Source organism: Neorhizobium alkalisoli, from assembly GCF_002968635.1.
In the GTDB taxonomy this organism is placed as follows: domain Bacteria; phylum Pseudomonadota; class Alphaproteobacteria; order Rhizobiales; family Rhizobiaceae; genus Neorhizobium; species Neorhizobium alkalisoli.
Genome location: NZ_PVBN01000005.1, coordinates 109,951 through 333,860, shown reverse-complemented (window position 1 = coordinate 333,860; position 223,910 = coordinate 109,951). Strand labels below are relative to the sequence as shown.

Here is a 223,910-nt window from a genome sequence, read left to right as displayed (position 1 = left end):
CCGTGTTCGCCGGCACGGGCGGCCTCGACGGCGGCGTTCAGCGCCAGAAGGTCGGTCTGGCGGGCTATTTCCTGCACGATCGAGATCTTTTCGGCGATCGTGCGCATCGCACCGACGGCGCGGTTGACGGCCTGACCGGAGGCTTCGGCGTCGCGCGATGACTGACGGGCGATCTTTTCGGTCTGGGCGGCGTTATCGGCGTTCTGCTTGATGTTGGCGGCCATCTGCTCCATCGAGGCGGACGCCTCTTCGGCCGAAGATGCCTGTTCGGTTGCGCCCTGCGACAGGGTTTCAGAACTTGCCGAAAGCTCCTGGCTGCCCGAGGAGACATTGGTCGAAGCGGCCAGAGCGTCGCCGACAACACCGCGCAGGCGTTCGATCATGACGTTTACATGGCCAAGCAGGTCGCCGATTTCGTCCTTGGTGGAGATCTCAACCGTGCGGGTAAGGTCACCCTCTGCGACGTTGCGCACACCTGCGGTGGCTCGGGCGAGGCCGCGGCTGATCGTTATCGAGATCCAGATGGCGGCGAACAAGGCGATCATGACCGCAATCGCCGCAACGCCAACCATAAGGTTTCGCGTCGTTTCGTAAAGGACGTCGGTCTCGGCATTGGCATCGCTTAGCTGTTGCTTCGACAGCGCCACGAGCTCGTCGACGGCCGCGTCCAGTCCGTTGGCGGCCTCGCGCGCTTCGGTAACCGACAGGCGCTGGGCCTGATCCACTGCTCCTGCCTGGATGGATGTGCGAATGCGGTCATCGGCGGCGTCCGCCTTGGCGGCGAATTCCTGGATCTTCAGCCAGCGCGGCTTCCCTTGCTCCGTGGCGATGCTCAGCGCTTTGTCCAGTGCGCTTTTCAACTCGGCGCGTGCTGCGTCACCCTTCTCGCGCGCCCCATCGATCTCCGCCGGAGTCGTGGCGGCGATCAGGTTCTTCTGCTGACGGATGCTTTGGAGCTGCGCCACGCTGATCCTTTGGGCGAGCTCAAGGCGAGCGACAGGTCCGTTGGACATCTGCGTCATCGCATTGTTCAGCTCGGAGAGACTCGTAACCCCGTAGATCGCCGTTGCAAGCAACAGGACGATCATGACGGCAAAGGCCAAGCCCAGCTTGAGTTTGATCGTGAATTTCATGGTCTCACCTTTGTGCTGAGCCGTGGGAGATGGATGAACCGGTGCGATCTGCCTCGGCGGCAAAAATCGCGTTGAGATTGGGGACGATGATGAATTCCGTCCCTCGCTTCACAAGGCATTCGATGAAGTCCGGCCGCCAGCGCATTCCGACACTCGGCGGCGGCTCGCCCGCAGCACGAAGGAGTGTCGTCACCTCGTGCACCTTGTCCGTGCGGATGCCCGCAAGAACAGGTTCGCCGTCGATGTTGATCGCGATGACGATGATGCGGCTGTCGATCGTCGGTTTCGTCGCTTCCATACCGAAAGCGAGCCGTATGTCGGCGAGCGGGATTACCTTGCCGCGAAAATTGATCACGCAGCCGACGAAGGCCTTGGCCCCCGGCACCACGGTCTCGGGCAGGAGATCCAGGATTTCCTGTACGATCACGGCTTCCAGCGCGAACATCTCGCCGGCGATGTCGAATGTGAGGACTTCCAGCTCGTCACGGCCGTTCCAAAGGTCTTTCGAAATCTTTCTGACTGCTTCGTTCATCCCGCCGCCCGCAGATGCGCCTCCTGTTGTTGTCCTTCCGCCACCAGGTGTCCGACGTCGAGGATCAGCGCCACGTCACCGTCGCCGAGGATGGTTGCGCCGGAGAAGGTTGCGACGTCGTGGTGCAGTTTGGACATGGCCTTGATGACGGTCTGATGGTCGCCGATGATCTGGTCGACCACCAGGCCCACACGTTCCGAGCCGGTCGAAATGACCACCACTTTCTGGAAAGGATCGGGCTTGGTGCCCGTGCGGAAGAGATCGCGGAGCCGGAGGAAAGGCACCAGGCTGTCGCGCAGCGAGATGAAGCTGCGTCCGCGCGAACGCATGTCTTCCTCGATCGACAGTTCCAGGCATTCTTCGACGGCCGAGAGAGGAATGACGTATCTGCCGGCGCCGACACGGACGAGCAGGCCGTCGATGATCGCCAGCGTCAGAGGGATTGCGAGCGAGATTTCGGAGCCTTCGCCCGGATGGCTGATCACGTTGATCGTGCCGCGCAGTGCATCAATGGTCCGCTTGACCACGTCCATGCCGACGCCGCGGCCGGAGAGGTTGGTGACCTGCTGGGCCGTCGAAAAGCCCGGCTGGAAGATAAGCTGATAGAGTTCCTGATCGGTAAGGTTCGCGTTCGGCTGGATGAGGCCGGATGCTTCCGCTTTCGCCCGCACGCGCTCCCGGTTGATGCCGCGACCGTCGTCCTTGATGGTGATGATGACCTCGCCGGCCTGCTGGCGGGCGGAGAGCATGATCCGGCCTGCCTGAGGTTTGCCCGCAGCACGGCGTTCATCCGGCGTTTCGAGCCCGTGATCACAGGAATTGCGGACAAGATGGACGAGCGGATCCGCGAGCCGTTCGATGACGCTTTTGTCGACTTCGGTGCTTTCACCCTCGGTGACGAGCTCGATCATCTTCCCGGTTTCATGGGAAAGGTCATGCACAAGGCGGCGAAACCGGCCGAAGAGCTGCGTGACGGGCACCATGCGCAGCACCATCATGGTATCCCGGAGTTCCCCGGAGAGGCGCTCCACGTCTTCCGAGACGGCGCGCAGCTGCAGATCGCCGCTGCCGCCCGCAAGCTGGCTGAGGCGGGACTGGGCGATGACCAGCTCCCCGACCCGATCCATCAGTTCGTCGAGTTTTTCCGCCGGCACGCGGACATTTTCGGAGGCCTTGTTGGCCTTGGCATCGGTTGGGGCCGGAGCGGCAGTCATGGGTGCTGGTACGCGCGGGGCTGAGACGGTGACGGGCGCCGGCTCCGCTGCGACTGGCTCGGCCGCCTGGATCGGTGTCGCCGGCTTTTCCGGGGATTTTGCCGCGGCAGTGACGGCCTCGACCACCGTGATTTCGAGCCGCATGTCGTCCATGACGAAGATGAAGACATCCTCGATCGCCGAGCGGGGCTGGGACGTCAGCAGTTCCACATTCCAGGAGATATGGAGATCCGTGGGTGAGAGAAGATCGAGTGACGGAATGGCGGACCGGTCGGCGACGATCGTGCACTCGCCAAGCTCGCGCAACTCGTCAAGCAACGGAAGGGGATTGGTGCCGTTCGCCATCGCATTCTGCGGCAGGCTGAAGCGGATCTTGAAGAGAGTCTGCGCAGGGGCCGCGGCCTGATGTACGCCCGGACTTTTCGCGCCGTCGACGGCCGCCCTCAGGTTTGCGAGCAGCGCTTCGCTGGTTGCCTCATGGTCGCCGGCCGGTGTTTCCACCAGGGCCCGCATGTGGTCCTTCGCTTCAAGAACGGCGGTGACCAGTGCCTGGGTTGCCGGCACTTCACCCTTGCGGACGCGATCGAAGGCCGTTTCGCAGTGATGGGTAAAGGCGGCGAGGGCCTCGAAGCCGAACATGGCTCCGGAGCCCTTCAATGTGTGGAGACCGCGGAAGACCGCGTCTATCTGATCCTTGTCGCCGAGGTTTACGTTCAGGTCGAGAAGGCCCGCCTCGATCTGCTCCAGAAGCTCGGCCGCTTCCGTTCTGAAAACCGCGATAGGATCAGGAAAGCTCATTTGCCAAGCACCTTTCGGACGATTTTCACGAGGCTCTCCGGGTCGAAAGGCTTTGTCAGCCAGCCGGTGGCGCCAGCGGCCTTGGCCTGCTGCTTCATGTCGTTGTCGGATTCCGTCGTCAGGAAGATCACCGGGACCCCCATGTGAGCCGGCATCTTGCGCAACTCGCGGATCATCGTCAGGCCGTCCATGTTCGGCATATTGAGGTCGGTAACGATCAGATCGAATTGGCCGGCATTGAGCTTGGCGATCCCGTCCATGCCGTCCACGGCTTCGGTGATTTGGTAACCCGCATTGCTGAGAGCAACGCGCGTCGTCAGCCGGATACTGGCGGAGTCATCGACCGTGAGGATACTGGCGCTCATTGAATTCCCCCTTGATGAAGCCAGAATTTTGCATCGTCAGCGGACATTCCTTCCAGAAAGCCACTGCGTTTCAGGACATCGAGCAGCGGGCCGTTTGCGGGCTCGGCGAGCGCGATGTTTTTTCCGGCGGAGCCGGCGTAGATGCGCGCAGCTTCCATGAGCTGGACAAAGCTGATGTCCACCTGACAGTCACCCGTAATCGCAATAGTTGTGGATTTGTGCTTGTCGATCAGCTGGAGCATTTCCTGCCGGACCGTACCTATCGCACGTACCGTCAGGTTCGGTGGCAGCTGAAAGCAATCTTCCTTAAAATCGGCGAGAGACATCTGACCTCAATATAATCTGTAACAGCTGAAATACTCGCGAAACTCTGGGCTTGCATCGTTAATGGGATGTTAATGGCCCGTGGCGAAATCTCGCGGCATAATAATAATAAGTTGTAATTTGCATTCATTCTCTGGACAGAAAATTAACTACAAGTGGCAAAACCGGCGATCTGTTTCGTCGGAATTAACCCCTTCACCCAAAGATCGGTCCCTGCGCAGGGCAAATCCATGCCACGACTTTCTGGTGTGGCAGTGTCCCAAAAAAATGCAGGCGAGTTTATCGCCCGAATTTCGGCAGGTGAGAGCCCCACGAGGGCTGGAAGGTGAGGCAAAGTGGCTGTCAGGGCACCCATTTTTGAGGTCGCGGAAAGCTCGGAGGGCATTCTGTTCTTTGTTGACCGCATGGAAGCGGCCCGGTCGCGTATCGAGGAACGATTCCTCGAGGGCGGCGCCGCACTTCTGTCTATTCTCGACGTGCTCAACAAGCTGATAAGTTCACTCGATCAGTTGACGGGTTCGCTTGATGAGGGAACGGCAAACGCCACCATGGCGGAGCTGAAGAATACCGTTGACCGGTTGTCGCATCTGACCGGACTGGAAACTGCCCGCCAGGTGGGGTTTCAGGAAATCGCCCTGACGGAACGCAAGCTTCAGCCGCAGATCGAGGAAATGCAGGAGACGCTGCGCTACCTGAGAACCTTTGCCGTGACCGCCAAGATCACCGGGGCCGGTATCGCCGACTTTGCCGGTTTCGCCGAGGAAATCTTGGAAAGGATTCAGGAGGGCACGCGACAGGTCAACGACTTTGCCGGCAAGCTCAGCACGCTTGGCCAGGGCCTCGGTCCAGTCATGGTCAAAGGCAAGGCAACTCTGGCAAGTTATGACAAGACGGTGCCGCGCATCGTGGAAGGCCTCACGGAAGGGGCCGCGGAGATAGGCAAACACCGCAAGTCGCTGGTCGAACGCGCCGCCAGGGTGCGCACCGTCGCCGGCGCCATTCAGATGAAGCTGGCCGCTACGCTTTCGGCGATGCAGGTCGGCGACATTACCCGCCAGCGTATCGAACATTGCCAGGCGAGCCTGCGGATCCTGTCGGACTACCTGCAATCGTCCGCTGCGACAGAATTGAACGCAGAGCAGCGCGAGAGCCTGTCATTGATTATCCGGATGCTGGTATCACAGCAGCTCAACCAATCGATCTCCGATTTCGATCGGGACACGACGAAAATCGTTGCGACCGTTGCAAGCTTTCGCTCTGACCTGTCGGAGATCGAGGCACTGCGCACCGCAGTGGCCGAGAACGGCACCGGCGGAAGCGACAGCGCGATCCGCGAGCTGGAAAACAGCGTTGCGGCTGCCCGCAGCGCCGTAAGGGACGTGGAGGGCGTTGCCCGCCAGGCAAGCGAACTGAGCCGTTCGACCGGCCGGACGGTGCAGGAATTGCTGAACGGTATCGGGGTCGTCCGCGCAGTGCGCACGGACATCCACTACATGGCGCTCAACACGAACCTGCGTTGCGGCAAGATCGGCGAAGAGGGCAGGGCAATCAACGTCGTCACCGCCGAACTCAGGAATTTTGCCGCCCTGCTTGACGAGACGGCCGAGAAGATTCTCGCAGAACTCCACACGTTGGAGGCCGCTTCCAACAAGCTGATTGGCGGCCAGGGTGAAAACGAAGAGGAATGTCTCGATCTGCGCCTGACGACGGCGCTCGAAAATATTCGCGCGGTGGGTGACCGGATGGATGCCCAGATGGCGGCACTCGGTGATCAGAGCAAGACGGCGGTCGGCCAGATGGACGCGTCGCTGGCGCGCCTCAACTTCAATGCCGAGCTTGGGGAAGTGCTGCGCTCCTGCGCCCGGGAACTTGAGCTTGATGGTCCCGTGTCCGAAGCGCCGGGTATTGACGAACCGCTCGCCGATCTCGGCGCCCGCATAGCCCGTCTCTACACCATGGTTGCGGAACGCGAACTGCATGCCGAGGTGCTGGGCACGGCTCCGCCGGTGGAGATTGCCGCCGTTGCGGCGGTCATGTCCGACGAGGACATCGAGGACGCGCTCTTCTGACTTTTACCAGCGGGGAAGGGCAGAATTCTCTTACAGCCAAGAAGAAGCCGGCTTCTCCGTCGGTCGTCTTCATGGCGTCAGAGGTGGCGCTTGCAATCCGTATTGTTCGACGAATTTGGTGAAAGCCTCGCGGGTCGCCGGATCGAGCGGTATGCCGTGCTGCCGGCGTTCTTCCGCGACCGCCCATTCCCGGTCTCCCGGTGCCATGACCTGCATACCTTCTCGTGCGGGCGAAGTGCGCAGCACCTCCAGGTAACGTTGCATGCCGATCTGAAAGACCTCTTCGGAAACGAAGGCGCCGGGTTTTATGGCCAGAACAAAGGCGCCAAGGGCGCGGGGCGTGGAAAAGTCCGGCCCGTTCATCGGCAGCAGGTCGAAACTCAACCCCATGCCGGAAAGAACGGCGCTCAGGATTTCCACAAGGCCCGCCAGCCCCGCGCCCTTGAAACCGAATTCCGCGCCGAGTGGCGCCAGCATTTCCACAAGCGACGGATCCTGCGTGTCCTTGCCTTCGATATCCGACGCGACCGCGGGGGGAAGTTCTCGTCCGAGGCTGCGATACAGCTTCACGCGGTTATAGGGTATGGCGCTCGTTGCCATATCCAGGAACCATGGGTTTTGGCCGTGAACGGGTACGGCGAAGGAAATCGGGTTGGTGCCGTGAAAGCGCATCGCGCCATCGTGCAGGCGAACAAAGCTGTCCGAGTTGCAGAAGGCGCCGCCGATATAGCCTTTCGCGGCCGCCTCCAGCGCATAGGCGCCGGCCGGTCCGAAATGCGAACTGTTGCGGATGGAGACGGCACCGATGCCAGCGGTTTCGGCAAGTTCGACAGCCTTTTCCATGGCCCGATAGGCAGCAAGCGCGCCATGGCCGTGGCCTGCGTCGAGCGAGGCCACGGCGGCCCCGGTCTGGTTGATGCGAATGTCGGGCCGCGGATCGACCCTCCCTCCCGTCATGGCGGCTACATAGTGATCAAGAAGCCTTATCCCGTGGCTGTCGACGCCGAGCCGGGAGCCGTGCATCATCGCGCGCGTGGCGGCATCGGTCGTGGCTTCATCGGCTCCCGCGGCAAGGAGTACCGCTCGGCAAAACCGATCGGCGTCTTCGATAGAGACGCGCATGACGACCTCTTCGGCTCTTTGCTTGGTGTTCATAGCTTCGTCCTGCTCGGGCAACTCTGTGTATTAATGTATTATGTGTACACTAGACATCGTGATGATTGTAGCAAGAACTTTATGCCGCTTATTTGGCTGCATGGTTGTGCGCGTGAATTGAATGCCGGCGAGCGAACTGGTAAAATTTAAAAGGCAAATATCGCGGTCTCAAGACGATCGCGGACGGGAGACGGCGCGCATGGGCAGCGTGGAACGGCAGAGGCCGGCGGCAGGCACTGCCCCGCGTCTATATCAGCAGGTTTTTGAAATTCTCGCCGGCCACATCGCGCAGGGCAGTTTGGCGGCTGGTGTACGCCTCAACGAATCTTCCGTGGCCGAACAGTTCAAGATCAGTCGTGCTCCTGCCCGGCAGGCCCTGGTCGAGCTGGAACGACGCGGGCTTCTCGAAAAATCCTCCGGTCGTGGTTACGCCGTGCGCCCGAACGCCTTCGGCGGCGCGGAAGCCATTGCGCTCGTTCGGCCCGCTGAAGACCTTCGCCTTACGCAATTCTCCAGCTGGGAGAAGATCTATGGCGAGGTGGAAAGCGAGATTGCAGCCCGGTGCTCCTTTGCCGGCTGGCGGGTCAACGAGACGGAACTCGCCCGTTTTTATGATGTCAGCCGCACTGTGGCTCGTGATGTCGTCGGTCGGTTGCAGCAGCGCGGCATCATTCGCAAGGACGAGCGTTCGCGGTGGATCGCGCCGGCTATGACACCTGACTATGTAGGCGAACTCTATGAGCTGCGGTGGCTTCTGGAGCCGGTGGCGCTGGAAAAGGCCGCGGCGAAGACTTCGCCGCAATTTATCGCCGGCATGCGTGCCAATCTGGAGGCGGCCGTGGAGAAGGCAGGCGAACTCACCGGCCCGGATCTCGATCGTCTGGAGGAGGAGTTGCATATCACGCTGCTCGGAAACTGCGAAAGCCGCACCCTGATGCAGGCCATCAGCCTGCCGCAGGCGCTCCTCGTCACGCACCGGTTCCTATATCAATGGATGCCGCGGCTCTTTGGGACGGAGCCGTTCCTCGCCGAACATCTGGAAATCGTCGAGCGCCTTCAGGCCGGAAAGACCGAGGAGGCTGCGCAGTCGCTCAAGCGGCATCTTCAGGTCTCGCGGGAGCGGGCGATAGACCGGATTACACTGGTGACGCGACAGATCCATCCGCACGATTTGCCCTACCTGGAAAAGCTCGCTTGAGGTTGGGGGATTGCGCTCCGCATTGAGATAGCTGCACCTAAAGCCTTGACCTTTGACCGCGTCTCGGTCATTTGGACCGCCTTTACGTGATGTAGCGCCGGATATGGGACGAGCCCCGACGGCGCTTTGGAAGAGAAAACAAAAATGACCAAGGCTACATCCTCGGCGCCTTCCCAGCGCATGCTTCGCGTTGGCGAGCAGGTCCGCGCCGCCATAACCCAGGTCCTGCAGCGCGGAGACGTGCGCGACGACCTGATCGAGAAGACGGTGATTTCCGTGTCCGAAGTGCGTATGTCGCCCGATCTGAAGATCGCCACGGCTTACGTGACGCCGCTCGGGCTTCCGGATCACGCGGCAGTCATCGACGCGCTGAACCGCAACGCCAAATTTATCCGAGGCCGGCTCGCCGGTCAGCTCCGGCAGATGAAATACATGCCGGAAGTCCGCTTCCGCGACGATACCAGTTTCGACAACTACAAGAAAATCGATGAGCTCTTGCGTTCGCCGGAGGTCCAGCGGGACCTCGATGGCGAGAGTGAAGACCAGGAATAACCAGAGAACGCATGTCCAAACCACGCAAACCCAAAGGTCGGCCGGTTTCCGGCTGGCTGATCCTCGACAAGCCGATTGATTTCGGCTCGACCGAAGCCGTTTCCAAGATCAAGTGGCTGTTCAACGCCCAGAAGGCCGGACATGCAGGCACGCTCGATCCGCTCGCCTCCGGCATGCTGCCGATCGCGCTCGGCGATGCGACCAAGACCGTCCCTTACGTCATGGATGGCCGCAAGATCTATGAATTTGCAGTCAGCTGGGGCGAAGAGCGCTCGACCGACGACCTCGAAGGCGAAGTCACGGCCGATTCCGACGCCCGTCCCGACGAACAGTCGATCCGCGACCTGCTGCCGAAATACACCGGCACGATCTGCCAGATCCCGCCGCAGTTCTCGGCAATCAAGATTGCCGGCGAGCGCGCCTATGACCTCGCCCGCGATGGCGAAACGGTCGAGATCCCGTCTCGCGAGGTGGAGATTTTCCGTCTGACGCTACTCGGCACGAGCGCCGACAAGGCGCATTTCGAGGTCGAATGCGGCAAGGGCACCTATGTTCGCGCTCTGGCTCGTGATTTCGGCCGTGATCTCGGCTGCTACGGACACATTTCCGAGCTGCGCCGTACATTCGTCGCTCCCTTCGGGGAGGATAAGATGGTGCCGCTCGCCGATCTCGTCGCGCTGGAAACGATTGAAGACCGCGACGAACGTCTGGCCGCGCTCGATGAATTCCTGATCGATACGGCGGAGGCGCTTTCGAACCTGCCGCATCTGCCGGTGACCGACGATCAGGCGCATCGCCTGAAGATGGGCAATCCCGTGATCCTGCGCGGCCGCGACGCTCCGCTGGCGGAAGCCGAGGCTTATGCGACGGCGCGAGGAAAACTGGTCGCAATCGGCGAGATCGGACAGGGCGAATTCCGTCCGAAACGGGTCTTCGGCTGACCGTTCCTAGCCCTGAACATCGGCTCTTCCAATCTGCCAGTGAATGGTTTATAGGCAGCGCCAGCATAAAGGTGCCTTTTGGCGCTCCTTTTGCGTTTTCATGGCCAAGGCTGGACGACATCCCGGCTTTTGGCGTCCCTTATTCCTCTCCATAGAAAGGATCGTACGATGTCGATCACTGTAGAGCGCAAAGCCGCCCTCATCAAGGAATACGCTACCACCGAAGGTGATACGGGTTCCCCGGAAGTACAGGTCGCAATCCTCACGGAACGCATCAACAACCTGACCGAACACTTCAAGGACCACAAGAAGGACAACCACTCCCGTCGTGGTCTCCTGACGCTGGTTTCGAGCCGCCGCTCGCTTCTTGACTATCTCAAGAAGAAGGACGAAGGGCGCTACACCAAGCTGATCGGCAGCCTGGGTATCCGTCGCTAAGAACTCTTCCGGCGGGCCTGGAAACGGTGCCCGCCGAATGCTTTTCGGGCCTTGCCCGATGACAATAACTCGCTGTGCGCTAAATAGCATGGCACAAACCGACGGCGAGCCCGGATGGGCCGGTTTCGCCAGCAACCACTGACCTGTCATGGGGCAGGATTGCCGGATGCTTTCGGCCAAAGCTAGATCGCTTTGGCCAGGTTTCCTAAAAGGGGACCGATGGTTGAGAAGCCTCCTGTTGTCTTGCCCATGATGCGTCACATTGATTGCGGTCGATCATGCGCTGCGCCGGAACAGGCGGTGCGTGTGCTTCCGCATTGAAGGACAAGACATGTTCAATACCCACTCCGTAGAAATCGAATGGGCCGGCCGCCCGCTGAAGCTTGAAACGGGCAAGATCGCCCGTCAGGCTGACGGCGCTGTGCTCGCCACCTATGGCGAAACCGTCGTTCTTGCCACCGTCGTTTCCGCCAAGGCTCCGAAGCCTGGCCAGGATTTCTTCCCGCTGACCGTCAACTATCAGGAAAAGACCTATGCCGCCGGCAAGATCCCGGGCGGGTATTTCAAGCGCGAAGGCCGTCCGAGCGAAAACGAAACCCTCGTTTCCCGCCTGATCGACCGCCCGATCCGCCCGCTTTTCCCGGAAGGCTACAAGAACGATACCCAGGTCGTCGTGACGGTTGTTCAGCACGACCTTGAAAACAACCCGGACGTCCTGTCGATGGTTGCGACCTCGGCTGCGCTGACCCTTTCGGGCGTGCCCTTCATGGGTCCGGTCGGCGGCGCTCGCGTCGGCTACATCAATGGCGAATACGTGCTGAACCCGCATCTCGATGAGATGGACGAATCGAGCCTCGACCTCGTCGTCGCCGGTACCCAGGATGCCGTTCTGATGGTTGAATCCGAAGCCAAGGAGCTTCCGGAAGACATCATGCTCGGCGCCGTCATGTTCGGCCACCGCGGTTTCCAGCCGGTGATCGATGCGATCATCAAGCTTGCCGAAGTCGCCGCTAAAGAGCCGCGCGATTTCCAGCCGGAAGATTATTCCGCGCTCGAGGCGGAAATGCTTCAGCATTTCGAGGCCGAACTTCGCGAAGCCTATAAGAACACCCAGAAGGCTGAGCGCTACGCCGCTGTCGATGCCGTCAAGGCAAAGGTCAAGGCTCACTTCCTTCCGGAAGGTGTCGCCGAACTGAAGTACACGGCTGAAGAAGTCGGTGCCATCTTCAAGCATCTGCAGGCCAAGATCGTCCGCTGGAACATCCTCGACACCAAGAGCCGTATCGACGGCCGTGATCTGGAAACCGTTCGCGCGATCGTTTCGGAAGTCGGCATTCTGCCGCGCACCCACGGTTCGGCACTCTTTACCCGTGGTGAAACGCAGGCGATCGTCGTTGCCACGCTCGGCACCGGTGAAGACGAGCAATATGTCGACAGCTTGACCGGCATGTACAAGGAGCGCTTCCTGCTCCATTACAACTTCCCGCCCTACTCGGTTGGTGAAACCGGCCGCATGGGCTCCCCGGGCCGTCGCGAAATCGGCCATGGCAAGCTTGCATGGCGCGCCATTCGCCCGATGCTGCCGTCTGCCGAGCAGTTCCCCTATACGCTGCGCGTCGTCTCCGAAATCACCGAGTCCAACGGCTCGTCCTCGATGGCAACCGTTTGCGGCACCTCGCTCGCCCTGATGGATGCCGGCGTTCCGCTTGCAAAGCCGGTTGCCGGTATTGCCATGGGCCTGATCCTCGAAGGCGATCGCTTTGCTGTTCTCTCCGATATCCTCGGCGACGAAGATCATCTCGGCGATATGGACTTCAAGGTTGCCGGTACCTCCGACGGTATCACCTCGCTGCAGATGGACATCAAGATCGCGGGCATCACCGAAGAGATCATGAAGGTCGCTCTCAGCCAGGCCCAGGGCGGCCGCAAGCACATCCTCGGCGAGATGGCGAATGCCCTCTCCGAAAGCCGCGGCCAGCTCGGCGAATTCGCACCGCGCATTGAAGTGATGAACATTCCGGTCGACAAGATCCGCGAAGTCATCGGTTCGGGCGGCAAGGTCATCCGCGAAATCGTCGAAAAGACCGGCGCCAAGATCAACATCGAAGACGACGGCACCGTGAAGATCGCCTCCTCGTCCGCCAAGGAGATCGAAGCGGCCCGCAAGTGGATCCACTCGATCGTCGCCGAACCGGAAGTCGGCCAGATCTACGAAGGCACGGTCGTCAAGACCGCCGATTTCGGCGCCTTCGTGAACTTCTTCGGCGCCCGCGACGGCCTCGTGCATATCTCGCAGCTCGCCTCCGAGCGCGTTGCGAAGACGCAGGACGTCGTCAAGGAAGGCGACAAGGTCTGGGTCAAGCTGATGGGCTTCGATGAGCGCGGCAAGGTCCGCCTGTCGATGAAGGTTGTCGACCAGGCGACCGGTCAGGAAGTCCCGCAGGAGAAGAAGAAGGCCGACGGCGAAGCCGCCGAATAAGCTTCCTTCCTCCCAAAAAGACAAATTGAGGCGCGGAAGCTCTTCCGCGCCTTTTCTTTAGCTGAAACCGAGATCTGCCAGAGAACGACAATGAGCCGCGACGCTTTGAAAACCCTGCTCCATCCCTTTGTCACAGAGGCGGTTCCCATGCCTCGTGAAGGCGAACGCGTCATCTTCCTGGGCGCGGAAGGGGGCAGTATTCTGCCTGAGGGGTTCGCGGGCGAGATAACGGCCGTGCAGCCGTTCCGACCGCTTTTCCGCACTCTGCGGGAAGGTGCTTTTCCCGAGGCCGAGGGCGAGGGCTATGACGTGGCGCTGGTTCTCTGCGGCAAGCATCGCGGTGAGAATGAGAACCGCGTGGCAGAGGCTCTGGAGCGGGTGCAGGCAGGGGGCATGATCGTCATAGCCGGGGGCAAGGAAGACGGCATTCAACCGCTCCGAAACACGCTCCTGAAGCTCGGCATCGAGCTGGATTATACGCCGAAATACCACGGTGTCGCCGTGTGGTTCGCGCGACCGGAAAACGCCGATGCGGCGGTCAAGGTACTGAAGAAGCAGCCCGTAACGGTCGAAGGCCGGTTCGAAGCCGCTCCCGGCATGTTTTCCCACGACCGCATCGATCCGGGTTCGGAACTGCTGGCCAGCCGCCTGCCCACGGATTTCGACGGCAACGCCGCCGATTTCGGCGCCGGCTGGGGATATCTGTCGGTGATGCTGGCGGAAAAGTCTCCGCGGGTAAACCGCATAGACCTTTTCGAGGCAGATCATCATGCGCTGGAATTCGCCAAGAAGAATCTCGCGCGCAACTGCCCGGAGCTCAATGCCCGTTTCTATTGGCAGGATCTGGGCGCGGAGCCCCCGAAGGAGAAATACGACCTGGTGATCATGAATCCGCCGTTTCATGAAGCTCAGGCGGCCGATCCCGAGCTCGGCAAGACGATGATCCGGACTGCGGCTGCTGCGCTCAAGAATGGCGGCCGATTGATGCTGGTCGCCAATCGCGGCCTGCCCTACGAGCCGGTTCTGGCATCTGACTTCCGAGAGCACGGAGAGACCTGCCGTAACGCACGGTTCAAGGTTCTCTGGGCCAAGAAATAAGTCAAAAGAAAAAGACCCTGCCGACATCGTCGGCAGGGTCTTTTTCTTGTCATACCCGAGATCGGGAGACTACTCCACGTCAGCCTTGCGAAGCTTGTCGAGCGTCGGCAGCGATGTGATGCTGTAGCCGGCGTCGACATAATGAACTTCCCCGGTGACGCCGCGGGAGAGATCCGACAGAAGGTAAAGCGCGGATCCGCCGATATCCTCGATCGTCGGCGTGCGACGCAACGGGGCGTTCTGCTGGTTCCATGAATAGATCGCGCGCGCATCGGAAATGCCGGCGCCCGCCAGCGTCCGTACGGGGCCGGCGGAGATGGTGTTGACGCGGATGTCGCGCGGACCGTAGTCGGCGGCGAGATAACGAACAGACGCTTCGAGAGCGGCCTTGGCGACGCCCATGACATTGTAGTTGGGAATGACGCGCTGGGAGCCGTTGTAGGTCAGCGTCAGCATAGACCCGCCGTTCGGCATCAGTTCGGCGGCGCGCTTCGCGACTTCGGTGAACGAGAAGCACGAAATGACCATCGTCCGGCTGAAGTTTTCACGCGTCGTGTCGGCGTAAAGGCCCTTCAGCTCGTTCTTGTCGGAAAAGCCGATGGCGTGGACGAGGAAGTCCAGCGTGCCCCAGCGTTCCTTGATGGCCGCGAAAGTGGCATCGACCGAAGCGATGTCTTCAACGTCACAGGGCACGATGAAATCGGAACCGAGTTCGGCTGCAAGTGGCTTCACGCGTTTTCCGAGCGCCTCCCCCTGAAAGGTGAAGGCGAGTTCGGCCCCCTGCGCCGCGATCGCCTTGGATATGCCCCAGGCGATCGAATGATTGTTGGCGACCCCCATGATCAGGCCGCGTTTCCCCTGCATGATTCCTGTCATGGAATTATCCGTTATAGCGCTGGAAGACGAGCGTGGCGTTTGTGCCGCCGAACCCGAAGGAGTTGGAAAGAGCAATATCGATCTTGGCATTGTCGATGCGGCTACGAACGATCGGCACGCCTTCGAATTCCGGATCGAGGTTCTCGATATGGGCGCTCTCGCCGATGAAGCCTTCCTGCATCATCAGGAGGCTGTAGATCGATTCCTGTACACCGGCACCGCCCAGCGAATGGCCGGTTAGCGACTTTGTCGACTGGATGTGAGGCATCTTGGCGCCAAACACTTCACGGATGGCGCCGATCTCCTTGGAATCACCAACCGGCGTGGAGGTTCCGTGAGTATTGATGTAGTCCACTTCGCCCTTCACGGTCGAAAGCGCCTGACGCATGCAGCGCACGGCGCCCTCGCCGGAGGGGGCGACCATGTCGTACCCGTCCGAAGTAGCGCCGTAGCCGACGATTTCTGCGTAGATCTTTGCGCCGCGGGCCTTCGCATGCTCCAGTTCTTCCAGAACGAGAACGCCCGCACCGCCGGCAATCACGAACCCGTCACGGTCGACGTCGTAGGCGCGCGAAGCCCTGTCCGGATCATTGTTGTATTTCGTCGACATGGCGCCCATGGCGTCGAAGAGGTTGGACATGGTCCAATCCAGATCCTCATGGCCACCTGCGAACATCACGTCCTGCTTGCCCCACTGGATCATCTCGGCCGCGTTGCCGATGCAGTGGGCCGACGTGGAGCAGGCCGACGAAATGGAATAGTTCACGCCATGGATCTTGAACCAGGTTGCGAGCGTCGCGGAGGCCGTCGAAGACATGGCCTTCGGTACGGCGAACGGGCCGATCCGTTTCGGGCTGTTGTTCTTGACGGTGATTTCCGCCGCTTCGATCAGGGTCCGTGTGGACGGACCGCCCGAGCCCATGACGATGCCGGTGCGCTCGTTCTCGCTGTAGTCCTTCTCCTCCAGTCCCGAATCCGCAATCGCCTGCTTCATCGCGACATGGTTCCAGGCGCCGCCCTGTGAAAGGAAGCGCATGGCGCGGCGGTCGACGAGATCCGTCGGATCGAGATTGGGTCTGCCCCAGACCTGGCATTTGAAGCCGTGCTCGGCAAAATCGGGGGAGAATGAAATGCCGGACTTCGCCTGACGCAAGGATTCGGTGACTTCGGCGGCATCGCTTCCGATTGAGGATACGATACCAAGACCCGTGACAACTACCCGTCTCATCTCATCAAAACCTTTTCTTGCTATCCTGTTTCGGCGTGAAGCCGCCGTCAGGCCGCCTTTTCCTTCGACAGACCCACGCGGAGATCGCTTGCCTGATAAATGGTTTCTCCATCCGCCTTCAGCCAGCCGTCGGCGGTGCCGAGCACCAGTCGGCCACGCATGACGCGCTTGAAGTCGATCCCATATTCGATCAGCTTGGTATGCGGGCGGATCATGCCCTTGAATTTCACTTCGCCGGTCGATAGCGCCATGCCGCGCCCTTCCTCGCCGAGCCAGCCCAGGAAGAAGCCCGTCAGCTGCCACATGCCATCGAGACCGAGGCAGCCAGGCATGATCGGGTTGCCTTCGAAGTGGCAGGGAAAATACCAGTCGTCGGGGCGCACGTCGTATTCGGCCCGAAGGTAGCCCTTGTCGAAAGCGCCGCCCGTTTCGGAGATATCCGTGATGCGGTGAACCATCAGCATGGGCGGCAGGGGAAGCTGTGCGTTTCCAGGCCCGAATAGCTCGCCATGTGCACAGGCAATAAGTTCGTCGTAAGAGAAGCTGGACTGTCTGCTTGCCATAAAATTCCGTTCCCCCCGTTGAGCCTTCGACCTTTTATTGTCTGACCATTATTGCAAGAACGGTCGGATTTGAAGCGCGCCGACGGCGATCCCGCACTCCGCCCGGGGATGGCGGCCAGATGCGGGAACATCCGTCTATTCAGGTTCGCATATAGGAAGCTATGGGCGCAAACCAGAGGCTTGTGAAGGAAATAACGTGATTTTCAGCGCGTTGCGATGGGTATCCTGCGGAAAGTATTGAAAGTGGTCCCTGTAAAAGTTATATCGCAAAGTCAAGATACCTTATATTCACGTGAGCGGTGGGAGCTGACAGGTACTATGGCTGAAGCCATTACTGACATCGAGACGAGATTGCGCCATTCCGGCCTGCGTCCCACCCGGCAGCGCGTGGCGCTGGCCGACCTGCTGTTCGCCAAGGGCGACCGTCATCTGACCGTCGAGGAATTGCACGAAGAGGCGACGGCAGCAGGCGTTCCGGTGTCGCTCGCCACGGTCTATAATACGCTTCATCAGTTTACCGAAGCCGGCATGATCCGCGTTCTTGCCGTTGAGAGCGCCAAAACCTACTTCGACACCAATATCTCGGACCACCACCACTTCTTCGTGGAAGGCCGAAACGAAGTGATGGACATTCCTGTAAGCAATCTGGAGATCGGCAACCTGCCGGAAGCTCCGGACGGCATGGAAATAGCCCATGTGGATGTGATCATCCGCCTGCGCGAGAAGAAGGCCTGAGAAGGCTTACTCTCCCCTTTTCCCCTTGATCGCTTCGGAGGCCGGCCTGCCCGGCCGCGGTCTGTACCGTGGCAAGGTCCACCCGTAGTGGATCGCGCCGCCGCGCAGCAGGAAGGCGGCTGCCACACCGAGGCAGGAGCTGACGGAGAGGGGCAGATCGAGGGCGTTCGCAGCGGTAAAGGTGCCGGCGCCGGCAAGGGCCGCCGTAATATAGATTTCCGGGCGAAGCAGTACGGACGGTTCGTTGGCGAGAAGATCGCGGAGGATGCCCCCGAACGCGGCGGTCAGTGCGCCGGTGACGATGGCGATGGTCGGTGATCCGGAGACGTCGAAGCCTTTGGCCGCGCCAAGCACGCTGTAGGCTGCAAGTCCCACCGCATCAAGCCAGATCAGCATCCGATACCGCCACTCCAAGCGATGTGCCGTGCAGAAAACGAAGGCCCCGGTGGTCACGCAGATCAGGATATAGGTGGGGTCAAGCACCCAGAATACCGGTGTGCGCCCAAGGATGATGTCTCTCAACGTGCCGCCTCCGAGCCCGGTGACGGCGGCAAAGAAGAGGAAGCCGACAAGGTCGAGTTCCTTTCGCGAGGCAGCAAGCGCACCTGTTGCCGCGAAGAGGGCGACGCCGGCATAATCGATCATCATCAGCAGTGACATACGAACTCCAGCGTCGCGCAAGTGGCAGAACCTAACATAGCCGCGGATAGTCGCGCCCGTCATCGGTGGCTGCGCGCCATGAACAGATGAATTTGCGGAGGAAAGCCGTGCATAGGCTCCTGATCGTTCTTGCCCAGGCACTGGCGCTGATCCTGGTTCCTGCTCTTGCCCTTGCGCAGCAGCCACTCGTCAGTGATCCGGAAATCTATGAAAAGGACCATTTCCGCAGCGAGTGCAAGGTCGCCCAGTTCGATCCGGGCTTCATCGAACGGTTCGATATCAACAACGACGGGATCATCGATCTCGTCTCCAATCAGGGCAAACTCGTCTGCGACGGCAAGCGCGGTCCGGCCTGCAGCAATGACGGCTGCCCCTATAACTTCTACCTGCAAGCCAAGGAGGGTGGTTATTTCATGATCGCCACCGCCCAGCTCTACGGCTATGATTTCGTCAAGTATTTCGGAAATATGGTCTTTCTGCTGAAGATGCATCCGCGCTATTGCGACCGCACCGACGCAGAACCATGCGAGATGCGCGTGCGTGTGAAGGGCGGGCGCTTTCTGACGATCTCGAAGAAATAGTCATTTCGGAAAGATCCCGTCGATTCGTCCCGTCAGATAATAGGCGGCAAGGCTCATCCATTCCCGCGCTGCGGTCGTGGCCAGTTGGGCGTTGAGGGACGGCTGGGTGAAATCCAGCGACAATCCCACGACACCGCTCGTACGGTAATCCACCGGCCAGGGCGTGACCGCGATTCCCGCTTTGCGGAAGAGGGCGACCGAGCGCGGCATATGGTAAGCCGAGGTGGTCAGCAGGCAGTTTTCGAGCCCTTGGTTCTTCAACACTTCGGCGGTGTTGAGAGTGTTCTCATAGGTCGTTCGGGAGTCATTCTCCTTGATCAGCCGGTCCGGCGATATACCGAAAGCCGAGAAAAGGCGCTCGGCGGCGGCGGCCTCACCCTCGTAGGTACCGCTGATCGAGCCGTCGCCGCCGGAAACGAGGATGCGTGCCTCCGGATGGCTGATTGCGAGCCGTAGCGCTTCGACAAAGCGATCGGCCGCCTGGTTGAGTTCGATGCCGCCGCGTGCGGTCGTCACCTCGTTTTCCAGCGCTCCTCCAAGCACGATCACGCAGGACAGCGGTTGGGGAGCCTGGGACGGTTTTGGAAAACGCGCTTCCAGGGCCTGCAATGCCATGGTGCCGGCAGTCGTGAAAAGCGTGATGAACAGGACGAGGGCGGCCAGCAGCGCAGAAAGGCCGCCGAGCCTGCGCCGTCCGGCAAAGGCGAGCAGTGCCGCGAGAGCGCTGAACAGAAATCCGATTGAGAGCGGTTGGGCGAACACCCAGAAAAGCTTTGAAAGCAGAAACATAAGGACCTTCGAAAGCAGCTATGTGCGGCGTCTTGCTGCCACGATCGGCTGCTGGTGGAAATGCAGATGCAAAGACCGTGGCAGAAGAATGGTCGCGAAGGCCAGCAAAACCACAGCCAGCACGACGACCCAAAGGGCATTGTTGCCGAGATATTTCGTGACGAACGCCCCGGTTACGGCGCCACATGCCATGCCTGTCCAGGGCACGGTCTGAATGACCCACCCCGTCGGATTGCGGTCCCCCACGATCCAGCGGCCGATCCCGCGCCCGAAGCGTGACAGCGCGCCGGTGATATAGGTGAGACCGATCGGCAGCCCCTCGATATGTTCGACGGTGGCGTTGATCATGCCCATGGCCAGGATGACGAGGTAAAACTGTATCCGCGGATAATCCGCCTCTGGAAGGAACGCCGCCACGGCAAGCGTCACAGCGACGCCCGAAAGGACCACAAAGGTTCGCAGCGCCGAAAGCGTGTGGGCGAGAACAATGCCGAGCGCATTGCCGAGGACGAAAACCCACAGGGCGAAATAGAGGATCAGCGCATGGGAATAGTCGTTGCTTGCGAAGGACAAGGCTGCGCGGGTGGTATTGCCCGTCATGAACGAGACGAAGTCTCCCGAAAGAAGAAGGCCGACCGCGTCCGTCATCCCGGCAACAAAGGAAATCGCTGCGACGAGCGCAAGGCCGGTGATGGTGCGTCTTCTCTTGATGATATGGCGGCGTCGTGCCCTGCTCATGGAGGCCCTTTCCTCCTGTCGTTCTGTCCGATTCGGATTGCGGATGCGTTGATCCAGAACAATGCCGGATTACTCGGAAAGAAATCGCAAACAATGATCGCAGGCGAGTCCTATTTCGCCCGCAACCATTCCTCGATACCCTTGGCCGCAGCCCGCCCGGTCGAAAAACAGGCGGTGAGCAGATAGCCGCCGGTCGGTGCTTCCCAATCCAGCATTTCCCCGGCGGCGAAAAGTCCCGGCACGGCCTTCAGCATGTAGTTCGCATCGAGCTCGTTCCAGTCGAGCCCGCCGGCGGATGATATGACTTCCGCGATAGGCCTCGGGCGAAGAAGCGGGATCGGCAGGGCCTTGACAAGGGTTGCCAGTTCCTTGGGCGACGCCTGGTTTGCATGGGGCACAAGCTCGCGGATAAGAGCTGCTTTTACGCCTTCAAGGCCCGCGCCTTTGCGAAGTCGGTTCGAAAAGCTGGCTTTGGCATCCTGCCGGGCGAGGTCCCTCTCAAGGCGTTCGAGCGATCGGCCGGGAGCGAGATCGATAGGCAGATCAGCATGCCCCTCGTGTTTCAACCTGTCCCGCAATGCCGCCGCGTGTGCGTAGACCAGGCTGCCCTCGATCCCATGTCTGGAGATCACAAGTTCGCCTTGGAGCGTGCCTGCGGCTGAGGTGGCCGAAACCGATTTGACGGGCGAGCCTTCGAAGCGCTGGCGAAAGGGATCGCTCCAGTCGACGTCGAAGCCGCAATTGGCCGGCTGAAATTCGCTGACCGTAACGCCCATCTGCCTCAGCCTAGGCACCCAGGCGGCGTCCGAGCCAAGCCTCGGCCAGCTTGCGCCGCCAAGCGCCAGCAGTGCTGCCTCCGGACGAAGGGTAAGCACGTCTTCCGGCGTCTCGAACCGATAGCCGCCATCGGCGAAGCCGATCCACCGATGCCTTGTCCGGAGGTTCACGCCTTGTGCCTCGAGCCTTCGCAGCCAGGAACGCAGGAGCGGTGAGGCTTTCATCACTACAGGAAAGACACGGCCGGATGTGCCGACAAAGGTTTCGGTGCCAAGGCCTTCGGCCCATTGCCGGACATCCTCCGGCGTGAGAGCATCGAGTGCCGGCCGCAAGCGAGCGGAGGCGGCGCCAAATCGCCCTGCGAAGCGCTGAAACTCTTCCGAATGGGTGATGTTGAGGCCGGATTTGCCGGCCAACAGGAACTTGCGCCCGAAGGTCGGCATGGCCTCGTAAACCGTCACCGCATGACCGGCGGCGGAAAGCACTTCCGCCGCCATAAGTCCTGCCGGCCCGCCGCCGATGATCGCAATCTGTTTCGTCATCATCTCCGGTTAAGGCAGATCACGCCGCTTTGCCATAGCCTCCTGCGGTCGGCGTCACGACGGTGACGGCTTCGCCCGCTTCGATGATGGTCTGGGCGCAGCCGCCGAGTTCTTCCAGCGTGCCGTCCAGCCGGCGGACGATCATATGCCCGAGTTCGCCTTCCTTTCCGCCGGCAAGGCCATGCGGACGGATCGTCCGGTGCGAGGAGAGGATGGCGCAGTCCATCTTTTCGAGGAAACGGATGGTGCGTCTGGTGCCGTTGCCGGCCGAGAACTTGCCGCTTCCGCCGGAATTCTCGCGAATGTGGAAGTCTTCGAGTAGCACCGGATAACGCGTTTCCAGGATTTCCGGATCCGTGAGACGCGAATTGGTCATATGCACATGAACAGCGTCGGTGCCGGCAAAACCGCTGCCGTCGTTGAAGCGGCCCGCAGGCGAGCCAGAGCATAGCGTCTCGTAATACTGATAGGTCGCATTGCCGAACGTGAGGTTGTTCATCGTTCCCTGGCTGGCGGCCATGGCGCCAAGCGCCCCGAACAGGGCATTGGTGACGTGCTGGCTCGTTTCCACATTGCCGGCGACGACGGCGGCCGGATATTGCGGCTTCAGCATCGAGCCCTCCGGCACGATGATGCGGATCGGCCTCAGGCAGCCTGCATTCATCGGGATCGAACTTTCGACCATGACGCGGAAGACATAGAGCACGGCCGCGCGCGTCACCGGTTCCGGCGCATTGAAGTTGTTCTTCTTCTGCGGGCTGGTGCCGGTGAAATCGACGGTCGCTTCGCGCTTTTCCTTGTCGACCGTGATTTTCACTTCGATGACGCTGCCCTGGTCGGTCGGATAGGAGAATTCCGCGTCGTTCAGCTTCTCGAGAACGCGGCGGACGCTTTCTTCGGCATTGTCCTGCACATGGCCCATATAGGCCTGCACGACGTCGAGCCCGAACTGCGCGATCATCTTGCGCATCTCGTGCACGCCCTTTTCGTTGGCGGCGATCTGGGCGCGCAGGTCGGCGACGTTCTGCGCCACGTTGCGGGCGGGGTAGGGGTGATCGGAGAGAAGCTTGGTGATGCCTGCCTCGTCGAACCGGCCGCGATCGACGAGCAGCACGTTGTCGAACAGCACGCCTTCCTCGTCGACCGTCGTCGCAAGTGGTGTCATCGACCCCGGTGCCGTGCCTCCCACATCGGCGTGGTGGCCGCGCGAGGCAACATAGAACAGGATCTTTTCGCCTTCTTGATCAAAGACCGGCGTCACGACAGTGATATCCGGTAGGTGCGTACCGCCGTTATAGGGGGCGTTCAGTGCAAAAACGTCGCCGGGGCGGATCTTGCCCTTGTTGGTGGCAATCACGGTCTCGACCGATCGGTCCATGGAGCCCAGATGCACCGGCATATGCGGGGCGTTCGCCACCAGCGCGCCGTTCTCGTCGAAAACGGCGCAGGAGAAGTCCAGCCGCTCCTTGATGTTGACCGAAGACGCCGTGTTCTGCAGCGTCACGCCCATCTGTTCGGCGATCGACATGAAGAGATTGTTGAACACTTCGAGCAGCACAGGGTCTGCCTGCGTGCCGATCGGCCTTGCTCGTGAAAGCGCGGTGATGCGCGTCAGCACGACGTGATTCAATTTGGTGATCTCAAAGGCCCAGCCATCCTCGACGACGATCGTCTGGTGCGGCTCGACGATCAGGCACGGACCGTTGGCGCGCGAGCCCGGCCGGATGTCGGCGCGACGATAGACCGGGGCGTCCCGCCATGCGCCGCCGGAGAAGAATTTTGTCTCCTGCGACGCCACCGGAGCAGAGCTGTCGAGCGAGAATTCCAGTTCGGCGGAATCCGCGCCGCCGCCGATCGCCTCGACTTCGTAGGCTTCGAAGATGATCTCGCGGTTCTCAAAGATGAAGCCGAATTGCTTCTTGTGCGCCGTCTCGAAACTAGCTGTCATATCGGCCGCGCCGCCGAGAGTTACAGGCAAAGTCGTATCCGTACCCTGGTAGCGCAGGTGGGCGCGGTGCAGCACTGTTACCCCGGCTCCGGAAACGCCCTGGCTTGCCATTTCCTCGACCACGCTAACCGTCAGCTCGTCGCGGATCGGGCCGAGCGCTTTGAGCGCCGCCGCAAGCTCTTCGGAAACCGTGCGCTGGCGGGTGGCTCTGATATCGGCGAGCCCCATTCCGTAGGCCGAGAGAATGCCCGAGAACGGGTGGATCAGCACAGTCGAGATGCCGAGCGCATCTGCCGTCAGGCAGGCATGCTGGCCGCCGGCACCGCCGAAGCAGGTCAGCACGTAATGGGTCACATCGTAGCCGCGCTGGACACTGATCTTCTTGACCGCATTGGCCATGTTCTCGACCGCGATGGCGAGGAAGCCGTCGGCCACCTCTTCGGGAGAGCGACCGTCACCGATGACCTTCGCCATCCCCTCGAACGCGGCGCGTACGGCAACCGCGTCGAGCGGCTGGTCGCGGTTCCGACCGAAGATCTTGGGAAACAGGTCCGGCGACAGTTTTCCAAGCATCACATTGGCGTCGGTGACGGTTAGCGGCCCGCCGCGTCGATAGGCCTTCGGGCCGGGATTTGCGCCGGCCGAATCCGGCCCCACGCGGAACCGCCCGTTTTCGAAATGCAGGATCGAACCACCGCCGGCAGCGACCGTATGGATCGACATCATCGGCGCGCGCATCCGCACCCCGGCCACCTCGGTCTCGAAGGAACGTTCCAGCTCGCCGTCGTAGTGGGAAACGTCGGTGGACGTACCGCCCATGTCGAAGCCGATCATCCGCTCGAAGCCTGCCAGGCGAGAAGTTTCGACCGCGCCGACCACCCCGCCTGCGGGACCCGAGAGGATAGCATCCTTGCCCTGGAAGAGCCGGGCGGCGGTAAGCCCGCCCGAGGACTGCATGAACATGAGCTGCGGGCCGTCTTCGCCGTCTGCACCGAGTTCGGTAGCGACCTGATCCACATAGCGGCGCAGGATCGGCGAGAGATAGGCATCGACAACCGTTGTATCGCCGCGGCCGACCAATTTGATCAACGGCGAAACTTCGTGGCTGACCGAAACCTGAGTGAAGCCGATCTCGCGGGCGACTTTCGCCGCCAGCTGTTCATGAGCCGGGTAACGATAGGCATGCATAAAGACGATGGCGACGGCGCGGAAACCGTCCTCGAAGTGCTTCTGCAGGGCCGATCGGATTGCGGTTTCGTCAGGGGTGGCCTCGACGGTCCCGTCGGCATGCACGCGCTCGTCCACCTCGACAACCGCCCGGTACAGCAATTCCGGTTTGATGATCTTCTTCGCAAAGATATCGGCGCGAGCCTGGTAGCCGATCGCAAGGGCATCGCGGAAACCGCGCGTGGTGACGAGGAGCGTCTTTTCGCCTTTCCGTTCCAGTAGCGCGTTGGTGGCAACCGTCGTACCCATCTTTACGGCGCCGATCAGTTCGGAAGGGATCGCCTGCCCGGCGGGAGCGCTCAGCAGTTCACGAATTCCCTGTACCGCGGCATCGCGATAGGCTTCGGGATTTTCGGAAAGGACTTTGTGCGCGATGAGTGTTCCGTCCGGTTTCCTGCCGACGATATCGGTAAAGGTGCCGCCGCGATCGATCCAGAAGTCCCATTTGCCCGTCGTCATCTTCCGCGCCCTTGTTCCAAGCTGCTTTGCACTAACGAAAACATTTCGTCGATAAAACGTCAATGATTAGTTGACAGCAATTTGCCTCTTGAAGCATCATGCCTTCAGAAAGGGCAAGGAGCCGCAAAGAGCTTCGCCCGAATAACGGCAACCGAGGGGAGCCGACCATGATCATTTGCCGTGTTTGCGGGAGGATACCGCATGTCCTCCGTTGATCCGCGCCATAGCGTATTGCCGGATTGGCTGCGCAAAATCCTCGATGGGCTCTATCTGGTTTCCGGCTGGTTGGCCGGGCTGTTCCTGGTCGCCATTTTCCTGCTCATGCTGGCGCTCTCCGCCGGCCGGCCGCTCGATATCGACGTGCCTTCAGGCGACGATTTCGCCTCCTGGTGCATGGCCGCAAGCGCCTTCCTGGGTCTCGCCCATACCTTCCGTTCCGGCGAAATGATCCGCGTTGGTCTGCTGATCGAGCGGATCAGCGGCCCGGCAAGGCAGGCGATGGAGGCTACTGCATTGGCGATCGGGACGGTAGCCGCAACTTATTTTGCCTGGTTCGCCTTCGACATGACGCGCACCTCCTTCCGGTTCAACGACCTGTCGCAGGGCGTGATCGCCGTGCCGCTTTGGATCCCGCAGCTTGGTTTCTGCGGCGGACTGATCATCCTGGCGATCGCATTCGTCGACGAGCTTTTGCACGTCCTGTTCGGCGGATCGCCGCGCTACGAGAAGCCGGAACCGGTCACCGCTGAGGAAGTCATCGAACGCGCCATGCAGAGCGGGGCCTGAGCCGATGGGGACAATCGAACTCGTTGAAATAGCCGGTGTGGTCCTTCTTGCGCTGCTGGCACTGCTCGCCGGCGGCGTGTGGATCGGCATCTCCCTATTGATCTGCGGCTTCATCGCCATGCTGTTCGTGCCGGGCATTCCGGTCGGCGCGGTGCTCGCCACGAATTCCTGGAGCGGCGGCGCCTCCTGGTCGCTTGCGGCTCTGCCGCTCTTCGTCTGGATGGGAGAGATCCTGTTCCGAACCCGATTGTCGGAAGAGATGTTCCGCGGCTTGTCGCCCTGGCTCGGCTGGCTGCCGGGCCGCCTGATGCATGTGAATATCCTTGGTTGCGGCCTTTTTGGTTCGATCTCCGGATCGTCGGCCGCCACGACCGCGATGATCGCCAAGATCGCCCTGCCGGAACTGAAGAAGCGCGGCTACGACGAGATGGTAAGCCTGGGCTCGCTTGCAGGCGCTGGCACGCTCGGTATCCTCATCCCGCCGTCGATCACGATGGTGGTCTATGCGGTTGCGGCAAACGTCTCGATCATCCAGATCTTCCTTGCGGGTTTCCTGCCGGCCCTCATCGTGATGGCGCTTTATTCCGGTTACATCATCGTCTGGTCGCTCCTCAATCCGGACAAGACCCCGCCCGCGCCTCCGAAAATGAGCTTCAGGGAGAAGCTCAGGGAATCGGCGAATCTCATTCCAGTCACGCTCCTGATCGTCCTCGTCTTCGCGACCTTACTTCTCGGTTGGGCGACGGCGACCGAATGCGCCGCCTGGGGCGTGCTCGGGTCGCTCGCGATCGCGGCGTGGTCCGGTTCGTTGACCAGGAAATCTTTCTGGGAAAGCGTCATGGGCGCGACCCGGCTCACTTGCATGATCATGCTGATCCTGACGGGCGCCGGCTTCATGTCGATCGCGATGGGCTATACCGGCATCCCGAATGCACTCGCGAACTGGGTCGATAGTTTCAATCTGAGCCCCTATGCGCTGATTGCGGTTCTGACCATCATGTATATCCTGCTGGGCGCGGCTCTCGATGGCCTTTCGATGATCGTGCTGACCACCGTCGTCGTTCTGCCGATGATCCAGCAAGCCGGCTTCGACCTCGTGTGGTTCGGTATCTTTCTGGTGCTGATCGTCGAAATGGCGGAGGTTTCCCCGCCGGTCGGCTTCAACCTCTTCGTGCTGCAGACGATGAGCGGCCGAGACAGTTTGACCGTGGCGAAAGCTTCGCTGCCCTTCTTCTTCCTGCTCGTGGCGACCGTCGCCATCATCACGGTCTTCCCGGATATCGTGATGGTCCTGCCGAAAATGGCTTTCCCGGGTTAGCTTCAGAGAAAAAGATTAGCTTCACAGAAAAAGGAAGGGAACTGACATGAAACGCTTGCTTTCGAACCTCATTTGCTCGGGTCTTGCGGGTGCGGCGCTGATTGCCGCCGCAGGCTCGGCACTGGCGCAGACCGCATGGGTTCTGCCTTCGGCCTATCCGCCCGCAAACTACCACGTCCAGAACCTCAGCCAGTTCGCATCCGACGTGGATGCCGCGACCAAAGGCGCGTTGAAGATCAACATTCATCCAAACGCTTCGCTCTTCAAGGCGCCGGACATCAAGCGCGCTGTGCAGACTGGCCAGGCCCAGGCCGGCGAGGTGCTGATCTCGCTGCATGAGAATGAAAACCCGGTCTTCGGGATCGACGTGGTGCCGTTCCTGGCGACCAGCTTCGACCAGTCGAAGAAGCTGTGGACGGCCTCCCGGCCCGCGATCGAAAAGGCGCTGGATGCCCAGGGGTTGAAGCTGCTTTACACCACGCCGTGGCCGCCGCAGGGCATCTTCACCAAGAAGGACGTCAACAGCGTCGCGGACCTCAAGGGCCTGAAATGGCGGGCCTATAATGTCGGCACATCCCGTATCGCCGAGCTTGTCGGTGCCCAGCCGGTCACGGTGCAGGCGGCCGAGCTGCCTCAGGCGCTCGCGACCGGCGTAGTCAACGGCCTGATGACGTCGAGCGCTACCGGGGTCGATTCCAAGATCTGGGAGTCGCTGACGCACTACTACGACACCCAGGCCTGGATCCCGAAGAACGTCGTCTTCGTCAACAAGACGGCCTTTGCCGCTCTCGATCCTGCCGTCCAGAAAGCCGTCACGGATGCTGCCGCTGCCGCGGAAACCCGCGGCTGGGGCTTGGGCGCCGAAAAGACCGCTGCCTACATGGAGACCCTTAAGAAGAACGGTATGCAGGTCGTGGAACCCAGCGCCGATCTGAAGAAGGGTCTTGGCGACGTCGGCGCCAAGTTGACGGAAGACTGGTTGAAGAAAGCCGGTGCCGACGGTGCCGCTATTCTGGACGCCTACAAGAAGATGTGATTTGAGAGGCGCCGCCGGCATCCCGCCGCCGGCGCCTTCATTCCCGGGAAGAGAAGCCATGTCATCGGAAAAGGATAATTTCGGCCCGATCGTTTCCTCCGGGCACCTGGCGAGCGGTGCATTGCCCTCTCTCTCCGAGATCGAGTTCGGCATGATCATGCTGAACCACGCATTCAATCGCTGGATGATCCGTTGCATGGCTGCAGCCGGCGTGCCGGACCTGTCGCCAGTCGACATCCTGGTGCTCCACAATATCAACAGCCGCAACAAGCCGAAGACGCTCGCCGATATCGCCCTCGTTCTGAACATCGAGGACACGCATGTGGTGACCTATGCACTGAAAAAGCTCGAGCGCCTGAAGCTCATAAAATCGGGACGGCGCGGCAAGGAAAAGCTGGTCATGGTGACGGAAGCCGGCGCCGATGCCTGCGCCCGCTACAAGGCGATGCGCGAGAGCCTTCTGGTCCGCTCGGTGCTTGCGACAGAAGTTTCCGCCGAATCGCTTTCCGAGGTGGCAGCCCGTCTGCGGGCGCTCTCCGGCCACTACGATCAGGCGGCTCGCGCTGCTGCATCCCTTTAGGAAAACAGCGCATCCACCAGCGGATGATTAGGGTCTCCCAGTCCGTCCAGCACGTTGAAATGATGCTTGTCGGGTTCCTCCACCGCGCCCGTCTCGGCGCCAAGCCCCCTCCAGATGTTGGCCAGCAGCGCGTTCTGGCGGATGAATTCGGATCGTTCGGCAGCTCCCACCCAGCAGGTTACCCGCGCCCCAGGTGTTGGCTCGAGAAGCGCCGGGCTTTCCCGGTAGGCTTCTTCCCGGTCTATCCGCTGTTTCTCGTTCATTTTCGTCTGCAGGAGGGGCCGCAGATCGTGGACGCCCGATAGAGAAACGACGTTGACGATGCGCCCGCGCACCGCGTCTGGCAGGGGCGAGGTGGAGGAGATCATCCGCGTCACCAGATGTCCGCCGGCAGAATGGCCGATCAGCCGGATTGGCCCTTCCACCTCCTTGGCGGCGGCCTCGATCGCCTTGCCGATCTCAAGCGTGATTTCGGCGATCCGGCTTTCCGGGGCGAGGGTGTACATCGGCATGGCGACCGCGTAGCCCCGTTCCACCGAGCCCCGGGCAAAATGCGACCAATAGCTGTTGTCGAGTCCGATCCAGAACCCGCCATGGACGAAGACGACGAGGCCGGAGGCTTGGTCCTGCGGCAGGAACAGATCGTACCTGTTGCGGGGGCGTTCGCCGTAGGGGAGGTTAAGCTTGGCGCGTCCGAGGGCGGAAAGAGCCTCGCGATAGTGCCGGGCCGGTTCGACCCATGCCGTCGGCCAGCGATCGCCCTGCGGGATGTTGATGCCGTTGGCATAGGCATTGTCCCAGTCGCTGATCCGGTGGCGCATTGTCGTTTTCTCCCGTGGTAGCTGTCGAAGTGGCGTGAATACTGGCATCGCGGCTCATCCGTTGGAAGCCCTCAACGGAGGGCTGCGAAAATTATTACAAACTTAAAATTTCTCTCTTGCCACTGAGGAAAAGCAGTGCTTTTCTGGACAAAAGGCAAAAAGCCGCATCGATAAGAATATCTGGGAACTGAAAAATGCTGGGACCGTCAGGCCATCGGGACACGTTTGCCCGTGATAATCTTCCGCCGTTCGATCAGTGGCCGGATATCAAACTCGGGGCCTTCGATTATCCGGAATGGATGAATGCGGCGGTGGAACTGACCGACCGCATGGTGGAAAAAGGTTTCGGGGATCACACGGCCCTGATCGGCAACGGCCGCCGCCGCACCTACAAGGAACTCTCCGACTGGACGAACCGGATCGCTCTGGCGCTCACCGAAGATTATGGTCTGAAGCCCGGCAATCGCGTGCTGATCCGTTCGGCCAACAATCCCGCCATGGTCGCCTGCTGGCTGGCGGCCACCAAGGCCGGTGCCGTCGTGGTCAACACCATGCCGATGCTGCGCGCCGGCGAACTCGCCAAGATCATCGACAAGGCCGAAGTCTCCATGGCGCTCTGCGACACCCGCCTGATGGATGAGCTGGTCGCCTGTGCCAAGGAAAGCAAATTCCTCAAGCAGGTGATCGGCTTCGACGGCACGGCAAACCACGATGCCGAACTCGACCGGGCCGCACTCAATAAACCGGTGCGCTACGATGCGGTGAAGACGGGGCGCGATGACGTGGCGCTTCTGGGCTTCACCTCCGGATCGACCGGTGTCCCGAAGGCGACGATGCATTTTCACCGCGATATCCTGATCATCGCCGATGCCTATGCGAAGGAAGTGTTGGCCGTGACGCCGGACGACGTGTTCGTCGGCTCGCCGCCGCTCGCCTTCACCTTCGGTCTCGGGGGGCTCGCCGTTTTCCCTCTGCGCTTCGGCGCTGCCGCGACGCTTCTGGAGCAGGCCACGCCGCCGAAGATGATCGAAATCATCGAGACCTACAAGGCGACCATCAGCTTCACCGCACCGACTGCCTATCGCGCCATGTTGGCGGCAATGGACAATGGTGCCGATCTGTCCTCGCTGCGCATCGCGGTATCGGCCGGCGAAACCCTGCCCGCGCCCGTTTTCGAGGAATGGGTGAAGAAGACCGGCAAGCCCATTCTCGACGGTATCGGCGCGACGGAATTGCTGCACATCTTCATTTCCAACCATCTGGGTGACGCCAAGCCGGCCTGCACCGGCAAGCCGCTTACGGGTTACGAGGCCATCGTCGTCGACGAGGACATGAACGAGGTGCCGCGGGGTACGATTGGTCGGCTTGCCGTCAAAGGCCCGATCGGCTGCCGTTATCTGGCAGATGAACGCCAGCGAGACTATGTCAGGAACGGATGGAATATCACCGGGGATTCCTTCATCGAAGACGAAGAAGGCTATTTCCATTTCGCCGCCCGTTCCGACGATATGATCATTTCCGCGGGCTACAACATTGCAGGCCCCGAGGTCGAGGCAGCTCTTCTGAAACACGAGTCCGTGCTGGAATGTGCCGTCATCGGCGTGCCGGACGAGGCGCGTGGAATGATCGTTGAGGCGCATGTCGTCCTCGTCCCGGGTTCCGAGGTCTGCGACGCCATGGTCAGGCTCCTTCAGGAGCACGTGAAGAACGTCATCGCTCCTTACAAATATCCACGCTCGATCGTCTTCACCGACACGTTGCCGAAGACCGAATCCGGCAAAATCCAGCGCTTCCGCCTAAAGCAGAGACCGTCGGCGTAAGCACCGCTCACAACGGTTGCTTCGAGCGCCGAATGTAGAGTGGAAGTTTCCGCGCAAATGTGGAAGGTATTGAAAAGGCTTGGCGGGTCGTTTTCCGCTGACGTAATAAAACTGGGAACGACACAACAACAAACGGGAGTTCGTCACATGAAGAAACTGCTTGCGGCCGCCACCTTGGCGCTGAGCGTCAGCACCTCCGGCCTTGCTTTCGCAGAGCCGCTGAAGATCGGCATGATCACCACGCTTTCGGGTGGTGGCGCCGGCCTCGGCATCGATACCCGTGACGGCTTCATGCTGGCTATCAAGAATTCCGGCAACAAGGACGTCACGGTCGTTACCGAGGACGATGCGCAGAAGCCGGAACTGGCCGTGCAGATCGCTGACAAGATGATCCAGAGCAGCCAGGTCGATATCCTGACCGGCATCGTCTGGTCGAACCTTTTGATGGCGGTCGCGCCGAGCGCGGTCGCGCAAGGCAAGTTCTACGTCTCGACCAATGCCGCTCCGGCGGCGCTCGCCGGCGCCAACTGTAACAAGCTCTATTTCAACGCGGCCTATCAGAACGACAATCTTCACGAAGCCATGGGCGAATACGCCAACAAGAGCTACAAGAAGATGTTCATCCTGGCCCCGAATTACCCGGCGGGCAAGGATTCGCTGACGGGCTTCAAGCGTTATTACAAGGGCGAGCTGGCTTCCGAAGTGTACACGCAGGTCGGCCAGACCGACTACGCGGCCGAGATTGCCCAGATGCGCGCATCGGGCGCCGACGGCATCTTCGTCTTCCTGCCCGGCGGCATGGGCATTGCCTTCATGAAGCAGTTCGCCCAGTCGGGCGTGAAAATCCCGGTCATGGGCCCAGGCTTCTCCTTCAGCCAGGACGTCCTGCCGGCAATCGGGGATGCGGCGCTCGGCGCCAAGGCTTCCGGTCAATGGGCTCCGGACTTCGACAACGAGGCCAGCAAGAAGTTTCTCGCGGATTTCCAGAAGGAATACGGCCGGCTGCCGTCCATCTATGCTGTCCAGGCTTATGATGCGGCGCAGCTCATCCTCTCGGCGGCCGGGAAGGTAAGCGTCAAGGATGCCGATGCCTTCGGTGCGGAACTCCGCAAGGCGGACATCAAGTCGCCACGCGGAAAATTCACGTTCAACACCAACCAGCATCCGATCCAGGATATCTACCTGACCGAAGTCGTGAAGCAGAACGGCGTCCTGACCAACAAGACGGTGGAAAAGATCTTCACCGATCATAAGGACGCCTATGCCAAAGACTGCAAGATCTAAGGCAATCCGGTGACCTTCGCACTTGCTCTCGAGCAGTTGCTGAACGGCCTGCAGCTCGGCGTCATGTTGTTTCTCATGGCTGCCGGGCTGACGCTGATCTTCGGCGTCATGGGCCTGATCAACCTCGCTCACGGTTCGCTCTACATGGTGGGTGCTTTCGCATGCGCCGTCGTAGCTGCCTGGACCGGCTCGTTCTGGATCGGGCTTGTCGCCAGCCTCGCTTGCGCGGCGGCAGCAGGCGCGGTCGTGGAGCTCCTGGTTATCCGCAGGCTTTATGACCGTGATCACCTCGACCAGGTGCTGGCCACTTTCGCGCTGATCCTGATGTTTTCCGAGGGCACGCGATGGCTTTTCGGCTCCTTCCCTCTTTATCTCGATATCCCGCCGCTGCTTCAGGGCGCGGTGCCGTTGCCCGGTGGTGCGGAATATCCGGTCTATCGTCTGGCGATCATCGCCGCCGGGGCGGCCGTGGCATTCGGGCTCTACATGCTGATATCCAGGACGCGGCTCGGCATGCGCATCCGTGCCGGCGAAAGCGATCGCGAGATGATCGGCGCGCTTGGTGTCGATATTCGCACTCTCTATACGGTCGTCTTTGCACTTGGTGCGGCGCTGGCGGGCCTTGCGGGGGCGCTGGTCGGTGCCCTGCAGTCGGTGCAGGTCGGCATGGGGGAGCCCGTGCTGATCCTCGCCTTCGTGGTGATCGTCATCGGTGGTATCGGCTCGATCAAGGGGGCGCTTCTCGGTGCTCTTCTGGTGGGCGTCACCGATACGATGGGTCGTTTCCTGTTGCCGAAAATCCTGGCGCTCTTCGTGCCGCCGGCTCAGGCGGGCATGATCGGCGGCGCAGCGGCCTCCATGCTCATCTACATCGTGATGGCGCTCATCCTGGCGGTGAAGCCGCGCGGCCTTTTCCCGGCAGCGCATGCGTGAGGCCATGATCGTGAACCGCGAGAACCTTATCAACGTCATTCTGGCTGGGCTCTTGCTCGCCGTTCCCTTCGCCGCGAATGCGTTTGGCGAGCCATTCTACATTACACTTGCGACCCGTGTGGCCATCCTGGCGCTCGCCGCGACCGGACTCAATCTGGCACTGGGCCTCGGCGGCCTCGTCTCATTCGGCCATGCGGCCTTCTTCGGGCTTGGCGGTTATGTGGCCGGCATTCTCGCGTCGCATGGTTTTTCCGGCGAGCCGCTCCTGTTCGGTTTCTCGGGCACGAACCAGATGTGGGTGATCTGGCCAGTGGCGGTGATACTTGCGGGACTGGTCGGACTGGCGATCGGCGCCATCAGCTTGAGGACTTCAGGCGTCTATTTCATCATGATCACGCTCGCCTTTGCGCAGATGGTCTATTATTTCGCTGTGTCCTGGCCGGCCTATGGCGGCGAAGACGGGCTTTCAATTCTCGTCCGGAACCAGTTTCCGGGCGTGATGACGATGCGGCCGATGAGCTTCTTCCTGATTTGCTATGTGGTCCTGCTTGTCAGCGTCGGACTTTTCGCGCTGATCCGCGCCTCGCGTTTCGGTTCGGCGCTGCAGGCAACGAGGCAGAACGAGGTGCGGGTCGCGACGGTAGGCATCCAGCCTTACCGCATCCGGCTGACTGCCTTCGTGATCTCGGCGATGATGACCGGACTGGCCGGCGCTCTGTTTGCCGATCTCAACCGTTTCGTCAGCCCATCCATGCTTTCCTGGCATATGTCCGGGGAATTGATCGTGTTGATCATTCTCGGTGGAACCGGCCGCCTGTTTGGGCCACTGGCGGGCGCAGCGCTCTATGTTGCCTTCGAATATGCACTCGGCGGAATTACCGAGCGCTGGCAGTTCTTCCTCGGTCTCATCCTGCTTCTCGTCGTGCTCTTCGCCCGTGGCGGATTGCTCGGCCTTCTGGCCGGGAGGGCGCGCCATGGGTGATGCAGTTCTCGAAATCTCCAATCTCGCAAAGAATTTTGGCGCGCTGCGCGCAACCGATGGTGTGACGCTCGATCTGCGCCCGGGGGAAATCCATGCGCTGATCGGCCCGAACGGCGCGGGAAAATCGACCCTCATCCATCAGATATGCGGGACGCTCAGGCAGGACAGCGGGACGATCCGTTTTGCAGGCCAGGATATTGGCGGTCTCGGTGTCGCCCAACGCGCGCGGCTGGGGCTCGGGCGCACATTCCAGGTCTCGTCGCTGGCATCGGACTTTTCCGCACTTCGCAATGTCATGCTTGCGGTACAGGCCAGACGAGGGTCGAGCTTCCGCTTCTTCAAACCGGTCATGCGCGACAAGGGCTTGATCGACACGGCCATGACCATCCTTGAGCGCGTCGGGCTCGCCGCGCGGGCTCGCGTGCCCGCAGCCGAACTTTCGCACGGCGAACGCCGACAGCTTGAAATCGCAATGGCGCTGGCACTGCAGTCCAAGGCGTTTCTGCTCGACGAACCCATGGCGGGCATGGGTCCGGAAGGTTCGAAGTCGCTCACGCGCTTCCTCGATACCCTGCGCCACGAAGCGCCGATCCTGCTTGTCGAACATGACATGGACGCGGTTTTCGCGCTCGCCGACCGGATTTCCGTCTTGGTCTATGGCCGCATTATCGCGACAGGTACGGTGGAGGAAATCCGCAGCGATCCGGCCGTGCGGACTGCTTATCTCGGAGATCACGCCTGATGTTGCTCGATGTGTCGAAAATCGAGGCGTTTTATGGTGCGAGCCAAGCCCTGTTCGGCGTCGATCTGTCCGTTGCCGAAGGCGAGGTCGTGGCGCTGATGGGCCGCAACGGCATGGGCAAGACGACAACCATTCGCGCCATCTGCAACCTCAACCCTCCGCGTGCGGGGGCGGTCAGGCTCGGCGGTGCGGACCTCAAGGGCAGAAGGCCGCATCATGTGGCAAAGCTTGGCATCGGCCTGGTGCCGGAGGGGCGGCGCTGCTTCCCGAATCTCACCGTGCATGAAAATCTGGTGGCCGCCGCCCGGCCGGGCCAGTGGACCCTCGACCGCGTCAACGAATTGTTTCCGCGGCTGAAGGAACGGCATACCCAGATGGCGCGTTCGCTTTCCGGGGGAGAGCAGCAGATGCTGGCGATTGGGCGCGCGTTGATGACCAATCCGCGGCTTCTGATCCTCGATGAGGCGACCGAGGGACTTGCGCCGGTCATTCGCCAGGATATCTGGAAGGCCATACGTAGGCTGAAAGCCGAAGGTCTGTCGATCCTGGTGGTGGATAAGACGCTTTCCGAGCTTTTGCCGGTTGCGGACCGCGGCATCATCCTGGAAAACGGACGGAGCGCCTGGAGCGGCAAGCCCGCCGATCTGACGACGGAACTGCAAGATCGATATCTCGGGGTGTGAGCGATGAATGGTGAAGCAACCAGCGCCGATCTGGAACTGATCGCCCATGGACCGCACGGGCGCAACAAGCCCGAAACGCGGCTCTGGCTGCGCATGCTCTCCACGACGAAGCTGATCACCAACGAAATCCGTCGCCGGCTCCGCACCGAGTTCGGTGCAACGCTGCCGCAGTTCGATCTCATGGCCCAGCTTTACCGCGAGAAGGATGGCCTGCGCCTCGGTGAGCTTTCCAAGCGCACCATGGTCACCAATGGCAATGTCACGGGTCTGGTCGAGCGGCTGGAGGTCGACGGCCTGGTGCAGCGTGTCACACCCGATGGGGACCGGCGCGTCACCGTCGCCAAACTGACCTCTGCCGGAACCGAACTCTTCGTCTCCATGGCGGCGGCTCATGAAGGCTGGCTCCGCGATATCATGGCGGATGTCGACCCGGAGATGATCGCCTCGTTGTGGTCGGAGATCGGTGCGGTAAAAGCCTCCGCCAGCAACCATCTTTCCGACGCGGCCTTCGAATAGTAAGGATCGTCTGCGTAAAATAGTTCGGGTGAAAGATGGCAGACCTGCAGGCGATCGTAGACGAGATCCATGAAAAACTGACTCCGCGGCTGGGTGAAGGCAAGGTTGCCGACTACATTCCCCAGCTCGCACATGTGGATCCGAAGAAATTCGGCATGGCGATCGTCACGGTCGATGGCGAGATGGTCAAGGTAGGCGATGCCGACCTCCCCTTTTCGATTCAGAGTATTTCCAAGGTTTTCACGCTGACGCTGGCTCTCGGCAAACACGGCGAAACGACCTGGAACCGGGTTGGTCGCGAACCCTCGGGTTCGGCATTCAACTCCATCGTCCAGCTCGAGCACGAAGAGGGCAAGCCGCGCAATCCCTTCATCAATGCCGGTGCAATAGCGGTGAGCGATCTCGTACTCGCGGGGCACACGCCGCGGGAGGCAATCGGCGAGATCGTCCGTTTCGTGCGCTATCTTGCCGATGACGATGCCATCGCCATCGATCCGGCGGTTGCAAAGTCCGAACAGGCGACCGGCTACCGCAATTTCGCGCTGGCGAATTTCATGCGCTCCTTCGGCAAGCTGGATCATCCCGTGGAGCATGTGCTCGGCGTCTATTTCCACCACTGCGCGCTGGCCATGACGTGCATGCAGCTTGCCAAGTCCGGCCTTTTTCTGGCGGCATCAGGCAGCAATCCCCTGACCGGGCATACGGTTGTCTCGAAACAGCGGGCGCGTCGCATCAACGCGCTGATGCTGACTTGCGGTCACTACGACGGTTCCGGAGATTTCGCCTACCGGGTAGGCTTGCCTGGCAAGAGCGGCGTTGGTGGCGGAATTCTGGCGGTGGCGCCGGGGCGCGCGTCAGTCGCCGTCTGGTCACCGGGACTCAACCACAATGGAAATTCGCTGCTTGGCTCTCTGGCGCTGGAAATGTTGACGACGAGGACCGGCTGGTCCGTCTTCGGCCATTGAACATCCAATAAGAAAAAGCCCGGTCGAAGCCGGGCTTTTTTAGTCTGGTGGCAACGTTCGTGATCAATCCTCGCTGGCTGCCATCTGCGAGAGCACTTCGCCGCGCCCGCGTGCCCTAAGGATCAGCGGAACGATCAGCGCCAGGGCCGCGAGAACGAGCAGCACGGCGGCGATCGGTGATTGAACCAAAGTCGTGACGTCGCCCTGGCTGATGGCGAGCGACCGACGGAGCTGCTGTTCGGCAAGCGGGCCGAGGATCAGGCCGACGACCACGGGGGCGATCGGATAACCGAAGACTCGCATGACATAACCAAGCAGGCCGAAGGTCAGCAGCATGCCGAGCTCGAACACGGACGGATTGGCGCCGATCGTGCCGAGCGTCGCAAACATCAAAATACCGGCATAGAGCCATGGTTTTGGAATGGTCAGCAGCTTTACCCAAAGGCCGACCAGCGGCAGGTTCAGGACCAGCAGCATCAGGTTGGCTATGAGCAGCGACGCGATCAGGCCCCAGACGAGCTGCGGGTTGGTCGCAAAGAGCAGCGGACCGGGCTGCAGACCGTATTGCTGGAAGCCGGCGAGCATGATCGCTGCCGTCGCCGTCGTCGGCAGACCGAGTGTCAGCAGCGGCACCAGGGTGCCGGCAGCCGAGGCATTGTTGGCGGCTTCCGGCCCCGCTACGCCTTCGATCGCGCCGTTGCCGAATTCTTCCGGATACTTCGTAAGACGCTTCTCGGTCGCATAGGAGAGGAAGGTGCCGATCTCGGCGCCGCCCGCCGGCATGGCACCGATCGGGAAGCCGATCAGCGTACCGCGCAGCCAAGCTTTCCAGGAGCGAGCCCAATCCTGTGCACTCATCCAGATCGATCCGCGCACGGCTTCGATCTTGTCGGGGCCCTTGTCGCCCTGGGCGGCGATGAACAGCGTTTCGCCGATCGCGAACATGGCGACGGCCATGGTCGTGACTTCGATCCCGTCCAACAGGTCCGGAATTCCGAAGGACAGCCGGTTCTGGCCTGTCAGCTGGTCAATACCGACCACGGAGAAAGCGAGACCGATAAACAGCGAGGTCAGGCCACGCAGCGTCGAATCCCCGAAAGCCGACGAGACGGTGACGAAGGCAAGCACCATCAGCGCAAAATATTCGCGCGGGCCGAAGACCAGCGCCAGCTTGACGATGTAGGGGGCGATAAAGGCCAGCAGCAGTGTCGCGATGAGGCCGGCAACGAAGGAGCCGATCGCCGCGGTTGCCAGTGCCGGCCCGCCGCGCCCGGCGCGGGCCATCTTGTTGCCCTCGAGCGCGGTGACGATCGAAGAGCTCTCACCGGGCGTATTGAGCAGGATCGATGTCGTCGATCCGCCATACATGCCGCCATAGTAGATGCCCGCGAACATGATGAGTGATCCGGTGGGATCGAGCCGATAGGTGACGGGCAGCAGAAGTGCCACCGTGAGCGCGGGGCCGATGCCGGGCAATACGCCGACGGCCGTGCCAAGGGTAACGCCGATCAGCGCATAAAGCAGGTTGAGCGGCTGTGCGGCAGCCAGAAGCCCCTGCAGAAGGAATTCAAATGTAGCCATGGTCTTTTTCTCCGGCGCCGATCACAGGAAGAGGTGTTCCAGCGGGCCTGCCGGAAGCGAGAGCTGCAGCAGTCCGGCGAAGATCAGCCAGATGACGAGACAGAGGACGATCCCGACGGGAATCGTGATCCAGAGCTTGCGTTTTCCGAAACCCGCCGCCGTGAGCGCGAACAGGATGCCGGTTGCAATGGAAAAGCCCGCGGTGGTCAGAAGTAGCATCTGCGCGGCAAGGCCGGCAACGATCCAGACGACGGGGCCGAATTGCTGCTTTTCCCGTTCGGGGAAATCTCCCCGGAAAGCCTCGACGACGGTCCAGATTGCCAGGCCGATGAGGGCGAAGGCGATCCAGTTCGGAACCGTGGCGGGGCCTACCTGTGAATAGCCGGCCATTTCCCTCAGTCGGGAGACGTCCAGGAAGATGACCGCGGCAATGGCGGCAAGAGCGGCGGCGATAGCAAGCGCCGCCCTGTCAGGGCGGCGCTGTTCGGTGCTCGTTTTGTTGTTGTCCCGGCTCATTTGACGAGTCCGATGTCCTTCAGGACCGCTTCGGTCGCAGAAATATCCTTGGCGAGCTGGGCGTCGAAAGCATCACCGGACAGGTAGGTGTCGGCCCAGCCCTTGGTCTTCAACGTTTCCTGCCAGGTCTTCGACTTTACGAGCTTCTCGACGTCGCCCTGAATGGCCTTCTTCTGCTCGGCCGAAAGGCCCGGAGCGGCTGCAACCATGCGCCAGTTCTGCAGCACGACGTCGAAGCCGGATTCCTTGAGCGTCGGAGCATCCACGCCTTCGATCTTCTTGTCGGCGGAGAGAGCCAAGAGGCGCAGCGTACCGGCCTTCACCTGGGATTCGAATTCGCCGTAGGACGAAACGCCTGCGGTGACCTGGCTGCCGAGAATGGCGGCCAGCGCTTCGCCGCCGCCGGAGAACGCAATGTAGTTGATCTTTGTGGGATCAACGCCGGCGGCCTTGGCAAGCAGACCGACGAGAATATGGTCGGTGCCGCCCGCCGAACCGCCGCCCCAGGAAACGGCGCCCGGATTTGCCTTCAGCTTGGCAACGAGATCGCCGATCGTCTTGATGTCGGAGGAGGCCGGGACGACGATCGCTTCATATTCGCCGGTCAGGCGGGCGATCGGAGTGACATCCTTCAGGGTGACGGGCGATTTGTTGGTGAGGATAGCGCCGACCATGACGTAGCCGCCGACCATCAGCGCGTTCGGCTTGCCCTTCTGCTGGCTCGCGAACTGAGCGATGCCGATGGTGCCGCCGGCGCCCGGTACGTTCATGACCTGCACGTTGCCGGAGATTTTCTCCTGCTGAAGCGCAGTCTGCAGCGAACGGGCCGTCTGGTCCCAGCCACCGCCCGGTGCCGCCGGCGCCATGATGGTGTAGTCTGCGGCATAGGCCGGCAGTGCGAGTGCGCCGGCAAGAATGGAAGCGAGAAAGAAGTGTTTCAAGGGTAGATCCTCCGTTGGCGTCCTGATCTGACGCGAATTGTTTCTCAAGCGAAACGAAGGGATGGATAGGGTGTGCGAGAACCGCCAGCCCGAACTCCTCCCGTCGTTGATCGGGGTCCCGCCTCCACGGGGCCGATTAGACATAAGCCAGCATATCAAGCTGACATCTACCTGACAGATTTCGCCGTCTTGGCTTTTGGCAAGAGGTAATAGGCGTTCCGTCGGAATTTTTGTGGCTATTGCAGCCTGAGAACCTCGTTCCATCGGGCAATCAGCCGTGCCCGTTTGACCTGATCGAGATAAACCATCAGCCCGAGGCTAACAGGCACGGGCTTCAACTGGCCCCCGAGCATCTCCCGCATCGTCGTGGCGGTGTTGTTGCCGGCAACTTCCGGGCTGACAGCCGGGATCTGCAATTCACGGGCCATGATCGTCTGACCTTCCTTGGACATGAAGAACTGCAGATATCTCTTGCCGAGGTCCGGTGTCGTCGCAGCCTGCGGCACCAGGCCGATGCGCGACATGACGACCGTATAGTCCTTCGGCAGGACAATCCCGACATCCGGATATCGGGACGCCCAGTCGGCCGCATAGGAGCCGAGAATGTTGTAGCCGAGCACGAAGCGCCCGTCGGCCACGCGTTCCAGGATGGCTTCACTGGTCGAATAAAGCTTGACGCCGGCGGCGCCCATCGCCTGGATCACCGACCAGATGTCGCCGAACTGTTCCTGGTCGCGGGCCATGAAGAGGAATCCCACTCCGGATCGCTCGATGTCATAGGTGCCGATCCGCCCGTAGATCGCATCTCCCTGTTTTTGAAGGAATTCCACGAACTCCGCCCGTGTCGAAGGGGGAGGGGATTCCTTGAAGCTGGGTTTGTGGTAGACGAAAACGGCGGGCTCGAAAGTCAGGGCATAGGCGGTGTTGCGCCAGTTTGCCCAGGCCGGCCATTGGCCGCTCATGGGAAGGTCGCTGCGTTGGGCATAGCCGTCGTTGGCGAGCTTCACCTGCAGATCCATGGCGGAGGAAAAGGCGAAGTCCGCAGTCTTCTTGCCCATGTCCGTCTCTCGCACGATCCGGTCGTAGATCTCGCCCGTCAGCATATCCTCATAACGGACCGTCACGTCAGGGTTGGCGTGCTGGAAGCCGGCGATCATCGGTTTTGCGAGCGGCTCGTCGAGCGAGGAATAGACATGCAGGACCGGCGCGTCCTCGCGGCCTGAAAGCGCTGGAAACATCGTCGTGTCCGCGACCGCAAGGCCGGACGAGAGCGCAAGACAGAGCAAAGAGAGGAAAGGACCTTTCATGCATCAACAATGCCTCACCGATGGCGCGCGGACAAGGCGGCGGCAGGCACGTGGCATTCCCGTCACGGTCATCCGAATGCATTTCTCATCCGCTTGTTTTACGATCGGACATCCTTACGTTTGGTCGGTCTTTTCCGCCTTCCGGCAGTGCAACGCAATTAGTTCAATAAGGTCAGATCCATGTCGCTTTCGCTCTACGATATTTCGGTGCCCGTCTTCATTCGCGCCTTCGGCAATCTGACAGATATTCTCAAGAAAGCGGAGACGTTCGCCAATGAGAAGGGCATTGCACACAAGGAATTGCTGGAGGCACGGCTGATCGAAGACATGTATTCGCTCCCTGCCCAAATTCAGCGGGCAAGCGATACGGCCAAATTCGTGCCCGTTCGTGTGGCCCAGTTGGAAAACATACCCATGGCCGATAACGAATTGACCTTCGCGGATCTGCATGCCCGTATTGAAAAAACGGTAGCTTTTTTGAAAAGTGTCGACCCGGCCAGCATGGAAGGTCGCGATGAGGCGGAAGTGGTCCTAAAGACGCGAAGCGGTTCCACGACCTTCACGGCGAGAAATTATGTTCTCGGCTTTGCGGTTCCGAATTTCTATTTCCATGTGACGACGGCCTACGCGATCCTTCGCCACAAGGGCGCACCGATCGGCAAGATGGATTATATCGGGCGGTCGCAGTAAGCGCTTCAAGCACCTCCGTGACATCCTCGCTTCCGCGTTTATAATCGCGCTCTGAAGTGGGGGGATTTCGTGCGCATTCTTCTGGTCGAGGATAATCAGGCGCTGGCCGAAGGGCTGTCGGCGATCCTGCGAAGCAGCGGTTATGCGGTCGATGCGGTGGCTGACGGAGCTTCCGCGGAGGCCGTCGCCGCAGCCGAAACCTATGATCTGGTGATCCTTGACCTGAACCTGCCGGAAATGGACGGGCTCGACGTGCTGCGCGCCATGCGCGCACGCGCGAACAAGGCCGCGGTGATGATCCTGACCGCTCGCGGGACGCCCGAGGAGCGGGTGCGGGGCCTCGATCTCGGTGCCGACGACTACATGATCAAGCCTTTCGACATCTCCGAGTTCGAGGCGCGCATCCGGGTGCTCTTGCGCCGGCAAGCGGGCTTGAGAAGCTCGATCGTCAATTATGGCGGCATTACCTTCGATCTCACGTCCCGGACCTTCTCCAGCCAGGGCGTACCGCTCGATATCCCGGCCCGGGAGGTAGCACTCCTGGAGCTCCTGTTCCTGCGCGCCGGTAAAGTGGTCTCCAAGGATGCGATCATCGGTTCGTTGAGCGGGTTCGACGACGATCTGTCGGCCAACGCCATCGAGCAATATGTAAGCCGCTTGCGCCGCCGTCTCGCGCCGTACGGGCTGACGGTCAAGACCGCTCGCGGCATTGGATATTATCTCGAAACCCTGGCGACGGGCTCATGACACCGGCCAGTGCTTATTCGCTTCGGCGCCGGCTGCTCGCCTGGCTTCTGCTTGCCACTGCCGTGATCGGCACGGCCGCCATGATCGATACCTGGGACGAAGCGGTCGATACGGCCAACGAGGTCTCCGACCGTGTTCTTGCCGGCTCGGCACTCGCCATCGCGGAACGGGTGATCGTCGCCGAAGACGGATCGCTTGAAGTCGACATTCCCTATGTCGCGCTCGAGATGCTCACCTCGGCCGCACAGGACCGGGTTTTCTACCGCGTTGACGGGCCGCCTGGAACATTCATCACCGGCTACCAGAATCTCCCGTCGATACCGCGTCGCGAGGGACAGGCCGCCGCATTCGAGAATGCCACCTTTCGCGGCGAGCCGATCCGTGTTGCGGCGCTTGCGCGCTCCGCCTCGACAGGCATCAATTCGGTGCCCTTCATCGTCACCGTCGCCGAAACCACCATCGCCCGGCAGCAGCTGACGCGGACGATCCTCATCCGGTCGGCCTTGCGCCTGCTTTTCATGATTGCTGGCGCCGCGGTGATCGTTTGGGTGGCAGTGACGCTGTCGCTGCGCCCGCTCTACCGTTTCAGCGAGGCGATCGCCGAACGCAGCCCGGACGATCTCCATCCGATCAGCGAACGTGTGCCGAATGAAGTGCAGGGACTTGTGGATACCGTCAACTCCTTCATGGTGCGGCTTGAGGGAGCGTTGGATGCGCTCCGGCATTTCACCGGCAATGCGAGCCATCAGCTGCGCACGCCGCTCGCCATCATCCGCACTCAGCTGGCGCTTGCCGGCCGCGCCACGGATATAGACGTAGCCAAGGAGGCCACCCGCAAGGCGGACGAAGCCGTTGCCGATGCGGAACGTATCCTGGCGCAGCTTCTGCTGATGGCGAGGATCGATGCGACAAGGCGGTCGGCCTCGATGCAGGAGATCGACCTGGCTGCCTTGGCACAAGGGGTGACGGCCGACCATGTGCCCTTCGCCGCGGAGGCCGGCATCGACCTGGGTTTTGAGGGCGAGGGGGATGTCACGGTTGTCGGCGAGCCGCTGCTGATCGGTGAACTCCTGAAGAACCTGATCGGCAACGCGCTGCTCTATGCCGGCGCCGGCGCCGAGGTGACGGTTCGCGTCAAGCAGGAGGATAACGTCGCCATGCTGGAGGTGGAGGACAACGGTCCCGGCATCCCTCCGGAGAAGCAGGCCCAAGCGTTGAAACGCTTCGAACGCGGCGGGACGGAAAAATCCGGCACAGGCCTCGGTCTGCCGATCGTGGAAGAGATCGCCCGCCTCCACGGCGCTGCATTGGCTCTCGCACAAGGCCGCGAAGGCAAGGGCTTGAAAGTGCAGATCGCTATTCCGGTAGCCGGCTAGTAGTTTTGATACAGCTTGTTGCCTCCGATCCAGGTGCTCTTCATGCCGAGATCATCCGTGAGGATCACGAAGTCAGCATCAAAACCTGTCTTCAACGATCCTTTTCGGTCCGCGATCCGAACGGCTTCCGCGGGATAGGCCGAAGCCATTCTGAGCGCCTCCTCGAGGGGCAGGCCAAGGGTCCGGTGTACGAAACGCACGGAAGAGATCATGTCGATATCTGCACCGGCGAGCGTTCCGTCGGCGAGCGTCAGGCGGCCGTCCCGACGCAGGATTTTCCGGCCGTTCAGGGTAAAGCTCTCCAGCTCCGTTCCGATCGTGGACATGGCATCTGTAACGATGAAGACCTTTCCAGGCCCGGTCTTGGCGTTCAGGGCAACCTGCATCGAAGCAGGGTGCACATGAATGCCATCGGCAATCAGCCCCGCATGCAGCGTGCCGGTGTCCAGCGCGGCTCCGACAAGACCCGGCTCCCGGTGACCAAGTGAGCTCATCGCGTTGAAAAGATGCGTCACCGTCCGCGCGCCTGCTTCTGCATAGGCTCTCGCAGTTTCGTAGCTTGTCTCCGTGTGGCCGAGGCTGACGGTGAAGCCGGCTTGCGCCAGGCGCCCCGCCTGGTCGACAGTCACGTTTTCCGGCGCGATGGTGATCATCATCGCCTCGAACTTCCCCTGGCAGGTCAGGATGAGTTCGATATCCTTTTCTTCCATCGGTCTGATCAGCCTCGGGTCGTGAGCGCCCTTGCGCGCCACCGATAGATGCGGGCCCTCCAGATGCAGGCCGAGGAATCCGGGGATGTCCGCAGCCTTCGCCAGCTTGCCGGCCGCAACCGTCCTGGCGGTGATTTCCGGCGTGTCGGTGATCAGCGTCGGCAACAGCGCTGTGGTGCCGAACTTCGCATGAGCCGCGCAGATCTGCCTGATGCCTTCCGCCGTCGGCTCCTCGTTCAGCAACACCCCGCCGCCGCCATTGACCTGAAGGTCGATGAAGCCAGGTACGACCAGCCCGCCTCCGGCATCGATGATTTCCATGTCCGATGGCAGATGCGCTGCCGGCAGCACCGATTCGATCTTGCCGCTGGCGATGACGAGCGCGGCACCCTCATGCCAGATGGTGCCGTCGAAAATGCGGGCGCCAGTGATGGCCTTGCGTGTCGTCATAATGTCTCGGTCACTTTCTTGAGTGCAACAGGCGCATCCGGATTGAAACCTTTGGCGCGCGACCAAGCCTCTACGAAACCGTAGAAAGGCAGGATCAGGGCAAGCGCATCGGTCAGGGGATGGCCCGTCGCGACAAACGGCAGCTGTCTCGCTTTCGTCACCTTGCCGGACGTGGCGAAGGCAAGCGCGCCCTTGTCGGCCAGGCCGTCGGCAATCTCGACCGCCGAGGCTTCAGCGGCATCGCGCGCTGCAAAGGTTACGACGGGAAACCGCTTTTCGACCAAGGCGACCGGTCCATGCAGGACTTCTGCCGCGGAATAGGCTTCCGCATGCATGTTGGAGGTCTCCTTGAACTTCAGTGCGGCTTCGCTGGCGATCGCAAGCGCCGGACCGCGGCCCAGCATGTAGAGGGAGTCCGCCTCGCCGAGTTCCCGTGCAAGCTCATTCCAGTCGAGCTTGACCGCAGTTTCGAAATGCGACGGCAGATTGCCGATCGCCGCCTTCAGGCTCTCGTCGCCCACCCATTCGGAAAGCAAAACCAGACCCGCGACGATGGAGTTGACGAAGGACTTCGTCGCGGCGACCGCAAGCTCCGGCCCCGCATTGATGTTCACGGCATGGGCAGAGGCGCTGGCGATCGGCGAAGGCAGCGTGTTCGTAAGCGCGATCGTCACCGCGCCGGACTTGGTTGCGGCTTCCGCCATCGCCACGATATCGGGGCTCTTGCCCGATTGGGAAATGGCGATTGCCGCTCCGCCGCCGAGCTTGAGCTTGGCGCCATAGATGGACGCAAGCGAGGGGCCGAGCGAAGCGACGGGTCTGCCGGTCGTGAGTTCGACGGCATATTTGATGAAGGTGGCCGCATGATCGGAGGAGCCGCGGGCGATCGTGATCAGGAAAGCCGGATCTTTCTCGCGAAGCGCACGACCTGCTGCGGCAAGTTCGGATTTCGACAGGTCGAGCAGACGCGCAACGGCCTCCGGTATCTCGTTGATCTCCTTGCGCATGTGAGTCTGCATCATCTCGTCCTCAACGTCATTGTTCGCCAAGCGAAAGCTCGGCCACGAAATCATAGGCATCGCCGCGATAAAGAGAGCGCGTCAGCTCGACGACGCGGCCGGACGCCAGATAGGAAACGCGCTCGATCGACAGGCCTGCCGCTCCGATCGGCACCGCCAGCAGCCCTGCATCCGGATCTTTCATATTGCAGGCGGATATTCGCTGAATGGCCCGCACGGGTCGGGCGTTTTTCTTTTCCAGCTCCGCGTAAAGAGAGCTGGTGACGGCAGAAGGGTCCGGCAGGAACTCCACCGAAATACTCGCGCGCTCGATGGCAAGCGGCATGTCGTCCGCAATGCGAAGACGGCCGAGACGGGCGACCTTGGTTCCCGGCGCCAGGCCAAGCATCATCATTTCTTCGGGGGAAGGATGAAACAGTCCGCGCTCCAGCCATTCCGACTTCGTTACAAAACCTCGCCGCGCCATGTCCTCCGTGAACGACGTAAGCCGGGTCAACGGCTGTTCGACACGCGAAAGCGGCTTGACCACGAATGTCCCTGAGCCGTGTTTGCGGGTGAGCAATCCGTCCTTGACGAGGTCGTCCACGGCCTTGCGGACGGTGACGCGACTGACATTGGCATAGTCCGCAAGGTCGCGTTCGGCCGGCAGCGCGTCTCCATGCCCGAGCCTGCCGGTACGGATCGCGTCTTCCAGACTTTGCCGCAGCTTCATGTAGAGCGGCCCGGTGCCGGCCGATTGCAGTCCATCGAGCGGAAGGATCGCGGCAAGCGTATCGTTCATACGCGCACCTCCGCTGGGCCATGGGTCTTGACGGCAAGGGCCACTGCACCGGTCAGGGCATCCGCAAGCGGTTCGGACAATCGCAACCGGTGCCGTTCCGCAAGATACTGCGGATAAAGCGGTGCCAGCCCGCCCAGCAGGCAAAGCCGGCCTCTTCCCTTGGTGATGGAACTCACCGCATCGAGTGCCTGGTCTATGTCCGCCGCTCCTGCTTTCAGGATGCGAATTGCCGCTTCGTCGCCACGCTGCGCGAACTCGAATACCTTGGGCGTATGGCGGCCAAAGTCGCCCGGTTTTGCAAGCCGAGCGAAAGCGACGACATTTTCAGGATCGTTGCCGAATTCGGCAAGGATCGCTTTCGAAAGCTCTGTCATCGGGTGGATCCGGTCATAGGCAAGCAGGCTCTCCTGCAAAGCCAAGTGGCCGAGGCGGGCGCCACTGCCGAGATCGCTGACCTGAAATCCCCAGCCGGCGACCGAATGAAGCGTTCCTTCATGCCGGGCGATGTAAACGGTGCCTGTGCCGACAATGCCGATCGCGCCGTCGTCGTCTCCGATCGCGCCTTGCAATGCGATGACGCCGTCCGAGACGATATCCGACGTCCTGAAGGGCAGACGCGCCTGCACATAGCTGACCGCATCGCCGACATTGTTGCCGGCCAGGCCGAGTGTGGCGGCGGCGGATGCAAGATCAGGGACAAGTCCGGCATTCTCGAACGCAAAGCGTGCGGCATCCGTAATATGCTTGAGCGCGGTATCGGGATCGGTCAGAATATTGGAGGCGCCGCTTTTCCCGCGCCCGACGATCTCGCCCGCCCCATTGGCCAACGCCGCACGGCAGCTCGTTCCCCCTCCGTCGATTCCGATAAAATAGTCGCCCATGAACACCTCCATAACTGACAATACCAAAAAAATACCATTAACCAAGGCCAATTTGAGTTTTTTGAAATAGCTTGAGCTTTCAGTTTGAAATTTAAGATATTTTTTCGAAATCTGGGCGATACAATCCGCCTTTCTTCATAAAAGTTAATTTTCCTTCTGGACAATTGGTATTTTTTTGGCATCATTTTGGCCAGAGGGAGAAACCGGATGAGCAATAGCGCCACCGAAGCCAGGCATGGGAAGGCAGATGGGCTGGATATGCGTCAGCCCGCCGAGATCCTGCAGCTCCTGGCGACTGGTCAGCAGCAGGCGGCGAAGGTCGTTGATCACGCCATACCGGCCATTGCCCAAGCGGCGGAAGTCGTGGCGTCGACGTTGAGGTCCGGAGGCAAGCTTGTTTACGCCGGCGCCGGCAGCTCCGGCCTGATGGCCATGGCGGATGCCCTTGAGCTGCCCGGCACCTATGGCATCCCGCGCGAGCAGATCGTGCTTCTCTTCGCCGGTGGCATATCGAGCCTTGTTGACATGGAAGGCGCACCGGAAGACGACGTCGTGCTTGCGGAGAAAGACGCCGCGGTTATTGGTCCAGGCGATTGCGTTTTTGCCGCGTCGGTGAGCGGTTCGACCCCTTACACGCTCGCGGTTGCCAATCTTGCTCATCAGCGCGGAGCCAGGCTTGTTGCCATGGCCAACAATGCCGGCGCCGAACTGTTCAGAAAAGCCGATGTGGCGATCCTGCTTGAGACGCCGCCGGAAGTGGTTGCCGGCTCGACCCGCATGGGCGCCGCTACCGCCCAGAAAATGGCTTTCAACATGCTGTCGACGCTCGCCGCGGTAAAGCTGGGTCATGTCCATGACGGCCACATGGTCAATCTGCGCGTTGATAACGAGAAGCTGCGTGCCCGGGCCGCGCGTATGGTGGCGGAAATCGCCGGCATCGACGTGGCGGAGGCGCGCAGCTGGATGGCATCTGCCCAAGGTTCGGTGAAGATCGCGGTTCTGCTGGCTGCCGGCGCCTCCGGCACGGAAGCGGCGAAGGCGCTGCTCGCCCGTTCCGGCGAAGTGCTGCGCGTCGCGCTGGACGAGCTGCAGGCAACTAAGAGTTCCATGAAGCGCGCCTGAAGGCGCAAAAAAAGAGGGAGAACATCATGACCCGCATATTGAAAGGCATGCTTTTCGCCACGACCGTGCTCGCGCCTGCGGGCCTGGTTCACGCGGCGGATGCACAGCTCACGATCGAAAGCTGGCGTAACGACGACCTGGCGATCTGGCAGGAGAAGATCATTCCGGCGTTCGAGGCGAAGAACCCTGGTATCAAGGTAAGTTTCGCGCCGATGGCACCGACGGAATATAATTCCGCGGTCAACGCCAAGCTCGAAGCCGGCACTGCCGGAGACCTCATCACCTGCCGCCCCTTCGACCTCTCGCTTGCAATGTTCCAGAAGGGCCAGCTTGCTCCGCTGAGCGATCTGCCGGGCATGGAAAACTTCTCCGACGTGGCGAAATCCGCTTGGACCACGGACGACGGCAAAACGAGCTTCTGCGTGCCGATGGCTTCCGTCATCCATGGCTTCATCTACAACAAGAAGGCCTTCGAGGAAGCCGGCGTCAAGGTCCCCAAGACCGAGGACGAGTTCTTCGCCGTGCTCGAGAAATTCAAGAAGGACGGCAACTACATCCCGCTCGCCATGGGTACCAAGGACCAATGGGAAGCGGCGACGATGGGCTACTACAACATCGGCCCCAACTACTGGAAGGGCGAGGAAGGCCGCAAGGCGCTGATATCAGGCAAGGAAAAGCTCACCGATGCGCAATGGGTCGAGCCCTACAAGGCGCTGGCGAAGTGGAAGCCTTATCTCGGCGACGGTTTTGAAGCGCAGACCTATCCCGACAGCCAGAACCTCTTCACGCTCGGCCGCGCTGCAATCTATCCGGCGGGTTCCTGGGAAATCGCGCCGTTCAAGGCCCAGGCCGACTTCGAGATGGGCGCTTTCCCGCCACCGGTGAAGAAGGCCGGCGATACCTGCTACATCTCCGACCATAACGACATCGGCCTCGGCCTCAACGCCAAGGGCAAGAACCAGGAAGCCGCGAAGAAATTCCTCGCCTGGGTAGCCTCACCGGAATTCGCCGAACTCTACGCGAACTCGCTGCCCGGCTTCTTCAGCCTCAACTCCAAGCCGGTGAAGATGACGGATGGTCTCGCCCAGGAATTCGTATCCTGGCGCCAGAACTGCAAGACGACGATCCGCCCGAGTGCTGCGATCGTCGGCCGTGGGCAGCCGAACCTCGATCTGGAAATGTGGCGTGTTTCCGCGAACGTGATCAACGGCACCCAGACACCGGAACAAGCTGCCGCCGAAACCCAGAAGGGCCTCGATAGCTGGTACAAGCCGGCCAAGTGAGCTGAACTTCATCTTCGAAAGATGTACCTCACCCTCTCCCTGCAAGCAGGGGGAGGGGACGAGCCTCGCTCGGCCCTGAGATCGGGGAGGCCCTCGCCGCATCGTGCCTTTCCCCAATAGACGGGGAGAAGGTTGCGGTAGCTGGATGAAAGGCATTGCCGTAACATTCTGCCGCACATTGTTAACAGCTGGAATCGAGCCATGAGCGATACCGAAATTGCCGATATCGAAGCGGCTCCGATCAGGCGGTCGACCCGCTGGCACATTGCCGTTTTCCTGGCGCCAGCCTTTCTTGTCTACACGGCGGTAATGATCCTGCCTCTGATCGAGACGCTGCGCCTGTCGCTGTTCAATATGGTCGAGGGCCAGCTCGCCTTCGTAGGCCTCGGTAATTTCAAGGTGCTGTTCAGCGATCCGCGGCTTTCAGCCGATTTCTGGAACGCGCTGGGCAACAACGTCATCTTCTTCATCATCCACATGCTGGTGCAGAACCCGGTCGGCATCGCGATCGCCGCCATGCTGTCGCTGCCCGGCTTGCGTTTCGCAGCCTTCTACCGCTCGGCGATCTTCGTGCCGACGCTGCTCTCTTTTGTCATCGTCGGCTTCATCTGGAAGCTCATCCTTTCGCCGATCTGGGGCATTGCCCCGGGCCTGATGGACCTGGTCGGCCTCAAATCCTTTTTTGCCCCCTGGCTCGGCAAACCGGATACCGCGTTGATCACGGTCTCCCTCATCTCGGTCTGGCAATATGTCGGCATCCCGATGATGCTGATCTATGCTGCACTCCTCAATATCCCGGACGAAGTCCTGGAAGCGGCCGAATGTGACGGCATCACGGGCTGGAGCCAGTTCTGGAAGATCAAGCTGCCGCTCATCCTGCCTTCGATCGGCATCGTCTCCGTGCTGACCTTCGTCGGCAACTTCAACGCCTTCGACCTGATCTACACGGTGCAGGGCGCTCTGGCCGGCCCGAACGGCTCCACCGACATCCTGGGCACGCTCCTCTACCGCACCTTCTTCGGTTTCCAGAACCAGATGGGCGACCGCTCCATGGGCGCCACCATCGCCGCCGTGATGTTCCTCATCATCCTGGCCGGCGTCTCCCTTTATCTCTTCGTCATCCAGCGGCGCATGCGTCGCTATCAATTCTAGGAGCGCAAAGATGTCGAAAGCCCGCTCCGCGCCGCTGCGCACCGCGCTGATCCACCTCGCGCTGATCGCCTATACCGTGGTTGCGCTTTTCCCGGTCTTCCTGACCCTGGTCAACTCGTTCAAGAGCCGCAACGCCATCTTCCGCGAGCCGATGGCGCTCCCGACGCCCTCGAGCTTCAGTCTCGTCGGTTATGAGACGGTGCTCCAGCAGGGCGATTTCATCGGCTATTTCCAGAACAGCCTGATCGTCACGGTTGCCTCCATCGCTCTGGTCCTGCTGTTCGGCGCAATGGCGGCGTTCGCGCTGTCGGAATATCGTTTCCGCGGCAACACGCTGCTCGGGCTCTACCTGGCGCTCGGCATCATGATCCCGATCCGTCTCGGCACGGTGGCGATCCTGCAGGGCATGGTGGCCGCCGGCCTCGTCAACACGCTGACCTCGCTCATCCTCGTCTACACGGCGCAGGGACTGCCGCTTGCGATCTTCATCCTATCGGAATTCATGCGGACCGTATCCGACGACCTCAAGAATGCCGGCCGGATCGACGGTCTCTCGGAATATTCGATCTTCTTCCGCCTCGTCCTGCCGCTGGTCAGGCCCGCCATGGCGACGGTCGCGGTCTTCACCATGATCCCGATCTGGAACGATCTCTGGTTCCCGTTGATCCTCGCCCCGGGCGAGTCGACCAAGACGGTGACGCTGGGCGCCCAGATGTTCATCGGCCAGTTCGTCACCAATTGGAATGCGGTGCTTTCGGCACTGTCGCTCGCGATCCTGCCGGTCATGGTGCTTTACGTCATCTTCTCGCGGCAATTGATCCGCGGCATCACCTCGGGAGCGGTGAAGTGACGGCGGTATTGCGTGTTGAAGCAGGCTACACCCTCATCCACCCTTCGGGCACCTTCTCCCCACGGGGAGAAGGTGAGTTGCCGCAGCGTCGCCGCTCCCCCTCTACCCGGCGGGGAGAGGGCGGCCCAACGAAGTGGAGGCCGGGTGAGGGGGCCACACGGCACACCGGTAAAGGGAAAAGCCTATGAAACCCATTCGCGTCCTCGTCGCCGGCCTCGGCAATATGGGCAAGAGCCACGCCGTCGCCTATCACGACAATCCGGGTTTCGAGATCGTCGGCCTCGTCAATCGTTCGAAGCGCGATCTGCCGGCAGGGCTCGAAGTCTATCCGTTCTTCACGGATTTCGAGCTGGCCTTGCGGGAAACCAACCCCGACCTCTGCTCGATCAACACCTATTCGGACAGTCATGCGGACTATGCCGTCACGGCCTTCGAAGCGGGCTGCCACGTCTTCGTGGAAAAGCCATTGGCGACGACCGTCGCCGATGCCGAACGTGTCGTGGCGGCGGCGAAAAAGCATGGTCGCAAGCTCGTGATCGGTTACATCCTCCGCCACCATCCGTCCTGGATGCGGCTGATCGAGGAAGCGCGCAAGCTCGGCCCACCTTTCGTCTTCCGCATGAACCTGAACCAGCAGTCGTCAGGCGAAAAATGGGACGTCCACAAGGCACTGATGCAGACCACCTCGCCGATCGTCGATTGCGGCGTGCACTATGTCGACGTCATGTGCCAGATCACCGACGCCAAGCCGGTCGAGGTGCGCGGTATGGGCCTGCGCATGTCCGAAGAGATTGCCCCGGACATGTATAACTACGGCCATCTGCAGGTGATGTTCGAGGACGGCTCCGTCGGCTGGTACGAGGCGGGCTGGGGTCCGATGATGTCGGAGACGGCCTTCTTCGTGAAAGACGTCATGTCGCCCAGGGGATCGGTCTCTATCCTCGTCGACCACAAGGCCAAGTCCGACGACATCGACACGCATACCAAAACTTCGGTAATCCGTGTCCACAGCGCCGAGACTGGCCCCGGTGGCCGGTTTATCCGGCCGGATGAAGATCTTTCCATGTCCGGCGAGCCGGATCATCAAAAACTCTGCGACCTCGAACAGGCCTATGTGCTGAAAGCCATCCGCGAGGACATCGATCTTACCCGACACATGGATGATGCCGTGCAGTCGCTCAGAATCTGCCTCGGGGCGGATGAGAGCGTACGCACCGGCAAGCCGATCCGTTTATAAGGAAAACACCCTTGGGTTCTCTTGAGCTGAAATCCATCCGCAAGGCCTTTGGCACGCACGAGGTGCTGAAAGGCATCGATCTCGAGGTTAGGGACGGCGAATTCGTCATTTTTGTCGGCCCGTCCGGTTGCGGTAAATCCACCCTCCTGCGGGTAATTGCCGGGCTTGAGGACGCCACCTCGGGCAGCGTTCGGATCGACGGTGCGGAAGTGGTCAACACGCCGCCGGCAAAGCGCGGTATCGCTATGGTCTTCCAGTCCTACGCGCTTTACCCCCACCTCAACGTCAAGGACAATATGGGTCTTGGCCTCAAGCAGGCCGGCACCGAGAGAGCAGAGATCGACGCGCGCGTCGGCAAGGCGTCGACCATGCTGTCGCTTGATCCCTATCTTGCCCGCCGCCCGGCCGAATTGTCCGGCGGCCAGCGCCAGCGGGTCGCCATCGGTCGAGCCATCGTGCGCGAACCGAAGCTTTTCCTGTTCGACGAGCCGCTCTCGAACCTCGACGCGGCGCTCCGCGTCCAGACGCGGCTGGAGATCGCGGGCCTCCACCGACGGCTGAAGGCGACGATGATTTACGTGACGCATGACCAGGTCGAGGCGATGACGCTCGCAGACAAGATCGTCGTCTTGAACGCCGGTGCGATCGAGCAGATCGGCTCTCCCATGGAACTCTACAATAAACCGGCAAATACCTTTGTCGCCGGCTTCATCGGCTCCCCGCAGATGAACTTCATTGCGGCGGAAAAGCTTGGCCCTTCGGAGGCCAAAACGATCGGCATCCGTCCGGAGCACATCGCCCTTGCGCGCGAAAGCGGCGACTGGAAGGGCAAGGTGATTCACGTGGAGCACCTCGGCGCCGATACCATCGTCTATCTGGAAACGGAGATGACGGGCCTTCTGACCGTGCGTCTGTTCGGCGAGCATCGCTATGCGCCGGATGACGTGGTTTATGCCACGCCGGACAAGGCGAGCCTTCACCGGTTCGACACCAACGATCGGGCGATTGCCTAAACTGTCGCAGCCAGCAACATTGTGCCGCCGGCCGGTTTTGGCGAGCATCACGAGATGGCCGTCGATCCAGAAAGCCGTTCACCAAGGCCCGTTAGCAAGACGACGTGAACGGATGTGAACGGGAATTGCGGAGGTCAGCCGAACTTTCAGCAAGTCTCGGCGTTAAGAACGAACAAGGAGGCGTATATGCTCGCTCTGTTGTTCATTCTGGCCTGCATCGCGATTTTAGCCGCTACGTTTATCGTCGTCGTTCGGCAAGTGGCCGAGGCGCGCCGGCAGCAATATCGGGATGAACTGCTCGTAGACAAGTTTGCGTCTGCCCGCGAGCGTCGGGCGGACAGGGCTGCAAAGCACAGGCGCGCATGCAATCGCCGCATAAGCCTCGTGGCAAAGCCAACCTTACGCAAAGTCAGCCGTTCAATATCATCCCACATGGGAGAAAGAAATTCATTGTCTTGAAGGATTTGGTGGAGCTAAGCGGGATCGAACCGCTGACCTCTTGCATGCCATGCAAGCGCTCTCCCAGCTGAGCTATAGCCCCATCAGGGTGGTCCGGTATCTTCCGGTCCTGGGAACCCCAGGGCGTCAGTCCTCTGGAGTGGCGGCTTCATACTTCCGGTTTCCGGAGAGTGCAAGCCGAAAATTTCAAGCCCGGCAATTTTTATTGTTTTGCCGGGCTTTATCATGAATTGACGGTCAGACTTCGTCGTCGTCGCCGGTCACGCCGATGATGCCGGACATGTCGTCGTCTTCATCGTCTTCGTCGGCTTCCAGGAATGTGTCGTCGTCGTCATCGCCGAGATCTACGTCGTCGTCGCCGATGTCAGGCAGATCGTCGCCGCTGGCGGCTTCGTCGCCCTCTTCGAGAGAGACGAGTTCGACTTCCGGATTTTCGGTATCGACTTCCTGAACGTCCTCTTCCTCGGCCTGTTCCATCTTCACGGCCACGCTGTTTTCTTCGAAGAAGGACAGCGGCCAGGACTTGCCGGTATAGGGAGAGACCACGGGATCGCGGTTCAGGTCATAGAATTTCTTGCCGGTATCGGGGTCGGTGCGCTTGGTTCCGAGTTCCGCTTTTGCCACAGTCAGAGCCTCATGAGGATGGCCGAATAGATCGGCTCGCCGCCTGAGCGGCTTCTATTGGGTGAAAAATCTAAGCCGGTCCCCATAAGGCCTGTGCCCTTTGATGTCAAAGACAAACTTTCATGCATGCCGTCAATGCGGCAGCCGTGATCTTTGCGGCCTGATGTGGTAGGCCTGTCCGTATCGTTTTTCCCGAGAACGCGCTGTATCAGCGCCCACTTTTTCGCGAAGAGAATTTGCGTATGCCGCAGCCGGAACGGTCGGCACGCGGTGGTGATGGAGTTGCGCGGGACTTGATGAGATGCCCGATAAGCGCGATATGGCAAACCAAAACCCGCCGTGACGACCCGTTGCGCCCAAGCCTGAGTTTGAGAAATTGACGCCTGGAATGATCATCGCCATCGACGGACCTGCTGCAGCAGGAAAAGGCACGCTGTCCCGCATGATTGCCGAGACATACGGTTTTCACCATCTCGATACGGGTCTGACCTATCGCGCCACCGCGAAGGCGCTGTTGGACGCTGGCCTGCCGCTGGATGACGAGAAGGTGGCGGAAAAGATGGCGAGGGAAGTAGAACTTGCAGGCCTTGACCGCGATGTCCTGTCCAGTCACGCGATCGGCGAGGCGGCTTCCAGGATTGCTGTGATCCCGGCAGTTCGCAGTGCCCTTGTCGAGGCGCAACGCGCGTTTTCGCTCAGAGAGCCGGGAACCGTGCTCGATGGCCGGGACATCGGAACAGTCGTTTGCCCCGATGCGCCGGTCAAACTCTATGTCACCGCCTCGCCGGAGGTGCGGGCAAGGCGCCGCTACGACGAGATTGTCGGCAAGGGTGGCGTGGCCGATTACCATCGTATATTCGACGAGGTGAAGATGCGCGACGGGCGGGACATGGGCCGTGCCGACAGTCCCTTGAGGCCGGCCGACGATGCGCACTTGCTTGATACGTCGGAAATGAGTATAGAGGCCGCGTTTCAGGCAGCGAAGACGATCATCGACGCCGTCCTGACGAGACAAATCAAGTAGGAAATAGCCCGAAGTTCAGTCCCCGCGCCGGATTGCCTCCCTTGAGAGAGGCGGACTTGAACCTTCGGACATGTGCAACACGAACCACCGGCGCAGCCAGTGCCCCTTATCGGCGGCACTCTAGGAGATTTCATGGCAGTATCTAACCCCACGCGGGAGGACTTCGCAGCCCTCCTCGAAGAATCCTTTTCCAAGACCGATCTGGCCGAAGGCTATGTTGCCAAGGGCATTGTGACGGCGATCGAAAAGGATGTTGCGGTCGTTGACGTCGGCCTCAAGGTCGAAGGCCGCATCGCGCTGAAGGAATTCGGCGCCAAGGGCAAAGACGGTTCGCTGAAGGTCGGCGACGAAGTCGAAGTTTATGTCGAGCGCATCGAAAATGCTCTCGGCGAAGCGGTTCTTTCCCGTGAGAAGGCTCGCCGCGAAGAAAGCTGGGTCAAGCTCGAAGCCAAGTTCGAAGCTGGCGAGCGCGTCGAAGGCGTTATCTTCAATCAGGTCAAGGGTGGCTTCACCGTCGATCTCGACGGCGCCGTTGCCTTCCTTCCGCGTTCGCAGGTCGACATCCGTCCGATCCGCGACGTTACCCCGCTCATGCACAACCCGCAGCCCTTCGAAATCCTCAAGATGGACAAGCGCCGCGGCAACATCGTTGTTTCGCGCCGTACGGTTCTCGAAGAGTCCCGCGCCGAGCAGCGTTCTGAAATCGTTCAGAACCTCGAAGAAGGCCAGGTTGTTGACGGCGTCGTCAAGAACATCACCGATTACGGTGCGTTCGTTGACCTCGGCGGCATCGACGGCCTGCTGCACGTCACCGACATGGCATGGCGCCGCGTCAACCATCCGTCGGAAATCCTGAACATCGGCCAGCAGGTCAAGGTTCAGATCATCCGCATCAACCAGGAAACCCACCGCATCTCGCTCGGCATGAAGCAGCTCGAGTCGGATCCGTGGGATGGCATCTCGGCCAAGTACCCGGTCGGCAAGAAGATTTCCGGTACCGTCACGAACATCACCGACTACGGTGCGTTCGTCGAGCTGGAGCCGGGCATCGAAGGCCTGATCCACATCTCCGAAATGTCCTGGACCAAGAAGAACGTACATCCCGGCAAGATCCTGTCCACGAGCCAGGAAGTCGACGTTGTGGTTCTCGAAGTCGATCCGTCCAAGCGCCGTATCTCGCTCGGCCTCAAGCAGACGCTGGAAAACCCATGGCAGGCATTCGCCTACAGCCACCCGGCCGGCACTGAAGTTGAAGGCGAAGTCAAGAACAAGACCGAATTCGGTCTGTTCATCGGCCTCGAAGGCGATGTCGACGGCATGGTTCACCTCTCCGACCTCGACTGGAACCGTCCGGGCGAACAGGTCATCGAAGAGTTCAACAAGGGCGACGTCGTCAAGGCTGTCGTTCTCGATGTGGACGTCGACAAGGAGCGCATCTCGCTCGGCATCAAGCAGCTCGGCCGCGACTCGGTCGGTGAAGCTGCCGCTTCCGGTGAACTGCGCAAGAATGCTGTCGTTTCGTGCGAAGTCATCGCCGTCAACGACGGTGGCGTAGAGGTTCGTCTCGTCAACCACGAAGACATCACCTCCTTCATCCGCCGCAACGACCTGGCACGCGATCGCGACGATCAGCGTCCGGAGCGTTTCTCGGTTGGCCAGGTTTTCGACGCCCGCGTCGTCAACTGGTCCAAGAAGGACCGCAAGGTCATGCTGTCGATCAAGGCTCTCGAGATCGCAGAAGAGAAGGAAGCAGTCGCTCAGTTCGGTTCGTCCGATAGCGGCGCTTCGCTCGGCGACATTCTCGGCGCGGCTCTGAAGAACCGCGGCAACAACGAGTAATCGACGCCTCGTAGGAAATAAGAAGCCGCCGGATCGAAAGTCCGGCGGCTTTTTTCATGCCCGTTTGTCGCCATCCCCATCCTCGAGTTGACCCCGGGGATGGCCTAAGGATCAGGCCCAGCCTGCCATGCGCCAGTAAAGGTCGTTCGCGCGGCCTTCCTCCTCGGCATTCTCGCCGGGAGTATTGTCTTCGGCGTCGTCGCCCGCGTCTTCCGTCTCGCGATCGTCCTCGAAGGCCTGTTCGCCCGGCGAATGCTGTTGCTCGGCGTCCTCGTCTGTTGCCGATACCGCACGGGTCTTGCGCTCCTCGGGATCCCGCTCGCGCTCCTCCGGCGGATAGGGGACATAGGGCAGCGGCACGCCGTCGCGGAAAACCTGCGGCGGCACCAGAGGAAGTGTCATTTGTTCGGCGCTATCTCCCGCGGTGCTGGCGGCTTGGCTGCTGGCGCTGGATTGTGTCGCGGCCGGCTTGCCGGCAGGAGCAGTGTCCTCCTGGCCCTCGTAAGACGGGCTTGCCCGCCCGGCGAGGAACTCGTTGGTCGTCTCTTCCGGCTCAGCTACAGGCTGTGCCAAGGTTTCGCTGTCGAGCAGCTCCTCCAGTGCCTGCTGCTCGGGCGAGGGCTCGGCAGCGAGCGGTAGAAGCTCCAGAAGATCGGTATTTCCTTCTGCGAAAACCTCCGCAAGCCACCCTGTCACGGTCGCTGTCGATGTTCTGTCGTTGCGCGGCGTATCCGCGGCCGTTGGCTGCCTCGGGTCTCTTTGGGAAAGTCTGGCAAGCGCCGGGCCATCATAGAAGACGGGCGCGGATCCCCGCCGGTCGCCCGAGCTTTCGGGCCTCGCATTTGGTTCAGAGCCTTCCGGGTGCCGACTATCGGCCGACACTGCTGGTTCTTCTTCTCGTGGCGGCATCGCAAGGTCAGACACATCGCCTTCGGGCAATCCCGGCGCGACGTCCTGCTCAATCCCGGTCCCCGTATCGACGGCTGAGTTGTCGCCGTGTGCTGCAGCCAGCAGGCGTTCCTCGGTCTCTGCCGCAAATGCAGCCAGTCCGTCCTGGAGCTCGGCTGCATCGGCACCAGGCTCCGCAGCGGTTTGCGGCGGCACTTCCGCACTGTCGGCATCCGGACTCTGTAAAACGTCGGCATCCGCAGCGTTGGCGGCGATGGGGGTGCCGCTTGCCTCATCCTGCTCCACCCATGGCTCCTCCCCTGTGATAGAGGCGGGCGCGGCGGGTTTGGTGGATACCTGGGCCGGAACTGTTTGTTGCGGGAGCGAGCCGGTCGGCTGTTCGGCTCCGGCGTTCTGTCGATAGGAACTCACCACAGCTTTCGCGGCGAGATCGCGGTCGAGCAGTTGCGCAGCCTCCATCCGCATGGCAAAGCGCGCCGCGTCCGGTCCGGCGGGATTGTTGAGGATTTCCGCCAGCAGCCGAAGCGTCACTCCTTTGACGAGCTGATTGAGGATACGTTCCAGGGCCGCTCTTTCGGCGGGATTCATGGCCTTCACCGCTTCGGAAAGGCGCTGGGCGTAATCCAGAAGGGCTTCCCCTTCGCGGCGGGGCAGCTTGATGAGCTTACCGATGGTTTCGGCGAAGATGGAAAAGCCCTGAGCGAGCTGAAGTTGAGCCGAGAGCGAGAGGATGTCCAGGCGGCCGCCGGACAAAGGCGCCGAAACGGCCGGCTGGGCATTGGCGGAATTATTGGCGACGTCGATCCGCTGACGCTGCAACGGCTGTTGCGATGGCGCGTGATAGTCGACGGATGAGCTTAACGCGGCACGAACCGGAGGCAGCATCGTCCCCTCCATGTCTGATTGCGACGACAGGGCAGCTCGGCCAGCGGTTTTCGTGTTTTCGCAACGTAGCGGCGCTGCGACCGTAACGCCTCATGGCGTTTCCAATGCCGATATATGAAAAATAGTCTGGAGCAGAAAGGTTAACGTTTCGCTAACGGGTCACCGATTTCGCTCACGAATGAGCGAAGTGACCATAATCGATACAAACAGGGGAAAAAGCTCGGGCTAGTTGAGGGTCACGCAGCCAACTTCTTCTTCAAAAGCTCGTAGATGCCGATGTCGTCGACATGGATGGGCAGGATGTCGGCGGAGGTTTCGAGGGTTTTCTCGCTGATCTCCTCGATGGCCGCCTCGGCTGCAAGTTCGCTCGCCGGAGCCTCTTCCTTCAGCGCGGCCGCGGTGGTGGAGGTGCTTTCGTCGTCAGCGGAGGTTTTCTCGGCAAAGGAGCCTTCCGTATCGGAATTGGCGATCTGCTCTGCTGCGGCCGCGAAAACAGCGAGGAGGGTGGTGTCGTCGGTTCCCGCAGCCGGCTGGGAGCCATCGCTGTCAGGCTTTTCCGCGGACTTGTCGTTCTTCTCTTCGACGACGTCCTGGACCTTTTGAACGTCCTCGAGCTTCTTGCCGGCTTCCGCTGCCGCGATGTCTTCCGCGCGTTCGGCACGGGTTTCCTCGTCCTCCACTCGCGTGGGATCGTAACCCTGGGGACCGAGTTTCAGCTCTTCGAGCGTCTTCGGATCGGCCACATTCTCGAGACGTTGAACAACCCTCTCGACCTCCGTGCCGAGTTTGCCGCCGTTGGCCTTTCTGGTCAGGCCTTCCACCAGCCGTGCGTTGGCGTCTCCATAGGGGTTCTTGATGGCTGCCAGCAGGGTATCCATGGTGATGCCCAGGTCATCGAGGCCGAGGTGGTCCGCAAGCTCGCTGACCTCGTCCGGCATCATCGACTTGAGCGCATCTTCCAGCGCCTTCCCGAGCCGGTAGGAGGAGCGTGCCTCCTCTGTATCGATGCCGAGCCTGGCAGCCAGGCGGTCGACGAGTTCGATCTTCAGTTCGTTCGGATCGGTCTGATTGGCGCCGAAAAGGGCGGAAGCTATCTTTTCATTGGCGCGCTTGGCATCTTCGCTTGCACTGATGCGCGCTTCGGAGATCGGATCCCGCTCCTTGCCCGTGCGCTCCGCTTCCTCTTTCTTGCGCTGCTCCTCGACGCTTTCGAGCATCGATTGCATCACGTTGGTCGCGGCAAGCCCATAGGTCTGCTGGGTGGGAAGCAACATTGGCCGAGTCCGGTCTCGTTGGAAGATACACCGTCGGTGAAAATAGCCTCGGAGGGTTAACGAGAAGCTACCGATCCGGTGTTTGTTCCAGCGTCGCTGGTGGCCGCGGTTTCACGACAAGGGTCACCAGCACGAAACTGACAAAGAGAAGCAGATACCAGGATCCGAGCTTGCCGAACGAGACCATGTGCCAGGCCCGCTGCGTCGGGTAGATCCATGTGCCGGTGATCGTGCCGATATTTTCCGCCAGCCACAGGAAGATCGAGGAGAAGAAAGCGGCGACGACCAGCGGCATATGCAGCGTCGTCCGGTCGGTCGTGAAGTGGATGTCAACCCGCCGGAAGACCATCACCGTCATCGCGAAAAGCAGGTACCGGATGTCGGGTAGGTAGTGATGGCTGAAGAAGTTGATATAGATCGCGATTGCGAGCAGATAGGTCTGCCATATGGGCGGGTAGTTGGTGAACCGCATGTCGAAGACCCGGATCGTCCGGGCCATGAACGAGCCGACCGAAGCGTACATGAAGCCGGAAAACAACGGCACGCCGGCGATCTGAATGACGGAGGGCTCCGGATAGGCCCATGACCCCATCTGCACCTTGAATATTTCCATCACGGTGCCGGTGAGGTGATAGACCAGGATGACCTTGGCCTCATCCAGGCTTTCCATCTTGAAGCGCAGGAAGAGCACTTGGATCGCCAATGCCGCGATGAACAGGAAATCGTAGCGATGAAGCAGCCATTCAGGCTGCCACGCGAGCTTCGTCAGCAGGATCAGGCCAAGCATGATCGCGGCGAAGAGGCACGCCCATGCCTGTTTCAGCCCGAACAGAATGAACTCGGAAAGCCACCACGGAAGAGGAGCCAGCGCCCGGCGGATAACCAGCCGTAGCGGCTCGAGATAGGGGCCGGTCTCGTGTGGTCGCCGGCGTTTTGGAACATTCTGCTCCATCAGCTATGGGCGAAGATATCCGTTTCCTCCCAACCGAGCAGATCCAGCTTTGCGCGCGTCGGGAGGAATTCGAAACAGGCCTTGGCGAGTTCGCTGCGGTTGTCGCGGATGAGGCGCTCGTTCAGCTTGTCGCGCAACGCGTGCAGATGCAGCACGTCGGATGCGGCATATTCGAGTTGAGCCACGGACAATATTTCGGCCGCCCAGTCGGATTGCTGCTGTGCCTTGGAAACATCGATATCGAGAAGTTCCTTGAGATTGTCTTTCAAGCCATGCCGGTCGGTGTATGTGCGCGTAAGCCTGGAGGCGATCTTGGTACAGAAGACGGGTGTCGTGGTAACGCCGAACGTCTGAAAGAGGACGGCGATATCGAACCGTCCGTAATGGAAAATCTTCTGGTGAGCCGGGTCCGAGAGCAGGGCGACGAGGTTCGGTGCTTCGTTTTGGCCCGCGGCGATGCGAATCACATCCGCCGAGCCATCCCCGGGAGAAAGCTGCACGACGCAGAGGCGGTCGCGGCGGGGCACGAGGCCGAGCGTTTCCGTGTCGATAGCGATTGACCCCGTATAGCGGGCCGCGTCCGCCGGGGAGATATCCCCCTCGTGATATCGAATTTCCGCCATTGCTGCCTCCGTACGCCTTTCCGTTTCGTCGATTCGCTATACATCATGTTTTTGAGGGCGGCGCTACGATGTCGAGAGACTGGGAACGCGCCGTTTTGCCAAGATTTGACGAGCGACGGTCCGGAGTGAGAGCAAATGCTCAGCTCTGCGCTGAGTGCATTGCTGCATTGCAACAAGGTGACTTGGCGGGCTTAATCGATTAGCCTATATCTTGGTCATCGAGCGACGCACTCCTCCTCCCAGTGTCGCTTGATACGGATCGGCAACATCCTCCTCCTCCCAGTTGTCGATCAAGTTTAAAGCCTGGCGCACCTCCTCCCGCGCCAGGCTTTTTCATTTTCAGCTCCCGCTCCCCTCGATATTTCTGCTTCCTATTGACGCCAGCGCCCGCGCGTCGGCGAACTTTCGGCCGTCACGTATGTGTCATGGGCCGGCGATATAGAAACTTGCCTTTCCCACTGCACTTTTTGTGAGGTTACTATGCGCAAGTTTTTTGCCGCCCTGGTGGTTTCCACCATTCTTGCCGGCACCGGCCACGCTGCCAGCATCTATCCCATTGATCGCGCGACGATCCTTGCCGGATCGCCTTTCGATTTCAAGGTCGAGTTCAGCAATGTCGTGAAGCCGGAAGACGTCAAGATCACGATCAACGGTCAGGACTACAAGTCGGTTCTCGGCAAGGACGCCCAGTTCGTCGCGGAAGAAAAAAGCAAGGACAAGATCCTTGGCTCCTCCGTCATCCTGCGTGGCGTGACGATTGCCAATGCCGGCGACTACAAGATTGAAATTGCAGCCGGTGCCGAAACCAAAAAGGTGACCTGGAACGTTTACGGCACCGCAGACAAGCCTGCCGCCAAAAACGTCATCTTCTTCCTCGGTGACGGCCTGTCGGTCGCGCATCGCACGGCCGCCCGCATCATGTCCAAAGGCATGACCGAAGGCAAAGCAAACGGCCGCCTCAATATGGACAGCCTTGACCGGATGGCCTTTATCGGCACATCGGCGGCCGATTCCGTCACGACCGACTCGGCAAACACGATGTCTGCCTACATGACCGGCCACAAGGGCGCTGTGAACTCGCTCGGCGTCTATGCCGACCGCACGCCAGACACCCTGGACGACCCGAAGGTCGAAACCCTCGGGGAAGCACTGCGCCGCCAGACCAACAAGGCGATCGGCATCGTCGCGACTTCCGAAATCCAGGATGCCACCCCGGCCGCGATCGTCTCCCACACGCGTCGTCGCGACGACAAGGCCGAAATCACCGGCATGCTTCTGGACGTAAAGCCGGAAGTCGTCCTTGGCGGTGGCTCCGCCTATTTCCTGCCCCAGGCCACCAACGGCTCGAAGCGCAAGGATGACAAGGATTACATCAAGCTGTTCCAGGACGCCGGTTACAAACTCGCGACCGACAAGACCGAACTGGCTTCCGCTGCAGGCTCCGACAAGGTCCTCGGCCTGTTCCACACCGGCAACATGGACGTAACCTGGGACCGTGAATTCTCCAAAAAGGGAAGTGTCGACAAGTTCCCGAACCAGCCGGGCCTGGTGGAAATGACCAAGGCTGCCCTCGACAATCTTTCGAAGAGCCCGAACGGCTTCTTCCTGATGGTCGAAGCCTCCAACATCGACAAGATGACCCACCCGCTCGATAACGAGCGCGCAGTCGTCGATACGATCGAGTTCGATCAGGCTATCGGTGTTGCCCAGGACTTCATCGCCAAGAACCCTGACACGCTTCTCGTCGTGACCGGCGACCACACCCACGGCATCACCATCGTTGGCACCGTTGACGACACTGTCGAGGGTACGGAGATGCGTGAGAAGGTAGGCGGCCGCTCCTTCACCAACTACACCGACGAAAACAAGGACGGCTACCCGGACAAACTCGATGTGACGAAGCGTCTGGCCATGTTCGTCAGCAACTATCCTGACCACTACGAAACCTTCCGTCCGAAGCTCGATGGCCCGTTCACCCCGGCCCTTCAGAACGACAAGAAGGAATACGTGGCAAACGAAGCCTACAAGGATGTTCCCGGCGCCGTATTCGTGCAGGGCAACCTGCCGAAGGGTGCGGCCACCGGTGCCCATACCGTCGATGACGTGGTCCTCCAGGCAACCGGCCCCGGCTCGGAAGGCTTCAAGGGCTACATGGAGCAGAGCGACGTCTACAAGGTCCTGGCCGACGCGCTCGCGCTCGGCGTGAAGCAGACCAACTAAAACGAAAAGGGCGGCATGTCTTCGTTTCGGCATGCCGTCTTGCCTCTTAGTTCAGTACCGCTTGCTTTGCGGGTTGTGAGGGGGCAAACAGTCGGTATGGCAATGATGGAGGGCCGCATGGCAAAGGTGTTTGAGGCGCAATTCAATCGCCGCTGGACGCTGAGATTCATGGCCGGCCTGCCTCTATTGATCGCAGGAGGCCGAACCGAGGCGTCCGAAGATCTCACTTTTGATGACCTGTATGGCAAGATCAGCGTTCTGGGGCTCGAGTTTTCCGAAAAGGTGAAGGCGCTGGCTGGAAAGCCGGTCGGGATGCGCGGCTTTATGGCGCCGCCTTTGAAGGCGGAGGCTCAGTTCTTTGTCCTTACCGAAGTGCCGATGTCGATCTGCCCCTTCTGCTCATCCGATTCCGATTGGCCGGACAATATCGTGGTCGTCTACCTTCACCGAAAGCAGACATTCACGCCCCCCAACGAAACGATCGAAGTCCGCGGCGTGCTGGAAGTCGGCTCATGGACGGATCCGGAAACCGGCTTCGTCAGCCGTCTGAGGATCCGCGACGCCGCATATCAGGCCGTCTGAACATGCTTTCCCTGCGTATCGAAGATCTGGCCAAATCTTTCCCAGGGCTCGGCGGCCCTGTCCTGGAGATCGCCTCGCTTGCCATCGCTCCCGGTAGTCGCGTGACCGTGACGGGTGGTTCCGGCTCCGGCAAGAGCACTTTTGTCAATGTCATTACGGGCCTTGAGCGCGCAACATCCGGCAAACTGGTTTGGAACGGTGACGATATCAGCCGGTTTTCCGAATCGGCGCGGGACCGATGGCGTGCCCGGCATATCGGGCTCGTGATGCAGGACTTCCATCTTTTTCCCGGTCTTTCAGCTTTTGAAAACATCCTGCTGCCGGCAAGGCTCGCACGGGTTGCGGATGCGGTGACCATCGGGCGGGCAAGGGAGCTTCTGGCGACGGTCGGCCTTCCTCGGCCGGATCAGCGCATCGAAACCATGTCGCGTGGCGAAATGCAGCGCGTCGCCATTGCCCGCGCGCTGCTCCGCAAGCCCGGTGTGATCGTCGCCGACGAACCGACCGCCAGCCTGGACGCCGAGGCTGGGGAAGCCGTCGGGCGGCTGCTTCTCGATTTGGCGGAGCAGGCGGGCACGACCCTCATCGTTGTCTCGCACGACCAGCGATTGATCAACCGGCTTGATCGCCGGTTGACGTTTCAGGCGGGGCGTATCGTTTCTGATTCTGTTTCGGACGAGGTGGCGGCATGATGCGGTTCATCCTCGCGGATCTTCGCCGTCTTTGGGCCGGCGCCACGGTCGTTGTCCTGCTGGTGGCACTCGCGACGGCCGTTGGCGTCACGGTCACGCTTCAGGAGCGCGCGCTGCGTCTCGGCAGTGCCCGGGCTGCCGACAAGTTTGACCTGGTCATCGGCGCGGCCGGCAGCGAGACCCAGCTTGTCCTGTCCTCCGTCTTCCTGCAGCCGGCGCCCCTCCCGTTGATGTCGGGCGACGTGCTGGCGAAGCTATCGAAGGACCCACGCGTTGCCTGGGTGGCGCCGGTCGGTTTCGGCGATTCTTTCGCCGGCTATCCTTTGGTCGGTACGACGCGTTCGCTGATTTCGAGCACGGTCTCCGGTTTTGCCGAAGGCGGCATGTTCGGCAGGGAAGGCGAAGCCGTCATCGGCGCTGCCGTGAAGCTCCCGATCGGCGGAGAGGTCAAACCGATGCATGGAACGGCCGCCACAGGCGGCGAAACCCATGCCGGTGTGGCCTATCGTATCACCGGCAGGCTGCTGCCGACCGGCACGCCATGGGACCGCGCCATTCTCGTCCCGATCCAGGCCGTCTGGCATGTTCATGGCCTTGGTCATGAACATGGCGAGGAAGAAGAGCACGACGGCGAAGCAGCACGGGAGATAACCCCTGCTGCGGCGGCCACCGACGAACATGGGCACAGTCTTTTCGAGGCTGCACGCGAACACGGTCACGACCACGGCCACGCACGCGAGACGGCCGTGGCCGCCGGCCAGGGTGCGCATGGAGAGGAAAATCCCGATCATCATGGGATTGATCCGGATGCACCCGTCGTCGAAGACTTTGCCGCGGATGCACCGGGCCTGCCTGCGGTTCTGGTGAAGCCGAAAACGATCGCCGATGCCTACAAGCTCCGGCAGGAATATCGCAACGGCAATACGCTGGCGGTCTTTCCCGGCGAGGTGTTGACCAATCTTTATGGGACGCTGGGAGACGCCAAGCTGGTGCTCGGCGCCGTTGCGGCAGGTTCCCAGGGCTTGGTGGCAGCCGCTCTCGTGCTCGTGACCGTCACCCATATCGGCCAGCGGCGGCGCCAGATCGGGGCCCTTCGCGCTTTCGGAGCGCCGCGATCCTCGGTGTTTGCCATCGTCTGGCTCGAGCTCTTCCTGCTGATCGCCCTGGGTATTGGCTTAGGCTTTCTGATAGGCCTTTTCGCCGCGCAGATGATCGGTAATGTCTTCACGGACCAGAGCGGCATCGTACTCCCGGTCGGCTTTACGGACGAGGATTTGAAGAGCGCCATTCTTCTTCTCGCCACGTCAGCCGTTCTCGCCGCGATTCCTGCCGTCCTCGCTTATCGGCAGCCGCCGGCCGCAGCACTGCGGGCCTAGACCAGCGCCTTGATTGACGCGAGGACTTCGTCGTCGATATGGAGTCCGGATTCGATTGCTTTGCGGCGGGCATTCTGGCCTCTGCGGCCCGGCAAACGAACCCCCTCTTCCGAAACCATCTCTTGCGCCAGTTCAGCGATCCGTTCGCCGGCCGAAGCCGTGCCGGCAGCGGGATCGATGACAACAAGCATCTGACCGACCGAAGGCGGGGTACCGTTCTCCTCCATGAACGAACTTGCTTCACGGGAGAAATTCGAGCCCGTCAGCCCTGCCGCAAGGATCTCGACCATCAGCGCGAGCGCTGCGCCCTTGGCCCCGCCGGACGGCGCCATGACGCCCCTGAGTGCCTCATTCGGGTCGGTGGTGGGGTTACCATCGGCATCGAAGGCCCAGGCTTCCGGAATGCTCTCTCCCTTCTGCCGGGCCGCCATGATCTTGCCGGCCGCGACCGTCGAAAGCGCCAGATCGATGACCAGCGGGTCGTCACCCGCAACGGGTGTCGCAAAGGCGATCGGATTGGTGCCGAAGAGCCGCTTCCTTCCGCCCCAGGCCGCCATGGAAGCCGGAGCATTGGCAAACATCAGCGCTGTGAGGCCTTGCTCGGCGAAGCGCTCCACCGTCAGCGCCATTACGCCGGCATGGTGCGAGCGATGGATGAGGCAAAGCGCGATGCCCTGCTCCCGGGCAATCTCCGGAAGCCGCTCCACGGCAAGGTCGAAGGCCGGATAGGCATAACCGAGGGCGGCATCGATCGTGAGGACTGCCGGCCGGGGACGGGAAGCGACATATCGTGCTTTGCCATCCACCTTGCCGCTGCGGGCCTGACCGATATAGGCGGGCACGCGGCGCAAGCCATGCCCGTATTGCCCTGCCGCTTCGGCCTGTACCAGCGCATTTGTGACGGATCGGGCCGTTTCGGGCAGAACGCCATTGGCTTGGAAGGTGGCTTGAACCAGCGTTTCGGCTTCTTTGAGAGGCATATGCATATCTGGAATATCCGGATCAGATTAGCGAAGGATATTCCGCATATAGCCGATCGTTATTCGCAGGTCAGCGGCTGATCGAGATAACTTGCCACTCCGGTTGGCGGAGCGGGGATCGGCGAAGCGCGCCGCACGGCCGAAACGATGTAGTTATCGATCGCCGAATCGCCGGATGACCGCAATACCGAGACATTGGTGACAGTGCCGCCGCCATCGAAATTGAAACGCACGGTGGTGCTGCCCGTGCTGTTGCCGGGGCACTTGCGTGTATTTCTGGCGATCTTGGCCTGCACGCGCGATTTCCACTTGGCTGGCGAGACAGACGGCGCGATGGAACCGGTCGAGGTCTGGGTTGCTGCCGTCCGGTCGGACTCCTTGGCCTGGATTTTTGCCTCGGCCATTTCCTGGCGAGCCTGCTGTTGCTGCTGTTTCGGTTTTTGAACCTTCTTGACCGGCTCTTTCTTCGGCTCAGGCTTCTTTGCCTCTTCCGGCTTCTCGGTCGACGGCGGTTCGGGCCGCACCATTGGCAAAGGCACCTCGACATTTTCCAGCGCCGCGGTCATCTGCTGCTCGATAGGATCGATCTCCTCGATCGGCTCCGGCGTTGGCTCGGGAATGGTTTCGGTAACCTCGGGTGTCGGCTGTGGCTCCGGCAGAGGTTCCTCGATCACAGGTTCTGGCGGTGTGGGTTCAATCGGCTCCGCAATCTCCTGCGGTGGAGGCTCGACCGGTTCCGGAGGCTGTTCCACGATTGGTTCCGGCGTCGGCTCGGGTTCGGGCTGAGGTTCCTCAACCGGTTGCGGTGGTGGTTCCTCGACCGGCTCCACCTGCTCGCTCTCGACGACCTCTTGGTCCACAGTATCAGGTGAAACCTGTTCTTCTTCGGTGTTGACGGCTTCCGGTTCGGGCGCCAGTTCGATCATGATCGCCGCAGGCGGCGCGTTATCGGCAGGCGCCCCCGGATCTTCCTTGAGCAGATAGGCTGCGCCGCCGACATGCACCGTCAGCATGACCAGGCCGGCGACAGCCCAAAGCGCCAGCTCGCCGACGCGTCCGCCAGGACCTGTCTGCGAGACGACGAGGCTCATGGATTGCCTCCCGCGGATGGAGCCGCCGGCTGCACCTGTGGAACCGCGGTCGGCGCTTGTCCATCGCCGCTCGGGGACGCCGCCGGAGCTTGCGGGGCCGGCAGGGTTTCGAGGCCGACCAGCGCGATCTTCAGATAGCCGGCGTCGCGAAGCAGGTTCATCACTTCCATGAACTGGCCGTAGTCGACCGCCTTATCGGCGCGAAGAAAGATGCGCGTGTCCTTGTTGCCTTCCGTCATCCGGTCGAGCGACGCAGCAAGCTGTTCGCGCGCCACGGCGTCGTTGCCGATGTTGAGGCTAAGGTCTTCCTTGACCGTCAGATAAAGCGGCTCGTCCGGGCGTTCGGCGGGCTTGGCTGTGGAGGCGGGGAGATCGACATTGACGTCGACGGTCGCAAGCGGCGCGGCCACCATGAAGATGATCAGCAGAACCAGCATGACGTCGATGAACGGCGTCACGTTGATTTCGTGATTTTCGGAAAGCTCGTCGCCGTGATGTTCGCGGATGCCGCCGGCCATGGTCGATCAGCCTCCAGCCACCAGCGATACGGGAGCCTTGCGGCCTCCCGGGGGAATTTTCCGAAAATCGAGATCGCGGCTGACCAGCCGTTCGACGCCGGCCGCGGCGTCCGCCAGAAGCTGCCGGTAACCCGTGATGGACCGCGCGAAGACGTTGTAGATGACGACCGCCGGAATAGCGGCGACGAGACCGATCGCGGTTGCGAGCAGGGCCTCCGCGATGCCAGGAGCCACGACCGCCAGATTGGTCGTGTTCGACTGGGAGATGCCGATGAAGGAGTTCATGATGCCCCAGACGGTGCCGAAGAGGCCCACGAACGGCGCGGTGGAGCCGATCGTTGCGAGCACACCGGTGCCGCGCGACATGCGGCGGCCCGCATAGGCCTCGATGCGCGAAAGTGCCGATCCCACCCGCTCCTTCACGCCGTCACCATGCACATGGTCGATCGCGGCTTCGGAAAGCTGCATTTCCTCGGTTGCTGCACGCAGCATGAGGGCGGCCGGGCCGCCGCGGCTGCCCGCTGCGTCGACCGCCTCGAAGAGCGTGCGGGATGAGCGGATGATCTTCAGCGTCCTGCCGGCTCGGGCTCGGGCACCGGCAAGCTCCAGCGTCTTGGCAAGCCAGACAGTCCAGGTCACCAAGGAGGCGAAAGCCAGTCCAAGCATCACGCCTTTGACCACCCAGTCCGCCGCCATGAACATGCCCCAGGGAGAAAGGTCATGCGGCAGGTCCGAACGGCGTTCCGGTTCCAGGAACTGGGTGAACACATCGGTTGGCCGCTGCGGGTTGGATTGTGCCGGTGCAGGTGCGGCGGAGGCCGGCGGCTCTGCCGCAGACGCGCCGGCAACAGGGGCACCCGCCTCGGGAGCCGGCGTTGCCGGAACTGCAGGCGCCTGGGGCGCATTTGTCGGATCTGCGGGTGCCTGGGATGTCGCCGCATTCGGAACCGCCGGCGTAACCGGCTGGGGCTGTGGCGGTTGTGGAGCTGTCGTGGCTGCTGGCGGCTGGGTCGCTGCATCAGGGGCAGGGGTTTGCGCCATGCCGGTTGAAGCCGCCAGGATCAGCATCGCCAGGGTCAGGGGAAGCCGGCGCCTGTTCGGCTGGCGCGTGGGAAAAGCGAGCTTCAGGGCAACAGGCATGGCAGGCGATACTCCGGACTATTCGACAACGCGATCGGCGGGAGGGCGATCAGTGTCGCCGCAAATGGGCACCGGAAGAGGGCGGCTGCCGCCCGACTTCGCGATTATGCTGCTACCCGATAATAAACATGACTGGAAATGGCAACTAATAAATCTTGAGAAAACCGATCAAATTCGCCTGAGGCGACAGTTACCGCGCCACGTACCTCGATGAGGGAGCGATCGCCGTTGGATCACCGCCTGATCGAGGCGGTGGCGCTGAGTTTGAGATATCCGTCTGTCGGCTCGTCCCGGCGGCTATGGGGCCGTCAACGTGCCAGCCAGCCGCCATCGACCGGTAGAACCACGCCATGGACGTAGTCCGCGGCCGGCGACGCCAGAAAAACAGCCGCACCGCCAAGTTCTTCGGGCTGGCCCCAGTGACCTGCGGGGATGCGGCCGAGGATGGCCGAATTGCGGTCGGGGTCGTTGCGAAGCGCTTCGGTATTGTTGGTCGAGAAATAGCCGGGCGCGATCGCGTTCACGTTGATGCCTTTGCCGGCCCATTCGCAGGCGAGCAGGCGCGTCAACCCGGCCAAGCCGCTCTTGGAGGCCGTATAGGAGGGGATGCGGATACCGCCCTGGAAGGAGAGAAGCGAGGCGATGTTGATGATCTTGCCGCCCTTGCCTTCGCTGATCAGACGACGTGCGAAGGCCTGGGAGAGGAAGAAAACCGTTTTGAGATTCACATCCATCACTGCATCCCAGTCGGCTTCGCTGAAATCGATTGCATCGGCCCGGCGGATGATACCGGCGTTGTTGACGAGGATATCGGCGCGGCCGGTCAAGGCGATCGCCTGGTCGATCACGTCCTGAACCGGTTCGATAGTCGAAAGGTCAGCCTTGATCGTGTGGCTTTTTCCGCCGCCGGCGGCGGCGATGGCTGCTTCCGTCTCTGACATCGAGGATCGTCCCACCAGCGCCACGTCCGCGCCCGCGCCGGCGAGTGCTACGGCTATCGCCTGTCCCAGCCCGGTATTGGCGCCGGTGACGATTGCCGTCTTGCCGCTCAGGTCGAATGAAACTGCCATGCTTTCCTCCTCAGAAACTGGAAAATACAGATATAGGGCGATGCTTACCGCCGGGAGCTCTCTGGTAGAAGCTGAAAATTTTTGCCACCGCGCGCTGGTCTGGGACGCACGGTGCTCTAGTGCCGGCGGATCAAGTCGCGAACGTAGCGTATGTAGAGTTTAGCCGTCACGTCGTCCGGAAAAATTCGCCGGGGCAGGAGCAGATGCCCGCCGTCGTAGAAAAGAACCAGCCAGTCGCCGAGCTCTATCAACTTGCTGAGCCGCTTCGCGTCCAGTTCGATCAGCAGGCCGTCCCCTTGTGCCCGGACGACGTCAGGCCCGAATTCCGCCTTGATGGAACGTATCTCCCGCTTTTCCGAGACGATCAGCGGGGAGGGGTTCTTCTTCCGGAACTTTTTTGCCAGGGAATCGTAAAACCCCAGCAATCCAAGTAGCTTTTGCCGCCGCTCGAAATAGTACTGCACCACAAGAGTGATGCCTTCTTCCAGTTCCTCGTCGGAAAGCATGTATTCGAAATGCCAGGAGCCGCCCGTGAAGGTCACGGACGGCTCCTGAAATTGCTGAGGCTCGTTGCCGGGGGTCACAGCGTGCGCGTGACGTGCTCCACGCGGAAGCACTCGATGACGTCGCCTGCGCGGATGTCTTCGTAGTTCTCGAAGGCCATACCGCATTCCTGACCGACAGGCACTTCCGAGACTTCGTCCTTGAAGCGCTTGAGCGTCTTGAGCTTGCCTTCGTGAATGACGACGTTGTCGCGCACGAGGCGTACGCCTGCACCGCGCTCGACCTTGCCTTCGGTCACGCGGCAACCTGCAACCTTGCCGACCTTGGTGATGTTGAACACCTCCAGGATTTCGGCATTGCCGAGGAAGGTTTCGCGACGTTCCGGAGAGAGCAGACCCGACATCGCTGCCTTCACGTCATCCACCAGATCGTAGATGATGTTGTAGTAGCGGATTTCGATGCCCGAACGCTCGGCGAAGGTGCGTGCCTGTGCGTTGGCACGGACGTTGAAGCCGATGATCGCCGCATTGGATGCCTCGGCGAGCGAGATATCCGACTCGGTGATCCCGCCTGCGCCCGAATGAACGACGCGAGCGCGGACTTCGTCGGTGCCGAGCTTGTCGAGCGCGCCGATGATGGCCTCGATCGAACCCTGCACGTCGCCCTTGATGACCAGCGGGAATTCCTTCAGGCCGGAGGCCTGCAGCTGCGTCATCATCTGCTCCAGCGAGCCGCGTGAGCCGGACTGGCGTGCTGCGGCCTTGTCGCGGGCGAGACGCTGGCGGTATTCCGAGATCTCGCGGGCACGGCTTTCGTTCTCGACGACGGCGAACCTGTCGCCGGCCGCCGGGGTGCCGGAAAGACCCAGCACTTCGACCGGCATGGCAGGACCGGCTTCCTTCACATGCTCGCCCTTGTCGGTGACGAGCGCCCGGACGCGGCCCCACTGGTCGCCGGCCACGATGATCTGGCCGGGCTTCAGCGTGCCCTTCTGGACGAGGACCGTTGCGACGGAGCCACGGCCGCGGTCGAGCTGCGCTTCGATCACGGTACCCTCGGCGGTCCGGTTCGGATCGGCCTTGAGGTCGAGGATTTCCGCCTGCAGCAGGATCGCTTCGAGCAGCTTGTCGAGGTTGGTGTGGTTCTTTGCCGAAACCTCGACGTCGAGCACCTCACCGCCCATGGATTCGACGAAAACCTCGTGCTGCAGAAGCTGCGTGCGCACCTTTTGCGGATCGGCAGCCGGCTTGTCCACCTTGTTGATCGCCACGATGATCGGAACGCCTGCCGCCTTGGCATGGTTGATCGATTCGATCGTCTGCGGCATCACGCTGTCGTCGGCCGCAACCACGAGGATCGCGATGTCGGTCGCCTGTGCACCACGGGCACGCATGGCCGTAAAGGCGGCGTGGCCAGGGGTGTCGATGAAGGTGATCTTCTGACCGTTCTGTTCGACCTGGTAAGCGCCGATATGCTGGGTGATCCCGCCGGCCTCGCCAGCCACCACGTTTGCGTGACGGATGGCGTCGAGCAGCGAGGTCTTGCCGTGGTCGACGTGACCCATGATGGTGACGACCGGTGGACGCGAAACCATTTCGCCTTCGTCGTCGGCAACGTTGAAGATGCCTTCCTCGACGTCGGATTCCGAAACGCGCTTGACGGTGTGGCCGAATTCGCCGGCGATGAGTTCGGCAAGGTCGGCGTCGATGACGTCGCCCGGCTTCATCATCTGGCCTTCCTTCATCAGGTACTTGATGACGTCGACGGCGCGTTCGGACATGCGCTGCGACAGTTCCTGAATGGTGATGGTCTCAGGCAGAATGACCTCGCGCACGACTTTTTCGCGCGGTTCCTGCATCTGGCTGCGGCGGAACTTCTCCTGCCGACGCCGCATGGCGGCCATCGAACGGCCGCGGGCACCACCCTCGTCGTCCTCGCTGACGGTTGTCACCGTCAGCTTGCCACGGCGGCGGTCTTCCTCGGCCTTCGGCCGGGCAGGAACCTTGGCGGGTGCTGGCGCTGCGACGCGGCCGCGGCCAGGTGCACCGCGAGCCGGAGCCCGTTCCTCTTCCTCTTCCTGGCCGGCCCGGCGGCCGCGACCGGCAACTGGCGCAGCTGCAGGGGCCGCCGGGGATGGGCGCGGAGCCTGTGGGCGTGCTTCCTGCGGGCGGCCCGCGGGAGTTGCGGTTTGTTCTGCCGGTCTTTCGGCAACCACTGGGGCCGGAGCCGGAGCTGCGTCGGGCTCTTCCTTCGCCGGTTCGGCCTTGGCTTCCGCCGCACGGCGAGCAGCCTCGGCCGCCTCCTCGATCTTGCGGCGTTCGTCTTCGACCTTGCGGCGCTCATCTTCTTCGGTGCGACGCTTGGCTTCCACGACTTCGCGGGCCTGAGCTTCCACGAGCGCCCGGCGGCGCGCTTCCATTTCGCCTGCCGACAGGTCGTGCAGAACCTGCGGACGCTGCGGCTGACGCGGCGGCGGTGCCGATGGGCTAGGCGAAGGGCGCTGCCCTTGCTGGGGAAGTGGACGCTGGCCACCGTGAGGGGCGGGCTGATGAATCCGCGGTTGCGGAGTGACAGGCTGTGGCGCCGGCTGTGCCGCTTCGACGGGTTTTGGAGCCGGAGCTGCGGGCGCAAACGTCGGCTTTTCGTCTTCCGGGCGGATCGGGCGGCGCTTGCGTGTCTCGACCACGACGGCTTTTGTGCGACCGCGACCCATATCCTGGCGCACGGTACCCTGGCTTACGCCCGTTGGCTTCAGTGTAAGGGTTTTCTTAACGCCGAGTGTCTTGTCGTCTTTGTTGTCGGTCATTCCGTTCCTGTTCCTTCGGACAGGAACGGATGGAAACCATCAGAACCTGTCGTTCAATTCACGTATTTCGATAATGCGTCCGGCTGAAGCCGGTGACCGCGTCATTGCTTCGGCATGTCGGCGACATCCTTTTTTTGGGACAGGCCGCCTGTGCGGTACTGTTCAAGTAGGTTTGCGCGCTTCACTACACCTTCACCCGCCTGCCCTGCAAGCGCACAAGCATGGATAAAAGCATTCTGACCCATCACTTCGTCCAATTCGGCTCCGGTAAAGAGCGAAAAGGACGGAATATCTTCCCCGGCACTGGTGCCGAGCTTCCAGGCCTTGCGGGCCTGATCGATCTTTCTCACCCCGTCGGCGGCCGCATCCGCCGCATGAAACACGGCAAGCGCTGCGCCCGCGCGAACGGCGGCATCCACCTTCATGGCGCCGGAAACGAATTGGCCCGCTTTGCGGGCCAAGTTCATCATGCCGACGAGATCGGCCGCGAGCAGCCTGTCCACCAGCGCGCCGAGATCGGCATCGGCCTTTGCCTCGGCCTTCAGCGCGCGGGCGAAAAGCTTCTTCTGAACCGCCCGGTCAACCAGAGCCCGGTCCGCCTTGACCCAGCAGCCGCGGCCGGGAAGCTGACGCTTCAGGTCGGGCACCACGCGCCCGTCCGGGCCGGCGACGAAGCGGATCAGCGCTTCCGGCGAGCAGGTCTCGCGCGTCACGATGCAGGTGCGGTCATTCACGACAATCTCGCTCCGCCCGTCATCGTCGCCGTCTGGCTCGCCAGCGAGCGGGATCATTCCTGCTCGGCGGCATCCGCCTCCTCGACCTGCTCCTGCTGCTGCGCAAGATCCTCTTCGGTGATCCAGCCCGCCAGCAGACGCGCCTGAACGATCATGTTTTCAGCTTCGACGCGCGAAACGTCGAACTTGGAGAAAAGACCTTCGAACTTCTTCGTTTCGCCGTCCTTGCGTTCGCTCCAGCCGACCAGATCGTCGGCTGCGCAGCCGGCAAAATCCTCGATCGTCTTGATGCCGTCCTCGCCGAGGGCAACCATCATCTGCGCCGTCAGTCCGTCGATCTGACGCAATTCGTCAGTCACGCCGAGTTCCTTGCGTCTGGCGTCGTTTTCCGCCTCGACGCGATCCAGATATTCGCGGGCGCGGGTCTGGATTTCGGTCGCCGTGTCTTCGTCGAAGCCTTCGATCGAGGCAATTTCGTCGAGCTCGACATAGGCCAGTTCCTCGACCTGCGCGAAGCCTTCCGAGGCAAGAACCTGGCCGATCATTTCGTCAACGTCGAGCGCTTCCATGAAAAGATTGGAGCGTTCGTTGAATTCCTTCTGGCGGCGCTCGGACTCTTCCTGCTCGGTCATGATGTCGATGTCCCAGCCGGTCAGCTGAGACGCGAGGCGAACGTTCTGGCCGCGGCGGCCGATGGCCAGCGACAGCTGTTCGTCCGGCACCACGACTTCGATGCGCTCGGCATCCTCGTCGAGGACCACCTTGGCGACTTCGGCCGGCTGCAGCGCGTTGACGATGAACGACGCCGGGTCTTGGCTCCACGGAATGATGTCGATCTTCTCGCCCTGCAGTTCGCCGACAACGGCCTGGACGCGCGAACCGCGCATACCCACGCAGGCGCCGACCGGATCGATCGAACTATCGTTCGAGATGACGGCGATCTTGGCGCGCGAGCCCGGGTCACGGGCGACCGACTTGATCTGGATGATGCCGTCGTAGATTTCCGGCACTTCCATGGTGAACAGCTTCACCATGAACTGCGGATGCGTGCGCGACAGGAAGATCTGCGGGCCGCGCTGTTCGCGGCGCACGTCATAGACATAGGCGCGGACGCGATCTCCGTAGCGCATGTTTTCGCGCGGGATCATCTCGTCGCGGCGGATAATGCCTTCGCCACGGCCGAGGTCGACGATGACGTTGCCGTATTCGACGCGCTTGACGGTACCGTTGACGATCTCGCCGACGCGATCCTTGAACTCGTCGAACTGGCGGTCGCGCTCGGCTTCGCGCACCTTCTGCACGATGACCTGCTTTGCAGACTGGGCCGCGATGCGCCCGAAGTCCATCGGCGGCAGCGGGTCGGCAATGAAGTCGCCGATCTTGGCATCCGGATTGCGGTCACGGGCAAGCGCCAGCGGAATCTGCGTGCCGTAGTCTTCAGCGGCTTCCACCACTTCCAGCAGGCGCTGCAGGCGTATTTCGCCGGTCTTGGAATTGATGTCGGCGCGGATGTTGGTCTCCGAGCCGTAACGGGAGCGGGCAGCCTTCTGGATGGCGTCGGCCATCGCGGCCAGCACGATCTCGCGGTCGATGACCTTTTCGCGCGCCACTGCATCCGCGATCTGCAGAAGTTCAAGCCGGTTCGCACTCACTGCCATTGTCGTTGGTCTCCGTAGGTCGAAAGGTACCTCTCCTCGAGGCTCCTAATCTTTTCTGTTATTCGTCGTCTTCGTCGTTCTGGTTCGCTGCCTGCGTTTTGGCCAGCTTGTCGGCCTTAAGGGCGTCGCGGATCAGATCGTCGGTCAAAATGAGCTTTGCTTCGGCCAGCGCCGAAAATGGGATTTCGATTCTCGGCTGCTCGCCGTAGGCGACCTGGTCCCGCTCGATCGTGAAACCGTCTTCGTCGGCCTCGGTGATCTTGCCGCGGAACCGCTTGCGGTTGTCGATCATGATCGACGTTTCGCATTTGACCAGATGGCCCATCCAGTGGGTGAAATCCGATTTCCGGACCATCGGGCGGTCGATGCCCGGCGAGGACACTTCCAGATGATACGCTTTATCGATCGGATCTTCCACATCAAGAACAGGCGAAATCGCCGTGGACACGGCCTCGCAGCCTTCGACATCCATGGTTCCGTCATTGCGCTCGGCCATGATCTGCAGTGTCAGGCCGTTCTGGTTCAGCAAGCGCACGCGAACCAGCCGGAAATCCATGGAAGTCAGCACGGGCTCGATGATTTCGGCGATCCTGAGGTCGAGCCCGGTCTCGATGATGAGCCGCGGCTCGTGTTCGGTTTGCGGCATAAGCTCTCCGGCAAGCATTGCCGAATCCGGCGCTGCCGGGATTCGGGTTGAACCGACCGCCTAACAAAAAAGAGCGGGTCCGGTCCGGGCCCACTCTTCATCGGACGATCAAGAATATGGCCTGCATATACGCTTTCGGATGATGGATTGCAAGTGTCGGTGAATTTGCCGGCCTGTTGAGCTCTCGCCCCGGTGCGTCGACCACGGCAGGGGATACGTAGAGCGCGAAATTCGACGATATCGCATTTGCCGACGCCGAACGATTGACCTATTCGCGGACCTCTCTAACTCTACCTACGATAGTTGTTTCACCGGCGAGATTTTCATGACGATGGACACTTTAGTCGCCGCACCGACGAAGGTCGGCTGCATTTTTTGGCCCATGGCCCGATGCTGCTCCCAATTGGTTGTCATTTGATCATCAAGTCTTCAGCCTGTTCGCTGGCGAAGACGGCCTGATGCATTCGCTGTCTGCAGGCCCCGCAGCAAACACGCGGTTACTCGCACCGCCGGTTCCGGATTGACCGCATGGAAAGCCGGTTTTCGACAGTTCCCTTTCATGCGTGGCCGATGAGATCCCGCAGACAGGTTATCCGGAGCAAATACACATGCCCTATTCCGACTACGAACCGCTTCTGGCCCATGCCCGCAATCTCGATAGCGCAACGCCGGTGCGAGAGGCAGAGATCGCCCCCTACCGCGGCATTCTGCCGGATGGCCTGCTGGAGTTCTGGGCGCGCCACGGAAACCAGCTCGTTTTCGGCGATGGTTTCGTACAGATGTGCGACCCCGCAACCTTCGCGCCGGTCATCCGGGCTTGGTTCGAGGGCGATCCGGAATTCGATCCGCAGCGATTGGTGGTCTATGCGATGGGCGGGTTTGGAAGCCTTTACATCTGCGACGGTACCAAGATCCATCACAATATCCATACGCAGTCCAGCGAATTCACTGCGATGAAGTTCAATCCGCCGCCAACGGGGGAAGACTATCTCGATTTCTTTCTCTCTCATGCCCTGAAGCTCGGCACCGTGACGCCGCGTTATATCGACGACGACGATCTTCATACTGAGGCCGTGGCGCAACATGGCCCGCTGTCGCGGGGCGAGATGTTCACCTGGGTCCCGGCCCTGCAGATGGCCAGTGTGGGGAACCGGATCGAGAAGGTCGATGCCGAGGTGCAGATTTCCATCCTGCAGGATTTCGGCCCGCTGAAATATATTGCTGACAATTTTACTCCTGTCGGCGTCTATATGGGAACCGAATTCCGGCGTGTCATCGGACCTCGGGGATAGTGGTGACATCCGTTGGTCGGCACGCGTCTCAGCGATCGGCGACGGCAAGGTTTGGTTCCGGGCGCTCTGGAGTTTCGGTTCCAAAGGCCTATAACCGTCGTCCTGGGCATCTGCACGAGAATCGTCACGAGGAGGAACAGTGCCGGACCGCATATCGACCCTGGCTCCCTTCCGTCACGAGACCTTCAGGACCATCTGGATAGCAAGCCTGGCCTCAAACTTCGGAGGGCTGATACAGGCCGTCGGCGCCGCTTGGATGATGACCTCGATTTCCGATTCGCAGGACATGGTCGCGTTGGTTCAGGCCTCGACGGCTTTGCCGATCATGCTCTTCTCGCTGATCGCGGGTGCTCTCGCCGATAACTTCAATCGCCGCAGCCTGATGCTGACGGCGCAGATCTTCATGTTCGTCGTCTCGGTCATTCTCACGCTCTGCGCCTACTTCGCCCTGCTGACACCATGGCTGCTCCTGGCGTTTACCTTTCTGCTCGGCTGTGGGGTTGCGCTCAACAATCCTTCCTGGCAGGCCTCGGTGGGCGATATGGTCCCCCGGGAGGTGCTGCCCGCAGCCGTGACGATCAACAGCGTCGGCTTCAACATCACCCGCAGCCTTGGTCCGGCCATCGGCGGTGCGATCGTGGCAGCGGCAGGCGCCGCCGCCGCCTTCGCCGTCAATGCATGCAGTTATTTCGCGCTCATCTACGCGCTGTTCCGTTGGAAAATCCCTGTCCGCGACAATGCCCTGCCGCGTGAAACGCTGCTGCGCGCGCTTTCGGCCGGGCTCGGCTACGTCGCGATGTCGCCGAACATCCTGAACGTCCTGTTTCGGGGACTGATCTTCGGCCTTTCGGCCAGCGCCATTCTCGCCCTCCTGCCGATCGTGGCGCGCGATCTGGTGGCAGGCGGCCCGCTTACCTACGGCGTCATGCTCGGCGCTTTCGGGGTCGGGGCGATTGCCGGTGCGATGGGCAACTCGCGGCTGCGCGAGAAACTGTCGAGCGAGTCGATCGTGCGCCTGTCCTTTCTGGGTTTTGCCGCAAGCGCCAGCGTTCTCGCCCTGAGTTCCAATGCCTGGCTCAGCACTGCGGTCCTCCTTGTCCCTGGCGCCTGTTGGGTCATGGCGCTCTCATTGTTCAACACGACGGTGCAGCTCTCGACGCCGCGCTGGGTCGTCGGCAGGGCGCTTTCCTTTTATCAGACGGCCGCCTTTGGCGGCATCGCCGGAGGCAGCTGGCTGTGGGGCGTCCTCTCGGAAGGCTTCGACGTGTCGGTTGCGCTGTCGTTGTCGAGCCTTGCGATGCTGTTCGGCGCGGTGATCGGCATGCGGGCACCGCTGCCGCAGCTGAGCGACCTCAATCTCGATCCGCTCAACCGGTTCAACGAGCCGCTGTTGAGGCTCGACCTCCAGCCCCGCAGCGGCCCGATCGTTTCGCTGATCGACTACATCATTGCCGATGAGGATGTGCCGGAATTCCTTGCCCTGATGTCACGCAGGCGGCGTATCCGCATTCGCGACGGAGCCCGGCAATGGGCCCTGATGCGCGACCTCGAGCATCCGGAGATCTGGACGGAAACCTACCATACGGCGACCTGGGCCGATTACGTGCGGCACAACCAGCGGCGCACGCAGGCGGATGCCGAGGTTTGGGACGCGATCCGTGCACTTCATCACGAAGCACAAGGCCCGCGCGTCCATCGCCTGATCGAACGGCAGACGATTCCACCGGACGACGACGTGTTCCACAAATCGCCCCCCGACCTGCATCATTGACCGCTATTATGATCCTTTTCAGAAAAGCCCGCCATTCCGACCTTCCCGCTGTTGTCAAACTGCTGGCGGACGATCCGCTCGGCCAATCACGGGAGAGTATCTCTCACCCGCTCGATCCACGCTACGAAGAGGCCTTTGCGGCGATCGATGGCGATGACAATCAGCTTCTGGCCGTCGCGGTGGACGCGGCCGATCAGGTGGTCGGCTGCCTGCAGCTATCGTTTATTCCCGGCCTCTCGCGTACGGGCATGTGGCAGGGCCAGATCGAAAGCGTGCGCATTGCCGCGGGCGAACGAGGCAGCGGCCTCGGTTCGCAATTGATCGAATGGGCGGTGGAAATGGCGCGGGAACGCGGCTGCGAGCTGCTGCAGCTCACCTCCGACAAGGCGCGGCCGGATGCCATCCGCTTCTACGAAAAGCTCGGCTTCATAGCCAGCCACGAAGGGCTGAAACGAAACCTCTAACGAATCTTGCCCTTCAGCGACGAGTTTGGATAGCAGGTGGCGGCTAGACCGTTCTTGGTCTGCCAGTCGCCGAGCGAACGGCGTGTCTTATAGCCGGGCAGGCCGTCGACGTTGCCGACGTCATAGCCCTTGGCGACCAGCGCCTTCTGCATCGCGAGCACGTCGGAACGCAGCATCTTGCCGATATCGCCCCAAGATGCCTCAAACGGTCCTGCCCCTGAGGCGATCCGGTCGGCCAGGTTGCCGATGAAGAGGGCGTAAAGATCGGAATTGTTGTATTCCTTCAGGACGTAGAAATTCGGGGTCACGATGAATTCGGGCCCGTGCCGGCCGGCCGGAACCAGCATCATGCCCGCGGCTTTCAGATCGGCGGCGGGGAAGGCTTTTCCCGAAATGCGGGCAATTCCCGTTGCTGCCCATTGCGAAATCGGCTTGGCGAGATCCGGCCCCTCCTGTGCGCATGAGACCTTTTCTGGGATCGTCACCTCGAAGCCCCAGTCACGGCCTTGGCTCCAGCCCTCCTTCTGGAGATAGTGGGCGATCGACGCGAGCGAGTCGGCCACCGAATTCCAGATATCGGGATGGCCGTCCTTGTCGAAATCGACGGCGTATTTCAGATAGCTCGAGGGCATGAACTGCGGCTGGCCGAGCGCGCCGGCCCAGGAGCCTTTCATGGTCGCGGCATCGACATCGCCTCGTTCGATCATCTTCAGCGCGACGATCAGTTCGTCGCGGAACATCTCCTTGCGGGTCGACATGAAGGCTTTGGTGGCGAGAACCTGGACTGCGGAATAGGGAAGTTTGGCCCTGCCGAAGCCGGATTCGCGTCCCCAGATGGCGACGACGATCTCGCCGGGAACGCCGTAGGCCGCTTCGATCCTCTTCAGCACCGCCGCATGGGTGGACGCGAGGCCACGCCCTGTCGCGGCCAGGCCCTGCAATCGTTTCTCGGAGAAATAGGCCCCGGGCGAGGAAAACTCCGCCTGAGTTTGATCCTGCTGTTTCGGCGGGGTCGTACCGGGAGGCACGAGGTCAGGCAGATCCCAATTGAGCGTGACGCCTTGAAAGGCGGCCTTCAGGGTCTTCTCGGAAATCCCCGCCTTCCTGGCCGCCGGACCCAGATCGCCGGCGATCCATCCTTGGAATTGCTTCTCGATGTCCGGACGGTTCTGGGCCAGCGCGGGAAGGGGGAGGAGGGTGAGAAATGCTGCGAAAACCAATGCGGCTGCTCGCCTGGCGGCACCCCCCTCTGTCCTGCCGGCCATCTCCCCCTCAAGGGGGGAGATCAAATTGTTGCAACGTCTCGCCCATCTCCAACGCTGCCCCTGAAGCGATGTCGGAGCGTCTTGCGGATCTCCCCCCTTGAGGGGGAGATGGCCGGCAGGCCAGAGGGGGGCGAGCTTGCTCATCGTTATCCTCTTCAAACGCTAAATCGCCGTCCGCGCCCTGAGCGCCGCAGTCAGCGTGCCCTCGTCGAGATAGTCGAGTTCGCCGCCGACCGGCACGCCATGCGCCAACCGGGTGATCTTCACCTCGATGCCGGAAAGTTGGTCGGTAATATAATGCGCCGTCGTCTGGCCTTCGACGGTCGCGTTGACGGCGATGATGATTTCGCGGATCGCGCCCTCGTTGACCCGGTCGATCAGGCCACGAATGTTGAGGTCATCAGGACCGATGCCGTCGAGCGGAGAGAGCGTGCCGCCGAGCACGTGGTAGCCCGCATTCATGGCGCCCGCCCGCTCCAGCGCCCAGAGGTCGGAAACGTCCTCCACGACGATCAGCAGGGTTTGATCGCGGCTGGCATCGGTGCAGACGGTACAGGGGTCGACGGTATCCACATTGCCGCAGCGCGAGCAGATCTTCACTTTGTCATAGGCCTCGCCCATCGCGTGGGAGAGCGGTCCGAGGAGTTGCTCTTTCTTCTTGATGAGGTGCAGCGCCGCCCGGCGGGCCGAGCGCGGCCCCAGCCCCGGGACTTTCGCCAGAAGCTGAATGAGTTTTTCGATTTCGGGACCAGTGACTCGCTTTGCCATGTTCTCCCTTTAGCCCATATGCTCCCGAAACGGAATCGCGGAAGGAATGTCTGCATGAAACTTCTCGCCATCTGTCTCGGTCGCCCGGAAAAGTTGCCGGGCAAGAGTTTCAAGACCGGCATCTACAAGAGTGCCCTGAACTCTGCCGTGATGATCGACCGGCTCGGCCTCGTCGGCGATGCCGTCTGCAACACCAGACATCACGGCGGCGAGGACCAGGCGGTGCTGCTCGAAGGCTCGCTGACGCTGGACTGGTGGACAGCCCAACTCGGCCATGATCTGTCGCCTGGGACGTTTGGCGAGAATCTCATCATCGAAGGCCTCGACAACCGGAACGTTGCCGCCGGAGATCGTTTCCATGTGGGCGAGGTCATCCTCGAAGCCAGCTGCGCCCGCTCGCCCTGCAACACACTGGCGGTGAAGATGGGTGATCCGACCTTCGTGAAGACCTATGTCAGAGCCGGTCGCCCCGGTATCTATTGCCGGGTCATCGCGCCCGGCATGGTCTCGCCGGACGATCCGGTACGCCACGAACTCTATGCCGGCGAACGCGTCACAATCTCGGAAATGCTGTCGGCTGTCGGCAGAAGTCTCTCGGATGCGGAAAAAGCCCGCTTCCTTGCGGCACCCATAGGCCGCCGGTGGAGGCCGACGTTCGAAAATTAGGGCAATCCCAGAAAAGTGGACAGAAGTTCTACATTGTCCGACAAAGGCTTATCGCGTTGCGATCGCCGCAGCGGCGCTGGCCATGGCGCCCGCCGAGACGCGGTTCGCCATCTGTACGGCGCGCCGGCTCTTGAGAAAACCGCGCGCCTTGCCGGCGAGTAGCATCCAGGAAATGTTGACCGTCATCAACACGAAGAACTGGCAAGCGACCAGCTCCAGCCAGCCTGTCATCGTCACCGCATGGATGTCGATGATCGACGGCAGGAGCGCGATATAGAACATCATGATCTTCGGATTACCGAGTGCCACCGAGATCGCCGCAAGGAAGAGCTTCAGGCTGGACCCGGCCTCGGGCGGCTGCCCCTTGGACTCATCCGGCAGAGAAGTCCACATCTTCCAGGCGAGATAGAGGAGATAGGCGACGCCTAGCCACTTGATGGCGACGAAGACGTGATGGAACGTGTCGGCGATCGCCGACAGGCCCGCGACCGCGACCGTCAGCCAGATCGCGTCGCCGACCCACATGCCGAACAGGAAAGGGAAGACCCCGCGCGTGCCGCGGGAAATGACGCGTGCGACCAGGGCGGCGATGCTCGGGCCGGGCGTACCGGCAGAGACGAACAGCACACTCATGAACACGAGCAGCGAAGTCAGCGTCATCGGAACCTCCCAGTTTCCGTATATATTCGGATCAGAACGGCATCTTGAAGCCGGGCGGGATCGGCAGGCCGGCGGTCAGTTCCTTGGTCTTTTCGGCAGCGATCGCCTCAGCCCGTTCCTTGGCTGCCTTGTGAGCCGCCACGATCAGATCTTCGAGGATTTCGACCTCTTCTTCCTTGAAGAGCGAAGGATCGATCTTCAGGCCGAGCATTTCGCCCTTGCCGTTCAGGCGGACGGTCACGAGGCCGCCGCCAGATGTGCCTTCGACGTCGAGAGCGGCGATATCCGCCTGCATCTGTTCCATCTTGGCCTGCATTTCCTTGACCTTGCCCATCATGCCCATGATGTCGCGCATGTCGAAAATCCTCTTCTCTTATAGTTCAATGTCGTCGCCGGGCAGGATGTCGCCCTCTTCGGATTCCGCGGTTGCCGGTGCGGTGGCTTCCGCCGCCTCGTCTTCCTCTTCTTCGGCGCGAATACGCACGTCGATGATCTTGGCGCCCGGGAACTGGGCGAGAATGGCCGCCACGTCCGGATCGGCCCGGGCATCGGTCCTGCGCTGCTCCTTGGCCTGTTCCTCCGCCTGAGCCAGCGTCGGAGCGCCCCGCTCGTTGGAAAGCGTCACCCACCAGGTGATCCCGGTCCATTCCCGAAGCTTCGACGTCAGATCATTGATGATGGATTTCGGCGCATCGGGTTCGAGGTTGATTTCGAGCCGCCCGGGTTCCAGCTTTACCAGGTGAACCGACTGGCGGACGCGGGCCCGCAATACGGGTTCGCGATTTTTGGCACAGAGATCGCCGATGTCTTCCAGCGACCGCACGTGAACCTTGGGCTCCGGCTGGGATTCGGCCACCGTTTGCATTGCCGGCCGTTCCAAAGGTTCCTGCGCGTTTTCGGATGAGGGGACGGCTCGCAGCATCGCGGTCGGCCCGCCGGCCGGAACGCGCGGTGTCGACATATCCGAGCCGCGTGCATTGACCGGAGACTGAGAGGGCGAGGCCACCCGTCCCCCGCCGTTCGAAGAGGGCGCCGAACGCTGTCCATCGCCGCCGGAGAGGTCAGCGAGCCTGCGCGCGGCATCTTCCGGGGAGGGCAGGTGAGCCGCATGGGTCAGACGGATCAGCACCATTTCGGCAGCACCGGCCGGGCGCGAGGAATTCTCGGCTTCCGGAATGCCCTTGAGCAGCATCTGCCAGATGCGCGACAGCGTGCTCACGGCAACGCTCTCGGCGAATTCCCGGCCGCGCAGGCGTTCCACTTCGCTCAGTGAGGGGTCGTTTGCCGCATCGGGAATGTATTTGAAACGGGTGACGAGATGAGTGAAGTCGGCAAGGTCGGTCAGCACAACGACCGGATTGGCCCCGGCCTCGTACTGTGCCCCGAATTCCGAAAGCGCAGCCGTCACGTCGCCCCGCACGATATGGTCGAACAAATCGACGATGCGCGCCCGGTCAGCCAGGCCCAGCATGCCGCGCACGGTCTCCGCAACCACGCTGCCGCCGCCGTGAGCGATCGCCTGGTCGAGCAGCGACAGGCCGTCGCGCGCCGAACCTTCGGCCGCACGGGCGATCATCGACAACGCTTCTTGCTCGGCCGCAATGCCTTCTTTTTCAAGGATGGTGGTGAACAGGCCGAGGAGATCGGCCGCACTGATGCGGCGCAGGTCGAACCGCTGGCAGCGGGAAAGGACGGTGATCGGAACTTTTCTGATCTCGGTCGTCGCGAAGATGAATTTCACATGCTCCGGCGGCTCTTCGAGCGTCTTCAGGAGGCCGTTGAAGGCCTGCGTCGAAAGCATGTGCACTTCGTCGATGATGTAGACCTTGTAGCGCGCCGAAACCGGACGGTAGCGCACCTGCTCGATGATCTCGCGGATGTCGTCGATGCCCGTATGGGAGGCGGCGTCCATCTCGATCACGTCGACATGCCGGCCTTCCATGATCGCCTGGCAATGGTCGCCGGGGATACGAAGGTCGATCGTCGGCTTATCGATTTCAGGCGTCTTGTAGTTCAGAGCGCGGGCAAGGATGCGGGCGGTGGTCGTCTTGCCCACGCCGCGAACGCCGGTCAGCATATAGGCCTGGGCGATGCGTCCGGTGTCGAAAGCGTTGGTGAGCGTGCGGACCATCGGCTCCTGGCCGACCATCAGGTCCGAAAAATCCTTGGGGCGATATTTGCGGGCAAGCACCCGGTAAGCGTTGCCGCCAGAAGGACTGGCAACGGGAGCATTTGATGACGTGGGCCCGGTATCGCTCATTCAGTCCAGCCTGCGGGGGCCGTTCCAGTCACTTGACCGGACCGGAAGCTGACCAAGATGGTAGAAAAGGGTGGGAGGCTGGCACGGCGACCCGTGCCTGGCTCGTTAGGGCTGCTTCCTTCCGGACCTGACCCGGTTGGCGAGTGGCTCGTCCACCACCAACCTCCCGCCGCACATATCGTCAATAACGCTTCCAAATGCAAGCCAGACCTGTAAAAAACTGCTATCGAACAGAAAACACACGGGAGGAAAGCTTGAGCGCATTCGAACTGGACGGACGGATCGACAAGGATTCCGAGCTCGTGAAAAAGCTGGACCTCTGCCAGTTGCGTCTCCAGAACGATAGCCGCTGGCCCTGGCTGGTCATGGTTCCTGAGCGAAACGGCATGAGCGAGATCTTTGACCTCTCCCCTTCCGACCAAGCCCTGCTTTCCGTCGAGGTCAATCGGGTTGCTGCGGCTTTCAGGGAGATCACGGGCGCAACCAAGATCAATGTCGGCGCTCTCGGCAACATCGTGCGCCAGCTGCATGTCCATGTCATTGCCCGGTTCGAAGGCGATCCGAACTGGCCCGGCCCCGTCTGGGGTTTTGGTCAGGCGGTACCCTACGAACAATCGCAGAAGCAGAATCTCATCAAGAAACTGGTTGAAGCTCTTTCATGACTGCTACCCTTTTCGATACCGATGCACCTCACCCCGAGCCGAGCGAACTCACTGCCTTTTCCGGCAACAAGCTCGACAGGCAGGCCGAATATCGCGCGGATGATTGCGTGGAGAAGGCGCTGGCCGTCGAAGGCACCCATATCCTCGCCTTCAGCGGCAGCCGGCTCATCCTCAAACATGACGGCCAGATTCTCGATCCGCTGTTTTCGGCCTACGAGCTTGCGGAACTGAAGCCGGATTTCGATGGCGCCGTCCTGCTCGGCTACAAGGAAAACGGCGAGCCTCGCATCGCCGTGCCCGTTCTCATTCCCGCGGAAGAGCTGGCAAGCCACTACAAGCCCACGGAGGCGCGGGCGCTTTTCCGTGATTCCTTGATCGAGGGCGAACTGCTCGGCGAAGTCGCCCAGGCTGTCGCGCTTCTCAACTGGAATTCGGCAAATCTTTTTTGCGGCAAGTGCGGTTCGCCGACGGAGATGAAGATCGGCGGCTACAAGCGCGTCTGCACGAAATGCGAACACATGATGTTTCCGCGAACCGATCCGGTGGTCATCATGCTGACCATCGACGTGGAGCGGGATCGTTGCCTGCTTGGCCGCAGCCACCATTTCCAGGAAGGCATGTATTCCTGCCTGGCCGGCTTCGTCGAGCCTGGCGAGACGATCGAAAATGCCGTCCGCCGAGAAACCTTTGAAGAGGCGGGTATCGAGGTCGGTCGCGTCCGTTATCACGCGTCGCAGCCCTGGCCGATGCCTCATTCGCTGATGATCGGATGTTACGCCGAAGCCAGGTCGGTCGACATCAAGATCGATCCTCAGGAAATGCAGGACGTCCGGTGGTTTGGCCGGGCGGAAACGGCCGCCATGCTGGAGGCAGGCCCCGGCAGTCCCTATTTCTCACCGGTCGAAGGCGCGATAGCCCATCGGCTGCTGCGCGACTGGATCGAGTGGGGTGAGGACTGGTCGGCGAAACCGACGGAATGATCCTGTGAATCATCCCGAAGGACGAACGCGCTGAGTTCAAGCGTAGTGCTGGAAACTTCAATCTGATGACTGTTGCCCGCTCGGAGCGTCTGCTGACCCTTCTTCAGACGCTCCGGCGTTATCGGCAGCCCGTCAGCGGCGCAAAGCTCGCCGCCGAAACGGGCGTCAGCCTTCGCACGCTTTATCGGGATATCGCGAGCCTCCAGGCGCAGGGCGCCTTCATCGAAGGAGAGGCGGGCGTCGGCTACGTGCTGCGGCCGGGCTTCATGCTGCCGCCGATGATGTTCACCGAAGAGGAAGTCGAGGCACTCGTGCTGGGCTCGCGCTGGGTCGCGAAGACGGCCGATTCACGGCTCGCGGCCGGCGCTGTCGATGCGCTTGCCAAGATCGCTGCGGTCCTGCCGCCGGAACTGAAGGAAGAACTCGATACCTCTACGCTCCTCGTCGGCGCCCCGCGCCGCCATGAGGACAAGGCCGATCTCGCCCTGCTCCGCAAGGCCATCCGGGCCGAGCACATTCTCGATCTTGGTTATGAGGACGAAAAAGGCGCACTGACTCGCCGCAACGTCTGGCCCTTCGCGCTCGGCTTTTTCGACAATGTTCGGGTGATGGTGGCGTGGTGCGAGGTGAGGCAGGGCTTTCGCCATTTCCGCACCGATCGCATCACATCGGCCAGCTCCCTGGAAAAGCGTTATCCGCGCCGTCGGCAGGTGTTGCTGAAGGCGTGGCGCCAGGCGCAGGGCATTCCAGCCCCGCCTTGATCGCTACTGCCATTATCTGACAGTAGGGTGAGATTAGTTTCCGGTCAGTCCCAAACAAAGGAGCACTGACATGGCAAATCCCAACCTCATCCTGCTTTACGTCGAAGACACGGCGAAAAGTACCGCATTCTACCGCGATCTGCTCGGCCGCGAACCGGCGGTCGAAGCGCCGAATTTTGCATCCTTCCCCCTCGACGGAGGCTTCTTCCTGGGCCTCTGGGCGGAAAGCAAGGTTTTGCCGCAGCCGACAGGGCAAGGCAGCCGCAGCGAGATCGGCATCATGGTCGACGGCGAGGGCGCCGTCGCCAAACAGTATGAAAAGTGGAAGGCTGCTGGTCACCGGATCGCGCAGGAACTGACGACCTTGGACTTCGGCCCGACCTTCGTAATCCTCGATCCGAATGGACACCGCATCCGGGTTTGTGAGCCGGATAAGTAATTCCGTAGAGCCGGAAAGCGTGGCTCCTCTTCTCCCGCTGGGAGAAGAGGAGATCACCCCTTTTGCAGGGCGCCGCGCATGGGGTGGCCCTTGTACGTTCCGAGAATACGGACTTTTTCCGAGAAGAATCGCAGCTCCTCGAGCGCCCGGCGTACCGGCAGATCGTCCGGATGGCCTTCGATATCCGCGTAGAACTGGGTCGCCACGAACTTGCCGCCGAGCTGATAGCTCTCGAGCTTGGTCATGTTGATGCCGTTCGTCGCAAAGCCGCCCATTGCCTTGTAGAGCGAGGCCGGAATGTTGCGGACATTGAAGACGAAGGTGGTGACGATGATTTCCGACGGATCGTTGCGCTGTACCCATTTTTCGTCGCGGGACAGCACGACGAAGCGGGTCACGTTGTTTTCCGTGTCCTCGACGTTTTCCGCGATGATCTCAAGACCGTAAAGGTCGGCTGCAAGCCGGGGCGCAAGCGCTGCCATGGTGCGGTCCCCCTTTTCGGAAACCAGCTTTGCGGCCCCGGCCGTGTCGCCGGCAACCACCGCTTTCCAGCCGTTCGCCCGGATGATCTTTCGGCATTGGCCGAGCGCGTGAATATGGCTGTGAACCGTACGGATCTCCTCCCGCGCAACGCCGGGCAGCACCATCAGCTGAAAGCGGATGGGCATGAAATATTCGCCGACGATATGAAGCCGGGACTCGGGCAGCAGGTAGTGAATGTCGGCAACCCGGCCGGCGATCGTGTTCTCGATCGGGATCATTGCAAGATCGGCGTCACCGTTTTCGAGCGCCTGGAAAGCGTCCTCGAAGGTCGGGCAGGGAAGCGGCTCCATGGCCGGGAACATATCCCGGCAGGCCATGTCGGAATTGGCGCCGTTGTCGCCCTGGAAGGCGATGCGATTGGTGACTGCGTTCATTGGAGTATCCGTCAGGAGGACGCGCGTGCCGAAAGGATCGCCCGCGCCTTTTCAAGGTCGGCCGGAGTATCGACACCGAGGGGTACCGAGTCAACGATCTCGACGTCGATCCGCATGCCGGCTTCGAGCGCGCGCAATTGCTCGAGCGATTCGCGCTTTTCGAGCACCGAAGGACCGAGAGATACAAATTTCTCGAGTGCGGCACGGCGATAAGCGTAAAGCCCGATGTGATGGTAAAGCGGCCCGTTGCCATGGGGTGCTGTGGCGCGCGTAAAATAAAGCGCCCTCAGCCGGGTTTCCGACAGCGGTGAGCCGACGATTTTCACGACGCTGGGATTGGTCTTTTCATGCTCGTCGGTGATCTCCACGGTGAGCGTTGCAATGTCGGTCGACCGATTTTCGAGCGGGCGAAGCGAAGCGCGAACGGCCTCCGGTTCTATCGTCGGCAAGTCACCCTGAACATTGATGATGAACTCCATCTCGGCATTCGGGTCGGCCTTCTGCACCGCTTCGAAAATGCGGTCCGATCCCGATTGATGGTCCTGGCGCGTCATGACGACTTCGAAGCCGGCTGCAGCCACCGCATCGTAGACCGCCTGGTCGTCCACCGCGACGATGATTCGCCCTGCTTCGGCTTCCTGAGCTCGTTTTGCAACCTGTACGATCATTGGCAGGCCTGCAATATCAGCCAGAGGTTTTCCGGGTAACCGCGTGGAGGCCATGCGCGCCGGGATCAGCACCAGCGTCCGGTCAAAAGCCGAGTACTTCATGGGGATACCCTTCTATTCCCGCTGAAACAGTGTCAAAAAGTCTCAAGGGCGGGATGATTATCGTGTTGCAACAAAGATGCAAAAGACATAGGTTCCGCGCAATTTCAAGATGGCCCGCCTTGTGACAGGCGGTTGCAAAGGAGCGGTTGCGGATGAATCCCTACGTAAACATGGCGGCAGGCGCCCTGCTTGCTACGGTCTTCGTCATGATGTCGGTGTCGATTGCCTCGGAAGGGATATTTCACGCGCCGGAACCTGAGAAGGAAGGCTTTGCTATCGTCGCGGCTGAGGAGCCTGCGGCCGGCGAAGGCGGTGGCGAAGCTGCTCCGGCTGCCGTTCCGGTGGGACAGCTTATGGCCAAGGCCGATGCCGCGGCCGGTGCCGCTGTTTTCAAGAAGTGTCAGAGCTGTCATGCGGTCGAAAAGGGAGGCGCGAACAAGGTCGGGCCTGGCCTTTGGGGGGTCGTCGACCGTCCGATCGCCTCGCATGAAGGCTTCGCCTACTCGGCTCCGATGAAGGATTTCTCCAAGGGGGGTGCCGAAAAATGGACCTTCGAGCACCTGAATCACTTCCTGGCTGCTCCCAAGGCTTATGTGAAGGGCACGGCCATGGGCTTCGCTGGACTGAAGAACGACACCGAGCGCGCCAATCTGCTCGCTTATCTGCGTGAACAGGCCGACAGCCCCGCTCCGCTTCCGGATCCGAACGCCGCTCCGGCCGCTCCGCCTGCGACCAACTGATCGGTGCAGACGAATTCCATTTGAAATGCCCGGCTTGATCAGCCGGGCATTTTTGTTTCTGACGATTTCCACCTGCTGAAGGGCGTCAGCTCAGCAGCCAGGCCCAGAAGCTGACGGTAACGACACCGAAGGCCGTGGTGATGCTGATGACCGAGGCTGCGAGCCCATGGCCGGAGCGGAAGCGCTGGGCGATCAGCCAGGCATTGATGCCGGTCGGCACGCAGGAGGTCAGCACCAGGGCCGCCGCCCAGTCATGAGGCAGTGCGAGGAGATAGCTCATCAGGAAGACGAGCGCCGGCAGCAGCAGCAGTTTCAGGATGGCGGCCGTTCCGGAAAGGCCGATATCCCCGCGAATCGGATATTGCGTCAGCGCCATGCCGATCGAGATCAGTGCCACGGGCGCGGCTGCCGCTGACAGATGATCGATGACCATCGCGATCGCGACCGGCAGATGCAGGTCGAGGAAATTGAAGGTCACCCCGATCACAAGCGCGATCACAAGCGGGTTGCGGGCGAGGTTCGAGCCAACCTGTTTGAGAATCTCGGCGATGGAGCGTTTTTTTCCCCCGTCGACCTTCGAGACAGCTCCTTCCATCAGGATCGTGCCCGCCACCATCATCAGCGGCAGGTGGATCGCGAGCAGGATGGAGATCGCAACCAGCCCGTCCTTGCCGACGATATTTGCGACCAGCGGCAGGCCGATGAAGACGTTGTTGGCAAACGAGGCGGACATGCCCGTAATGATCCCCACCTTGGCATCACGACCGAAAAGCCGCGTGGCGAGGAGATGGCCGACGGTCCAGGTGCCGGCAACGCCGAAGAAATAGGCGGCCCACAACCGGAACGGCGAAACTCCCTCGAAATGCGCGTCCGCAAGCGTCCGGAAGATCAGCATGGGCACCGCGATCTTGAACACGAACTCGCCGAGCGCGTCGCCGGTTTCCTGCTTGAGGATGCCGATCTTGGCAGTCATCCAGCCGATCAGGATCAGGATGAAGACGGGCACGACATTCACGAAGACGGAGGACAAGGCAAAGGCTTTCGCAGAGGATTTCCTATGCCTCTACCGCATGTGGGAGGCTGCGACAAATGCGTTTCGCGGCTGGAGAGACCCTTCCGGGCAGAGACCGCGGCACAGGACAAAACAAAAAGCGGGGCAATACCCCGCTTTCCCTCCTGGTCTCGTCCAGGCTCCGGATTGTCTGCCGCCAGTTCATCCGTGGTCGGCAACACAACCGGATGGCTACATTCTATAGCCCCTAATCGTGACAGCGACATGACGCAGGTCAAAGCCCCGTTTTTGTGGGGTCGGGGCTGTTTTTTCTTTCAATCGTCTGAAAACCCGACTACCGCTTCCCGCGGTAAAGTTTCCAGGAAGGACCAAGACCGGATGCCCAAGTTCGACGTGCTGACGATCGGCAATGCCATCGTTGATATCCTCGCCCGCTGCGAAGACAGTTTCCTGAGCGAGAATTCGATCATCAAAGGGGCCATGAACCTGATCGACAGCGAACGCGCCGAACTTCTCTATTCGAAGATGGGTCCGGCAGTCGAAGCTTCGGGCGGATCGGCCGGCAACACGGCGGCGGGCATTGCTGGTTTTGGCGGCAAGGCAGCCTATTTCGGAAAGGTCGCGGTAGACCAGCTGGGCCATATCTTTCAGCACGATATTCGTGCTCAGGGCGTCTATTACCAGACGACGCCGGAAGGCACCAATCCGCCGACGGCTCGTTCGATGATCTTCGTCACCCCCGACGGTGAGCGCTCGATGAATACCTATCTCGGCGCCTGTGTCGATCTCGGCCCCGAACATGTCGAAGCCGATGTCGTGGCCGAAGCGAAGGTGACCTATTTCGAAGGATATCTTTGGGATCCGCCGCGGGCCAAGGAAGCGATTCGCGAAGCCGCCAGAATCGCGCACGCCAATGGCCGGGAAGTCTCCATGACACTCTCCGATCCGTTCTGCGTCGGCCGTTATCGCGCGGAATTCCTCGATCTCATGCGTTCCGGCACGGTCGACATCGTCTTCGCCAACAAACAGGAAGCGCTCTCCCTCTACGAGACCGAAGACTTCGAACTGGCACTGAAGAACATCGCGCGGGACTGCAAGCTTGCAGCCGTGACCCTCAGCGAAGAGGGCGCGATCATCCTCCGCGGTGAGGAACGGGTGAAGGTCTCGGCCTATCCGATCAGGGAATTGGTCGATACCACTGGAGCCGGTGATCTCTTCGCGGCCGGATTCCTGTTCGGCTACACCCAGGGCCGCCCGCTCGAAGACTGCGGCAAGCTCGGCTGCCTTGCGGCCGCAATCTGCATCCAGCAGATCGGCCCCCGGCCGATGGTATCGCTTCAGGAGGCCGCCCGGGAGGAAGGCCTTATTTGAAGGCTTCGCCCGGATAGGCACCCCAGATCTCGGCCTGGGAGACCCAGCCTTCGGTGCCGTTCGCTTCGGCGCGGCACCAATCGCCGTTGCATTCCTCCACCTTCAGAAAGACGCCCGGTTCCAGCTTGGCGGTGATGGCGGCGCTGCTTTGCGGATCCCGGCGCATGTTGACGTAGATGTCCTTGCCCTTGCCGCGCATCCACGGTGCGGCGACGGCTGTGCGGTCTCCGGACAGCAGCGCCTGGTTGACCCAGCCTTCCGTGCCCTCGGCATCGCGGACGCGCCGCCAGTTTTCATATTCCTGGATGATTTCCATCGGCGTCCCGGACTTCATGTACATCCACGAGACGGCGTAGTCGGTGCTCGGACCGATTCGGATATTCACCTTTTTGGACTTCAGGCTGACGAAGCGTGGCAGCGGCAGGCCACTGGCGCCTTTCGCGCCTTGTGCGTAAGCCATGGCCGAAGCGGAGAGACAGGTGGCGAAAGCGAGAGTGAAAACGGTAAAGGCACGAAGAATGACGCGACGCATGGGCTTGGTTCCGGCTGAAGGACCATCGGGCGCCACGCAGACCGTGCGAGGTTTTGTTTGTCTTCGCCAACGGGTCTGGTAGAAAACGCCCTGGATGAACCCGAATATCGCGCGACTTGGTTAAGGACCTCCTAAAAGGCCAGACAGAGAGCTGCATGACGGCGAAGAAGAAACCCACGGTTTACATTACTCGCAAGCTGCCGGACGCGGTGGAAACCCGCATGCGCGAGCTCTTCGAGGCCGAACTCAACACCGATGACACCCCGCGCTCCCGCGATGAGCTCGTGGCCGCGATGCGGACCGCCGACGTGCTGGTGCCAACGGTGACCGATCGCATCGATGAGGCGCTGATCGAGGAAGCCGGTCCGCAGCTGAAGCTGATCGCCAGCTTTTCGAACGGCATCGACCACATCGACGTGGATGCCGCGGCCAAGAAGGGCATCACCGTCACCAACACGCCGAATGTCCTCACGGAGGATACGGCCGACATGACCATGGCGCTGATCCTTGCGGTCAACCGCCGGCTGGTGGAGGGTTCGCGCATCCTGACCGACAAGCCCGGCGACTGGGGCGGCTGGAGCCCCACCTGGATGCTGGGGCGGCGGATCTGGGGCAAGCGGATCGGCATCGTCGGCATGGGCAGGATCGGAACTGCGGTGGCGCGCCGCGCCAAGGCTTTCGGCCTGTCGATCCACTACCACAACCGCAAGCGGGTAAACCCGGCGACGGAAGAGGAACTGGAGGCGACCTATTGGGACAGCCTCGACCAGATGCTTGCCCGGGTCGACATCATCTCGGTCAATTGCCCGTCGACGCCCGCGACGTTTCACCTGCTCTCGGCCCGCCGGCTGGCGCTGATCCAGCCGAGCGCGATCATCGTCAATACCGCTCGTGGCGACATCATCGACGAAGCGGCGATGATCCAGCTTCTGCGCGACCACAAGATCTATGGCGCCGGCCTCGACGTCTACCAGAACGAACCGGCGGTGAACCCGAAGCTCGTCAAGCTCGCCCATCAAGGCAAGGTCGTGCTGTTGCCGCATATGGGCTCGGCGACGCTTGAGGGGCGGATCGACATGGGCGACAAGGTGATCATCAACATCCGTACCTTCTTCGACGGGCACCGGCCGCCGAACCGGGTGCTCCCGGGCCGCAACTGATCAGGCAAGCCGCTTCTGCATTTCGATCGACGTCACCCTGTTATAGCCGGGATGGGAGTTTTCAGCCGTCTTTTCGAATCCCCACTTTGAGAAAGCCAGATGGTTGCCGGCGAGTTCGATCCGGGTCTCAAGCCGCAGCACCGGCAGGCCATTATTCCTGGCGGTCTCCTCCGCCACCGTCAGCAGCCGTCGGCCAAGTCCTCTTCGTTGATGGGCGGGGGCAATGGCGAGCTTGCCGACATAGAGAGAGGCCGGTTCCAGCTTGAAGAAGACGCAGCCGATGAGCTTTCCGTTTTCGACGGCCGCAAAGCCGATCTCGTCCCGTGCCTTCTGCGCCAGGGAAGACGGCGTCAGCCGGTGAGCGGAAGACGGCGGGTCGATCACCTCGTCCATATAGGCGAAGGAGGCCACGATAAGCGCAAGAAGCTCGTGCCAGCGGCCGAAATCCTCGCCGATCCGGACGATCTCGATCATTTCGGGGTTCGTCATTCGGCGGCAGCTCTTGCCGTGCGGCGCTTGTACTTGATCACGTCGAAACGCGCCGAAAGCGCATCGTAGAGCATCAGACGACCGACCAGCGGTTCGCCTATGCCAGCGATAAGCTTGATCGCTTCCATGGCCATCAGCGTGCCGATGACCCCGGTAAGCGTTCCGAGCACGCCCGTTTCCGCGCAGGACGGGATCAGGCCTTCCGGCGGCTTTTCCGGGAAAAGATCTCTATAGGTCGGATTGAGCGAACCGTCTCGCCCGGCCTCGTAGGGCTTGAGCACCGTCAGCGATCCGTCGAAGCGACCGACCGCGCCGGTGACGAGAGGGATTTTTTCCAGTTCGGCGGCATCGGCGGCCGCATAACGCGTATCGAAATTGTCGGAGCCGTCGATCAGGAGCGTGAAGCTCAGCAGGTGCCGCGCCGCCCATTCCACCGAAAAGCGCTCCTCGAAATCCACGATCCGGACATGCGGGTTCAGCCGCGCGAGCGTCTGCCGGGCGCTTCGGGTCTTCATCTCCCCAACCGTGCCGGTATCGTGAATGACCTGTCGCTGCAGGTTGGAAAGCGAAACGCGGTCATCGTCGATGATCCCCAGTGTACCGACACCGGCTGCGGCGAGATATTCCAGGATGGGCGCCCCAAGGCCCCCGGCTCCGATCACCAGCACGCGAGAATTCTTGAGCTTCTGCTGCCCCGTGCCGCCGATCTCCGGCAACAGGATGTGGCGGCGGTAACGTTCGATTTCTTCAGGCGTCAAGCTGTCCATGAGGACATCATAGCACCGCCGGTAGATCCGTGTAACTCAGGATGTGACAGCGCCGTGGGTGACCGTAAAGAATTGCGCGCGGTCGGAGAGGGCCGAAAACATGCTCCGGTCCGTGCCGGTCATGAAGGCCTGGCCGCCCAGACCGTGAACCAGGTCGAACAAAGCGGCGCGGCGGCCTTCGTCGAGATGGGCGGCAATCTCGTCGAGAAGCAGGACCGGCGCATAGCCGGTCATATCGGCGGTCAGCCGCGCATGCGCCAGCACAAGGCCGATCAGCAGAGCCTTCTGCTCGCCGGTCGAGCAACGCTCGGCCTCCATGTTTTTTTCCCTGTGCCGAACCAGCAGGTCGGAACGATGCGGGCCGTCAAGGGTACGGCCGGCGGCGGCGTCACGCCCGCGGTTGATCCGCAGCATTTCCAGATACTCCTCCTCCAACTCGGCCGCGGGACGGTCGAAGGAGCTATCCATGAAACCTTCAAGAGCCAGAACAGGAGTCGGAAAGGGTGTCTCGCCGGACCCGGCCGAGAGCGTTCGCAGCAGGCCCAGCATTTCCTGCCGGGCGGCAGCCATCGAAATGCCGAGACCCGCCATCTGGGTTTCGATACCGGAAAGCCAGGCGGGGTCGAAGCGTCCTTCGGACAGCAGCCGGTTGCGGCTGCGCATGGCGCGTTCGAAATCGCTCGCGCGGCGACCGTGAGCAGGGTCCAGCGACAACACCAGTCGGTCGAGAAATCGCCTGCGATCGGCGGAAGGGCCGGTAAAGAGGCCGTCCATCGCGGGGGTCAGCCAAAGGACGCTCAGGTGATCGGAAAGCTCTTCCGTCGATTTCGCCGGCGTCCCGTTGATCCGTATCTTGCGGGCGACGCTCTCGCCATCTGCAGCCTCGATGCCGGTGCCGATCGCGACTTCGCCTTCCATGCCGTCGACGCCGGCGAAGATGGTAAAGCCCCCGGATGCTCCGACGCGGCTGACATCGGTGAGCACGGCGCGGCGAAGGCCGCGTCCCGGAGAGAGAAAGGAGACTGCTTCCAGAAGGTTGGTCTTGCCGGCGCCATTCTCGCCCGTGAGCACCACGTGCCTGCCATCGAGGGTCAGCGACACGTCCGCGTAATTGCGGAAGTCGGTGAGCTTGAGCCGGGAGAGAAAAGTCTTCTGCGCCATCGGAATTCTTGTTCGTTCTGGGACAGGAGCTAAGGGCTCGGGCGAAGGAACGCAAGCGTTTGCCTTCACGCGACAGCTTTTGCCCGTGTTTTGGAGAGCCCACACGAATGCGGAACCTCATTGGAATTGTATAGTGTGGCTCCGCATTCGCGTGGCCTTCGGCGTCTTTTCGGAACTTCCGGTCCCTACAGGTGATCACCTCGCCTCGCTGCGTGGCTTCATTTGCGATTTCCTTTCGGGAAACCTTGCCACTTGGACGGCTATACCGAACCGGACATGGCTGTCCGGGGGAGGCTTGATAGGAATGTTCGTCTTTCGACGAGCACTCCGTGGCTTTCACCTCTTCCACCGTCCCCGCACGTTACGGTTTTGATGAAAGCGCCGGCTCCCGCCTGCCCGCGAACGTCTCGCGAAACACTCCGGCGACGGAAGCGGAGAGATTTTAGGCATGGGTGCGGAGGGTGGGATGAACAAAGAGACAAGCGATTGAGAACATTGAGGCTGCGTACGCATTTCCTGCCCGCGAGCGGGCTTGTCGCATCACCATGGCTATCGGCGGGGCGTGAGAGATCAACATGGACCCGTGGGTTTCTCTCGGCTAATGTCGCGCGGTTTCCGAAGGAGGCCGCGTATGACCGATAAAGACCGCTCCTGCATCGTCCATTGGGCGGAGATCGAAGGACCTGACAACAAGCGTTACAGCGGCGACGACGAGCTTATGGCGATCGGCGCGCCGCTGGCACGGCATCTGGGGCTGACGCGACTAGGCATCCATCATCTCCGCGTGCCTCCCGGCCGCCGCACCTCTTTTCCGCATGCCGAAAGCCTGGAGGAGGAGTTCGTGTATGTTATCGCGGGCACGCCGGAAGTATGGCTGGATGGGGAAGTCCATCGGTTGAAACCGGGTGATTCTGTCGGCTTTCCCGCCGGCACCGGGCTCGCGCATACCTTCATCAACAACTCGGACCAGGAGGCCGAGCTGCTGGTAATCGGCGAGGCAAACAAGGACGAGAATCGCATCTTCTATCCGAGAAACCCCGAACGGCGTGCGATGCGATCCGACTGGTGGGAGGATGTACCGGAGCGGCGGCTCGGCTCTCATGACGGCATGCCGGATACCGTAAGGGTCTGGAAAGCAACGAAGGGATCTTCGGGTGAGTGATAACGAAAGGCTGGTCAAGCTGGAGGAGCTTGCCGCGCACCAGGCCAAGGTGATCGAGGAACTGTCCGACCAGCTCGCCGAGCAATGGAAGGTCATCGAGCAGACCCGCGCCAAGCTCGACCGGCTGACGGAGCGTTTCCTGTCGCTGGAGGAATCGTCGCTCGAGGCGCCGCCGATCACCAGGCCGCCGCATTACTGACGATCAGGCGGCGGCACGGCGGAAGCGCCTGAGTGCCACATATTCCCACAAGGCCACGAGAAGCAGGATTGCCGCGGCGATGCCCTGCATCGTGAAGTTGGCGGCGAGCGGGACAAGCAGGAATGCGCCGAAAAGCAGACAGATGCCGACCACATGCGAATAAGGCAGCAGGCGGGACGACGCTTTCTTCATCCAGATCACCCCGGCAAGAAACAGGATTGGCCCGCCGAGCTGGGCGAGCGCGTGATGATAGGATCCGTGTTCGAGAGGATGGGACAGACTGAATTCTTCTCCGACCGCGGTCAGGATGATACCCGCAACGATCGGCAGGTGGCCGTAGGTGAAAAGGTATTGAGCCGTCGTCTGCGGTTCGCGGCTTTCCTCGGCCTTGTCGGCCGCCTTTTCCTGGCCGTCATGGAAGTAGATCCACCACATCAGCACCGTGGTGAGAAAGGCGAGGCACAGGACGAGCGGCGTGCCGCCGGCGTCGAGATGGCTTGACGCGTTCTTGCCGGTGGTCACGATGGTTTCGCCAAGTGCGATGATGACGAAGAGCGCGCAGCGTTCGGCAAGATGCTCCCCGTCGATATCCAGGGTTTCCGCCGGTGAGGCTCCGATTGCCGGCAGCCAGTAGCGCAGCGCCGGACCGGCATATTCGAAGGCGAGTGCTGCCATCCACAACACGACCCGCAGATGCGGCTCCGATAACCCCCCTGCAATCCAGAGAATGGCGGAGATGACAAGCCAAATGGTGATCCTGAGGAAGGTCATGAAAGAGCCGGCGTCTCCTTGCCGGAAGGCGTAGAGGGCAAAGAGAGACCGGCTGAGCTGCATGGCCGAATAGGCAAGCGCGAAAACGAGGCCCTGGTCGCCGAATGCCCTCGGTAGTGCGATCGCCAGCACGATCCCGAAGAACATCAGGGTAAACAGCAGCAACCTGACGGGTGCGAGTTCCGTATCGAGAAGGTTTGTCACCCAGGTCGTGTGAATCCACACCCACCAGAGGGCAAAGATGAAGAGCAGCGCTTCGGCCGCGATGCCGAAGGTGAAGTCTGCCGCGAGCGTCTCGGAGAGCTGGATCAGCGCAAAAACGAAGACAAGGTCGAAGAAGAGTTCGGGAAAGCTCGCCTTCGTCTGATCCGGATCATCTTTTCGAAGCCAGTGGCGCGTGCCTGCCGCCATGAATTTTCCCCCACACATATGACTTTGGCCGCCGAGAAGGCTCCCGAACGATTAGATAGGGCAGGTGGCGCAGGAGCGAATGACGAACCTCGGGATTGGCAGCCGGGCGAGGTTGATCGACGTCAACTGAAAGTGCCGAAAAGCTGGTAGAGCAGACGCGACACTCGTTTCCTCAGGCCGATCATGACCCTCCTGCAGTTCACCTTCGCCATTCTGCTGCTCCTCTGCACGCCCGGACCGACGAACACGCTGATGGCGCTCGGCGGGTTTTCCCGCGGCTGGGCAAGGGCGCTGCCGCTTATCGCGGGCGAACTCGGCGGCTATCTCGCCGTCATCGTTCCGGTCGCGACGGTCGCCGCACCATTCTTCACCGCTTATCCTCAGGCCTCGCTGATTGCCAAGGCGGCAGCCTGCGTCTGGGTGCTGTGGCTGAGCTACGGGCTATGGACCTCGGAAAAGAAATCTGGGAGCAGCGTCGAAATTTCGCTGCGCCAGGTCTTCCTCACCACGCTGCTGAACCCCAAGGCGCTGATCATCGCGCTCGTCATCATGCCGCACGGCGGCCCCTTGGAGCTTCTGCCGTGGCTTGGGCTGTTTGCCGGCCTGGTGCTGCTGGCCGCCAATGGCTGGATACTGTTCGGCAGCATGCTCGGCCGCGCGGAAAGGTTCGAGATCAAGCCGGTTCTGGTGCGTCGCGTGGCGGCGGCATGCCTTCTGGTGTTTGCGATGATCCTCACCACTTCCTCCATCCAGTCGCTCGCATAAAAAACGCCGACCCTTGCGGATCGGCGTTCTTGATTTCAAATCTGCCCGCGAAGCTCAGTTCTCGAAGAATTCCTTCATCCGGGCAAAGAAGCCGGTCGATTCGGGATTGTTCTCCTTGGAGGAAATCTGTTCGAATTCCTGCAGCAGTTCGCGCTGCCGCTTGGTGAGCTTCTGCGGCGTCTCGATCTGGATCTGGATATAGAGATCGCCCGTCTGCGACGAACGCAAGACCGGCATGCCCTTGCCCTTCAGGCGGAACTGCTTGCCCGGCTGCGTGCCTTCCGGCACGGTGACGCGGGATTTCGTTCCATCGAGGGTCGCAACATCGAAGGTGCCGCCGAGCGCCGCCGTTGTCATCGAGATCGGCACGGCGCAATAAAGGTCGGCGCCGTCGCGCTGGAAGAACTGATGCGGCTGAACCGACAGGAAGATGTAAAGGTCTCCCGCGGGTCCGCCGCGTGCGCCGGCTTCGCCTTCGCCTTGCAGGCGGATGCGGGTGCCGTCCTCGATGCCGGCCGGGATATTGACCGACAGCGAACGTTCTTCCGTCACCCGGCCCTGGCCGTGGCACTTGGTGCAGGGATCGGTGATCGTCTGGCCGCGGCCGTGGCAGGTCGGGCAGGTGCGTTCGACGGAGAAGAAGCCCTGGCTCGCCCGCACGCGACCCGAGCCCTGACAGGTGGCACAGGTTTTCGGCTGGGTGCCCGGCTTGGCGCCGGAACCCGAGCAGAGGTCGCAGGTGATCGAGGTCGGAACCCGGATCTGCGCCGTCTTGCCGGCATAGGCTTCTTCGAGCGTGATTTCCATATTGTAGCGAAGATCGGCACCGCGTTCGCGTCCGCCGGACGACCGGCGCGCACGACCGCCACCCATCATTTCGCCGAAGATGTCTTCGAAGATGTCGGAGAAGCCGCCGGTCGAGGAGAAGCCGCCGCCGCCAAAGCCGCCACCGCCCATTCCGCCCTGTTCGAAGGCGGCATGGCCGTAGCGGTCGTAGGCCGCCCGCTTCTGGGGATCCTTCAAGGTCTCGTAGGCCTCGTTGAGTTCCTTGAACTTCTTTTCGGCTTCCGCGTCGCCCGGGTTCTTGTCGGGATGATATTTCATGGCGAGCTTGCGGAAGGCGCTTTTCAACTCCTTCTCGTCAGCTGATCTGCCGACACCCAGCGTTTCGTAAAAGTCTGCTTTTGCCATGGAGGTAACCGGCTCCGGAAAGGATTCCGGCTGCACGAGGGCAGCCGGATACGCTGTCAACTATGGTCGAGGTATTGCCATCAGGCAATCGACGATCAAGCCGACTTCTTATCGTCCTTGACTTCCTCGTAGTCGGCATCGACGACGTCGTCGTCCTTGCCGCCCTCGGAGGCGCCACCTTCCGCCTGCTGGGCCTCATAGATGGCCTGGCCGAGCTTCATGGAGACTTCCATCAGGGTCTGTGTCTTCGCCTGGATGTCGTCGGCATCCGGCTCGGCGGCCTCGACGGCGGTCTTCAGCGAAGCGATCGCATCCTCGATCGCCTTGCGGTCGGTCTCGGAAACCTTGTCGCCGTATTCGTTGAGCGACTTCTCGGTCGAATGCACGAGGCTTTCGGCCTGGTTCCTGGCTTCGACGCCGGCACGGCGCTTCTTGTCGGCTTCGGCATTGGCCTCGGCGTCCTTGACCATCTTCTCGATCTCGGCGTCGGAGAGACCGCCGGAGGCCTGGATGCGGATCTGCTGTTCCTTGCCGGTGCCCTTGTCCTTGGCCGAAACCTGGACGATGCCGTTGGCGTCGATGTCGAAGGTGACTTCGATCTGCGGCATGCCGCGCGGTGCCGGCGGCAGGCCGACGAGGTCGAACTGGCCGAGCAGCTTGTTGTCGGCGGCCATTTCGCGCTCGCCCTGAGACACGCGGATCGTCACGGCCTGCTGGTTGTCCTCGGCGGTCGAGAAGACCTGGGACTTCTTGGTCGGGATCGTCGTGTTGCGGTCGATCAGGCGGGTGAAGACGCCTCCAAGCGTTTCAATTCCGAGAGAGAGCGGGGTCACGTCGAGGAGCAGAACGTCCTTGACGTCGCCCTGCAGAACGCCGGCCTGGATGGCGGCGCCGAGAGCGACCACTTCATCCGGGTTGACGCCCTTGTGCGGTTCCTTGCCGAACAGCTGCTTGACGACTTCCTGGACCTTCGGCATGCGGCTCATGCCGCCGACGAGAACCACTTCATCGATTTCGGCTGCGGTGACGCCGGCATCCTTCAGCGCTGCCTTGCACGGCGCGATGGTGCGCTGGACGAGATCGTCGACCAGGCTTTCGAACTTGGCGCGGGTCAGCTTCAGCGTCAGGTGCTTCGGACCGGAAGCGTCGGCGGTGATGAACGGCAGGTTGATTTCGGTCTGCTGCGAGGAAGAGAGTTCGATCTTGGCCTTTTCGGCAGCTTCCTTGAGGCGCTGCAGAGCGAGCTTGTCGTTCTTCAGGTCGATGCCCTGATCCTTCTTGAACTCGGCTGCAAGATATTCGACGAGACGCATGTCGAAGTCTTCACCGCCGAGGAAGGTGTCGCCGTTGGTGGACTTCACTTCGAAAACGCCATCGCCGATTTCGAGAACGGAAATATCGAACGTGCCGCCGCCAAGGTCGTAGACGGCGATCGTCTTGCCGTCCTTCTTGTCGAGGCCGTAGGCGAGAGCGGCAGCGGTCGGCTCGTTGATGATGCGGAGGACTTCGAGACCGGCGATGCGGCCGGCATCCTTGGTGGCCTGGCGCTGCGCGTCGTTGAAGTAGGCCGGTACGGTGATGACGGCCTTTTCGACCTTTTCACCGAGGTAGGATTCGGCTGTTTCCTTCATCTTCTGAAGGATCATCGCGGAAACCTGTGCGGGAGAATAGTTCTTGCCCTGAGCCTTGACCCAGGCGTCGCCATTGTCGCCCTTGACGATGTCGAACGGGACGAGGCTCTTGTCCTTCTCGACGGTCGGATCTTCGTAGCGGCGGCCGATAAGGCGCTTCACTGCAAAGAGGGTATTGGTGGGGTTGGTGACTGCCTGGCGCTTGGCCGGCTGGCCGACGAGGCGTTCGCCATCCTCGGAAAATGCGACCATGGAGGGCGTGGTACGCGCGCCTTCGGCGTTCTCGATCACCTTCGCATCTTTGCCGTCCATGATGGCGACGCAGGAATTGGTGGTTCCGAGGTCGATGCCAATTACTTTTGCCATTTCTTCTCTCTCCTTTAAGCGAACCGTCGGAACCCCCTGCAGGCATTCCCTTGACAGTTCCTCGACTGGGATGGTTTCGCAGCATCGGCTGCGGTCATGGGGTATATAAGGACGGGTTTTTCGGACTGCAAGGCGAGAAGTCGCGCGTATCCCAGCAAATATAAGACTTTGCCATGCGCCTTTGCGAAATCGCTTTATTGCCCCATGAGGATGTCGAAAAGCGTCGTCTGCCGAGGCTGCCGCGCCGAGGCGCTGGCGCCGACCTCGCCGGGCGGGACGGGACCGCGGCCGACCTCCATGGGAGGACGTGGCGCAGGCGTGTCGTAAGGCCCGCGATATTCCCGGTAATCGCGCACTGGAACATCGGCAGGTGGGACGACATCGCCGTATCGGTTGCTACCGCCATAGGCTGAATCCTGGGCCGGGGCACGCGGAGCCGGCGGATAGTCCGGAGGAAGCTCCTCCTGCGGGCGACGCGCCGCACCCGGCAGAATGCCCGAAATAATGTCGCCGATCGTGGTGGGCTCCGCATCCGGCTGAACGGCCGGCGGCGGCAGATCGAGGCTGCGTCCGGTGCCGAAGAGAGGGGTCGGCGTATAGCCGTTCATGGCCGCCGTCATATATTCCTTCCAGGCCTTCGCGGGCAGTCCGCCGCCGGTCACCTTCTTCATATAGGTGCCGTCGTCATTGCCGAACCAGATGCCGGTCGTCATGATGCTGGTATAGCCGACGAAGAGCGCGTCACGGAACGACTGGGTGGTGCCGGACTTGCCGGCCGCCTGCCAGCCATCGAGTCTCGCGGCCTTGCCGGTGCCCTCGTTGATGACGCGGCTCATCATGCTGTTCATCGTTGCCGCGACGGGCTCGCTCAAGACGCGGGGCGGATTGGCATAGTCCGCTTCGTAGAGCACCTTGCCTTCGGTATCGACGATGCGCTTGACGATATGCGGTGTAGCCTTGTAGCCGCCATTCATGAATGCGCCGTAGGACGAGGTCAGTTCGACCAGCGACACCTCCGAGGTTCCGAGCGCGATGGATGCATTGGACTGCAGCTCCGACTCGATGCCGAGCCGGTGAGCGAGACTGATCACATTGTCCGGCCCGACCTCCATGACCAATTGTGCGGCGATGGTGTTGAGCGACTGCGTGAGGGCGGAGGCAAGGGTCACCTCGCCGCGGTATTTCTCGTCATAGTTTTCCGGCGTCCAGTTGCCGATCCTCACAGGCGCATCGTTGCGCACGGAATTCGGCCGCGCGCCAGCCTCCAGGGCAGCCGCATAGACGAACGGCTTGAAGGCGGAACCCGGCTGGCGTTTCGCCTTGACGGCGCGGTTGAACTGGCTCGTCGCATAATCGCGGCCGCCGACAAGGGCGCGAATGGCGCCCGTCGCATCGACGGAGACGAGGGCCGCCTGCGAGGCATTGAGCTTGCCGCCTTCCTTCTTGAGGACGTCGTTCAGGGCCTTTTCGGCGGCCTGCTCGAGACGCAGGTCGACGGTCGTCTCCACGACGATATCCGCCTTCGGCTCTCCGATCAGGCTTTTGACTTCGTCGACGACCATGTCGGCAGCATAGTGCTGGGCACCGGACCAGTAGCTCTTGGCCTTTGCGGGCGGCTGCGACATGGCGGTCTTCAGGTCGCTATCGGTGACGTAACCTTCTTCCCGCATGGCGCCGAGCACGACCTGAGCGCGAGCCTCGGCGGCTTTCGGATCGCGAGCGGGCGAGAGGCGGGAGGGCGCCTTGAGGAGGCCGGCGAGCGTCGCCGCTTCGCCGAGATTGGCGTCACGGGCGGATTTGTTGAAATAGCGCCGCGACGCCGCTTCCACGCCATAGGCATTCGACCCGAAGAAGACCCGGTTCAGATACATGGCCAGGATCTGGTCCTTGGTGAACTTGTGCTCCAGCCAGAAGGAGAGCAGAACCTCCTGGATCTTGCGCTCAAAGGTGCGCTCCGGCGAGAGAAACAGGTTCTTGGCAAGCTGTTGCGTGATGGTCGAGCCGCCCTGGATAGGCCGGCCGGTCAGGTTGTTGACGAGGGCGCGCGCAAGACCGAGCGGATCGACGCCAAAATGATAATAGAAGCGCCGGTCTTCGATGGCGATCACCGCCTGCGGCAGGTAGGGCGACATTTCCTCGAGCGCCAGCGCTTCGCCGCCGGTCGTGCCCCGGTTGGCGATGACCGAGCCGTCGACGGCCGTGATCTTCATGTTCGGCGGCCGGTCGGGAATGGCCCAGGAACTGGCCGACGGCATCTGCGCGCCATAATAAAGGACGAGGCCCCCGACGCCGATGCCGGCCCATATGCCGAGTACCAGGCACCAGTAGACAAGAGTCCGCAAGGGCGAAAAAAGCCCGCCTTCGGTGCGGCGGCGCGACGGTTTGTTGCGGGATGGACGGGCGCGCTCGGATTGTCCGGACCGGGCGCCGCTTTCGGAGCGTTCCTCGCCGCCCTGCTTCGGGGAGCGCTTGCCGGGCCGACCATTGCCGACGATCCGTTCCTCCGCGTCGAGGCGTAAATCGTCGTTCTGGCGCGAGCCCTCGAAGGACGGCTCGACGCGTTTGTCTGATCTGCCTCTGAACCCCATAATGAGCTGGCGTACCCCCGTCACTTCGCCTGCGGAAACAGGCTCTTACTCGATTGTCTCGTCGCCCAGGCCACTGCTGGACTCTAAATGCGGCGATTTAAGGAGGGGTAAAGGCAGGATTATCCGTGCCGGCCTCACAAGCCTTCAAATATGGAGTGGCTTGACTTTGGCTCGTATTTGTGAGAACAAAGAGAGAACAAATGGAGTTGCCGATGACCAGAGCAGAACAGGTTATTGAACGCGCCATGGCCGCCGTCGCTGCCTCCCGGGCAATCCGTGAGGCTGAAGCCGAGCGCCGGCGTGAGACGTTTCAGAAAATCCAGATTGCCAATCAGCGCCGCCCGAACCTCCCCAAGGGTATCCAGCTTCCTCTGGATCTTCACTAGCACTCGGCGGGGCCATGCGGGGTAGATCGATTCGCCAGCTTGATTTTTTTCTCAAAAAAAGCCGATTCTTCCGGGAACAATAAGAAGAGTTCCGCGTTTTGACGGATTCCACCTTGGAGGAGGGGAGGAAATGATCAAGATTGTCGAAGCGGTCGTGCGTAATGGCGACCAGCGCGTACCGGTCGGGCTGGTGAGCATCAAGCAGGCGCTCGAGATGCCCGAAAAGGAAAGTTTCGAATTCAGTCATCCGGCTTACGAAGCCGGCAAGACCGATATTTTTGTGAATCGTGAGACGCTCTCGAAATTGATGTAGCCGGCTGAATGCAATCAGCCGGGCATGGGAAATTTGTGGATCTTGCTGTCTCCAGGCGGCCGGAAACGCGGATTCGTGATTTCGGGTTCATCGCTGTATCGGGTAAATTTCAGGCCGCAACCATAGCGAAGGAGAATGATATGAAGACATTTCTCGTTGTCGCCGCCGTACTAGGCCTTTCGTCGACCGCAGCCCTTGCGGAATGCGCCGGCCACAATGTCACGGCGTCTGCCAAGGTGGACAAGGAAATCACCACGGCAAGCATTGCAGCTTCTGCCGCCGACAAAACCAGTGAACAAGCAGTCCTCCTGAAGCGTCAGCAGACGGAAGAAGAGGCTGAGGTCACGGAATAATCGGCCTGCCCGCGTCGGCTTCTGCAGGCGCGGGTTTTCGATGCCTTGGAACCTCCTTTCCCGCGCTGGGTTGTCTCTGCAAAGGAGACGATAATGGCCAGGAAATCATTGGGCACGGGCTTTACCGGCGATATCACCCAGGAAACAGGCGTCGCTGCCAAAGCGAGGACCGCAGTCGATCGTGTCAGGGACGAAGCCGGAATGGTGGCGGCCCATGCGGTGGACCATCCGGCCGCCACAGGCTCCGCGATTGCGGCCGTTGGCCTCCTCGCCTTTACGGTGGGTTACATGATCGGCCTGTCCTCCTCGCCGCGCGATCGGCGCTGGTAGCGATATGCGGGCGAAAGATTGCGGAACCGGGATTGATTTGGCCCGTTGGACTCCCTGAACAGGAAGGAGTTCCCCATGCCAAATCGTGACCCTATTCCGACGCCGGCCCCGGAAACGCCGCGGGGACCGACACCCACGGACGGCATTCCAGACAGGACCCAGGAAAAGCCGCCGCTTACCCCCGCGCAAAACCCGGGAGATACCAAAAATCCTCAGGATCCGACGCTTGATCCTGCTCTTCTGCCGATCGGCGATCCCGCCGGTATGGCCTGATCCAATAAATAGTTTCGGGCCTGTCCGGCCGCCCCGGGCAGGCTCGCCTAGGTGGAATCCCTTACGGATCTACCCCAATATTGTACCCGTTTTAACTTGTTGTTGCTAATCCATTAGAAAAGGCTCACGGTTAATAACCTTTGGTCGGAAAACGTTACCTCCCCAGCCCGGCAATGCTGGCGCAAGACTGCGGCATTAGAAGCCGGCCTCCAGTCGGTGCCGCCGTTGCGACAGTGGGAGATTTCGCCGATTGTGCCCAGTGTGATCGGGAGGGTTATATGCCTAGACAAATGGTTCGCAATCCGGTCCATCCGCAACAGCTCAGCTTGTTGCAGGAGGTCTTTGACGAAACCTGCGCCGAGCATCAGATCGACAAGGATAGTCCCGATGCGGAAGCGTTGGCGCTCATCCTGGTGAACTCCTTGCAAAAGGGTTCCGACGACAAGGATCAGTTGGCAACGCTTGCCGAGAACCTGGCAAAAAGTCTCTAGCATCCCGGCGGAACGAGGAACCTATCCAGCCTTCGACAGTTGACCGATCTCGATCAGCAGCAAGGAGGCCGGTATGGCAGAGCCAATCAGAAATCTGAAAACGCCCGTCAAGACGGACACGCCGTCTTTCGATCACGAGCCCAGCGAAAACGTCAGCGGCGAAATCGCGACGTTGCGGTCGGAGATCGCCAACCTGCGCCAATTGCTCGCCGAAAGAACCGGCGTAGCCTATGAAAAGATCAGCGGGCGAGCCAGCGATGCCGCTCACTATGTCCAGAGCGAAGCTTCGTCGGTTGCCGGCACGATCCGCGAACACCCCGCTGCCACGACCACGCTTTTTGCCCTGATCGGCGCGATAGGCTTTGCGATCGGTTATGTCGTCGCGACGGCGTCGGCGGAAAGCAAGCAGGCCTGGTATCGCCGTTACCTGAGCGACCGTTTCTAGGCGACAGGATCCCCGTTTGTCGCGGGGTCCTGACTGATGTCGACCCAGATCCCTCCGGCGAGCTCCGCCATATGCTCCGGGCTGATGCGGACGGCCGCATTGATGGCGCCGGCGGCCGGCAGGACTTCGGCATGTCTTCTGAGCGACAGGTCGCAATAGACCGGTATCGGCGAGGCGAGCCCAAAGGGGCAGACGCCGCCGACCGGATGACCGGTGAGGGCAGTAACCTCTTCGGCGCCGAGCATGCGTGGCTTCGTGCCGAAGCGATCCCGGAATTTGCGATTGTCGAGCCGGCTTGTGCCGGACATGACGACCAGCACGGTCATCTCGCCTGCGCGCACGCAGATCGTCTTGGCGATCTGATCGGGCGCCACGTCATGGGCGGCTGCGGCAAGCGCCACGGTCGCCGAACTGTCTTCCGTTACGATGACGTCGATATCGGAGGCGTGGGCGGCGAAGAAAGCGCGGACGGATTCGAGACTCATGATCGGAAAATGGCCGAGCAGGAGGAGGATCGCAAGAGGCCAAAAGAGGCATGCAAAATTTGCAATGCTGCGGTGCAAAATTCTGGCTGTTTTTTAAGCTTGGATGGTGTATAACACAATCATCGACGGGCGCACTCCTCCTCCCAGCGCCCCCGATGGGACCAACGACACCTCCTCCTCCCAGTTGTTGGTCAGTTTCAGGAACCCGGCGCACCTCCTCCCGCGCCGGGTTTTCTGCTTTTTAACGGTCGATGAGTCTTGCTGCTCCTGCTGGCTTCCGTCACTTTCGCGATCTTGACCTTTTTGTGGTAAGACCCTAGATGGTGAGCCATCGATATTTGTTTGATAGCCAGCACTAAGCGCCTCCGGCGTCTGCGACGATCTTTCTTCAAATACGAAACTTCACCGTTCCAAGCGCAAAGCGCGGAATAGTCGGTCATTTGCAAGGGAAAGGCATCGTTATGGCGACCGGTACTGTAAAGTGGTTCAACGCAACCAAGGGCTATGGCTTCATTCAGCCGGATGACGGCGCACAGGACGTTTTCGTTCACATTTCGGCTGTCGAGCGCGCTGGCCTCGGTCAGCTCAAGGATGGCCAGAAGCTCTCCTACGAACTCGTCACGGACAAGCGTTCGGGCAAGGTTTCGGCCGACCGTCTGCAGTCGGCTTGATCGTAGCAATACGACCACCACGGAAGGCCGGCTTTGCCGGCCTTTTTCTTTTGGCCGTTTGAGCACCCTTGCAAATCGGAACAGGCCTTCCCATCTAGGGTTCAATGGCGTTTCCGACGCACCGCAGGTCTGAGCCAAGAGTTCAGAGACTGCGCGTAACGGCAAATACGGGAAACCGTGCCGTCTTGAGACGATATCCATTTCCGCGTTAACGGGATGTTTACCGTTCGGAGAGACGATGACCGCTAGAGCCGCGCTGACTTCATTGAGGTCGCAAAGCGGCCGCGTCGGAAATGCCTGTCCCATTAAGAGTGACCACGGATGTACTGGCACCCATGAATGGGAGTGGAAAGGTCGGGCTTGCCCGGCCTTTTTGTTTTCAAGGCCCCGCAGTGGAAACTGCGGGGCCTTTTCTGTTTTTCCCGATCAATCGGCCAGCGCGGCCAGGATGCGGGCCCAGGAGCGGATGCCCTTGTGGAAGGACTTCAGGTCGTATTTCTCGTTGGGCGAATGAATGCGGTCGTCGACCAGGCCGAAGCCGACGAGCAGAGAATCCATCCCCAGCATCTTCTGGAAGTCGCCGACGATCGGGATCGACCCGCCCATGCCGATCACGACGGCAGGATTGGCCCATTCGTCGGACAGGGCGTTTCTTGCCTTCGTGAGAACCGGAGAATCGTAAGAGAGCTGAATTGCCGGCGAACCGCCATGCTCATGGAATTCCACCGAGCAGTCACCGGGGATCCTCGATCGGACATAGGCGCGAAATGCCTCGCGGACCCTGGCCGGCTCCTGCTGGCCGACGAGGCGGAACGATACCTTGGCAGAGGCTTCCGCTGCGATGACGGTCTTGAAACCTTCGCCGGTATAGCCGCCCCAGATGCCGTTCACTTCGGCGGTCGGACGTGCCCAGGTGAGTTCGAGGACCGACCGGCCCTTTTCGCCCGACGGGATCGACAGGCCGACTTCGCCCAGGAAGGATTTTGCGTCGCGGCCGAGTGTTTCCCAGCCGGCCTTGATGTTCGACGGGGTTTCTTCGACGCCGTCATAGAAGCCTTCCAGCGTCACCCGACCGGTCTCGTCATGCAGGCCGGCCAGGATATCGGCAAGGATATGGATCGGATTGGCGGCGGCACCTCCGAAAAGGCCCGAATGCAGGTCCCGGTCGGCCGCCTTGATGGTCAGTTCCTCTCCCACCAGCCCGCGAAGAGCCGCGGCGATCGCCGGTGTATCACCATCCCACATGCCCGTATCGCAGACCAGGGCGCAGTCGGCCTTGAGTTCGGCCGCATTCGCTTCGAGGAAGGGCTTCAGTGACGGCGAGCCGGACTCTTCCTCCCCTTCGAAAAGAACCGTCACCCGCACTGGCAAGTTACCATGAACCTGCTTGTAAGCCCGGCAAGCCTCGACGAAGGTCAGGAGCTGGCCTTTGTCGTCCGAAGTCCCGCGGCCGGTGATCACCTTCCGGCCATTGGCGAGGTCCTTGATCCTGGGATCGAAAGGGTCGTCTTCCCAGAGTTCGATCGGGTCGACCGGCTGCACATCGTAGTGGCCATAAAACAGCACATGCGGCGCATCGGCATCCGGGCCCGGATGATGACCGACCACCATGGGATGACCGGCCGTATCCCGTACCGAGGCCTCGAAGCCGAGTTCTCCGAGTTCGGCAACGAGCCATTCGGCAGCCTTGCGGCAATCCGCCCTGAAGGCCGGATCGGTGGAGATCGACTTGATGCGGACGAGGCCAAACAGACGTTCGAGGCTTGCGGGAAGATTTTGGTCGGCGCGGTCGAGAACGGCGGAAAGATCGGTCATGAAATGATCCCTGTCTTTGAAATGCGAGACCCTTCTCTTCATGGACGAAGAAGGGGTCAATCGTTGTGGCGCGTCCCTTGTTAGCAAGCCTATGCATAGAGGCACAATGGCAAAGCGAGGTTCGCGATTAACGCGTTTGCTCGCCGGTCGCCCGCTCGTTGCTGGCGAGGCGGCCGATGAACAGGAAGGCGAGGACCGCAATCGCGCCCAGCCCTGCCGTCACGCCCAGGGACCATATGACGCCGATCCACGTCATCGACAAGGCCAGGGCGAAAGGAGCGATCGCCGACGTGATGAGCCTCGCCGACATCATCTTGCCCTGTAGCCTGCCGTACCCTTCGCTGCCGAACAAAGCCAGCGGCAAGGTGCCGGCAACAATGCTCAGGAGGCCGTTGCCCATACCGAAGATCACTGCGAAAACCATGGCTCCCGGCACTGAAGGGGCAGTCAGGATCAGCACCAGAACGCCTCCCGGCAAGAGCGCTGCTGCGATCTTGGCAAGGTGGAGGGGCGTCAGATCGCGGCCAAACAACATATTGATGAGCCGGCTAAGAACCTGAGAGGGGCCGAAAAGCGTGCCGACCACTGCGGCAGTTGCGCCGAGCCCCAGGGCGGAGAGCAGCGGCACCATGTGCACCAGCGCCGCAGAGCTGACCAGCGATTGCAGCGCGAAGCCGGCGACCATCAGGGCGAACCCGAGGCGCCTGGAGCGGGGAGCGAGAATCCCCTCCATCCGCAAAGGCGCTGCCGTGTGGAGGGGTTCTCGACTGTTTGCACCGCGCGCCAGCCAGGCATGCAGCGGCATGCAGATCAAGAGATTAAGGGCCGCGAAAACTAGATAGACGTTCTGCCAGGAAAGGTGTTCGTGCAGCGCTGCCGTCAATGGCCAGAAGATGGTCGAGGCGAACCCGGCGATGAGGGTCAGATAGGTGATGCTTCGTTGCGCGACCTCGGGTCGGAGCTGGACAAGAAGGGCGAAAGCAGCGCCATATTGGACGACGTTGGCCGCGACCTCTATGGCGATCAACGCAGCAACGAAGGCGATCTTTCCCGGCGCCATGGCGCAAGCCGCGAGTGCTGCAGCTGCAATGACCGAACCGAGGGTCATGGCGCGGCCCGCGCCCCACCGGTCGAACAGCGAGCCGAGCCAGGGGGCGGTCAGGCCGCCGACGAGAAGCGCCGCGGACAATGCTCCGAAGATCCATTCGGTCGACCAGGCGAAATCTGCCGCCATGTCGGCCGCCAGGATGCTGAAGCTGTAATAGAGGGTGCCATACCCGATGATCTGGGTGACGCCGAGGGCGGCAATGGAAGCAATCGGAATGCGGGCAGTCATAAGGATTTAAGGCTCATGCGTTGTTCCAGTTTTCCGACTTCTTCCTTGCGGTTGCGGTAGGGCCCGATATGAGCGGTTTGGTAAGCAATGCCGCCGAGGCCGGACAGATCGATGCCGCCTGCCGGCTCTGCAGGATCGCGACCGGAGCCGTTGCACGGTCGATCTTTGCAAACCCGAGGCGTTCGAAGAACGGGGCCGCAGAGGTGGTCAGGAGATAGGCCCGTCGGGCTCCGGCTGAACCGACCATATCGAGGAGGAGGCGGGTAGCCAGATCTCCAAGACCTTTGCCGCGATGGTTTTCGAGAATGACGAGCGACCGCAGCAGCGCGTCACCGTCATGCAGTTCGTATCCGCCGAAGCCGATGGTATCGGCGCCCTGGGCAATTCGGAAAAAGTGGCGTCCGTCCTCGCTCAGATCGTCGGTCGGGAGTGCCGCGGCAGCCAGAGCGGTGCGCAGATCGGCATCATCTCCCGATATGGGCTGCAGGGTCAGCGCTGTTGCCCCTTCCAGTTCTCCGATCGTGCCCACTTTTGCCGAAGGGTCGCCGCAGGCCGCGACGGTCGCGGCGGGGGTGCAGATTCTCGGGTCACCGGCGCAGCAGTCCTCCATCAGGAAACGGACCAGGTCTGAAAGTGCGTCGTATTTCGCGCTGTAGATGATCGATCGCGATTCCCGCTGCTGCCCTATAAGCCCGGCCCGATCGAGCTCCTTGAGGTGAAAGGAGATGTTCGATGGCGACATCCCCATCTTTTCAGCAATCGCTCCAGCCTGCATCCCGGTCGGCCCGGCAATGACCAGCATCCGGACAATCTCCAGGCGGGTTTCCTGCGAAAGTGCGCCGAAGGACGCGAGGGCTTGACGTTTCTCCATAATTCAATGATCCTTGAAATATTGAAACAAGGAGTAGCGGAAATGAATGCGATCGACAAGACCCACACGACCGATATCAGTCTGGGCCTGATGCTCGACACGCTTGCGAATAACGCCGACCTGCCGCTCGTATTCCACTACGACGGTCAGGCCATCAGGCAAGGCTATCATGTGACCGAGGTGAAGGCGGGCAATTTTTCCGCCCTCGATTGTGGCGCCAACCCCGAAGCATGGTCGGAGATATTCGTCCAGCTCTGGGATATCGAGGAAGGCGACCGTACCCACATGCCGGCGGCGAGGTTCTCCAAGATCATCCGCAAGGTGTCGGAGCATGTGCACCTTGACGGAGCCGCGAAGCTGACCTTCGAGGTGAGTGACGGCGTGCAGCCGATGCAGCTTTATTGCGCGTCACTTCCTGTCCGGCAGGATGGCGCCCTGCATGTGGAACTGTCGCCGCGTCCGGCGAGCTGCAAGCCGCGGGACCGCTGGCTGGCAGAGGAAAGCCGGAAGGCGGCGGCCTGTTGCGGGCCGTCTTCGGCAAACAGCGCCTGCTGCTCCTGACGTGAGGGTTGCTGAGGGATCTGTCAGAGCTTGCGTGCGGTTTCGACGATCGTTCGCATGTATTCGATCATCAGCTCCCGCTCAAACCGCTTGAAGCCCGCAAAAAGGGCCGCATCTGCCTCCGCCGCGGCTTCCACCGCCTCGGCTTCAAGATCGCGACCGGCCTGGGTCAGCGTGATGATCTGCGCCCGTCGGTCGTTGGGATGCGGTGTGCGCTGGATGAGGCTGTCGCGCTCCATGCGGGAAAGCGTATTGGCAAGCGTTGCCTGCTCCACCTCCAGCCGGTCGAGGAGCTGCTTCTGGGTCAACCCATCCTCCTGCCAGAGTTCGAGCAGAACGGGAAACTGCCCCGGAGAAAAACCCAGCGCCGCGGATCGCATCTGCAGCGAGCGCGCGAAACCCTTGGCCAATTGACCGGCAAGATAGGTCGCCGAACGCGAGCGGTCGAATGCCATGGCTTCGGTCTCCATCCTCTCCGATCTGCCTCATGGGGCAGCCGGATATATCGCAGGCCATGCTTTCGCCAAGCCTGTGCGAAGACAGGGGAAATGACAAGTCTTCTATGCTCTTAAAAACGGAAAAACCGCCATGGCAGGGAGGGGACAGCCATGGCGGTTCTGATGGAAGGGCAAAGACCCGGAGAGGGGGGTAGGTCTTTGCCCGGTCTGGAGCGGCGGGGGACAGGCCGGCTTCCAGACTGCGGCGTGATCAGTCGCCGGTAATGGAGAGATGTGCGCCGCAACGGAGCTTTTCAAGACACGGGGCCATTACAAATCGGTAACGTTCCGGTGAGGCTCTCAAGCGCGGCGCGAGCCCAAGTTTTCGTGGACGGAACGAATGCCCCACGCTATTGCTTTGGCCCATGAAAAAAGGTGATCATCTCTTCCTTATCGACGGCTCTGGCTTCATTTTTCGCGCCTTCCATGCGCTGCCGCCGCTCACCCGAAAGTCCGACGGACTGCCGATCGGCGCCGTTTCCGGCTTCTGCAATATGCTTTGGAAGCTGTTGACCGATGCGCGCGATACATCCGTGGGCGTCACGCCCACCCATTTCGCCGTCATCTTCGATTATTCGGCCAAGACGTTCCGCAAGGATCTCTACGACGCCTACAAGGCAAACCGCTCCGCGCCGCCGGAAGAACTGATCCCGCAGTTCGGCCTGATCCGCGAAGCGACCCGCGCGTTCAATCTGCCCTGCATCGAGACCGAAGGTTTCGAGGCCGATGATATTATCGCCACCTATGCCAGACAGGCCGAGGCGATCGGCGCGGACGTGACCATCGTCTCTTCCGACAAGGACCTGATGCAGCTCGTGACGCCGAACGTCCACATGTACGACAGCATGAAGGACAAGCAGATCGGCATTCCAGATGTCATCGAGAAATGGGGCGTGCCGCCGGAAAAGATGATCGACCTGCAGGCGATGGTCGGTGATTCCGTCGACAACGTGCCGGGTATCCCGGGGATCGGCCCGAAGACGGCTGCCCAGCTTCTCGAAGAATTCGGCGACCTCGATACCCTGCTTGCGCGGGCGGGCGAGATCAAGCAGGTGAAGCGGCGGGAAAATATCGTCGCCAATGCCGATCTTGCGCGGTTGTCGCGCCGGCTCGTATCGCTGCGCACCGATGTGCCGCTCGACCTGCAGCTCGATGCGCTGGTGCTGGAGCCGCAGAACGGACCGAAGCTGATCGGCTTCCTGAAGACCATGGAATTCGGCACGCTGACGCGGCGCGTCGCGGCCGCCTGCGATTGCGATGCGGACGCCATTGAACCGGCCGTGGTCAAGGTCGAATGGGGCGACGCCGCCCGCGGTCCCGATCTTGATGCCGGATCGGCAGTACCTGCGGATACCGGAGAAGCCGCGGCCAGTGCGCCTGCCAACACGGCCAAGGCGCCGGTTGCGAAGGGGACGGAGGCAGCAACGCCGGCCGAACTTGCCAAGGCTCGTATCGACGCCTTCGCAAATGCCAAGCTCGATCCGAGCTGCTACGTGACGATCCGCGACGTGGAAATGCTGGACGACTGGATCAGGGCAGCCCACGAGACCGGCCTGGTGGCATTTGATACGGAAACCACGTCGCTCGATCCGATGCAGGCGGAGCTCGTCGGCTTCTCGCTGGCGCTTGCCGACAATATCGACAGCCCGAGCGGCCTCAATGTCCGCGCCGCCTATGTCCCGCTCAACCACAAGACCGGTGTGGGCGACCTGCTGGGCGGCGGGCTTGCCGAAAACCAGATCCCGATGCGCGAGGCGCTCGCCCGGTTGAAGCCGCTGCTGGAAGACCCCGCGGTTCTCAAGGTGGCTCAGAACCTGAAATTCGACTACCTCCTGATGAAACGCCACGGCATCACCGTCGAAAGCTACGACGACACGATGCTGATGTCCTATGTGCTGGAAGCCGGCAAGGCCAACCATGGCATGGACGCGCTTTCGGAACGCTGGCTGAACCACAAGCCGATCACGTTCAAGGACGTCGCCGGCAGCGGCAAGGCCGGCGTGACCTTCGACTTTGTCGATATCGACAAGGCCACGGTCTATGCTTCGGAAGATGCCGACGTGACGCTGCGGCTCTGGATGGCGCTGAAGCCGCAACTCGCAGCGGCCGGCCTGACGCGCATCTACGAGCGTCTGGAGCGTCCGTTGGTAGCGGTTCTCGCCCATATGGAAGAGCGCGGCATCACCATCGACCGGCAGATACTTTCCCGCCTTTCCGGCGAACTGGCTCAGAGGGCGGCAGCCTTCGAGGACGAGATTTATGCGCTGGCCGGGGAGCGGTTCACGATCGGCTCGCCAAAACAGCTCGGCGACATCCTGTTCGGCAAGATGGGCCTGCCGGGCGGCGCCAAGACGAAGACCGGCCAATGGTCGACCTCGGCAAGCGTCCTGGAGGATCTGGCAGCCGCCGGGCACGACCTGCCGCGCAAGATCGTCGACTGGCGTCAGCTTACCAAGCTGAAGTCGACCTATACGGATGCGCTGCCGGGCTATGTCCATCCGCAGACCAAGCGGGTTCACACCTGCTATTCGCTGGCGTCGACGACGACCGGCCGCCTGTCGTCCTCCGAACCGAACCTGCAGAACATTCCGGTGCGCACCCTGGAAGGCAGGAAGATCCGCACCGCCTTCATCTCGACGCCGGGTCACAAGCTGGTCTCGGCCGACTATAGCCAGATCGAACTGCGCGTGCTCGCCCATGTGGCGGACATCCCGCAGCTCCGCCAGGCCTTTTCCGATGGTGTCGACATTCATGCCATGACGGCGTCCGAAATGTTCGGCGTGCCGGTGGAGGGAATGCCGAGCGAGGTTCGCCGCCGCGCCAAGGCGATCAATTTCGGCATCATCTACGGGATTTCCGCCTTTGGCCTTGCAAACCAGCTCAGCATCGAGCGGTCGGAAGCCGGCGACTACATCAAGAAGTATTTCGAACGTTTCCCGGGCATCCGCGACTATATGGAAAGCACGAAGAATTTCGCTCGCGAGAACGGCTTTGTGGAGACGATCTTCGGTCGGCGCGCCCACTATCCGGAGATCAAGTCTTCCAATCCTTCGGTGCGAGCCTTCAACGAACGGGCTTCGATCAACGCGCCGATCCAAGGCTCGGCAGCCGATATCATTCGCCGGGCCATGGTGAAGATGGAGCCGGCGCTCGCCAATGCCAGCCTCTCGGCCCGCATGCTGCTGCAGGTTCACGACGAACTGATCTTCGAAGTAGAGGACGACGAGGTGGAGCGCGCGCTACCCGTGATCATCTCGACCATGGAACAGGCTGCCATGCCTGCGATTGCCATGAGGGTACCGCTGAAGGTGGACGCGCGGGCTGCGACCAACTGGGACGAGGCGCACTGACCGGCTCAATGTTCCCTGGGATAAAGGGATAGAAGCGCCGTCGACAGCAGTTCGTCGGCATAGGAGCACGCGGTGAGCCGGGCATCGGACGGCATGCTCATTTCATCGCAGCGCTGCCGCACGGTGTCCATGATCAGATTCGTGATGCCGCGGGCATAATCAACATCCGCATTGTCGGAGGTGTCCATGGCAAGTGCGAGCGCGGTCATGGAAACGATCTCAAGCACCACCACGCGGGCCTCGAGGTCGGCAATCGCCACGGCTTCCCGGTGTTCGTCACGCGCTTTGATCTGGCTCATACTTTTCCTCGTTGATACATAAGGAAAAGCAAATAGAGCCTCTTGGGAGACTTTAAAGCGCCGGGGGAGGTTTTCGCCGAATTATCTTGCGGCCGGCAAGCAGCCTTGGAGCGCTTCGACCATCGCCTGACCGGCCGTTTCGACCGAGCCGCTGTTGTCGATCGTTATCACGCGATAGTCGCCGGCGACGGCAAGAGAACTGCGTTCCAGCCGGCGAAGTATTTCAGCCTTCGTCTCCCGTCCGCGAGCCGCCAATCGCGCTGCCAGAACATCGGGGCTGGCGGTCACGTTGATCACGAAAAGGGACGGATAGACGGCCTTGAAGCGGCTGAGGGCCGACCGGGAGCCGTTGGCGACGACAAGCTGGCCGCGATCAACCGCAGCCTTCGTCTCTGCCGGAATGCCATAACGTAGTCCGTGGGCTCCCCAGGATACGGCAAAACGGCCAGCGCTCTCCAGCGTCTCGAACGTTTCTTCGGAAACGGCATCATGGTCCTCGCCGCCGGCCGCCCCGTCGCGCGTGATGACCCGGCGAACGAAAAGGACATCCTCCCGGTTCGCGAAATGCCGCGCCGCATAGGCCATGAGCGTGTCCTTGCCGGCGCCGCTCGGACCGACTACCACGACCATCGCGCCGGACGGTCCTGTTCCTGTCGGTCGCGTGTCCATCAGGCGACCCGTTTGCCTTCCCGCCAGACGGCGCGGACCACCGGCACGCCCTGCTCGTGGTGGACGCGTACCAGATCGGCACGAAGGCCTGCCTCTATCCGCCCGCGGTCATTGAGGCCAACGGTCCGGGCAGGGGTCGCGGTCACCATGGCAAGGGCTTTCGGCAGGGAAACACCTTCAACGTCATCGGCAAGCACGAATGGCGCATGCAGGAGGCTGAGCGGCACATAGTCGGAGGAAAGCACGTCGAGTACGCCGCGTTCGGCAAGGTCGCGGGCCGCGATATTGCCGGAATGGGACTTGCCGCGCACGATGTTCGGCGCGCCCATCAACACACTCATGCCCGCTTCGTGCGAAGCTTTGGCCGCATCGAAACTGGTCGGAAATTCCGCCAGCCGTACGCCGTTGTCGATCGCTTCGTCCACGTGAGCCAATGTGGCGTCGTCGTGGCTGGCGACCGTAATGCCGCGCTCGGCGCAGACCTTCGAGATGGCGATGCGGTGCGGGGTCGAGTTGCGTGCAGACTCTTCCTGCCTCTTGGCGATGAACTTCGCAAAGGCCTCGTCGGTCAGGCCACGCTTCTTCTTGTAGTAGAAGACGTACTGATCCATGGTCTGGAACTGGCGCTGGCCGGGCGCATGATCCATCAGGGAGACCAGCCGGACATAGGGGTCATGCTCGAAATCGACGAAGTGTTCGAGCACGTTGTCGGCCGAGACCTCGCAGCGCAGGTGGATAAGGTGCTCCGAGCGCAGGCGGCCCTCCTGGCTTGCGGTGTGGATGGCGTCGGCCATCTCGCGCATTTCGCCCCGGACAAAGCCTCCGTCCTCGTCAGCACCCATGCGAAGGCAATCGAAGACGGTGGTGATACCGGAGGTGGCTACCTGCGCATCGTGGGCCTGAATTGCAGCGATCGTGTTCCAGCGCACGCCGGGACGCGGGGAGTAATGCTGTTCCAGATGGTCGGTGTGCAGTTCCACCAGGCCCGGGATCAGGTAGTCGCCTTCGAAATCCTCTCCCGTCCGGGTGAGGCCTTCCGAAATGTCGGCGAGTTTGCCGTCGCGAATCTGGACGGAGCCGTGGATCACGCTGTCCTCCAGCACGATACGGGCATTGGCGAGCACGAGTTCGGCGGTCATGAGGCAATCTTTCTGTTTGCGGAGCTGCGCGCCAGCGGGAACCAGCGATGAACATGGAAGGGCGCGCCGCGCGAAGGTTCGATGAAGAGCGCAAGCCCATCGACAGCAAGCGCCGAGTGGGCAAACGCGGCAAATCGGCGGTCTAGCTCAAGGCGCATGGCAGGGGCCTGGTCAGGCGGAACCTGGCCGGTGAGCGTCATATGAAACCGGAATTCGTCCATGACATAGGGATAACCCCAGCGCTCCAGATTGGCGCGCTGGGCGGCGCTCAAGGTTTCCGGCTTGCGGCGAGCGATATCGGTATCCGCGAGCGGGGCGCGGAACGGTTCGAATTCTTCGACCGCCCGGGCCGCGAAATGTTGCAGCTCAGGATAGATCGTATCCGGCACGAGCGCAAAGAAGCGCCCTAGCTGACCAATGATGATGTTTGGGATTTCGAATGCGGACGTGTCGGCGGCAAAGCGTTCCGTGGCGGCGATCAGTTCCGGCTCGGTGCGATCCGGATGCAGCTCGAAGGGCGCCTTCAGCGTCGCATGGAAGCCGTAGCGGCGCGGATCGGCCGTCAGCGCATGGACCGTTTCCCTTGGCAATCCATCCATGTCGGGTGTCGGAAATATTTCTCCGCTAAAGGCATCGCGTCCGAGCCAATGCGACGCCATCCTCGTCAGCGGATGGTTTTCAGCGGGCGAAAAATAGAGAGCGTAGCGCAAGGCAGGATCCAGGAATCAGGAGGGGCGATGGAAGACTAGCCTGTCGGTGTGCCCCGATACAGGACCTCGGCTAAAAGATTTCCGTGACATAATGATGATGCGTCAGCCATGGCGAAGGAGGAATTCTTCCGCTGAAAGGGCCCGGAAATCATCCAGCGCGGCTCTGAGTTTCAGATGGTCCCAGTCCCACCATGCAAGCCGTTCCATTGCCTCGCCTATCTCCTTTGTGAAGCGTTCCCGGATGAGCTTTGCCGGCACACCGCCGACGATTGTGTAGGCAGGGACATCCTTGGAAACGACCGCGCCGGCGCCGATCACGGCGCCATTGCCGACGGTCACGCCCGGCAGGACAGTCGCTCCGTGTCCGATCCACACGTCATGGCCGATGACGACGCGATGGTCGCGCCGCCATTCGAAAAAGTCTTCGTCGTTCTCCGCATCGTCCCAGTAGTTCGCGGCGCGATAGGTGAAATGATGCAGCGTCGCGCGCCATGTCGGATGATTGGTGGCGTTGATGCGCACGGACGCCGCCATATTGACGAACTTGCCGATCGTCGCGCACCAGATCGAACCATCCTGCATGATGTAGGAATAGTCGCCGATCTCCGCCTCATCGATGCGGCAGCGCTCCGAGACTTCCGTGTAGCGACCGAGCTTGGAGTTGTTGACGCGGGCGCTTGGGTGGATCGCAGGATCAAGACCGACCTTGACACTCATGCCGCGGCCTTTCGTGGCGAAAAGCGCGTAACGTCGAGGATGCGGTCCGCAACCGCCTCACGGACTTCTTCGTCATGGAAAATCCCAAGAAGTGCCACGCCTTCGCGCTTCTTTTCGGCGATCATATCCACCACCACCCGCCGGTTCACCGCATCGAGCGATGCGGTCGGTTCATCGAGGAGAAGAATGCTGTGGCTGGTGATGAAGCCGCGGGCGATGTTGACGCGTTGCTGTTCGCCGCCCGAGAAGGTGGCGGGCGGCAAGCTCCAGAGTTCGCGCGGCAGATTGAGCCTCGCGAGCAGATCGGAAGCTTTCTCCTTTGCTTCCGGCGCTTGGATTCCGCGGGCGACGAGCGGTTCGGCGACGACATCCAGAGCCGCAACCCGCGGCACCGTGCGCAGGAATTGGCTGACATAACCCAAGGTATGACGGCGGACGTCGATAATGGTGCGCGGATCGGCGCTTGCGATATCGACGAGCCTGTCCTTGTGGCTGACGAGGATCTGACCCGCGTCGACTGCGTAGTTGCCGTAGAGCATCTTGAGAATCGAGCTCTTGCCGATACCGGAAGGTCCGCCCAAAACGACGCATTCGCCGCTTGCGACGGAGAAGCTCACATCGTTGACGACCGGCAGCTTGATGCCGTCGCGCAGATGCATGGTGAAGCTCTTGAAGACTTCGGAAACGACGAGAGGGGTGGCCATTGATTTATCCTTCTTTTCGCATGGTCTTGTCCGAAAACCGGGGCTCCTTTTTCGGGACCATGCATTTCCCTCAAACCTGAAGAATGGATGACACGAGAAGCTGGGTATAGGGTTCGCGCGGGTCGTCGAGCACCCGGTCGGTCAGCCCGTGTTCGATCACATGCCCGTCTTTCATCACCATCATCCGGTGGGAAAGCAGGCGGGCGACCGCAAGGTCATGCGTGACCACGATGGCGGAAAGCCCGAGATCGTTGACGAGGCCGCGCACGAGATCGAGCAGGCGCGCCTGGACCGACACGTCGAGACCGCCGGTCGGTTCGTCCATGAACACCAGGCGCGGGCTCGTGACGAGATTGCGGGCGATCTGCAGGCGCTGGCGCATGCCGCCTGAAAAGGCGCGGGGCTGGTCGTCGATACGGTCGGTGCCGATCTCGACGCGGGTGAGCCAGTCATTGGCCGTCGCGCGGATATTGCCGTAGTGCCGGTCGCCCACCGCCATCAGCCGCTCGCCCACATTGGCGCCGGCGGATACGGTCATGCGCAGTCCGTCTGCCGGGTTCTGATGAACGAAACCCCAGTCGGTGCGCATCAGGAAACGGCGTTCGGCCTCGCTCATGTGGTAGAGGTCGCGGAAATTGCCGTCGCGCATGCGGTATTCGACACTGCCTGTCGTCGGCATCAGCCGGGTGGACAGGCAGTTCAGAAGCGTCGTTTTACCCGAACCGGACTCGCCGACGATAGCCAGCACTTCACCGGGCCAGAGTTCGAAGGAGACATCCTTGCAGCCGATCCGGCTGCCATAGAATTTCGAAACGCCGCTGACTTTGAGAAGAGGGGTGTCGGTCATTACATAGTTTTCCGTATCAGTCTGCGGCGGCTAAAGACCCCTTCTGGCCTGCCGGCCATCTCCCCCACAAGGGGGGAGAAAACCAGTGGCAAGGCGTCGGTCCCATTCCGGCGTCGGTGCGGCAGGTTAAGCCCCTCCCCCTTGTGGGGAGGGGTTGGGGAGGGGTATTTACGCGACGAGGGGATCACTCCGCCGCCTCCTTGTTCTGCGCCAGCAGCTCGCCGGCGTGCCCGTGTTCGCGGCGGTCCTCGCAGTGATCGGTATCCGAACAGACGAACATGCGGCCACCCTTGTCGTCGAGCACCACTTCATCGAGATACACGCCCTGGGCGCCGCAGAGCGCGCACGGTTGTTCGAATTTCTGGATCTCGAAGGGGTAGTCCTCGAAATCGAGGCTCACCACCTCCGTGTAAGGAGGCACGGCATAGATACGCTTTTCGCGGCCTGCGCCGAAGAGCTGCAGGGCTTCCGACATATGCATCTTCGGATTGTCGAACTTCGGCGTCGGCGAAGGATCCATGACATAGCGGCCGGCGACCTTGACCGGATAGGCATAGGTCTTGGAGATGCGGCCGTTATGGGCGATGTCCTCGTAGAGTTTCACATGCATGAGGCCATACTCCTCGAGCGCATGCATCTTGCGTGTCTCGGTCTCGCGCGGCTCGAGGAAGCGTAAGGGTTCCGGGATCGGCACCTGGTAGACGAGCACCTGGCCTTCCGTGAGTTTCTGCTCGGGAATGCGGTGGCGCGTCTGGATGATCGTCGCATCCTTCGTGTGGGTGGTCACCGCGACATTGGCGACCTTCTGAAAGAAGGCGCGGATTGAGACCGCATTGGTCGTGTCGTCCGCGCCCTGGTCGATCACTTTCAGTACGTCTTCCGGCCCGATGATCGAGGCTGTGACCTGCACGCCGCCCGTACCCCAGCCATAGGGCATCGGCATCTCGCGGGAGGCGAAAGGCACCTGGTAGCCGGGGATGGCGATCGCCTTCAGGATCGCGCGGCGGATCATGCGCTTCGTCTGCTCGTCGAGATAGGCGAAGTTGTAGGTGGCGAGGTCCGTCATGTACGGTTACCTTTGAGCAATTGGGAGGGCATTTCATGGAATTCAGTGCCGAGACGCTTTCGAGCATCGTGCTCTTCGGCCTTATCGCGCTCGGGCTCATCTATCGCGCCACCTTCGGGTCTGGGAAGGGCAGCAGTTTTGATGCGGACGGCGGCGATGGAGGGGACGGCGGCGACTGAAGGATGTCCGGCGATTTCCGTCATTCCGCCGCCTCCCGTCGGTCTTTTCCGCCATTTCGAGTGGCTTCGATATCGGCGCGCATCTTGCGCACCAGCGCAAGTTCGGCTTGAAAATCGACGTAGTGCGGCAGTTTCAGGTGCTCCACGAAGCCGGTCGCCTGGACGTTGTCGGAATGCGAGATGACGAATTCCTCGTCCTGCGCCGGCGCGGTGATATCCTCTCCGAGTTCTTCGGCACGCAGGGCGCGATCCACCAGCGACATCGACATCGCCTTGCGTTCGCTCTGGCCGAAGACCAGGCCATAGCCGCGGGTGAACTGCGGCGGCGCCTTGGACGATCCTTTGAATTGGTTGACCATCTGGCATTCGGTGACGCGGATGCGGCCAAGCGAAACGGCAAAGCCGAGTTCGGGAACCTCAAGCTCGACATCTACCTCGCCGATCCGCACTTCGCCGACGAAGGGGTGATTGCGGCCGTAGCCGCGCTGGGTGGAATAGCCGAGTGCCAGCAGAAAACCTTCGTCGCCGCGGGCGAGCGCCTGCAGGCGGAGATCCCGTCCCATGGGAAATTCCAGCGGTTCGCGGGTCAGGTCGCCGGCCTCGTGGTCATCAGGAAAATCGCCGTCCGCTTCGATCAGGCCTTCGTGGGCGAGAATGTCGGAAACCCGCATGACGCGCTCGTCGGATGCGTTTTTGCGCGCCGGTTCCTCAATCGGCTCGTCGGTCAGCAGAGACGGATCGAGAAGACGATGGGTGTAGTCGAAGGTCGGGCCGAGAAGCTGGCCGCCGGGCAAGTCCTTATAGGTCGCCGAGACGCGGCGCTCCACCTTCATGCTTGCCGTATCGACCGGAACCGAAGTGCCGAAGCGAGGCAGCGTGGTGCGGTAGGCGCGCAGCAGGAAGATCGCCTCGATCAGGTCGCCCCGCGATTGGCGGACCGCGAGCGCTGCAAGCGTCCGGTCATAAAGCGAGGCCTCCGCCATCACCCGATCGACGGCAAGTCCGAGTTGTTCCACGATCTGCTCAATGGTGACCGAAGGAAGCGAGCGATCGCCGCGGCGCCGGTCGGCGAGGAGCCGGTGAGCGTTGTTGATGGCGGCTTCGCCACCCTTGACGGCAACATACATGGTTCATTCTCCTGCCCGTCTTCGGCACCGCTTGCGGTGCGGAAGGATTGGTCGTTCAGTCGGAAGACGCCCGGCCGCGGTTTTCATTGGACCGCGATGTTCGTGGTCCGGGGCAGGCACAACAGGCTCTTGCCCGCCGTCAGGATGACGTCGACGCCGCGCGGAAAGAGCGCGCGGTTGTCGGCCCAGAGCCGCGGGAAGACCTCCGGCAGGCCTTTCAGCTTGACTGTCGTCGCCTGTTGAATGCCAGGGCCTCTCAGCGTCAGAGCCTGTCCCTGGCCCAACGCGCCGATCTCGATCACCAGCGTCGTGGAGCGGTCGGGATATTCCTGTGTCCCGGCGGCGAAGAGGCCGAAGGAGGAGGGTGCCACGCCGGCCTCCACGAACGCAAAGCGGGATTCCGCCTTCTCGCGCGTGATTGGCGCACCGGTATGAAAACCGATCCACTCGGCCACCGGCGACTTGAGGAGGCCCGCGCTCAGCCAGGTCGGGGTGTCGTGGTCGCAGACCGTCAGCGCGATTGCGCCCGCAGCCTCGCCGAGTGGTTCGGGCTGTCCGATATCCGTGGTGATGGTGTGGATCGTCCCCGGTCGCGCCATGCCGTTCATCAGCATGCGAAACACGCCCTGCGACTCGAATACGGGTTCCTGAAACCCGCCGGATAGAGCTTGCGTCTTGATGTTCATCAGTCCTCCCCCCGCACCATGGTGAAGAAATCGACGCGGGTGGCGGCCGTTTCCTCGGCTGTCCGGTTGTCTTCCGCCGCGACCCGCGCCTCTACCGGACCGAGCAGGGCGCTTTCCACGAAGCTCCGCGTTGCCTCTTCCTGCCAAAGCGCGTCGAAAATGGCCGCAAGTCGCGCCTTTATCTTGTCGGTACCGAGCGCATGCGCGTGGCCGGCAACGCCGGACGGAAGAAGGACCGTTGCCCGCGTCACGGTGGCTTCCCCGAGATTGAACGGGGCGCCGCCGCCGCCGATCCGCCCACGTACCATCACGAGGCCGGTTTCCGGTCCGCGGACGGCTTTCACGTCGGGTTTGTCGGGAAGCTTGTCCCAGGCGGCCCGCAGCTCATCCGCGCTGGCCTCTGCCAAGAGGCCAGCCGTGCGACGGCGGCCATCGATATCAGCAGTCGGCTCGATTTCTTTTGCCAGGTCCATTGCCAAACCTCTAAATGTCTATTAATATAGACAACCATACAAGTTACTTTACCTGTAACCTTTGGATATAACAAGCGTGTGACATGGATGTGGGGCAAGTGAACGTTCAGCGGCAGAACGGCGTGGCGCTCTGGCGGCAGATCGCGGACCGAATCCGTGCCTCGATCGCCAATGGCGAATACGACGCCGCCGGCAAGGTGCCGCCGGAAATGGTGCTGGCCGCGCAGTTCGGGGTCAACCGTCATACGGTGAGAAGTGCGCTTGCGGCACTGGCGCAAGAAGGCATCGTGCGTGCCGTACAAGGCCGCGGCACCCTGATCGAGCGCAAGGAGCGCCTGAATTTCCCGATCACGCGCCGCACGCGGTTCAATGAGGGCATCGGCGATCAGGCGCGGGAAAAGGAAGGTCTGCTTCTCCAGTCGGGGGAAGAGCCGGCCTCATCCAGCGTGGCGACGCCGCTGGGCCTTGTGGAGGGCGCTCCGGTGATCCGGCTGGAAACTCTGCGCAAGGCGGACGGCCGGCCGGTTTCACGGTCTACCGCATGGTTTCCAGCTGCCCGCTTCGCAGGGATTGCGGAGGCTTATCGAGACAGCGGTTCGATCACCGTGGCCTTCAAGGCGCTTGGTCTTCCCGATTATCTGCGAGTTTGGACGGAAATAACGGCGAGCCATGCCGATGAACAGGATCGCGTAGATCTGCGCCTGTCGCCGGGAGCGATCATTCTGATTGCCCGAGCCTTGAACACCGATCCGGACGGGATCCCGATTCAATATGCGGTCAGCCGGTTTCCGGCCGACAGCGTTCAGTTCACGATCGAGAACTGAACGGCTCGCTCAGGTCTCGATCGTGAGAGGGGGCCCGCCTCAGTGGGCGCCGGACATGTCGCCAAGGACTTCCTTGGAGGCGACGGTCGAATCCGGGTTCAGCTTGTAGACCATCGGCACGCCGGTTGCGAGGTTGAGCTTCAGGATCTCTTCCTTGCTCAGATGGTCGAGCACCATCACCAGCGAGCGCAGCGAATTGCCGTGGGCTGCGACGAGTACTGTCTCTCCCCGCAGCACGCGCGGCAGGATTTCGGTCAGATAATAGGGCCAGACGCGGGCGCCGGTGTCGCGCAGGCTTTCGCCGCCAGGCGGCGGCACGTCATAGGAACGGCGCCAGATATGCACCTGCTCCTCGCCCCACTTGGCACGGGCATCATCCTTGTTGAGGCCGGAAAGATCGCCGTAGTCGCGCTCGTTGAGCGCCTGGTCGCGGATGGTTTCGAGATCCGGCTGGCCGACCTTGTCGAGCACGATCTTCAGCGTATCCTGGGCGCGCTTCAGCACCGAAGTAAAAGCGATGTCGAACTTGATGCCCGTATCGGCAAGCGCCTGGCCACCGGCCTCGGCCTCCTGAATGCCGAGCGGCGTGAGGTCCGGGTCTCGCCATCCGGTGAAAAGGTTCTTCAGGTTCCAGTCGCTCTGGCCGTGGCGAACAAGGACGAGAGTTCCACTCATAAGATCAATTCCTCCAGGTGGATTTCAGGAAAGCCCGAGCACGTCGAGCATCGAATAAAAACCGGGTTTCTTGTCACGCGCCCAGAGCGCTGCCGTGACGGCGCCGCGCGCGAAGATCGAGCGGTCGCGCGCGCTGTGCGAGAGCGTCACGAGTTCGCCTTCCCCGGCAAGGATGACGGAATGGTCGCCGACGACCGAGCCGCCGCGCAGCGTCGCAAAGCCGATCGTTCCGGCAGGGCGCGGCCCAGTGTGACCGTCGCGTACGCGCACCGACTGGCTGGCCAGATCGATGTCGCGACCCTTGGCCGCCGCTTCGCCGAGAAGCAGCGCGGTGCCGGACGGCGCGTCGACCTTGTGCTTATGGTGCATTTCCACGATCTCGATGTCCCAGCCCGCGGCCGGCAGCGCCTTTGCCGCCTGAGCGGCCAGGACGCCGAGCAGATTGACGCCGAGGCTCATATTGCCGGATTTGACGACGCGGGCGTGGCGGGCGGCTGCCTGGAATTTCTCCTCGTCCCCGACCGAGCAGCCGGTCGTTCCGATCACATGGACGATACGTGCCTGCGCAGCAAGACCGGCGAACGCGACGCTTGTTGCCGGCGTGGTGAAATCGAGCACGCCTTCCGCATCCAGGAAGGCCTGTAGGGGATCGGTGGTGACTGGAACTCCGAGCGGTCCGACACCGGCGAGCTCTCCGGCATCCTTGCCGATAAAGGCCGAACCTTCCCGCCCGACGGCCGCATGCAGCTTTACGCCTTCGGTTTCATGGATCACTCGGATCAGGGCCTGACCCATCCGGCCTGCCGCCCCGACCACTACGAGTTTCATGTCGCTATTGCTCATTCCGCCTCACCAGCCGACACATCACGGCATCTGCTCCATGCCGCGTCGATAGCAGAGAGGTCTGGTTGCACGGAACTTTCGGCAGGTCAAGGCGACACCGCCCTGGACCGGTCGCGCGGTCCGTCAGCCGGCGAGTTTGATCGCGTCCGGTCTCGGGTCGAGACGTTCAGGCTGGGGTTTCGATTGCATGGCCTTTGCCATCTTCCAAAGCACCTTGCGGTGATAGCGCTCCAGCTTCAGCCCATTGAAGTAGCGGCTCGCGGAATAAAGCTTGAAGAGGCTCTTGTCACCGGTGCCGTCGATGCAGACGATGTGCTCGCCGCCGTCGGCTTTAGGAGCAACGACAAAGTTGCCGGGCGTCTTGTCCATCAGCACGATATGCCTCTTGCGACATTCCTCGAAGAACTCGGCCAGCATGTCATAATGCCGCTGCGTCAGCTTTCCTGAGCGTGCAAGTGAAAGAAGCGTCGGCGCTAGCTGGCCGTTCCGGTCGCGAACCTTCTCGACAACGAGACCGAGCCCCAAGGATGTATGAACAAGACCAAAAACCTTCGCGATGGGAAGATCTTCAGAGTTCCATTGGGCAGATTTTCTCGCCTGCTCCAGATATTCGTCGAACTCGCGGCGGAACGTCATATACGCCCCGAACCGGCGGTACTTGCGAAAGAACAGGAGCTTGTGCCTGGTCTTGCGGCTTCCGTTCACGCCGATGCATTCCGGTTTGACGAGTTTCAACAATACGTCCGGATAGTCCGCGGACGCGTAGACGTCTCGTGCGGAGCCTTCGGCAATCTTCGACCAACCGTCGGCTAAGTCTAAAGATGATGCAAACAATGAAGAATCCCCCGGCAGCGCCCGTCACAAAACTGTAACAAACCTGCGAAGACAGATCAACGAGCTACGCTTACCTAAAAGAGTTCGGAGCCGGATGTCCGTTGGAGATTGTTCAACCGGGCATAGATGCCGTTGTTCATCTGTATCAGCGAATTGTGGTCGCCTTCTTCAACGACCTTGCCCTGCTGCATCACGATGATCTTGTCTGCTCGCACGACTGTGGACAGCCGATGGGCGATGACGACGACGGTGCGGCCGTGCATGACCTCGTCGAGCGCCTTCTGGACCGTAGCCTCCGATTCGGTGTCGAGGGCGGAGGTCGCTTCGTCCAGGAGTAGAATGGGCGCGTTGCGAACAAGAGCGCGGGCGATGGAGAGTCTCTGCCGCTGGCCCCCTGAAAGGGTTACGCCATTTTCGCCAACGGGGGTTTCATAGCCCTCTGGCTGATCCATGATGAAGTCATGCGCATAGGCCAGGCGAGCGGCTTCTTCCACTTCGAGGTCCGTGGCATCGGGGCGGCCGTAGCGGATGTTGTCGCGGATCGTGCCCTCGAACAAATAGGGCTGCTGCGAAACGTAAGCGAGCTGGCTGCGCAGCGATCTTTTGGTGATGTGGGCGATATCCTGCCCATCGATCAGGATCGCCCCTCCCACCGGATCGTAGAAACGCGGGATCAGGCTGATGACGGTCGACTTTCCCGCTCCCGACGGTCCGACCAGGGCAGTGGTCTTTCCCCCCTCGGCCGTGAAGCTCACGCCGTTGAGGACGCTGTCGGCCCCATAGCCGAAACGGACATCCCTGAACTCGATCTTTGCCTCCGTCACGACAAGATCCTTGGCGTCCGGCAGATCGCGCTGACGCGGCTCCATGTCGAGAAGCTCGTAGATCATCCGGGCGTTTACCACCGCCCGCTCCATTTGCACTTGAAGCCGCGCCAGGCGGCGTGCAGGGTCGTAGGCCATCAGCAGCGCCGTCACGAAAGCGAAGAAAGCTCCGGGGGGAATGTTGTCGTAGATCGAACGGAAGGCGGCATAGGCCAGCACGCTCGAGATGGCGAAGCCGGCGAAGGTTTCTGTGAGCGGTGCCGTCCGCTCGGTGAGGCGCGCAATACGGTTTGCGCGGTTTTCCGCGGCCCGGATGATCTTTTCGAGCTTGCGCGCCAACTCCTCTTCCATCGTGAAGGATTTGACGATGGTCATGCCGAGGATCGTTTCCTGGGTTGCCCCGAGCACGTGGCTGTTGAGCACGATCGCTTCCTTCGTTGCCGCGCGCAGACGTTTGGACACGTAGCGAAGAGCCAGAAACAGCGGTGGCGCGACGGCAAAAACGATGAGCGACAGGACCCAATCCTTCAGGATCATCACGCCGATCAGCGAAACAAGGGTCAGAAGATCGCGCGCCGTCGACGTCACGGTCAGGTTCAAGACGTCGCGGATGCCGTTTATGTTCTGGCTGATCCGGGCCGCCAGATGAGCCGAGCGCGACTCGTTGAAGAAACCGACCGACAGCGTCATCAGGTGCGAAAAGAGCCTTCGCTGGTAGCTCGCGACGATATTGTTGCCGATCTTCGAAAGTGTCACCGAATGGCCATAGGTCGCGAGACCTCGAAGCACGAAGGCAGTGAAGATGGAGAGGCAGATCAGCCAAACGACATCTGCGCGTTTGTTGGCAAAAGCCTCGTTGACCACCGACTCCATGATCCAGGCGGTAAATGCCGTCGACAGCGCCACGACGGCGAGACAGAATATCGCGAAGGCATAACCGCGGATATGAGCGCGACCGTTTTCGGCAATCACGCGCTTCAATACGGCAACAACGGTCTCTGAATCGACTTGTCGTTTGATATTCTTGGCGGCTTTCAAAGGCTTTCCCGTTTCGGCCCATCGGCCGGCAGCTTCATGTGCCGGCGGTATTAACCGTTCGGACCGCGTTTTGAAAGCGGCAGGTCAAGATTCGACAGAAATGTTGCATTCCGGCAAGCTTTGCTATCGCCGTCAGCGGTCCTGCATGATCCTGACGATCTTGGCTGTTATGTTGCCTTGCCGAACCTTCTCAAGGTCCTCATAGCTCAGCTTACCTGAAGCGATCGCGTTGACGACACGCTGGCACGCAAGGTGCGGGACCTTGTTTTCGGAAACATCCATCACAAGAGCGAGACTCTCGGTCGTTTTCGGGTTCCACTCGCTCCTGGTGCATTCTTTAATCGTTTTTGCCCGCAGCGCGGCGCTCCCTTCGAGAGCCGTGGAAACCGTTTGATATCGCTCCTGCGTCATGCATCCGGCAAGCGCCACCGTCATGCAGGCGATCGCAAACATCCGGCAAGCATTGGCAAACATAAATCTTCCTCTGTTAGCCTCCGCGCCAAAACCGGGGGCATCCGCAAACGATGAAGTTGAAGCCTGGATCGACCTGCGCCCCGCGGCTTATTTTCCGCGAAGAACTCTGATCGCGTTCGGCGTCAGAAACTCGTCACTGAAGGAGTTCAGGTCCTTCAAGGTGAGGCGGCCCGATGCGATACCGTTGGTCAAACGTTCGCAGATCAGGCGTTTGTTCCGGGAATCGGAGGCTGTCACGATCGTCGCGAGGCCCGTGCGCGATTCACTGGACCACAAATGACGATCATTGATGCATTGGCTTGTGAACTTCGCCCGTAGCGAGGCGCTGCCTTGGAGCGCGGTAGACAGGGCTTCGTATTTTTCCGGAGTCAAGCATCCGGAAAGAAACAAGCAGATGGCAACAATGCCTAAGCCACGAAAAACATTAGCGAACATTAAAATAAGTCCCTTCCCCAGAAGGGAGGTTACTCCACCAAAAATTGAAAGAATACAAGAGGGTTCACGCCTGCCAGCGGCGGCCATCCATGGAAATTCCGTAGGCGGCGGGGGTTCTGGCGAAGCTTGCAAGCCCGGCCAGTGCCGCCTGCGGATGGGTCACCACGAAGGTCGGGATCGTGGCCATCAGCTCGCTATGAGGTGCCTTGTCCTCGAACGCGGCCCGGAAAGCCGGCGCTCTCAAGGCAGGAAGGATCTTCTGGGAAATGCCCCCGGCGAGGTAGACACCGCCGCGCGCCATGAAGATCAGCGCCATGTCGCCTGCTACGCGGCCAAGATAGGTGGCGAAGAGGGAAAGCGTCTCGACGGCCTGCGGATTGGTGCCATTGAGGCCATTTGCGGTGATGTCTGCGGGGTCGGAGAAGGCGATTTCAAGTCCGTCGGCGGCGCAGACGGCCTGATAGATGTTGACGATGCCTCGGCCGCTCAGGATCTCTTCCGCTGAAATGCGGCCCTCTATCCTCTCAAGATGGGGAAAGATCTCGAAATCCCGCTCCGACCGGGGGCCGACATCCACATGCCCGCCTTCGCCCGGAACCGGAAACCAGATGTGGCGGGCGTAAACGAGGCCTGCGACGCCGAGGCCGGTGCCGGGTCCGAGCACGACGCGGGAAGCCATATGCGACTCGCCTTTCGGCCCGAGGGTCTCGCGATATTCTTCCGGGAGGGCGGCAGCGGCCAGGGCCTGCGCCTCGAAATCATTGACGACCAGAACATCCTCGAAGCCGAGATCGGCAATCATCGCTTTGGGACGCACGACCCAGTCGCAATTGGTCAGGTCGATCTCGTCACCATCGATCGGACCGGCGACGGCAAGTATCGCGGAACGCGGTTGGACGGACGTGTTGTCGAGCACCACCGCCTGGATCGCGTCGTCGATGGTCGGATAGTCCGCTGTCCGGACGTTCGGAAAGGCCTTTGGTTCCGCATAGGCGTCGATCAGGATGGAGAAGCGGGCATTGGTGCCGCCGATATCGCCGATCAGGATGGGAAAGGGCAGCTTGTCGGTCTTCATGCTGTCGGCCATCGCGGGGCTTAGTCCTTCTGAAAATCGATGAGTTTTTCGGCTGTAGCACGATTGAGTGCCATCGGTATGTCGTAGACGGTGGCAAGCCGTGTCAGCGCCTTGACATCCACGTCATGCGGCAGTGCGCTCAAGGGGTCGATGAAGAAGATCAGCATATCGACTTCGCCGGTGGCGATCATCGCGCCGATCTGCTGGTCCCCGCCGAGCGGGCCGCTTTTCAACCGTGTAACGTCGAGGCTCGGACAGGCATCCTGAACGCGGCCGCCTGTCGTGCCGGTGGCGACGATGCGGAAACGGGAGAGCGAGCCCTGATGATGGCGGGCGAAATCCGCCATGTCGTCCTTTTTCTCGTCGTGCGCGATCAGCGCGATACACGGCTTGGGCGACATAAACGAGCCTTCTCCCAGGAACGGTTTCAATCGATTTACCCGCTTCTAGCGTGCCCGACTGTTCTTGGGAAGGTGGGGGAGCCGCCGACGCTTTCAAGCGCCGGCTTTGTCCATGGCTATTGCAGCGGCCGGGGCTTGGGGAGGGGAACCTCCGCAGTCGGCACGGGCGGATCGTTGATGATCGCTTCGATGTTGCGAGCCGGCGCGGACGAGGCCGGCTGGGAGGTGAAGGCCATGGCGCCGCCGCCGAAGGTCGCTTCCTCTTCGGCACGCGCAGGGGCCGCGAGCACGGCTGCGCAAGCCTTCGGCAGATCAGACAGCATGACGGGCCGCGGCTTCACGGGCTTCTTGTTCGGATCGGGTTTCGGTGCCGCCCAGGGTTCCTTGGTAAACCACCAGGCAAGCGACTTGTCGCACCCGTCACCGGCTGTGACCGGCGCCTGCTTCTGGCAGCCGGATGCTCCGGCAGGGCAATGGATGCGGATGTGGAAGTGCTCGTCGTGGCCGTAGATCGGCCGTACTTTGCCGAGCAGCGAGCGGTCGCCTGTCCACGTCTCGCAGAGCTTCTTTTTGATCGCCGGGTTGACGAAAACCCTCTCCACCTGCGGATAGCTCGCCGCCTGCATCACCACGCGGGCATGGGTGGTTGTCCAACGCTTCGGATCGACGGTCAGGAACTTGCTCTTGTCGAGCATGGAGGTGAACGGCATGCTCTCACGTTCCTGCGGCGAAAGCGGTTGGTCGGGCTTGGGCGTGAACCAGATATCCGCGTCGAGGCCGATCTGGTGCGACGAGTGGCCGGACAACATCGGACCGCCGCGTGGCTGCGAAATGTCGCCGACAAGGATTCCAGATCCCCAGCCGAGCTTTGTCGAGTCGCGGGAAAACTGCTCCAGAAGCGCAATCATCTGCGGATTGCCCCAGCGCCGATTGCGTGAAAGGCGCATCGCCTGCCAGGTCGGACCATCGGTCGGAAGGGCCACTGCGCCCGACATGCAGCCTTTGGCATAGAAACCGACCGGCTGGGGATCCGTCTTGCTCGGCAGCGTCACACCGCCGAAAAGCTGTTTTGCCGGGGTGCCCTCCTGTGCCGTCGAAGGTCCGGCCAATGCCGTGCAAAGAAAGGCGGACGCAACCGCCTGCAAAATAATTGAACGCGAAATCGATGCCATGCCCATCCGCCGCAAATCACTCGGTAGCTTTGAATCTACTGTGAAATAGGATTTTGGTGAAATGGAGATCGAAAGAGGTTTGTCTATATGCGGCAGATAAAGCGCTTGTGAGCATGAGTTCCTGTTTTTTGCCGCCTTTTGCCCTATGCTTCGACGCAACAAAGAATTTGAACAAGGGATAGCGAATGAATTTGGCTCGACTGAAGGTGATCTCTGGAACCTTCCTCATAGCAATTGCAGTGATGACCGCGCCCGCCGCGGCGCAAGAGCCGCAATGGCGGCACGCAATTGCTGTTCTCGACGAGCCGAAACTGCCGGCAGACTTCAAACGGCTTCCCTATGTGAACCCCGATGCGCCGAAGGCTGGGGAATTGCGCCTTTCCGAGGAAGGGACCTTCGACAATTTCAATCCCCTCATCGACCGAGGTACGCCGGCGGTTGGACTTGGCAATCTTTTCGATACGCTTTTGAAGCATTCCGAGGACGAAGTTTTCGGTTCTTACGGCCTGTTGGCCGAGGCACTCTCATATCCGGAAGATATGTCGTCTGTGACCTTCCGCCTCCGTCCGGAAGCGAAATGGGCGGATGGCCAGCCGGTCACGCCGGAGGACGTGATCTTCAGCTTCGAAAAGGCAAAGGAGCATAGCGCGCTTTATTCGAACTACTACCGGCACGTAACCGTGGCGGAAAAGACGGGCGAGCGCGAGGTGACGTTCCGGTTCGACGAAAAGAACAATCGCGAACTACCCTCCATCGTCGGCGATTTTCCGGTGCTACCGAAGCATTGGTGGGAGGGCAAGACTGCCCAAGGCCAGCAGCGGGATATCTCCCGCACGACGCTTGAACCTCCCATGGGTTCCGGTCCCTATAAAATGGCTTCCTTCCAGCCCGGCTCGACCATTCGCTACGAACTGCGGGACGACTACTGGGGCAAGGATCTGCCGATCAATGTCGGTCAATACAATTTCAAGGTGATCAGCTATACCTATTTCGCCGATCGCGACGTCGAGTTCGAAGCATTTCGCGCGGGCAATATTGATTACCAGCAGGAAAACAGTTCGAGCCGCTGGGCCACTCGCTATGATTTCGATGCGGTGAAGGACGGCCGGGTGATACGCGAAGCGCTCACCAACCCGTTTCGGGCTACGGGCATAATGCAGGCATACGTGCCGAACATCCGCCGGGAAATCTTCAAGGATGCTCGGGTGCGTGAGGCATTGAACTACGCTTATGATTTCGAGGATCTCAACAAGAACCTTGCCTATGGCGGTCTGAAGCGTGTCGACAGTTTTTTCTGGGGCACCGAGCTCGCTTCCTCCGGCCTGCCGCAGGGACGCGAACTGGAGATCCTGAAGGACCTTAAGGACAAGGTGCCTCCGCAAGTTTTCACGACGCCTTATACCAATCCCGTCGGTGGTGACCCGCAGAAGGTGCGCGACAACCTGCGAAAGGCCGTTGCGCTCTTCAAGGAAGCCGGTTGGGAGCTGAAGGGCAACCGGATGGTCAACATCAAGACCGGGCAACCCATGGGCTTCGAAATCTTGTTGAACAGCCCATCGCAAGAGCGCACGGTGCTGCCCTATGTGGCGAGCCTGAAGAAGATAGGCGTCGATGCCCGCATCCGAACCGTCGATGCTTCGCAATACGTCAACCGGGTCCGAAGCTTCGATTACGACATGATGTATGGCGTCTGGGCACAGACGATGAATCCCGGCAATGAGCAGTCTGATTATTGGGGCTCAGAATCGGTCAGTCGTATCGGCTCGCGTAACTATGCTGGCATTGCCGATCCGGCGGTCGATCAGCTTATCCGCATGATCACCGCCGCGCCCAACCGTGAGGAGCAGGTGGCGGCGGTAAAGGCGCTCGATCGCGTTCTGCTCGCCAATCATTTCGTGATTCCGATGTTTTACTCCGGCGAAGCGAAGATCGCCTATTGGAACAGGATTGCCCGGCCCGCCGAACTGCCCGCCTATGGCATAGGATTTCCAGGAATCTGGTGGTCGAAGAGTGCCGGCAAGTGAGGAGACTTGCGCCGCAAGCCGGCTCCTGTTCCAAATGGGACCAGATGATTCGCAGGCAGGGACGAGGAAAACGCCATTTGACGTTCGCTGAGATGCGCGGCGGGGCAAAGTTCGCCATGACGGACAGGGAGTTCTAATGGGCGCCTATATCCTCCGCCGTCTCCTGCTGATGATACCGACGCTTGTGGGCATCATGGCGATCTCTTTCCTTGTCGTGCAGTTTGCGCCCGGTGGGCCCGTAGAGCAGGTGATTGCCCAGCTCCAGGGGCAGGATACCGGCGACCGGCTTTCCGGTGGTGGCAGCGACGTGCTGAGCCAGGGTGGCGGGGAAGAATCCCGCTATCGCGGCGCCCAGGGCCTCGATCCGGAATTCATCAAGAAACTCGAACAGCAGTTCGGCTTCGACAAGCCGCCGCTGACGCGTTTCCTTAACATGATGTGGAACTACATCCGCTTCGATTTCGGCGAGAGCTTCTTCCGCAACACGTCCGTGATCGGACTGATCGGCGAAAAACTGCCGGTGTCGATTTCGCTCGGCTTCTGGATTCTCGTGGTCTCCTATCTGATCTCCATTCCGCTTGGCATCCGCAAGGCGGTGAAGGACGGATCGACCTTCGATGTCTGGACTTCAGGCATCATTGTTGTCGGTTACGCGGTGCCGAGCTTCCTGTTCGGCATTCTGCTGATCGTGCTTTTTGCCGGCGGCTCCTTCTTCGATTGGTTTCCGCTGCGCGGCCTCGTCTCGGACAACTTTTCCGAGCTTTCCTGGTGGGAAAAGGTCCTCGACTACTTCTGGCATCTGACCCTGCCGCTGATCGCGCTTTCGCTCTCCGCTTTCGCGACCACGACGCTCCTGACCAAGAATTCCTTCATTGACGAGATCAAGAAGCAATATGTCGTGACCGCCCGCGCCAAGGGCCTCAACGAGCGCCAGGTGCTTTACGGCCATGTCTTCCGCAACGCCATGCTGATCGTCATCGCGGGCTTTCCCGGCGCCTTCATTTCCGCCTTCTTCACCGGATCGCTTTTGATCGAGAATATCTTCTCCCTCGATGGTCTGGGCCGGCTGAGCTACCTCGCGGTCGTCAATCGCGACTATCCGATCGTCTTCGGCACGCTCTACATCTTCTCGCTGATCGGGCTCATCGTCGCCCTGATCTCCGACCTGATCTATACCTGGATCGATCCGCGCATCGACTTCGAGCGGAGGGATGTCTGATGGAGGCATCCGCCGCAAAGACCACGGCTCCGGTGGAACGGCCGCCCAGGCGGCCCTGGCTTTCCCCGACCAACCGGAGACGGCTGGACAACTTCCGTGCCAACAAGCGCGGCTACTGGTCCTTCTGGATTTTCATGATCCTGTTCGTGCTGAGCCTGATGGCCGAGTTCATCGCCAATGACCGGCCGATCCTTGCCTCCTACAAAGGTGAGATGCTTTACCCGGTCTTGGTCGATTATCCGGAGGAGAAGTTCGGGGGCTTTCTGGCCACCACCGACTATCGGTCGGATTTCATTCAGCAGGAGATCGATGCCAATGGCTGGATGATCTGGCCGCCGATCCGCTACTCCTACCAGACGGTCAACTCCAATATTCCCCATTCGGCGCCCACCGAGCCGTTCTGGATGATGGCGAAAGGGGATCGCTGCAAGGCCTATCCGCAAGGCGATCAGGATCCCAACTGCATCCTCGGCAACCTGAACTGGCTCGGCACCGACGATCAGGCGCGCGATGTGACCGCGCGGATGATCTATGGATTCCGTATTTCGGTCCTGTTCGGCCTGGCGCTCACCATCTGCTCGGCGATCATCGGCGTCACGGCCGGCGCGATCCAGGGCTATTTCGGAGGCTGGACGGACCTTCTTCTCCAGCGCTTCATCGAAATCTGGTCGTCCATGCCGGTTCTCTACATCCTGCTGATCATCGCGGCGATCCTGCCGCCCGGCTTTTTCGTCCTGCTCGGCATCATGCTGCTTTTCTCATGGGTGGGCTTCGTCGGCGTCGTGCGGGCGGAGTTTCTGAGAGCCCGCAATTTCGAATATGTGCGGGCGGCGCGTGCGCTCGGTGTCGGCAACTGGACCATCATGTACCGGCATCTCTTGCCGAATGCCATGGTGGCGACGCTCACCTTCCTGCCGTTCATCCTGTCCGGCTCGATCGCGACCCTTACCTCGCTCGATTTCCTCGGCTTCGGCATGCCTCCGGGTTCTCCTTCGCTGGGCGAGATGGTCGCGCAGGGCAAGAACAACCTGCAGGCACCCTGGCTGGGGCTGACCGCCTTCTTCACCATGTCGATCATGCTGTCGCTGCTGATCTTCGTCGGCGAAGCGGTGCGCGACGCCTTCGATCCAAGAAAGACGTTCGGTTGAGCCCATGAAAGAACCGCTCCTTTCCGTCCGTGATCTGTCAGTCGCCTTCCATCAGGGACGCAATACGTCGCTTGCCGTCGACAGGGTATCGTTCGATATCCATCCGGGCGAGGTCGTGGCGCTTGTGGGAGAATCCGGGTCCGGCAAATCGGTCACGGCCAATTCGATCCTGAAGCTTCTTCCCTATCCGGCCGCAAGTCATCCGTCCGGCGAGATCTTTTTCGAAGGCAAGGACCTGTTGAAGGCCTCCGAGCCGGAACTCCGAAATGTCCGCGGCGACGACATCACGATGATCTTCCAGGAGCCGATGACATCGCTCAATCCGCTCCACACGATCGAAAAGCAGATCGGCGAGATTCTTGAACTGCACAAGGGCATCAGCGGCCAGATCGCCCGGATCCGCACGCTCGAACTGCTGAACCAGGTAGGCATCCGCGAGCCCGAGAAACGGCTGACGGCCTATCCGCACGAGCTTTCCGGCGGCCAGCGCCAGCGTGTGATGATCGCCATGGCCCTGGCGAACCGGCCGAAACTGCTGATCGCCGACGAGCCTACCACGGCACTCGACGTCACCGTTCAGGCGCAGATCCTCGACCTCCTGCGCAGCCTCAAGGGCGAGCATGGCATGTCGATGTTGTTCATCACCCATGATCTCGGCATCGTCCGGAAATTTGCCGACCGCGTCTGCGTGATGACCAAGGGCAAGATCGTGGAGAGTGGGACAGTCGAGGATGTCTTCACCCGTCCGCAGCACGAATACACCCGCCACCTCCTCGGTTCCGAGCCGCGCGGCGAACCGCCGCCGGCCGACCCGACGAAGCCGGTCGTCATGGAAGGCAAGGACATCCGTGTCTGGTTTCCGATCAAGGCAGGCCTGATGCGGCGGGTTGTCGACCACGTGAAGGCGGTGGACGGCATCGATCTTACCTTACGTGCCGGCGAAACTCTGGGAGTCGTCGGGGAGTCGGGCTCCGGCAAGACCACGCTCGGATTGGCGCTTGCTCGTCTCATCTCGTCTCAAGGCCGCATCGCCTTTATCGGCAGCGAGATCGACAAGTTTTCGTTCAAGGAGATGCTGCCCTTCCGCGACCGGCTGCAGGTGGTGTTCCAGGACCCCTACGGATCGCTCAGCCCCCGCATGTCCGTCGGAGAGATCATCGCCGAAGGACTGAAGGTGCACGAGCGCTCCCTCTCCGCCGACGCACGGGATGAACGTGTCGCCTGGGCGCTGGCGGAAGTCGGACTCGATCCGGCCACACGCTGGCGATATCCGCACGAGTTTTCCGGCGGCCAGCGGCAACGGATTGCGATCGCCCGCGCCATGGTCCTGAAGCCGCGTTTCGTCATGCTGGACGAGCCCACATCCGCACTCGACATGACCGTGCAGGCGCAGGTGGTCGACCTCTTGCGCGACCTGCAGAAGAAGCACGATCTCGCCTATCTTTTCATTAGCCACGACCTGAAGGTGGTGAAGGCGCTTGCCAATCATGTGATCGTCATGCGGCTCGGCAAGGTGGTGGAAGAGGGGCCGGCCGAGCGGATATTCAAAGCGCCGAAAGAGCAATATACGCGCGCCCTGATGGCCGCCGCTTTCAATCTAGAGGCAGTGGAGACCTCTGCCATCAGCCAGTAGTCCCAAGGTAGCATCATGCCCGCCAAAAAGCCCATCGTCATCGATCTCAAATTCGAGCGCCGCGAGGTCGACGCCGCACTCGCCAATGCTTTTTCCGGCTGGCCCGTGCTGCGTGCCTCCGATCCGGACCTTGATCTGTCTGAAGCCCGTTATGCGATCATCTGGAAACCGGACCCAAACCTGTTTCAGCGGGCTCCAAATCTGGAGGTACTGTTTTCGGGTGGAGCGGGCGTGGATCACATCCTTACGCTGCCTGATCTGCCGGATATCCCGATCGTTCGTTTCGTGGACGAAAGCCTGACGACCCGCATGAGCGAGTGGGTGGTGCTGCAGGCCTTGAGCCATCTGCGTCAGGTGCCGGCCTATCTGAAGCAGCAGCGCGAGCGGCAGTGGCGCGAACTTTCGCAACCGGAAGCAAAGGATCTGACAGTCGGAGTGATGGGCCTCGGCGTGCTCGGGCAGGACTCGGCTAGGAAGCTGAAGATCATGGGCTTCAACGTCATCGGCTGGTCGCGCAGCAGGAAGGTGATCGACGGCATCGAGACGTTCGATGGTGGCGAACTGGACGCATTCCTCTCCAGGACGGACATACTCGTCGGTCTTCTGCCTCTGACGCCGGATACGCATGGTATCTTCAACGCGGCGCTGTTTTCCAGGCTTCGGCAGGGTGGGGCGCTCGCAAGGCCGGTCTTCATCAATGCCGGCCGTGGGGGCAGCCAGGTCGAGGCCGACGTTGTCGCCGCACTTGAGGCCGGAGTTCTCGGCGGCGCGTCGCTCGATGTGTTCGAAAAGGAGCCGCTGCCGACGGACAGCCCCTTGTGGCGGATGGAGAACGTCATCGTCACGCCGCATGCCGCTTCGGCCTCTGATGTCCGGGCGCTCTTCCGCAATGCGCAGGCCCAGATGGAACGTCATGAGAAGGGCGAGCCATTGCAAAACGTCGTCGACCGCCGCTCCGGCTACTGATCCTCGTCGGAACATTCCCATTCCAAGGCCGTTTCTTGCGCAAGAGCCGGGCATTCCGGCAGACAAGGAGCGAAATCATGAACACCCGTTTCGATCCCAAGGAGCCTGCAGACCGCCGCCCAAACCTTACCGGTTCTTCCGTGGAGGAACCGATGAGCGCGACGGAAGCCCGTCAGGGACGAAAAGGCTCGCCAGTCCTGATCGTGCTGGTGGCCGGCCTCGTTCTCGCGCTGTTCGCATGGGGTGCTGCGGAATGGTGGGGCGAGGCGACGGATCCGCCGGCGGAACAGACGGCGACGCCACCTGCAGCCAGCACGACGCCGGAAAATCCGAATGCCGCGCCTTCGGCCAATCCTGCCAATCCGCCGGCCCCGACACCGCCCGCGGGCGCTCCTGCCAACAACAACCCATAAGAGCCGCTATCGGCATCATTCGGCCGCGATCCGTCGCGGCCGAATTGCGTTCTGGACTTCCTCCGCTTTTTTTTCGATAAAACTGCCGGAGGTTGATCAGCCGCTGCCTCCGGATGCATCTCACTCGGCGGAGCCGGTCCGTAGCGGATCGGGGGCAGGCAGGGCATGACCAAGACCGATATTGCGAGCAGGGTTTACAATCATACCTGGAAGCTCGACCCGATCATCCGAAGCTTGATCGATACGGACTTCTACAAGCTCCTGATGCTTCAGATGATCTGGAAGCTCTATCCGGACGTCGACGCGACCTTTTCTCTCATCAACCGCACGACCAGCGTCAAGCTTGCGGAAGAGATCGATGAGGGCATGCTTCGCGAGCAGCTCGATCACGCCCGCACTGTCGGGCTTTCGAAGAAAGAAATGATCTGGCTGGCCGGTAACACGTTCTACGGCAAAAAGCAGATCTTCGAGCCGGAATTCCTGAACTGGCTTTCCACCTACAAGCTGCCTGAATACGAGCTGTCCAAACGCGACGGACAGTTCGAGCTGAGCTTCCATGGCCGCTGGATGGAAACCACGCTCTGGGAAATCCCGGCACTCGCCATCATCAACGAACTCCGCTCGCGCGCGGCCATGCGGCGCATGGGCCCGTTTGCCCTGGACGTTCTCTACGCCCGGGCAAAAGCCAAGATGTGGGAGAAGGTCGAGCGGCTGCGCACCCTGCCGGGGCTTCGCATCTCCGACTTCGGCACGCGGCGGCGCCACAGCTTTCTCTGGCAGCGCTGGTGTGTCGAGGCGCTGAAGGAAGGAATTGGCGAGGCTTTCACCGGCACCAGCAATGTGCTGCTCGCCATGGATTCCGACCTCGAAGCCGTCGGCACAAACGCTCATGAACTGCCGATGGTCGTGGCAGCCCTGGCCAACAGCGACGAGGAACTGCGGGCTGCCCCTTACAAGGTCCTCAAGGACTGGAACCGGCTCTATCACGGCAACCTGTTGATTGTTCTGCCGGATGCTTTCGGCACCACGGCATTCCTGCGCGATGCTCCGGAATGGGTGGCTGACTGGACCGGCTTTCGCCCGGACAGCGCGCCTCCCGTCGAGGGCGGAGAAAAGATCATCGAGTGGTGGCAGCGGATGGGTCGTGATCCAAAGAGCAAGCTGCTGATCTTCTCGGACGGGCTCGATGTCGATGCCATCATCGATACCTATCGCCACTTCGAGGGCCGGGTCCGGATGAGTTTTGGCTGGGGAACGAACCTCACCAACGATTTTGCCGGCTGCGCACCGCAAAACGTCGAAAGTCTGAAGCCGATCTCGCTCGTCTGCAAAGTCAGCGAGGCCAATGGGCGGCCGGCCGTCAAGCTTTCGGACAATCTGCGAAAGGCCACCGGCGATCCGGCGGAGGTCGAGCGCTATCTGAAATTTTTCGGGCAGGAAGACCGCGTCGATCAGGCGGTATTCGTCTGAGGAAAAAAACAGGCCCTCCGGTTGTGTGGAGGGCCTGTATCATCGGGTTGGCTGGGTTACTGGATAACCTGAACCACCGTATGGGACTGCGGGTCGACGATTACGCGCTGGTCGTTGACGACTGCATAACCGTATTTCGGATTGCTTGGAACCGGGGTCACGACCACCTTCTTCGGAAGAGGCTTGCCGACCACGATCTTTTCTTCCACCACGACGGATGTGCTCGGAGCGGGCTGTTCTTCCACGTAAGTGATGACCTCGCGCGGAGGCGGGTCGATCGCTGTGCCGGCCACGGCACCGACGACACCGCCGACTGCTGCGCCGACAGGCCCGCCGACGATCGCGCCGGTTACTGCACCGCCGGCCGCACCGTTAACAGTGCCTTGTTGTGCGCCTGCCTGAGTAGCAAAGCAAGCGGCGAGAATGGCGCAGGAAGTCAGAATAATCTTTTTCATAGTTCTTCTCCTTCGTTGAGCTTCCGAGCAGATAACCCTTGAACCTTCGGCCGGTTCCGATGCGGTTGTAACCTTTCGTAAGCGGATGAAAACTTGGGAGAGCGGCGGCGGTGGCCCTGAGTGACTTTGGAGAGGAGCTTTTATCTTGGTTTGAAGTTTCGGCGCTTGTTAACGATGTCGGCTCGTGCCCGCCAAAAAAAACATGCCGAAAACGCTCCTCCTATTGCCAAGTAAGGATCGGATTCTATTTGTTTTCCTGAAGCCGGGAGGTTCTTGTATGGAATACCGTTTCCTTATCGTCGAAGACAGCCTGCTGGTGGCGATGGATATCGAGGATGCTATTCACCGGAGTGGTCACGATGTGGTGGGCATTGCGCCGGACATGACGGTGGCACTGAATTATACCCGAGATACGGATATCGCCTTCGTAGATGTCCGCCTTGCCGACGGCGAAACCGGGCCGGAGATCGCCAAGGCGCTTGCTGAATATGGCATCGTCGTGATCATGATCACGGGCAATCCGGGCCTTGTTGCCTCCGGTGTTTCCGGTGTCCTCGGCGTCATGGCCAAACCGCTGACTGACCAGGCTTCCATGGACCTGATCCAGTTCGCCGTCGACCGCAAGAATGGTCGCCCCGGCACACCGCCCGCAAGATTGCGTCTCTTCCACTAAACATTGCCGAGGCCAGCAATAGCTGCCGAACCAGCGGATGACAGGCCGCGGCTTCCGCTGTATGGGAGGTGCCACGGCAGCAGCGGGTTTATCAATGCGTTATTTCATCACCGGGACGGCAGGCTTCATCGGGTTCCATCTGGCACGGCGCCTGTTGGAGCAGGGGCACGAGGTCCTCGGCTTCGACGGGATGACGCCCTATTACAGCCTGCGGCTGAAGGAGGCCCGGCATGCGGGCCTCGCCCAGTTTCCGACCTTCCAGCCGGTGATCGGGATGCTCGAGGACGGGCCGCTGCTGGAGAAGGCGATCTTGGGCTTCAAGCCCGATGTCATGGTCCATCTCGCCGCCCAGGCCGGCGTCCGCTACAGCCTCGAAAATCCCAAGGCCTATCTCGATTCGAACCTGGTAGGCTCCTGGAATATCCTGGAGCTCGCCCGCGCCCATGGCGTAGGCCATCTGATGCTGGCCTCCACCTCCTCCGTCTACGGCGCCAATCCGGATGTGCCCTTCCGCGAGACGGACAAGGCCGACGAACCGCTGACCTTCTATGCCGCCACGAAGAAGAGCATGGAGCTGATGGCCCACAGCTATGCTCATCTCTACAAGCTGCCGATCACCGCTTTCCGCTTTTTCACCGTCTACGGCCCATGGGGCCGTCCGGACATGGCGCTCTTCAAGTTCGTCAAGGCGATGATCGAGGAGCGCGAGATCGAGATCTACGGCGAAGGCAAGATGAGCCGGGATTTCACCTATATCGACGATCTGGTGGATTCGATCATCGATCTCTCACGCATCTATCCCGCTGAAGACAATCGCGTTGCAGATGTCGATACGTTGTCCCGCCAGGGCCTGTTCCGTGTGGTCAATATCGGCGGTGGGCAACCGGCCGGCCTCATGGATTTCGTCGAAACCATCGAACGGATCATGGGAAAACCGGCCAGGCGCAAGATGCTGCCGATGCAGAAGGGCGACGTGCCGCGGACCTATGCAAGCCCCGATCTTCTCGTTGCACTGACCGGCCGCAAGCCCGAAACCGGGCTGGACGAGGGCGTCAGGGCTTTCGTCGAATGGTATCTCGATCACCGCACCGAGATCGATTGATCTTGTCAGGGAGTCAGGGAGCGGACGCCGCCAGCGGCGGCGTTACCCTCATCCTCTTCCGAATTCGTCGGTTATGCGGATGATGTCGTCTTCGCCGAGGTATGAGCCGGTCTGGACCTCGATCATCTCAAGGGTGATCTTGCCGGGGTTGGCGAGGCGATGGACTTCGCCCTGGGGGATATAGACGGATTCGTTTTCGCGCACGATCTTGATCTCGTCGCCGACCGTCACCTCGGCCGTACCCTTGACGCAGATCCAGTGTTCGGAGCGGTGATGGTGTTTTTGCAGCGACAGTTTCTTGCCGGGGGTGACGAACAGCCGTTTGACCTGGAACCGGTCGCCGTTGAGGACCGAGGTATAGCCGCCCCAGGGGCGGTAGGATGTGGGGTGGGTTTCGGTGAGCGCGGCGGTCGCCTTTGCGGCGGCGAGCTGCCTGACGAGCTTGCCGACATCCTGGCTGTCCTCCAGCCGGCCGACATAGACGGCGTCCTCGCTGGCGATGACAGCCACGCCGTCCAATCCTTGCACGGCCAGATGGCTGGTGCGCGACATGACGAGCGAGTTCCGGGTGTTGACGAGCGTCGCATGGCCGGAGGCGACGTTGCCGGCCGCGTCGCGGGCCCCGAGCTTCCAGACCGCATCCCAGCTTCCGAGATCCGACCAGGTGAACGAGGAGGGTACGACCGCCGCATTGGAGGTCTTTTCCATGATCGCATAATCGACCGAGATGTCGGGGCTGGCCGCAAAGGTTTCCGCATCCAGCCGGATGAAGTCGAGATCGTTTGTGGCCTTTGCAAGCGCGGCGCGGGCGGCCGTTTCGACCTCCGGTGCAAACGCCGCCAGTTCCTTCAGCACCTGGCCTGCCGCAAACATGAAGATACCGGAATTCCAGGCAAAGCCGCCGGCCGAAAGCATCGTCTCGGCTTCAGGCAGGGCGGGCTTTTCGACAAACCGCTTGACCTTGTGGGCGCCGGAGGCGAGCGCCTCGCCGATCTCGATATAACCATAACCGGTGGCCGGTTCGGTAGGCGTGATGCCGAAGGTCACCAGCTTGCCGGAAAGAGCGGTCTCGCGGGCGATGCGGATCGCCTCGAAGTAACCTTGATCGGCGACGATCTCGTGGTCGGAGGCGAGCACCTGCAGGATGGCGTCCTCGCCGAACCGACCGGCAACGAAGGCAGCGGCGGCGGCAACGGCGGGTGCGGTGTTGCGGGCAACCGGCTCGAGCACGATCCCGGAAAGTTTGACGCCGAGTTCGCGCGCCTGTTCGGCCACCAGGAAGCGGAAATCCTCGTTGGTGATCACCACCGGCGCTTCATAAAGCGCCGGGTCCGAGACGCGCGACAGGGTCGCCTGGAACAGCGTCCGGTCGCCGATAAACTGGATGAACTGTTTGGGCGCGCTGGCTCGCGACAGCGGCCAAAGCCGCGTGCCCTTGCCGCCGGCCATGATCACGGGAATGACTTTGCTCAACTCACTCTCTCCAATAGCTTCGTCGCCGGCGCTCAAGGCCGGTTCCTGATTGCCCAGTCGCGGATCAGCCGGAGCCCCTCTCCAAGCAGAGCCTTGGCCTCGTCTTCCGTGCGGGCCTCCACATAACAACGCATCTCCGGGGCATTGCCCGAGGGCCGCAGATGCACGATGCGGCCGTCGGCAAGCGTGACGCGCAATCCGTCGATCTCGCTTCTGGCCGCCACCGAAGAGATCGGCGCCAGGAAGGCGGCCAGATTGTCGTCCGACGCGCCGAGATGCGCCATCAGCGCGGCACTGGTTTCGACCGCAAAGTTTTCCAGCCGGTCGGCCGCCGCAAACGGCAGGCGGAAGGAGGCCACGATCTCCGACAAGGGCTGCTTCTTGTCCGCGGCAAGCGAAAGAGCGGCCAGCACCGGCAGGAAACTGTCGCGGGTCGGCAGCGGGTCGAGTCTGCCGCCGGCGACGGTGAACGGTGACGCGGTCAACAGCCCGCCATTGGCTTCGAAGCCCATGACCCTGTCCCGCCCGGCCTTCAGCGCCTCGAGCATCCCGGCGATCACGAAGGGCGAGCCGACCCTGGTGCGGACGGTTTCGAAATCGCCGGCCGTATCGATGCCGGAATTGGAGGTGACCGGCGTCACCACGACATTGGCCTTGAGGAACTGCGCCGTGATCAGGCCGATGAGGTCGCCGCGTAACGGCTCGCCCGTCTCGTCGGCGACAAGCGGCCGGTCGCCGTCGCCATCGGCCGAAACGATCGCATCGAGCCCGTGCTCCTGCGCCCAGCCCTTCAGAAGCCCGACCGTCTCGGCCGAGACGGCTTCGGTGTCGACGGGCAGGAACTCTTCGGAACGGCCGAGCGGCACGACCTTGGCGCCGAAGCCCTTGAGAACCTCGACCATCAGGTCGCGGGCGACGGTGGAATGCTGGTAGACGCCGAGCTTCAGGCCAGCCAGCGCATCGGCAGGCAGGACGTTTCTGTTGCGGGTCAGAAACAGCGCCTCTGCCTCTGCCGACCGGTCCGGCGCCTCACCCGGCGCAAAATCCACCTCTCGGCCGTCGAGCTCGGCGGCGATGGCCGCGATCCGCTGCTCGTCGGCTTTGTCGATCTCGCCGTCCGGCCGGTAGAACTTGATGCCGTTGCGGTCGGCCGGAATATGCGACCCGGTCACCATCAGCGAGCCGGCGCCCAGCTCCAGCCCGTAAAGCGCAAGCGCTGGCGTCGGCAATGCGCCGCAATCAACGGGCGACAGGCCGGCACGCTCAAGCGCGCCGATGCAGGTGGCGGCAATGTCGGGGCTCGAGGCGCGGAAATCCCGCCCCACCAGCACCAGCCCGCCCGCTTTCGCTGCCCCGGTTTCCAGAAGATGCCGCGCAAAAGCCTCCGCATAAACCGACGAGGCCCGACCCGCCAGATCCTCAACAAGCCCGCGAAGGCCACTCGTTCCAAATTTCATCAAGTACCTATAAAGAAATTCAGCCGCTCAATGTCCTAGTTTATTTTGCCTGAAAATAAAGAGGTAACTGTCGAGTAAGTTAATCGGCACGCCCCGCGACGGGACGCACGGGCGCTGCAGATTTCGAGAGCGGTTCTTTCCTCGTGGGATGCCATCATGTTTCCGGTTGCGCTTGGCCGGATCGCCGCAAGGGGTTATCCTTCTGGTTCGATCTGGTCTGTCTGATAGTCGGCTCTGCGAGATTTGGCCGGCTGCTTCCGCTTCCCAGGGAGGAGATCCTAATGGGATCACGTATTTGGACGTCTGTCGCGTTTGTCGCTTCGCTTGCCGGCCTGGTGCTTCTCATGGGCTTCGGTGAGCGGATCGACGAAGGTGGCTGTTCGGGAACCCTGGCCTTCGAGAAATCGAGACAGTTGCTGGAAGAGCGGCCGGAGGTGCTTGATATCGCCCCGGGAAACTTCCGTTGGGCGGGCGACTGCCGATTCGCCATGCAGGGCTATGTCGATGTCGCGACTGCGGGCGCACCGAGCCGCAGGAGTTTCGAGCTTCTGGTCGCCTTGGACCCGGGAGGCCATCGCTGGCGGCAGCTTAGCCTTTCCATGGAGGACTAGCCTTTCCATGGAGGACTAGCCGTTCGGGATCGCGCAGGTGGTACCGGAAACTGGGACAAAAATGCGATTTTGGAAAATGGCGGACAGAGAGGGATTCGAACCCTCGATACGCTTTCACGTATACACGCGTTCCAGGCGTGCGCCTTCAACCACTCGGCCACCTGTCCTTGGATAAGGGCTGCGTGCAAATCGGAGGCAACACAGCGGTCGGGCGCGATATATACCGATCAATTCTGAAGGATCAACCGGAATCTGAACGATTTTTGACAGCAGGGCGCAAAACCTTGGTGGTCGCGTTGCCAACCTTGGAGCTGGGAGCTATCTCTTTTCCACAAGAGGCCGCCGCCGGCTCGTCGGCGGTCGACAACGAATGGCTACTGGAAAATGCGAATCCTTCGCTTCGTCTTCCATGCGGTGAGCGCTCTGGCGCTTCTTGCTGCAATCATCGCCGGCACACTGGATTCGATTCAGTCCGTCTCCGCGTCTTCCGTTGTGCTGACGAGCCTCGGCAACGCCTGGCTCAATCTCGATCCGGAAAGCCTGGCGCTGAGCGAAATTTATGCGGAAACCTACATTAGCCCTGACCTTTGGCGGCCCTTCGTAGCGCCGGTTCTGGCGCAGCCGGCATTCGCGGTCTTCCTGGCCTTGGCGTTTCTCTTCTGGATGGCTGGATACGAGAAACCGCGTTTCGCGGGGCGGTTTTCCGCCTGACCCTTTCGGCAACCGGGCCGGGACGCTGGTGTTCGTTGTGAATTGGAGAGGGTTATCCGCTTCCTGAATGGTCTGAAACTAGACGCCAAGCCATAGAATTATGCAGTTATTTCGGGCCTTTGTGCAAGTTTTCGGCAGCCCCGCCATTCTTTACCAACTGAAAAAAATCTCGTGAATTTTTCCGAAACCCGTGCAAGAGTGCCCGCAGCCAGACCCTGAAAAGAAAAAAAGGGCAGGTGGCCGCAGAAGTGCCCGGGGGACGGGCTTGCGGGAGGATCAAACAGCTAAAAAACAGGGCTGCACGATGAAAAGAACCCTTTTAAGCCTCATTGCCTTGGCCGCCATGTCGGCTACCGCGCTTTCAGCGGAGGTGAAGCCGGCGCTGGTCTATGGTACCGGCGGCAAATTCGACAAATCCTTCAATGAGGCAGCCTTTGCCGGCGCCGAACAGTTCAAGAAGGAAACGGGGATCGAATACCGGGACTTCGAGCCCACCAACGATACCCAGGGCGAGCAGGCGATCCGCAATTTCGCCAGCCGCGGTTACAACCCCGTCGTTGCGGTCTCCTTTGCCTGGACATCCGCCATGGAAAAGGTTGCAGCCGAATTCCCCGATACCAAGTTTGCGATCGTTGACTCCGTCGTGGACCTGAAGAACGTCCGTTCGGTCGTCTACAAGGAAGAAGAGGGCTCCTATCTCGTCGGTCTTCTCGCCGGCATGGCGTCCAAGACCGGCAAGGTCGGCTTTATCGGTGGCATGGACATTCCGCTGATCCGCAAGTTCGGCTGCGGTTACGTCCAGGGCGTGAAGGCCGCAAAGGCGGATGCGCAGGTTTTCCAGAACATGACCGGCACGACCGGTGCGGCATGGAACGATCCTGTGCGCGGCGGTGAGCTGACGAAGAACCAGATCGACCAGGGCGCCGACGTGGTTTATGCGGCGGCGGGTGCGACCGGCCTCGGCGTACTGCAGACGGCGGCCGACAACAAGAAGCTGTCGATCGGCGTCGACTCCAACCAGAACCACCTGCATCCAGGCTCCGTGCTGACCTCGATGGTCAAGCGCGTCGACCTTGCCGTCTATAATACCTTCAAGGACACCAAGGACGACAAGTTCACCGCCGGTGTGCAGGCTCTCGGCGTCAAGGAAGACGGCGTGGCTTACGCACTCGACGACAACAACAAGGCATTGATTACGGCCGAGATGAAGGCTGCTGTGGAAAAGGCCAAGGCCGACATCATTGCCGGCACCGTCAAGGTGCATGACTATATGTCGGACAATTCCTGCCCCAAGTGAGATACACGCCTGAAGGGCGCATGGCGGTCGGGATCGCCATGCGCCCTTTTTCATAGAGTGTGGAAAGGCGAACCATTGAGCCTCGACCTCCCCAAAGAGATTGAGCCTGCAATCGAGCTTGTCGGCATAGACAAGAAGTTCGGTGCGGTGCATGCCAACAAGAACATCAATTTGACCGTGGCCAAAGGATCGATCCATGGCATCATCGGCGAAAACGGCGCGGGCAAATCGACGCTGATGTCGATCCTCTACGGCTTCTATCATGCCGATCAGGGCGAGATTCGCATTTCGGGCAAGCCGATCGCCATCCGTGACAGCCAGGCGGCGATCGCCGCGGGCATCGGCATGGTGCACCAGCATTTTATGCTGGTTGAGAATTTTACCGTTCTCGAAAACGTCATGCTGGGCGCCGAAGGCGGGCAATTGCTTCGCAAGGGTGTCGCGAGTGCGCGCAAGGAACTGAAGCGCCTGGAGGACGACTACGGCCTCGAGGTGGATCCCGATGCGGTCGTCGAGGAATTGCCGGTCGGCAGCCAGCAGCGCGTCGAGATCCTGAAGGCGCTGTATCGCGGCGCCGAAATTCTGATCCTGGACGAGCCGACCGGCGTGCTGACGCCGGCGGAGGCAGATCACCTCTTCAAGGTGCTGCGTGTCCTGCGCGACCAGGGCAAAACGATCATTCTCATTACGCACAAGCTGCGCGAGATCATGGCGATCACCGATACGGTCTCGGTCATGCGCCGCGGCGAAATGGTGGCAACCCGCAAGACATCCGAGACGACCGTCGAGGAACTGGCTGAACTGATGGTTGGTCGCCGCGTGTTGCTGCACGTGGAAAAGGGTGACGCAAATCCCGGCCGGGTTCTGCTGTCGGTCAGGAACCTGTCGGTCAAGGACGCTCGCGGCGTCACCATGGTGGACAATGTTTCCTTCGACGTCCGCGCCGGCGAGATCGTCGGCGTCGCCGGGGTTGCCGGCAACGGCCAGTCGGAGCTTCTCGAGGCGATCGCGGGTATTCGCAAACCTGCCTCCGGCGAGATATTGATCGACGGTAAGCCGGTTGCCGGTATCGATCCGGCAGGGTTGCGCGATCTCGGCCTCGCTCACATTCCCGAGGATCGGCACCATATGGGCCTGGTCCTGAAATTCGAGGAATACGAGAATTCGATCCTCGGCTATCACCGCGATCGGCGTTATGGACGCGGCGCCATGCTCGACCTCGAAGCCATGCGCAAGGATGCGGAAGAAAAGATAGCGAAATATGACATCCGCCCGCCGAACCCGCGGTTGAAGACGGCGAACTTTTCCGGCGGCAATCAGCAGAAGATCGTCGTCGCACGCGAAATCGAACGGGATCCGAATGTGCTGATCATTGGCCAGCCGACCCGCGGCGTCGATATCGGCGCTATTGAATTCATTCACAAACGGATCATCGACATGCGGGATGCGGGCAAGGCGGTGCTCCTGGTGTCGGTGGAACTCGACGAAATCCGCTCCCTCTCCGACCGGATACTGGTGATGTTTGCCGGCAAGGTTGTCGGGGAGAAAACCGGGGATGCCGGTGAGCAGACATTGGGCCTGATGATGGCCGGGATTGCCGCATGAATACCGCATCCGTTCAGCTTCCCGCCTGGATCAATTACGGCGTCATTCCGCTCCTCAATCTCGCGCTTGCCTTCTTTTTTTCAGGCCTCGTGGTCTGGGCCATCGGCGAAAGCCCGGTCGAGGCGCTGCGCCTCTTGTTGATCGGCGCGCTTGGCCGCGGCGAAGGCATCGGCTTCACGCTCTTCTATGCCACGAGCTTCATCTTTACCGGCTTGTCGGTGGCGGTCGCGATCCACGCTGGCCTCTTCAATATCGGCTCTGAAGGACAGGCCTATCTCGGCGGCCTGGGGGCGGCGCTCGTTGCGCTTTCGTTTGATCGCTACGTGCCCTGGTACGTGACCATGCCCTTCGCAGTGATCGGCGCGGCTCTCTTCGGTGCCGCTTGTGCCGCAATTCCGGCCTGGCTCCAGGCCAAGCGCGGCAGCCATATCGTCATCACCACGATCATGTTCAATTTCATCACGTCGTCGCTGATGAACTATCTGCTCGTGCGGGTGCTGATCGTGCCCGGCAAGATGGCGCCGGAAACGCGTACTTTCCTGGAAGGGGGACAGCTACCGAAGCTCGACTGGCTGATTTCGATGTTCGGGGGCAGGCTGGGCGCCGCGCCGCTCAACTTCTCTTTCCTGATTGCGCTTGTCATGTGCTTTCTGGTCTGGGTGCTGATCTGGCGGACCAAGCTCGGTTATGAAATGCGTACGCTCGGCATCAGCCCGACGGCGGCGAGCTATGCCGGCATTCCCTACGCCAAGATCGTCATGATCGCCATGCTGATCTCCGGCGGCCTTGCGGGTATGATGGCGCTCAACCCGGTCATGGGAGCCTCTGCGAGGCTGCAGATCGAGTTCGTCGGCGGCGCCGGCTTCGTCGGTATCGCCGTATCGTTGATGGGCCGCAATCATCCCGTCGGAATCATACTCGCCGCGCTGCTATTCGGCATTCTCTATCAGGGCGGCGCAGAGCTCTCTTTCGACATGCCCAGCATCACCCGTGACATGATCGTCGTCATTCAGGGTCTTGTGATCCTCTTTGCAGGTGCGCTCGAATACATGCTCCGACCGGCAATCGTCCGGCTCTACCAGCAGATCTCCGGGAAGTAGCTCATGGATTATTTCGATATTTTCATCGGCATTCTCGGTTCGGCGATCCGCCTCTCGATCCCTCTGCTGTTCACGGCCCTCGCGGGGCTGTTCTCGGAGCGGGCGGGGATTTTCGATATCGGTCTCGAAGGCAAGATGCTGGTTTCCGCCTTCGCCTCGGCCTGTGCCGCCTATTGGACCGGCAATGCCTGGCTCGGCCTCATGGCCGGCATTGTGGTGGCGATCGCTTTCTCCTTCCTTCACGGGTTCGCCTCGATCACCAACCGCGGCAATCAGATCGTCTCCGGTGTGGCGTTGAATTTCGTGGCAGCCGGGCTGACGATCGTGCTCGGTCAGGCGTGGTTCGGGCAAGGAGGACGGACTGCGCAGGTGCCAGGCTCGGGCCGGTTCACGCCGATTATCCTGCCGGGTGCCGACGCAATGCGCGAGGTGCCGATTCTCGGACCCCTCTATGCCAACGTCATTTCCGGCAACAATATCCTCACCTATATCGCTTTTCTGATGGTGCCGATCTCCTGGTGGGTGTTGTATCGGACCCGTTTCGGGCTGCGTCTGCGCGCGGTGGGTGAAAATCCCGGCGCCGTGGATACGGCCGGCATTTCAGTGAGCTGGCTGCGTTATCGCGCGCTGATTGTCACAGGCTTTCTGGCGGGGTTTGCTGGGACATATCTCGCCATCGCTCAATCGGCCGCCTTCATCAACAATATGTCGGCCGGCAAGGGATATATTGCGCTCGCGGCGCTGATCTTTGCGAAATGGAAGCCAGTGCCTGTGATGCTCGCCTGCCTGCTCTTCGGTTTCCTCGATGCCTTCGCGAATTTCATGCAGGGCAAGTCGATTCCGCTGATTGGAGAGGTGCCGGTACAGATCTTCCAGGCGCTGCCCTATATCCTGACCTGCGTGCTGCTTGCAGGATTCATAGGCATTGCCCGTCCGCCGAAAGCCGGCGGCGTCCCCTACACGAAGGAGCGGTAAGAGATGTCTCACGAGCTGTTCGAAGCCGCCCGCGACGCGATGAAAAAGTCATACGCGCCCTACTCCAAATTTCCGGTGGGCGTTGCGATCCGCGCCGATGACGGGAAGGTCTATCTCGGCGCAAATATCGAAAACCTGTCCTTTCCGCAGGGCTGGTGCGCCGAGCCGACGGCAATCGGCGCGATGATCATGGGTGGGGCCAGGAAGATCGTCGAGCTCGCCGTCATCGCCGAAAAACTGCCGCTCTGCACGCCATGCGGCGGTTGCCGTCAGAAGATTTCCGAGTTCGCTTCTGCCGAAACGCGCATCTACCTTTGCGACGATGCCGGCGTCCAGAAGACCGTCACCATGGCGGAGCTCCTGCCTTATGCCTTCGAAACGGACGTGATCGGATGAAGAACGTCATCGACCTCCTCGTCGATCGTCTCGACGGTCTCGTGCCGCGTCACGCGATCGTGCTCGGTTCCGGCCTCGGCTCGCTGGTGGGGGAGGTGAGGGATCAGGTTCGCGTACCCTATGGAGCACTCGAGGGGTTTCCGGCAAGTGGCGTCACAGGTCACGCGGGCGAACTGGTTGCCGGCTATCTCGGAGCCGAGCCTGTCATCATGCTCTCCGGCCGCGCGCACTACTACGAGCATGGCGATGCGAAGGCCATGCGCTTTCCGATAGAGGTCATGAAGGGCATCGGCGTCCAATCGCTGATCCTGACGAATTCAGCGGGATCGCTGCGTGAAGACATGCCGCCGGGATCGGTAATGCAGATCACCGATCACATCAACTATTCCGGCCTGAACCCACTGATCGGGGAAGAGGGGGATCGTCGTTTCGTCGGAATGACCAGCGCCTATGATGCGGCCCTTTCGCTCGACATGCATAACGCCGCGATCCGCTGCGGTATTCCGCTGTTCTCAGGGGTCTATATGTGGTTTTCAGGCCCGAGCTTTGAAACTCCTGCCGAGATTCGCATGGCCCGTATTCTGGGCGCCGACGCGGTCGGCATGTCGACTGTGCCGGAGGTTATCCTGGCACGCTATTTCGGGATGAAGGTTGCGGCCGCCTCGGTCATCACCAATTTCGGCGCAGGCATGACCGGTGCCGAACTCAGCCACGAAGAAACCAAGGACATGGCGCCGGTCGGCGGTCAGCGTCTCGCCGTCGTTTTAAAAGAAATGTTGGCTTGATACACGATAGATTTCAATCGGATACTTGGCGTGTGACGATCCGCGTGAACTCGGCGGGTTGCTTCTAATCGTTTGAACGATAAATATACCGGCTCGATCAAGCCCGGGGAGGCACGAAATGGAACTCCTGAGCCCGCGCGAGGCGGCAGCCTTTGCGCTATCGCTTCTCGACCTGACGAACCTGCGCGACGATTGCGACAATGCCGCGATCGAGAAACTGTGCCTGCGCGCCCAAACGCCCTATGGCCATACGGCGGCAATCTGCATCTGGCCGCGTTTCGTTGCGCATGCGAGGGCGATCCTTGGGCCGGACCACGCGGTGCGGATAGCGACCGTCGTGAACTTCCCGTCCGGTGATCTTCCGGTCGCAACCGTGATCGAGGAAACCCGCAAGGCCATCGAGGACGGCGCCGACGAGATCGACATGGTCATCCCCTATCGCAAACTGTCGGCCGGCGACGAGGCGGCGGTAACTGAAATGGTCGAAGCCGTGCGGGCCGCCTGCCCGCAAGCCTGCCTGAAAGTGATCCTGGAGACGGGAGAACTGAAGGACAGCGCGCTCATCCGCCGTGCGTCCGAACTCGCGATCGCTGGCGGTTCCGATTTCATCAAGACCTCGACGGGCAAGGTTGCTGTCAACGCGACGCTTGAGGCCGCCGACATCATGCTGCAGGCGATCCGCGACTCCAAGAAGCGTGTCGGCTTCAAGCCGGCCGGCGGCATCGGCAGCGTCGCGGACGCGGACCTTTACCTCCGCCTCGCCGAAACCATCATGGGCCCGAACTGGATCATGCCCTCCACATTCCGTTTTGGAGCCTCCAGCCTTCTCGACGATATTTTGGGTGTGTTGAGCGGCGGTACCAGCGCCCGCGTCTCGAGCGGCTACTGACAGGATGATCCCTCAGGAAATCATCCGTCGCAAGCGCGACGGGAAAGCACTCGCCGCTGATGAGATCGCAGGCTTCATCGCCGCGCTCGCCAAGAATGAAATCACCGAAGGGCAGGTAGCCGCTTTCGCCATGGCTGTCTTCTTTCAGGGCATGTCCCGGGATGAGACGGTCGCGCTGACGCTGGCCATGCGCGATTCCGGGACTGTGCTGAATTGGCGCAGTCTTGGCCGGCCGGTTGCAGACAAGCATTCGACTGGCGGTGTGGGAGACAATGTCTCGCTGATGCTGGCGCCGATCGTTGCCAGCTGCGGCCTTGCCGTTCCGATGATTTCCGGCCGCGGTCTGGGTCATACCGGCGGAACGCTTGATAAGCTGCAGTCGATCCCAGGCTACAATGTCATGCCTGACGAGGTTCTGCTCCGGAGGGTCGTGGAGAAAGTCGGTTGTGCCATTATCGGGCAGACGCCGGCTCTCGCACCTGCAGACCGGCGCCTTTACGGCATTCGAGATGTGACGGCGACCGTGGAGTCGGTACCACTGATCACCGCCTCCATTTTGTCCAAGAAGCTAGCGGCCGGACTGGGCAGTCTGGTGCTCGATGTGAAGGTCGGCAACGGCGCTTTCATGGAGAGCGTGGAAGAAGCCGAAGTGTTGGCGCGTTCGCTGGTCGAGGTGGCGAACGGCGCAGGCCTGAAAACGGCCGCACTGTTGACCGACATGAACCAGCCGCTGGCCGATGCCGCAGGCAACGGCTTGGAAATCGTCAACTGCCTCAAGTTCCTGTCCGGTTTGAAGGCCGGTTCGCGTCTCGAGGCCGTGGTCATGGCCGAGGCGGCCGAAATGCTGGTGCAGGCGGGTCTCTTTCGTGATCTGCGGCAGGCAGAGGAAAATGCGCGCCGGGCGCTTTCATCGGGCGAGGCGAAAGAGCGTTTCGGGCGCATGGTGCACGCTCTTGGCGGGCCGATCGATTTCTGTGACCGGCCTGATGCCTATCTGGAGCGTGCTCCGGCAAGCCTGCATGTCCCGGCATCGCGCGATGGCTATCTCGCATCATATGATACGCGCGGGATCGGGCTTGCCGTGGTGGAACTCGGCGGCGGCCGCAAACGCGCGGCGGACTCGGTCGACCACAGGGTCGGCACCAATGGATTTCTGCCGCTCGGCACTCAGGTCTCCAAGGGCGAGCCCATTGCCACGGTGCATGCGAAAAGCCGCGAGGATGCGGAGCGCATAGCCAGAGATTTCGCCGGGTTTTGCGCCATCGCGGACGCGCCGCCGGCAATTTCACCTGTTGTTCTCAAACGGATCAGTTGATCACTGGGTGAGCTTCAGATTGCGTCCTTCGACCTGGAAGGATTTCAGCTTCTTCAGGAAGCTCATCCCAACGAGCGTTCCGGAGAGCGCCTTGTCGTGCAGCACGAAGGCATCGACCTCCTTCACGCGCACCCCGCCGATCTCGATTCGGTCAAGCACCACACGCGCTGCATCCGTGCCGCCGTTTGCGGTGTTGACGGTGTAGCGAAAGTCGAGACTGTTGACGCCGAAGCCGAGTTTGCGGGCCGTACTTTCGTTGATTGCGACAAGCGAGGCGCCGGTGTCGACCAAGCCATCCACGGATCTGCCGTTGATGCGGAACGTTCCGTTGAAATGCCCCCGGCCATCGGCTTCGAGCGTCGCGCTGCCGGCTGCCGCGGAGACCGATTTCGGTTGCGGCGGTTGTTCAACCGTCGCCGCAGTGGCCGGTGGATGATCGGCCAGCCGGATCATCGACGGGATCTGGGTTGCGAGCAAAGCCGCTATCGCCGCGAAGATGACAGTGCGCAGGAGCATGAACGTCCCTCGATCATGGGAACTCGATAGTCCTTGTCGATAGCGCAAAAACCATAACAAAAGAGCCCGCAAAGGCTTTGCAGGCTCTCCAGTTCGAAATTTGGTAAGTAAATCCTGAAGGATTACTTCGTGCCGTACATGCGGTCGCCGGCATCTCCGAGGCCAGGAACGATATATCCCTTCTCGTTGAGGTGGCTGTCGATCGAGGCTGTGTAGATCTTCACATCCGGATGCACCGCTTGAAAGTTCTTGAGACCTTCCGGCGCAGCGAGCAGGCAGAGGAAGCGAATGTTGTGTGCGCCGCGTTCCTTCAGCTTGTCCACGGCCGCGATCGAGGAATTGCCGGTTGCAAGCATCGGGTCCACCACGATGACAAGTCGTTCCGCAATATCCTCAGGCGCCTTGAAATAGTATTCCACCGGCTGCAGCGTCTCATGGTCGCGATAGACCCCGATATGCGAGACGCGAGCCGAGGGCACGAGATCAAGCATGCCTTCGAGCAAACCGTTGCCGGCGCGCAGGATGGAGGCGAAGACAAGCTTCTTGCCCTCGAGGATCGGCGCCTGCATCTCGACGAGCGGCGTCTCGATCGTTTCATAAGTGAGTTCGAGGTCGCGCGTTACCTCGTAGCAGAGCAGGGTCGAGATCTCGCGCAGCAGCCGCCGGAAGCCGGCGGTTGAGGTTTCCTTCTTGCGCATGATCGTCAGCTTGTGCTGCACCAGCGGGTGATCGATGACAGTGACGCCGTTCATGAGCTTCCCTCGTTGTTGCCAGTCTCTTCTTTTGAGGAAAAAGCCGCGTTCTGCAAGCCGTCAGGTGCGTTTGGCGGCCTCATCCCCAATCGCCTCACGTCAAGCCAGCCCCAGCGTCGAACCGGGAAAGCAGGCGTGACCGCGTTCTGTCGTCAACAAAGGCCGCCTCAAGCGCCGTCCGGGTCATGGCGCCGATCTCCGCATCGGACATTTCCATTTCCTTCGACGCGATTTCGTATTCGCGGGCGAGCGACGTATGGAAAAAGGGCGGGTCGTCGGAATTGAGGCAAACGGGCACCCCGGCAGCCTTGAGCTGTTTCAGAGGATGGCTATCGAAGTCGGGAAAGACCTTGAGCGCAATATTCGAGCCGGGGCAGACTTCCAGGACCGTACCGAGTTCGGCGAGGCGCTCCACCAGGGCAGGATCTTCGATCGCGCGGACACCATGGCCGATGCGCGAAGGTTTCACGAGATCGAGCGCGTCTGAGACGCTGAAAGGCCCGCAGACCTCGCCCGCGTGGATGGTGAGGCCGAGCCCTGCGCCACGGGCGATATCGAAGGCGCGGGCATAATCGGCAACCCGGCCCATGCGTTCTTCGCCTGCCATGTTGAAGCCGGTTACCAGCGGGTTCTTGGCGTTGGCGGCATATTGCGCTGCGGAGATGACCCGATCGGGGCCAAAATGCCGTTCGCCGGTGACGATGATGCGCGCCTCTATGCCGGTCTTTTCGCGGGCCGCATGGATGCCGTCGCAGATGCCGGAAAGGTAGGCGTCGGCGCCGAGGCCGATGCGGTCGCCGTGATCGGGCGAAACGATGATCTCGCTGTAGATCGTGTTCGCGGCCGCAAGCTCGAGGAGATAGGACTCCGTCAGCAGCGCATAATCCGCAGCCGTCCTGAAGAGCGCGGCCACTGCATCATAACAGACGAGAAATTCGGCGAAGTCAGACCACTTGTAGGCGCCGTCTTGCAGGATGTGGCTGGTGTCGACGCCATATTTCCGAGCTTGGGCTTCGGCAAGCGCAGGCGGCGCAGCGCCTTCGATATGGCAGTGGATCTCGGCTTTCAAAAGATGCGCCGTCACAGGAAGCTCCGTCCTTGCTGGCCCGGTGGAATGGCCAGATGCTCTGCGATAGTCTCCGCGATATCGGCGTAGGTCGACCGCAACCCGATCGAGCGCGACCGGATTCCCGGTCCGAACGCCATGATCGGAACCCGCTCGCGGGTATGGTCGGTGCCGCGCCATGTGGGATCGCAGCCGTGGTCGGCGGTAAGGATGACGAGATCGCCCGGCTTCAGCCGCCGATGGATATCGGGTAGTGCGAGATCGAAGGCTTCGAGCGCTGCTGCATAACCCGGCACGTCGCGACGATGTCCATAGAGCATGTCGAAATCGACGAAATTGGTGAAAACCAGATCGCCGACCGCTGCCTCGTCCATCGCGGCGAGCGTCGCCGCCATCAGGGCGGTGTTCCCATTGGCCTTGACGACCCGGGAAACGCCCTGGTGAGCGAAGATGTCGCCGATCTTGCCGATCGCATGCACCGATCGGCCGCCTCGGATCAGCCGGTCGAGGAGCGTCGGTTCCGGCGGAGGGACGGAAAAATCGCGCCGGTTGCCGGTGCGCTCGAAGGTTCCCGCCGTCTCGCCGATGAAGGGCCGGGCAATCACCCGCCCGATATTCAGCGGATCGAGCAACTCGCGGACGACCTGGCAGAGCGCGATCAGTCGATCGAGACCGAAATGATGTTCATGGGCGGCGATCTGGAACACGGAATCGCTCGACGTGTAGCAGATCGGCTTCCCGGTCTGGATATGCTCTTCGCCAAGCTGGGCGATAATCTCGGTGCCGGACGCGTGGCAGTTGCCGAGGATGCCCGGAATATCACCTTCCCGACAGATGGCCTCCACCAGCTCGGGAGTAAAGGCGTCGCCCTCGCTGGAGAAATAACCCCAATCGAACATGACAGGCGTACCAGCGATTTCCCAATGCCCGGAAGGAGTGTCCTTTCCGCGGGAAACCTCGTCCGCCGCTCCGAACAGGCCGAAAATCCGCTCCGGCATCGGCATTCCGGCCGGATAGTCACCGCTGGCAAGCCTGGCGATTTCGAGAAGGCCGAGCGCCGACATGTTGGGCAGATGCAGCGGGCCTTGCCGAAGGCCCAAGCGGTCGCCAACTCCGGCGGCGCAGAATTCCGCGATATGGCCGAGGGTGTTGGAGCCGAGATCGCCATAGGCATCGGCATCCCGCGCGCCGCCAACGCCAAAGGAGTCAAGAACGAACAGAAAGGCACGAGCCATCGGTCACCCGGGATATCAAACGCAGTTCACCGGCCTTCGGCCGCGTGGAATCGCGATTCATACAGCCGTGCCTGCCGCTTGGCAAAGGGGGAAGATGGATGAGGCGCCTCAGCAATCCGGACAGGAGATACTGTTTCCGATTCTCTGACGGTAGAAGTAATCCCGGGCGATGGTGATTGTCTTGAGCTCGGACGGCATCAGACCCGACATGAACATCAGAAGGTCGTGGGAAACGGAGACCTCCGAATGTATCAGGAAAGAATTGGGTATGCGCATCTCCGTCGGGACATCGACCACCGCACCGACCGCATAGGGGCGAGCATCGGTGTCGTCCCAGGACCAGGCAACCGTGGGATTGCCGGTTGCGTCCAGCGCCACGCCGGTGACGCGGATGCTCAGCGCGTTAGGCGCGTATGGCGCGAAAAGGCTGTTTGTGACGTCCTCCATCGTTGTGAGGAGGACCTTGTTGACGCTTGTCTCTCGCGTCACGAGGTCCGCGATCGTGCCGGCGCTGCGGGTCACCCGTTTGGAGACGCTGAGACCAAGCGTAATCTCGAAGGATGTGATGTAGAGACTGAGGAGAAGCGGCGCAATCAGCGCGAATTCGACAGCACCTGCGCCGCGTCGGTCGACGGCCAGACGCCTGAGGCGAGCCAGGAAGGTTCCGGAACGCCGTTGCGGATGCGGATCTTGCGCTTCCATCACGGGTAATCCTCATTTCGGAATGTGGCCGTTTCCACGATCAGGAAATAGTTCGGGCGGCCCCCGGAGGGCCGAACGTTGGTGATGTAAGGCCGAAGCAGATCTGTAACGACATCCCAGCGGTAATAGGCGCGCACCATGTTGATCGTCTTCTGGGCGCCCGGCGTATAGTTGTTTACCGAAGACGTATCCAGATCCTGCGACGAATTGAGCGGCACATTTCCCGGTATGTCGGCAAAGCTCGGAAAACTGCGGACGTCCAGCCACAGCTTGTCGGGGGTCGCTATTTCCTCCTCGCTGCATTTGATCATGATCGAAACTTCGTTGCAGAAGGTTCGCCGGAATGCGGTCCGATCGGTGTTGGAGGCGGTGATGTTTCCGGTCCTGAGCTTGCGCGCCATCGTATCGACGGCATTGGCGACAAGCTGTTCGCCCGTGTAGGCAATGAAGGTTTCCAGGATCGCAAAGACGATCATGAAATAGGGGATCGCCAACATTGCGAACTCTATGGCCGCCGCACCGTCTCGCGACCTGAATATCCGGCCGAGCGCACCTCCGCGTCTCGCCGGCGCGACCTCTCCCATCTCGTCATGATCCTGGATCATCATTCCCGCCCACAGCCCGCTTTCGAGCTTCGGAATCGTACGGGCCGATTATTGAGATTCCGTTGCGGCAAACGGCGCGAGTTTAATGGATTGTGCCTGATCAGGGCGCCCCGTCGGTCTTGAACTCGGCATGCTGCTCGCAGTTGGGCGTGCAGGAGAGGATCGAGCGTTCGGTCTGGCGGAAGACGCGAACGGTATTTCCCTCGTCGATGGAGACAAGAACGCGTTCGTCTGCGATCGCGTTTCCTTCCGCATCCAGAAGTACGAGATTGGTCGTCCCGAAGCTGCGGCCCGTGACCACGATGGTCGTGGAATCCGCAACGGTGGCGTCCGCCACATTGGAGTTGCCGACAATGACCTTGCTCACCGGCCGGTCGAGCCGCAATACGCGAGCGTGATTCATGAAGACGCGCAAAAGATCGCCGTCCTCCTGAGCCAGCACATTTCCCGTAGCCGCCACAAAGGCGAGGCCGCAGACGGCGGCGAGTCGGACCATGACGCGACGGAACAGCATTGTGGGCAGCCTTTGGATGCGGTTGTATCGCTCAAGGATGGATGCGATTGGTGAACGAACGGTTAAACGGCACAACGACTGGCCTTTTTATCCGATATTAACCTCATCGCCCGCCGATACGTTTGGCGCCTGCGCGTCTCACTGCCGGTGCGACAATGCCGTTAAGGCGTTGCGCGATAGGGAATATTAGTGGTCTCCAGCGTCACCGAATATTGTTCAAATACTATCTTGTTGCTGGTCTCTTCATTTACCATTCCTTCCGGCAACCTTCCATTAACGAATTGATAACGCTCTTCCTTAAGTGCTTGGCAATCGTCGCTCTGTAGATTGCTGCCATCCGAACAACGGAAAACAGTTGTCGGGAAGTGCTGAACAACAAGTTGTGGAGTAGGAGAGTCCCATGTCCAAGATTTTCGCTCGTTTTCTGAAGGATGAGTCCGGCGCAACCGCCATCGAGTATGGTCTCATCGCCGCCCTTATTTCCGTTGCTCTGATCGCTGGTGCTACGACGCTCGGCAATTCGCTGGAAAATACTTTCACCGCCATCTCCGACAAGATGGAGCAGGCTGAAAAAGACATGTAATCTAGATTGCTCCGGGGCATTATTCTCAGGGCTTTTTGTAAAGCCGCCGACGGGCGGCTTTATCACTTTATCGAATGCGGTGGCCATACAATCCGGGCCATTCCATCGCCAGAGGGCAGATGCATGATAAGTCTGATCATAGCAATACTGGTCCTGGTCGTCCTGCCGCTGGGGTTAGCTCTTGCTGCCGTTAGCGACCTCTTTACGATGACGATCCCGAACTGGATCTCGGCTGCGCTTCTCGCGTGCTTTCTCGTTCTTGCGCCGCTGTCTGGCTTGGCCTGGTCGGAAATAGGCATCAACATCATGGCGGGCCTCGCCGTCTTCGGCGTTTGTTTTGCCCTGTTTGCCATGAATGTCATGGGTGGCGGAGATGCGAAACTGCTGACGGCCGCGGCCGTCTGGTTCGGCTTCAATCACTCTCTGTTAGTGTTCCTTGTCGCCGTAGGCTACGTGGGCGGGGCAGTGACCTTGTTGTTCCTTCTTCTCCGGTCTCAGGCAAACTCCGTCATGGCCATGGGGATTCCCCTGCCGGCCTCCCTGGTTACGGCCAGAAAGATCCCCTATGGCATCGCGATTGCGATTGGTGGTTTCCTGACATTCGAGCAGGCTCCGATATATTCCCTGGCGATCAAGACTTTTCAGTAATGCCGTCTGGCGACGGAAACATATTGTTAACCTAAATTGTAAGCGTCTCATTAACCATAATTACACCATTCACGGCCATTCTTCCGGGGAAGTAGAGTTCCCAAGGAATGACCATGAAGCCCACCCGTATCATCATACTCGCGGTCGCCGTAGTGGCCGCAGGTCTGGCAGGCCTGCTGGCCGTGCGGCTGGCGGGCGATAAGGGTCCCGAACTTGTCGAGACCGTGATCAAGCGCGAACCCACGGTGAAGGTTCTCGTTTCCGCTGAAAATCTGCCGGTCGGCAGCCGCCTGAACGCGAAGGCGATGGAATGGCTCCCATGGCCGAAAGATGGCGTGGTGGATGGCTTCATCACCGCCGACAAACGGCCCAATGCGATCACCGAACTTCAGGGCGCGGTAGTGCGCATGCCCATGTTCAAGGGTGAGCCGCTTCGCGCAGAGAAAGTGGCAGATTCATCCAGCCGGGTCATGTCGTCGCTTCTGCCCGCGGGCAAACGGGCCGTGGCGACCGAAATCTCGGTCTCCACCGGCGCAGGCGGCTTCGTACTTCCGAACGACCGCGTCGACATTATCATGGTGCGGGAAAACAAGGATGACGGCCGCTACATTACGGAAAACATCCTGAGCAATATCCGCGTGCTCGCAATCGACCAGCAGATCCAGGAAACAGAGGACGGCAAGAAGGCGGTTGTCGGTACCACAGCGACGCTCGAACTGACGCCGGACCAGGCCCAGGTCATCGCGGTTTCCCAGCAGATGGCGGAGCGGCTCACTCTTGCCCTGCGCTCGGTCGCCGATTCCCAGGAAGCTGATACGGCGGTCGCCGACTACCTGCTTCACGGACGGGACCGCAAGGCGGATATACAGGTCATCAAATCGGGCTCGATCGTCAAAAGCACAGCCGCGACGCAGGCGCCAGCGCAATGAACGGAGCGGATCAAGTGAGCATCCTGAAGCGGAAGATTCGTAGCTCGGTAGCGGCGGCGATAGCCTTTTGCCTCGCCTTTTCCGGCGTTCCGGTCACTGTTGCACCCATTAACTTCGCCTCTGCCGAAGCTGTGGCTGCCGATGCCAGCGTGATTCGCATCACAGAAGGCGGACCGGGAGTCCGAAAGCGGTTGGAGCTCGGCCTCAACAAGGCCATCGTCGTCGATCTGCCGGCGGATGCCCACGACATCCTTGTCGCCGATCCCACCATGGCCGATGCCGTGACCCGCACCTCGCGTCGCATCTATCTCTTCGGCAAAATGGTCGGTCAGACCAATATTTTCGTATTCGGATCACATGGCGAGGAAATCGTCAGCCTGGATGTCGAGATCGAACGCGACATCTCCGGTCTTCAGTTGAATCTTCGCAGGTTCCTGCCGGAATCCGACATCAAGGTGGAAATCATCTCCGATAACGTTGTCTTATCTGGGACCGTACGGACACCACAGGATTCCGCGCAGGCGGAAAAGCTAACCAAGGCCTTCCTGAAAGGCGGCGAAGCAACGACCCGCAGTATTACGGTCGAGGGTAGCGATGGCGGCACCGGCGATATCTTTGCGGAAGACCGCCAGCAGTCGCAGATCGTCAACCTACTGACTATCGAGGGCGAGGATCAGGTGACGTTGAAGGTCACCGTCGCAGAGGTCAGTCGCCAGGTGCTGAAGCAACTGGGCTTTAACGGTTCGGTTTCGGGGCCGGATGGTTCTATTGGCTTTTCCAACCCCTCCAACCTTGGCAATGCGATCAACACCTTCGGCATGGGAACCCTAGCTGGGTCGATCGGCAATGTCGGGCTGGCCACCTACATGAATGCCATGGAGCAGGCAGGCGTCATGCGGACCCTGGCCGAACCAAGCCTGACGGCGATCTCCGGCCAGCAGGCGAAATTTTACGTCGGCGGCGAATTTCGGTTGCCTGCGGAGCAAGAGGTTGGGGTTGACGAAGAAACCGGCGCGCCAACGGTCACCCGAACCACCAATTCGGTCGATTACGGTATAGAATTGAACTTTAAGCCGGTCGTTCTGTCCCCAGGGCGCATCAGCCTGAATATCGAGACCAACGTCTCTGAGCCTACCTACGAGGGTTCGGCCACCACCGGCAACGGAAGTTCGCTCCGTATCCAGGGCAACACCTACATGTCGATCCGCAAACGCGAGGCGTCCACCACGGTTGAGCTTCCTTCCGGTGGTTCGATCGTGATCGCCGGCCTGGTGCAGGACAATATCCGGCAGGCCATGTCCGGCCTTCCCGGAATTTCCAAAGTGCCGGTCCTGGGCACCCTCTTCCGCAGCAAGGATTTCGTCCGCAACGAGACCGAACTCGTCATCATCGCGACGCCTTATCTCGTCCGGCCTGTCGCCCGCAACGAGATCGCGCGCCCGGATGACAATTTCAATCCGGAAAACGACGCCGCCACCTTCTTCCTGAATCGCGTGAACAAGATCTACGGCCGCAAGGAACCGGTCGCGACCGGCCAGTATCACGGCGCGGTCGGCTTCATCTACAAGTGACCCTGGCCATGGAAACGCAAGTAAACACCGCCGCCGAAGGACAGAATGCCATGAGCAAGGGCGCCGCCACGTCTTCCCGATACACCATCGCCTCAGCTGCGATGCTCGTGGCATCGGCACTTCTTTTGTCGGGTTGCGGCAACAGCCAGCTTACCACCGGCTCCATTCCCGATGACTACCGGACCCGGCACCCCATTGTGCTGGCAGAAGGCGAACATACGCTCGATATCCCGGTCGCCTCGGGCGATGTGCGGCTGTCCATCGGCATGAAGGACACGGTAAAGGGCTTCGCCCAGAGTTTTGCCTCGTCGCCGGCAGGCGTCGTTCAGATCCAGGTTCCTCATGGTTCCTATAATTCCGGAGCGGCCCAGCGTCTGGTGGGAGATATCCGCCGGACCCTGACGACCAATGGGGTCAGGACCGATAGGATACTGATGAGCAGCTATGCTGCTTCTCCAAGCGGTGATGCTGCGCCGATCCGGCTCACCTACGTGACGACCAAAGCGATGACGAGCCCCTGTGGAGAATGGCCCGCCGATCTCTCCGACAACACGTTCGGCAACAGGAACTGGTACAATTTCGGCTGTGCGAGCCAGAACAATCTTGCAGCCCAGATCGCCAACCCGACCGATCTTATCGCGCCGCGCGGGATGACGCCGATCGACGCCACGCAGCGAGCAAAGGTCATCAGCGACTACCGCGGCGAGTCCAGCGATGATTGAGCGGATGGCCAGGAAGCGGAGAAGAAGATGAGCCCGATCAGCTACGAGATTCGTGCGTCCGGCGAAGACGAACATTTCGATGACGCCGAGCGTCCTGCGGATATGGACGCACTGCGTCCGCTGCCGCGCATCTCGATTCATGCATTCTGCGAGAGCGAGGCCATGCAGCGGATGATGGACCGCATGGGGCGGGATCGCCGCATGTCCAAGGTCAATCTTCGCGTGACGGTCGGCAGCACCGGCGCCGCAGCGAACATGTTTGCTTCCGCGCCAACGCCGAACCTGATCATTCTCGAGACGGAGGCCGAGCCGAAGAACCTTCTTGAAGAGCTGACGCCGCTTGCGGAAGTCTGCGATCCCTCCACGAAGGTCATCATCGTCGGACGTTACAACGATATCTCTCTTTACCGGGAGCTGATCCGCAACGGCATCTCCGAATATCTGGTCGGGCCGGTGCAGATGTCCGATATGCTGGCTTCCGTTTCGACGATCTTCGTCGACCCGGAGGCCGAGCCGCTCGGGAAATCCATCGCTTTCATCGGCGCGAAGGGCGGCGTGGGCTCGTCCACCATCGCGCACAACTGTGCCTTCGGCATTTCGAGCCTGTTTTCGACCGAGACTATCCTCGCCGATCTCGACCTCCCATTCGGCACGGCCAATATCGACTTCGACCAGGATCCCGCTCAAGGTATTGCGGAAGCGGTTTTTGCGCCGGAACGGCTGGACGAGGTATTCCTCGATCGCCTGCTGACCAAGTGCTCGGAGCACCTGTCGCTTCTTGCCGCGCCGTCGCTGCTCGACCGGGCGTATGATTTCGAACGCGGTGCCTTTACGCCCATCATCGAGCTCCTACAGCGCAGCGCGCCGGTCGCCGTCCTGGATCTTCCGCATGGTTGGACGGAATGGACACGTGCGGTGCTCTGCGAGGTGGACGAGGTGGTGATCTGCGCCGTTCCCGATCTCGCGAACCTTCGCAACACCAAGAACATGATCGACGCGCTGAAGAAGCTTCGGCCGAACGATCGCCCGCCGCATATCATCCTCAATCAGGTAGGCATGCCGAAGCGTCCCGAAATCGCGCCTGCCGACTTCATCGAGCCGCTGGAGATCGAGCCGATCGCGATCCTGCCCTTCGATGTTCAGCTCTTCGGCAACGCAGCCAACAGCGGCCGCATGATCTCGGAGATCGATGCAAAGTCGCCAGCTGCGGAAACATTCTCCCAGATCGCCCATATCGTCACCGGTCGCGTCGCGGTGAAGAAGGCGAAAAAGGGTGGTCTGGGGAAGGTGCTCGACATGCTTGGGCGCAAGAAGGCTTAGACGTTAGGAAACCGGAATGTTTGGCAAGCGCGGAAACGAGGGATCTGGGAAGGGCGCGGCAGGGCTTGCGCCACCGCCGGCGGCCGTCCCCGCCGCTACGCTGGCTGCAAGACAGGCGGCCCCGGAAGTTCTCGCCGAGCCCGCTCGCGATATGGCCGCCCCGCGTCAGCCGGTCCCGCCGCCGCTTGCGCCGCAACCTGTCCGCAAACGGCAAGCCCGCACCGAACTGTATTACGATACAAAGAGCCAGGTCTTCTCCGCGCTTATCGATACGATCGACCTTTCCCAGCTCGCCAAGCTCGATGCCGAAAGCGCGCGTGAGGAAATCCGCGACATCGTCAACGATATCATCACGATCAAGAATTTCGCGATGTCGATTTCCGAGCAGGAGGAACTGCTCGAGGATATCTGCAACGATGTTCTGGGTTATGGCCCGCTGGAACCGCTGCTGGCCCGTGACGACATCGCAGACATCATGGTCAACGGCGCCGGTCAGACCTTCATCGAAGTCGGCGGCAAGACGATCGAGTCCGAAATCCGTTTCCGCGACAATGGCCAGCTCCTCTCGATCTGCCAGCGCATCGTCAGTCAGGTCGGGCGTCGCGTCGATGAATCCTCACCCATCTGCGACGCGCGCCTGCCCGACGGCTCGCGCGTCAACGTCATCGCGCCGCCGCTGGCCATCGACGGCCCGGCGCTGACGATCCGCAAGTTCAAAAAGGACAAGCTCAATCTCGACCAGCTCGTGAAATTCGGAGCCATCACCCCCGAGGGTGCCGTTCTCCTGCAGATCATCGGCCGCGTTCGTTGCAACGTGGTTATTTCCGGCGGTACCGGTTCGGGCAAGACGACGCTGCTCAACTGCCTGACGCGTTATATCGACGCCGATGAACGTGTAATCACCTGCGAGGACACCGCCGAACTGCAACTGCAGCAGCCGCATGTCGTGCGTCTGGAAACGCGTCCGCCGAATATCGAAGGCGAGGGCGAGATCACCATGCGCGATCTCGTCAAGAACTGCCTGCGTATGCGTCCGGAACGCATCATCGTCGGCGAAGTGCGTGGTCCAGAAGTTTTCGACCTGTTGCAGGCGATGAACACCGGCCATGACGGCTCGATGGGCACCATCCACGCCAATACCCCGCGTGAATGCCTGAGCCGTATGGAATCGATGATCGCCATGGGCGGTTATTCACTGCCGGCCAAGACGGTACGCGAGATCATCACGGGTTCGATCGACGTCGTCATCCAGGCGGCCCGTCTGCGCGACGGTTCGCGCCGCATCACGCAGATCACCGAGGTGATCGGCATGGAAGGCGACGTGATCGTCACCCAGGATCTGATGCGCTACGAAATCGACGGCGAGGATGCCAACGGGCGGCTGATCGGCCGGCACATGTCCACCGGCATCGGGAAGCCGCATTTCTGGGATCGCGCCCGATACTACAACGAGGAAAAGCGTCTCTCCGCGGCTCTCGATGCCATGGAGCGGGTGAAGGACTAAGGAGACTACCTCCATGTTTGGGCTGGATATCACGGTGGTGGCGATCATCGCGCTCGTGGCAGTTGCCGCGGCGGGGATATGCTATGCGCTGCTGTTCTCCCGCATGGAGGTGGAAAAGAAGGCTGACACCCGGCTTAACCGGGTTAAATCCGCTGAAACGGATCTGGCGCGGGCGAAGGCCGCAAGGGACCGGGTGCAGGAACTTTCCAAGCGCCGCAAGTCGGTGCAGGATTCGCTGAAGGATCTGGAAAAGAAACAGGAAGAGAAAAGCAGGAAGATGGGCGACGGGAGCTTGAAGTCCAAGCTTTCCCAGACCGGTCTTTCGCTCACGATGGGCCGCTTTTATCTGTTCAGCGTATTGTTCGGCATCTTCATTTTTCTGGTCACCTTGATTGCCGGGCTGCCGTTGCTCGCAGTTCTTGGCGCGGCATTCGTCGGCGCCATCGGTCTGCCGCGCTGGGTGATCGGTTTCCTGGTGAAGCGTCGCCAGAAGAAGTTTCTGGAAGAGTTTCCGAATGCGCTCGACGTGATGGTGCGCTCGATCAAGTCCGGCTTGCCCCTCAACGACTCCCTGCGCCTGATTGCTTCTGACGGACAGGAGCCGGTGAAGACCGAGTTTCGCCGCGTGGTGGAATCACAGCAGGTTGGCCTGAGCGTTCCGGAAGCCTGTGCCCGGATGATGCTGACCATGCCCCTGCCGGAGGTGAATTTCTTTTCGATCGTCATCACTATCCAGGGCCAGGCGGGCGGCAATCTGTCCGAAGCACTCGGCAACCTCTCGAGGGTCTTGCGTGACCGCAAGAAGATGAAGGCGAAGGTGAGTGCGCTGTCCATGGAAGCGAAGGCTTCTGCCGCGATCATCGGAGCCTTGCCCTTTATCGTGACACTCCTCGTCTATCTCACCTCGCCCGAGTACATCGCGATTATCTTCACCGATCCGCGGGGTCACCTGATCCTTCTGATCTCGGGTTTCTGGATGTCGATCGGCATCTTCGTCATGCGCAACATGATCAACTTCGATATTTGAGGAGGGTGAGGTGAAGGAACTCGCGGCGACATTCACGGATCCGGCCACGCTGCTGGCGCTCCTGGTTGCCGTAGCGGTCTTCGCAACACTGTATACGTTGGCGGCGCCCTTTCTCGAAAAGGGGGACCTCGACAAACGCATGAAGGCGGTCTCCACCGAGCGCGATCAGATCAGGGCACGTGAACGCGCGCGCATAAACTCTGAAAATTCCAAGACCTCCCTGCGCGCGCAGAACAACCAGTCCGTCCGCCAGATCGTCGAGCGTTTCAACCTCCGCAAGGCACTCGTCGACGACAACACGGTCAACAAGCTTCGTGCCGCAGGCCTTCGCTCGCAAAACGCCCTCAATATGTTTCTGGTGGCGCGGTTCCTGCTGCCTTTTGCCTTTCTCGCCGCTGCGGTCGTGTGGATTTTCGTTCTCGGCAACCTTGCGTCCCGGCCGCTCCCGATCCGCATGCTGGCGGCAATCGTCGTCGCCTATATCGGTTTTTATGCGCCTAATATCTATGTCACCAATCTGGTGAACAAGCGTCAGGCATCCATCAAACGCGCCTGGCCGGATGCGCTGGACCTGATGCTGATCTGCGTCGAATCGGGGATTTCGATGGAGGCGGCGATGCGCCGTGTCGCAGAGGAGATGGCGCAGCAGTCGCCGCCTCTGGCGGAAGAGATGGTATTGACGACAGCAGAGCTGTCTTTCTTGCAGGACCGTCGCACCGCGCTGGAAAATCTCGGTATCCGCACGCAGCTCGACGGCGTGAAGGCGGTGACCCAGGCGCTCATCCAGGCGGAACGTTACGGTACGCCGATCGCCCAGGCGCTACGGGTGCTTGCCCAGGAAGGCCGTGACGAGCGCATGAACGAAGCGGAAAAGAAGGCGGCTGCCCTGCCGCCGAAACTCACCGTGCCGATGATCCTGTTCTTCCTGCCGGTCCTCATAGCGGTGATTCTAGGCCCTGCCGGCATCCAGGTCGCTGACAAGTTCTGACGACTTCCGCATCCCGGTCGCGCTGGTGTGAACATTTCCTGAATTTCAGCTTCAGGAGCCATTCAGCGGTGCCTCGCTAACCTCTCCATGTAATCAAGCACTTGGTCCCTCAAAGGCCGGTGCTATGGCAAGTGGAGGATACGACAATGCTGGCAAGACTTTGCATCAATCTCGTGCTGATCGGCGGTATCATCACCGTGGTCTCACGTTTCGTCTAGCGCGAGCAACAATCGCCCCCAGAAATGCAAAAAGGCCAGCTCAGCGCTGGCCTTGTGCGTCGAGAGACGGTCTCATCAATTCGTGTTGTTCGGTTTTGCCTTGCCGCCCTTGTCGGCAAGCTTGCTCCACGAGTTCTGCTGCGACAGCATCGAGCGCAGGTACGTGACGTTGGCATCCGCCTGCTGCTGCGAGAGTTCCTTGCGGGCGATCCCTTCCGCTTCCGCGAAGCGCCCTTGCAGGCCGACCACGAGCGCGAGGTTCTGGCGCACCCGGCTGTCGGAACTGGGCTGGGCGGCGGCGTTGCGCATATAGGTTTCGGCCGTGCGAAGGTCGCCGGACAGGACATAGGACATGCCGAGATTGGAGATCACGCTCGGTTCGTTTGGTTGCGCGTCGAGCGCCATGCGATATTTCTTCCGGGCTTCGTCTGAGCGGCCCATCTGGTCCAGGACGGCACCTTCGGCGGAATAGAGCCGCCAATCCGGATGGTCCGGCGTCTGGGCACGGTTGATCGTTGCCAGCGCCTGTTCGAGCTGGCCGGCGGCGGCCTGCGCCTTGCCGTAGGCTGCAAGGACTTCGCGATCGGCAGGATGGGCAATCGCCACCTGCTGCATCACCGCAAGCGCCTGCGCCGACTTGCCGGTCATCCCGAGCACGGTCGCGTATTTCAGGCCGACATCCCTGTTTTTCGGGTCGCGCACATAGGCAGCCCCTATCGATCGCTCGGTGGCCGAAAGCCCGGCCGTGTCCATGCCCTCGAGCGAAGCGGTGGAGATTTTCGGGATCGAGCCGGTTGTCTCCGGATCCTTTTTCGTGCTGGCGCAACCGGCGACGGCGAGCGTCAGAAGGGCGATCGCGGTCGTCTGGACGAGGCGGTTCTTGCGAGGCGTCAGGGCGGCAGAAGCAATCATCAGGCGTCTCGTCGGTCGTCGCCGCTGTCGAGCTTTTCTCGCACGGCGGCATGTGGCGCATTTTCACTCCAGCAATAAACTGTTAACCCTAACAGACCGTTAAGATGAATGATTCCAGCCCTTTGCAAAGGCCACCCATGACGCCGTTCCAATATATCGAGCGCCCCGCCGTCTTCAGCGCCAAAGGTGCTGCAACGAAGCCCGTTTACGCCGTGACGCCTGCGGAGCTTGATGAGGGCAGAATTAAAAGCTTTCCCTTCACCCTCGAGGAGGGGGCTCCAAAGTTTATCCCCAAGGCAGGCATACTTGATTCTAAGGCACTCGCATGGGCGAAGGCTTCGGGTTTTAAAGCCGAGGCCGGCGCGTTTCTGTTGGTTCCAGATGAAAACGGCGACGTGGGTAGCGCCATTTTCGGTCTTGGAAGTGATCCGTTGGAGGCGCCGTTCATCGGAGGTAAGCTATCGAAACTCCTGCCATCCGGTGACTGGCGGATTGAGGCAGCCTCCGTTGCGCCCAAACAATTCGCGTTGGGTTACGGTCTCGGCTCCTATAGCTTCACCCGTTACAAGTCTGAAGGGTCGAAGGATGTACGGCTTTCCGTAGACGATGCCGCCGATATCGAACGCCAGCTTGCCGCCGTCTTTCTTGCCCGCGACCTCGTCAACACTCCGACCAACGAGATGGGCCCGATCGAACTGGAGACCGCCTTCCGCGCTCTCGGCGACTATTACGGCGCGACCGTTACCTCGATCGTCGGCGAGGATTTGCTGGAAGAAAATTTCCCGCTGATCCACACCGTCGGTCGCGCCAGTGTGTCTCCACCGCGACTTCTCGAATTGCGCTGGGGCGAGCAGGGGCATCCGCGCGTGACGCTGGTCGGCAAAGGCGTCTGCTTCGATACCGGCGGTCTCGATATCAAGGGCGCCGCCAACATGGCGCTGATGAAGAAGGATATGGGTGGTGCGGCAAATGTCATGGGCCTAGCCCTGATGGTCATGGATGCCGGACTGAAAGTCGATCTTCAGGTCCTGGTGCCGGCGGTCGAAAACTCCATTTCGGGCAACGCCTTCCGCCCCGGCGATATCTACCGGAGCCGCAAGGGCATTACCGTGCAGATCGACAATACCGATGCCGAAGGCCGTCTGGTCCTGGCCGACGCGCTCGCCTATGCGGACGAAAACCCGCCGGACCTGATGATCGATATGTCCACTCTCACCGGCGCGGCGCGTGTCGCCCTCGGGACGGAGCTCGCGCCCTATTTCACGGACGATGAGGCCCTTTCGGCAAAACTCGCGGAAGCCGCAAAGACGGAGGCCGATCCCATGTGGCGGCTGCCGCTCTGGATGGGCTACGACAAGGATATCCGCGCCCGCGCCGCCGACATCACCAATTCGCCATCCGGTGGCATGGCGGGTGCGATTACCGCAGCGCTTTTCCTGAAACGCTTTGTAACGGCCACCAAGAGCTGGGCGCATTTTGATATCTATGCCTGGGTGCTGGCCGATAAACCCCATGCGCCGGTCGGCGGCGAGGCCTTTGCAATCCGTGCACTCTACCGGGTCGTTCGCGACGTGGCAGCAAAGTGAGCGCCGAAACAAACAAGTAAGACCTTCGGCCTAAAATCTGCGGGATTTTGAGCCGAGGGTCATCATGACGCTGGAACTGACGGCCACGCAAGCATTAGGCTTGTGGCACCGGGTCTCGCTGGAGCAGGTACGGCATGACGGGCGGGATCTGACGTTGCGCCAGATATCGATCCTGCTGCATATTTATCTGGTGCCGCCGCCCCACACGGTAAGGGGACTGGCGGCCACGCTCGACGTATCCAAACCGGTGATTACCCGCGCATTGGACACGATGGGTGGCATGGGCTTGGTAGACCGCGAACGTGATGAACGCGACCGCCGGAACGTGATCATCAAGCGCACGGTCGCCGGCGCCTTGTTTCTTGAAAAAATGGGCGACCTGATCATTCGGGAAGCCCGCCGACCGGGAATGTGAAATGACGAAGCTGCTCGACAGACGCCTGCATGCCTTTCGCCCCGACCTGGCCGATGAGTTGCTGAAGGGCAGCGTCGAGGCGGAAAACTTCGTGCGTGGCGAGCCGGCCCAGGTCATCGTGCCGGCCGCCCAATTGCGGCCGTCGCCCGATCTCGCCCTCGGCATGGATACGGAGCTTCTCTTTGGAGAGACCGTCCGGGTCTTCGATCGCGCCGGTGGCTTTGCCTGGATCCAGGCGGATCAGGATGGCTATGTCGGTTATCTGCCGGAGACGATGCTGGGCGAACCGGAGGAGGCGACGCATCGCATCGCAGTTCAACGCACCTTCGTTTATCCGGAGCCCGAACTTCGCAAGCCTCCGATGACGGCTCTCTCCATGGGCAGCCGTGTCATGGTTGTCGGCGAGGCGGAAACCCGCGGCACGCGCTATTGTCTCTTGTCGGGCGGTGGCGCGGTGATCGCCAGCCATTGCCTTCCCATGGCCGAGGCCATGGGGGACGACTATGTGGCGGTCGCCGAGAAATTTATCGAAACACCCTATCTCTGGGGCGGTCGTTCGGGCTTCGGGCTGGATTGTTCCGCTCTGGTCCAGCTCGCGCTGATGATGGCCGGCAGGACCGTCCCTCGTGATTCCGACATGCAGGCCGCGATCGGTGTCGCCATCTCGCGCGAGGAACTTTGTCGCGGCGACCTCGTTTTCTGGAAAGGCCATGTGGGCATCATGGAAAACGAGGAGACGCTTCTCCACGCCAATGGCCACACAATGAGCGTCGCGCGCGAAAATTTCGAAGCGGCAGTCCGACGCATCGGCTGGCTCTATCAGCAACCGACGGGTTATCGCCGGTTGGAAATCGGCTGATGATCACGCAAATGTGGGCCTCGGTCCATGGAATGGGCGCTTGGTCGTCCATATCTTGGAAGCAACTCGCTGCGTTCGCGAGTGAGGAGTTGAGTGATGTTTAAGAGTGCATGGATATTGCCCGCTGTGATGCTCGTGGCGCTCATCATCGCCGCGTTTGCGCCCGTCGACGTGTTCGCGGCCGAGCGCAAGGGTTTGGATTTTTCGTCCGGCACCTATTTCCGGGATCTTCCAGGCGTCGTGCCGGAAGAGGAACGCGTCCAGAAGCAGGCCTATAGCTGCACCACGGATATCGAGGATGTCTACCGCCCGCGCGGCCGTTTCGACATCCTCTACGGCGACAGCATGCCCACGCGTGTCTATCGGTGTGAAACCGAAAGCGGCATCACCTATACCGGCACCCGGATGCCGAATACCCAGTGGGTACCGGGGCTGAACCCGCATCATCTGCCGAAATAAAGGCAATCTTTTTTCAAAGGGCTTTCCGGAAACGACCGGATCTTGCGATCTCTGTTTGGGTCATTGACGATCCCTCGCGGCTGCCCCACAACTTTCTGATAGATAAAAATCTTGGCACACCGGGAGGAGACAAGGTGTTCCACTCAAGTATGGATTTCGCTCTCGGCGAGGAGGTCGAGGCCGTGCGCGGGACCGTTCATCGCTTCGCGCAGGAAAAGCTGGCGCCCCGCGCCGATGAAATCGATCGCAGCAACGAATTTGCCCGCGATCTCTGGCCCGAACTGGGCACGCTCGGCCTGCTCGGCATCACCGCCGATCCGGATTTCGGCGGCTCGGGACTTGGTTATCTCGCCCATGTTGTCGCAGTCGAGGAACTGGCTCGCGCCTCCGCCTCGACGTCGCTGAGCTACGGTGCGCATTCCAATCTCTGCGTCAACCAGATCAACCGCAACGGCAGCGCGGAACAGAAGGCCCGTTATCTTCCGAAGCTGTGTTCGGGGGAACATGTCGGGGCGCTTGCCATGTCGGAACCCGGCGCCGGCTCCGACGTGGTCTCGATGAAGCTGCGCGCGGAAAAACGCGGCGATCGCTTTGTGCTCAACGGCAGCAAGATGTGGATCACCAACGGGCCGGACGCCGACGTGCTGGTGGTCTATGCGAAGACCGATCCGGTGGCCGGTCCGAAAGGTATCACCACTTTCCTGATCGAGAAGGGCTTCGAAGGCTTTTCGACCGCTCAAAAGCTCGACAAGCTCGGTATGCGCGGCTCCAACACCTGCGAGCTGGTTTTCCAGGATTGCGAAGTGCCGGCCGAAAACGTCATGGGCACTGAAGGCGGCGGCGTGCGTGTGCTGATGTCCGGGCTCGATTACGAGCGCGTCGTTCTCGCCGGCATCGGCATCGGCATCATGCATGCCTGCCTCGACGTGGTCATGCCCTATGTGCATGAGCGGAAACAGTTCGGCCAGCCGATCGGCGAATTCCAACTGATCCAGGCGAAGGTGGCCGATATGTACACGGCCATGAATTCCGCCCGCGCCTATGTCTATGCGGTCGCAGCCGCCTGCGATCGCGGCGCGGTGACGCGGCAGGACGCCGCAGCCTGCTGCCTTTATGCATCCGAACAGGCAACCCAGCAGGCGCTGCAGGCCATTCAGATCCTCGGTGGCAACGGTTATATCAACGACAACCCGACCGGTCGGCTGCTGCGCGATGCCAAGCTGATGGAGATCGGTGCCGGAACCTCGGAAATCCGCCGCATGCTGATCGGCCGCGAACTTTTCAGGGAAACGGCCTGATGGCAGTCCTTCGTTCGCAGGTGAATCTGAGGAGCGAGACGGCCGAGGCCAACCGGGCCGCCATGGAGATGAAGATCGCCGAGGTTCAGGCGGCCGTTTCGCGTGCCGAAGCGGGCGGCGGCGAGGAGGCGCGAGCCCGGCATGTGAAGCGCGGCAAGCTGCTTCCACGCGAACGCATCGCGCGTCTTCTCGATCACGGCTCGCCTTTTCTCGAAATCGGAGCGACGGCCGCGCACGGGCTTTACGGCGGCGCAAGTCCGTCCGCCGGCATCGTCACCGGCATCGGCCGGGTCGAGGGCCGGGAGGTGATGGTGGTCGCCAACGATGCCACCGTAAAGGGCGGCACCTATTACCCGATGACGGTGAAGAAGCATCTGCGCGCCCAGGAGATCGCCGAGGAGAACAGTCTCCCTTGCGTCTATCTGGTCGATTCCGGCGGCGCCAACCTGCCGAACCAGGACGAGGTCTTTCCGGATCGGGATCACTTCGGCCGCATCTTCTATAATCAGGCGCGCATGTCCGCGAGGGGGATCGCCCAGATCGCTGCAGTGATGGGCTCCTGCACGGCAGGCGGTGCCTATGTGCCGGCCATGTCGGACGAGGCGATCATCGTCAAGGATCAGGGCACCATCTTCCTCGCCGGTCCGCCACTGGTAAGGGCCGCCACGGGTGAGGAGGTGAGTGCCGAGGATTTGGGAGGCGGCGACGTCCACACCCGGCTCTCCGGCGTGGCCGACCACCTTGCTCGCGACGATGCCCATGCCCTCGCACTGGTCCGGCGTGCCGTTGCCGGCCTCAACACCCGCAAGCCGGACACTGTGGTGCTCGAAAAACCCGAAGATCCGCTCTACGACCCCGAAGAAATCGCCGCGATCGTGCCGGCGTCGCTTGCCACACCCTATGATATCCGCGAGGTGATTGCCCGCGTGGTCGACGGCTCGCGTTTCGACGAATTCAAGGCCCGTTTCGGCACGACCCTCGTCTGCGGCTTTGCGCATATCTTCGGGATTCCGGTCGGCATCATAGCCAATAACGGGGTGCTGTTTTCCGAAAGCGCCCAGAAGGGTGCGCATTTCATCGAACTCTGCTCGCAGCGAAAAGTCCCGCTGGTCTTCCTGCAGAATATCACCGGCTTCATGGTCGGAAGGCGCTATGAGGCGGAAGGCATCGCCAAGCATGGCGCCAAGCTGGTGACGGCGGTCGCCACGACATCGGTGCCCAAGGTGACGATCCTTGTCGGCGGCTCCTTCGGCGCCGGCAATTACGGCATGGCCGGCCGCGCCTATTCTCCGCGTTTCCTCTGGACCTGGCCGAACAGCCGCATCTCGGTCATGGGCGGACCACAGGCTGCCGGCGTGCTGGCGACCGTGCGGCGCGATGCGATCGAGCGCGGCGGCAAGACGTGGGAAGCCGAAGAGGAGGCGGCCTTCAAGAAGCCGGTGCTCGACCAGTTCGAAGAGCAGAGCCATCCGCTTTACGCTTCGGCGCGCCTCTGGGACGACGGCGTCATTCATCCGGCAAGCACTCGCCAGATCCTGGCGCTCAGTCTCTCCGCCGCGCTCAACGCGCCGATCGAGGAAACACGCTTCGGCGTGTTCCGCATGTGAGGGCGCCATGATCAGGAAAGTCCTCATAGCCAATCGCGGCGAGATCGCCTGCCGCATCATCCGCACCTGCCGTCGGCTGGGTATCGTGACCGTCGCGGTCTATTCCGATGCGGACCGCGACGCTCTGCATGTATCGCTTGCAGACGAAGCTTTGCACATAGGGCCGTCCCCTGCGGCAGCGAGCTATCTGTGCGGCGATCGGATCATCGACGCGGCCCTGCGCACTGGCGCCGATGGCATCCATCCGGGTTATGGGTTCCTTTCGGAGAACCCCGCCTTTGCTGAAGCAGTCTCGGCCGCCGGCATCCGTTTCATCGGGCCGTCACCGGATGCCATTCGCGCGATGGGATTGAAGGACGCCGCCAAGGCGCTGATGGAAAAAGCGGGCGTGCCGGTCGTGCCGGGCTATCACGGCGCAGAGCAGGACGCGGATTTCCTTGCGGGCGAAGCGGCGCGGATCGGTTTTCCCGTGCTCATCAAGGCACGCGCCGGCGGTGGTGGCAAGGGGATGCGCCGCGTCGAGGACGCCGCCTCATTCAAGGAAGCGTTGGAGTCGGCCCAGCGTGAGGCGCTGGCGGCCTTCGGCGACGCCTCATGCCTCATTGAGAAATACGTTAGCCATCCGCGTCACATCGAAATTCAGGTGTTTGGCGATAACCACGGCAATGTCGTGCACCTATTCGAGCGCGACTGCTCCCTGCAGCGCCGTCACCAGAAGGTTATCGAGGAAGCGCCGGCACCCGGCATGCCGGAGGACATGCGTCTGGCGATGGGGCAAGCCGCGGTTCGGGCGGCGCAGGCGATCGGCTATTGCGGTGCCGGTACCATCGAATTCATCGCCGACGCTTCCGAACGCCTTCGGGCTGATCGCTTCTGGTTCATGGAGATGAATACCCGCCTGCAGGTGGAGCATCCGGTGACGGAAGCGATCACCGGCGTCGATCTCGTCGAATGGCAGCTCCGCATCGCGTCTGGGGAACCCCTGCCTCGTCGGCAGGAAGAGCTTTCCATCCATGGCTGGGCCTTTGAGGCGCGGCTTTATGCCGAGGACGCCGAACGGGGGTTCCTGCCGGCGACAGGCCGGCTTACCCATCTCGATCTGCCCGAGCATCTCGCCCGCGTCGACAGCGGCGTGCGCGCCGGAGACCGTATCTCGCCCTACTACGACCCGATGATCGCGAAGATCATGACCCGTGGAGCCGACAGGGTTACCGCGCTGTCGGCGCTGTCGACCGCTCTTGCGGAGGTCCGCGCCACGGGCGTCACGACCAATGCGACTTTCCTTCGCCGGCTAACAATACAGACGGATTTCGCCGAGGGAAGCCCGGATACGGGCTTTATCGATCGTCATCTTGCCGAGCTGACGATGATGCATCCGGCTCCGCACGATGTTGTCGCGCTGGCGGCTCTTTTACTGGCCGGTGCGCTCGACCAGAAAAAATCGAATGATCCCTGGGACGCGCTTTCCGGCTTTCGGCTGTGGTCGCAAGCCGCCGATTTCGTGTCGCTCGAGCATCGCGGCCATCGTCTGCCGGTTTCATTTGCCACCAGGCAGGTGGATGGATACGAGGTCGTGGTCGATGGCAAGGTCTCCACGCTTCGCGTTTCACACGCCGGCGCCGCCTATGTCGTCGAGGCCGATGGCCGAAGCCACACGGTCCACGCGGTCCGCGGCCCCCGGGATGTGACGATCTTCCGAGACGGCGAAAGCTGGCACTTCGTCCTGATGGATGTCCTCGCCGGCGAGGATGAGGCGGCCGCCGGCGGCGACCGTATTGTCGCGCCCATGCCGGGCCAGGTGAAGCTGATGCGCACGTCACCCGGTGCCACTGTCGTCAAGGGCGAGACACTGGCGGTCATGGAAGCGATGAAGATGGAATTGACGCTGTCAGCCCCCCGCGATGGCACGATAGCCGATGTGCTGGTATCGGAAGGGGAGCAGGTACTGGAAGGCGCCGTGCTGCTCATGCTGGAGCCGCTCCCGGAGACGGAACATGGCTGACTTCGTCCGCATCCACGAAGTCGGTCCGCGCGATGGTTTGCAGAACGAAAAGCGCATCATTCCCGTCGCGGACAAGATCCGGCTGGTGGACATGCTCTCCGCCTGCGGTTTTGAGAAGATCGAGGTGACGAGCTTTGTCCGTGCCGATTGGGTGCCGCAGATGGCCGATGGGGCCGAGGTCATGGCAGGCATCACCCGCAAGCCCGGTACGCTCTATACCGTGCTGACGCCGAACCTGCGCGGTTACGGAGCCGCATGTACCGCAAAGGTGGACGAGGTTGCCGTCTTCGCTTCCGCCTCCGAGGGCTTTAGCCAGCACAATATCAATTGCAGCATCGCCGAAAGCCTCGAGCGATTTGCCCCGCTGATCGAACAGGCCCGGGAGGATGGCATACCCGTCCGTGGTTACATTTCCTGCGTAGTAGATTGCCCCTACGATGGGGCGACGCCTCCCACCGGGGTGGCGGACGTGGCGGAGAAACTCCTGAACCTCGGTTGTTACGAGATTTCGCTTGGCGATACGATCGGTACCGGCACACCCGGCCGAATTGTGGCCATGCTGGATGTGGTTCTGGAACGTGTGCCTGCCGCGGCTCTTGCCGGTCATTTCCACGACACCAACGGCCGTGCCGTCGACAACATCACGGCGTCGCTGGAAAAGGGGCTGCGTGTCTTCGACGCGGCGGCCGGTGGACTGGGCGGTTGTCCCTATGCGCCGGGTGCGGAAGGCAATGTCGCAACCGGCAGAACTGTCGACCATCTCCATGCGCTCGGCTTCGAAACCCGCATCGACCCCAGCCGGTTGGCAGATGCGGAGGCCTTTGCCCGTAGTTTGAGAGGTGCGCGCTGATGAGTGGCTACGAAACCCTGACCATCGGACGGGATGCCCCCGGGCTCGCTGAGCTCACGCTGAACCGGCCGGAAAAACACAATGCCATGAACGCCCTGATGATTGCTGAGCTGGCCGATGCGGCGGCGAAGCTTGCATCCGACGACACGGTGCGGGTCGTTGTGCTGGCCGCTTCAGGCCCGACCTTCTGTGCCGGCGGCGATCTTCAGTGGATGCGCGATCAGGCGGGGAAGGATCGGAATGGCAAGGTCGAGGGCGCGACAGAGCTCGCGATGATGCTGAAGGCCCTCGACGACCTGCCGAAGCCGCTGGTCGGGAAAGTGCAGGGCAATGCCTTCGGCGGCGGCATCGGCCTGATGTCCGTCTGCGACATCGTCGTCGCCGCCCGGAGCGCAGAGTTCGCGCTCACCGAAACCCGGCTTGGCCTGATTCCGGCGACGATCGGCCCTTATGTCGTCCGGCGCATCGGTGAGGGCCATGCCCGCCACCTGTTTCTGAATGCCCGTCGTTTTGATGCGGAGACGGCGCGCGAAATCGGGCTCGTCTCGGTTTCCTGCTCAGCCGATGACCTCGATGCAGCGGTTCGGGAGGAAGTCAGGGCCTTCCTCGAATGTGCGCCCGGAGCGGTAGCAAGTGCCAAAAGCCTTGCGAAATCGCTGGCTCGCCAGGCGATCAAAGATCCGGTTGCCTATAGTATCGCGCTCCTTGCCGACCGTTGGGAAACTGCCGAAGGACGCGCCGGAATTGAAGCCTTCCTCAGTCGCCAGCCGATGCCTTGGGCGACAAAGAACGGGAAGCCTTAAAAAGAGAAACCCGGGCCGTCTGCAACGACCCGGGTGGTTTGCAATCCAGTGGCGTTCCTACTGCTTGGGAATGCCGGCTTTCTCGATCACCGCCGACCATTTGGCGATATCGGACTTCAGGCGATCGCCGATCTCCTGAGGTGTGCTGGAACGAGCTTCGACTCCCAGATCGGCAAAACGCTTCTGGATGGCCGGATCGGCCAGAACCTCGACAAGCGCGGCATTGAGCTTCTTCACCACTCCTTCAGGCGTTCCGGCTGGTGCAAAAACGCCGTTCCAGGACGTCACGTCAAAGCCGGCAACACCTTGTTCCTGAGCGGTCGCCACATCCGGCAGCAGCTTGGAGCGGGTCGGACCGGAGGAAGCGACGGCAGTGGCCTGTCCCTGTGTCAGTGCGGCCTTCAGCGCGGTCTGGCTGTCGACGATCACGTCCAGCTCGTCGCCGAGCAGGGCTACCAGGAGATCCGGCGTCGCCTTGTAGGGCACGATGGTGAAATCGATCCCGGAGGTCGATTTGAAAAGCTCGGCCGCGAGGTTCTGGCTGCTGCCGACATTGATGGTCCCAACGTTCAGGTCGCCCGGATTTGCCTTTGCCGCTTCCAGAACGTCCTTGAGCGTCTTGAACTTGCCGCCGGCCTTGGTCACGAAGACGAAGTCGAAATAGGCAAGGCTCGATACGGGCGTGAAATCCTTGACCGGGTCGAATTGCAGGTTCTTGAAGAGCGGCACGCTGATCGCGGTCCCGTTTGAAAGCAGGGCGAGCGTGTAGCCATCGGCCTCGGCATTGAGGGCTGCTCGCGCGGCGGTAGCGCCGCCTGCACCCGGCTGGTTGAGAATGACGATCTGCCGGCTGAGCTTCTTGCCCAGCGCATCCGCCACGACCCGCGAAGTGATGTCGGCAATGCCGCCCGGACCGAAGGGCAGAACGAGCGTAATGTCACGCGAGGGATAGTCCGCCTGCGCCTGAACGCCAGCGGGAGCTGCAGCCGCCAGTGCCATGGCAGGCACCAGCCATTTCATCACCCGAACGGTACGCCGGAGCATCCCCTCCGGCTTCCGCGCCATATCAAAATACATCTTCTCCTCCTCCTCTTTTTGAAAGGCCGCTCAGGCGGCGAAACCGTAAAGCCGCGCGGGGTTGTCAACGAGCAGCCGCTGCCGTTCCTCCGCGGTCGTCGTGAAGCGTGGAACGAGATCGACGAGGTCGACCTCGTCGACAGGCTCCTTGAGATTGGGATGCGGAAAGTCCGTGCCCCAGAGCGTCCGCTCGGGGCTCGCTTCCACGAGCGCCCGAGCGAACGGCACCGCCGCATCGAACGGGAAGCGCGAAATCCGCTCGGAACCGCTGACCTTGATCCAGCAGTTCTCCCGCCGGGCGAGATCCAGGAGTGCCTGGAATGCCGGCTGCCCGGTGCCGAGCGTTGTGTCGACGCGGCCCATGTGATCGATCACGAAGGGCACCGGCAGGCTACGGATCATGTCGGAAAGCGGCACGAGGTCAGCCGCATCGAGATGCAGGACGACATGCCAGCCGCGGCCCTTGATCCGGTCGATCACGCCGTTGAAGACGTCCATGTCCGGGGCTCCGCCGAGATGGCGGACGAAATTGAATCGCACGCCGCGCACACCGCCGTCGTCGAGCTGCTGATACGCCTTGTCGTCGAAGCTGCCGTCGACGATGGCCACGCCGCGATAGCGGTCGGGCCGCCAGGCGATCGCATCGAGCATGGCCCGGTTGTCGGTGCCATGGCAGCTCGCCTGCACGATCACGGCGCGGTCGACGCCGAGCCGGTCATGAAGTGCCGCCAGCGCCTCTTTCGGCGCATCAGCGGGTGTATAGCTGCGATCGGGCGCGTAGGGAAAAACATCTCCAGGACCGAATACATGGCAATGGGAATCGCAACCGCCGGCTGGGAGAGTGAAATCCGGCTTGCGCCGCGTCTCGCTCGCATGGGAGGCAGTGGTCATCAGCTATTACCTTTCATGATCAGTGGTGCAGACGCGGCCAGTTCGGTGGAGAGACTGCGGAAGCTCGCATAGCTCGCCTCGACGATCTGGTTGACGGCGGCTTCCCGGTCTTCCCCATCCACGGCCCCTTCGGAAAGACGCGTCACGCGCTCCGGATTGACGAGGGCATAATAGAGGGCGCCAAGCAGGAACTGGCTGCGCCAGATGAGCCCCTCCACGGATGCGCCCGGCACGCATTCGGCAAGTGCATCGATGAAGACGCGGCTTGTCTCGTCGAAGGCGTCGGCGATGATTTTGCGGGCGTCCGGATTGCCTTCGGCGGAAAGCACGGCGCGCATCCGGGTAAACTCGGCACCGCCGCCATCGCCATCGGTCGAAGAAATAAAGGCCGGTACGACATAGGCTCTGAGAACGGCCATCAGCCGCTCATCGAGATTGCTGATCCGGCGGGCCTCGCCGAGCAATTCGACGCGGCGGGCATTCATCGGCCTCGTGTGAAGTTCGTAGATCTCCCGAAGCAGGTTGGCCTTCGAGCCGAAATGATAGGTCAGGCTGCCGACATTGGCGCCGGCCGCCTTGGCGATATCGCGCAGGGAAACGGCATTGTAGCCGCTCTGCGAAAACAGCGTCACGGCATGTCGAAGAAGTGTCTCTTTCAGACTCTGGCGCATCTGGCTCTTTGTCGATTGACCTTGTAATTTGTACAGTTGTACAAATTGAGCCAGATGTCAACGCGCGCTCAAGCGGCCCGTCCCGGCAAGGCCATGAACCCGTCGAAGAAGGCTGTCAGTTCGGCATGGCTGTCGAGTGGAAGAACCTGGGCGACATACTGGTCGGGACGGACCACCACCAGACACCCTCGCTGCCGATTGATCCCGCGCATCTCGAAAATGTCCTGACCGTGCTTGAGGTCGGGACAAAACATCTTTTCGTAGTCGCAAAGCCCGTAGCGTCCCTTTCCGGGCAGAAGGAAGGCCGGCATCCTCTCCACCGCGAGATCGCGATGCCGCTGTTGAAAGATGGCGCGAACATCGATCACCGAGTCGACGTCCTGACCGGCAGCTGTGTATTTCCGAACGGGTGATGCGGGGGAATTGGACAGAAAGGTGCACAGGGCATGGATGCCGGAAGTGGGCTCGGCAGGGCCTTCAGCGCCCGCAAAGGCGAAGATGCGCCAGCGGCCGTCCGCCTTGGTCACGTGCCCGAGATCAACCGGCTTCGCGTCCGCCAGGCGGATCACCGGCGCGGAATGAAACCGCATGCCGATCGGAAACCCCTCCGCAAGATGTTGGTGGGTTGCGTCTCCGGTGAGTATCGAAGGCTGGTAACGGACCGCCGTGCCCGCGGTATAACGTCCGTGGCGGACGAAGTAGTCCTGAGTCTCGGCCGGGTCGACCTGTCTTCCTTCTGTGGAGGATGCGCTGAGCATTTTCGCCCATTCGCGGTCGAAATCGATCAGCTCCTTGGCGATCGCCTGGCGCTCGGCCGAATAACTGTGCAACAGATGCGGAACGCTCTGTCCGCGCAGGACCGCAGCGAGCTTCCAGCCCAGATTGAAGGCGTCCTGCATCGAAACGTTCATACCCTGGCCGGCCTTCGGGCTGTGGGTATGGCAGGCATCGCCGGCGATGAAGACGCGGGGGAGGCGTTCGGCGACCGCGTCGTCCGGCACGTCGTCGAACTTTTCGCAAAGCCGCTGACCGATCTCGTAGACCGACCACCAGGCGATCTCCTTTACCTCCAGCGTGTAGGGTTTCAGTATCCGTTGCGCCGCGGCGATGAGATAGTCGGAGGTGATACTGCGGTTTGAAACCCGTTCGCCGGCGTCCAGCTTGTCGAGCTCGACATAGATACGGACGAGATAGCCCCCTTCGCGGGGAATGAGCACGATGCTTCCTTCGCCAGGCGATTGGATCAGTGCCTTCAGGCGGATGTCAGGAAAATCGGTGATCGCGAGGACATCCATGACACCCCAGGCGTGGTTGGCGGAATCCCCGGCGAGGACCCGGCCGATCGACTTCCGCACGCGGCTGCGCGCGCCGTCGCATCCGACCACGTAGCGGGCCCTGATCGTTTCGATCTGCCCCTCGTGCGTTGTATCGAGCCGCTCGAATCTGGCGGTTACAGGATGAGAGGACGGGTCGGAAGAGGTCGCCGTGTTGACCGAAAGGTCGATCAGGCGCCGATCGTAATGCGGCTCGAGCTTGGCCGGCGATTTGCGCATCACTTCGAGGAAGAAGTCGTGCACCCGCGCCTGGTTGAGGATGACATGAGGGAATTCGGAAAGTCCGTCTTCGGTGTCCTGTATCCGGCCGCTTCGGACGATCCGGCCAGAGCCCTTCTCTCCAGCTTTCCAGAAGGATGTCTCGTTGACCCAATAGGCCTCCTTCAGGACCCGTTCGGCAAAGCCGAAGGCCTCGAACATCTCCATGGTGCGGCAGGCGATGCCGTCCGCCTGGCCGCGAAGCAGCGGGCCGTTTTTCTGGTCGACGATGCAGGTCCTGATATCCGGGAAGGCGGAAAGCTGGGCCGCGAGCGTCAGGCCCGCAGGCCCGCAGCCGACGATGAGCACGTCGACTTCCTCTGGCAGCGGGCCGGGGGCACCGGACGGCGCAATGCGTTCGTCAGGGTCGGAAATCTCCGGATCGCCGGGCTGGTAGCCGTTTAAATGAAATTGCATCAGCGCTTCTCCTCCGCCTGGGTTCTTACGGGCTCACCGAGCACGGCCGCGACTGTTAGGCCCGCCGTTGCGGTTGGTCTCGATGTCGACTGCCGGATCGCTCCGTGATCTAAGTCTATGCCACCCTGCCGCCATGAATTCGGCAGGATTGCAATTGATTAGCATACTGATCATCAGTATGCTGTCAACAACATGATTCCGCTGTGGAGAGGTCGGTGAAGGACAATAATGACATGCCGGGGCATCTCGCCCGCCGGTTTCAGCAGATCGCCGTGGCGGTTTTTCATGCTGAGGTGGAGGAAGCCGGCTACGATCTGACGCCGGTTCAATATGCTGCGCTTGCAGCGATCAGCACCAATCCCGGGATCGACCAGATCACGCTGGCCGGACTGATCGCCTACGATCGGACAACGATCACAGGGGTCGTGGACAGGTTGGCGCAAAAGGGATTGCTGGAACGCCGCGCCAGCAGCCGGGACCGGCGCGCCCGCGAGTTGCAGGTCACCGAAAAGGGGCGGCAGACACTTGAGGCTGTGAGCCCGGCGGTGGAAGCGGCGCAGGAACTGCTGGTCCGCGGTCTGACCGGCGATGAGCAGCAGGAATTGATGCGGCTCCTGCGCAAGGCGATCGCTGCCGGCAACGAACTGAGCCGCGCGCCGCTAAGGGATGTTTCGGCGGAGACTTCCAGGAACGGGTGAGAGACGCGCGTTGGGCTTGCCGTCACCTCAGGTACGGATGTGCCTCGTAAGTTGGTATCAGATGACAGTTCTCAACGTTGGCCGCCAAGCGCTAATCTCGGCGGCCAACTTTTTCGCCAATGGGCGTTCAATCCGAAAGAGGCATACCGTCATTAAAGGCCGGCCAATTGTTGTCACGGCCACCTCTGTTCCTGAGTGGATAAGGTAGATCGCGCACCTCGCCGGAGTTCATGATGCCGGAAGTCGTCATGGAGTCCGGCGCAAGAGCAGAATAGCCCTGTCCGGGAATGCTATCGTAATAATCTCCCTCCTCCGCAGTTGCTACGCCGAAGGTCAGCGAGGGGAACCCGATCGAAAGCGTCAGGATTAGCAGGCACAACTTGTTCATCTCGGTATCTCCTATCTGGACACCGACGTCACCTGGTCTGGACTAGCCGACGCCCGTGTCTTGACTCAGTCAACTTGGGCTGTGCGGTTGCGTCCGATTTCGCCGTCATGCTGACGACGAATCATCGATTCACGCGGCCGCCTTCATCTCTCTGGCCGCTGAACGGATTGCTATGGGTGCAAATGGGCCGGGTTCCCAACAGTAGAGCACTGTCCCGACACCGGTTGAGGATACGCTCATGATCCCGAGAAGCAACTCAGCCGTCCTCAATACAGCGGTCTAGTCCCGGCAATTCTCTCCGGGCAATTCTCGCCCGAAATCCTCCATTGGATTGACTCGCGTTCCTGCGAACTTGGGCGTTAACTGATCTGGCCTGAAGGAGGAGGCAAGCCATGGCCTTGTATCTCACGAGTTTCAGCTATACGCCCGAGGCACGCGCGCGGATGATCGAAAATCCGGAGGATCGGCGAGAGGCAGCACGGGCATCTATCGAATCCGTGGACGGAAAACTCCAGGGGTTCTGGTACGCTTTTGGCAAGCATGACGGCTGGTGCCTGTGGGAGGCACCCGACAACGTCTCGATGGCAGCCGTAGCGCTCGCCATCGGCGCCGGTGGTGCGTTGAGTTCTCTCGAGACTACCGTGCTTGTCAGCGTCGAAGACGCGATGGAAGCGATGCGAAGGGCGAAATCGGTTCGATATCGTCCACCCGCAGCGCGAGGTTGATCTGTCCCCGCTTCCACCCCTGTAAATGAACATACGGTGCGTATGCCAATTGACATACGCACCGTATGTCTTATATGCACTGACGTACGGCGCGTATGTGAATGGCGCCGGCCAAAGCACATTCAGGTCTCTCCGCCCGCCGATGAAATGCCATGGTGATCGTTGCGGCCTGGTGCTTCCTTCAACAGGAGTGCGAGTATGACTAAACGCGATGCAATCTTCCCCGCCGGCCGACAGGCTCTTTATGAGAACCACAAATATTCGGCGGCGATCCGCTCGGGGGATCTGCTGTTCGTTTCTGGCCAGGTTGGCAGCCGCGAGGACGGGTCACCGGAGCCGGATTTCAAGAAGCAGGTGGAGCTCGCCTTCCAAAACCTTGGTGCTGTTCTTAAGGCCGCCGGCTCCACATTCGACGACATCATCGACGTAACCACCTTCCACACAGATCCGCAAAACCAGTTCGAGGCGGTTCTTGCCGTGAAGGACGCTACCTTCGCTGAAAAACCCTATCCGAACTGGACCGCTGTCGGTGTCAACTGGCTCGCCGGATTTGACTTCGAGATCAAGGTGATAGCACGGATCCCGCCGGCCGCTTGATTGGATGCGGAAGATGGCGGGCGAGTGTCTCGCGCAGGTGGCACGGTGGGTTCTCTCCAAACCACCGTCCTCCTCGGCGTCGAGGCGGCGACGGAAGCCATGCGAAAGGCGAAGTCGCTGGGCATCGTCCGCCGGCCGCATGGGCTGGATTGAAGCGATGAAGATGAAGGGGATGTATGAGCGGCATCAGCCCCATCTCCCCTTCGACTTCCCACAACGAGACCGAACTTACTGTATTGCCGTTGCGTGCGACCAAACGATCATCCAGCGTCCATCATGATACTCATAGGTATCTGTATGCCAGTAGTCGCTCAGTGGAACCCGATGTCCGTTGAAGATGACTTCGAGTGCCGCACGGTAGCGGATAAGTGCCACGTCCTGGTGGAGCCGAACCGTGATCTCCTGAGGCTGCCATGAAAGATATTTGATCGCTCCCTGCGAAATGGCACCCAAATACTGGTCCCGCGACAAAGGCATGCCGATTGGAGTTATCAGTTGAAAATCAGGGGAGTGCAGAGGCAACGCAGTCTCCATATCGCCTTCCACCAAGGCTTGCAGCCGCCTATGCTCTATAGCTCGTAGGCGGTCCATTTCTGCCAATTCGGATGGCGTGCAAGTCGCGTCCATTCTGATTCCTTCTCTCAGTAAGGTTAGCTACATTGTCTTCTGGCAAGGAGTTGGGGAATAAGGCCCGCAGCGGCTGCGGTGATGCTTTCCATCCATAGCAAGGATACTTCGGCGGACTCCCAAATTGTGCCAGTTCGTTCTTGGGCGCAAAAACTTCAAAGTCCGTGAAGATAGGGAAAAATCGTCCCAATCGTATTCATTATAACGCCAATAGGATTCGCCTTCTTCGTGTTCCGAAGGACGGCCTTTCAGGGCTGCAATAAGCGCGTCCTGCAAGATTTCGACCTCCCCGAATAACCGTAAGGACTTCCTGTATTGCCGTTTGCCCCGCGAATCCTAAGTGCTCTGAAAACCGGTGTGTCAGAACCGGTAAAGCGCCAAGGGAGGCAAATCATGCAACGCGGACCATTGAAGGCACTTCTCGCGGTTCTGGCCGTTGCCGGCTACCAGAACAGGGACAAGATTGCCGACATTTTGAAAAACATCACCGAAGGGCGGCAGGCGGTGCCCCCGGGTGGAACTGAAGGAACGGCTGCTTCGCAGCCCTCGGGAGGACTGAACGACGTTCTCGGTAAGCTCAGCAGCGGCGGCCTCGGCAGCATTCTCGCTGGAGGCGGGGTCGGTTCGCTCCTCAACGGGGGACTGAACGACCTGCTCGATCAATTCCGGGAGACCGGCCACGACCAAAAGGCCGATAGCTGGGTGAGGACGGGAGCCAACGATCCGATCAACGACACGGAGCTTCAGGAGGCCCTTGGGCCGGACGTCGTGCGCGACGTGGCGGCAAAGACGGGCCTTTCCGAAGAGGAAGTACTGAGGAGGCTATCCAGGGAACTTCCCGATGCCGTCGATGGTCTCACGCCCGACGGCAAGGTGCCGCCCGCGCAAGGTACCGTGTAACATCAAGTCCGAGGGTGACCCGCGGCCTCAATCGTCCTTCATCTTCAACGCGGCAATAAACGCTTCCTGTGGGATGTCGACCTTGCCGAACTGGCGCATGCGCTTTTTGCCTTCCTTCTGCTTGTCCAGAAGTTTGCGCTTGCGGCTGGCGTCGCCACCGTAGCATTTCGCGGTCACGTCCTTGCGCATGGCGGAGATCGTTTCGCGCGCGATCACGTTGCCACCGATGGCGGCCTGGATCGGGATCTTGAACATGTGTCGCGGGATCAGGTCTTTCAGCTTCTCGCACATGTCCCGGCCACGCTTTTCGGCCGCCGAGCGGTGGACCAGCATGGAGAGCGCGTCGACCGGCTCGCCGTTCACCATGATCGACATCTTCACGAGATTGCCCTCGCGATAACCGTGCAGATGGTAATCGAAGGAAGCATAGCCCTTCGAAATCGACTTAAGGCGATCGTAGAAATCGAACACCACTTCGTTGAGCGGCAGCTCGTAGGTGAGCATGGCACGCTTGCCGACATAGGTGAGTTCGGTCTGAATGCCGCGCCGGTCCTGGCAGAGTTTCAGAATGCCGCCGAGATAATCGTCCGGCGTCAGGATCGTTGCCTTGATCCACGGTTCCTGGATTTCGGCGATCTTCACCACGTCCGGCATGTCCGCCGGATTGTGGAGTTCGCGTTCGGAACCGTCGGTCATCGTCAGTTTGTAGACAACCGAGGGAGCCGTGGCGATGAGATCGAGGTCAAACTCGCGCTCCAGGCGCTCCTGGATGATTTCGAGATGCAGCAGGCCGAGGAAACCGCAACGGAAGCCGAAGCCGAGGGCGGCGGAGCTTTCCATTTCGAAGGAGAAGGAGGCGTCGTTGAGGCGCAGCTTGCCCATGGCAGCGCGCAGGTCCTCGAAATCGGCGGCATCGACTGGGAAGAGGCCGCAGAATACGACGGGCTGGGCCGGTTTGAAGCCCGGCAGCGCGTGAGCCGTCGGCTTCTTGTCCTCGGTAATCGTATCGCCGACGCGGGTATCCGCTACTTCCTTGATCGAGCCGGTGAAGAAACCGATCTCGCCCGGGCCGAGGCTGTCGACGGCGAGCATCTTCGGTGTGAGCACGCCGACGCGCTCGACCTGGTATTTGGCGTCGGTGCCCATCATCCGGATGGTCTGGCCCTTGGTGAGGACGCCGTCAAGAATACGCACCAGAACCATGACGCCGAGATAGGTGTCATACCAGCTGTCGACCAGCAGCGCCTTCAAGGGCGCCTTTTCGCCGCCTTCGCTTTTCGGCGCCGGCAGCTGATGAACGATGGCCTCCAGCACGTCGGGAATGCCGAGGCCTGTTTTGGCCGAGATCAACACCGCCTGCGACGCGTCGATGCCGATCACTTCCTCGATCTGCTCACGGATGCGATCGGGTTCGGCCGCCGGCAGGTCGATCTTGTTGAGGACGGTGACGATCTCGTGATTGTTGTCGATCGCCTGATAGACGTTGGCAAGCGTCTGGGCTTCCACCCCCTGGGAGGCATCGACGACCAGCAGCGAGCCTTCGCAGGCCGACAGCGAACGGGAGACTTCGTAGGCGAAGTCCACGTGGCCGGGCGTGTCTATGAGGTTGAGAATGTAGGTCTCGCCGTTATTCGCCTTGTAGTGCAGGCGCACCGTCTGGGCCTTGATGGTGATGCCGCGCTCGCGCTCGATATCCATCGAGTCCAGCACCTGTTCCGACATGTCGCGCTCTGCAAGACCGCCGGTCGTCTGGATCAGCCGGTCGGCGAGCGTCGACTTTCCGTGGTCGATATGCGCCACGATCGAGAAGTTGCGGATATGGTCAAGCGGAGTGCGGGTGGAATTGGTGCTCATGGCTCGCGCATATAGCAGCGCGAATCCCTGTCGCAAAGCGGAAAGATAACCATTCGTTGAGGATAAGGGCCGGTTCCTCGGCCTATTTCAGGGCTTGCCGGTCTCCGGATCGGTGAGGACCGAAGCGTTCGGAACCTGGGCGCTGCGGATACCGATATTCTCGCGCTCGTCCGCCGGCACCGGTTGGCGCTCCTTGAGGCGCCAGATCACGTAGGCTGCATAAGAGACCGCCACCAGGATGATCGCGTAGACGAAGGTGTGTTGACCGAAGATGGGCGTCAAAAGCGTGACGCCGAGCGGAACGATCGTCGCGGCCGTCGACCAGGCGACGAGCAGCGTCGAGGAGAGTGGCACGAAATCGCCGGGGTCGGCGCGGTCGTTGGCATGCGCATTGGCGACCGAATAGACGGTCTCGATCGCGCCGCCGAAGATGAGAAAGACGATCATCAGGAGAACGATCGTTGAGAAGGAAACGAAGAGCGCCGCGATGCCAGCCGCGACGATCAGGCCACAGGTGACGACCAGAACGGCGCGGCGATCGATGCGGTCCGACAGCGCGCCGAGTGGATATTGGATGAACAGGAGGCCGGTCTGCATGATGAACATCAGGAACGCGACGTCCTTCTGCGAGACCTGATTGGTGGCGGCATAGATCGGGGTGAAGCCCTGCACGACCATGGAGAGCCCGCCCGACGCCAAAACGCCGACAAGACCGACCGGCGAGATGCGCCAGGCCATGGCGATGTTGACGCTGACACTCGCCGGCGGCGGTGGGTTCGGCAGGCGAGTCAGCCCGATCGGAAGGATGGAAAGCGCGGTGAAGAAGACGACCGCGAGCGGCGCGAGATTGCCGTCGGTCGGGATCTGCCCGAAGATCCAGGCGCCGCAGCCGAGGCCGAGAACGTAGGCCATGTAGAAGAAGGACATCGCCCTGCCGCGCCATTCGTTCGATGCCGCGTGGTTCAGCCAGCTCTGGGCGATGATGAAGTTGACGTTGGCAGCCGCGCCATAGAGGCCGCGCGCCAGAATCCAGTATGCGGGCGGCAGGTCGGCGGCGATCAGCACGGCGGCGATGATTACCATCGCCATCGAGCAGGCGAAGAGCCGCGCATGCCCGACGCGCTTGATCAGCGGGCCGCCGACCATGCAGCCCACAAGTCCGCCGAAAGCGACGGCGGTGACGGCCGCACCCGCCGCCCACGGCGCGACAGAATGGGTCAGCATGAAGGGCACATAGGCGAACATTACGCCGCTGCCGATCGCCGCTGTCGTCATGGAGATGACGATGCTGGCGATCGAAAAGGGCGAAGATGCCTCCGATGTCTGGCCGTTCATCTCGTCTCTCCGGCAATAGGCGGGGATTGCTACCGGCCGGTGCATATCCTCATGCTGCTCCCTTAGCCGATCGATGGCCTCGGTAGCTATCGCGGAAACGGCATTGCCCTGCAAATTTCATGCGCGTGACATCGAGGCACTTGATTCCATCATAAGAGAATGCAATTCTCAAATCATGGAAACGACGGATCATGACATCGAGAATGCCATCAGCGAGCGGTTGAAGAGGCTCAGAGGGCGGGCAGGTTTGACATTGGACGACCTGGCGAGCCGCTCCGGCGTCAGCCGTGCGATGATCTCGCGGATCGAACGGGCTGAGGCGAGCCCGACGGCGGCGCTGCTGGCAAGGCTTTCGGAGGCGCTCGGCCTTTCGCTTTCAGCCTTTTTCGCCGATGACGAGCCGGCAACCTCGCCCCTCAGTCGTCACGCCGACCAGCGGCTCTGGCGCGACCCGCATACGGGATATGTCAGGCGTTCGGTGTCTCCGCCCGGCACGCCGAGCCGGGTCGATATCGTCGAGGTGGATTTTCCCGCCGGTGCGCGGGTGAGTTTCCCGCCGCGCGAAGAGAGCCGGGTCATGACCCAGCACGTCTGGCTGTTCGAAGGCGTGCTGGAGATGATCATCGGCGAGACCGTCCACAGGCTCCATCCGGGCGATTGCCTTTACATGGATATCGGCGACGCCTTCGACTTTCACAATCCGTCCGACAGGCCGGCCCGTTACGCTGTCGTCCTCGACCGCGGCCGCTAGAACCCGAAAGAACCGAACATGACAAGCATCCGCATCATCAACGCAGACGAAACCCGCGCAAGCATATCGGATCTTTGCGAGGTGCTTTCCGACTGCATCAATGGCGGCGCTTCGCTCGGCTTCATGCTGCCGTTCGAACCGAAGGACGCGATCGGGTATTGGCACGAGATCGCCGATGCGGTGGCAAAGGGCAGCATCATCCTGGCGGTGGCCGAGGTGGACGGCAAGGTGGTCGGCACGGTTCAGGTGGGGCTTGCCTCGAAGCCGAACCAGCCGCACCGCGGCGACCTGATGAAGCTTCTCGTGCATCGTTCGGCGCGCGGGCTCCGCTTGTCGCGCAAGCTGATGGAGGCGGTAGAGGCGGAAGCAGCGTGCCGCGGCCGGACGCTTCTGGTACTCGATACAGCGACCGGCAGCGAAGCGGAAAGTATTTACCCGCGCTTCGGATGGGAGCGCGTTGGAGTCATTCCCGATTATGCCATGTGGCCGGAAGGCGGCTTCTGCGGCACGACGCTGTTCTACAAGCGGGTCGCCTGAATTTCATCCATCTTTCACTTGGACGAACGCATATTTCATGCGAGCCATTGGGAAGATGATGAGGAGGCTCGCATGCGACCGCCCGTATATGTTCTGGCCGGCCTGTCGCTCCTCTTGAGCGGCGGGATCTTCGGCTTCTTCTATGCTTGGGTCTGCTCGACCATGTGGGGCCTCGATGCGATCGATCCGGCCGTGGCGATCGAGGCGATGAAGGCCATGAACGCCTCGGTGCGCAACGTGGTTTTCGCACCGGCGTTTTTTGGTACGAGCCCGATCCTTTTGGTAACGGCTCTCCTTGCCGCTCTCTCGGGTTTCAGAGGTGCCGCAGTTGCTTTCGCGGTGGCAGGTGTCGTCTATCTGGTTGGAGGTCAGATCCTGACCATGAGCGTCAACGTGCCGATGAACGAGGCGCTTGCGGCCACCGCGACCCCGCCTGATGTAGATGCCGCAAGACGCGTTTGGCAGCAATATTCGCAAACCTGGCAGTTCTGGAATATCGTCCGCACGATCGCAAGCGGCATATGCCTTCTGCTGACGGGCCTCGGCCTTTTCCTGCTTGCCCGCGGCAATCCCGTCGCCAGTCGCACTGCCTGAGTGGAAGACGGGAGATGATAATAGCCTCGCATTCTCACATACGGCATCAATCTCATCTTCTGGTTATCGGAGATCGTCATGCGTGGGTTCCAGGTCGTCGGGATTCTGATCGGCATCTGGCTTGGCATCGCCGCTTCGGCGGCGGCTGAAGAGGTGCCGCAGTTCTCCGCATTTCCCGAGAAGATCTATGCCGGGCCGAACGCTCTGGTGAGGCTGGCGACGAAGGATGAGCGGAATTTCGCGACGCGGCTCCGGCGCGCGGTCAGCCAGCCGGCCAATTTCGCAGGCCACTATATTTTCGCCACATGGGGTTGCGGGGCTGAATGCCTCGGCGGCGCGGTCATCGATGCAAGAACCGGCAAGGTTGCATGGCTGCCCTATTCGGTCTGCTGTTGGGGCAAAGGCGAGCCATTCTCGTTCAAAAACGACAGCCGCCTGATCGTCTTTTCCGGTATTCTCAACGAGGAAAGCCCCAAGGGTGCGCATTTCTTCGAGTTCAGGAACGGAAAATTCAAACACCTGACGAGCCGTGCAGAGGACGGCTCGATCCTTTCCGGCATTCCGAAGCCGGCGAAATAGGCGACGTCTGCCCCCCTTTATGCGTCTGACGGGTCAGTGACCGGATTTGAGCGTGCGCTCGAAAGTCTGCATGATGAGGCCGATAAGCTCTTTGTGGATATCGGTTCGCAACCGAAGTCCATCCTCCTCGCAGATCGGATCCGGATCACCGATCGAATCCAGGAATTCCGCAGCACCTTGCTTGCAGACGGGCAGGAAGCTGAAATGGTCGGAATTGTCCACCTGCGCATAGGCGGCATTTGGGATCTGTTTGACCAGCTTGTCCGCACGCACTGCGACCGGGATCTTGCCGGTACTGCCAAGGTTGATGATGGTCAGCGGGATATCGATGCCTTTCAGGCTTTCCGGTTTGAAGGCTGCAGCAAGACCGGGATCGACCACGACCGCCGAAACGATGCGCGGATCACGGTTCGATTGTTCGAAACGGGCCTTGTCGATGGTCCTGAGATCGAGCTTTTCGACCGTGACCGGCTCGTTGTTGGCGAAACCTCGACCGCCCTGGAACCAGCGGCAATCCATCATCATCGCGTAGTCTTCGCAATAGCGAATATAGGCATCGAGATCGGCGCGGGCGCCGGCCAGTTCCATGGCCGTGCTGCCGCCAAGCGAAAAGCCGAGGACGCCGATGCGGTCCTTGTCGATCGAGGGCTGCCAACGAGGGTCGTTGGTCAGTGCGGTGATGATGGTCGAAAGATCCTGCGCGCGCTCCCAGATCTTCGGCGTAGCAGCCGGCGTGGAATCACCGCTCGTCGTGCCGGGATGGTTCGGACCGGCAACGATGAAGCCTGCTTCGGCCAGTTTCGTGGCGATCCAGGCCATTCCTTCTACTCGTGAGCCGGAGCCGTGGGAAAGCAGCACGAGCGGAAAGCGGCCCTTCTCGATCGTGGCATTCTTCGAAGCGGACATGCCTTCAAAGACCCTGTTTTGCCCGATCACGATCGGCTCACCGTCGCCTTTCGAAGGATAGAAGACCGTGACGTCGAGGGCCGCGCCACGCGCCGGCGAGGCGATGCTGACATTCTGCACGCCGGCAGGATTGCCGGCAAAGGCAGGGACGCTGGCATATAGAAGAGCGATAAAAGCAAAGGTCAGTCGCATGGGAACCTCGTTCGGTTGGAGAAGCGATGACTGACCTTTCGAAAAATATAGAATCTGTTCGACCTCGATCATGTTCGAGGGCGTCCTTGAACATGATCTGGTCCTGTCGTCTCAGGTGCCCAGCCTTCTATTCTGCCGGCGCCGGCCGCCGCCGTTCCGTCAGGAAATAAAGGAAGGCGAGGACTGGAAGCGCAAGGCCCAGCATCGAGGCGAGCAGCCAGCCGCCCTCCGCAAACGCCCAGGCGCCGACGGCCGAGCCGACCGCGCCGCCCATGAAGAAGGTCGCCATGAAGAGACCGTTCAGGCGGCTGCGCAGATCGGCGCCGAGCCCGTAGATCGCGCGCTGGCCGATGACGAGCGTCATCGTTACGCCGAAGTCCAAGAGGATCGCGGCAAATGTCAGGAGCGCAAGCGCAATGGTGGATCCCTCCGGCGCAACGTGGGTGATCAGGAAAGCGATTGCGACGGCCACGATGCCGAAGATCGTGGCCGGGCGGCCGAGATCCCGGTCCGCAAGACGTCCCGCGATGGGCGAGGCAATCGCTCCCGCGACGCCGGCAAGGGCGAAGAGCGCGATGCCCGCCTGGCTCAGCTGGAAGGCGGGGCCGGCGAGGACGAGCGGAGTGACCGTCCAGAACAGGCTGAAGGCGGCGAACTGGCAGGCCTGGTAGAAAGCCCGGCGGCGCAGCACCGGCTGGGTGGCGTAGAGGTGGCCCATCGACGCGATCAAGGCAAAATAGGAAAGTTTCGTTTGCGGCGCCCGTTTCGGAAGGCGCGTGGCAAGCACGAAGCCGAGCAGGACCATGACCGCTGCGGAGACAAAAAAGACAAGGTGCCAGGAGGAATAGCGGGCAATGAAGCTGGAGACCGGCCGGGCCATCATGATGCCGACCATCAGTCCGCTCATGACATTGCCGACCACCCGGCCGCGATGGGCATCCGGGGCGAGGCTCGCGGCAAAGGGTACGATCATCTGCACGGCAGTGGAGGCAAGCCCGATTGCCAACGAGGCGGCTAGAAAGGGGACGACCGCCGTCGAGAGGCCGGCGGCGATCAACGCCACCGTAGCTGCGGCAATCATGGTCACGATCAGCCGGCGGTTTTCGAGAAGGTCGCCGAGCGGCACGATGAGCAGCAGGCCAAGGCCGTAGCCGACCTGGGTCAGCGTGACGATGAAACCGGTTGCATGCGCCGGGAGACCGATGGACGCAGCGATGGGACCGGCGAGCGGTTGGGAATAGTAGAGATTGGCCGCGATCAGGCCGCAAGCCGCGGCCATGATGAAGGTCATGCTGGCCGACATGGCGGAGGGAGCGGCCGGGCTGACCAGAGTTGCTGTATTGCTCGTCATGAAAAGCTCCTTGGGAGGAAAGGATCGAGTAAATCAGTCGAGAAGTTTCATGGCCGCGTCGATGACGGCGAAGGCGCGGTCCCGGTCCGGTCCGGTCTTGCCGAGCACCCGCAGGCCCTGGGTGACCGAGAGCATGAGGCGGGCCGTCGCTTCCGCGTCTATCGTCTTCGAGATCGAGCCGTCAGCTTGGCCTTCGCGAATGAGGTGCTCGAACAAAGCCTCGCTGCGCGCCATCGACCGACCGACGCGCTCGGCTGCCTCCGCATCATAGACCGCAAGCTCTATCGCCGTCCCGACCACTAGACAGCCCCGCCTTCCGCTTTCGCCATGCGAAGCCTCCGCATAGAAGCGCAGCATGCGAAAAACCTTGTCGCGACCATCGGAACCGACGCCGATTTCCTGATCGAGAAGTGCGTTGCGGACTTGCTTATAGCGGTCGAAAGCGGCCAGAAAGATCGCCTTCTTGTCCTTGAAGGCCTTGTAAAGACTGCCGGCCGTCAGTCCCATCGCCTCCTTCAGTTCCGAGATCGAGGCGGCATGATAGCCACGCTCGGAAAAGACGACGATTGCCTTGTCGAGCGCTTCGTCGATCGCGAATTGCCTGGGGCGGCCCGGTAGGCGTGTCGTTGCGTCCATGTTCATCGCGAAAGGTCACAATTGGAGAACGTTCGTTTCCAAATAGGTTCCAAGTTGGCTTTCGTCAAGAATATTTCAGAGATTTCGCCGCGCCGCGCCGCCGGCCTCGGCGAAATATTCGGGAACACCTCGCCAATGAAGCGGTTAACTCACTGTCACCAACCCACAAGCTGGAGGACAGACATGAGCAAAAGCGACGTGAAAGAAGCGGTAAAACGCGCCGAGCGGCAGGTTGAGAATACCAGCGGCGGCGGCCACCTTGGCGGTACCTATTACGGCCAGGAGCCGGACGGCAAGACCGCTTCGACCAACAGCAATGTCGGCAAGGCCCGTCCGAATACTGGCAGCGACTGAGATCGCGCATCCGCGTCACAACGACATCGGTTCTGGAAGCCCCGCCGCGTGCGGGGCTTTTTGCATTGAAATCCTGCTGCCGCTAAAAAAGACGCAAGATCTGTCGGGAGAGACCGGGCTCGGACGTCATAGGTTCACGGAGCCGTATGGGTGAGGCCAGCGGATCCATGTTTCGAACCTGTGGAAAGGGGAGTGGCATGAGCAATAATTATCGATGGGTCATCGTCTTTGCGGGGGCCCTGATGGGCTGCGTCGCCATCGGCACGATGTTTTCACTCGCAATCTTCCTGGAGCCGATTGCCACGACGACCGGTTGGTCGCGTGCCGGTATTTCCAGCGCCATGACATTAAATTTCATCGTCATGGGTCTTGGCGGTTTCATGTGGGGGGCAGCCAGCGACCGCTATGGTGCACGCATCGTCGTGCTGATCGGAGCCCTGTTGCTTGGGCTGGCCCTGGTGCTGGCAAGTCAGGTGGAGAGCCTGCTGGCGTTTCAGTTGGTCTACGGCTGCCTCGTGGGATTGTCGGCAAGCGCCTTCTTTGCGCCGATGATCGCCGTGACCATGGCCTGGTTTGACGAGCACCGCAGTCTGGCCGTCTCGCTGGTTTCGGCCGGCATGGGCATGGCGCCAATGACGATCTCACCCTTTGCGCGCTGGCTGATCTCCGCCTATGACGACTGGCGCATCGCCATGCTCCTGATCGGCGTGGGTGCGTGGATCCTGCTGCTGCCTACGGTGTTCCTGGTGCGCAATCCGCCAGTCGCGGCGGCTGCCGGTGCGGCAGCGGCGCCAGGTGCGGATCGTGCGGACATTCCGCTCTCTCGCGTGTTCCGTTCGCCGCAGTTCCTGGTGCTTGCCTTTACGTTCTTCGCCTGCTGCGCTGCCCATTCAGGCCCGATCTTCCACATGGTCAGCTATGCCATGTTCTGCGGCGTCGGACCGATGGCAGCCGTCAGCATCTACAGCGTCGAGGGTGCCGCAGGTCTCGGGGGCCGCATTCTTTTCGGTGTCCTCGCCGACAAGCTGGGCGTCAAGCCGGTATTGATCGGCGGGCTGTTGATCCAGGCGGCAGTGATCGCAGCCTATACAATAGTAAGTGATCTCACCCAGTTCTACGCGCTGGCGGTGATTTTCGGCGGCACTTACGGCGGCGTGATGCCGCTTTATGCCGTCTTGGCGGGTGAATATTTCGCGGCCAAGATTCTGGGCACGGTTCTCGGTGCCGTGACCATGCTGTCCGCAATCGGCATGGCCTTCGGGCCGCTGGCCGGCGGCTGGGCCTTCGATCAGTTCAACAACTACAACTGGCTGTTCATCGGCTCCGCGCTGGTGGGCCTCGGCGCTGTTCTCATCGCCCTTGCTTTCCCGCCGTTGCCGAGCCGGCTGAAGCTTCAACCGGCATAGCTGCTGGCGCAAAGTTTTCCTCTAAAGAAAAAGCCCGGGATCCCCGGGCTTTTTGAGCATCAATGGTCTGCTAAACTCTTGCGGCTCTTCGATCGAGCGGGCGCCGGCGAAGGTTCGGCGGCTTCCTTTTCAAGGCGAAGCAGCCTCAGTTTCTCGGTTTTCTTTTCCCGCTGATTGGCTTCCGCGGCAATGATGGCGCGGGCTGTCTGGTCGGTAGCGGCGGCCTTGTCACGCGCGGAAAGCTTGGTGGGATTGAAGAATTCGTCCTTGGTTGCAGTCATGGGAATCTCCTCCTTCCTTATGGATGTCCGAGCAGTGAACGGATATCAGCGCGCCGGACGCGCGACTTTCTTCGGTGCCGGCAGCAGGCCTTCGCGCTGCATCTTCTTGCGCGCGAGCTTGCGGTAACGCCGCACGGCTTCCGCCTTTTCGCGAACGCGCTTTTCGGAAGGCTTTTCATAAGCGCTCCGTGCCTTCATTTCGCGGAAGACGCCTTCGCGCTGCATCTTCTTCTTCAGCACCCGAAGTGCCTGGTCGACATTGTTGTCTCTAACTAGAACCTGCAAACTATTTCCTTTCCATAGCGGGCAAAACCCCGCGTTCTATCAATGGGTTGAAATTACTTTCCGATACGCATGCGTGACGGCTTGAGCCACGACCCGCCGGGCGCTTCCCGCGAGGCCTCGCCTTTGACGGCGGAGGTTGAGGTCGCCGACGCGTCGATATCGCTCGCAACGATACGACGTTCGAAGTTTTCGTTATCGAAACGAACCCGATACTGACGCTCGCCCCGATCAGCCGCCGGAAGCAGCCCGACGATACGGCATGTCCGGTCGCCGGTGGCTGTGCGGGTCAAGCCCGCCTTCAAGACGATGATATCGTCGATGGCATAGACGTTTGGGCTCATCATCTTCTCCTTCAGACCCGGCCGAAGCCAGGCAAAAACAAAAAGGCCGGGCGTTACCCCGACCTCTTCCCGTCATTCAAGCGCTCGCTGCCAGTACATCCGTGGTCAGCCGAGGCGAATGACATCCTTATGCGGCCCGCAGATTGTCGGCCGAGCTCTTACCAGACTTGCGGTCGCGAACGATCTCGTAAGAAATCTTCTGACCTTCCGTCAGGGAGGACATGCCGGCACGTTCGACAGCGGAAACGTGAACGAAAACGTCCGTCGCGCCATCATCGGGCTGAATGAAGCCAAAACCCTTGGTGCTGTTGAACCACTTTACGGTACCAGTATTCATAACGATTTCCTTTCAATCGCTAGCGTTATCGGACAGTATTTCGTCCGCATTGATCGATATTTGAGAGGAAATCTGACGGAGCGCGAGGCTCTTTGACAAAGGTCGCAAGCAATTTTCGATGACAGCAATATATGCCTTATCGCCAGATAATCAATGCTGGGCGGCCAATTTAATTTTTCGCGGCCTTGTTGCGGGGGAAGATTTTCTACGGCAACTTGCTGATTTAACACCGTAATATTGGCAAGTCGGATTCTCTCCGACCGGATCGTTGATCATCACCGGCGGCAAGAGCCTGGAATTTTTTCCAGGCTCCGTTCGTCGTGTTCCGGATCAGAGCGCGCCGTTGCGCTGCTGCGTCATCATATAGGTGTCGTAGCTGTATTCAGCAACCTGAGCCCAAAGATAGGCATCCTTCTTGAAGGCCTGCTGGCTGTCGTAGAGTTTCTTGAAGGACGGGCTCCTGGCCGAAAGGTCCGCATAGGTTTCCATCGCCGCCTTGAAGCAGACATCCATGATCTCGCGGCTGAAGGGCTTCAGGATGGCGCCTTCGGCAACCAGCTTCTTCAATGCGGTCGCGTTGTGGGCATCGTAGTTGGCGAGCATGGTGTTGTTGGCGGAGGCGCAGGCATTGGCAAGGATCTGCTGGTAGCTCTTCGGCAGGTTCTTGAACTTCTCCAGGTTGAAGAAGGCGTGCATGGCCGGACCACCTTCCCACCACGCCGGATAGTAGTAGTACTTGGCCACCTTCACGAAGCCGAGTTTCTGGTCGTCATAGGGGCCGACGAACTCAGTCGCGTCGATCGTACCCTTTTCGAGCGCCGCATAAACGTCGCCGCCGGCGATCTGCTGGGGTGTGACGCCGACCTTCTGCATGACTTGGCCGGCGAGGCCGGCGATGCGCATCTTGAGCCCCTTGAGGTCGTCGATGGAGTTTATTTCCTTGCGGAACCAGCCGCCCATCTGCGTGCCGCTGTTGCCGGCCGGAAGCGCATAGAGATTGCGGGGCGCAAGGAACTCGTTGATCAGGTCGTTGCCGCCACCGGCTGTGAACCAGGCGTTGGTCATCCGGGCATTGAGGCCGAACGGAATGGCTGTTCCGAGCGCGAAAGCCGGATCCTGCCCGATATAGTAATAGGAACAGGTGTGCGCCATTTCGACCGTGCCATTGGCGACCGCATCGGCAGCCTGCAGGCCGGGCACGATTTCGCCGGCGGCGAAGATCTGGATGGTGAACTTGCCGTCGGTGGCGTTCCTGACGCTCTCGGCGATCTCGTTGGCAGCGCCGAAGATGATGTCGAGGCTTTTCGGGAAGGAGGAAGTCAGTCGCCAGGTAATGGTCGGGTTTTCCTGGGCAATCGCGGGGGCGGCGAGCACTGTTGCCGCGGCAGCACCCGTTCCGGCGGTCGCGGCCTGCCGTAAGAAATGTCTGCGATCCATGGGTTCCTCCTGCTTGGCCTGGGAGATTGAAGCTGAAACCCGTGTTCTACCGCTCCAGAGCCGATCCGCAAGCAGCAAGCGAATATAAAAAGCCCGGAGGTTCGCTCCGGGCTTCCTGTAAATCGGCGTGAGCCTGACGATTACAGCGTGCCTTTGCGCTGCTGCACCATCATATAGGTGTCGTAGGTGTATTCGGCGATCTGGTTCCAGAGATAGCCGTCCTTCTTGAAGGCCTGCTGGCTGTCGTAGATCTTCTTGAAGGCCGGGTTCTTGGCGGTCAGTTCCGCATAGACCTCCTGGGCAGCCTTATAGCTCGCGTCGAGGATTTCCTGGCTGAAAGGCTTCAGGATCGCACCTTCTGCCACGAGTTGCTTCAGCGCCTTGGCATTCTGTGCATCGTAGCGGGCGAGCATGTTCTGATTGGCGTTGGCGCAGGCATCCTTCAGCATGCGCTGATAGCTTTTCGGCAGAGCCTTGAACTTTTCCAGATTGAAAAAGGCGTGTACGGCCGGGCCGCCTTCCCACCAGGCGGGATAGTAGTAGTATTTCGCGACCTTGACGAAGCCGAGTTTCTGATCGTCATAGGGGCCCACGAATTCGGTCGCGTCGATGGTGCCCTTCTCGAGAGCTGCATAAACGTCGCCGCCGGCAATCTGCTGTGGCGTAACGCCGAGCTTCTGCATGACCTGACCCGCGAGACCGGCAATGCGCATCTTTAGGCCGTTCAGGTCGCTTACCGTATTGATTTCCTTACGGTACCAGCCGCCCATCTGGACGCCCGTATTGCCTGCCGGCAGAGCGTAAAGATTGTAGCCGGCGAGAAACTCGTTGATCAGCTCGTTGCCGTCGCCGACCGAAAACCAGGAATTGGTCTGCCGGGCGTTGAGGCCGAAAGGGACCGCCGTGCCGAGCGCGAAAGTCGGATCCTTGCCGATGTAATAATAGCAGCACGTATGCGCCATTTCGACGGTTCCACTGGAAACGGCGTCCGCGGCCTGCAGGCCCGGCACGATTTCACCGGCGGCGAAGGGGTGGATGGTGAAGTTGCCGTCGGAGGCTTCCTTCACGCTCTCGGCGATCTCGGTGGATGCCGTGAAGAGGACATCGGTATTTTTCGTGAAGGACGACGTCATCCTCCAGGTGATCTTCGGATTTTCCTGGGCGATAGCTGGTGCGGCAAGCGCGGTCGCAGCGGCGGCGCCCACGCCGGCGGTCGCTGCCTGCCGGAAGAAATGTCTGCGATTCATCGGAATAATGCCTTGTTGACTTTGGGAGGTGCGCGGAATTCGCCCGCGCGGCCGCTCTTAATCCTTTAATTTCTGGAACAGCAAGCGGAAAATCCTGAAGATTGCGATGCGATACGGTCTTTCTTTCCAGATATTGCGTTGATTGCCCGCGCGGCAGGCGCCGTTCCTTGCCGCCAAAAACCGCTTGAACTTTTCCGATCAGGGCTTAGATTAGAATTATTCTAAACAAAGGATTCCCATGTTCGGCCGCCTGCTACCCACTTCCAAGCGTTCGTTTGAATCGCTGAGCGAAGAGGAAATTCTCGCCCTTGCCATCGCCTCCGAGGAGGAAGATGCCCGCATTTACTTGTCCTATGCGGACAGCCTCAGAGAGCAGTATCCCGCCTCGGCCAAGGTTTTCGAGGACATGGCGGAGGTCGAGCAAACCCACAAGAATTCCTTGATCGAGATCTTCCGCTCCCGTTTTGGAGAGAGAATTCCCCTGATCCGGCGTGAGCACGTGCGTGGCTTCTACGAGCGAAAGCCGGATTGGCTGCGCAAGAACCTGCCGCTGGAGACGGTCAGGGCGCAGTCTGAAGCCATGGAGAGCCAGGCAGCGCGTTTTTATACGGAGGCAGCCAAGCGCATTTCCGACGCATCGACGCGAAAACTGCTCGGCGATCTCGCGCTTGCGGAGCAGGGACACGAGGATATTGCCCGGATGCTCGACGAGAAGCACACACCTGGCGAAGTGAAATCGGAAGAGGATGCAACGGCCCACCGCCAGTTCATTCTCACTTACGTGCAGCCGGGTCTCGCCGGGCTGATGGACGGCTCCGTATCGACCCTGGCGCCCATCTTCGCCGCCGCTTTTGCGACCGGCGATACCTGGTCGACCTTCCTGATCGGTCTTTCCGCCTCCGTTGGCGCCGGCATTTCCATGGGATTCACCGAGGCCGCCCATGACGACGGCAAGATTTCCGGCCGCGGTTCGCCCATCAAGCGCGGGTTCGCATCCGGGATTATGACGGCGATCGGCGGTCTCGGTCACGCCCTGCCTTATCTTATTCCGCATTTCTGGATCGCAACGACGATCGCTGCAGTGGTGGTGTTCGTCGAGCTGTGGGCGATCGCCTTCATTCAAAACCGCTACATGGAGACGCCTTTCATGCGGGCCGTTTTCCAGGTGGTGTTCGGTGGCTCGCTGGTGCTGGCGGCGGGCATCCTGATCGGGAATGGGTGAGGAACGGTCGGGCAAAGCCCGAGCAATCGATCCAGTGAATCGATTGCAGCGACGAACGCCCTGAGCCCAAGCGAAGCGCCGGGCGCCGGGCGCCGGTGCGCAAGCGCGACTTCTGCTGCTTTCCACAAACAAAAACCGCCTGCGATCATCCGATCACAGGCGGTTCGTATCCGAGTGAAAATCCAGCCGACTACTTCAATGCGCCGACGAGCAGATCCTTGCCATTTTCGATGCTGACCCAGCGGCCGGTATTGAAAGACGCCTGGCGCTTCAGGAAGGTGTAACGCGTCTGGTACCACGGTTTGACCTGGTCATCGAGATTGTCGAGGACGAAGTCTCCCTCGGAGGTCCGAAGGGTCAGGACCGCATGACCCTCGCCATCGGGCTTGCGGACGACCGTCATCAGCAGATCCGACAGTGCAAATCCGCGGGCCACCAGTTCCTTGCGCTTTTCGAGGGCGAAGTCCTCGCAGTCGGCGAAGTTGGTCGGATAGCTCCAGACTTCTTCGCGGCCATAGACCTGCTTGTCGGTCTTGGCGATGTAGCGGGCATTTACTATCTGGTTGATCTGACGGACGATCGCCCAGCCTTTGGCGCTGACTTTGGGAGCCGGAGCGGAGCGGCTCTTGACCGAACATTCCGCCTGATACTTCTGGCAAAATTCATAATGCCCGATCGGCTGGGAGGTAATTGCTCCGGTAACCATGGAAGCTATCGGCCGTGGGGCCGGCACTGCTGCACTCACTGGTACAAGTACACTAACTAGGATCACGGCAAGCCGCCGTGCCTGCAAGGCTATCATCATGGACCCGTCCCTTCAAATCCTAACGAAAAGTTAAGGTCTGAACGGTGGCTGAGTCAATCATTCAGCCTTTGTTAATCTTCGGGGATCACTTCTTATGGTTAAGGCTGCATCATTTTTGCCTCAGCCCAAAATTTGATCATTCATTATTAGGTTCCGAACCGCGGCCCGCAGTTTCTCGATATCCTGGGGGCGGGATAGCCGGTGATCGCCGTCGCGGATCAAGGTCACGACGACATCGTCGGCGGGCAGGAATTCGACGAGCTTCAGGGCGTGCTGGTAGGGAACGTCGGGGTCTTTCATGCCCTGCAGGATATGGACGGGGCAACCAGTTTCGATAATGCCTGTCATCACCAGGTTCCGGCGGCCGTCCTCGATGAGGTCGCGGGTATAGATATTGGGCTCCGGGCTGTATTCGGACGCTTCCTCGAAATAACCTCGCTCGGAAAGGGATTGCCGCTGTGGCTCCGTAAGGTGGGGTTCGATGAGTTCGGCGGTGAAATCCGGTGCCGGCGCGATCAGCACGATCCCGTCGATCTTCGGCGCCCGTTTCCGGCTCTTCAGTTCCTGCACGAGGCGCAGCGCGATCCATCCGCCCATGGAAGAGCCGATCAGGACAATGCGTTTCGGCTTGATGTTGTTGAGGACGGCGATTGCCTCTTCCAGCCACCGCGAGATTGTTCCGTCCCGGAAGACGCCGCCGGAGGCTCCGTGTCCGGAATAGTCGAAGCGGATTGCCGAAAGTCCGAGTTCTCGCGCCAGTGCCTCGATCTCCATTGCCTTCGTGCCGGACATGTCCGACCGGTATCCGCCGAGCCAGACGAGGGCCGGACCCACGGCTTTCTTTTTCGCCGGACGATGGAGAATGGCAATCTCGCGGGCGGATGGACCCGCGCCCACGGCGATCCTCATTTCAATGGTGTTGGCTGCGGCCTCTGTCATGGTGGTTTCCTCGGTCCTGGCGCCGCTTATAAAACAGATTCGCCGCCTGCCGACAGCAGGTGATTTTTCTATGACGATATGCTATTGACTTCGCGCGAGTGATCACGACATTGCCCTCGGTCGCATGCCGGGCGAGCAAAAGTCGTCGCTTGCGTTCCGAAACAACATGGAGAATACGACCATTCGCAGACCATTCAAAGCCGATGCCCCCGTCAAGGAGGGGCCGCGCTCCAACAGGGAAATTCGCATTCCCAAGGTCCAGCTTATCGATGCCGAAGGACAGAACCTCGGTGTGGTTCCGACCGACCAGGCTCTCCGCATGGCAGAAGAGGCCGGCCTAGATCTCGTCGAGATCTCGCCGAACACCGAACCGCCGGTGTGCAAGATCCTCGACCTCGGCAAGCTGAAATATGCGAACCAGAAGAAGGCGGCCGAAGCCCGCAAGAAGCAGAAGATCGTCGAAATCAAAGAAATCAAGATGCGCCCCAACATCGACACCCATGATTATGAGGTGAAGATGAAGGCGATGAACCGCTTCTTCGAAGACGGCGACAAGGTCAAGGTGACGCTGAAGTTCCGCGGCCGTGAAATGGCCCACCAGGAGCTCGGCATGAAGCTTCTGCTTCAGGTAAAGGACGACACCACGGAAATTGCCAAGGTGGAAGCCGAACCGAAGCTCGAAGGCCGCCAGATGATGATGGTGCTGGCGCCGAAATAAGCGCCGGTCACCCGCCTGCTTGCGGATTACCGGCAGTCCAGCCGGGTTTTTACCGCGCTTTCTTTCCCCATTGCGCTTTTGACCGACTGCGGTTATAAGCGCGCGTCCGAACGGTCCGGCAGGGCATGCCGTGGCCGTTCTAAATGCTTGAAGCCAGCCTCGTCTGCCGGTTTCGATACAAGAATGGAGTAGCAAAATGCCCAAGATGAAGACGAAGTCCGCTGCCAAGAAGCGGTTCAAGGTCACTGCAACCGGCAAAGTCGTTGCAGCCGCCGCCGGCAAGCGCCACGGCATGATCAAGCGGTCCAACAAGTTCATCCGCGATGCACGCGGAACGATGATCCTTGCCGAACCAGATGGCAAGAAGGTTATCAAGAACTACCTGCCGAACGGTCTCTGAGACCCCTCGTCACTTTTGGATCAGTTAAGGAGATCATGATATGGCACGCGTAAAACGGGGCGTCACTTCCCGCGCCAAGCACACCAAGACTTTGAAGGCAGCCAAGGGCTTCTACGGCCGCCGCAAGAACACGATCCGCGCAGCCAAGGCCGCTGTGGATCGCTCCAGGCAGTTCGCCACGCGCGACCGCCGCGTCAAGAAGCGGAATTTCCGCGCCCTGTGGATCCAGCGCATCAACGCTGCCGTCCGCGAATTCGGCCTCACCTATGGCCGCTTCATCGACGGCCTCAACAAGGCCGGCATCGAAGTCGACCGCAAGGTTCTGTCCGACATGGCAATCCATGAGCCGGAAGCATTCGGCGCTCTGGTTGCCGCTTCCAAGAAGGCGCTGGAATACCTCAAGGACGCCGGCACCACCAACGAGTTTGAAAGCGCGGTTCGTTAACCAGCGCTTCCCAAGCTTATTGCTTTACTGATTTTGGGAAACCCGCGCTGGTTACGGCTGGCGCGGGTTTTTCTTTTGCCCGTCACGACCTCGCCCTATACCTCGCCGAGTATCAAACGGAAGAAATCATGTCCGATCTGGAAAACCTGAAAACCTCGCTTCTGGCGGAAATCGCCGGTGCCGGCGACGAGGCGGCGATCGAGGCCGTACGCGTCGGTGCCCTCGGCAAGAAGGGCTCCGTCTCCGAGCTTTTGAAGACATTGGGCTCGATGTCGCCGGAAGAGCGCCAGACGCGCGGAGCGTCGATCAATGCGTTGAAGAATGAGATCACCGACGCGATCACCACCCGCAAGACGGTGCTGAAGGATGCTGCGATCGACGCCCGGCTGAGAGCGGAAACGGTCGACATATCTCTGCCGGTGCGATCTTCGCCCGCCGAGCGCGGACGCATCCATCCGATCAGCCAGATTGTCGACGAGATCACGGCGATCTTTGGCGATATGGGCTTCTCGATCGCCGAAGGTCCGGACGTCGAGACCGACTACTACAACTTCACGGCGCTCAATTTCCCGGAAGGTCATCCTGCCCGCGAAATGCACGACACCTTCTTCTTCCAGCCCGACGAAAACGGCGAGCGCAAGGTTTTGCGCACCCATACCTCGCCGGTGCAGATACGCACGATGGAAGCTGAGAAACCGCCGATCCGGATTATCATTCCGGGCAAGACCTATCGCCAGGACAGCGACGCCACGCACTCGCCGATGTTCCATCAGGTCGAGGGGCTGGTCGTCGACCGCAAGTCGCATGTCGGCCACATGCGCTGGATCCTGGAGGAATTCTGCAAGGCGTTCTTCGAAGTGCCGTCAGTGACGATGCGCTTCCGCCCGTCCTTCTTCCCGTTCACAGAGCCGTCGTTCGAGGTGGACATCCAGTGCGACCGCTCCGGTCCGATCGTCAAGTTCGGCGAGGGCACCGACTGGATGGAAATTTTAGGCTGCGGCATGGTGCACCCGAACGTGCTGAAGGCCGGCGGGCTGGACCCCGACGAGTTCCAGGGTTTTGCCTGGGGCATGGGCCTCGACCGTATCGCGATGCTGAAATATGGCATGCCGGACCTGCGCGACTTCTTCAACGCCGATGTCCGCTGGATGAACCACTACGGCTTCCGCCCGCTCGACATGCCGACGCTGTTCGGCGGTTTGAGCGCTTAAGGGAGGATTGACACATGAAATTCACGCTTTCCTGGCTGAAGGATCATCTGGAGACGGATGCCACCCTCAATGAGATCTGCGAGCGCCTGACGGCGATCGGCCTTGAAGTCGAGGACGTCGACGACAAGGCGGCCTACAAGCCTTTCGTGATCGCCAAGGTCGTTTCCGCCGAAAAGCATCCGTCCGCCGACCGGCTGAAGGTGCTGATGGTCGATGCCGGTGACGGCAAGCCGGTGCAGGTCGTCTGCGGCGCGCCGAACGCCCGCGCCGGCCTGGTCGGTGCGTTTGCGAAACCTGGCACCTATGTTCCAGGCATCGACGTGACGCTCGCCGTCGGCAATATCCGCGGCGTCGAAAGCCACGGCATGATGTGCTCGGAAAAAGAGCTCGACATGTCGGACAATCACGAGGGGATCATCGATCTGCCAGAGGATGCGCCGGTCGGCACGCCCTTCGCCTCCTATGCGGGCCTCGATGACCCGGTCATCGAGATCAACCTGACGCCGAACCGTCCGGATTGCACCTCGATCCATGGTATCGCGCGCGATCTCGCCGCCGCCGGCCTCGGCACGCTGAAGCCGCGGGCGAAACCGTCCTTCAGGACGGAAGGCGAGACCTCCGTCGGCCTCAAGATCGTGCTCGACGATGAACGACTTTGCCCTGGCTTCGGCCTGCGCCTCGTGCGCGGCGTCAAGAACGGCCCGAGCCCCGTCTGGATGCAGCAGCGGCTGAAGGCAATCGGTCTTCGCCCGATCAATGCGCTGGTCGACATCACCAATTACATGACCTTCGACCAGGGCCGGCCGATGCACGTCTTCGACGCCGCCAAGGTGAAGGGTGGCCTGACTGTGCGGCGTGCATTGGAAGGTGAGAACGTGTTGGCGCTCGATACGCGCGAGTACAAGCTCAACCCGAACAACGTCGTCATCGCCGACGAAGACGGTGTCGAGTCGATCGGCGGGATCATGGGCGGCGAGCATTCCGGCTGCGACGAGAATACGACCGACGTGCTGATCGAAGGCGCTCTCTGGGACCCGATCAACATTGCCAAGACCGGTCGTTCTCTCGGCATCATCACCGATGCGCGCTATCGGTTCGAACGGGGCGTCGATCCGGAATATATGGTGCCGGGTCTCGAGCGCACGACCGAGCTGGTGCTGCAGCTCTGCGGCGGTACGGCGGCGGAAGCAAAAGTCGTCGGCTACAGAGGCCATCAGCCGAAAGTGGTCGATTTTCCCTTCTCGGAGGTAAAGCGTCTGACGGGGCTGGAGGTCTCGACGGAGGAAAGCCGGCAGATCCTGACCCGTCTCGGTTTCACCGTGCAGGGATCGGGCGAGCGCGTTTCTGTGACCGTTCCTTCCTGGCGGCCGGATGTGGATGGTAAGGCCGACCTTGTGGAAGAGGTCATGCGCATCCACGGCGTCGACCAGATCAAGCCCGAGCCGATCGACAAGCTTTCGAGCGTCAACGCCAAGATTTTGACCATCCTGCAGGTGCGCACCCGCACGGCCAAGCGGGCGCTCGCTTCCCGCGGCATGCTGGAGGCGGTCACCTGGTCCTTCATTCCCGAGGATCAGGCCAAGCTCTTCGGCGGTGGCCAGCGCGAATTGAAGCTCGCAAACCCGATCGCGGCCGATATGTCGGACATGCGGCCGTCGCTTCTGCCGGGCCTGCTGACGGCCGCGCAGCGCAATGCCGACAAGGGCTTTGGCGACGTGGCGATCTTCGAGGTCTCCGGCACTTATGAGAACGACAAGCCGGAAGGCCAGCGGCGTGTGGCCGGCGGTGTACGTCGCGGCACGGCCTCGCTGAACGGCGCCGGCCGTTCCTGGTCGAATGCGGCCAAGGGCGGTGGTAAGCCGGTCGATGTCTTCGACGCGAAAGCCGATGCGCTGGCCGTCGTCGAGGCCTGCGGCCTACCGATGACCAATGTCCAGATCGAGAAGGGCGCGCCGGAATGGTATCATCCCGGCCGCTCCGGCACGATCAAGATGGGCCCGAAGGTCGTGCTCGGCTATTTCGGCGAATTCCATCCGAAGACGCTGGGTTCTCTTGATGTCTCCGGCGCGCTGTGCGGCTTCGAAATCTTCCTCGATGCCATGCCGGAGCCGAAGAAGAAGGCCACCCGCACCAAGCCACCGCTCGAGCTTTCGCCCTTCCAGGTGGTGAAGCGCGACTTCGCTTTCGTCGTGGGAAGCGATGTGGAAGCCGGCGCGATCGTCAAGGCGGCTACGAGTGCCGACCGCAAGCTGATTACGGGCGTCAATGTCTTCGACATCTTCGAAGGCGCGTCGCTCGGCGAGGGCAGGAAGTCGGTGGCGATCGAAGTGCTGATCCAGCCGGTCGAGCGCACGCTGACCGACGAGGACTTCGAGACACTGACGGCCAAGATCGTCGCCAATGTCGAAAAGACGACAGGCGGCGTTTTGCGCGCCTGAAACGGGTGGTCTGAATCACTCTTGAAAGATAGCCTGTTCCTTCGGGAGCAGGCTTTTTGCTGGAGGGACGATGCGCGTACCAGGATCGATGAAGGGGCTGGAGGAACTCGGCCGCGTCAGGTTGTCAAAGAATTTCTTCTTTCGCGATTTCCTGTTTTCCGAGATCGCCAACTTCTACGGCATTCCTAACATTCCGGAAGATCCGGATCTGGCGATAGAGGCCGGCCGTCATCTTTGCGAAGAACTGCTGGAGCCGCTCCAGGCGACATTCGGCAGGCTGCACCTGCGCTCCGGTTACCGGTCGGCCGAGGTCAACGAATTTGGCAACCGAAACAACCTTAACTGCTCATCCAACGCCAACACGGCGGCAGACCATATCTGGGACCGGCGTGACGCCAAGGGCTTCATGGGCGCCACGGCCTGTGTCGTGGTGTCTTGGCTGATTGATAACTACGAGCGGGAGGGCGATTGGCAGAAGCTCGCCTGGTGGATACACGATCACCTGCCTTATTCGTCGATCATGGTCTTTCCGAAGCTCTGGGCGATGAACATCCAGTGGCACGAAAAGCCGGCGCGCCGTATCCGCAGCTTTGCCGAGCCGCGCGGCGTGCTCACCAAGATCGGCATGGCCAACAACGAGGGTGACCATTCCGAAGCCTATGCAGGCTTTCCCGAGCTGAAACGATAATCCGCAGGCCGTCAGGAATGTAGGTAGTAAAGCTTGTTGACGATCATCCAGCGTCCGTCGATCTTCAGGAGTGAGAGATAGTCGGAAAAGCGCATGCCGGCGAACTCGTCGACCACTTTCACGGTCGCGGCGTCGCCGGTAACGTCGAGCGCCTCGATCTGGATGAGGGGCTGGGTATCGGCGGGCGCGGCGCCTTCCGAGGCAATCGCAGCGATAAAGTCGTCAAGCGACAACCATTCGACGGTGCCTTCGTAATTGCCGATGATGCAGGCCTTCGGGTGGAAAGCCTTGCGAAGTGCCCCTTCATGGGCAAACGTCATCCCGTCAACATAAAGATGGACGACCGCCTGGACTGCCTGTTCTTCCGACATGTCCGTACCTCCTGAAAGAAGTATAGCGCGGAGTCAAAGCCAGTCCAGACGGGCGCTATCACCGCTTCGGGGTCCAGGCCGCCGCCTGCTGCCCGTAGCGTGCGCCGGAAAATTTCTCAGGCGCCAGCATGTCTCCCAGCGTTTTTATCTCCTCCGCCGAGAGCGCGATCTCCGTCGCCGCGACGTTCTGTTCGAGATGCGGAATTTTTCGTGCGCCCGGAATAGGTACAATGAAATCCCCCTGATGCAGCACCCAGGCAAGCGCAAGCTGTGCAGCCGTCACGCCCTTGTCGGCGGCCATCTCCTCAAGCAATTTCACCACAGCAGCGTTGGCCGCCATGTTCTCCGCGCTGAAGCGGGGAAGCGAGCTGCGGAAATCATTTGCGCCGAACTGGTCGGGGCTCTGGATCTTGCCGGTCAGGAACCCGCGGCCGAGCGGGCTGAAGGGAACAAAACCGATGCCGAGCTCGCGGCAGGTATCGAGGATCTCGCCCTCCGGATCGCGCGTCCAGAGCGAATACTCGCTCTGCAGCGCCGAGATCGGATGCACCGCATGGGCGCGGCGAATGATGTCGGCTCCCGCCTCGGAAAGCCCGAGCGCCCTTACCTTGCCCTCTTTTACGAGGTCCGCCATGGCGCCGACGGTATCCTCGATCGGGACATCCGGATCGACGCGGTGCTGATAGAAGAGGTCGATGACTTCGATGCCGAGCCGCTTGAGCGATGCTTCCGCCACGTCGCGCACATGTTCCGGCCGGCTGTCGAGGCCGGACATGGCACTGGAATCTTTCTTTTCCGGATCGATCCGGAAGCCGAACTTGGTCGCGATCACGACCTTGCTGCGGAACGGTTTGAGGGCACGGCCGACGAGTTCCTCGTTGACGAAAGGTCCATAGACTTCCGCGGTGTCGAAGAATGTCACGCCGACCTCCACGGCCCGGTGCAGGGTTCGGATGGATTCCTGTTCGTCCTGGCCTCCATAGGCATGGCTCATGCCCATGCAGCCGAGGCCGATTGCAGAGACGTCGAGTTCTTTTCCGAGCTTCCTCGTTTTCATGGGGATTCTCCTGTGCGAGCGGAATAACGGCAGGCGCGGGGTGCCGGGATATCAGGCGCCTGCTTCGTTGAGCAGTTTCATCTGGTCGTCGGAAAGCTTGAGATTGCCGGCGGCAATGATCGCGTCGAGTTGATCGACACTGGTGGCGCTGGCGATCGGTGCGGTGACGCCCGGCCGCTGAATGAGCCAGGCAAGCGCGATCGAGGCATGTTCGGTATTGGTCTCGACGGCCACCTCATCGAGAGCGGCAAGGATGCGGTAGCCCTTGTCGTTGAGATAGGTAAGCGCGCGGCCGCCGCGGGCCTTGCCTTCCGCATCCGACTTATCGCGGTATTTGCCGGTCAGGAAGCCCGAGGCGAGGCCGAAATAGTTGATGACGCCGATATCCTCCCGGATGCAGAGGTCGGCAAGCGGTCCTTCGAAGGTGTTCCGGGTATAGAGGTTATATTCCGGTTGGAGCACATCGTAGCGGGGTAGGCCGGATTTTCCGGCAACGTCGAAAGAATCCTGCATCATCTTGGCGTCGTAGTTAGAGCAGCCGATCGCGCGGATCTTGCCCTGTTCCTTGAGCTTCGCGAAGGCGCCGAGCGTTTCCTCATGAGAGGTAGTCTCATCGGGCCAATGGGCGAGATAGAGGTCGATATAATCCGTCTGCAGGCGGCGTAGCGAATTGTCGGCTTCTTCGAGGATCCACTTGGCCGAGAGGTCTCTCTTTCCCTGACCCATGTCCGAGCCAACCTTGGTGACGATGATCGCCTTGTCGCGCGAGCGCCCGCTTTTCTTCAGCCATCTGCCGATGATCGCCTCCGACTCTCCGCCCTGATGGCCGGGGACCCAGCGGCTGTAGGCATCGGCGGTGTCGATCGTGTTGAACCCCCCGTCGAAAAAGAGGTCGAGCATATCGAAGGAGGTTTTCTCGTCCGCTGTCCAGCCGAACACGTTGCCTCCGAAAACGACAGGGGAAATGGAAAGGCCCGTCCGGCCGAGTGCGCGCAGCTCCATGACATTTCTCCAAAATTTCTAGATGAGCGGATAGGTGTAGGAAAGGAACCCGAGATTAACGGATGTTCCGCCGCCGACCAGCTTCTATTTCGAGCGTCCGATCACTTTTTCAAGCGCGAGCGACTCTTGCGTCCATTGCGCCTCTCGGAGCGGCTTAATATGGTGCGGCCCCGCAATGTGTGATGGAGGGCCCTATGCTGTGCTTTGGAATCCTGTCGACCGCGAGGATCGGTCGCGAACTGGTGGTGCCGGCTATTCAGGACGCCGAAAACTGTGTTGTGACTGCGATTGCCAGCCGCGATCTCGTCAAGGCCCGCGCTATGGCCGACCGCTTCGGCGCCCCGCATGCCTTTGGTTCCTATGAGGAAATGCTGGCCTCTGATGTCATCGATGCAGTCTATATCCCGCTGCCGACGAGCCAGCATGTGGAATGGTCGCTGAAGGCTGCGGAAGCCGGCAAGCACGTGCTCTGTGAAAAGCCGATTGCGCTCAAGGCAAGCGAGATCGAAAAGCTGATTGCGGCGCGCGACCGTCACAACGTGCTGATCGCGGAAGCCTTCATGGTGACCTATGCGCCGGTCTGGCTGAAGGTGCGCGAGCTTCTCAAGGATCAAGCGATCGGCGAGTTGAGGCAGGTGCAGGGCGCCTTCACCTATTTCAACCGCGACCCTTCC

228 protein-coding genes, 2 tRNA genes, 1 other RNA gene and 2 pseudogenes (2 of these 233 only partly in view) are annotated in these 223,910 nt (G+C 61.1%); 117 read left to right on the top strand and 116 right to left on the bottom strand.

Annotated features, from left to right (window positions below; all coding sequences use genetic code 11):
• The 5 genes in view from C5L13_RS14015 to C5L13_RS13995 are tightly spaced (at most 4 nt apart) and all read right to left on the bottom strand, a layout consistent with a single transcriptional unit that may run on beyond the window.
• On the bottom strand, positions 1-1,133 hold the 5' portion of the coding sequence (locus C5L13_RS14015; RefSeq protein ID WP_105383893.1) for a methyl-accepting chemotaxis protein. 568 nt of this gene lie to the left of the window's left edge; the window shows 1,133 of its 1,701 coding nt (coding positions 1-1,133); it begins with the start codon at positions 1,131-1,133; its stop codon lies beyond the left edge, outside the window.
• A gap of 4 nt (positions 1,134-1,137) precedes the next feature.
• On the bottom strand, positions 1,138-1,665 hold the full coding sequence (locus C5L13_RS14010; RefSeq protein WP_105383892.1) for a chemotaxis protein CheW: 528 nt from the start codon (positions 1,663-1,665) through the stop codon (positions 1,138-1,140).
• Entirely contained in the window at positions 1,662-3,677 is a 2,016-nt protein-coding gene (locus C5L13_RS14005) for a chemotaxis protein CheA (protein ID WP_105383891.1), read from the bottom strand. Before C5L13_RS14005 ends, C5L13_RS14010 begins: the two co-directional genes overlap by 4 nt.
• A complete protein-coding gene (locus C5L13_RS14000) occupies positions 3,674-4,042 on the bottom strand; it encodes a response regulator (protein WP_105373556.1) in 369 nt (122 codons plus the stop codon). Before C5L13_RS14000 ends, C5L13_RS14005 begins: the two co-directional genes overlap by 4 nt.
• A complete protein-coding gene (locus C5L13_RS13995; protein WP_105383890.1) occupies positions 4,039-4,368 on the bottom strand; it encodes a hypothetical protein in 330 nt (109 codons plus the stop codon). Before C5L13_RS13995 ends, C5L13_RS14000 begins: the two co-directional genes overlap by 4 nt.
• 333 nt (positions 4,369-4,701) lie before the next feature.
• Between C5L13_RS13995 and C5L13_RS13990 the strand changes: the two genes are divergently transcribed.
• On the top strand, positions 4,702-6,435 hold the full coding sequence (locus tag C5L13_RS13990; RefSeq protein WP_105383889.1) for a hypothetical protein: 1,734 nt from the start codon (positions 4,702-4,704) through the stop codon (positions 6,433-6,435).
• A 69-nt stretch (positions 6,436-6,504) separates the two neighbouring features.
• Here the strand turns inward: C5L13_RS13990 and C5L13_RS13985 are convergent, their stop codons facing one another.
• On the bottom strand, positions 6,505-7,590 hold the full coding sequence (locus C5L13_RS13985; RefSeq protein ID WP_245571253.1) for an Ldh family oxidoreductase: 1,086 nt from the start codon (positions 7,588-7,590) through the stop codon (positions 6,505-6,507).
• A gap of 199 nt (positions 7,591-7,789) precedes the next feature.
• Here C5L13_RS13985 and C5L13_RS13980 point away from each other — a divergent pair, with 199 nt between their 5' ends.
• The 6 genes from C5L13_RS13980 to C5L13_RS13955 all read left to right on the top strand — a co-directional run bounded on the left by C5L13_RS13980 (position 7,790) and on the right by C5L13_RS13955 (position 14,296).
• A complete protein-coding gene (locus C5L13_RS13980; RefSeq protein WP_105383888.1) occupies positions 7,790-8,788 on the top strand; it encodes a GntR family transcriptional regulator in 999 nt (332 codons plus the stop codon).
• Between the two features lie 144 nt (positions 8,789-8,932).
• Entirely contained in the window at positions 8,933-9,340 is a 408-nt protein-coding gene (gene rbfA / locus C5L13_RS13975; RefSeq protein WP_105383887.1) for a 30S ribosome-binding factor RbfA, read from the top strand.
• Positions 9,341-9,351: 11 nt separating this feature from the next.
• On the top strand, positions 9,352-10,281 hold the full coding sequence (gene truB / locus C5L13_RS13970; RefSeq protein WP_105383886.1) for a tRNA pseudouridine(55) synthase TruB: 930 nt from the start codon (positions 9,352-9,354) through the stop codon (positions 10,279-10,281).
• Positions 10,282-10,449: 168 nt separating this feature from the next.
• Positions 10,450-10,719 carry a 30S ribosomal protein S15 gene (gene rpsO / locus C5L13_RS13965; protein WP_105383885.1) on the top strand — a complete coding sequence of 90 codons (270 nt, stop codon included), beginning with the start codon at positions 10,450-10,452 and terminating at the stop codon, positions 10,717-10,719.
• A gap of 262 nt (positions 10,720-10,981) precedes the next feature.
• Positions 10,982-13,198 (top strand): polyribonucleotide nucleotidyltransferase, encoded by a 2,217-nt coding sequence (gene pnp / locus C5L13_RS13960; RefSeq protein WP_407070425.1) that lies wholly within the window; start codon positions 10,982-10,984, stop codon positions 13,196-13,198.
• 90 nt (positions 13,199-13,288) lie between these two features.
• Positions 13,289-14,296, top strand: coding sequence for a class I SAM-dependent methyltransferase (locus C5L13_RS13955; protein ID WP_105383883.1), 1,008 nt, complete (start codon positions 13,289-13,291; stop codon positions 14,294-14,296).
• 69 nt (positions 14,297-14,365) lie between these two features.
• Here the strand turns inward: C5L13_RS13955 and fabI are convergent, their stop codons facing one another.
• The 3 genes from fabI to fabA are packed head-to-tail and all read right to left on the bottom strand — an operon-like array spanning position 14,366 to position 16,963.
• Entirely contained in the window at positions 14,366-15,172 is an 807-nt protein-coding gene (gene fabI, locus C5L13_RS13950) for an enoyl-ACP reductase FabI (RefSeq protein WP_105383882.1), read from the bottom strand.
• Positions 15,173-15,176: 4 nt separating this feature from the next.
• On the bottom strand, positions 15,177-16,400 hold the full coding sequence (fabB, locus tag C5L13_RS13945) for a beta-ketoacyl-ACP synthase I (protein ID WP_105383881.1): 1,224 nt from the start codon (positions 16,398-16,400) through the stop codon (positions 15,177-15,179).
• Between the two features lie 47 nt (positions 16,401-16,447).
• The gene (gene fabA / locus C5L13_RS13940) at positions 16,448-16,963 is read right to left on the bottom strand and encodes a 3-hydroxyacyl-[acyl-carrier-protein] dehydratase FabA (protein ID WP_105383880.1); all 516 of its coding nucleotides are present in this window, start codon (positions 16,961-16,963) and stop codon (positions 16,448-16,450) included.
• Positions 16,964-17,281: 318 nt separating this feature from the next.
• Between fabA and irrA the strand changes: the two genes are divergently transcribed.
• Positions 17,282-17,698, top strand: coding sequence for an iron response transcriptional regulator IrrA (irrA, locus tag C5L13_RS13935; RefSeq protein WP_105383879.1), 417 nt, complete (start codon positions 17,282-17,284; stop codon positions 17,696-17,698).
• A gap of 6 nt (positions 17,699-17,704) precedes the next feature.
• On the opposite strand, the gene C5L13_RS13930 is transcribed toward irrA, so the two are convergent.
• On the bottom strand, positions 17,705-18,358 hold the full coding sequence (locus C5L13_RS13930) for a trimeric intracellular cation channel family protein (RefSeq protein ID WP_105383878.1): 654 nt from the start codon (positions 18,356-18,358) through the stop codon (positions 17,705-17,707).
• An 86-nt stretch (positions 18,359-18,444) separates the two neighbouring features.
• Here C5L13_RS13930 and C5L13_RS13925 point away from each other — a divergent pair, with 86 nt between their 5' ends.
• Entirely contained in the window at positions 18,445-18,939 is a 495-nt protein-coding gene (locus C5L13_RS13925; protein ID WP_407070424.1) for a hypothetical protein, read from the top strand.
• On the opposite strand, the gene C5L13_RS13920 is transcribed toward C5L13_RS13925, so the two are convergent.
• The 4 genes from C5L13_RS13920 to C5L13_RS13905 all read right to left on the bottom strand — a co-directional run bounded on the left by C5L13_RS13920 (position 18,940) and on the right by C5L13_RS13905 (position 25,419).
• Entirely contained in the window at positions 18,940-19,728 is a 789-nt protein-coding gene (locus C5L13_RS13920) for a YdcF family protein (protein WP_105383876.1), read from the bottom strand.
• 18 nt (positions 19,729-19,746) lie between these two features.
• Complete coding sequence (locus C5L13_RS13915) at positions 19,747-20,466, bottom strand: YoaK family protein (RefSeq protein ID WP_105383875.1); 720 nt, start codon at positions 20,464-20,466, stop codon at positions 19,747-19,749.
• 110 nt (positions 20,467-20,576) lie between these two features.
• Positions 20,577-21,788: a TIGR03862 family flavoprotein gene (locus tag C5L13_RS13910; RefSeq protein ID WP_105383874.1), complete on the bottom strand. Its 1,212-nt coding sequence runs from the start codon at positions 21,786-21,788 to the stop codon at positions 20,577-20,579.
• A gap of 16 nt (positions 21,789-21,804) precedes the next feature.
• Positions 21,805-25,419, bottom strand: a complete 3,615-nt coding sequence (locus C5L13_RS13905) for a hydantoinase B/oxoprolinase family protein (RefSeq protein ID WP_105383873.1) — start codon at positions 25,417-25,419, stop codon at positions 21,805-21,807.
• Between the two features lie 201 nt (positions 25,420-25,620).
• On the opposite strand from C5L13_RS13905, the gene C5L13_RS13900 reads away from it, so the two are divergent.
• From C5L13_RS13900 to C5L13_RS13885, 4 genes are read left to right on the top strand one after another with little or no spacing between them, the layout of a single operon-like run.
• Positions 25,621-26,205: a TRAP transporter small permease gene (locus tag C5L13_RS13900; RefSeq protein WP_105383872.1), complete on the top strand. Its 585-nt coding sequence runs from the start codon at positions 25,621-25,623 to the stop codon at positions 26,203-26,205.
• A gap of 4 nt (positions 26,206-26,209) precedes the next feature.
• On the top strand, positions 26,210-27,523 hold the full coding sequence (locus C5L13_RS13895) for a TRAP transporter large permease (protein ID WP_105383871.1): 1,314 nt from the start codon (positions 26,210-26,212) through the stop codon (positions 27,521-27,523).
• 46 nt (positions 27,524-27,569) lie between these two features.
• Entirely contained in the window at positions 27,570-28,559 is a 990-nt protein-coding gene (locus tag C5L13_RS13890; RefSeq protein ID WP_105383870.1) for a TRAP transporter substrate-binding protein, read from the top strand.
• A gap of 58 nt (positions 28,560-28,617) precedes the next feature.
• Positions 28,618-29,139: a winged helix DNA-binding protein gene (locus tag C5L13_RS13885; RefSeq protein WP_105383869.1), complete on the top strand. Its 522-nt coding sequence runs from the start codon at positions 28,618-28,620 to the stop codon at positions 29,137-29,139.
• Here the strand turns inward: C5L13_RS13885 and C5L13_RS13880 are convergent.
• The gene (locus tag C5L13_RS13880; RefSeq protein WP_105383868.1) at positions 29,136-29,960 is read right to left on the bottom strand and encodes an alpha/beta hydrolase; all 825 of its coding nucleotides are present in this window, start codon (positions 29,958-29,960) and stop codon (positions 29,136-29,138) included. The genes C5L13_RS13885 and C5L13_RS13880 overlap by 4 nt on opposite strands.
• Before the next feature lie 194 nt (positions 29,961-30,154).
• Between C5L13_RS13880 and C5L13_RS13875 the strand changes: the two genes are divergently transcribed.
• The 8 genes from C5L13_RS13875 (at position 30,155) to C5L13_RS13840 (ending at position 37,885) form a co-directional block, all read left to right on the top strand.
• Entirely contained in the window at positions 30,155-31,780 is a 1,626-nt protein-coding gene (locus tag C5L13_RS13875) for an AMP-binding protein (RefSeq protein ID WP_105383867.1), read from the top strand.
• Positions 31,781-31,927: 147 nt separating this feature from the next.
• Positions 31,928-33,064, top strand: coding sequence for an ABC transporter substrate-binding protein (locus C5L13_RS13870; RefSeq protein WP_105383866.1), 1,137 nt, complete (start codon positions 31,928-31,930; stop codon positions 33,062-33,064).
• Between the two features lie 9 nt (positions 33,065-33,073).
• Positions 33,074-33,997 carry a branched-chain amino acid ABC transporter permease gene (locus tag C5L13_RS13865; protein WP_105383865.1) on the top strand — a complete coding sequence of 308 codons (924 nt, stop codon included), beginning with the start codon at positions 33,074-33,076 and terminating at the stop codon, positions 33,995-33,997.
• A 4-nt stretch (positions 33,998-34,001) separates the two neighbouring features.
• On the top strand, positions 34,002-34,979 hold the full coding sequence (locus C5L13_RS13860) for a branched-chain amino acid ABC transporter permease (RefSeq protein WP_280952619.1): 978 nt from the start codon (positions 34,002-34,004) through the stop codon (positions 34,977-34,979).
• A complete protein-coding gene (locus tag C5L13_RS13855) occupies positions 34,972-35,721 on the top strand; it encodes an ABC transporter ATP-binding protein (protein ID WP_105383863.1) in 750 nt (249 codons plus the stop codon). The genes C5L13_RS13860 and C5L13_RS13855 overlap by 8 nt, the downstream gene beginning before the upstream one ends.
• Positions 35,721-36,404: an ABC transporter ATP-binding protein gene (locus tag C5L13_RS13850; protein ID WP_105383862.1), complete on the top strand. Its 684-nt coding sequence runs from the start codon at positions 35,721-35,723 to the stop codon at positions 36,402-36,404. Before C5L13_RS13855 ends, C5L13_RS13850 begins: the two co-directional genes overlap by 1 nt.
• Before the next feature lie 3 nt (positions 36,405-36,407).
• Positions 36,408-36,920 carry a MarR family winged helix-turn-helix transcriptional regulator gene (locus C5L13_RS13845; protein ID WP_105383861.1) on the top strand — a complete coding sequence of 171 codons (513 nt, stop codon included), beginning with the start codon at positions 36,408-36,410 and terminating at the stop codon, positions 36,918-36,920.
• Positions 36,921-36,955: 35 nt separating this feature from the next.
• Positions 36,956-37,885 (top strand): glutaminase, encoded by a 930-nt coding sequence (locus C5L13_RS13840; protein ID WP_105383860.1) that lies wholly within the window; start codon positions 36,956-36,958, stop codon positions 37,883-37,885.
• A 63-nt stretch (positions 37,886-37,948) separates the two neighbouring features.
• Here the strand turns inward: C5L13_RS13840 and C5L13_RS13835 are convergent, their stop codons facing one another.
• The 4 genes from C5L13_RS13835 to C5L13_RS13820 form a co-directional block, all read right to left on the bottom strand.
• The gene (locus C5L13_RS13835) at positions 37,949-39,466 is read right to left on the bottom strand and encodes a tripartite tricarboxylate transporter permease (protein ID WP_105383859.1); all 1,518 of its coding nucleotides are present in this window, start codon (positions 39,464-39,466) and stop codon (positions 37,949-37,951) included.
• Between the two features lie 21 nt (positions 39,467-39,487).
• On the bottom strand, positions 39,488-39,982 hold the full coding sequence (locus C5L13_RS13830; protein ID WP_105383858.1) for a tripartite tricarboxylate transporter TctB family protein: 495 nt from the start codon (positions 39,980-39,982) through the stop codon (positions 39,488-39,490).
• Positions 39,979-40,923, bottom strand: coding sequence for a Bug family tripartite tricarboxylate transporter substrate binding protein (locus C5L13_RS13825; protein WP_105383857.1), 945 nt, complete (start codon positions 40,921-40,923; stop codon positions 39,979-39,981). The genes C5L13_RS13830 and C5L13_RS13825 overlap by 4 nt, the downstream gene beginning before the upstream one ends.
• A 236-nt stretch (positions 40,924-41,159) precedes the next feature.
• Positions 41,160-42,161 (bottom strand): ABC transporter substrate-binding protein, encoded by a 1,002-nt coding sequence (locus tag C5L13_RS13820; RefSeq protein WP_407070427.1) that lies wholly within the window; start codon positions 42,159-42,161, stop codon positions 41,160-41,162.
• A gap of 249 nt (positions 42,162-42,410) precedes the next feature.
• Between C5L13_RS13820 and C5L13_RS13815 the strand changes: the two genes are divergently transcribed.
• The 3 genes from C5L13_RS13815 to C5L13_RS13805 all read left to right on the top strand — a co-directional run bounded on the left by C5L13_RS13815 (position 42,411) and on the right by C5L13_RS13805 (position 45,043).
• Positions 42,411-42,920, top strand: a complete 510-nt coding sequence (locus C5L13_RS13815) for a DUF1993 domain-containing protein (protein WP_105383855.1) — start codon at positions 42,411-42,413, stop codon at positions 42,918-42,920.
• A 69-nt stretch (positions 42,921-42,989) separates the two neighbouring features.
• Positions 42,990-43,667 carry a response regulator transcription factor gene (locus tag C5L13_RS13810; protein ID WP_105383854.1) on the top strand — a complete coding sequence of 226 codons (678 nt, stop codon included), beginning with the start codon at positions 42,990-42,992 and terminating at the stop codon, positions 43,665-43,667.
• Positions 43,664-45,043 carry a sensor histidine kinase gene (locus C5L13_RS13805; RefSeq protein ID WP_105383853.1) on the top strand — a complete coding sequence of 460 codons (1,380 nt, stop codon included), beginning with the start codon at positions 43,664-43,666 and terminating at the stop codon, positions 45,041-45,043. Before C5L13_RS13810 ends, C5L13_RS13805 begins: the two co-directional genes overlap by 4 nt.
• Here C5L13_RS13805 and nagA read toward each other — a convergent pair.
• Genes nagA through C5L13_RS13785 form a run of 4 tightly spaced genes read right to left on the bottom strand, consistent with a single transcriptional unit; the run spans position 45,040 to position 48,884 of the window.
• Positions 45,040-46,203, bottom strand: a complete 1,164-nt coding sequence (gene nagA, locus C5L13_RS13800) for an N-acetylglucosamine-6-phosphate deacetylase (RefSeq protein ID WP_105383852.1) — start codon at positions 46,201-46,203, stop codon at positions 45,040-45,042. The two genes, C5L13_RS13805 and nagA, sit on opposite strands and share 4 nt — an antisense overlap.
• The gene (locus tag C5L13_RS13795; protein ID WP_105383961.1) at positions 46,200-47,222 is read right to left on the bottom strand and encodes an SIS domain-containing protein; all 1,023 of its coding nucleotides are present in this window, start codon (positions 47,220-47,222) and stop codon (positions 46,200-46,202) included. Before C5L13_RS13795 ends, nagA begins: the two co-directional genes overlap by 4 nt.
• A gap of 16 nt (positions 47,223-47,238) precedes the next feature.
• Entirely contained in the window at positions 47,239-48,003 is a 765-nt protein-coding gene (locus C5L13_RS13790; RefSeq protein WP_105383851.1) for a GntR family transcriptional regulator, read from the bottom strand.
• Positions 48,000-48,884 carry an N-acetylglucosamine kinase gene (locus C5L13_RS13785; protein WP_105383850.1) on the bottom strand — a complete coding sequence of 295 codons (885 nt, stop codon included), beginning with the start codon at positions 48,882-48,884 and terminating at the stop codon, positions 48,000-48,002. Before C5L13_RS13785 ends, C5L13_RS13790 begins: the two co-directional genes overlap by 4 nt.
• A 207-nt stretch (positions 48,885-49,091) precedes the next feature.
• Between C5L13_RS13785 and C5L13_RS13780 the strand changes: the two genes are divergently transcribed.
• The 6 genes from C5L13_RS13780 (at position 49,092) to C5L13_RS13755 (ending at position 55,541) form a co-directional block, all read left to right on the top strand.
• Positions 49,092-50,006 carry an N-acetylmuramic acid 6-phosphate etherase gene (locus C5L13_RS13780; protein WP_105383849.1) on the top strand — a complete coding sequence of 305 codons (915 nt, stop codon included), beginning with the start codon at positions 49,092-49,094 and terminating at the stop codon, positions 50,004-50,006.
• 26 nt (positions 50,007-50,032) lie between these two features.
• Positions 50,033-51,289: an ABC transporter substrate-binding protein gene (locus C5L13_RS13775; protein ID WP_105383848.1), complete on the top strand. Its 1,257-nt coding sequence runs from the start codon at positions 50,033-50,035 to the stop codon at positions 51,287-51,289.
• 201 nt (positions 51,290-51,490) lie between these two features.
• A complete protein-coding gene (locus tag C5L13_RS13770; RefSeq protein WP_105383847.1) occupies positions 51,491-52,441 on the top strand; it encodes a carbohydrate ABC transporter permease in 951 nt (316 codons plus the stop codon).
• Positions 52,442-52,451: 10 nt separating this feature from the next.
• Positions 52,452-53,291 (top strand): carbohydrate ABC transporter permease, encoded by an 840-nt coding sequence (locus C5L13_RS13765; protein ID WP_105383846.1) that lies wholly within the window; start codon positions 52,452-52,454, stop codon positions 53,289-53,291.
• A 184-nt stretch (positions 53,292-53,475) separates the two neighbouring features.
• A complete protein-coding gene (locus C5L13_RS13760) occupies positions 53,476-54,528 on the top strand; it encodes a Gfo/Idh/MocA family protein (protein ID WP_105383845.1) in 1,053 nt (350 codons plus the stop codon).
• An 11-nt stretch (positions 54,529-54,539) separates the two neighbouring features.
• Positions 54,540-55,541, top strand: a complete 1,002-nt coding sequence (locus C5L13_RS13755; RefSeq protein ID WP_105383844.1) for an ABC transporter ATP-binding protein — start codon at positions 54,540-54,542, stop codon at positions 55,539-55,541.
• A gap of 465 nt (positions 55,542-56,006) precedes the next feature.
• On the opposite strand, the gene C5L13_RS13745 is transcribed toward C5L13_RS13755, so the two are convergent.
• Positions 56,007-56,082, bottom strand: a tRNA-Ala gene (locus C5L13_RS13745).
• 155 nt (positions 56,083-56,237) lie between these two features.
• The gene (locus tag C5L13_RS13740; protein WP_105383842.1) at positions 56,238-56,624 is read right to left on the bottom strand and encodes a TIGR02300 family protein; all 387 of its coding nucleotides are present in this window, start codon (positions 56,622-56,624) and stop codon (positions 56,238-56,240) included.
• 388 nt (positions 56,625-57,012) lie between these two features.
• On the opposite strand from C5L13_RS13740, the gene cmk reads away from it, so the two are divergent.
• Positions 57,013-57,648, top strand: coding sequence for a (d)CMP kinase (gene cmk / locus C5L13_RS13735; protein ID WP_105383841.1), 636 nt, complete (start codon positions 57,013-57,015; stop codon positions 57,646-57,648).
• A 132-nt stretch (positions 57,649-57,780) separates the two neighbouring features.
• Positions 57,781-59,487: a 30S ribosomal protein S1 gene (gene rpsA, locus C5L13_RS13730; RefSeq protein WP_105383840.1), complete on the top strand. Its 1,707-nt coding sequence runs from the start codon at positions 57,781-57,783 to the stop codon at positions 59,485-59,487.
• 111 nt (positions 59,488-59,598) lie between these two features.
• Here rpsA and C5L13_RS13725 read toward each other — a convergent pair whose 3' ends face one another.
• From C5L13_RS13725 to C5L13_RS13710, 4 genes are all read right to left on the bottom strand, one after another.
• Positions 59,599-61,281 (bottom strand): hypothetical protein, encoded by a 1,683-nt coding sequence (locus C5L13_RS13725; RefSeq protein WP_105383839.1) that lies wholly within the window; start codon positions 61,279-61,281, stop codon positions 59,599-59,601.
• 236 nt (positions 61,282-61,517) lie between these two features.
• Complete coding sequence (locus C5L13_RS13720; RefSeq protein ID WP_105383838.1) at positions 61,518-62,555, bottom strand: hypothetical protein; 1,038 nt, start codon at positions 62,553-62,555, stop codon at positions 61,518-61,520.
• Between the two features lie 67 nt (positions 62,556-62,622).
• Entirely contained in the window at positions 62,623-63,507 is an 885-nt protein-coding gene (locus tag C5L13_RS13715; RefSeq protein ID WP_105383837.1) for a DUF817 domain-containing protein, read from the bottom strand.
• The gene (locus C5L13_RS13710) at positions 63,507-64,130 is read right to left on the bottom strand and encodes a ribonuclease D (RefSeq protein ID WP_105383836.1); all 624 of its coding nucleotides are present in this window, start codon (positions 64,128-64,130) and stop codon (positions 63,507-63,509) included. Before C5L13_RS13710 ends, C5L13_RS13715 begins: the two co-directional genes overlap by 1 nt.
• A 480-nt stretch (positions 64,131-64,610) precedes the next feature.
• On the opposite strand from C5L13_RS13710, the gene C5L13_RS13705 reads away from it, so the two are divergent.
• From C5L13_RS13705 to C5L13_RS13690, 4 genes are all read left to right on the top strand, one after another.
• Positions 64,611-66,350 (top strand): alkaline phosphatase, encoded by a 1,740-nt coding sequence (locus C5L13_RS13705; RefSeq protein WP_105383835.1) that lies wholly within the window; start codon positions 64,611-64,613, stop codon positions 66,348-66,350.
• 168 nt (positions 66,351-66,518) lie between these two features.
• Positions 66,519-66,932 (top strand): hypothetical protein, encoded by a 414-nt coding sequence (locus C5L13_RS13700; RefSeq protein ID WP_245571264.1) that lies wholly within the window; start codon positions 66,519-66,521, stop codon positions 66,930-66,932.
• 2 nt (positions 66,933-66,934) lie between these two features.
• The gene (locus C5L13_RS13695; protein ID WP_105383834.1) at positions 66,935-67,624 is read left to right on the top strand and encodes an ABC transporter ATP-binding protein; all 690 of its coding nucleotides are present in this window, start codon (positions 66,935-66,937) and stop codon (positions 67,622-67,624) included.
• Complete coding sequence (locus C5L13_RS13690) at positions 67,621-69,000, top strand: ABC transporter permease (protein WP_105383833.1); 1,380 nt, start codon at positions 67,621-67,623, stop codon at positions 68,998-69,000. Before C5L13_RS13695 ends, C5L13_RS13690 begins: the two co-directional genes overlap by 4 nt.
• Here the strand turns inward: C5L13_RS13690 and C5L13_RS13685 are convergent.
• From C5L13_RS13685 to rimP, 10 genes are all read right to left on the bottom strand, one after another.
• Complete coding sequence (locus C5L13_RS13685) at positions 68,997-69,986, bottom strand: Ldh family oxidoreductase (protein WP_105383832.1); 990 nt, start codon at positions 69,984-69,986, stop codon at positions 68,997-68,999. The genes C5L13_RS13690 and C5L13_RS13685 overlap by 4 nt on opposite strands.
• 53 nt (positions 69,987-70,039) lie before the next feature.
• Positions 70,040-71,071, bottom strand: coding sequence for a cell envelope integrity protein TolA (locus C5L13_RS13680; RefSeq protein ID WP_105383831.1), 1,032 nt, complete (start codon positions 71,069-71,071; stop codon positions 70,040-70,042).
• Positions 71,068-71,589, bottom strand: coding sequence for a TonB system transport protein ExbD (exbD, locus tag C5L13_RS13675; RefSeq protein ID WP_105383830.1), 522 nt, complete (start codon positions 71,587-71,589; stop codon positions 71,068-71,070). The genes C5L13_RS13680 and exbD overlap by 4 nt, the downstream gene beginning before the upstream one ends.
• A gap of 6 nt (positions 71,590-71,595) precedes the next feature.
• Positions 71,596-72,657 (bottom strand): tonB-system energizer ExbB, encoded by a 1,062-nt coding sequence (gene exbB / locus C5L13_RS13670; protein WP_105383959.1) that lies wholly within the window; start codon positions 72,655-72,657, stop codon positions 71,596-71,598.
• Between the two features lie 380 nt (positions 72,658-73,037).
• Entirely contained in the window at positions 73,038-73,799 is a 762-nt protein-coding gene (gene kduD, locus C5L13_RS13665) for a 2-dehydro-3-deoxy-D-gluconate 5-dehydrogenase KduD (protein ID WP_105383829.1), read from the bottom strand.
• Between the two features lie 116 nt (positions 73,800-73,915).
• Entirely contained in the window at positions 73,916-74,341 is a 426-nt protein-coding gene (locus C5L13_RS13660; protein ID WP_158693449.1) for a hypothetical protein, read from the bottom strand.
• Between the two features lie 38 nt (positions 74,342-74,379).
• Positions 74,380-77,109: a translation initiation factor IF-2 gene (gene infB, locus C5L13_RS13655; RefSeq protein ID WP_105383827.1), complete on the bottom strand. Its 2,730-nt coding sequence runs from the start codon at positions 77,107-77,109 to the stop codon at positions 74,380-74,382.
• 101 nt (positions 77,110-77,210) lie between these two features.
• Positions 77,211-77,900 carry an RNA-binding protein gene (locus C5L13_RS13650; RefSeq protein WP_105383826.1) on the bottom strand — a complete coding sequence of 230 codons (690 nt, stop codon included), beginning with the start codon at positions 77,898-77,900 and terminating at the stop codon, positions 77,211-77,213.
• Positions 77,897-79,501 (bottom strand): transcription termination factor NusA, encoded by a 1,605-nt coding sequence (gene nusA / locus C5L13_RS13645; protein ID WP_105383825.1) that lies wholly within the window; start codon positions 79,499-79,501, stop codon positions 77,897-77,899. The genes C5L13_RS13650 and nusA overlap by 4 nt, the downstream gene beginning before the upstream one ends.
• Before the next feature lie 58 nt (positions 79,502-79,559).
• The gene (gene rimP / locus C5L13_RS13640) at positions 79,560-80,147 is read right to left on the bottom strand and encodes a ribosome maturation factor RimP (protein WP_105383824.1); all 588 of its coding nucleotides are present in this window, start codon (positions 80,145-80,147) and stop codon (positions 79,560-79,562) included.
• A gap of 608 nt (positions 80,148-80,755) precedes the next feature.
• Here rimP and C5L13_RS13635 point away from each other — a divergent pair.
• The 3 genes from C5L13_RS13635 (at position 80,756) to C5L13_RS13625 (ending at position 83,674) form a co-directional block, all read left to right on the top strand.
• Positions 80,756-81,439, top strand: coding sequence for a GAD-like domain-containing protein (locus tag C5L13_RS13635; RefSeq protein ID WP_105383823.1), 684 nt, complete (start codon positions 80,756-80,758; stop codon positions 81,437-81,439).
• A 139-nt stretch (positions 81,440-81,578) separates the two neighbouring features.
• A complete protein-coding gene (locus C5L13_RS13630) occupies positions 81,579-83,210 on the top strand; it encodes an MFS transporter (RefSeq protein ID WP_105383822.1) in 1,632 nt (543 codons plus the stop codon).
• 8 nt (positions 83,211-83,218) lie between these two features.
• Positions 83,219-83,674, top strand: coding sequence for a GNAT family N-acetyltransferase (locus C5L13_RS13625; protein WP_105383821.1), 456 nt, complete (start codon positions 83,219-83,221; stop codon positions 83,672-83,674).
• On the opposite strand, the gene C5L13_RS13620 is transcribed toward C5L13_RS13625, so the two are convergent.
• The gene (locus C5L13_RS13620; RefSeq protein WP_205836835.1) at positions 83,671-84,939 is read right to left on the bottom strand and encodes a lytic murein transglycosylase; all 1,269 of its coding nucleotides are present in this window, start codon (positions 84,937-84,939) and stop codon (positions 83,671-83,673) included. The two genes, C5L13_RS13625 and C5L13_RS13620, sit on opposite strands and share 4 nt — an antisense overlap.
• 162 nt (positions 84,940-85,101) lie before the next feature.
• Positions 85,102-85,707 carry a recombination mediator RecR gene (recR, locus tag C5L13_RS13615; protein WP_105383819.1) on the bottom strand — a complete coding sequence of 202 codons (606 nt, stop codon included), beginning with the start codon at positions 85,705-85,707 and terminating at the stop codon, positions 85,102-85,104.
• Between the two features lie 54 nt (positions 85,708-85,761).
• Between recR and C5L13_RS13610 the strand changes: the two genes are divergently transcribed.
• Complete coding sequence (locus tag C5L13_RS13610) at positions 85,762-86,373, top strand: MOSC domain-containing protein (RefSeq protein ID WP_105383818.1); 612 nt, start codon at positions 85,762-85,764, stop codon at positions 86,371-86,373.
• 48 nt (positions 86,374-86,421) lie between these two features.
• On the opposite strand, the gene C5L13_RS13605 is transcribed toward C5L13_RS13610, so the two are convergent.
• The 4 genes from C5L13_RS13605 to ffs form a co-directional block, all read right to left on the bottom strand.
• Entirely contained in the window at positions 86,422-87,033 is a 612-nt protein-coding gene (locus C5L13_RS13605; RefSeq protein ID WP_105383817.1) for a LysE family translocator, read from the bottom strand.
• A 31-nt stretch (positions 87,034-87,064) separates the two neighbouring features.
• Entirely contained in the window at positions 87,065-87,388 is a 324-nt protein-coding gene (locus C5L13_RS13600; RefSeq protein ID WP_105383816.1) for a YbaB/EbfC family nucleoid-associated protein, read from the bottom strand.
• Positions 87,389-87,406: 18 nt separating this feature from the next.
• Entirely contained in the window at positions 87,407-89,293 is a 1,887-nt protein-coding gene (locus C5L13_RS13595; protein ID WP_105383815.1) for a DNA polymerase III subunit gamma/tau, read from the bottom strand.
• Positions 89,294-89,363: 70 nt separating this feature from the next.
• Positions 89,364-89,460: signal recognition particle sRNA small type (gene ffs / locus C5L13_RS13590), an RNA gene on the bottom strand.
• A 30-nt stretch (positions 89,461-89,490) separates the two neighbouring features.
• Between ffs and C5L13_RS13585 the strand changes: the two genes are divergently transcribed.
• The 4 genes from C5L13_RS13585 to C5L13_RS13570 all read left to right on the top strand — a co-directional run bounded on the left by C5L13_RS13585 (position 89,491) and on the right by C5L13_RS13570 (position 92,135).
• Positions 89,491-89,955, top strand: coding sequence for an HIT domain-containing protein (locus tag C5L13_RS13585; protein WP_105383814.1), 465 nt, complete (start codon positions 89,491-89,493; stop codon positions 89,953-89,955).
• On the top strand, positions 89,952-90,935 hold the full coding sequence (gene nudC / locus C5L13_RS13580) for an NAD(+) diphosphatase (protein WP_105383813.1): 984 nt from the start codon (positions 89,952-89,954) through the stop codon (positions 90,933-90,935). The genes C5L13_RS13585 and nudC overlap by 4 nt, the downstream gene beginning before the upstream one ends.
• Before the next feature lie 65 nt (positions 90,936-91,000).
• Complete coding sequence (locus tag C5L13_RS13575; protein ID WP_105383812.1) at positions 91,001-91,696, top strand: helix-turn-helix transcriptional regulator; 696 nt, start codon at positions 91,001-91,003, stop codon at positions 91,694-91,696.
• Between the two features lie 70 nt (positions 91,697-91,766).
• Positions 91,767-92,135, top strand: a complete 369-nt coding sequence (locus C5L13_RS13570) for a VOC family protein (protein ID WP_105383811.1) — start codon at positions 91,767-91,769, stop codon at positions 92,133-92,135.
• 53 nt (positions 92,136-92,188) lie between these two features.
• Here the strand turns inward: C5L13_RS13570 and C5L13_RS13565 are convergent, their stop codons facing one another.
• Entirely contained in the window at positions 92,189-93,052 is an 864-nt protein-coding gene (locus tag C5L13_RS13565; protein ID WP_105383810.1) for a prephenate dehydratase, read from the bottom strand.
• 11 nt (positions 93,053-93,063) lie between these two features.
• Positions 93,064-93,822: a 3-deoxy-manno-octulosonate cytidylyltransferase gene (locus C5L13_RS13560; protein ID WP_105383809.1), complete on the bottom strand. Its 759-nt coding sequence runs from the start codon at positions 93,820-93,822 to the stop codon at positions 93,064-93,066.
• Positions 93,823-93,974: 152 nt separating this feature from the next.
• On the opposite strand from C5L13_RS13560, the gene C5L13_RS13555 reads away from it, so the two are divergent.
• Positions 93,975-94,562: a c-type cytochrome gene (locus tag C5L13_RS13555; protein ID WP_105383808.1), complete on the top strand. Its 588-nt coding sequence runs from the start codon at positions 93,975-93,977 to the stop codon at positions 94,560-94,562.
• An 85-nt stretch (positions 94,563-94,647) separates the two neighbouring features.
• Here C5L13_RS13555 and C5L13_RS13550 read toward each other — a convergent pair whose 3' ends face one another.
• On the bottom strand, positions 94,648-95,592 hold the full coding sequence (locus C5L13_RS13550) for an AEC family transporter (protein ID WP_105383807.1): 945 nt from the start codon (positions 95,590-95,592) through the stop codon (positions 94,648-94,650).
• Between the two features lie 360 nt (positions 95,593-95,952).
• Between C5L13_RS13550 and C5L13_RS13545 the strand changes: the two genes are divergently transcribed.
• Complete coding sequence (locus C5L13_RS13545) at positions 95,953-96,945, top strand: adenosine kinase (RefSeq protein WP_105383806.1); 993 nt, start codon at positions 95,953-95,955, stop codon at positions 96,943-96,945.
• Here C5L13_RS13545 and C5L13_RS13540 read toward each other — a convergent pair.
• Positions 96,938-97,477 (bottom strand): SH3 domain-containing protein, encoded by a 540-nt coding sequence (locus C5L13_RS13540; protein WP_105383805.1) that lies wholly within the window; start codon positions 97,475-97,477, stop codon positions 96,938-96,940. The genes C5L13_RS13545 and C5L13_RS13540 overlap by 8 nt on opposite strands.
• Before the next feature lie 155 nt (positions 97,478-97,632).
• Between C5L13_RS13540 and C5L13_RS13535 the strand changes: the two genes are divergently transcribed.
• On the top strand, positions 97,633-98,637 hold the full coding sequence (locus C5L13_RS13535; protein WP_105383804.1) for a 2-hydroxyacid dehydrogenase: 1,005 nt from the start codon (positions 97,633-97,635) through the stop codon (positions 98,635-98,637).
• On the opposite strand, the gene C5L13_RS13530 is transcribed toward C5L13_RS13535, so the two are convergent.
• The 3 genes from C5L13_RS13530 to recF are packed head-to-tail and all read right to left on the bottom strand — an operon-like array spanning position 98,638 to position 101,054.
• Entirely contained in the window at positions 98,638-99,111 is a 474-nt protein-coding gene (locus C5L13_RS13530) for a GNAT family N-acetyltransferase (RefSeq protein WP_105383958.1), read from the bottom strand. It abuts the gene before it with no gap.
• Between the two features lie 11 nt (positions 99,112-99,122).
• Positions 99,123-99,893 (bottom strand): molybdopterin-synthase adenylyltransferase MoeB, encoded by a 771-nt coding sequence (locus tag C5L13_RS13525; RefSeq protein ID WP_105383803.1) that lies wholly within the window; start codon positions 99,891-99,893, stop codon positions 99,123-99,125.
• A 36-nt stretch (positions 99,894-99,929) separates the two neighbouring features.
• Positions 99,930-101,054 carry a DNA replication/repair protein RecF gene (gene recF, locus C5L13_RS13520; RefSeq protein ID WP_105383802.1) on the bottom strand — a complete coding sequence of 375 codons (1,125 nt, stop codon included), beginning with the start codon at positions 101,052-101,054 and terminating at the stop codon, positions 99,930-99,932.
• Between the two features lie 631 nt (positions 101,055-101,685).
• Here recF and C5L13_RS13515 point away from each other — a divergent pair.
• Positions 101,686-102,216: a cupin domain-containing protein gene (locus C5L13_RS13515; RefSeq protein WP_105383801.1), complete on the top strand. Its 531-nt coding sequence runs from the start codon at positions 101,686-101,688 to the stop codon at positions 102,214-102,216.
• Positions 102,209-102,415, top strand: coding sequence for a SlyX family protein (locus C5L13_RS13510; protein ID WP_105383800.1), 207 nt, complete (start codon positions 102,209-102,211; stop codon positions 102,413-102,415). The genes C5L13_RS13515 and C5L13_RS13510 overlap by 8 nt, the downstream gene beginning before the upstream one ends.
• 3 nt (positions 102,416-102,418) lie before the next feature.
• On the opposite strand, the gene C5L13_RS13505 is transcribed toward C5L13_RS13510, so the two are convergent.
• Positions 102,419-103,597: a low temperature requirement protein A gene (locus C5L13_RS13505; protein ID WP_170117265.1), complete on the bottom strand. Its 1,179-nt coding sequence runs from the start codon at positions 103,595-103,597 to the stop codon at positions 102,419-102,421.
• A 183-nt stretch (positions 103,598-103,780) separates the two neighbouring features.
• Between C5L13_RS13505 and C5L13_RS13500 the strand changes: the two genes are divergently transcribed.
• Entirely contained in the window at positions 103,781-104,362 is a 582-nt protein-coding gene (locus tag C5L13_RS13500) for a LysE family translocator (protein ID WP_105383798.1), read from the top strand.
• A 54-nt stretch (positions 104,363-104,416) separates the two neighbouring features.
• On the opposite strand, the gene dnaJ is transcribed toward C5L13_RS13500, so the two are convergent.
• The 3 genes from dnaJ to C5L13_RS13485 all read right to left on the bottom strand — a co-directional run bounded on the left by dnaJ (position 104,417) and on the right by C5L13_RS13485 (position 110,138).
• Positions 104,417-105,553 (bottom strand): molecular chaperone DnaJ, encoded by a 1,137-nt coding sequence (gene dnaJ / locus C5L13_RS13495; RefSeq protein WP_105383957.1) that lies wholly within the window; start codon positions 105,551-105,553, stop codon positions 104,417-104,419.
• 95 nt (positions 105,554-105,648) lie between these two features.
• Positions 105,649-107,550, bottom strand: coding sequence for a molecular chaperone DnaK (gene dnaK, locus C5L13_RS13490; RefSeq protein ID WP_105383797.1), 1,902 nt, complete (start codon positions 107,548-107,550; stop codon positions 105,649-105,651).
• Between the two features lie 194 nt (positions 107,551-107,744).
• Entirely contained in the window at positions 107,745-110,138 is a 2,394-nt protein-coding gene (locus C5L13_RS13485; RefSeq protein ID WP_105383796.1) for a transglycosylase domain-containing protein, read from the bottom strand.
• Positions 110,139-110,350: 212 nt separating this feature from the next.
• Between C5L13_RS13485 and C5L13_RS29005 the strand changes: the two genes are divergently transcribed.
• From C5L13_RS29005 to C5L13_RS13450, 7 genes are all read left to right on the top strand, one after another.
• A complete protein-coding gene (locus tag C5L13_RS29005; RefSeq protein ID WP_170117264.1) occupies positions 110,351-110,524 on the top strand; it encodes a hypothetical protein in 174 nt (57 codons plus the stop codon).
• 130 nt (positions 110,525-110,654) lie between these two features.
• Positions 110,655-110,837 carry a hypothetical protein gene (locus tag C5L13_RS13475; RefSeq protein ID WP_105383794.1) on the top strand — a complete coding sequence of 61 codons (183 nt, stop codon included), beginning with the start codon at positions 110,655-110,657 and terminating at the stop codon, positions 110,835-110,837.
• Between the two features lie 140 nt (positions 110,838-110,977).
• Entirely contained in the window at positions 110,978-111,190 is a 213-nt protein-coding gene (locus tag C5L13_RS13470; RefSeq protein ID WP_105383793.1) for a hypothetical protein, read from the top strand.
• A gap of 93 nt (positions 111,191-111,283) precedes the next feature.
• Positions 111,284-111,520 (top strand): hypothetical protein, encoded by a 237-nt coding sequence (locus tag C5L13_RS13465; protein WP_105383792.1) that lies wholly within the window; start codon positions 111,284-111,286, stop codon positions 111,518-111,520.
• Positions 111,521-111,595: 75 nt separating this feature from the next.
• Positions 111,596-111,793 (top strand): hypothetical protein, encoded by a 198-nt coding sequence (locus C5L13_RS13460; RefSeq protein ID WP_105383791.1) that lies wholly within the window; start codon positions 111,596-111,598, stop codon positions 111,791-111,793.
• A gap of 278 nt (positions 111,794-112,071) precedes the next feature.
• Positions 112,072-112,284, top strand: a complete 213-nt coding sequence (locus tag C5L13_RS13455) for a hypothetical protein (protein ID WP_158693448.1) — start codon at positions 112,072-112,074, stop codon at positions 112,282-112,284.
• 73 nt (positions 112,285-112,357) lie between these two features.
• Positions 112,358-112,729 (top strand): hypothetical protein, encoded by a 372-nt coding sequence (locus C5L13_RS13450; RefSeq protein ID WP_105383789.1) that lies wholly within the window; start codon positions 112,358-112,360, stop codon positions 112,727-112,729.
• On the opposite strand, the gene C5L13_RS13445 is transcribed toward C5L13_RS13450, so the two are convergent.
• Complete coding sequence (locus C5L13_RS13445) at positions 112,726-113,214, bottom strand: YbaK/EbsC family protein (RefSeq protein WP_105383956.1); 489 nt, start codon at positions 113,212-113,214, stop codon at positions 112,726-112,728. The genes C5L13_RS13450 and C5L13_RS13445 overlap by 4 nt on opposite strands.
• A gap of 461 nt (positions 113,215-113,675) precedes the next feature.
• On the opposite strand from C5L13_RS13445, the gene C5L13_RS13440 reads away from it, so the two are divergent.
• The gene (locus tag C5L13_RS13440) at positions 113,676-113,885 is read left to right on the top strand and encodes a cold-shock protein (protein WP_105374924.1); all 210 of its coding nucleotides are present in this window, start codon (positions 113,676-113,678) and stop codon (positions 113,883-113,885) included.
• Between the two features lie 426 nt (positions 113,886-114,311).
• On the opposite strand, the gene C5L13_RS13435 is transcribed toward C5L13_RS13440, so the two are convergent.
• From C5L13_RS13435 to C5L13_RS29280, 4 genes and pseudogenes are all read right to left on the bottom strand, one after another.
• Positions 114,312-115,700: a dipeptidase gene (locus C5L13_RS13435; protein WP_105383788.1), complete on the bottom strand. Its 1,389-nt coding sequence runs from the start codon at positions 115,698-115,700 to the stop codon at positions 114,312-114,314.
• Between the two features lie 127 nt (positions 115,701-115,827).
• The gene (arsK, locus tag C5L13_RS13430) at positions 115,828-117,036 is read right to left on the bottom strand and encodes an arsenite efflux MFS transporter ArsK (RefSeq protein WP_105383787.1); all 1,209 of its coding nucleotides are present in this window, start codon (positions 117,034-117,036) and stop codon (positions 115,828-115,830) included.
• A gap of 13 nt (positions 117,037-117,049) precedes the next feature.
• A pseudogene (gene arsN2 / locus C5L13_RS13425) lies at positions 117,050-117,490 on the bottom strand (arsenic resistance N-acetyltransferase ArsN2); the annotation flags it as partial.
• Between the two features lie 75 nt (positions 117,491-117,565).
• Positions 117,566-117,907, bottom strand: a pseudogene (locus C5L13_RS29280) (ArsR/SmtB family transcription factor); the annotation flags it as partial.
• Positions 117,908-117,949: 42 nt separating this feature from the next.
• On the opposite strand from C5L13_RS29280, the gene C5L13_RS13420 reads away from it, so the two are divergent.
• On the top strand, positions 117,950-118,468 hold the full coding sequence (locus tag C5L13_RS13420) for a DUF6428 family protein (RefSeq protein WP_105383786.1): 519 nt from the start codon (positions 117,950-117,952) through the stop codon (positions 118,466-118,468).
• 23 nt (positions 118,469-118,491) lie between these two features.
• Here the strand turns inward: C5L13_RS13420 and C5L13_RS13415 are convergent, their stop codons facing one another.
• Positions 118,492-118,923 (bottom strand): MarR family winged helix-turn-helix transcriptional regulator, encoded by a 432-nt coding sequence (locus C5L13_RS13415; protein ID WP_105383954.1) that lies wholly within the window; start codon positions 118,921-118,923, stop codon positions 118,492-118,494.
• Positions 118,924-119,330: 407 nt separating this feature from the next.
• Between C5L13_RS13415 and polA the strand changes: the two genes are divergently transcribed.
• Complete coding sequence (gene polA, locus C5L13_RS13410) at positions 119,331-122,315, top strand: DNA polymerase I (RefSeq protein ID WP_105383785.1); 2,985 nt, start codon at positions 119,331-119,333, stop codon at positions 122,313-122,315.
• Between the two features lie 5 nt (positions 122,316-122,320).
• On the opposite strand, the gene C5L13_RS13405 is transcribed toward polA, so the two are convergent.
• The 8 genes from C5L13_RS13405 to C5L13_RS13370 all read right to left on the bottom strand — a co-directional run bounded on the left by C5L13_RS13405 (position 122,321) and on the right by C5L13_RS13370 (position 128,466).
• Positions 122,321-122,614 (bottom strand): hypothetical protein, encoded by a 294-nt coding sequence (locus C5L13_RS13405; RefSeq protein WP_105383784.1) that lies wholly within the window; start codon positions 122,612-122,614, stop codon positions 122,321-122,323.
• 81 nt (positions 122,615-122,695) lie between these two features.
• Complete coding sequence (phnN, locus tag C5L13_RS13400) at positions 122,696-123,283, bottom strand: phosphonate metabolism protein/1,5-bisphosphokinase (PRPP-forming) PhnN (protein WP_105383783.1); 588 nt, start codon at positions 123,281-123,283, stop codon at positions 122,696-122,698.
• Positions 123,283-124,422, bottom strand: a complete 1,140-nt coding sequence (locus tag C5L13_RS13395) for an alpha-D-ribose 1-methylphosphonate 5-triphosphate diphosphatase (RefSeq protein WP_105383782.1) — start codon at positions 124,420-124,422, stop codon at positions 123,283-123,285. Before C5L13_RS13395 ends, phnN begins: the two co-directional genes overlap by 1 nt.
• Positions 124,419-125,132: a DUF1045 domain-containing protein gene (locus C5L13_RS13390; RefSeq protein WP_105383781.1), complete on the bottom strand. Its 714-nt coding sequence runs from the start codon at positions 125,130-125,132 to the stop codon at positions 124,419-124,421. The genes C5L13_RS13395 and C5L13_RS13390 overlap by 4 nt, the downstream gene beginning before the upstream one ends.
• 102 nt (positions 125,133-125,234) lie before the next feature.
• Complete coding sequence (locus tag C5L13_RS13385) at positions 125,235-125,849, bottom strand: DapH/DapD/GlmU-related protein (protein ID WP_105383780.1); 615 nt, start codon at positions 125,847-125,849, stop codon at positions 125,235-125,237.
• Positions 125,846-126,553, bottom strand: coding sequence for a phosphonate C-P lyase system protein PhnL (phnL, locus tag C5L13_RS13380; protein WP_105383779.1), 708 nt, complete (start codon positions 126,551-126,553; stop codon positions 125,846-125,848). Before phnL ends, C5L13_RS13385 begins: the two co-directional genes overlap by 4 nt.
• 70 nt (positions 126,554-126,623) lie before the next feature.
• Positions 126,624-127,400: a phosphonate C-P lyase system protein PhnK gene (gene phnK, locus C5L13_RS13375; RefSeq protein ID WP_105383778.1), complete on the bottom strand. Its 777-nt coding sequence runs from the start codon at positions 127,398-127,400 to the stop codon at positions 126,624-126,626.
• Between the two features lie 184 nt (positions 127,401-127,584).
• Positions 127,585-128,466 carry an alpha-D-ribose 1-methylphosphonate 5-phosphate C-P-lyase PhnJ gene (locus C5L13_RS13370; protein WP_105383777.1) on the bottom strand — a complete coding sequence of 294 codons (882 nt, stop codon included), beginning with the start codon at positions 128,464-128,466 and terminating at the stop codon, positions 127,585-127,587.
• Positions 128,467-128,501: 35 nt separating this feature from the next.
• Here C5L13_RS13370 and C5L13_RS28750 point away from each other — a divergent pair, with 35 nt between their 5' ends.
• Positions 128,502-128,645, top strand: coding sequence for a hypothetical protein (locus C5L13_RS28750; protein WP_158693447.1), 144 nt, complete (start codon positions 128,502-128,504; stop codon positions 128,643-128,645).
• A 20-nt stretch (positions 128,646-128,665) separates the two neighbouring features.
• Here the strand turns inward: C5L13_RS28750 and C5L13_RS13365 are convergent, their stop codons facing one another.
• The 3 genes from C5L13_RS13365 to phnG form a co-directional block, all read right to left on the bottom strand.
• Complete coding sequence (locus C5L13_RS13365) at positions 128,666-129,772, bottom strand: carbon-phosphorus lyase complex subunit PhnI (RefSeq protein WP_105383776.1); 1,107 nt, start codon at positions 129,770-129,772, stop codon at positions 128,666-128,668.
• 83 nt (positions 129,773-129,855) lie between these two features.
• A complete protein-coding gene (gene phnH / locus C5L13_RS13360) occupies positions 129,856-130,458 on the bottom strand; it encodes a phosphonate C-P lyase system protein PhnH (protein ID WP_105383775.1) in 603 nt (200 codons plus the stop codon).
• Positions 130,458-130,931 (bottom strand): phosphonate C-P lyase system protein PhnG, encoded by a 474-nt coding sequence (gene phnG / locus C5L13_RS13355; protein ID WP_105383774.1) that lies wholly within the window; start codon positions 130,929-130,931, stop codon positions 130,458-130,460. The genes phnH and phnG overlap by 1 nt, the downstream gene beginning before the upstream one ends.
• Before the next feature lie 83 nt (positions 130,932-131,014).
• On the opposite strand from phnG, the gene phnF reads away from it, so the two are divergent.
• Positions 131,015-131,755: a phosphonate metabolism transcriptional regulator PhnF gene (gene phnF / locus C5L13_RS13350; protein ID WP_105383773.1), complete on the top strand. Its 741-nt coding sequence runs from the start codon at positions 131,015-131,017 to the stop codon at positions 131,753-131,755.
• Positions 131,756-131,794: 39 nt separating this feature from the next.
• Here the strand turns inward: phnF and C5L13_RS13345 are convergent, their stop codons facing one another.
• From C5L13_RS13345 to mepA, 9 genes are all read right to left on the bottom strand, one after another.
• Complete coding sequence (locus tag C5L13_RS13345) at positions 131,795-132,430, bottom strand: 2,3-bisphosphoglycerate-dependent phosphoglycerate mutase (RefSeq protein WP_105383772.1); 636 nt, start codon at positions 132,428-132,430, stop codon at positions 131,795-131,797.
• Positions 132,431-132,454: 24 nt separating this feature from the next.
• A complete protein-coding gene (gene dapB / locus C5L13_RS13340; protein WP_105383771.1) occupies positions 132,455-133,273 on the bottom strand; it encodes a 4-hydroxy-tetrahydrodipicolinate reductase in 819 nt (272 codons plus the stop codon).
• Positions 133,274-133,396: 123 nt separating this feature from the next.
• A complete protein-coding gene (locus C5L13_RS13335) occupies positions 133,397-134,107 on the bottom strand; it encodes a YrbL family protein (protein ID WP_158693446.1) in 711 nt (236 codons plus the stop codon).
• 74 nt (positions 134,108-134,181) lie between these two features.
• The gene (locus C5L13_RS13330) at positions 134,182-135,969 is read right to left on the bottom strand and encodes an ABC transporter ATP-binding protein (RefSeq protein WP_105383769.1); all 1,788 of its coding nucleotides are present in this window, start codon (positions 135,967-135,969) and stop codon (positions 134,182-134,184) included.
• Between the two features lie 132 nt (positions 135,970-136,101).
• On the bottom strand, positions 136,102-136,443 hold the full coding sequence (locus C5L13_RS13325; protein ID WP_105383768.1) for a hypothetical protein: 342 nt from the start codon (positions 136,441-136,443) through the stop codon (positions 136,102-136,104).
• An 87-nt stretch (positions 136,444-136,530) separates the two neighbouring features.
• On the bottom strand, positions 136,531-136,965 hold the full coding sequence (locus tag C5L13_RS13320) for a hypothetical protein (RefSeq protein WP_158693445.1): 435 nt from the start codon (positions 136,963-136,965) through the stop codon (positions 136,531-136,533).
• Entirely contained in the window at positions 136,943-137,965 is a 1,023-nt protein-coding gene (locus C5L13_RS13315) for a glucokinase (protein WP_105383766.1), read from the bottom strand. Before C5L13_RS13315 ends, C5L13_RS13320 begins: the two co-directional genes overlap by 23 nt.
• A gap of 8 nt (positions 137,966-137,973) precedes the next feature.
• Complete coding sequence (locus C5L13_RS13310; RefSeq protein ID WP_105383765.1) at positions 137,974-138,354, bottom strand: methylglyoxal synthase; 381 nt, start codon at positions 138,352-138,354, stop codon at positions 137,974-137,976.
• A 116-nt stretch (positions 138,355-138,470) separates the two neighbouring features.
• Complete coding sequence (mepA, locus tag C5L13_RS13305; RefSeq protein WP_105383764.1) at positions 138,471-139,526, bottom strand: penicillin-insensitive murein endopeptidase; 1,056 nt, start codon at positions 139,524-139,526, stop codon at positions 138,471-138,473.
• Between the two features lie 185 nt (positions 139,527-139,711).
• Here mepA and C5L13_RS13300 point away from each other — a divergent pair, with 185 nt between their 5' ends.
• The 7 genes from C5L13_RS13300 (at position 139,712) to pncB (ending at position 148,399) form a co-directional block, all read left to right on the top strand.
• Positions 139,712-141,550, top strand: coding sequence for an extracellular solute-binding protein (locus C5L13_RS13300; RefSeq protein WP_105383763.1), 1,839 nt, complete (start codon positions 139,712-139,714; stop codon positions 141,548-141,550).
• A gap of 136 nt (positions 141,551-141,686) precedes the next feature.
• On the top strand, positions 141,687-142,769 hold the full coding sequence (locus C5L13_RS13295; RefSeq protein WP_105383762.1) for a microcin C ABC transporter permease YejB: 1,083 nt from the start codon (positions 141,687-141,689) through the stop codon (positions 142,767-142,769).
• Positions 142,769-143,917, top strand: coding sequence for an ABC transporter permease (locus C5L13_RS13290; protein ID WP_105383761.1), 1,149 nt, complete (start codon positions 142,769-142,771; stop codon positions 143,915-143,917). The genes C5L13_RS13295 and C5L13_RS13290 overlap by 1 nt, the downstream gene beginning before the upstream one ends.
• A 4-nt stretch (positions 143,918-143,921) precedes the next feature.
• Complete coding sequence (locus tag C5L13_RS13285; RefSeq protein WP_105383760.1) at positions 143,922-145,550, top strand: ABC transporter ATP-binding protein; 1,629 nt, start codon at positions 143,922-143,924, stop codon at positions 145,548-145,550.
• 15 nt (positions 145,551-145,565) lie between these two features.
• A complete protein-coding gene (locus C5L13_RS13280; protein ID WP_105383759.1) occupies positions 145,566-146,516 on the top strand; it encodes a 2-hydroxyacid dehydrogenase in 951 nt (316 codons plus the stop codon).
• Between the two features lie 77 nt (positions 146,517-146,593).
• On the top strand, positions 146,594-146,929 hold the full coding sequence (locus C5L13_RS13275) for a hypothetical protein (RefSeq protein ID WP_105383758.1): 336 nt from the start codon (positions 146,594-146,596) through the stop codon (positions 146,927-146,929).
• Positions 146,930-147,094: 165 nt separating this feature from the next.
• A complete protein-coding gene (pncB, locus tag C5L13_RS13270; RefSeq protein WP_105383757.1) occupies positions 147,095-148,399 on the top strand; it encodes a nicotinate phosphoribosyltransferase in 1,305 nt (434 codons plus the stop codon).
• Positions 148,400-148,455: 56 nt separating this feature from the next.
• Here pncB and C5L13_RS13265 read toward each other — a convergent pair whose 3' ends face one another.
• A complete protein-coding gene (locus C5L13_RS13265) occupies positions 148,456-148,854 on the bottom strand; it encodes a DUF1236 domain-containing protein (protein WP_105383756.1) in 399 nt (132 codons plus the stop codon).
• A gap of 277 nt (positions 148,855-149,131) precedes the next feature.
• Here C5L13_RS13265 and C5L13_RS13260 point away from each other — a divergent pair, with 277 nt between their 5' ends.
• Together C5L13_RS13260 and C5L13_RS13255 are read left to right on the top strand one after the other, a co-directional pair.
• Positions 149,132-149,527 (top strand): response regulator, encoded by a 396-nt coding sequence (locus C5L13_RS13260; RefSeq protein ID WP_105383755.1) that lies wholly within the window; start codon positions 149,132-149,134, stop codon positions 149,525-149,527.
• 94 nt (positions 149,528-149,621) lie between these two features.
• Positions 149,622-150,629 (top strand): NAD-dependent epimerase/dehydratase family protein, encoded by a 1,008-nt coding sequence (locus C5L13_RS13255; protein ID WP_105383754.1) that lies wholly within the window; start codon positions 149,622-149,624, stop codon positions 150,627-150,629.
• A gap of 48 nt (positions 150,630-150,677) precedes the next feature.
• Here the strand turns inward: C5L13_RS13255 and C5L13_RS13250 are convergent, their stop codons facing one another.
• Positions 150,678-152,102 carry a mannose-1-phosphate guanylyltransferase/mannose-6-phosphate isomerase gene (locus C5L13_RS13250; RefSeq protein ID WP_280952617.1) on the bottom strand — a complete coding sequence of 475 codons (1,425 nt, stop codon included), beginning with the start codon at positions 152,100-152,102 and terminating at the stop codon, positions 150,678-150,680.
• A 32-nt stretch (positions 152,103-152,134) separates the two neighbouring features.
• Positions 152,135-153,559 carry a phosphomannomutase gene (locus C5L13_RS13245; protein ID WP_105383753.1) on the bottom strand — a complete coding sequence of 475 codons (1,425 nt, stop codon included), beginning with the start codon at positions 153,557-153,559 and terminating at the stop codon, positions 152,135-152,137.
• Positions 153,560-153,840: 281 nt separating this feature from the next.
• Here C5L13_RS13245 and C5L13_RS13240 point away from each other — a divergent pair, with 281 nt between their 5' ends.
• A complete protein-coding gene (locus C5L13_RS13240) occupies positions 153,841-154,170 on the top strand; it encodes a hypothetical protein (protein ID WP_105383752.1) in 330 nt (109 codons plus the stop codon).
• A 77-nt stretch (positions 154,171-154,247) separates the two neighbouring features.
• Here C5L13_RS13240 and C5L13_RS13235 read toward each other — a convergent pair.
• A tRNA-Ser gene (locus tag C5L13_RS13235) sits at positions 154,248-154,337 on the bottom strand.
• A 217-nt stretch (positions 154,338-154,554) separates the two neighbouring features.
• On the opposite strand from C5L13_RS13235, the gene C5L13_RS13230 reads away from it, so the two are divergent.
• From C5L13_RS13230 to deoA, 9 genes are all read left to right on the top strand, one after another.
• On the top strand, positions 154,555-154,881 hold the full coding sequence (locus C5L13_RS13230; RefSeq protein ID WP_105383751.1) for a hypothetical protein: 327 nt from the start codon (positions 154,555-154,557) through the stop codon (positions 154,879-154,881).
• 304 nt (positions 154,882-155,185) lie between these two features.
• A complete protein-coding gene (locus tag C5L13_RS13225) occupies positions 155,186-156,178 on the top strand; it encodes a BMP family lipoprotein (RefSeq protein WP_105383750.1) in 993 nt (330 codons plus the stop codon).
• 99 nt (positions 156,179-156,277) lie between these two features.
• A complete protein-coding gene (locus tag C5L13_RS13220) occupies positions 156,278-157,783 on the top strand; it encodes an ABC transporter ATP-binding protein (protein WP_105383952.1) in 1,506 nt (501 codons plus the stop codon).
• Positions 157,780-158,883, top strand: a complete 1,104-nt coding sequence (locus tag C5L13_RS13215) for an ABC transporter permease (RefSeq protein WP_105383749.1) — start codon at positions 157,780-157,782, stop codon at positions 158,881-158,883. The genes C5L13_RS13220 and C5L13_RS13215 overlap by 4 nt, the downstream gene beginning before the upstream one ends.
• 3 nt (positions 158,884-158,886) lie before the next feature.
• Positions 158,887-159,858, top strand: a complete 972-nt coding sequence (locus tag C5L13_RS13210; protein WP_105383748.1) for an ABC transporter permease — start codon at positions 158,887-158,889, stop codon at positions 159,856-159,858.
• A 3-nt stretch (positions 159,859-159,861) separates the two neighbouring features.
• Entirely contained in the window at positions 159,862-160,254 is a 393-nt protein-coding gene (locus C5L13_RS13205; protein WP_105383747.1) for a cytidine deaminase, read from the top strand.
• A complete protein-coding gene (locus C5L13_RS13200; RefSeq protein WP_105383746.1) occupies positions 160,251-161,039 on the top strand; it encodes a purine-nucleoside phosphorylase in 789 nt (262 codons plus the stop codon). Before C5L13_RS13205 ends, C5L13_RS13200 begins: the two co-directional genes overlap by 4 nt.
• 118 nt (positions 161,040-161,157) lie before the next feature.
• Positions 161,158-161,928, top strand: a complete 771-nt coding sequence (deoC, locus tag C5L13_RS13195; RefSeq protein ID WP_105383745.1) for a deoxyribose-phosphate aldolase — start codon at positions 161,158-161,160, stop codon at positions 161,926-161,928.
• 4 nt (positions 161,929-161,932) lie between these two features.
• Positions 161,933-163,243: a thymidine phosphorylase gene (gene deoA / locus C5L13_RS13190; protein WP_105383744.1), complete on the top strand. Its 1,311-nt coding sequence runs from the start codon at positions 161,933-161,935 to the stop codon at positions 163,241-163,243.
• Here the strand turns inward: deoA and C5L13_RS13185 are convergent, their stop codons facing one another.
• The 7 genes from C5L13_RS13185 to C5L13_RS13155 all read right to left on the bottom strand — a co-directional run bounded on the left by C5L13_RS13185 (position 163,244) and on the right by C5L13_RS13155 (position 168,615).
• The gene (locus C5L13_RS13185) at positions 163,244-163,759 is read right to left on the bottom strand and encodes a TIGR02281 family clan AA aspartic protease (protein ID WP_105383743.1); all 516 of its coding nucleotides are present in this window, start codon (positions 163,757-163,759) and stop codon (positions 163,244-163,246) included.
• 122 nt (positions 163,760-163,881) lie between these two features.
• The gene (gene upp / locus C5L13_RS13180) at positions 163,882-164,511 is read right to left on the bottom strand and encodes a uracil phosphoribosyltransferase (RefSeq protein WP_105383742.1); all 630 of its coding nucleotides are present in this window, start codon (positions 164,509-164,511) and stop codon (positions 163,882-163,884) included.
• A 94-nt stretch (positions 164,512-164,605) separates the two neighbouring features.
• Entirely contained in the window at positions 164,606-165,595 is a 990-nt protein-coding gene (locus C5L13_RS13175) for an adenosine deaminase (protein WP_105383741.1), read from the bottom strand.
• The gene (locus C5L13_RS13170; RefSeq protein ID WP_105383740.1) at positions 165,592-166,812 is read right to left on the bottom strand and encodes a phosphopentomutase; all 1,221 of its coding nucleotides are present in this window, start codon (positions 166,810-166,812) and stop codon (positions 165,592-165,594) included. Before C5L13_RS13170 ends, C5L13_RS13175 begins: the two co-directional genes overlap by 4 nt.
• A gap of 108 nt (positions 166,813-166,920) precedes the next feature.
• Entirely contained in the window at positions 166,921-167,514 is a 594-nt protein-coding gene (locus C5L13_RS13165; protein WP_105383739.1) for a TadE/TadG family type IV pilus assembly protein, read from the bottom strand.
• A complete protein-coding gene (locus tag C5L13_RS13160; RefSeq protein WP_105383951.1) occupies positions 167,514-168,119 on the bottom strand; it encodes a TadE/TadG family type IV pilus assembly protein in 606 nt (201 codons plus the stop codon). The genes C5L13_RS13165 and C5L13_RS13160 overlap by 1 nt, the downstream gene beginning before the upstream one ends.
• 100 nt (positions 168,120-168,219) lie before the next feature.
• Positions 168,220-168,615, bottom strand: a complete 396-nt coding sequence (locus tag C5L13_RS13155; protein ID WP_105383950.1) for a pilus assembly protein N-terminal domain-containing protein — start codon at positions 168,613-168,615, stop codon at positions 168,220-168,222.
• Positions 168,616-169,033: 418 nt separating this feature from the next.
• Here C5L13_RS13155 and C5L13_RS13150 point away from each other — a divergent pair, with 418 nt between their 5' ends.
• The 9 genes from C5L13_RS13150 to C5L13_RS13110 all read left to right on the top strand — a co-directional run bounded on the left by C5L13_RS13150 (position 169,034) and on the right by C5L13_RS13110 (position 177,925).
• Positions 169,034-169,216 (top strand): Flp family type IVb pilin, encoded by a 183-nt coding sequence (locus tag C5L13_RS13150; RefSeq protein WP_105383738.1) that lies wholly within the window; start codon positions 169,034-169,036, stop codon positions 169,214-169,216.
• Positions 169,217-169,351: 135 nt separating this feature from the next.
• Complete coding sequence (locus C5L13_RS13145; protein ID WP_105383949.1) at positions 169,352-169,864, top strand: A24 family peptidase; 513 nt, start codon at positions 169,352-169,354, stop codon at positions 169,862-169,864.
• Between the two features lie 113 nt (positions 169,865-169,977).
• Entirely contained in the window at positions 169,978-170,793 is an 816-nt protein-coding gene (gene cpaB, locus C5L13_RS13140; protein ID WP_105383948.1) for a Flp pilus assembly protein CpaB, read from the top strand.
• 14 nt (positions 170,794-170,807) lie between these two features.
• Positions 170,808-172,364, top strand: a complete 1,557-nt coding sequence (locus C5L13_RS13135; RefSeq protein WP_205836834.1) for a type II and III secretion system protein family protein — start codon at positions 170,808-170,810, stop codon at positions 172,362-172,364.
• A gap of 8 nt (positions 172,365-172,372) precedes the next feature.
• Positions 172,373-173,086, top strand: a complete 714-nt coding sequence (locus C5L13_RS13130; RefSeq protein WP_105383736.1) for a CpaD family pilus assembly protein — start codon at positions 172,373-172,375, stop codon at positions 173,084-173,086.
• 27 nt (positions 173,087-173,113) lie between these two features.
• Complete coding sequence (locus tag C5L13_RS13125; protein WP_105383735.1) at positions 173,114-174,406, top strand: AAA family ATPase; 1,293 nt, start codon at positions 173,114-173,116, stop codon at positions 174,404-174,406.
• Positions 174,407-174,422: 16 nt separating this feature from the next.
• Complete coding sequence (locus C5L13_RS13120) at positions 174,423-175,910, top strand: CpaF family protein (RefSeq protein WP_105383734.1); 1,488 nt, start codon at positions 174,423-174,425, stop codon at positions 175,908-175,910.
• A 13-nt stretch (positions 175,911-175,923) separates the two neighbouring features.
• Positions 175,924-176,937, top strand: a complete 1,014-nt coding sequence (locus C5L13_RS13115; RefSeq protein WP_105383733.1) for a type II secretion system F family protein — start codon at positions 175,924-175,926, stop codon at positions 176,935-176,937.
• Positions 176,938-176,947: 10 nt separating this feature from the next.
• Positions 176,948-177,925, top strand: a complete 978-nt coding sequence (locus C5L13_RS13110; RefSeq protein ID WP_105383732.1) for a type II secretion system F family protein — start codon at positions 176,948-176,950, stop codon at positions 177,923-177,925.
• 293 nt (positions 177,926-178,218) lie between these two features.
• Here the strand turns inward: C5L13_RS13110 and C5L13_RS13105 are convergent, their stop codons facing one another.
• Positions 178,219-179,052: a tetratricopeptide repeat protein gene (locus tag C5L13_RS13105; RefSeq protein WP_407070426.1), complete on the bottom strand. Its 834-nt coding sequence runs from the start codon at positions 179,050-179,052 to the stop codon at positions 178,219-178,221.
• Positions 179,053-179,192: 140 nt separating this feature from the next.
• Here C5L13_RS13105 and C5L13_RS13100 point away from each other — a divergent pair, with 140 nt between their 5' ends.
• The 9 genes from C5L13_RS13100 to C5L13_RS13060 all read left to right on the top strand — a co-directional run bounded on the left by C5L13_RS13100 (position 179,193) and on the right by C5L13_RS13060 (position 188,934).
• On the top strand, positions 179,193-180,641 hold the full coding sequence (locus C5L13_RS13100; protein WP_105383730.1) for a leucyl aminopeptidase family protein: 1,449 nt from the start codon (positions 179,193-179,195) through the stop codon (positions 180,639-180,641).
• A 64-nt stretch (positions 180,642-180,705) separates the two neighbouring features.
• Positions 180,706-181,056 carry a MarR family transcriptional regulator gene (locus C5L13_RS13095; protein ID WP_105383729.1) on the top strand — a complete coding sequence of 117 codons (351 nt, stop codon included), beginning with the start codon at positions 180,706-180,708 and terminating at the stop codon, positions 181,054-181,056.
• Position 181,057: 1 nt separating this feature from the next.
• Positions 181,058-181,915, top strand: coding sequence for a C40 family peptidase (locus C5L13_RS13090; protein ID WP_105383728.1), 858 nt, complete (start codon positions 181,058-181,060; stop codon positions 181,913-181,915).
• A 96-nt stretch (positions 181,916-182,011) separates the two neighbouring features.
• The gene (locus C5L13_RS13085; protein WP_158693444.1) at positions 182,012-182,374 is read left to right on the top strand and encodes a hypothetical protein; all 363 of its coding nucleotides are present in this window, start codon (positions 182,012-182,014) and stop codon (positions 182,372-182,374) included.
• Between the two features lie 149 nt (positions 182,375-182,523).
• On the top strand, positions 182,524-183,672 hold the full coding sequence (locus C5L13_RS13080) for an isovaleryl-CoA dehydrogenase (RefSeq protein WP_205836837.1): 1,149 nt from the start codon (positions 182,524-182,526) through the stop codon (positions 183,670-183,672).
• Positions 183,672-185,279, top strand: a complete 1,608-nt coding sequence (locus C5L13_RS13075) for a carboxyl transferase domain-containing protein (protein ID WP_105383725.1) — start codon at positions 183,672-183,674, stop codon at positions 185,277-185,279. The genes C5L13_RS13080 and C5L13_RS13075 overlap by 1 nt, the downstream gene beginning before the upstream one ends.
• 7 nt (positions 185,280-185,286) lie before the next feature.
• Entirely contained in the window at positions 185,287-187,281 is a 1,995-nt protein-coding gene (locus C5L13_RS13070; RefSeq protein ID WP_105383724.1) for an acetyl-CoA carboxylase biotin carboxylase subunit, read from the top strand.
• Positions 187,274-188,131 (top strand): hydroxymethylglutaryl-CoA lyase, encoded by an 858-nt coding sequence (locus C5L13_RS13065; RefSeq protein ID WP_105383723.1) that lies wholly within the window; start codon positions 187,274-187,276, stop codon positions 188,129-188,131. Before C5L13_RS13070 ends, C5L13_RS13065 begins: the two co-directional genes overlap by 8 nt.
• Positions 188,131-188,934, top strand: coding sequence for a crotonase/enoyl-CoA hydratase family protein (locus C5L13_RS13060; protein WP_105383722.1), 804 nt, complete (start codon positions 188,131-188,133; stop codon positions 188,932-188,934). The genes C5L13_RS13065 and C5L13_RS13060 overlap by 1 nt, the downstream gene beginning before the upstream one ends.
• A gap of 57 nt (positions 188,935-188,991) precedes the next feature.
• Here C5L13_RS13060 and C5L13_RS13055 read toward each other — a convergent pair whose 3' ends face one another.
• The 4 genes from C5L13_RS13055 to C5L13_RS13040 form a co-directional block, all read right to left on the bottom strand.
• Entirely contained in the window at positions 188,992-190,011 is a 1,020-nt protein-coding gene (locus tag C5L13_RS13055) for a Bug family tripartite tricarboxylate transporter substrate binding protein (RefSeq protein ID WP_245571250.1), read from the bottom strand.
• A 30-nt stretch (positions 190,012-190,041) separates the two neighbouring features.
• Positions 190,042-190,902, bottom strand: a complete 861-nt coding sequence (locus C5L13_RS13050; protein ID WP_105383721.1) for an amidohydrolase family protein — start codon at positions 190,900-190,902, stop codon at positions 190,042-190,044.
• Positions 190,902-191,573: a TetR/AcrR family transcriptional regulator gene (locus tag C5L13_RS13045; RefSeq protein WP_105383720.1), complete on the bottom strand. Its 672-nt coding sequence runs from the start codon at positions 191,571-191,573 to the stop codon at positions 190,902-190,904. The genes C5L13_RS13050 and C5L13_RS13045 overlap by 1 nt, the downstream gene beginning before the upstream one ends.
• 68 nt (positions 191,574-191,641) lie before the next feature.
• Entirely contained in the window at positions 191,642-193,582 is a 1,941-nt protein-coding gene (locus C5L13_RS13040; protein ID WP_105383719.1) for an FAD-binding monooxygenase, read from the bottom strand.
• 215 nt (positions 193,583-193,797) lie between these two features.
• Between C5L13_RS13040 and C5L13_RS13035 the strand changes: the two genes are divergently transcribed.
• Positions 193,798-194,280: a MarR family winged helix-turn-helix transcriptional regulator gene (locus C5L13_RS13035; RefSeq protein WP_105383718.1), complete on the top strand. Its 483-nt coding sequence runs from the start codon at positions 193,798-193,800 to the stop codon at positions 194,278-194,280.
• A 127-nt stretch (positions 194,281-194,407) separates the two neighbouring features.
• Here the strand turns inward: C5L13_RS13035 and C5L13_RS13030 are convergent, their stop codons facing one another.
• A complete protein-coding gene (locus C5L13_RS13030; RefSeq protein WP_105383717.1) occupies positions 194,408-194,668 on the bottom strand; it encodes a hypothetical protein in 261 nt (86 codons plus the stop codon).
• Between the two features lie 392 nt (positions 194,669-195,060).
• Here C5L13_RS13030 and C5L13_RS13025 point away from each other — a divergent pair, with 392 nt between their 5' ends.
• Positions 195,061-195,393, top strand: coding sequence for a GYD domain-containing protein (locus C5L13_RS13025; RefSeq protein ID WP_105383716.1), 333 nt, complete (start codon positions 195,061-195,063; stop codon positions 195,391-195,393).
• Between the two features lie 198 nt (positions 195,394-195,591).
• Positions 195,592-195,990 (top strand): RidA family protein, encoded by a 399-nt coding sequence (locus tag C5L13_RS13020; protein WP_105383715.1) that lies wholly within the window; start codon positions 195,592-195,594, stop codon positions 195,988-195,990.
• A 228-nt stretch (positions 195,991-196,218) separates the two neighbouring features.
• Here the strand turns inward: C5L13_RS13020 and C5L13_RS13015 are convergent, their stop codons facing one another.
• Positions 196,219-196,617, bottom strand: coding sequence for a nuclear transport factor 2 family protein (locus C5L13_RS13015; protein ID WP_105383714.1), 399 nt, complete (start codon positions 196,615-196,617; stop codon positions 196,219-196,221).
• Positions 196,618-197,010: 393 nt separating this feature from the next.
• On the opposite strand from C5L13_RS13015, the gene C5L13_RS13010 reads away from it, so the two are divergent.
• A complete protein-coding gene (locus C5L13_RS13010) occupies positions 197,011-197,517 on the top strand; it encodes a YidB family protein (protein ID WP_105383713.1) in 507 nt (168 codons plus the stop codon).
• 27 nt (positions 197,518-197,544) lie between these two features.
• Here the strand turns inward: C5L13_RS13010 and lepA are convergent, their stop codons facing one another.
• Positions 197,545-199,371 carry a translation elongation factor 4 gene (lepA, locus tag C5L13_RS13005; protein ID WP_105383712.1) on the bottom strand — a complete coding sequence of 609 codons (1,827 nt, stop codon included), beginning with the start codon at positions 199,369-199,371 and terminating at the stop codon, positions 197,545-197,547.
• An 87-nt stretch (positions 199,372-199,458) separates the two neighbouring features.
• Positions 199,459-200,706: an MFS transporter gene (locus tag C5L13_RS13000; RefSeq protein WP_105383711.1), complete on the bottom strand. Its 1,248-nt coding sequence runs from the start codon at positions 200,704-200,706 to the stop codon at positions 199,459-199,461.
• 175 nt (positions 200,707-200,881) lie between these two features.
• Here C5L13_RS13000 and C5L13_RS12995 point away from each other — a divergent pair, with 175 nt between their 5' ends.
• The 4 genes from C5L13_RS12995 to C5L13_RS12980 all read left to right on the top strand — a co-directional run bounded on the left by C5L13_RS12995 (position 200,882) and on the right by C5L13_RS12980 (position 203,167).
• The gene (locus C5L13_RS12995; protein ID WP_105383946.1) at positions 200,882-201,457 is read left to right on the top strand and encodes a helix-turn-helix domain-containing protein; all 576 of its coding nucleotides are present in this window, start codon (positions 200,882-200,884) and stop codon (positions 201,455-201,457) included.
• Positions 201,458-201,475: 18 nt separating this feature from the next.
• The gene (locus C5L13_RS12990; RefSeq protein WP_105383710.1) at positions 201,476-201,994 is read left to right on the top strand and encodes a GNAT family N-acetyltransferase; all 519 of its coding nucleotides are present in this window, start codon (positions 201,476-201,478) and stop codon (positions 201,992-201,994) included.
• A gap of 72 nt (positions 201,995-202,066) precedes the next feature.
• Positions 202,067-202,588, top strand: coding sequence for an anthrone oxygenase family protein (locus C5L13_RS12985; protein ID WP_105383709.1), 522 nt, complete (start codon positions 202,067-202,069; stop codon positions 202,586-202,588).
• Positions 202,589-202,666: 78 nt separating this feature from the next.
• Positions 202,667-203,167 carry a hypothetical protein gene (locus C5L13_RS12980; RefSeq protein WP_105383708.1) on the top strand — a complete coding sequence of 167 codons (501 nt, stop codon included), beginning with the start codon at positions 202,667-202,669 and terminating at the stop codon, positions 203,165-203,167.
• Positions 203,168-203,200: 33 nt separating this feature from the next.
• Here the strand turns inward: C5L13_RS12980 and C5L13_RS12975 are convergent, their stop codons facing one another.
• The 3 genes from C5L13_RS12975 to C5L13_RS12965 form a co-directional block, all read right to left on the bottom strand.
• On the bottom strand, positions 203,201-204,265 hold the full coding sequence (locus tag C5L13_RS12975; RefSeq protein ID WP_105383945.1) for an alpha/beta hydrolase family protein: 1,065 nt from the start codon (positions 204,263-204,265) through the stop codon (positions 203,201-203,203).
• 127 nt (positions 204,266-204,392) lie between these two features.
• Positions 204,393-205,616 (bottom strand): MFS transporter, encoded by a 1,224-nt coding sequence (locus C5L13_RS12970; protein WP_105383707.1) that lies wholly within the window; start codon positions 205,614-205,616, stop codon positions 204,393-204,395.
• 33 nt (positions 205,617-205,649) lie between these two features.
• Complete coding sequence (locus C5L13_RS12965; protein WP_105383944.1) at positions 205,650-206,252, bottom strand: TetR/AcrR family transcriptional regulator; 603 nt, start codon at positions 206,250-206,252, stop codon at positions 205,650-205,652.
• Positions 206,253-206,435: 183 nt separating this feature from the next.
• On the opposite strand from C5L13_RS12965, the gene C5L13_RS29000 reads away from it, so the two are divergent.
• Together C5L13_RS29000 and C5L13_RS12960 are read left to right on the top strand one after the other, a co-directional pair.
• Positions 206,436-206,606, top strand: a complete 171-nt coding sequence (locus C5L13_RS29000) for a hypothetical protein (RefSeq protein ID WP_170117263.1) — start codon at positions 206,436-206,438, stop codon at positions 206,604-206,606.
• A 197-nt stretch (positions 206,607-206,803) separates the two neighbouring features.
• A complete protein-coding gene (locus C5L13_RS12960) occupies positions 206,804-208,012 on the top strand; it encodes an MFS transporter (RefSeq protein WP_105383706.1) in 1,209 nt (402 codons plus the stop codon).
• A 59-nt stretch (positions 208,013-208,071) separates the two neighbouring features.
• Here the strand turns inward: C5L13_RS12960 and C5L13_RS12955 are convergent, their stop codons facing one another.
• The 6 genes from C5L13_RS12955 to C5L13_RS12930 all read right to left on the bottom strand — a co-directional run bounded on the left by C5L13_RS12955 (position 208,072) and on the right by C5L13_RS12930 (position 211,940).
• On the bottom strand, positions 208,072-208,293 hold the full coding sequence (locus C5L13_RS12955; RefSeq protein WP_105383705.1) for a hypothetical protein: 222 nt from the start codon (positions 208,291-208,293) through the stop codon (positions 208,072-208,074).
• A 45-nt stretch (positions 208,294-208,338) separates the two neighbouring features.
• The gene (rpsU, locus tag C5L13_RS12950; RefSeq protein WP_105373873.1) at positions 208,339-208,578 is read right to left on the bottom strand and encodes a 30S ribosomal protein S21; all 240 of its coding nucleotides are present in this window, start codon (positions 208,576-208,578) and stop codon (positions 208,339-208,341) included.
• A gap of 53 nt (positions 208,579-208,631) precedes the next feature.
• On the bottom strand, positions 208,632-208,919 hold the full coding sequence (locus C5L13_RS12945) for a cold-shock protein (protein ID WP_105383704.1): 288 nt from the start codon (positions 208,917-208,919) through the stop codon (positions 208,632-208,634).
• Positions 208,920-209,046: 127 nt separating this feature from the next.
• Complete coding sequence (locus C5L13_RS12940) at positions 209,047-209,256, bottom strand: cold-shock protein (protein ID WP_007770461.1); 210 nt, start codon at positions 209,254-209,256, stop codon at positions 209,047-209,049.
• Between the two features lie 330 nt (positions 209,257-209,586).
• Complete coding sequence (locus C5L13_RS12935; RefSeq protein ID WP_105383703.1) at positions 209,587-210,693, bottom strand: TRAP transporter substrate-binding protein; 1,107 nt, start codon at positions 210,691-210,693, stop codon at positions 209,587-209,589.
• 140 nt (positions 210,694-210,833) lie between these two features.
• A complete protein-coding gene (locus C5L13_RS12930; protein ID WP_105383702.1) occupies positions 210,834-211,940 on the bottom strand; it encodes a TRAP transporter substrate-binding protein in 1,107 nt (368 codons plus the stop codon).
• Between the two features lie 238 nt (positions 211,941-212,178).
• On the opposite strand from C5L13_RS12930, the gene mbfA reads away from it, so the two are divergent.
• Positions 212,179-213,162, top strand: a complete 984-nt coding sequence (gene mbfA / locus C5L13_RS12925) for an iron exporter MbfA (protein WP_105383701.1) — start codon at positions 212,179-212,181, stop codon at positions 213,160-213,162.
• A 190-nt stretch (positions 213,163-213,352) separates the two neighbouring features.
• Here mbfA and C5L13_RS12920 read toward each other — a convergent pair whose 3' ends face one another.
• Together C5L13_RS12920 and C5L13_RS12915 are read right to left on the bottom strand one after the other, a co-directional pair.
• Complete coding sequence (locus tag C5L13_RS12920) at positions 213,353-213,967, bottom strand: transglutaminase-like cysteine peptidase (RefSeq protein WP_105383700.1); 615 nt, start codon at positions 213,965-213,967, stop codon at positions 213,353-213,355.
• Positions 213,968-214,087: 120 nt separating this feature from the next.
• On the bottom strand, positions 214,088-214,906 hold the full coding sequence (locus C5L13_RS12915; protein WP_105383699.1) for an alpha/beta hydrolase: 819 nt from the start codon (positions 214,904-214,906) through the stop codon (positions 214,088-214,090).
• A 181-nt stretch (positions 214,907-215,087) separates the two neighbouring features.
• Between C5L13_RS12915 and infC the strand changes: the two genes are divergently transcribed.
• The 6 genes from infC to C5L13_RS12885 all read left to right on the top strand — a co-directional run bounded on the left by infC (position 215,088) and on the right by C5L13_RS12885 (position 220,806).
• Positions 215,088-215,624, top strand: coding sequence for a translation initiation factor IF-3 (infC, locus tag C5L13_RS12910; RefSeq protein WP_245422982.1), 537 nt, complete (start codon positions 215,088-215,090; stop codon positions 215,622-215,624).
• Between the two features lie 196 nt (positions 215,625-215,820).
• Positions 215,821-216,024, top strand: coding sequence for a 50S ribosomal protein L35 (rpmI, locus tag C5L13_RS12905; RefSeq protein ID WP_046793986.1), 204 nt, complete (start codon positions 215,821-215,823; stop codon positions 216,022-216,024).
• Between the two features lie 40 nt (positions 216,025-216,064).
• Positions 216,065-216,469, top strand: a complete 405-nt coding sequence (gene rplT / locus C5L13_RS12900; RefSeq protein ID WP_007751833.1) for a 50S ribosomal protein L20 — start codon at positions 216,065-216,067, stop codon at positions 216,467-216,469.
• A gap of 128 nt (positions 216,470-216,597) precedes the next feature.
• Positions 216,598-217,680, top strand: coding sequence for a phenylalanine--tRNA ligase subunit alpha (gene pheS, locus C5L13_RS12895; protein WP_105383698.1), 1,083 nt, complete (start codon positions 216,598-216,600; stop codon positions 217,678-217,680).
• Between the two features lie 14 nt (positions 217,681-217,694).
• Entirely contained in the window at positions 217,695-220,118 is a 2,424-nt protein-coding gene (pheT, locus tag C5L13_RS12890) for a phenylalanine--tRNA ligase subunit beta (RefSeq protein ID WP_105383697.1), read from the top strand.
• A 70-nt stretch (positions 220,119-220,188) separates the two neighbouring features.
• On the top strand, positions 220,189-220,806 hold the full coding sequence (locus tag C5L13_RS12885) for a hypothetical protein (RefSeq protein WP_105383696.1): 618 nt from the start codon (positions 220,189-220,191) through the stop codon (positions 220,804-220,806).
• Between the two features lie 11 nt (positions 220,807-220,817).
• Here C5L13_RS12885 and C5L13_RS12880 read toward each other — a convergent pair whose 3' ends face one another.
• Genes C5L13_RS12880 through C5L13_RS12870 form a run of 3 tightly spaced genes read right to left on the bottom strand, consistent with a single transcriptional unit; the run spans position 220,818 to position 223,236 of the window.
• Positions 220,818-221,177 (bottom strand): nuclear transport factor 2 family protein, encoded by a 360-nt coding sequence (locus tag C5L13_RS12880; protein ID WP_105383695.1) that lies wholly within the window; start codon positions 221,175-221,177, stop codon positions 220,818-220,820.
• 58 nt (positions 221,178-221,235) lie between these two features.
• Positions 221,236-222,234: an aldo/keto reductase gene (locus C5L13_RS12875; RefSeq protein ID WP_105383694.1), complete on the bottom strand. Its 999-nt coding sequence runs from the start codon at positions 222,232-222,234 to the stop codon at positions 221,236-221,238.
• A 51-nt stretch (positions 222,235-222,285) separates the two neighbouring features.
• Positions 222,286-223,236, bottom strand: coding sequence for an aldo/keto reductase (locus tag C5L13_RS12870; protein WP_105383693.1), 951 nt, complete (start codon positions 223,234-223,236; stop codon positions 222,286-222,288).
• 194 nt (positions 223,237-223,430) lie between these two features.
• Between C5L13_RS12870 and C5L13_RS12865 the strand changes: the two genes are divergently transcribed.
• Positions 223,431-223,910: the 5' portion of a Gfo/Idh/MocA family protein gene (locus tag C5L13_RS12865; protein ID WP_105383692.1), read on the top strand. 507 nt of this gene lie beyond the right edge of the window; only the first 480 of its 987 coding nucleotides appear in the window; it begins with the start codon at positions 223,431-223,433; its stop codon lies off the right edge, out of view.

Bases quoted from the DNA above. Each gene is read 5' to 3' on its own strand.
- upp (WP_105383742.1), bottom strand. From the start codon at position 164,511: ATGAACGGCGTCACTGTCATCGATCACCCGCTGGTGCAGCACAAGCTG.
- C5L13_RS13025 (WP_105383716.1), top strand. From the start codon at position 195,061: ATGGCCTTGTATCTCACGAGTTTCAGCTATACGCCCGAGGCACGCGCG.
- irrA (WP_105383879.1), top strand. From the start codon at position 17,282: ATGGCTGAAGCCATTACTGACATCGAGACGAGATTGCGCCATTCCGGC.
- C5L13_RS13985 (WP_245571253.1), bottom strand. From the start codon at position 7,590: ATGAACACCAAGCAAAGAGCCGAAGAGGTCGTCATGCGCGTCTCTATC.
- C5L13_RS13770 (WP_105383847.1), top strand. From the start codon at position 51,491: ATGAGCGATACCGAAATTGCCGATATCGAAGCGGCTCCGATCAGGCGG.
- C5L13_RS13405 (WP_105383784.1), bottom strand. From the start codon at position 122,614: ATGAGCCAGATCAAAGCGCGTGACGAACACCGGGAAGCCGTGGCGATT.
- C5L13_RS12930 (WP_105383702.1), bottom strand. From the start codon at position 211,940: ATGAATCGCAGACATTTCTTCCGGCAGGCAGCGACCGCCGGCGTGGGC.
- C5L13_RS12985 (WP_105383709.1), top strand. From the start codon at position 202,067: ATGCGACCGCCCGTATATGTTCTGGCCGGCCTGTCGCTCCTCTTGAGC.
- C5L13_RS13075 (WP_105383725.1), top strand. From the start codon at position 183,672: ATGGCAGTCCTTCGTTCGCAGGTGAATCTGAGGAGCGAGACGGCCGAG.
- C5L13_RS13260 (WP_105383755.1), top strand. From the start codon at position 149,132: ATGGAATACCGTTTCCTTATCGTCGAAGACAGCCTGCTGGTGGCGATG.
- C5L13_RS13385 (WP_105383780.1), bottom strand. From the start codon at position 125,849: ATGAGTGTCAAGGTCGGTCTTGATCCTGCGATCCACCCAAGCGCCCGC.
- C5L13_RS13030 (WP_105383717.1), bottom strand. From the start codon at position 194,668: ATGAACAAGTTGTGCCTGCTAATCCTGACGCTTTCGATCGGGTTCCCC.
- C5L13_RS13500 (WP_105383798.1), top strand. From the start codon at position 103,781: ATGACCCTCCTGCAGTTCACCTTCGCCATTCTGCTGCTCCTCTGCACG.
- C5L13_RS13015 (WP_105383714.1), bottom strand. From the start codon at position 196,617: ATGGACGCGACTTGCACGCCATCCGAATTGGCAGAAATGGACCGCCTA.
- exbD (WP_105383830.1), bottom strand. From the start codon at position 71,589: ATGGCCGGCGGCATCCGCGAACATCACGGCGACGAGCTTTCCGAAAAT.
- dnaK (WP_105383797.1), bottom strand. From the start codon at position 107,550: ATGGCAAAAGTAATTGGCATCGACCTCGGAACCACCAATTCCTGCGTC.
- C5L13_RS13020 (WP_105383715.1), top strand. From the start codon at position 195,592: ATGACTAAACGCGATGCAATCTTCCCCGCCGGCCGACAGGCTCTTTAT.
- C5L13_RS13070 (WP_105383724.1), top strand. From the start codon at position 185,287: ATGATCAGGAAAGTCCTCATAGCCAATCGCGGCGAGATCGCCTGCCGC.
- phnL (WP_105383779.1), bottom strand. From the start codon at position 126,553: ATGGCCACCCCTCTCGTCGTTTCCGAAGTCTTCAAGAGCTTCACCATG.
- C5L13_RS13085 (WP_158693444.1), top strand. From the start codon at position 182,012: ATGTTTAAGAGTGCATGGATATTGCCCGCTGTGATGCTCGTGGCGCTC.
- lepA (WP_105383712.1), bottom strand. From the start codon at position 199,371: ATGAGCACCAATTCCACCCGCACTCCGCTTGACCATATCCGCAACTTC.
- C5L13_RS13995 (WP_105383890.1), bottom strand. From the start codon at position 4,368: ATGTCTCTCGCCGATTTTAAGGAAGATTGCTTTCAGCTGCCACCGAAC.
- C5L13_RS13080 (WP_205836837.1), top strand. From the start codon at position 182,524: ATGGATTTCGCTCTCGGCGAGGAGGTCGAGGCCGTGCGCGGGACCGTT.
- C5L13_RS13980 (WP_105383888.1), top strand. From the start codon at position 7,790: ATGGGCAGCGTGGAACGGCAGAGGCCGGCGGCAGGCACTGCCCCGCGT.
- C5L13_RS13115 (WP_105383733.1), top strand. From the start codon at position 175,924: ATGTTTGGGCTGGATATCACGGTGGTGGCGATCATCGCGCTCGTGGCA.
- C5L13_RS13815 (WP_105383855.1), top strand. From the start codon at position 42,411: ATGTCGCTTTCGCTCTACGATATTTCGGTGCCCGTCTTCATTCGCGCC.
- cmk (WP_105383841.1), top strand. From the start codon at position 57,013: ATGATCATCGCCATCGACGGACCTGCTGCAGCAGGAAAAGGCACGCTG.
- C5L13_RS13720 (WP_105383838.1), bottom strand. From the start codon at position 62,555: ATGTTGCTTCCCACCCAGCAGACCTATGGGCTTGCCGCGACCAACGTG.
- C5L13_RS13690 (WP_105383833.1), top strand. From the start codon at position 67,621: ATGATGCGGTTCATCCTCGCGGATCTTCGCCGTCTTTGGGCCGGCGCC.
- pncB (WP_105383757.1), top strand. From the start codon at position 147,095: ATGACCAAGACCGATATTGCGAGCAGGGTTTACAATCATACCTGGAAG.
- C5L13_RS12995 (WP_105383946.1), top strand. From the start codon at position 200,882: ATGGAAACGACGGATCATGACATCGAGAATGCCATCAGCGAGCGGTTG.
- C5L13_RS13150 (WP_105383738.1), top strand. From the start codon at position 169,034: ATGTCCAAGATTTTCGCTCGTTTTCTGAAGGATGAGTCCGGCGCAACC.
- phnF (WP_105383773.1), top strand. From the start codon at position 131,015: ATGGATGTGGGGCAAGTGAACGTTCAGCGGCAGAACGGCGTGGCGCTC.
- C5L13_RS13560 (WP_105383809.1), bottom strand. From the start codon at position 93,822: ATGAAGTACTCGGCTTTTGACCGGACGCTGGTGCTGATCCCGGCGCGC.
- C5L13_RS13210 (WP_105383748.1), top strand. From the start codon at position 158,887: ATGGATTATTTCGATATTTTCATCGGCATTCTCGGTTCGGCGATCCGC.
- phnN (WP_105383783.1), bottom strand. From the start codon at position 123,283: ATGGACACGCGACCGACAGGAACAGGACCGTCCGGCGCGATGGTCGTG.
- C5L13_RS14010 (WP_105383892.1), bottom strand. From the start codon at position 1,665: ATGAACGAAGCAGTCAGAAAGATTTCGAAAGACCTTTGGAACGGCCGT.
- C5L13_RS13895 (WP_105383871.1), top strand. From the start codon at position 26,210: ATGGGGACAATCGAACTCGTTGAAATAGCCGGTGTGGTCCTTCTTGCG.
- fabA (WP_105383880.1), bottom strand. From the start codon at position 16,963: ATGGCAAGCAGACAGTCCAGCTTCTCTTACGACGAACTTATTGCCTGT.
- C5L13_RS13100 (WP_105383730.1), top strand. From the start codon at position 179,193: ATGACGCCGTTCCAATATATCGAGCGCCCCGCCGTCTTCAGCGCCAAA.
- C5L13_RS13265 (WP_105383756.1), bottom strand. From the start codon at position 148,854: ATGAAAAAGATTATTCTGACTTCCTGCGCCATTCTCGCCGCTTGCTTT.
- C5L13_RS13955 (WP_105383883.1), top strand. From the start codon at position 13,289: ATGAGCCGCGACGCTTTGAAAACCCTGCTCCATCCCTTTGTCACAGAG.
- C5L13_RS13540 (WP_105383805.1), bottom strand. From the start codon at position 97,477: ATGCGTCGCGTCATTCTTCGTGCCTTTACCGTTTTCACTCTCGCTTTC.
- rpmI (WP_046793986.1), top strand. From the start codon at position 215,821: ATGCCCAAGATGAAGACGAAGTCCGCTGCCAAGAAGCGGTTCAAGGTC.
- C5L13_RS13420 (WP_105383786.1), top strand. From the start codon at position 117,950: ATGAATGCGATCGACAAGACCCACACGACCGATATCAGTCTGGGCCTG.
- C5L13_RS13870 (WP_105383866.1), top strand. From the start codon at position 31,928: ATGAAGAAACTGCTTGCGGCCGCCACCTTGGCGCTGAGCGTCAGCACC.
- C5L13_RS13000 (WP_105383711.1), bottom strand. From the start codon at position 200,706: ATGAACGGCCAGACATCGGAGGCATCTTCGCCCTTTTCGATCGCCAGC.
- C5L13_RS13120 (WP_105383734.1), top strand. From the start codon at position 174,423: ATGTTTGGCAAGCGCGGAAACGAGGGATCTGGGAAGGGCGCGGCAGGG.
- C5L13_RS13875 (WP_105383867.1), top strand. From the start codon at position 30,155: ATGCTGGGACCGTCAGGCCATCGGGACACGTTTGCCCGTGATAATCTT.
- C5L13_RS12935 (WP_105383703.1), bottom strand. From the start codon at position 210,693: ATGGATCGCAGACATTTCTTACGGCAGGCCGCGACCGCCGGAACGGGT.
- C5L13_RS12965 (WP_105383944.1), bottom strand. From the start codon at position 206,252: ATGGACGCAACGACACGCCTACCGGGCCGCCCCAGGCAATTCGCGATC.
- C5L13_RS13835 (WP_105383859.1), bottom strand. From the start codon at position 39,466: ATGGCTACATTTGAATTCCTTCTGCAGGGGCTTCTGGCTGCCGCACAG.
- deoC (WP_105383745.1), top strand. From the start codon at position 161,158: ATGGAACTCCTGAGCCCGCGCGAGGCGGCAGCCTTTGCGCTATCGCTT.
- C5L13_RS13530 (WP_105383958.1), bottom strand. From the start codon at position 99,111: ATGATCGAGATCGTCCGGATCGGCGAGGATTTCGGCCGCTGGCACGAG.
- C5L13_RS13230 (WP_105383751.1), top strand. From the start codon at position 154,555: ATGCGAATCCTTCGCTTCGTCTTCCATGCGGTGAGCGCTCTGGCGCTT.
- C5L13_RS13685 (WP_105383832.1), bottom strand. From the start codon at position 69,986: ATGCATATGCCTCTCAAAGAAGCCGAAACGCTGGTTCAAGCCACCTTC.
- C5L13_RS13880 (WP_105383868.1), bottom strand. From the start codon at position 29,960: ATGCGCCACCGGATCAGCGACTGGGACAATGCCTATGCCAACGGCATC.
- C5L13_RS13280 (WP_105383759.1), top strand. From the start codon at position 145,566: ATGCCCGCCAAAAAGCCCATCGTCATCGATCTCAAATTCGAGCGCCGC.
- C5L13_RS29005 (WP_170117264.1), top strand. From the start codon at position 110,351: ATGACCAGAGCAGAACAGGTTATTGAACGCGCCATGGCCGCCGTCGCT.
- C5L13_RS13170 (WP_105383740.1), bottom strand. From the start codon at position 166,812: ATGGCTCGTGCCTTTCTGTTCGTTCTTGACTCCTTTGGCGTTGGCGGC.
- recR (WP_105383819.1), bottom strand. From the start codon at position 85,707: ATGGCAAAGCGAGTCACTGGTCCCGAAATCGAAAAACTCATTCAGCTT.
- C5L13_RS13760 (WP_105383845.1), top strand. From the start codon at position 53,476: ATGAAACCCATTCGCGTCCTCGTCGCCGGCCTCGGCAATATGGGCAAG.
- C5L13_RS13010 (WP_105383713.1), top strand. From the start codon at position 197,011: ATGCAACGCGGACCATTGAAGGCACTTCTCGCGGTTCTGGCCGTTGCC.
- C5L13_RS13600 (WP_105383816.1), bottom strand. From the start codon at position 87,388: ATGCGCGACATCATGGGCATGATGGGCAAGGTCAAGGAAATGCAGGCC.
- C5L13_RS13040 (WP_105383719.1), bottom strand. From the start codon at position 193,582: ATGCAATTTCATTTAAACGGCTACCAGCCCGGCGATCCGGAGATTTCC.
- pheT (WP_105383697.1), top strand. From the start codon at position 217,695: ATGAAATTCACGCTTTCCTGGCTGAAGGATCATCTGGAGACGGATGCC.
- C5L13_RS13395 (WP_105383782.1), bottom strand. From the start codon at position 124,422: ATGACCGCCGAACTCGTGCTCGCCAATGCCCGTATCGTGCTGGAGGAC.
- C5L13_RS13910 (WP_105383874.1), bottom strand. From the start codon at position 21,788: ATGATGACGAAACAGATTGCGATCATCGGCGGCGGGCCGGCAGGACTT.
- C5L13_RS13775 (WP_105383848.1), top strand. From the start codon at position 50,033: ATGACCCGCATATTGAAAGGCATGCTTTTCGCCACGACCGTGCTCGCG.
- C5L13_RS13830 (WP_105383858.1), bottom strand. From the start codon at position 39,982: ATGAGCCGGGACAACAACAAAACGAGCACCGAACAGCGCCGCCCTGAC.
- C5L13_RS13450 (WP_105383789.1), top strand. From the start codon at position 112,358: ATGGCAGAGCCAATCAGAAATCTGAAAACGCCCGTCAAGACGGACACG.
- C5L13_RS13765 (WP_105383846.1), top strand. From the start codon at position 52,452: ATGTCGAAAGCCCGCTCCGCGCCGCTGCGCACCGCGCTGATCCACCTC.
- phnH (WP_105383775.1), bottom strand. From the start codon at position 130,458: ATGAACATCAAGACGCAAGCTCTATCCGGCGGGTTTCAGGAACCCGTA.
- C5L13_RS14000 (WP_105373556.1), bottom strand. From the start codon at position 4,042: ATGAGCGCCAGTATCCTCACGGTCGATGACTCCGCCAGTATCCGGCTG.
- C5L13_RS13650 (WP_105383826.1), bottom strand. From the start codon at position 77,900: ATGATCCCGCTCGCTGGCGAGCCAGACGGCGACGATGACGGGCGGAGC.
- C5L13_RS28750 (WP_158693447.1), top strand. From the start codon at position 128,502: ATGGAATTCAGTGCCGAGACGCTTTCGAGCATCGTGCTCTTCGGCCTT.
- C5L13_RS12920 (WP_105383700.1), bottom strand. From the start codon at position 213,967: ATGATGATAGCCTTGCAGGCACGGCGGCTTGCCGTGATCCTAGTTAGT.
- C5L13_RS13610 (WP_105383818.1), top strand. From the start codon at position 85,762: ATGAAACTTCTCGCCATCTGTCTCGGTCGCCCGGAAAAGTTGCCGGGC.
- truB (WP_105383886.1), top strand. From the start codon at position 9,352: ATGTCCAAACCACGCAAACCCAAAGGTCGGCCGGTTTCCGGCTGGCTG.
- C5L13_RS13515 (WP_105383801.1), top strand. From the start codon at position 101,686: ATGACCGATAAAGACCGCTCCTGCATCGTCCATTGGGCGGAGATCGAA.
- C5L13_RS14005 (WP_105383891.1), bottom strand. From the start codon at position 3,677: ATGAGCTTTCCTGATCCTATCGCGGTTTTCAGAACGGAAGCGGCCGAG.
- C5L13_RS13850 (WP_105383862.1), top strand. From the start codon at position 35,721: ATGTTGCTCGATGTGTCGAAAATCGAGGCGTTTTATGGTGCGAGCCAA.
- C5L13_RS13545 (WP_105383806.1), top strand. From the start codon at position 95,953: ATGCCCAAGTTCGACGTGCTGACGATCGGCAATGCCATCGTTGATATC.
- mepA (WP_105383764.1), bottom strand. From the start codon at position 139,526: ATGGCATCGATTTCGCGTTCAATTATTTTGCAGGCGGTTGCGTCCGCC.
- C5L13_RS12955 (WP_105383705.1), bottom strand. From the start codon at position 208,293: ATGACTGCAACCAAGGACGAATTCTTCAATCCCACCAAGCTTTCCGCG.
- C5L13_RS13440 (WP_105374924.1), top strand. From the start codon at position 113,676: ATGGCGACCGGTACTGTAAAGTGGTTCAACGCAACCAAGGGCTATGGC.
- nudC (WP_105383813.1), top strand. From the start codon at position 89,952: ATGACTGCTACCCTTTTCGATACCGATGCACCTCACCCCGAGCCGAGC.
- C5L13_RS13820 (WP_407070427.1), bottom strand. From the start codon at position 42,161: ATGTTTCCAGCGCTTTCAGGCCGCGAGGACGCGCCGGTCCTGCATGTC.
- C5L13_RS13725 (WP_105383839.1), bottom strand. From the start codon at position 61,281: ATGCTGCCTCCGGTTCGTGCCGCGTTAAGCTCATCCGTCGACTATCAC.
- C5L13_RS13290 (WP_105383761.1), top strand. From the start codon at position 142,769: ATGGAGGCATCCGCCGCAAAGACCACGGCTCCGGTGGAACGGCCGCCC.
- C5L13_RS13315 (WP_105383766.1), bottom strand. From the start codon at position 137,965: ATGGCCGACAGCATGAAGACCGACAAGCTGCCCTTTCCCATCCTGATC.
- nusA (WP_105383825.1), bottom strand. From the start codon at position 79,501: ATGGCAGTGAGTGCGAACCGGCTTGAACTTCTGCAGATCGCGGATGCA.
- C5L13_RS13300 (WP_105383763.1), top strand. From the start codon at position 139,712: ATGAATTTGGCTCGACTGAAGGTGATCTCTGGAACCTTCCTCATAGCA.
- C5L13_RS13205 (WP_105383747.1), top strand. From the start codon at position 159,862: ATGTCTCACGAGCTGTTCGAAGCCGCCCGCGACGCGATGAAAAAGTCA.
- C5L13_RS12970 (WP_105383707.1), bottom strand. From the start codon at position 205,616: ATGACGAGCAATACAGCAACTCTGGTCAGCCCGGCCGCTCCCTCCGCC.
- C5L13_RS13525 (WP_105383803.1), bottom strand. From the start codon at position 99,893: ATGGACAGCTTGACGCCTGAAGAAATCGAACGTTACCGCCGCCACATC.
- C5L13_RS13785 (WP_105383850.1), bottom strand. From the start codon at position 48,884: ATGGGCGACTATTTTATCGGAATCGACGGAGGGGGAACGAGCTGCCGT.
- C5L13_RS12945 (WP_105383704.1), bottom strand. From the start codon at position 208,919: ATGAGCCCAAACGTCTATGCCATCGACGATATCATCGTCTTGAAGGCG.
- C5L13_RS13320 (WP_158693445.1), bottom strand. From the start codon at position 136,965: ATGGCCGCCGCTGGCAGGCGTGAACCCTCTTGTATTCTTTCAATTTTT.
- nagA (WP_105383852.1), bottom strand. From the start codon at position 46,203: ATGACGACACGCAAGGCCATCACTGGCGCCCGCATTTTCGACGGCACC.
- C5L13_RS13485 (WP_105383796.1), bottom strand. From the start codon at position 110,138: ATGGGGTTCAGAGGCAGATCAGACAAACGCGTCGAGCCGTCCTTCGAG.
- C5L13_RS13595 (WP_105383815.1), bottom strand. From the start codon at position 89,293: ATGAGCGATACCGGGCCCACGTCATCAAATGCTCCCGTTGCCAGTCCT.
- rpsO (WP_105383885.1), top strand. From the start codon at position 10,450: ATGTCGATCACTGTAGAGCGCAAAGCCGCCCTCATCAAGGAATACGCT.
- C5L13_RS13130 (WP_105383736.1), top strand. From the start codon at position 172,373: ATGGAAACGCAAGTAAACACCGCCGCCGAAGGACAGAATGCCATGAGC.
- C5L13_RS13310 (WP_105383765.1), bottom strand. From the start codon at position 138,354: ATGTCGCCCAAGCCGTGTATCGCGCTGATCGCGCACGACGAGAAAAAG.
- C5L13_RS13885 (WP_105383869.1), top strand. From the start codon at position 28,618: ATGTCATCGGAAAAGGATAATTTCGGCCCGATCGTTTCCTCCGGGCAC.
- rimP (WP_105383824.1), bottom strand. From the start codon at position 80,147: ATGCCGCAAACCGAACACGAGCCGCGGCTCATCATCGAGACCGGGCTC.
- dnaJ (WP_105383957.1), bottom strand. From the start codon at position 105,553: ATGGCAAAAGCAGACTTTTACGAAACGCTGGGTGTCGGCAGATCAGCT.
- C5L13_RS13470 (WP_105383793.1), top strand. From the start codon at position 110,978: ATGAAGACATTTCTCGTTGTCGCCGCCGTACTAGGCCTTTCGTCGACC.
- C5L13_RS13635 (WP_105383823.1), top strand. From the start codon at position 80,756: ATGCCCTATTCCGACTACGAACCGCTTCTGGCCCATGCCCGCAATCTC.
- C5L13_RS13555 (WP_105383808.1), top strand. From the start codon at position 93,975: ATGAATCCCTACGTAAACATGGCGGCAGGCGCCCTGCTTGCTACGGTC.
- C5L13_RS13625 (WP_105383821.1), top strand. From the start codon at position 83,219: ATGATCCTTTTCAGAAAAGCCCGCCATTCCGACCTTCCCGCTGTTGTC.
- rpsA (WP_105383840.1), top strand. From the start codon at position 57,781: ATGGCAGTATCTAACCCCACGCGGGAGGACTTCGCAGCCCTCCTCGAA.
- C5L13_RS13415 (WP_105383954.1), bottom strand. From the start codon at position 118,923: ATGGCATTCGACCGCTCGCGTTCGGCGACCTATCTTGCCGGTCAATTG.
- dapB (WP_105383771.1), bottom strand. From the start codon at position 133,273: ATGAGCAATAGCGACATGAAACTCGTAGTGGTCGGGGCGGCAGGCCGG.
- C5L13_RS13710 (WP_105383836.1), bottom strand. From the start codon at position 64,130: ATGGCGGAAATTCGATATCACGAGGGGGATATCTCCCCGGCGGACGCG.
- C5L13_RS13900 (WP_105383872.1), top strand. From the start codon at position 25,621: ATGTCCTCCGTTGATCCGCGCCATAGCGTATTGCCGGATTGGCTGCGC.
- C5L13_RS13255 (WP_105383754.1), top strand. From the start codon at position 149,622: ATGCGTTATTTCATCACCGGGACGGCAGGCTTCATCGGGTTCCATCTG.
- C5L13_RS13680 (WP_105383831.1), bottom strand. From the start codon at position 71,071: ATGAGCCTCGTCGTCTCGCAGACAGGTCCTGGCGGACGCGTCGGCGAG.
- C5L13_RS13715 (WP_105383837.1), bottom strand. From the start codon at position 63,507: ATGGAGCAGAATGTTCCAAAACGCCGGCGACCACACGAGACCGGCCCC.
- C5L13_RS13565 (WP_105383810.1), bottom strand. From the start codon at position 93,052: ATGAACGCAGTCACCAATCGCATCGCCTTCCAGGGCGACAACGGCGCC.
- C5L13_RS13705 (WP_105383835.1), top strand. From the start codon at position 64,611: ATGCGCAAGTTTTTTGCCGCCCTGGTGGTTTCCACCATTCTTGCCGGC.
- exbB (WP_105383959.1), bottom strand. From the start codon at position 72,657: ATGCTGATCCTGGCGGCTTCAACCGGCATGGCGCAAACCCCTGCCCCT.
- mbfA (WP_105383701.1), top strand. From the start codon at position 212,179: ATGTTCGGCCGCCTGCTACCCACTTCCAAGCGTTCGTTTGAATCGCTG.
- arsK (WP_105383787.1), bottom strand. From the start codon at position 117,036: ATGACTGCCCGCATTCCGATTGCTTCCATTGCCGCCCTCGGCGTCACC.
- C5L13_RS13225 (WP_105383750.1), top strand. From the start codon at position 155,186: ATGAAAAGAACCCTTTTAAGCCTCATTGCCTTGGCCGCCATGTCGGCT.
- C5L13_RS13930 (WP_105383878.1), bottom strand. From the start codon at position 18,358: ATGTCACTGCTGATGATGATCGATTATGCCGGCGTCGCCCTCTTCGCG.
- C5L13_RS13460 (WP_105383791.1), top strand. From the start codon at position 111,596: ATGCCAAATCGTGACCCTATTCCGACGCCGGCCCCGGAAACGCCGCGG.
- polA (WP_105383785.1), top strand. From the start codon at position 119,331: ATGAAAAAAGGTGATCATCTCTTCCTTATCGACGGCTCTGGCTTCATT.
- C5L13_RS29000 (WP_170117263.1), top strand. From the start codon at position 206,436: ATGAGCAAAAGCGACGTGAAAGAAGCGGTAAAACGCGCCGAGCGGCAG.
- C5L13_RS13435 (WP_105383788.1), bottom strand. From the start codon at position 115,700: ATGACCGATCTTTCCGCCGTTCTCGACCGCGCCGACCAAAATCTTCCC.
- C5L13_RS13295 (WP_105383762.1), top strand. From the start codon at position 141,687: ATGGGCGCCTATATCCTCCGCCGTCTCCTGCTGATGATACCGACGCTT.
- C5L13_RS13790 (WP_105383851.1), bottom strand. From the start codon at position 48,003: ATGAACGATACGCTTGCCGCGATCCTTCCGCTCGATGGACTGCAATCG.
- C5L13_RS13045 (WP_105383720.1), bottom strand. From the start codon at position 191,573: ATGCGCCAGAGTCTGAAAGAGACACTTCTTCGACATGCCGTGACGCTG.
- C5L13_RS13055 (WP_245571250.1), bottom strand. From the start codon at position 190,011: ATGTATTTTGATATGGCGCGGAAGCCGGAGGGGATGCTCCGGCGTACC.
- C5L13_RS13915 (WP_105383875.1), bottom strand. From the start codon at position 20,466: ATGAGCAGGGCACGACGCCGCCATATCATCAAGAGAAGACGCACCATC.
- C5L13_RS13570 (WP_105383811.1), top strand. From the start codon at position 91,767: ATGGCAAATCCCAACCTCATCCTGCTTTACGTCGAAGACACGGCGAAA.
- C5L13_RS13925 (WP_407070424.1), top strand. From the start codon at position 18,445: ATGAATTTGCGGAGGAAAGCCGTGCATAGGCTCCTGATCGTTCTTGCC.
- C5L13_RS13795 (WP_105383961.1), bottom strand. From the start codon at position 47,222: ATGCAGACTCACATGCGCAAGGAGATCAACGAGATACCGGAGGCCGTT.
- C5L13_RS12975 (WP_105383945.1), bottom strand. From the start codon at position 204,265: ATGCGACTGACCTTTGCTTTTATCGCTCTTCTATATGCCAGCGTCCCT.
- C5L13_RS13700 (WP_245571264.1), top strand. From the start codon at position 66,519: ATGGCCGGCCTGCCTCTATTGATCGCAGGAGGCCGAACCGAGGCGTCC.
- C5L13_RS13285 (WP_105383760.1), top strand. From the start codon at position 143,922: ATGAAAGAACCGCTCCTTTCCGTCCGTGATCTGTCAGTCGCCTTCCAT.
- C5L13_RS12960 (WP_105383706.1), top strand. From the start codon at position 206,804: ATGAGCAATAATTATCGATGGGTCATCGTCTTTGCGGGGGCCCTGATG.
- C5L13_RS12915 (WP_105383699.1), bottom strand. From the start codon at position 214,906: ATGACAGAGGCCGCAGCCAACACCATTGAAATGAGGATCGCCGTGGGC.
- C5L13_RS12875 (WP_105383694.1), bottom strand. From the start codon at position 222,234: ATGAAAACGAGGAAGCTCGGAAAAGAACTCGACGTCTCTGCAATCGGC.
- recF (WP_105383802.1), bottom strand. From the start codon at position 101,054: ATGGCGCAGAAGACTTTTCTCTCCCGGCTCAAGCTCACCGACTTCCGC.
- C5L13_RS13370 (WP_105383777.1), bottom strand. From the start codon at position 128,466: ATGACGGACCTCGCCACCTACAACTTCGCCTATCTCGACGAGCAGACG.
- C5L13_RS12880 (WP_105383695.1), bottom strand. From the start codon at position 221,177: ATGTCGGAAGAACAGGCAGTCCAGGCGGTCGTCCATCTTTATGTTGAC.
- C5L13_RS12870 (WP_105383693.1), bottom strand. From the start codon at position 223,236: ATGGAGCTGCGCGCACTCGGCCGGACGGGCCTTTCCATTTCCCCTGTC.
- cpaB (WP_105383948.1), top strand. From the start codon at position 169,978: ATGAAGCCCACCCGTATCATCATACTCGCGGTCGCCGTAGTGGCCGCA.
- C5L13_RS13455 (WP_158693448.1), top strand. From the start codon at position 112,072: ATGCCTAGACAAATGGTTCGCAATCCGGTCCATCCGCAACAGCTCAGC.
- C5L13_RS13345 (WP_105383772.1), bottom strand. From the start codon at position 132,430: ATGAGTGGAACTCTCGTCCTTGTTCGCCACGGCCAGAGCGACTGGAAC.
- C5L13_RS13855 (WP_105383863.1), top strand. From the start codon at position 34,972: ATGGGTGATGCAGTTCTCGAAATCTCCAATCTCGCAAAGAATTTTGGC.
- C5L13_RS13475 (WP_105383794.1), top strand. From the start codon at position 110,655: ATGATCAAGATTGTCGAAGCGGTCGTGCGTAATGGCGACCAGCGCGTA.
- C5L13_RS13060 (WP_105383722.1), top strand. From the start codon at position 188,131: ATGAGTGGCTACGAAACCCTGACCATCGGACGGGATGCCCCCGGGCTC.
- rplT (WP_007751833.1), top strand. From the start codon at position 216,065: ATGGCACGCGTAAAACGGGGCGTCACTTCCCGCGCCAAGCACACCAAG.
- rbfA (WP_105383887.1), top strand. From the start codon at position 8,933: ATGACCAAGGCTACATCCTCGGCGCCTTCCCAGCGCATGCTTCGCGTT.
- phnG (WP_105383774.1), bottom strand. From the start codon at position 130,931: ATGGACCTGGCAAAAGAAATCGAGCCGACTGCTGATATCGATGGCCGC.
- C5L13_RS13185 (WP_105383743.1), bottom strand. From the start codon at position 163,759: ATGCTCCTGCGCACTGTCATCTTCGCGGCGATAGCGGCTTTGCTCGCA.
- C5L13_RS13505 (WP_170117265.1), bottom strand. From the start codon at position 103,597: ATGGCGGCAGGCACGCGCCACTGGCTTCGAAAAGATGATCCGGATCAG.
- C5L13_RS13585 (WP_105383814.1), top strand. From the start codon at position 89,491: ATGCAAGCCAGACCTGTAAAAAACTGCTATCGAACAGAAAACACACGG.
- deoA (WP_105383744.1), top strand. From the start codon at position 161,933: ATGATCCCTCAGGAAATCATCCGTCGCAAGCGCGACGGGAAAGCACTC.
- C5L13_RS13465 (WP_105383792.1), top strand. From the start codon at position 111,284: ATGGCCAGGAAATCATTGGGCACGGGCTTTACCGGCGATATCACCCAG.
- C5L13_RS13245 (WP_105383753.1), bottom strand. From the start codon at position 153,559: ATGAAATTTGGAACGAGTGGCCTTCGCGGGCTTGTTGAGGATCTGGCG.
- C5L13_RS12980 (WP_105383708.1), top strand. From the start codon at position 202,667: ATGCGTGGGTTCCAGGTCGTCGGGATTCTGATCGGCATCTGGCTTGGC.
- C5L13_RS13890 (WP_105383870.1), top strand. From the start codon at position 27,570: ATGAAACGCTTGCTTTCGAACCTCATTTGCTCGGGTCTTGCGGGTGCG.
- C5L13_RS13905 (WP_105383873.1), bottom strand. From the start codon at position 25,419: ATGACGACGGGCAAATGGGACTTCTGGATCGATCGCGGCGGCACCTTT.
- C5L13_RS13200 (WP_105383746.1), top strand. From the start codon at position 160,251: ATGAAGAACGTCATCGACCTCCTCGTCGATCGTCTCGACGGTCTCGTG.
- C5L13_RS12990 (WP_105383710.1), top strand. From the start codon at position 201,476: ATGACAAGCATCCGCATCATCAACGCAGACGAAACCCGCGCAAGCATA.
- fabB (WP_105383881.1), bottom strand. From the start codon at position 16,400: ATGAGACGGGTAGTTGTCACGGGTCTTGGTATCGTATCCTCAATCGGA.
- pheS (WP_105383698.1), top strand. From the start codon at position 216,598: ATGTCCGATCTGGAAAACCTGAAAACCTCGCTTCTGGCGGAAATCGCC.
- C5L13_RS13860 (WP_280952619.1), top strand. From the start codon at position 34,002: ATGATCGTGAACCGCGAGAACCTTATCAACGTCATTCTGGCTGGGCTC.
- C5L13_RS13365 (WP_105383776.1), bottom strand. From the start codon at position 129,772: ATGTATGTTGCCGTCAAGGGTGGCGAAGCCGCCATCAACAACGCTCAC.
- C5L13_RS12940 (WP_007770461.1), bottom strand. From the start codon at position 209,256: ATGAATACTGGTACCGTAAAGTGGTTCAACAGCACCAAGGGTTTTGGC.
- C5L13_RS13125 (WP_105383735.1), top strand. From the start codon at position 173,114: ATGAGCCCGATCAGCTACGAGATTCGTGCGTCCGGCGAAGACGAACAT.
- C5L13_RS13535 (WP_105383804.1), top strand. From the start codon at position 97,633: ATGACGGCGAAGAAGAAACCCACGGTTTACATTACTCGCAAGCTGCCG.
- fabI (WP_105383882.1), bottom strand. From the start codon at position 15,172: ATGACAGGAATCATGCAGGGGAAACGCGGCCTGATCATGGGGGTCGCC.
- C5L13_RS13090 (WP_105383728.1), top strand. From the start codon at position 181,058: ATGACGAAGCTGCTCGACAGACGCCTGCATGCCTTTCGCCCCGACCTG.
- C5L13_RS13845 (WP_105383861.1), top strand. From the start codon at position 36,408: ATGAATGGTGAAGCAACCAGCGCCGATCTGGAACTGATCGCCCATGGA.
- C5L13_RS13605 (WP_105383817.1), bottom strand. From the start codon at position 87,033: ATGACGCTGACTTCGCTGCTCGTGTTCATGAGTGTGCTGTTCGTCTCT.
- C5L13_RS13095 (WP_105383729.1), top strand. From the start codon at position 180,706: ATGACGCTGGAACTGACGGCCACGCAAGCATTAGGCTTGTGGCACCGG.
- C5L13_RS13325 (WP_105383768.1), bottom strand. From the start codon at position 136,443: ATGTTTGCCAATGCTTGCCGGATGTTTGCGATCGCCTGCATGACGGTG.
- C5L13_RS13575 (WP_105383812.1), top strand. From the start codon at position 91,001: ATGACTGTTGCCCGCTCGGAGCGTCTGCTGACCCTTCTTCAGACGCTC.
- C5L13_RS13165 (WP_105383739.1), bottom strand. From the start codon at position 167,514: ATGGAAGCGCAAGATCCGCATCCGCAACGGCGTTCCGGAACCTTCCTG.
- C5L13_RS13050 (WP_105383721.1), bottom strand. From the start codon at position 190,902: ATGACCACTGCCTCCCATGCGAGCGAGACGCGGCGCAAGCCGGATTTC.
- C5L13_RS13215 (WP_105383749.1), top strand. From the start codon at position 157,780: ATGAATACCGCATCCGTTCAGCTTCCCGCCTGGATCAATTACGGCGTC.
- phnK (WP_105383778.1), bottom strand. From the start codon at position 127,400: ATGACCGACACCCCTCTTCTCAAAGTCAGCGGCGTTTCGAAATTCTAT.
- C5L13_RS13620 (WP_205836835.1), bottom strand. From the start codon at position 84,939: ATGGCCGGCAGGACAGAGGGGGGTGCCGCCAGGCGAGCAGCCGCATTG.
- C5L13_RS13840 (WP_105383860.1), top strand. From the start codon at position 36,956: ATGGCAGACCTGCAGGCGATCGTAGACGAGATCCATGAAAAACTGACT.
- C5L13_RS13160 (WP_105383951.1), bottom strand. From the start codon at position 168,119: ATGATCCAGGATCATGACGAGATGGGAGAGGTCGCGCCGGCGAGACGC.
- C5L13_RS13780 (WP_105383849.1), top strand. From the start codon at position 49,092: ATGAGCAATAGCGCCACCGAAGCCAGGCATGGGAAGGCAGATGGGCTG.
- C5L13_RS13240 (WP_105383752.1), top strand. From the start codon at position 153,841: ATGGGATCACGTATTTGGACGTCTGTCGCGTTTGTCGCTTCGCTTGCC.
- C5L13_RS13920 (WP_105383876.1), bottom strand. From the start codon at position 19,728: ATGTTTCTGCTTTCAAAGCTTTTCTGGGTGTTCGCCCAACCGCTCTCA.
- infB (WP_105383827.1), bottom strand. From the start codon at position 77,109: ATGACCGACAACAAAGACGACAAGACACTCGGCGTTAAGAAAACCCTT.
- C5L13_RS13805 (WP_105383853.1), top strand. From the start codon at position 43,664: ATGACACCGGCCAGTGCTTATTCGCTTCGGCGCCGGCTGCTCGCCTGG.
- C5L13_RS12885 (WP_105383696.1), top strand. From the start codon at position 220,189: ATGCGCGTACCAGGATCGATGAAGGGGCTGGAGGAACTCGGCCGCGTC.
- C5L13_RS13065 (WP_105383723.1), top strand. From the start codon at position 187,274: ATGGCTGACTTCGTCCGCATCCACGAAGTCGGTCCGCGCGATGGTTTG.
- kduD (WP_105383829.1), bottom strand. From the start codon at position 73,799: ATGGCAGTTTCATTCGACCTGAGCGGCAAGACGGCAATCGTCACCGGC.
- C5L13_RS13155 (WP_105383950.1), bottom strand. From the start codon at position 168,615: ATGGTCCGACTCGCCGCCGTCTGCGGCCTCGCCTTTGTGGCGGCTACG.
- C5L13_RS13445 (WP_105383956.1), bottom strand. From the start codon at position 113,214: ATGAGTCTCGAATCCGTCCGCGCTTTCTTCGCCGCCCACGCCTCCGAT.
- C5L13_RS13275 (WP_105383758.1), top strand. From the start codon at position 146,594: ATGAACACCCGTTTCGATCCCAAGGAGCCTGCAGACCGCCGCCCAAAC.
- C5L13_RS13695 (WP_105383834.1), top strand. From the start codon at position 66,935: ATGCTTTCCCTGCGTATCGAAGATCTGGCCAAATCTTTCCCAGGGCTC.